Here is a 230,686-nt window from a genome sequence, read left to right on the forward strand (position 1 = left end):
GGGGGGGGGGGGGGGGGGGGGGGGGGGGGGGGGGGGGGGGGGGGGGGGGGGGGGGGGGGGGGGGGGGGGGGGGGGGGGGGGGGGGGGGGGGGGGGGGGGGGGGGGGGGGGGGGGGGGGGGGCGGGGGGGGGGGGGGGGGGGGGGGGGGGGGGGGGGGGGGGGGGGGGGGGGGGGGGGGGGGGGGGGGGGGGGTGCGTAGACTTCGGTTTTCGATCGCTGGAGCATGAAAGTAGGCATGGGCCAATGCACTGAGTGGGTGAACGGATGCCGGCGCATGTAGCTGTGAATGTCAGCGAGTTCTGCGACTGGTGGTCGAGCGCCAGACGATGCAACAGGAGGCCGATGAAGCCCTGGAACGGTTAAACAAGAGACCGGTGACTTTTGGCGGACTTACCCTCTAACCCCACAAGGCTATGGGGAGATTGCTGCTCGAGCTTTCTAAGCGATACCTAGGTTACTTAAAAACGACACCTTTGTGGAAGCAGCTCCGGAAACCATCGGCACCTGTGATGCCTTGGATACGCTTATTGAAGCGGCTTTTGGCATGGAGGCGATTCACTAGCTATTGTTGAGCAATCTAGCCTGGTTAACCGCGTAGTCAAGAGCTTGCTGGTTGAATAGAAGTGGCGGGTTTAAATCGAGGATAACCATGGGTTTAGTATTGCGGCCTTTTTGATCAACACAGGGGACAGTTCCGATGTTGATCTCCCCGTTTTGTTGAAGCATCTGAAGGGCATTATTCAATCGGGCAACGGGACGTAGCGATGAGCCGGTTGTTGCAAAGCTTTTGCCAATGTACCGAACGCCTTGTGAGCGTTTATCGTTGATCCACTTGAGCAGTTTCATGACGTCCCGGTCTTCTTGGGAAGTCGGCCGGAATACGTTTTGGAATTCTGTGGAGAAGCTGTTGACGAGCCCAATCGCTTGCCTCAGGGTCTGGGCTGAAATCTCGTCGCATTCCCGCTGATTGTAGCCATGGATCACCAGCGCGACTCTCAACCACTGTTCTGGTAAACGGTTTCCATGATCCCGGAATTGCTCATACCGGCCACCAGGGCGTAGCTCAATGTCTAGCTCTGCACGCCCCTGGTACCACATGTCTAAAGCATCCCTGGAAAGCTTCAGGCGTCGACGGTCAGTTCCGCATTCAAAAAGCTTTACGTTTTGATCCAGCAGCTCAGACGCCCAAAGGTGATAGTTTTTTTCGGTAGCTGGGCCGCCAACGTTTGGTTGAAAGTAATTTATTGAGTTAGTTGACGAGCGATGCTGATATCCAATGGTGGAGTGTGGGCATGTGAAAAGACAGCGAGAGAGGGTACCGGTTCCACGCATTCGGTTGTTATCCCCACCAAATGCTTTTTCCATGATGTAGGGTTGGCCGAAAATAAGAGCTGTAATGGGCGAGTTGTGGCTTTCATCCCCCCGTGTGACAAGCTGCTTGCTGGTTTTTTCTCCGCTGAAGCCTTTGTTAAGGACGGAACTCTGATTTTTGATGCCTTTACTTAAGAACTCCTCCCCTTCAGCTGAAATAATGGCCAGACTTTGGATGCGGTTATCTTTGATGAATTTGGTGATTGCCGCTGGGGTTGCTTCACTGAGAATGCCTAAACCAACGGTTGCCGGTGGCGGGGGAGCTTTGCTTGTATGTTTTTTTAAGGCATATTCTAAAGTCTTTACCCTCTTTACCTTTGCTTGATATTTGGGGTCATCGATTTCTGAGCTAGCCCCAGCCTCTGTCGGCATTGCAACGTCGACTTCCTCTTGTTTCTCCTCTTCGGCTTCAGTTTCAGCCTCTGCAAGCAGTACGGCAGCTTCCGTTTTGGCTTTTGATAAATTCCGCATCAGCGCTTTGCGAGTTCGCTCCCATACCTCTTTCTCCTGGGTGTGTTCCTCGGCCAATTTCTGGTGCTTGGCAGTGTGAGTAGCGATGAATTCGTTAATGGGGGCAGTGAATCGATCCATGACGGAAGACTTGCCGGCGGCAGGCTCAAGTGCGGCAAACAATAACAGTGAGGCCGAGGTGGTATGGCCACTTGGTGACTCAAGTTCGACTAGGCTCTGCTGAAGAAAGGCGCCTATACCAAGCGCTGCCTGAATACACAGAGTAATCGGTGCTTTTGACTCCTGTTGGTAGGTATGGATGATGTCATTAAACAATTCACCCGCCACTCCTGTTAAATACAGACAAGAAGGGAAAGGCAGTACGGGTGGAACCGGAATCGAATCCAGAGGTGTTTCATAAGGGTACGGCATTCCGCGCTCCAGTCTTTTGAGTAGTTTATCGAATGTTCAGTTTTGTGGGTTTGGCCTGTAACGAGAGGCTGAGTCGACAACCAATGATGCACCCCAGACCGACAATTTTTCACTGTCTTTGTCGGTGTTTAGCCATTGCCAGAACCGGCACACCTTGCATACCAGAACCTCCCGCACTGTGAACAAACATGACGCCATTCCGAATGTTGAGTGATCCGGTGCTGTCTTGACCTAATTGCACTGGGCAGGAGCGACTTCATGCCGGTGTTTTCGGTACGGACTGACCCGCTCATCAAGTCGGCTATGGACATCAAGCAGTCACCGTCGTCAGCCTAGTTACGGCAATGGAAGACGATTTATCATGATCATCACCGAGCCTCTATTCTTGCCTGAAGCCAGTCAATGACTTCTTGTTCAACGTAACCAACGGAACGCGCGCCTAGTTTTACGGGTTTAGGGTAATCCGGATCGTAGCTTGCTGATTTTGCATTCAGTTTCGCAAAATGGGTTGCTCGGGAGAGCGACGTCATTTCGAGAACCTCATGGACTTTTAAAATCTTCAAAGGTGTAGTGGTGGTTATTGATGGTGCGTTCATAAAGGCTCCTGCACAAATTACGCTTTGGATTCAGGTACAATTGCATCAGATACCTCAAGGTAGCGACATCAAAACCCCATGGGAAATATCTGTAAAATCATGGAAAAAACTTCAACAACAAGCAGTTACAGAAACATGCTCGACACATTGGATGAACGTCTAACCGAGCAAAAACACCGCCATCTGTGGCTTTTTTTGTACTCTAGCCGCCATGCCCAACTTCAATTGCAGAATCCTCAAAGCCGCGAAGACATCAACTGGGATGAAAGCATCCAGCTAGTCAAAGACACGCTCAGCTTGCTCAAAAAATTTGCACCCAAAAAGTTCCGAGCGGCTTTCATTACATCAGAAAGAATAGCTGCTTTGCTAAATGAGTTTTGCTTCGGCATCACATATGCTTTTCATAGAAAACACCTATCAGACGGTTTCATCGATATTCGTTTTGAAGAAATGCTGCGAGACTATAATTACTTTATAGATACGCTCAAACCAAAAGATATAATCACTATCTCTAAACTTCACGAGCTCACTTATAAATACGGCTTCGCAATTACAGAACTCTGGCTTCCCATTGAAAACTCAAGAGCAATAATGGATGCTTTGACGAAAAATAAAGTAAGGGTTGACGCCCTCTACTCGATTCCTTCTTTTGTTTTTGTAAAAAAAGGAAATCACCCTAGCGGCATTCAAATATCAATAAGCGACTACGAATATGCGATAAATGACCCGTGGGATTTACTTATATACACAGAAGAGAATGGAAATCTAAAAAAAATAAGGGATAAACTATCTGACCTATGGAACACCCCAGGGAAACAATTTATTGGCAGCCCCAGCGACTACAAGATAGCTTTATATGTAGACCGAAAAAAAAGCAATATTAGCCAAACGATGTCTACTCTAAGACTTCAGATCGAACACTTGAACGAATATCTCAGCGGCCCTACCCTCATACCAACATCAGAAGACCTATACATAAAGAATAAGGACAAAAAAGAAATACGAAAAAAACTATCAAACATGATAGATGGCATCAGATTAAGTGAAGGACTAATTTCAAAACGCTGGACTGTATATAAAAGTAATGTGCGTCGCTCTATAGGGCTTTACCTATGGGACAGGGTGAATATATTCAATATCCCCCAGAAAAGCAGAAGAACTCACATAATTGAATTGATCCATAAAATAAAATCCGAAGACCCAGAAACTCTTAACCTATATCTCGGAAATTTCAATGAGTATAACTCAGATAAAGAAACCACAAAATATGGAGACCTAGCGAAGTATCAGGAAACAGTTATAAGGGAAATGGATGCAGATTATTATTTAACAGATTATTGCATTAAAAACCATGAATATCTTACACCTTACGATGTGAAGACCAGAGGCTAAGTCACGTCAAAAAATAGTCATGCCTTGGTCATCAGACACCTCGCTTATGATGGCGGCATTACCACCTACGTTGGCGTCCGGAATCATTGAACCACTACAGGCGACAACTGTAATCCCCCCATTCATAACCGCTCTTTTGAGTAGAGGTTAAGCTACTTCCAGCAGCCTGGATGGGGGTATGCCTCCAATGGCCGTGTTGGGTCGTTCGTTGTTGTACTGCCATAGCCACTGAGTTGCCAATAACTGGGCATGGGCGATGCTTTCGAACTGGTGCAAGTCCAGCCATTCATGCCGTGCCGTCCGGTTGAAGCGCTCGATGTAGGCATTCTGAGTGGGCTTGCCGGGCTGAATGTAGATCAGCGTTATCCGGTTTCTGTTGGCCCAGTCTATCAATGACTGTGAGATATACTCTGGCCCATTGTCACAGCGAATGGAGGCGGGCTTGCCGCGCCATTCAATGATCTGATCCAGAGCGCGAATCACCCGCTGTGCGGGTAATGACAAGTCGACTTCGATGCCCAGTCCTTCCCGGTTGTAGTCGTCGATCACATTGAAGGTCCGGAACGTCTTGCCGCTGACCAATTGATCACTCATGAAGTCCATCGACCAGACCTGGTTGGGTGCCGTCGGAACATCCAGCTCGCCCGGATAATCCCGCTGGATTCGTCGCCGGGGCTTAATGCGCAAGTTCAGCTCTAACTCCCGATAAATGCGATACACGCGCTTGTGATTCCAGGTGTAGCCCTTCACGTTGCGCAGATATAGAAAACACAAGCCAAAGCCCCAGCGTTTGTGAGTCTGGGTGAGTCGTAACAGCCAGTCAGCCACCAGAGCGTTCTCGCCACTGAGTTTCGCCTGGTAGCGGTAGCAGGTTTCGCTGATGCCGTATACCACACAAGCCATCCGGATACTGAGGCCATGTTTGGCCACGCCCTTTCTGGCCATCTCCCGGCGTTGAGATGGCCTTACAACTTTCCCTCCAGGGCTTCCTGACGGAGCTCGGCCTTGAGCCGCTCTTCGGCGTACATCTTCTTCAGGCGGGCATTCTCAGCTTCCAGCTCCTTCAGGCGTTTCATCATCGATGCGTCCATGCCGCCAAACTTCGAGCGCCACTGATAGATCAGCGCCGTGCTGACGTTGTGCTCACGGGCCAGCTCAGCCACCGGAACTCCGGCTTCATGCTGTTTCAGGATGGCCATGATCTGGCTGTCGGTGAATCGAGACTTCTTCATCTGTCGCTCCTTTTGCGATCATTGTAAAAGTCTCTACTCAAAACCTCGATTATTTTCTGGGGGGATTACAGTGCAAGATGGAATTGCCAGACGGTTACAAAGGGCGTTACCTAGGAGATGCTCATTAACAGAGCAGGCTGTTTAAATTAATTCGGACAAGAACTTTTGGGCTTTCTGGAATCTGGTTTTCAAGCGGCACCCAACGAGCGGACTGACCCAAAGCCCTTAACCTTCCCATCTGTCTTCAAAGTAATGCATTTTTCAAGTTAAATTCAGCTTTATCTGTTGGAATGCTAGCCTATTTCGATCCTTGACTGTGAAGCATTTGCTCGCTAAGGCGACAGGGCATGAACGTTGATGAGCTCAAATTCTCTAACACAAGGAACTCTCCCTTTAAATGAAACTTTTAATCGTTGAGGACAATGTAGTACTTGCAGAGAAGATGTCTGGCTGGCTAACAAAAGAAAACTACACTGTGGATGTAGCCAAAAATGGGAGCGAAGCCAGGTTTTTAGTTGAAACAGGCAGTTACCAAGCGATAATTCTGGATATTGGCCTGCCAGATGAAAATGGACTTTCTTTAATGCGGAAATGGAGAAAAGATGGGAAGGCAGAAGCGATTTTGATCCTGACAGCTCGTTCTAATTGGACTGAGAGAGTAGAGGGATTGAACGCGGGGGCAGATGACTATCTTCCCAAGCCTTTTGAGTTTGATGAACTTAAAGCAAGGCTCAACGCGATTATAAGAAGAAAAGATGGAAGGGTAACCGATGAACTTTGTGTTGACGGCTTTCGCCTCAATTCGACCTACAGAACCTTAACAACTCCTGATCAGAAAGAATTCAGGCTTACGGCAACGGAATATCGCCTTCTCCAATGTTTCCTTCGATCACCAGACAGAGTTTTTTCTCAGGATAATCTTGTTGAATCACTTTATAATATCGAAAGATGCCCGTCCAGAAATGTAGTTCAGGTGTATATAACAAGGCTTAGGAAGATACTTGGGAAAGATCGGATAAAAACATTAAGAGGGCAGGGTTATTTTTTTGCAAGAGATCCGCATTAATAATTGTAGCAATTCAATGATTCAGCGCCTCTCGGCAGGTAGTGATCTAGCCATCAGAAAGAGGTGTATGTCATCAATATCAGGAGCGGCAACGGTGGCGTTATTCGACAGACATACGCAACTTGTAGGCCCGCTGTGATGTTGATTGGCAACTCTCATCCCGCCCTTGGGGTTGTATAGATTAGCTAACTATGGCACTGACTGAGAGTCCAGCCAGTAAATCTGACTGGACTCTCAGTGAAAGTCAAAACTTATTGCTTTTTCAAGAGTTCACCAATTAGTTCTTTGATCTGACGATGCTCTTCCTTCAATTTTTTTACCGTATCGCTCTCTTCAACTTGATAGCCAGAGGAGCTGTCATCAACACTCTTAACAGGAAAACTCCTTGCTTCGTTATATCGATCTGCTTGCCCGCCATTACTCCCTGCAAGCGCTATGGAAGCCCCACTACCAAGAAACGCCGTCATTAAAATAACAGTTACTCTCTTCATAAAAACTCCGGTTTATTTCGAATTAAATAAGGAAACTTTCATCTGCGTACGCACTTAGTAGAACATTGAAACCTTAAACACACTTGAAAATTGACGGAGTTTAAGAATTTTCATATTTTCTGTACGACAAAGCGCAAACCTGAATATCGATCTTAAAACCGTAAAAAAGCAAAGGTGTTCATCTGCGGGTGGATAACGGGCTATCAAGCTCTGCAATCATCGTAGGCATTCTTTGCATTCTTTGCATTCTTTGCATTCGTGCGAGTTGCGACACGCAACAATCCAATCTATGCTCACGTGCTCAACCACCTTCCTAGCCTTCCGCTTAATCAACACGAAGTAACAGCATGGCAGCGCAGAAAAGTATCCGAAAAACTGCACTCCAATACGGAGCCATTTTCAGCCTCCTGTATTTTCTACTGATTTTTTTCTCACACACCTTTGTGATAGATCAGCTATCCAACGAGTCCAGAAAACACCGCCTTGGTAAAGAGGTGGAGAGCCTTCGGGCCATCATCGAGACGGAGTCACCAACGAGTAGCGAAATCAGCAGCATGGTCGATCGATTTCAGTTGCTACTGGAACACGCCCTCATTGTCGAAATGAAAGATGGAAGCGTTATCACCAGCAACAATGTAGATCAAAAAAAGTTACGCATGGTTTCTGGAAAGCCTGCCGGTTTTATAAAGATACGTCGAGGAGCGGATGACCTTCTCGGCTTAAAACAAGATGCCCCGATTGATAGCTCACTCTCATCGATCACCATTCTGGAAATGGAAAACGGGCTCGCTGAGCAATCATTGGGGGCTCACTTGAATTTGCTTACTGCCTCCGCGTTGTTGCTGGTTGTTCTCTTAACCCTGGTTGCAACCACTACTTACCTTGCTTTGAAACCGATCGGACGCATCAAAGAGGACCTGCAGCGACTTCAATCAGGCAAACAAAGCCGCCTAAATCCCCACGTACCGGATGAATTCAGCTCATTGATCAAACAACTTAACAATTTACTTGAGCTCGCAAGTCGTCGCCTTGAGCGCCACCGCCGCCTCAACTCAGACCTTTCTCACATGGTAAAAACCTCGATTTCGGCCAACCTTGCGATATTGTCGGACACAAATTCACTGTCGCCATCCCGCGATGACGTGGGCTTCATGATCTCCAATCTAAGGGACCTGAACCGCTCCTTGAGCTATCGAATGAGCAAGGCTGATATCTCGGGTAGACAAATGGGCCAGATATGCTTACCAATTCAGATAACGAGCAATGTAGTTACCGTCATGGAGAAGATTTTTCCCGACAAGCACTTTCGTATTTCAACTGACTTGCCAAACGACTTCAGTTGGCCCATGGAGCGACAGGACTTATCAGAATTGCTCGGTAACCTGCTAGAAAATGGAGGGAAATGGTGTCAAACAACAGTTGACATTTCGATAAGCCTGGCCGCTTCCGCATTAACCATAAAAGTCGCAGACGACGGTTCTGGAATTTCACCGGAATCGGCCGAGAAAGTAATGAACAGAGGTTGCCGGCTTGACGAGACCGTTAACGGATTTGGGCTGGGGTTATCCATCGTGTACGAAATATTGGAAGACAATTTCGGACAGATGGAGATTGGTTCATCAAAAACAGGGGGAGCAGAAATAACAGTTACGCTTCCTTTCCCAGAGTAGAGCGCTACGGTAGTCCCGTAAGTCCTCCTAAGTTGGCGGGAACTACCGTCTCATATATGTGGCTTGACGTTGCACTTTCGTTTCTATTTACCGTTGCATGTCACCAAGTTTGGCTTTTGAGAAGCGTGTAAACAACACCGGCAGCACGAACAGCGTCAGGAACGTTGCAGTCACCAGTCCACCTACAATCACGCTGGCCAGCGGTTTCTGAATTTCCGCTCCCACCCCCGTAGACAAAAGCATAGGGATCAAGCCGAGAGCCGAGGTAATTGCTGTCATCAAAACAGGACGCAAACGCGAAACGGCCCCTTCAAACACCGCAGCGTCAACGTTTAACCCATCCTTGATGCGCTGATTGATGCTTTCGACCATCACAACCCCATTGAGGACAGCCACCCCAAAGAGCGTGATAAAACCGACCGAACTGGGTACCGAAATGTACTGCCCTGAAATCCAGAGTGAAAAGACCCCACCAATGACAGCAAGCGGCACGTTGACAAGGATTAACAGCGCTTGGCCAACTGAACTGAAAGCAAAGTACAGCAACAACGCAATCAGGCCTAATGATACAGGGACTACAATAGCCAACCGTTTCTGAGCTCGCTGTTGGTTTTCAAACTGGCCACCGATATCGACCGAATACCCGGGGGGAAGATCCACTTCTGACTCGATAGCCTCCCGTATATCGGCAACCACGCTGCCCATGTCACGACCTTGGACATTGGACTGAATGACCACACGGCGTTGCACATCGTCACGTCGCACTTGAGGGGGTCCCGACTGAATCGAGACATCCGCAACATCACCAAGCCTGACCCAGGCCCCAGACGGTGCCTGTAGCCGGAGATCGGCAATGGCATCCCTGTCCTCCCGGAAACGCTTGGCCAAACGCACGTAAATATCATAGCGCTCATTGCCATTGATGATCTGACCCGCTGCAGAACCGCCCAGGCCATCTTGGACGACGCTCATTACGTCGGCCACCGCAAGACCATAGCGAGAGAGTGCCTGGCGATCCGGTTGGACTACCAATTGCGCCTCACCAGCAATCTGCTCCATAGCCACGTCCCGCGTACCCTGCACAGTTCGGACCGCAGCTTCGATCTGCTGACCTTTCTCAGCAAGCACATTGAGATCCGGACCAAAGAGTTTAATGGCGAGCTGTGCACGGACACCCGATAACAACTCATCCACCCGAGTTGCAATAGGCTGAGAAAAGTTGAAAAGTAATCCCGGATGTTGTTCGAGCCTCTCCTCAAACAAGGCCTGCAATTCGTAACGATTGCTGGCGCTGGTCCACTCTGATGTTGGTTTAAGACCAATGTAAATCTCAATGTTATTCACTGGCTCCGGATCACCACCTATTTCCGCTCGTCCGGCCCGAGACAAAGCATAGGTGACTTCAGGGAACTCCATCAGCATGGACTCCAACTTCGGTGCGACTTCAAGAGCCGTATCAAGGCTTGACGAAGGAGCCAGAGTCACCCGCAGATTAATGGTTCCCTCCTCCAGTTCGGGAACAAACTCTGTGCCAAGTCGCGGGACTACGAGCGCGGCCAGCACCACGAGAACTGCCGCCGCGCCGACTACCAAGCGCGTGTGATCCAGAGACCAGGTGAGACCTTTGCGATAAAGCTTATCCAGAGGTTTTAACACGAAGCTTTCCCGCTCCCGGATACCGTTCCGGAACACAAATGATGCCAGCGCGGGCACAATCACAAGCGCCACAATCACAGCGGACACAATGGCCAACATTATGCTGATTGCCATAGGCTGGAAAAGTTTGGCCTCAACGCCTTCAAAACTGAATAGCGGCATGAAAACGACCAGTATAATCGCGGTAGCGAAAAAGATTGGTCGCGCTACTTCACGCCCCGCTTCCTGAAGTCGCAGCGCAATGCCATGGTCATCGTGGGATACGTCCAACGGGTCTGGCTCATTCTTGACCAATTCCTCCCGATGGGTGTCGTGCTCAGCGTCGGGATGCGTCAGATGCTTGAACATGTTCTCGACCATAACAACGGAGCCATCTACCAGCATGCCTATTGCCACTGCGATCCCGCCGAGAGACATCAGGTTGGCGGACAGTCCGAACCAAGCCATGATCATTAAGGCGATACCAATTGAAATAGGTATCGAAAGTAACACCAACATCGTCGCTCTCAGATTCATCAAGAAAAGAGCAAGCACCACAGCAATAAAGACGAATGCCAGCAATAATGCATTGGTTACCGTTTCTACCGCTTTTGTCACCAGATCCGCCTGATTGTAGTAGGGTTCAAAACGAACGCCTTCAGGCAGCGCTTGGTTTATGCGGTCAATGCGAGCTTCAATCCCGTCGATGGTGGCTTTGGTGTTGGCCCCCATTCGTTTCAGCACAATGCCGGAAACGACTTCACCCAGTTGTTCCACCTGACCGTTTTCGCCTTTACGGGTCATGGTCACGGCGCCCTGGCGAATTTCAGTGCCAAGTTCCACCTGGGCCACATCATCCACAGTCACAGTGATTCCATCGCTGGTTTTAATGGGCACCTGACCGATCTGCTCCAGACCCTGCTCGCCATTGCCTAACCAGCCCATACCGCGAATAACCAACTGTTCCTGTCCGCGGCCCATGTACCAGCCCCCGACATTGGAATTGTTGTTTTCCAACGCTTCCATGATGTCGCTTTGTGATAAATCATAGGACAGCATTCGTGCCGGATTCAGGTTTACCTGATACTGTCGGACCTCCCCGCCAAACGACAAAATGTCGGTAACGCCCTCAGCAGGTATCAACAACAACTTGACCAGCCAATCGTGCAGGCTGCGCAACTCCATTGCGTCGTATCCTGAATCAGGGTCTGCGATCAACAGATATTGATACACTTGACCAAGACCGGATGTATTCGGGCCCATTTCAGGCACGCCAACACCATCCGGAATCAGTTCCCTGGCGGCCTGAAGTCGTTCAAATACCAACTGGCGCGCGAAATAGATATCGGTCCCCTCTTTAAACACCACAGTGACGCCGGACAATCCGGTCTTGGAAATGGACCGCACCTCTTCCACATCCGGCAATGCGTACATCACAGCTTCTATGGGGTAGGTAATCAGTTGCTCGACTTCCTCAGCCGCAAGCCCCGGCGCCTCTGTATTAACAGCAACCTGCACATTTGTGACATCAGGGAATGCGTCAAGATTCAGTTTTGGTATCTGAAACGCCGCAGTAGCGATCAATACCGCAAGGGCAATAAGAACAAGCAGACGGTTCTGAACCGCCCAATCGACAACTCGGTTGAACATAATGGCTCCCGGGATCAGTGGTTATGTGGATCAAAGCCGCCTTTGGCGATCTCAGAGGCTACGAAGAACGCCCCCTCAAAGACGACTCGCTTGCCTGGCGTCAGGCCGGAAACCTCACGGAGCCCGCCAATTGAGCGACCCAGCTCCACCTCTACTGGCTCATACTTCCCTTCGCTGCCCTCCACATAGACCGTCCAGTCGCCATCCGCTCCCCGCATCAGTGCACTCTCCGGTACCGCAAGCACCGGCTCCCTGGTTTGAAATCTGAAATAGACATCTGCAAACATTCCTGGGTGGAATCGGTCTTCCGGATTATCCAGTTCAAGCCTGACAACTCTCGTGCGGGTCACAGGATCAATCGTGTGGGCTTCCTGGGAAACCGTTGCCGTAGCCACGCGACCTGCGGCTTTGACTTCCGCTTCAGAGCCCTGCGCAAGAACAATATCAGAGCTTGCTGGAAGATGAGCCTCTACCCAAAGTTTGCTTTCATCAGCAAGAGTGATCAGCGGCTGACCAGCCTCGACTCTCTGTCCTTGTTCAAATCTATCAGTCAGCACAGCACCATCCACTCTGGCCCTGAGTGTGTATTCGCCCAGGCTACCCACGCCGCTAGCTTTCAATGCAGCAATATCATCAGCGTCTAGTCCATAGGCAAAAAGAGTTGCCTTTGAAGCCTCAATATTGGCCTTCGCGGTATTGAACCGCTGGTCACCAACCACCGAACGACCTAGCCCGCTGATTCGCTCCCACTCCGGGTAGGCCTTTCTGTAATCAGCCTGTGCCTGTGCCACCGTCTCACTAAACAGAGTCACTAACGGCTGCCCTTTGGTTACGTGCTCACCTAATTCCACGTGCCGGTTCAAAACCACTGACGCAACCCGAGGAGACACGTGATAGCTGGTATAACCGTTAGTCAGCAGCTCGCCAGGGGCATATACTTCATAGTCGATCTGGCGACTTTCCAGAGTGCCCACCTCGATACCTGCAATTTCTTTCTGTTTTACATTGACGCTTGCGGCAGTCGTTTCTTCATGCCCATCATTAGTCTCTTCTTCTTGAGCATGACCATGCCCATCGTCTCCCTCAGGCTCACGTTCGCCCTCGTGCTTGCCCTCTTGGCCAGCGTTTTCCTGGTGGTCGGCGCTAGCAGCGGCATGCTCATGACCTTTCTCGCTCTGAGCATCTTCTTGAGCCAGCACAAATTGAGGAGCGGTCACAGATAGGGACAATACAAATACAGAAATCAAAGTTTTTTTCATGATGAATATCCAGTTTCCAGAACATTATTGGAATGGGGTAATCAACTCGCCAGATTGGCGCAGAAGCTCGATCAAGCCAAGTTGGGCCTGTTTTTCGAGCTCGATGCCTGTTTTCAGACTTTCTGCTCGCTGGCCCAGAGCCTGAAGATATTCGGATGTGGAAATGTCACCGACCGTCCACTGCTGCTCAAGCAAGTCGGCGCTTCTTTGCACTCGCTCTTGAGATAGCTCTTTCCATTCGTTAAGTTGTTCGTCGTATCTTTTCCAGGCAGCGCGATCTCCAGCCAGTTCATACTGCTGTTTCCGATAAAGAGCCTTAAACCGCGCCTCCGCCTCCAGAGCACGTCGATTAGCGGCCCTAGTCTCGGCGCTGTAGTTGTTGCGAACATTCAAAGGCACCGAAAATGTAAGCCCAACGACATTCTCACCTCCGTCGCGCCCCCCTCTGAATCCGACCGTAGGCGTCGCTTTGGCCTTGCGCTTGGCGATCTCAATCTCACTCCTGAGCAGCTGCCATTTGGAGCGGGCAGCAACTACGGATGGATGCAACAACAAATCAGCATCACCAACCCGGGACTTAAGAGTTGGCCAAACGTGCTCGGGAATGCCGCCACTCTCAGGACTCCAATCGGGTAAGCGCTCCCTCACTTGAGCTTCCACCTGATCAACAGCAGCTTTCACTTGGGCAACTTCACTTAGCTGCCGGGAGAGGCTTAAAAACAGCAATTCTGCATCAGCGCGCCCCAGATCACCGGCTTGCTGGCGTTGCTCTACCTGTTCCAGCAAAGCATTCAGTCTCTGTTGCTGAGACTCGGCAATTACCTCATTCAGCTTGCTGGCACGCCATTCAACGAGCGCAAACATGGATTCTGACGTTTGCTCCAAGACCGCAGCACTCAAATCAGCTTGGGCGGAAAGCCGTGCAAGCTTTGCTTTCTCCTTTAGGGCACCCTGTTGATCAGACCAGTCAATCGTTTGTGAAAGCCCGGCCTCAAAGTTGTTTTCCGTACCTGTTCTGTCCGCTCCCAGTGACAGTTCCGGGTTATATAACGGTTGTTCGTTTGCCTCCGCATCGGCATTACGGGCTGCCGCCTGCTCTTTCATCGCTACCACATCCGGGTGCTTGCTGATCTGGCCAGAGAACCAACTCGCCCAATCAACGGTCTCCGCCTGACCTAAAAGAGGAATGCATAATAATACTGAACACAGCAGCGCCCGAGGCGAGTGCTTGCTTACCTTCATCGACTTTCTCCCGAAGCGATAAATAGCTGAAAAATCATGGGCGTACTTCGCCTATGACATGATGGGAAGAGGTCGAGATAATAAGTGCAAACTTTGAATTGAGTTTGAATTCGGAGCGGAATTCCGAAAAGAGTTGCTAGAAAAGCTTTTCATCACTTCGGCACCCTCCTGTCGGAAGCGCCTGATACAAACTAGTTACCAATCAATTCATCAGAGAAGATCATGTTTTGAGACGGGTTAGTGCCGCAATGGAGGAGTATGACCGCAACATCTACCTTTTCAGCGTTACCTTTGTTCTGGATTATGTCGCGCTGATCAAAGAATGCGCCGTGTCAGCGGAGGAATACTCTCGTTAGCCCCCAAGAATTATGGTGACGGGAATAAAGTTCCTGGCGTGTGATCGCGATAGCCATGAGTAGCACTTTTCGTACGAACTTGTGGTGAGTGCGTGAGAGAGGGGTCATTGCCGGAAATTGAGGCATGAGCTTAAAAAGCCTCTTTCCTTTTAGGTACCAAATTAAGGTTTTAACTGCCGGAGTTATTATTTACTCTGGCAGTTAAAAATCATAGCTAACAGGCCAACAGGCCGTTAAAAGTTGTACTGTGCGGCGAAAAGAAGGCGACTGGCGTCCCCATCATCGCCATCAACCTCATCTACCATGTAATACCCGTATTCGACGCCCATAGTGACCCTCTCAACAGGTGCCCATTGATAGTTGATCAGCACACTGGTATTTTTTTCGTGCTTGTTGTTTATTGTAGTGGCGCCAAGATCTGCAAGAGCATCGTCCCAGTCAACATTGGTCATACCTGCGCCGCCGTTAATGGAGCGACCACCACCAAGATCATAGCTCATTCCAATCGTTGCGCCGTAGCCGCTGATCAACTCGAGACTGCCTGACGAATCCACATACCCGTCCTCAGCACCATAGTTTTCTCCTGAGCGGTAAAGATTAGTGTTCGAGCCGTTGGTATAGTTGATTACAGCATGCAAGTTCAATGCGCCTGTCACGCCAAAGGTGACTGCACCAAATGCACCGTAGGCTATAGCGCTATCGTCCTGAGCGCCAGTATCGTAACCAACTTGTCTCAGAAAACCTGCCGTCGAGTATGAGAGGGCGCCTGCGGAGTCCTCCCAGCGAACCGACACTAGGGGCAGGCTCTCTTTCTCGCTACCGCCGCCGGCGCCATCAACCAAACCGTTATAGCTGAGCGGCTCTTCCAGTGAAACCGATAGCGGGCCGGTAGTGTATCTTACTTGGGCAGTACGAAATTGATTGCCAGCATTGCCAGGGAGCCCATCAAAGTCGATCGTGGGTGTTGAGCCGACAAAACTGGTGTAGTTAGACCAGTTTCGTCCCGCCAAGACGCCCTTATATTCACCATAAGCGTGACGAAGCCGGAAACCATTTCCATTGGTTTCAAAGTCACCCTCAACTTTCACTTTAAGGCCTGAGGGGTGAGTGGTTAAGACGCCAATTCGGCTCTGGAAGGCATCAGCGCCAAAGTTACCACCAGCTTCGTTCGCCTCATCACTTCCCGTGTTTATTTGGCTGAAATCCCCGGTACGCGCCCCCAAGGCAATTTCTTCGTCGATATCGTAACTCGCGTTCAGTCGAGCATACCCATATATTTCAACTGAAACATTTTTGAGTTCTGACATGTCGTCAGCGTTGCCCACGATTTTCATCGCGCTAGCAGGTCCCGCAACACCCAAAATCAACAGGGAAGTCGCCGCCTGTATGGAAGTTCCTAGTTTTGATCTTTTCATTTATTGTCTCCGAATTTTTATTGAATTTTTATCTGACCATCAAGCACATATTGCATACTTTGCGAAGTTTATTAGCCAGCACAGAACCGAGTCGAAAGCCACCTGACAGGTAGTTGGCCCTACCTCTCATAAAACCGTTCCGGACATCGCCTCTGCTCGATGATCGGTTTGCTGACCTTACGTTTCCTAACATACTGGCGAGTCATTAATAACAAACGAACTTGAAACGAACTTGAAAAAATGCCATTTCATATTTTTGCACCTCAACCTCCTATCGAGTCTATGCCTCGATATATGACAAACCTGAGCGTTCGTTCATGTTATTGATTTCATTTTTTCAAGCTGAGTTAAAGTTTATCTGCTTAGATCTCAGTGCAGCTCATTAAACTTAAAGGTGACCTTATGAGAAAAAATCTCTTACTCGTATCTCTCGCAGTATTATTTTTTACCAGCAGCATTAACGCTGCTGGGAGCAACTTTGACAATTTTTCGAAAAATACACTGACAAGTAAAAACATTGAGAACATGAAAAAATTGCATCGAGAAATTACCCAAGGAGCTGCATCAGAAGTAGGCATGGAAGCTCGTCGAAAATTGATACTTTCTGAGAAAGATGGCATTTATCACAAAATGGTGAAAACTGGTGATATTTCTCTATCGAAAACAGAAAAGTTTTCAACAGATCAATTTGATCATTAAAATAAGCAACTTTTTATAACCCAAGTGCATTGTGAATGGTCTCCACCATTCCTTTTTGCCGCACTAAGTTTTTAGTGCGGCCTTTTTTTAAATCTAACTATCAAAATAACCTTCCTTAATCATCAATTCAGTAGAAAATGTCCAAAAACCAATCATCTATAAAGCGAAAACTTTTCAAGTTCCTGTCACTTACCGGACTAATTTGCACTGGACTAATATTCACTTCACACACTCTTTTAATTGACTACATTCATGATGAGCTTCACAGGGAGCAACTGCAATCTGCGGCCAACCGGCTTTCAAATAAAATAGAAAATGATAAAAATGACACTAAAAAATCCACCATAAGCAACCATTATCTTTCACAGTACTATGCTTTCATTGAGGATAGCCACGGAAAATATTTCACGAGCGAAGATATAAAACCAAATATAGAACTCATAAGAAAATCCCGAAAACCTGGAATTTTCCATATCCTAGATAATGGCCTCTCCACGCTTGGTTACAACAAGACCTTTGAGGGCGAGAACGGTGAACTAAACATTACGATTATTGAGAGAGACTCTTACTCTCCAGGGGTTCTTGACAAGCTTCATATACTGATATGGACGATATCTTTTACAATTTTGGCTGTCATCACAATCATCATTTTCTTCGGGATCACCGTTGCGTTAAGGCCGCTAAAAAGAATGAGCACACAACTGTCTGCCCTAAAAAAAGGTTCTCGCAGGAGGCTAGATGAGGACGTACCTGAAGAATTCAGCGAGTTGGTAAAACATCTTAACCGACTGCTCGAGTCTTATGAAAAAAAATTGAACCGCTCACGTCACCTTGCGGCGGATATATCTCACAGCCTGAAAACCCCAATCGCCGTTATGAACTCTGTCGTTAGCAATGAGGCTATCCCTACAACGATCATTAACCAGCTTAAGGGTCAGCTTTCTGAAATGCATGAACTGATCGACACTCAAATGAGAAAAACCGAAATATCCGGCCAGTATACTGGAAAGGCAACACCGGTTATTGAAAAAACATTAGCGTTGGTCGACGTTATAAGCCGGATCTATCCCTCAAAAAAAATCCACCTCCGAGAAACGTTACCAAGAGAGTTAGTCTGGCCAATCGATGAGCGTGACTTTAATGAGGTGGTAGGCAATGTGCTCGATAACGCGGGAAAATGGTGTTATGAAGAAGCCTATCTTTACTTGAGCATTAGCGACGACACTCTAACTATCTTAATTGAAGATGATGGGCCAGGAGTTGCCTCGCACCATCTTTCCGACCTTACCAAACGCCAGAAAAGATTGGATGAAAAAACTCCCGGCTATGGTCTTGGCCTGTCGATTGTTGAGGAAATCATCAATGATTACGCCGGCGCCATGCATTTTTCCGTATCACCACTTGGTGGTCTTCGCGTATTAATCCAGTTCCCCTTAATCATTTGATAATGAGGTGGATGTTTTAGCCGTTTCTCAGTTACTAAATGGTAAAACAGCGCGATAAACCAAGGTTTCAAAGCCGGTGTTATCGTCCTGAATAGTAAGTTCATCAGGCGATAAAAAGAAGAGTCCTGTATTGCCAGACACTGGGTTCACCGGAGCTGGCGTCCGGAAACTTATCGACTTCGTTTTTGGAGACCGCCCGGTTTCCAGCGTTAACCAGTCAACACGTGTATCGTAAGCGCCGACCATGCTTTCTACCGCACTGGATTCCTGGGGGATCCCGATATTCAATGCTCCCCTGCTTGAGCGAAATAAAAGGCTTGGCAAAAACAGAGTCCGTCTCGGGCTAAACACTAACTCGGGCGACACATCGTAAATAATACTCGCACCCGCAACCCTTTTCCCGATCTCGTAGTCCAAATGAGGCCCCGCATCACCAGTGGGCAAAAGTGAAACTTCTCCTTGAGAGACTGTGACCATATTCAAAGGTTCTGATTTGCCCTGAACAACGGTCCCAATTACGCGAAACATTGGTGCGTATCTGCCCAATTTTCTGTAATTGGTTTTTTCTATTCCATCCGACAAGACTGATATTTTGTAGATCTCCGATCCAAGTCCCTCCTCTGAATAGAAGGATTGCCCAAGAATGGTTTCCTGAATACCATCAGAATCCAAATCCTGCAGTCCCAAGAGGAGGGGAATGAATCCAATAACGTTGGCCTCACCTTCTTTCAATTCGATCAAAGAGCTTGAGACACGGCGACCGTTCCACTGATTTAGTAAGAGGTAGCGGGAGTCGCCTGGCGCATACCAATCCATCCGGATAACCTTCTCTCGACGTGGGATCTCAATGGCGGCCAAGTTTCTAACGGATCCATCGGTATTGGCGATAAAAAATTTGATACGGCCTCCATCCTCCGCCGCAAAATAGTATGCATCACCAGACCGAAGCGCAGACAACGTCTTTGCGTTCGTGGGTAGCTTCACAAACGGTGCGACTGAAGAGCTTTCTCCAGAGAAATGTACACTATTTGTTTTAGCATCAGTCTGAACAACACCTATTAACCAGGTATTGTTGTAGGTTGCGACTGCCTGGCCACTCTCAACAATCTGGAAACGCAGCAAAGGTACGCCATTCTGATCTTCGTTCTCTTCCTGCCATAAGAGATCAGGAAATCTGGATCTTAATGTTGGCAGCACTGGCCTGAACGCTCCAGCCCTGTCAGTGACCACCGCCGGTATACCATAAAAGCGCTTCGAAACAGCTCCAACTGGGGGAGGGGTGCCAAACAGTATCTTTCCCACTGCCTCACCTTCGCCGACATTTTCAATGCCAAGTACTACAAAATCATTTGCTGGGGTGTCGGCATGACCAGAACCTCGTGCTATGACAAACAGCTCACCCACCTCAACAACGGCATCATTAATTGCGAGAGAGACTACTCCCTGATCAAGATCGACTTGAGTGACTTCTGCCTCGATTGCCCCCCTACCCTCAGCTGCGTATACCACACCTACTATCAACATTAAGGACACAAATACCGCGGAACGTGTAATCATAGAAACAGTTGACTCGATTCTGATTTCGTTTCGGGAATCAAACCAGAGCGATGAAGTTCCACCGCCCCGTTATGCTAGAACTTATACCTTACCCGCCCGGCGACATGGACAATGTCCTTATCGCTTTTGCCGTCCTGCAAGGCCGTTTCCTCCAGCGCATCCATGGCATCACCAGACGCCAGGTATGCAGCTTCCGCAGACAGTTCCAACGAAGGGTATGGGAAGTAAGAAACCCTGGAACCCAATTCCAACCCGAGATCTTGTGAGGACGATCCGTCTGTGAGCGCAATTCTCTCAGCCAAGCGATTGTAGACGATCATTCCGCTGACTGTGATGTTGGCAGCTACCTTATGATCAAGCTGCAGCTTGTTCATGAAATACCCCTTGTCCAGGATATAAGGCGTTTCCGCGAAGTAGTCATCGCTTGTCATATTTTCCTGAAAAATCATACTGTCGCTGAAATCTACATCCGTGGCGATGAAGGCATCGAAATCCTTATCCTGCTCATTCCCATCACCCGAAGCGTAAAGCACTGTGTACGTTAACTGGTTTGGTCCGAATTGAAGCCCAAGTTCTCCACGCCCCAGAAAAGTCGAAAGGTCATAGCTCGTATTTGGGTTCGTAGCACCATTGAGGGGAACAAAATTTACCCCCTCTATTGTGCCACTCTGAGCGATAGCTGTGCCTTTCAGGAACATACGACCCAGCGATGTTTCCTGTTCATAATCCAGTTCCAGCCCCAAACTCGAAACAGAGTACTTGGAGTTATCTGCAATGCTTTTCAGTTCATATTCTCTGCTATTTACCGTCCCCACTCCCTCAGCGACTTGATTGTTCATCTGATATAGATAAAACAGGCCCGTACTCAGGTTCGGCGAGTAGCGCTTATAAACATTGAGCGCGAAGTTATCGGCACCATCCCAGCCCTCATCTTGTTCTGAGTCAACACCGCTTTCATTGGAGGAGTCACCTCGCCCCCATAGCAATTGATAGTCAACACCGGAATCCAGCGATCCATTCCACACTGCGGCCGTGGCAGTTTCGTTCCAGACATGCCGGTTCACGGACACTGGTTGCAAACCTAACGTCACGCGCTGACCTAGCGTGCCGGGAACCAGAAAGTCTACATAGGCCCACCGTGTTTCGATGTTGACACCATCACCTGAATAGTCACCACCAGAGCCTTCGCCATAACGGATACCGCCAATTTCAGTCGCGAACACACCGCTAACGTTCTTATCTTCAGACGTCGCCTTTACCCAGAACCGATACTTAAGCTCGCCATAATTTTCAGTTGGCTCATCATCTTTCAAGCTACCGCCGCCCGAATTGCCACCTGCGAACCAATCTCTCTGGTTGGTATATGCTTGAAATCGATTATCCATATCGCCGTGAAACTCAAGCTCAGCTGCAGTTACAGCCCAGCTTCCCGATAATGTCGCCGCACCTGCAATCGCAGCGGCCAGAACGTTGCGTTTCATTTTATTTTCCTCCAGCTTACTTATTGATTGTGTGTATTTCCCGATCCGTCTGGGTGGTGATATAAATTTTAGGAGCCACCAAAACAAAGAAAAAAGGCAAAAAAAAGCGGGAATGAAGCATTCCCGCCAATACATACCTGATCTAACTCGCAGTCAGAATCGCACGCAAACCTTAAATGAACTTGAAATCTGGAGAAGAATGAGAAAAAGATATTTTTCCTGCATTCAGAGCATTACTCAATGTCGAATGGAAAACGTATGCTTGAACCCCGCGCCAAAGGCACTTTGCTTCTGGGCTCGCCCATAATTGAGTAAAGCAATTAATCTTATCCATCGCTAAGATTGCCAATATCGCCGTCCTGGCACACAAGTAATTGTTATTTCTCAACTCCATGTACTGCTTCATGATGTTCACTGTGGGCGTCACGCAGGATGCCGATGCCTCCCCATGCCGCGATGGCGGCTATCGCGACCCCGACCACGAGGTCGGGCCAACTGCCACCCAACCACCAAACAAGACCGCCTGCGACCAAAATCCCACCATTCGATGCGAAGTCGTTGAGGCTGAAGGTGTTGGCGGCCCGGATGTTTACGTCCGGTTCTTTCAGGCGGCCAAGCAGCCAGATGCAAACAAGATTGACGACGGCGGCGACCAGTGACATCGAGATCATCAATGGTCCCAATGGTTCAGAGCCGCCAACATAGCGTCTCCAAGCGTCGATCAAGATGCCGACAGCAAAGATTAATAGCAGGCCGCCCGATACGTTTGCAGCACCACGCTTCCACTTGGATGAGCGGGTCAAGGCAAAAAGGCTGATTCCATAAACTAAACTGTCGGATGTGTTGTCGAGCCCGTTGGCGATCAGAGCACTGGAATCACCTACGGCACCGGTTGCGAAGAACCCCGCCGCAATTGCAAGGTTAAGAGCAAGAACGATCCAGAGTGTGCGACGCTCTTTTTCATTTCCCTTATTAAACACGGGCTCTGACATACGTAAGGAAACCTATGGATTTATACACTTCATACACAGCCTTTTGCCAGCCGCTATATCCCAATCTCATCGTGTTCAGTCAGGCATTCTGAATGGTCACGCAAAACTTCCAAAACTTTGCATTCAACGACGCTATCGCCCTCACAATCGGCGACCATGCGTTTCAGTTCTTTTTTGAGCGCTTGCAGACGTTTGATGCGCTGTTCGACCTGACGAAGTTGGCGCCGTGCGATAGAATCTGCTTCAGCACAGGGTTGAGACGGATTGTCCGATAGATCCAAAAGCTCCCGGATCGAGTCGAGCGAGAAGCCGAGCTGGCGCGAGTGACGGATGAAGGCGAGACGGTGGAGATCCTTCTCGACGTATCGGCGCTGGCCGCCCGACGTCCGTTCGGCCTCGTTCATCAATCCTATTTCTTCGTAATAGCGGATCGTCTGAACCTTGGTTCCGGTTCTCCGCGAGAGAGTTCCAATTGCGAGCATGTGCGCACCTCACATCTACCGTGACTATAGCTTTAAAGGGTGCCTATCTCCCTTGAAGGGAATGAAAATTTCGCGCAACCTCAGTCGCTCGTGCAGTAGTCAGTTTCGATCCCTTAACGATCCGACATGCGGGGCGGCACGTGGCAAGGCGGGTATAACCTCGCCTTATTCTCTGTTTGCAATTTCATTTTCGGTTCGTGATTTGACTCTTTAAGTTCAATGCCCATTTGCCAAAACCCCGTGAGCCGCCTTTCCTCCCACTTTTGCTCCTTCCGACGGGTCGAGCCAATCCTTTTTGGGACGCAGCAGTCTCAACGCGTTGGCGACCACCAGCAGTGACACGCCGACATCCGCAGCGATGGCACCCCACATCGTTGCCATTCCGAAGGCCGTCAGCCCGACGAACAGCGCCTTGGTTGCCAGTGCTATGCCGATATTTTGATGGATGATGCTCATGGTCCGTCGTGAATGACGGATCAGCCACGGCACCTTGCCAATATCGTCCGACATCAGCGCAATGTCGGCGGTTTCAATGGCGGCGTCCGATCCGACCGCACCCATGGCGATGGCGAAATGCGCCCGCGCCATGGCCGGAGCGTCGTTCACGCCGTCACCGATCATTGCCACGACGCTGTGACTGGCAACCAGTTCCTGGATCGCCGTCACCTTGTCCTCCGGTAGCAACTCCGCGCGAACCTCATCAATGCCGACCTCTGCCGCCACAGCTCGCGCTGTGCGCTCGTTGTCGCCGGTCAGCATGATAATCTTTTTCACGCCCTGCTCATGCAGGCGTGCCACGACCCCTTTGGCATCCGGGCGGATGCGGTCGCGCAGTTCGATCAAACCCAGCAATCTATCCCCGGATCCAACGGCCACAAGCGTACTACCAGCCCCTTCAATCTGCTCCAGCACTTCGCGAGGGATGGCATCGCCAAGCCCTTTTTCGGTGGCAAAACGATCCGAGCCAAGCCATACAGATTGGCCATTCCACGATCCTTCAACGCCCCGGCCTGGCACCGTTTGTGTATCCGTCGCCGCAGATTGCTTTATTCCATCGTGTTCACCGCGCGCAAGAATGGCGCGTGCCAGAGGATGCGAAGAACGCGCCTCCAACGCGACGGCAGCACCCAGAAGGTCGCGCTCACTCGCACCGCCCAGGGGATGCAGACCCGCTACCTCCGGCTCACCCATCGTGATCGTTCCGGTCTTGTCCATTGCCAGCGCCGTCAGCCGCGACGGAGCTTCAACATAAGCACCGCCCTTGATCAGCACTCCGTTGCGTGCCGAAGCCGCGAGGGACGCAACGATGGAAACAGGCGTAGAAATGACCAATGCGCAAGGGCATGCGATCACCAGAAGCACCAGAGCGTTGTAGAACCAGTAATTCCACGCGCCCGCGAACAGCAGCGGCGGAACGACGGCGATTAGAACCGCCATTATCATGACGATGGGCGTATATACACGGGCGAATTTTGTGACCCACTGTTCAACCTCGGCGCGCCGCGAATGCGCATCGCCAACCATGTGGATGATCTTCGACAAAACGGTGTCACCAGCGGCCTTGGTGGCTCTTACCGTCAGCGTTCCATCGCCGTTAATTGTACCAGCATAGACTTCGTCTCCGGTTTCCTTGGCGACCAAGGCGCTTTCTCCGGTGATCGGAGCTTGGTCCACATCGCCGCGACCCTCGGTCACTTCGCCATCAAGCGGGATACGATCTCCACCCCGCACCACGAAACGATCTCCAACCGCAACCTCGGCCGCAGGGATATCAGCTTCTGATCCGTCCTCACGAATGACGCGCGCCGTAGGTGGGGCCAGGTCGAGCAATGCCGAGACCGCATTGCGGGCGCGCCCGACGCTCCAAGATTCCAAAGTCAAAGACAGCGCAAAGAAGAAGGCAACTGTTGCCGCTTCGAAAAATTCACCCAGCCCGATTGCCCCAGCCACAGCAACGATCATCAGCAGATTCATGTCTGGCGACAATCTACGCGCGGCCGACCAAGCCTTGGGCGCGACCAACCAAGCTCCGAACACGACCGCCAGCATGAACAGCCCCATCTCGATCAAGGGCATGGACATCTCGCCATGACCGGAAAATAGCCGCAGAGCACCTTCCGCTCCGGTCTCAACGATATGGTAGAAAAATCCCGCTGCCCAGAAACCGCCGCTTACCCCGGTGAAAAGACGTTGACGTGCAAAATGGGCCGCTTGATCTCCTTCAGCACTCTCAGCATCCCAAGCCTTCGCGCTCATACCCGTCGACCCGACGACTTTGATAATTTTGTCGTCGCTGAGCTGTGTAGCACTTTCGAGGATGGTCATTCGACCGTTCAAAACGTCAAAAGCCAGATGTTCGCTACCCCCGACTTCCGGCCCGACGACCTTATTGAGAATCGCAACCTCTTCGGCGCAGTCAAGTCCATTAACACGAAAGCTTCGCCTGGCGGGCGAAGAAGGCGCTGCCACTCGCGAGTCGGTATCTGCCTGCTGGCCGCAGCAGGATTTGGAATCGACTTCATGGGTTGCATTATGTGACATAGCGAACTCCTTTCATTTGCTGATGATTCCATTCTAAAAGCTTCAGCAACTAGAGGTTCAAGAACTTTTTTGCGACAACTCAGCGACCATGAGAAAAAAAGCAATTTGAATCAAAAAAATTAGTCTTGCTGACACCTTCTTTAATCATGCAAAAAAAGCTCTTGCGGCAAAGTGCACAGCAAGTCGCCCAGATATTGAGCAACACAACTTTGACACGAAAAACTGCCAGCGTTAAAGATTTGCACTTTTCGTGTCGATATCATTCAGATTCAGATACAGGTTAGCAGGAGCCAGGCAGACACCTTCGTCACTGCAGGCCTGCATTCGCAACGTAATGTCAAGCTTGCCTGCTTCTTTCAACATGGCTCTATGCTCTTCGTCAGGCAGTAACCTGATACTCGCGTCGTCATCGTAAACCTCAAGGGTAGTATCACCGAGCGTAATGTCACTGATACGGCCACGCGGATACTGCACCGGAATTTCAAGCGACTGGCCGTTTACCGAGGAAGACGCGACCGTGGGAACAAGGAACTCCATGGACGCCGGGTTGGCGTTCACGTGCCACCCCGGTTCAATATCCAGAGTCAAAATGATTTCATCGGTATCTCCAACCAGCGCCTTCTTATCTCGGACAATATTCACGCGCACCTTGTCAGAAGAATCTGCCAGCCCCAATCGGGCACTGGGTGCTGGAGTTTCAGAACTGGCTCCCTCCGCCTGTATGGAACGAGTGTTATTTGAGGGATTGTTATCGATTGAGAGGAATGCGACAGCTCCCGCAACCAGTAAAATCGCCACACTTGCCAGCGATACTTTGTGTCGAATAACCATGATTCGCCTCCAGTGTTTAACGTTGTGAGTTTTCCGTGCGGTTAATAGCCTCGATCAGGCTGTCGGTGTCAAAAAGCCCCGTAAAACGAGCGATAACGGTGCCGTCACCGTCAATTACCGCCGCAAAGGGTAAGGCCTGCCCACCCGTCGCGGTTAACAATGCGTCCTTTTCAGGGTCACTCTCTGTCACTTCGACCTGAATCGGTACCATGTTGGCGCGCCGCACGGCGGCGGCCACAGAAGGCTCCCGATACACCGTGCGCTCCAGTACCTTGCAGTTAATACACCAGTCCGCGGTGAATTCCAGCAGATAGGGTGCGCCCCGGGTTCTTGTTTCTGTCAGGAGTTTCGGTGAGTAAGGTTGCCAGACAAGTTCGCCTTCGCCGCTCCCCAACGGGGATGCAAACACTACAGCCGCTGTGAGAGCAAGGCCTGCCGTCGTTGCGGCGATCACACGCACGCCTCCATTGCCTTTGATAAAGCGACGGGCACCCCAGAAGAGGACCAGTGCCAGCCAGGCCCACCATAGCCATGGATAAACCGCTTTAGGGACCAGACTCGCACTGAAAAAGACAGCGGCGGCCAGCAAAACCAGCGCGAGCACCTCTCGAATGGCCAGAGTCCAGGGGCCCGCCTTGGGCAATCGGCTCAGCCATTCGGGTTTGAGCATTAACACCGCGTAGGGCAGGGACAGACCCAACCCGATACTGCCGAATATCCCCATGATTACTGGCCCGGGCTGGGTAACGGCAAAAGCCAGAACTCCACCCAGGAAAGGCCCGGCACAGGGTGCGGCCAAAACCGCGCTCATCAACCCTGAGACGAATGCCTCAAAGTAACGCCGGCCATGGGCCGAGGCGGCAAACGCCGGAACCGGGGTGGGCAGGTCCAGCCAAGTGACCATCGCAAACCCGACCATCAACGCAACCAGAACGGCCACGAATACCGTTGACTGGAACAACGTGCCCCAATTCCACTGCAGCAGTGCGGTCAGGCCGCCCAGCGTCAGGAAAAAGACCAGCGTTCCGGCCGTGAAGGCCAGTGCAGCGAACACACGGTGTGATCGCCGGCTGCCCGCCTCCCGCAGGATGGTCCGGACCTTGATGGGGATCGCGGGCAGAACGCAGGGTGTCAGGTTGAGCAGCAAACCTGCCAAAACAGCCATCAGAAACTGGCCGACGATGAGTAAAGAGGGAAACTGACTCATCACTCACTGACCCCCAACGCCTTTCTCAACGCTTCCTGTTCAGGCACCCCGGCCTGACTTTGCCACTGGCCGTTCGCGTCCTTGAACAACAGTCCCGGCGTTCCACTGAAACCTAATTCAGCCATCCACTTTACGTGCTGCTCAAGCGCCGCGATAAGGTTTTCCGGTACGGGCGTGAGCGCGGAAATTCCACTTCCTTTGCGGCTATTGCCGAAGTTCTCTTCGAATGCCTGGAGCGCTCCAGCCCGGTCATTTGCGCTCATGATTGCAGCGGAGAATCCGAGGCTGGAGGGCTTGAGATAGCCAACCATAACCCAGTGCAACCGTACTTTTCCTTGCTCTACCCAACCTCGGGTTAGTTTCCAGAGCTTGTTACATAAAATACAGTTGGGATCCGCGAAAACATAGATCTCGGGAGCACCCTTCTCGCCCTCACTCACTAGATGAGTATCTCGGGAAATTTGCCCCGCAACTGTCACGTACGCCGGGATCGTGAGATAACGTGCAACGTATTCGCGTGTCAAGTCATTGCCGTCGCCCTCCAGAAGCGCGCCAGACAGAACGTAGTCGCCAAGTCCATAAACTACTCCAGTATTTCCATCGCTATCCTTGACTACATAGCCGTTGACTCCCTCCGCTGGCGTGGAGAATCGTTCAACCACCGTAAAGCCGACTTTTTGCTGGAGCGCCTCAATTCCCGGATCCATCGTTGTTTTCGCAGGTGCCAAGGTTGCAGTCAAACTCAAAAAAAGTGTCACCGAAAGCCGACGACAGAGCATGTTCATGCGCCACACAGGGTGTTCCAAACAGAATGACATAACAATTGAGTTCCCATTTTTTTTTGGTATTTATCAGGCAATAAAGCCACTAGAAGTGACTGACTACTTGGTCGAATACCGCTCAAGATCAAACGACAGTCGCTCGATGCGGGAACACCAGGCAATCAACGGTTCACGATATTGCTGAATACTTGGGAGGGAAGGGGTCTGGCCCTGGCAGTATACGGCCAGAACAAGAAGAATAATCCTTGGAGCAAGGGGAGGACGAAAATAATGGCAAAACCGGAATTGAAGATTTGGCAACGTAAGAAGAAATGCATGTACTGCTACAGCCATCCGGAGTCTGGAGCATGGCGCAGCCAGACATAGCCGGGACATTTGGCAAAAGAACGCAAGCCTCAGCCATGGGCTCCACCTCAAAAGAGATCGCAGCAGTTCCCTGTAAACCAAGGAAAGAAGCTACGAGCAGCATTGCTGCGAGTCCCAAAAGCCGCTTCTTCATCGCGCCCAAATCCCGATTATAGAAAAGTTAGTGTATTTCTCACGACGGATGAACCATACCCCACATAAACAAAGTCACCAAGCATTCAGAAAAGACTCACCCTAGTGCGCATTGCTTTACTCCGCTAAGAAATAGAGACTGAACTTCCGCACATAAGTTCCTCTCGAGTCTTCGCCGTAACTGCCTCAATATCGGAGACTCACGATTTGATGTCGGATCTTTCCAAAAGAGTGCCCCACTGTTTGGCATGGATGATGAGCTGCGGCCTGACAATTGTGTCCTTGAGGTAGAGGAGATCATTTGGTTGGGCTCGCGCAGGCTCGGGCTTGAGATTTCTCGGCTCGTAATTGCAAAATCCGTCCAAGTGCTCAAGACTCATTCGACACGCCTTTTATTTCATGAACGGATAAAACCCCGGAGACATTGCAATGAAAATTTATGAGAAACTAATCATCTTGATGACGGGAATTTTCCTGCCTCTCTCCGCTCTTGCCTACGGCCCCGGACGCATGGGGGACGGTATAATGGGCGGCGATATGATGATGGGCATGGGAATCTTCATGATGGTTGTCTGGCTGCTTCTGATCGTCCTGCTAGTGCTTGCGATTCTGGCGCTGATCAAATACCTAAGGAACAAGTGATGAGCCACAAAAGAGTCCACCGGCGCACAGTGCTTCAAGCCATGGCCAGCACTGGATTCCTGCTCACGCTGTCGCCGGGGTTCCTGCTTACGGGCTGTGATGGTGGAGTAAGAGCCACTGAATTGGGAACGCTCGACCTTGATCCCGAAGAATACGATGTTGAACTGAACCTCTATGCTACACCCGACTCGGTGCCCATACTTCCAGGCACGCCCAGCGAGGTGTGGCGCTACAGGGCGGAATTGCTCAAAGGTCCGAAAAACACCGTCTCCGAACACCCAGACAGCTATCTGGGCCCAACAATTCGGCTACGCCGAGGCCAGACAGTGAAAATCCATATTCACAATGAGCTCCCGGAAGACACCACTGTGCATTGGCACGGGCTTCATGTGCCGTCCGACGTAGACGGCCAACCAAGGCTGCCGATCCGCCCTGGCGAAACGATGACCGTTGGATTCGAGGTGTTGGACCGCGCAGGATTGTTCTGGTACCACTCCCACGCTCACGGCGATCAGGGTGGGCGTGTCGGGTTCCAGAGTTACGCGGGGCTTGCCGGGCTCCTGATCATTGAAGATGACGAAGAGTTGGGGCTCCGACTGCCGGCCGGTAAGAATGAACTGTTACTGGTGCTCCAGGATCGGACCTTCGCAGGCGCCAACGAGCTGGTATACCTCAACGGTGGAATGGTGGGCATGATGGAGCGCATGCGCGGTTTTCTGGGAGATCGGATATTGGTCAACGGAACACCCCCGACAACACGGAAAATCGTCGCTCGCCCATACAGAATTCGAGTTCTCAACGGCTCCAATGCCCGCATCTACAAGCTGGCTTGGAGTGACGGGCGCCCCGTCACGGTTATCGGAGCCGATGGCGGTCTTCTTAAAAAACCGGAAAGCAAACCCTATGCGGTTCTGGCTCCAGCTCAGCGGCTTGATATCTGGGTAGATCTTTCCGATTCCCGACCCGGTAGCAGATTAGAGCTTATAAGCGACAGTTATGAAGCTGGAATGATGAGCGGTGGCATGATGAATCGCGGGATGATGGGCGGCATGGGGGTGAGGGGTAACGCCACCCTGCCCGACGGCGGTCGTTTCACCCTGATGACACTGGAGGTGACCGAATCGAATAACATCACCGAGCCGCTTCCGACGGAGCTTGCCCGAGCACGCAAAAAAATACCCGTTACCGGTTCTGCACCGATCAGGCAGTTTGAGCTAAGCCAAGCGATGATGCGGGGCTTTGCCATCAATGGTCGGCGCTTTGCCGGAACCACGGTTGCGGATGGCGAAAAAGTCCGCTTGGGGGATACGGAAATCTGGGAATTTCGGAACAACACGCCAATGCCCCATCCCATGCACGTTCACGGTTTGCAGTTCAACGTTATCGGGCGCGACACCGGAGGCCATAGCCGTGGCTGGAATGGCCTGAGCCAGGGACTGGTGGACAGTGGTTGGCACGATACGGTCCTCGTAATGCCGGGTGAAACCGTTCAACTGGCGATGACCTTTGAGCGTTTCGATGGCCTCTACATCTACCACTGTCACAACATGGAACACGAAGACAATGGAATGATGCGTTATTTTCAGGTGCAGAGCTGAGCCCCAAGATTATCCGTGACCGTTATGACGCCCAGCTCCAGTTGGAGCCGTATGAATGCACTATTCATGCTCTCGCCGATGGCGAGCCCGGACTTTTCTGTTCGAATAGCAGCGTACAGTCCTTTGGGGATTTAACTTACTCCTTTAAGCTTTCAAGTGATCATGTCATTGAAATAAAAAACTGCTAGCATTGAGTGAACTCATAGACGAGCTGTGTGTCACAGCCTCTAACCCTCCCTGCTTGGTGTTTGAGATCGGGATGACCGCAACGACCCGCCAATTCATTTCTGCGCTGCTAACACTGCTTATGGTGATAAGCGCGCCTGCGTTGGCTATGGTCAACATAGTGGACAGTCAGGTGGGTGTCGAGATGACAGATTGCGGTTCCATGATGATGGCCCAGGCTGGAAACGCCAACTCCTCATCAGATATTGAAGCTAATTGTGCCTTAGCCCCAGATATGGTCTGCCCGAATGCCAGCGGGTTGAGCCAATGTGGTGTCAACGTCAGCTTCGCTCTCCTACATGGAAAATCCATAGGTTTAACCGATACCGGATCCCAACCGGTATTGACCTCCCGCACAGACCTCTATCAGGATCCTTTCCTGACTTCTTCTACGCCCCCTCCAGAACATCACTCCTGAGCTGTAACCCGGATTTTTGCCCATCGCGGCAAAGTCATTGACGTTATTTCTTACAACGATTTTTTAAAAAGCTCCGTGCCTTCATTCATCACGGGGCTTTAACTGGAGTGAATCAAATGCGCAATTCAAAAATCAAGCTCGCTATCACAACGATTTTTCTCGCCGGCACCATTGGCACCTTCTCTGTATTTGCTCACGAGGGCGAAGGCAAAGACATGACGTCTTCGGAAAGCATGCAGGGAATGGACGGCATGATGGGAATGATGAACATGATGTCTGACATGTCTCCGGAAGATCGTAAAGCCATGACCGATACCTGCATGAAAATGATGCAGAGCCACGGCGGCGACCACATGGACGGCAAAGACGTCGAAGCCAGCTAAGCGTTCGGGCAACGCCCTGAACCGACACTCATTGCCCGGGGAAGCCAAGGCGACCCTGGGACTTGTGCTGCCCATAACCAAACCAATCGAGGATTTACCATGAAGACCAAAAAGCTTGCTCTGTATACGGGTGTTGCCGTCATCGTTCTCGGCGCGGGCGCCACCACGCTGGCGATACAGGCTAATGAGCCCACCGAATCGTCGACCTCTGAGGCCACCGCTGACACATCTCGCCCGGCCATCACAATCTACAAGAGCCCCAGTTGCAGCTGCTGCCAGTCGTGGGTTGAACACCTGGACGCCAATGACTTTGAAACCACCGTTGTAAAAACCGACAACATTAATGAGATCAAGCAGCAATATGACGTGCCACGTGAAATGGCCTCCTGCCACACCGCGTTGATCGGTGACGTGGTGATTGAGGGGCACGTGCCGGCAGATGACATTGTTGCTTATCTGGAAAACCCCCAGTTCAATACATTAGGGCTTTCAGTGCCCGGCATGGTCCAGGGCAGCCCCGGTATGGAAACCGGCAAGAAAGAGGATTACCAGGTCATCGCATTCCGTGCCAACGGTCAGCAAAGTGTGTTCCGCGAACATAACGATTACTGAAGCTGGTCACCTGAGAGCGGTTGTTCACTCTACGAATAGGGCGGCCTTTGCCCCCTAACCCCCGTTTTGACAGAGGGGGGGTTCAACCATAGAGTTACTACAAGGCCAACACGTGATCCGTCGAGTATTCGCAGATCTGTGAGACTCGCTTCAAAATACAGATCAATTGTTGACTCTGTAGTAGCTATAGAGTTTTAACTGCAAGGCGGCAAGTGCACTCCTGAAATCAAAGGTTAATTGGATGGCTTTAGAACACATAAAACTCTCAACAAGGGTCTTTTTGGGCCTTTCCGCCGTGTTGGCGCTAGCGGATCAGGCGATCAAGTGGCTTGTTCAGCAATCTATGGCTTATGGTCAATCCATTGAGATCACTTCCTTCTTCAACTGGGTGCACGTTTGGAATACTGGCGCAGCCTTCAGTCTTTTTGCCAACGGTGACGGCTGGCAACGATATTTTCTAATTGGGATCGCAATTGTTGTTTCGATTGTTCTGCTTAAGTTAATTCGTTATGCCCGTCAACCGGCGGAGGCTCTGGCTTACTCTATGGTTCTTGGAGGTGCGGTTGGAAACGTAATTGACCGAATACTTCGTGGGTATGTTGTCGATTATCTGGATTTTCATTGGCAATCCTGGCATTGGCCAGCGTTCAACCTTGCAGATATTCTCATTGTCTCAGGCGCTCTCATAATTTTGGCCACGAGCTTTAGGGCCGAAAATTCCCGGCAAACGAATCAGGAAGTTGTCAAAAAGACAGACTAAATAATGACTAATGTCTACCACACGAGGAACATCCAATGAGTCATGATCATACTCATCTGTCCCCCGAGACCAATGACAAACGTGTAGCAGTAGCCATCTGGGCAAACGGCATCCTGACCCTGGCCCAGATCGCGGGTGGTATTTTTGCCGGCAGCCTGGCGCTGATCGCCGACGCTATACATAATTTTTCAGACATGGCATCGCTGGTTATTGCTTTCGCAGCTCGAAAAATTGCGCGTCGCCCGGCTGACTCAAAAATGACCTTTGGTTACGGGAGAATTGAGGTGGTTGCGGCCCTCATAAACTACACCACATTGATCATGATCGGACTCTACCTGATCTACGAAGGTGGCATGAGATTTATTGACCCGCCAGAAGTCAAGGGATGGTGGGTAGTGTGGCTTGGCAGCATTGCCCTGGTGGTGGACGCATTGACCGTTTTGCTTACATACTCGATGCAAAAAGATAGCGTCAATATCCGTGCGCTGTTCCTTCACAACCTGTCAGACGCTCTTGCGTCGATAGCGGTAGTTATTGGCGGAGCCCTTATTCTACTCTATGACATGCGCTGGGTTGATCCTGCCATCACCATTGGCATTGCCGGCTATATTCTTTACCTGGGCCTGACAGAAATTGGCGGAACCATAAGAACACTCATGTTGGCTAGCCCGGTGGATATCGATACTGATTCCGTCATCTCGGCCGTGACGAAAATCGAGGGCGTTGTCGACCTGCATCACGTGCGTTTTTGGCAGATGGGCGAACATGATGCGTCGCTGGATTGCCATGTGATCGTTGGCAAAAACGCATGGAATGAGCTCGAGAACATCAAGCGCAAGGTAAAACAGACTCTGGACCAGGAATTCAACATAACTCATTCAACACTGGAGTTTGAGCACCCTGACCACGTGCACAAGGATTCCAAAACCTATGGCCATGGTTAAAAGGTGTGATACGTGACTTACCTCATCATGCAGAATTCAGATGAGTGGTGATCCCCCAAGGCCCGAGGGCACCATGCGAGACATGATTGAGCGCCATCAAGTTTGGGCGTACCTCATCGCCGTCATTGTTGGAATAATAGTGGGCTGGAAAACCTCCCCCGGCACCATGGCTCCTGAATATCTGGTCTGGGCGCTGCTGGGCTCTCTGCTCTATGCGACTTTCACCCAAACACCCCTGACCCGTCTTTCTGAAGTATTCCGGGATCGCCGTTTCATGGCAACCCTGCTCACAGGGAACTTTCTGGTGATGCCCGCAATCATCGGCCTGATGCTACTTACTCTGCCAGACAACGATGCACTGCGGATGGGCGTGCTACTTGTGCTGCTAATGCCCTGCACTGACTGGTTCGTGACCTTCACCCACCTTGGTAAGGGCGACAGCACTCGTGCTATCGCCGCAACGCCAGTGCTACTGATTGCCCAAGTTGCTTTATTGCCACTGTACCTCTGGTTGTTCATTGGCGAACAATCCGCTGTAGACCTTAACCTGTGGAGACACTTACTACCGGCCTTTATGGGTCTGATCATGGTCCCGCTCGTCCTCTCATTACTGACCCAGAAATGGGCCGAATGCTCCGCGGGCGCCAGTCGGTTCATCAATGTGATGGGCTTGATGCCCGTTCCCTTGCTGACGGCCGTATTGTTCCTGATCTCGATGACACAGGTCAGTCAGATTTCCGCCACAGGTCGGATTGTCTGGATATTAATGATTCTGTTCCCGGCTTATCTGTTAGCTGCGGCTCGGGTTGGCCAGGGTTTGAGTAGGCTTTTCAGGTTGCCATTGGAAACCGGACGTACCGTTATTTTCAGCCTCGGGACGCGGAACTCCTTCGTGGTTCTGCCACTGGCACTGTCACTGCCCGAAGTTTGGAACGCGGCTGTCATCGTCATTGTGTTGCAGTCACTGGTAGAGCTGTTTGGGATGATGTTCTACCTCAAATGGGTGCCCAGTAAGTTACTGCCAATTCGTTCAACCATTTAATGCTCAAAATACAGATACACATAAGACCTTTGGAGTTCTCACATGCAAAACCGCACGCTCGCTCTGGGCCTCATTGCATTAAGCCTAATTCCATTCAGCGCGGCCTTTATGTTCTATGAGCGCCCCCAGGATGCTAAGGAGACCACCACTCAGAACACCAAGGCCGATAACACTCCTCTGGTGAGAGACTATTCGCCGGTTATTGGTCCGGAAAACGCCCCGGTCACAATCGTTGAGTTCTTTGATCCCTCCTGCGAGGGCTGTCGGGCCATGTACCCCTACGTAAAGGAGATTCTCGCCGAATACCCTGACGACGTGCGCCTGGTATTGCGCTATGTACTGTTTCACGGCGGTTCGGAAGAAGCCGTGAGAATTCTTGAGACAGCGCGCATGCAGAGTGTCTACAAACCCGTGCTTGATGCAGTCGTGAAATCACAGCCCCAATGGCATGATGACCCGAAAGTGAAAGCGGCCTGGGAAGCAGCAAAATCGGCTGGGCTAGACGTAGATCTCGCTCGCGACCAGCTCGACTCACCTGACATTGATAAAATTATCAAGCAGGATATGGGCGATGTTCAGAGCGTCAAAATAAAGGGTACACCAACGTTCTATGTTAATGGCCAGAAGCTGAGCAAGCTGGGACCACAGGAACTGTACGACCTGGTGAAGTCAGAAGTTGATGCGCTGAACTGAACGACAACTCTTATCCGGTAATGCCATGTCACTGCTAGACTATCTGTTGCCCTACGACTTCTCGCCGCTGACCGTGCTGAGCTACATGCTTGTGCTGGGATTCTACGGCGTTGGCCTACTGCGAATGCCCGATGAAGATCGGCCTGGCGCGCTGAGAATTTTCGCATTCGTTCTGGGCGTAATGATCTGTTATGGCGTCATGCAAACCCGCTTCGACTACTACGCGCAGTATATGTTCTTCGTGCATCGCGGCCAGCATCTCATTCTTCACCATATCGGCCCGATCCTCATCGCCCTGTCGAACCCCTTGCCGATCATGCGATTCTGGTACGCCAAAATGAGTCCCGGCCTGAGAAACACTCTCAGGCCAGTGGGATGGGTGTATCAGGTACTTCAGTACCCCTTGATTGCGCTGATCCTGTTTGTGGGGCTTATTTATTTCTGGCTCTGGCCGTCAATCCATTTTGACGCCATGCTCAGCCGGGACCTGTACTGGATCATGAACTGGAGCATGTTGCTGGATGGCCTGCTGTTCTGGTGGCTGGTCTTTGACCCGCGACCGCCCGCCATCACCTCATCGCTGGGGTATGGCAAACGCATGCTGATTCTGGCTGCGGCAGGCGTGCTCCAGATGTTTCTGGGCGCATGGATCGTATTTTCCAGAGACATGGTTTACGACGTTTACGAAGTCTGTGGCCGTGCCTGGCCCCTGGACCCGGAAGTCGACCAACTTCTTGGCGGCATGCTGACCTACATACCACCGGCCATGATGAGCGTCCTCGGCATTCTTCTTATACTCCGGCGTGCTATGCACCAGGACGGGAAATACCCGAAACCGTCCAGACAATCCAAGGAACCAGCCCAATGAGTTGTGGTTTTATCAATAAACGTGCCTTCAGCGCCTTCGCGATTTTCACAGTTATGCTGACTGCATTTCTAGCGGGTTGCTCAGACAGCAAGATTAATTACAACGGCAAGGATATCAGCGGTCTGATGCCCGAGCTCGAATTCAACCTGATCAACAGTGACGGGGACGAGGTGACTGCAGAGGACTATAGCGACAAGGTGAGAATGATGTTTTTCGGTTTTACCTCTTGCCCGGACATTTGCCCGACCACTATGCAGACACTAAACCGGGCAGCCGTTGGCTTGCCACCCGAACTTAAGGGCGAGGTATTGACGTTATTCGTGAGCGTTGATCCCAAACGGGATACGCCTGAGCGTCTGGACAAATACGTCCGTTTTTTCGGTGAGAATATTGTCGGCCTGACAGGAACGGAATCTCAGCTTCGCGAGCTGGCCAAACGATACCGGACGACTTTCGGTTATGGCGAACCGAACGAAAACAGCGACTACAACGTTTCCCACAGCAGCGCGGTCTATATATTTGACCGCCAAGGAAAGGCCCGGCTCCTGATCAGGCCAGATCAGGGGTCAGAGAAGATCAGCCAAGATATCATCGCTCTCGCTAAGATGGACGACTGAACTCCTTAGAAAATCGGCCTAGATTTTGGGCGACTACCATCGGGCCAAGGTCGCACATGGAGATTGACATATTTATGCTGCTTCCTCGAACTAAATCCAAAAAAATGGTGCGGCAGCAGAATGAAAGCATCCGGGGTACCGGATGCTTTCATTCACTGTTCCCAGATCACACCGATAGAGACGCCACGTGATTGAGCCGCCCCTGAAGCTTTGAGTTGACGGAGGAAGCCTCATCGACTACATAGCTCTTTTCGCTTGCAAAGAACTCGTCTATGACCTGCGTGACTTCTTCCTCATCATACTCAAACATTGCATTAGCAAATCCCTTTGCCGCTGCAGCATCAAGAGCAGCCTGGTCAACACCCTCCTCTTTCATCTGCTTGGCTTTCTCCTTTGCTTTCGCCACAGCCTCCTGCAACGACATTCCTTCTTTGATCACCAAATCCACGTAGTAGATTGGCGTCCGGTGGCTTTGTGTCGTGCTTTTACCCCGTAGCTTCAACTCCAACGGCATGTACGCCAGCAAACCACCAGAGACTGCCTGGTAATAACTCAGCCTGGCCGCGAGTGTCCGTATGCTGTTGTAGCCCGTAGTGCGGAAGATGAACGTACCCAAGTCATCGTCATCACCGACCTTCACATTTAAACGCCCGTAGGGCTTGCACAGCCCGCCTTTACCGAACTCACACAACGTTGGACTGGGGCATGGCAACGACTGCACTCCTGACTGCGTGAGGCGCCTGCATGTATCGCCATTACCTACACACATAGGCCGTCCGCTTTTCCGGTCAAACATGGTGTATTCAGCCCGCAGGTTGAGATCCGCTTCGTTGAACAACATGCGCACAGGAATGGTGCGCAACTTGCCGTTTGGCGCGTCCTTTCTTAGCTCTTCGTCCATGGGGTGCAAAAGCCATCCATCCTTTTCCTGGATCTGAGAGGTGATGGTGAATTGATTATCTTTCTGTGGCAGCCGGATGCCGTCCTTCTCAACGACCCTACCAATACTGATGCGCCCCAACACGGGCGGCGTAATCGCTAAACCTTTGATCATGATAGATCTCCTGAAAATGGGCCACGGGGCGCTTGTCAGACCCAGGTGGCCAAGGGGGTATTCATGCTTGGATGAGGAATCGCCGGCTTCCCGACCTGGTAAGTGGGTACCGCTCCAGAAGCTCTGGCTGATCCTGAAGCAACTTCTTCGTATTCAACCCCATAGAATCCTTGCTTCGTTTCCAGCTAACACTGCCACTTGGGAAGGTGGCCTTTGAGGCCTCGCCCATCTGGCTTTGGATTCGCTGTTTGAGGTGTGACTCTGTTGATTTCAGGGTTTCCATTTCAGACCGGATAGCCAGAAGCTCGTCGAACGCTTGGGACAGCTCTTTGCTCTGACTGAAGTCCAGAGTTTCGCCCTGATCCACCGGGTAGAGGTGGCGTAACGCTCGGTCTGCCGAATCGGTTCCATCAGCGGGAGGCGGGGTATCCGTTTCAACGAAATCCCAGAACTGGCGCTCCAGCGTAATCAGCGCATCAATGAACTCTTCATTCCGTTCAATGCGGAAGATCTTCAACTCCTGACCACACAGCAACACGCAAACGTCTGCGGCTTGTTTACCCGTGACGGCTAACTGATGCTGAACCTGGCACTGGATGTAATCCGGCACACCGTCTTTCCATAGCCGTGATCCAAACTCCCCTGCTGTTTTGCATTCGAGAATCTGCACTTCGTCGTCGGCTGCTACGGAGTAATCGAGGTTGGCCAGCATCCAATGCTTGTCCGGATCTGGATGCTGGAGTACCGCATTCACCCGGCGCACCTTCCGGCCCGTCTGCTGGCTGTACTGCTCAGCTACAATCGGTTCCAGGATATGGCCCCAGTAGACCGGTGAAGCGGGGTCGTCTGAATCCGGTTTGGGTAGGCCAGCATCTCTGCCGGTTTTCACCATCCATAGTTCGAGTTGGGACTGGTAAGGGTTCATGCCGATCGCGGCAGCGGCATCGCTACTGCCAATGCCCTGCTTACGCACCTTCAGCCATTCATCCCGACTGAGATCCTTGGTGGAGACCAGCCTTAGCGCTGGACGTTGCTTCTGAATTGCTTTTGCAGTCATGCCCATGGTGTTTCCTCCAGACATAAAAAAAGCCCACCAGAGCGCAATGCTCCGGCGGGCTTTATGACGTTTTGGTTTTAAATAGTGGGTTTTAAGCTACTAGCGACATGGCCTGTTCAAGCGCCCGATTCTTAACCGAGGCTCCGGTTCCGAACCAGGCAGAGTCCACTCGGTGATCAACAGTTTTGGCTCGGCGATGGTGATCGATGAATTCCGTCACAGCACTCAGCATTCCGTAGGCTGTGCCATCGGATGATGCCAGAGCTGCGCCCATACCCTCTCCTTCATACAACGCCAATGCTTTAGCCATAGAGCGTTCGTTGGTTTTGCCCACACCCTCCTTCATATCATCCGTGAACACCTTCAGAAAGTAATTGCGGGCCTCCGTGGTTTTGACCTTGCGCTCGCTCAGCGTTTTGAGACGATACATAAAGTCATCCCAGGCGGAGACGGAGATCCCCAGCTGCTTCTTGACCAGATTCGCATCAAAGGCCGTGTTGTGTTTCACCTTTACTGCAGTCGCTGTCGCATCTTTAAGGGCAACCGCGAGGGTGTTGTTGCACACCACACGTATGCTGGTGAATTGAGCGGTTGTGGCCATGGTGCCATCACAGGCTGTAGCCAGAAGCACATAGGCATTGGTTTGGTCATTCCCCTTCAGCACGCCAGATTGACCGGTACGCGCCAATGCCCACATCTTACGACCACCCTTCAAAACGCCTGCCGTATCCAATTCAAAACCGGATACCTCCGTCAGATCCCGATAGAACTCCAGGATCTCTTCTGGCTGTACAACCTTGAACCGGTTGCCAACAACGGACAGTGGCGCCTTCGTATCAGAGCGATACAGCACTTTGCTGTCTGGATACGCCCGGATTTCGCCAAGAGGGCCACCGGCGTTGGTAACGAAGCGCACCGGGCTTTCTTCGATCTGCCAGTCCAGACCAGCCTGTTTCGCCCAGACTTCCAGAGGCTGATTTGTAGTGAGTTGATTCCCCAGGCCGTGCCAAGGGGTTTGGCCAACATAGGCCATCTGCTCAATAAGGTGAGCCATGATTGTTCTCCTATGGAATGTGCAAAACGAGTTAGCGAGAGGCGTCCCGGGAATCGGGATCAGTGCTGAAGGAATAGCCGCAATCTAAACAGCGGTAATTGTCGAAGACACGTTCATCCAGGACCTCGCCCAGAATCACGCCAGCTGAAGCGCCGGTTGCGCCACCCAGCAGCGCGCCAATCAGGGCGCCACCGATACCACCGACTGCTGCACCTACAGGCCCAGCGGCGATCCCAATGGACGCACCCACTCGACCACCTGTTGCAGCAGCGATATAGCCGCCATACGAGCCAGCAGATGCACCGACGACACCGGCCGTTTTCTTACCATAGTTTTTCTTACCAATCCGGACAGATTGACAGTTGGGACATTGTTCAGGCATTGAAGATACCTCTGTGAATTTGGAGGGAAGGCACTTTCAGCGCCTTTGTTCACAGGGGTGATATATGTCTGAGATTATTTTGAATGACCGCTAGGCGGCAGCCGCAGTGCCGTCACAGGCCGCTGACAGCGGCGCCAACCAATCCAGTGGTTTTCTTACCACAATTATTCGTGCCAATCCCTTCGGGCAGGCACTTGAGGTTTCGTTTGAGCATGGGGAGTACCTCTATGAATTTGGAGAGAACACACGATTGACGCCTTGATTCACAAAAGGTGATATAGAGCTCAAGCCTGATTTATTGCGATGTTTGCACCAACAACGTTACTTCACTTCATCTTTCCACATAGAGTGGCAACTGATACAGGCGGTGTTCAGTTCTTGCAAAGACTGGCTGGCTTTAAGCCAGTCTTTTTTTGCAGCGGCTTCGACCGTAGCTTCAGAGTGTTGATCCAACAGCTTGTCGAACGACACTAAACTCCATTTAAAATCTGCCTGCCTATCTTCCGGCATTATGCTCCAGGGCTGATGACTTGGTGCCGGGTGAGTCAAGATAATATCAGCACCACTTTTCACCATTTGCGGGTTCTGTCGCAATATGCCTTCGTGCATCATGCCTGAAGCACCACCCATCACCTCCATCAACTGCCGATACGTCATATCAGCACGCTCCATGCCTGCCACGAGATCTTCCGCAGCGCCGCCCTGAGCCAGCACACCTCCGGCAAACAGAGCTAAGGCAAGTGAGATAGCAGACACTTTCAGGTTGAAATGTTTCATTGCGCAGTCCTCTATTTTCATAGCTTTGGTCGTTTTATCAGGGCCAACGCCGGTGCCAGTAATCCACGATGTAGGGGTGGGTATGCCGGGCACCGGTTTCTCTTATATGAGGATGATCCTCCGGCAGATTTTCATGGATGTGGCGGATTTCCACCGGGTCGTCCGCTGGCCATAGCTTGCGAGCCGCAATCAAAAACACGAGCGCCAAAGCCGTCATCACTGCCAGCGTTACCTGCAACCCCACCGCCGAGCCAAGCCAACCCGCCATTGGATAAGCGAACAACCAGCCGGCATGGGACAAAGAAAACTGAGCGGCGAACAGAGCCGGTCGATCCTCGGGGTGAGAGGAACGGGTGAGAAGCCGGCCTACCGGGGTCTGCACAGTGGAAAATCCCACGCCAAGAAGCGCCCAAACTGGAAGCAGCCCTATCAGACCCTTAACCGGGAGAGCCATCAGCATCCCGACAATAAGTATCGTTGCGCCGGTCAACATAACCTGACGGTCTGCCCAACGCTTAAGCAACGCCGGCAATGCCAGCGCGGCCAGCATGGAGCCAGCGCCAAAGGCTGCAAAGGCGAGTGCGGTATGCTGTTCAGTCAAACCGAATTCGCCTTGTACCCACACCACGGTATTCACGATAACCATCGCACCAGCCAGACTCACCACGACATTCAGAGCCATAACGCCTCTGAGTCGGGGTGTGACCAGAAACACCCGAAACCCCTGCTTTGCGCGTTCGATAAAACGCTTCTTTCTTTCTTCGGAAGTTGCCTTTGGAAGCGTCACCGAAACAACGAGCAAAGCCGATGCAATAAAACCGATCACCGTGCCGGAAAACAGCCCCTGCCAGCTAGTGACCAGTAGAATCAGTGCAGCGATTGCGGGGCTGATCAGGTTTTCCAGGTCGTAGGCCAACCGGGAGAGAGAAAGAGCTTTCGTGTAATCGTCTTCATCCGGAAGAATGTCAGGAATGGTGGACTGGAAGGTTGGCGTGAACGCCGCCGACGCGGACTGGAGTACCGCGATCAATACGTACACTTCCCAGATTTCCGTTACGAAAGGCAAAGCCAAGGCGGTAGCGCCCCGAACCAGATCCAACGACACCAGAAGAACCCGCCGGGGCACATTTTCGGCGAGCGCTGATGCCAGCGGGGCGATCAAAACATAAGCAATCATTTTGATAGCCATCGCCGTGCCAAGTATCTGGCCTGCCTTGTCTCCAGCCAGGTCAAACGCCAACAGGCTCAAGGCGACCGTCGCCAGACCTGTGCCAAGAAGGGCAACGACCTGTGCGAAAAACAAATGGCGATACGTTCGGTTTCTCAGAATTACAAGCATGGCGCACCAGATACATGGCCAGGGGCAAATGGTTGTGCTAATCAACTGACCGCAGCAGCAGTCTATCCCCCCGGGGGGGATCAGTCAAAATCAGAAGCGCCCCGGCGAAACCAGAACACTCATAGTGGTGGGTCTGGCGCTGGCGATGATGGTTTGTAAAATATTGTCGGTGCCGTCGTGGTCGTTGCACCTTTTGAACGACACGCCAAAATGGCGGGGGTCAAAGATACCGCGCGATTGCCTTGAATTCATCGACGCGCCGTTGCTGATCCGGCTCCAGCGCCCCGATGGCATCGTCGAGGCAATGCTCAATGTGATCCTGCACTAGCACCCGTTTGGCCTGTTGAATGGCTTTCTCGACAGCGTGAAGTTGCTGCGCCAGTTCAAGACAAGGTTTTCCGCCTTCAATCATGCCAATCACGCTTACAAGGTGGCCGTTGGCCCGCTTTAGGCGTTTGATGATGTTCGGGTGCGATTGATGCGTATGATTATTTACCATTTTTAATTCCTATCCTCCATGGGGGGATGTTATCTTTTGGCTCCGTGGAAATCCAACAGGCAGATCAGCGCACAAAGAATGATAATTCTGGCCAGTCACCGTAGAAAACTGCTTCCGATGCTCGTCATGCTGTTCGCATTGACGGGACTATCGCTGTCGATGATCGGTGAAGCTTTCTCTCACGGTGCCGTTGAGCTGGCCAGCGATTTGGAATCGCAGCACGGCGTCCATTCAGACAATCATGGTGGGCATGGGCACAGCCACAGTTTCGATGATGAAGAGGCTGATGCGCCCTCGCATCACGATGCTGGTAATCACACCCATGAAACCGTGGACCAACTGAGGATTCCAGATGTTTCCTCAATATCTATCACTCTTCGGCAATCTGCTCCATTTGCCGGCGACTCCCCCCGCAGCTTGCGCTACCGGCTTGAACGCCCGCCAAAAACACTCCTTTCTGTTTGATTCTCGCCGCCTGTGCGGCTCTGGAAAACAAATTCGATTGGAGTCTTTATGTTGTCAAGCTTGCTTGACGATTGCCGTAATGCGTCCATGGCGCAAACAGGCAGTCGTCTCTTCTGGATATTTCTGACACTGGGATTACTCAGTCTGAGTACCGATGTGCTAGCCCATGCGGTCGCTCAAGGCGACAAGGGGTACATTCAGGAAATCACTGGTGTAAATCTCATCGCGTTCACTTACCTCGGGGCCAAACACATGGTCACCGGATATGACCACCTGCTGTTTCTGCTGGGCGTGATTTTCTTCCTCTACCGCATGCAGCACATTGCCATCTACGTGAGCCTGTTTGCGCTGGGGCATTCCACCACGATGCTGCTGGGTGTTTACTTCAACGTCGGCATCAACAGCTACATCATTGATGCGATTATTGGTCTGTCCATTGTGTATAAGGCACTGGACAATATTGGAGCCTATCAGCGCTGGTTTGGCTTCCAGCCCAACACCAAGGCCGCCACCCTCATTTTCGGGTTCTTCCACGGCTTTGGGCTGTCCACCAAGATCATCGAATACGATATCTCGCCAGACGGTCTGATTCCGAACCTCCTTGCCTTCAACGTGGGCGTGGAAATCGGACAACTCATCGCCCTGGCCATGATCCTGATTGCCATCAGCTTCTGGCGCAAAACCGACGGCTTTTTCCGCCACGCTTATACCGCCAACGTGGCGATGATGAGCGCAGGCTTCCTGCTCTTCGGTTACCAACTCACCGGTTACTTTTTCGCCTAATTCTGGAGATTCACGATGTACAACACCGATATACCCAAACGAGAAGAATTGCCGAGTACGGCCAAACTGGTTCGATCAACGATCATTGCTGCAATCGTGGCGCTGGCTTTGTTGGTGACAGTCGTCATGCCCTCTGAGTACGCCCTGGATCCGACCGGCGCAGGGCGCCTTCTTGGACTGACTGAGATGGGGGAAATCAAGGAGCAGCTCGCCGAAGAGGCCGCCGCAGACGAGGCTGCCCAGATGGTGGCCATTCAATCCTCAGCAGATCAACCGGCAACGGAAACGGTGGAACCCACTGTTACAGAGCCTCTCCAGAAAGCGGCTCCGGAGCCCAAGATTGCAAAAGTCGAGAGCCAACCAGCACCAGAACCCACACAAACAAAACCAAATTGGCAGGATGAAATTCGTATAGTACTGACTCCGGGTGAAGGCACAGAGTTCAAGCTCACTATGGAGGAAGGTGCCGTGGCGAAGTTCTACTGGGCCTCTGAAGGCGGCCCCGTCAATTACGACACCCATGGCGATGGTGGTGGCCAGTCCGTCTCTTATGAGAAAGGTCGCGGCGTACCTGAAGATGAAGGCCAGCTTGTTGCCGCGTTTACAGGTAATCATGGCTGGTTCTTCCGCAACCGGAATGACAACGATATCACCTTGGTACTTCGTACTGGGGGGGATTACGGGCAACTGAAGAGGATGCTTTAGTCAAATAAAAGAACGGAGGGCTGGTTTCAGGCCAGCCCTTTGCCCGTATTTCTTACCGTGAGCAAACCGAATACCTCTTTTGACGCCTATCTTCAAAACGATTTAGGGGTGCACTAGAGAGGCACCGCCAGTGCGGTGGTTTACAAAAGTGATTTATGTAAAATCATCATGAATTATTACATGTATATGCAGCTAAAATTTAATAACAAGCTACTTTTTTATTGAAATGCCTTACTACTGCGAATAGAGACTTATAGCCATAGCCCCTGCTCTTGATGAGCACTCTCCCAAGTAAGATTTTTTGGGTATCCGGATTAAGTGGTGTATTCGGTGTGTGACTAATGCATGAACAAACTGCTTTCTCTGCGGATTTTCTGGTCGGCAACAACAAATAAGCTGTTGCCTTAAGGCCTTTGTCATTCCACTTTCTGACGAGTGGACTTTAATTGGCGCTGATGGGTTTCTTGTTACTGAGCGTATGGAAGATGCCGGCTTGGGGCGTTGTGGCGGTCATGGCTATTGGAGGCACGATGATCGGGTCGTGAACCGCCCGGTTGTCACACTTTGTCCCCAGCAACCAGCAAGAATCCACCAAGGGGAAGACGGTGCGGCAGGCATGCTTCAAGCGTTCGGGCTATCACGCGTCCCTCTGGAAGCCAGATCGCGGTTCGGAAATGGACGTTCCGAACCGGAAGTGAATCCAGCGTTTCACGTAGCTCACGACGTGTGTGCCAGTGTGCTCCTTGATAAGCACTCTGGTTGTTGCCCCGGCCCTTGTGGTGCCATAACAGGCTGTGACGGTTTAGTAGCCCTATGACGAATCGGCCCCGGGTAACCCGAACAATCTCACTCAACGCTTGCGGCCATTCCAGAACGAAACAGAGGGCGGTAACAGACATCACTCGGTCAAAGCTGTCGTCCGCAAATGGTAACTGCGTGGCATTGCCTGGCAGGTAGCAAGTTTTTGAATCCTGACCTCTGGCATACGCCAGAGCTTCATCATCAATGTCCACACCTGTCACTGATGGCGATTGCGGCAAGTCTGATATCCGGCGGGTAAACCAGCCCGTCCCACAGCCAACATCAAGCACCTTATTCCCGTGTTGGCAGTCCAGCTCCGATACCAGCAGGGTGAATTCTGTCTCACCGATCCACTGACCACGGCCACTGGCATACCAATGATCATACTGTTCCGGTGTCATGATGAGGCCCTATGTGTTTTGGACGCCTTTCGGTGTAACGGAAGGGTTGTATCAGCAGCTGGGCCCACCAGGGCACGCTGAAGCCGAAGTTGTCAGTTTCACGATGAATGCCCGAGTGATGGACCCGGTGCAGGCGCCAGAGCCAAGGCACGGCGTGGAACAGCCGGTGCTGAAAGTAGATGGCTGCGTCCAGCACCAGTATCGATACAATCACCGCAAGCCAGCTTGGCAGTGGCACCAGGTTCAGCAACCCCCAACCGTTTTCCAACGCCATGAAGGCAGTCCCAGCCGCCGCCACGGGAAATACCAACCGCACGGCCAGTGTGTCGGTCACAGCAATGCCTTGAATTAATGAGTCGGTAGTCCGGCTGCTTTCCATTCCGGAAAGCCCTCGTCAAAACGTCGCACGTGGTAGCCCAGTTTTCTCAGGCGCTGAACCGCCTCGTGGGACAGCACGCAATAGGGGCCGCGGCAGTAGGCGATAATTTCCCGGTCCCTGGGCAGTTTGTTCAGCATGGACTCAAGCTGCTCCAGCGGAATGTTGATGGCGGTGGGCAGATGCCCTGCCTTAAACTCCTCTTCCTGGCGCACATCAAGTAACGCGACTTTGCCGCTGTTCAGACCGGCAAGCAGTTCCTCCCGGGAGATGGCTTCCAGAGTGCCATCCGGGTTATCGTCTGGATACATCCGGCTGACCAGGCGTTCCATTTCCGCAAGGTTGGTTTCAGCGACCTCCCTCATGAGGCCCATCAGCGTCACAATCCGCTGATCAGTGAGCCGGTAAAGCATCTGTTTGCCGCAGCGCGTGGCCGTCACCAGCCCGGCTCTGCGCAGATGTTGAAGATGTGCAGAGGCGTTCCCCACCGTTAGGTCGGCGTCGCTGGCGAGGGCTTCCACGGAGGCCTCGCCCTGGGCAATACGCTCCAGCAGCATGAGGCGGTGGCCACTTCCAAGAGCCTTGGCAACCTGGGCCAGGGTATCGAACAGATCCTGTCTGGATGTCATTTTCGTGCTGATCTCCTGTAACTACTTTGCTCTTATCGGTGCCAGTGCCCGGCAAGGGCGACCACAAAGTGGGCCGCCCCGTTCAGCTTTGTAGGCTATTTGCGGGGATCGTGTTCGGGGTTGATATATTCAATTCCCCAGGGGCCGGTGCCATGCAGCTGGATAACCATCTCTTCATTTCCGGTCTGGCCGAACATGGGCTCGCCTGGCGCCATGATAGCAACGCTACCCGGTGTGAGCGCCTGGGTTTCGCCGGCGTTGAAGGTTTTGCCATGGCCAAAATTCAGTGTGCCGGAAAGCACGGTCACCCGCTCATAGGCAGGGTGAATGTGAGGGTCCAGAGTGTAGTTGGCTGGCAGCTTGAGCCGGAAAGTGAGGGGATATTTTTGGAAAGATCGCCCTCAATCACGGCGATTTTCGCATTACCCGCCATGGAGCCGACCGGGCCCCATTCAAGCTCATCGGGAGTGATCATGATATGGCCATCACCCTTGTAAGGTGTTTCCGCCGCCATGGCCGGGAGGGCCAGAGCTACCGCAAGAAGCGAGCCGGTGATTGTTTTTGTAAAAGTCATGGTGTTCTCCTGATTGTTGGAACCGTCTGGTCACAGAGTGTCCGGTGAATTCTTCAGGCATTGATCAATATAGGTTACATTGACCAACATTCGTTCTAACATTCATTAGATTGGTTGCAGGAGGCAGTGTTGTCAAGCGCAGTTCCGTGCAGGAAGAGGAGAAATGCGGCCATCGTGCCCCAGGTTGCCAGGTCAGGCATCAGTAATTCCCAAGATCAGTGTCTTTATTGGCTTACCGCGCTTTTCCGGATCGGCCAAAACGGATCATTTGCCCCGAAGGTATTTGATCAATGCCAGAACTGCCAGCACCAATAGGGTGATCAACAGCAGTGGCATGATCATCATGGGTAGCATCATCCAGCCCATGCCGGACATTATGGAATTGCAGAACTCCCAGAAACCGGTGTCCGGGGCCGCCAGTGCGGTTGCCGGGATTAGAATCAGTGTGGCCAGAATAGTCAGTAGGTGTTTCATGGTGGATCTCTTTTCAGTGGTCAATCGGGCTCGTTTGCAGGAGCGCCATGGTTAGTTCATGCTCATCATGGTTCGCAAGTTAGCTTTTTTAAGCGTTTGCAGTCCTTGTCAGGTTGATCGGCTTCTCGTTCCCGAGAGCCTTAATCGGTTCGTTTAGCCAGGATTCTGCTAGTCTTGAATCACCGTCAAACGCCTCAACTGACGCCTTCCACGCTACCGCTCGCTGTTCTTCCAGACTATTGATTTTGGACGCCTTTCGGTGTGACGGAAGGGTTGTATCAGCAGCTGGTCCAGACGCAGATCGTGTTCGGAGCGGAAATCTTCAATCCCGATCGTCATGCCGAGATGCCCCTTTTCAGGCTGGGCGCGGTAGGTTCCGAAAAGCCGGTCCCACCAGGGCACGCTGAAACCGAAGTTGCTGTCAGTTTCACGCTGAATGGCCGAGTGATGGACCCGGTGCATGTCCGGTGTGACCAGAAGCAGTCGTAACCAGCGATCGACCCTCTGCGGAAGACGGACATTCCCGTGATTGAACAGTGACGTTGCGTTCAGAAGCACCTCAAACACAACCACAGCCAGTGCAGGGGCACCAATGACTACCACAACCGCCATTTTGATGGCCATGGACAGCAGAATCTCAAACGGATGGAAGCGCAAACCAGTGGTTACATCAAATTCCAGATCCGCGTGATGCATGCGATGCAGTCGCCAGAGCCAGGGAACGGCATGGAAGATCCTGTGCTGGAAATAGATCGCCAGGTCCAGCACAAGAATGGCGAGAACCACCGTCACCCAGCCCGGCATTGAGACCAGGTTCAGCAAACCCCACCCGTGTTCGGAGGCATAGATCGCCGCGCCAACGGCGGCCAGAGGGAAAAGCAGACGAACAGCCAGAGTGTCCAGAACCACGATACCGAGATTGCCGGGCCAACGTGCAAGGCGTTTGAGAGTTTGAGGGCGCCTAGTAGCAAGGATCTCCCAAAGCGCCATCAGGCTCAGCACCGAGACAAACCCCAGAATCCGTATCGCCGGCTCATTGGCCAGGATGAAATTTGACATGAATCGTCCTCCTCACTGGACCGGCAAGCCCGCTGCCTTCCATTCCGGAAACCCTTCATCAAACCGGCGCACCCGGAAGCCAAGCTTGCGTAGGCGTTCTACCGCTTCATGGGACAGCACACAGTAGGGACCACGGCAATAGGCAACGATATCCCGATCCCTGGGCAACGCGTCAAGCATGGTTTCCAGCTCGTCCAAGGGGATGTTGATGGCATCGGGCAGATGGCCCGCCTGGAATTCTTCGTGGGGCCGGACATCCAATAGCGCGACCGATCCTTCCCGCAAGCCGGCAAGCAGATCGTCCCGCGAGACAGCTTCCAGGGTGTCGTTCGGATCGTCAGAGCCGAACAGCCGACTGACCAGACGTTCCATCTCCGCCAGGTTGGTTTCCGCCACTTCCCGCAGCAGGCTCATCAGCGTCACGATGCGTTCGTCCGTCAGCCGGTATATCACCTGCTTGCCCGAGCGGGTTGCGGTGACAAGTCCGGCCCTGCGCAGGTGTTGTAGGTGTGCCGAAGCATTACCCACGGTCAGCTCTGCCGTGTTTGCCAGCGTCTCCACTGACGCTTCGGACTGGGCCAGACGCTCCAGCAGCGCCAACCGATGCCCGCTACCCAGCGCTTTGCCAACCTGAGCCAGAGTGTCCAGAAGATCTTGCCGGGATGCCATGTTGCTACCTCATTTCAATCAGGCGATGGGCGTTTGCTTGACAGCCCAACTCTTTCATTTATTCTAATAAACAATAGAATGTTTGCAAGTCAATTTTTGAAAGGAGCCACACCCATGAAAGCCCTGATCCTGATTAACGACCCTCCCTATGGAACCGAGCGCCTCTACAACGGTTTGCGTATGACTCATGCCCTGATCAAGAAAGACTGTGAGGTCACGGTTTTTCTGATGGGCGATGCGGTGTCAGGTGCCAAGACCGGCCAGAAAACCCCGGACGGTTTCTACAATGCCGAACGCATGATCAAGCGGGCAGCTTTAAAGGGGAAAGTCTTACTGTGCGGCACCTGCATGGATGCCCGGGGCATTTCTGAGGAAGAAATCGTCAAGGATGCCCAGCGCAGCACCATGGATGAACTGGCGGATGTGACCATGGCCGCTGACAAAGTACTGGTGTTCTGAGCCATGAGTCACTCCCAGGGCATGTACCAGCTGGAAAAACGCAACGTTGCCATCCTGGTGATCAGCCAGGTGATGTTCATGGTCGCCGCGATTACTGTGATGACCCTGAGCGGCGTGGTCGGGCAGCAGCTGAGCCCCGATCCCGGCCTGGCCACGCTGCCGATCGCCATCATGATGCTGGGCACGGTGATCTCCACCCTGCCGGCGTCATTGTTCATGAAAAAAGTGGGTCGACGCCGGGGATTCATTGTCGGTGCAGCCCTGGGCGGAGCCGGCGGAGGTGTGCTGAGTTTTGCCGGCATTGCCATCCAGTCGTTTGCGGTGTTCTGCCTGGGCAGCCTGCTGCTGGGGCTGTATCAGGGCTTCGCCATGTATTACCGTTTCGCGGCGCTGGATGTAGCGAGCCCGTCGTTCCGCAGTCGGGCCATTTCCTTCGTTCTGGCCGGTGGCGTAATTGCCGCGTTTCTGGGGCCCTGGAATGCCAGTGTTATGGGCGATCTGGCCCCGGCTGTTCCCTCTGGCGGCCCCTATCTGATCATTGCCGCTCTGGCGTTGGTGGCGATTGTCCTGCTCAGCCAACTGAAAGTGCCTTATATAGGGGAGCCTCATAAAGGGGAAAGCACCCGCCCCTTGAGCACCATTGCCCGTAGCCCCGCTTTCATCGTCGCACTGGCGGCAGGTGCCATAGGGTACGCCATCATGATTCTGGTAATGACCGCTACGCCATTGGCCATGAGGGCTCGGGAGTTCGAGATGGATCAGGTTGCCTTCATTATGCAGTGGCATGTATTGGGCATGTACGCACCCTCATTTTTCACTGGCAATTTAATTGCCCGTTTCGGCCTGGGCCGCATTCTGACGGCTGGCTGTCTGATTCTGGTGGGCACTGCCGTGACCGCCCTCTCAGGTGCCAGCCTTGTTCATTTCTGGGTAGCGCTGTTCCTTCTGGGTGTCGGCTGGAACCTCCTGTTTATTGGCAGCAGCACTCTGCTTGCCACCCTGCACACCGAAGCCGAACGAGGCAAGGTTCAAGGCGTCAACGACCTGGTGATTTTTGCCATGGTCACCGTGGGCTCGCTGATGTCCGGCACGCTTTTGCATCATCTGGGTTGGGAAACGATGAATTTGCTGATGCTGGCGCCCATTGGAATCGTTACGCTGTCGATACTCTGGATGCGTTTGAGCCGAGCCTCTTTGCCAGTGGCCCCGACCAGGTCGTCATAAAGGATCACCAGTATGCCAAACCCGATTTATCTTGATCACAACGCAACCACCCCCGTGGCCGTGGAAGTTGCTGATGCCATGAGTGACGCTCTCAGGAAGGTGTACGGAAACCCCTCTTCCAGCTATTCCCCCGGTCAGACCGCTGCCACGGCAATTGCCGGCGCTCGGCTGGCGTTAGCCAACCTGATTGGCGGTGATCCTGAAGAACTCATCTTTACGGGCTGTGCGACGGAAGCCAATAACCTGGCCCTGTTGGGCGTTGCCAGGGCCGCCGCCGATAAAAGGCACCTGATAATCAGCGCGGTGGAGCACCCGGCTGTGATGGCGCCGGCTCGTTATCTGGAGAGTCAGGGGTGGGCACTGACGGTTATTCCCGTGGACGAGTATGGTCGCGTATCGGCCGAAGCCGTAGCTAACGCGGTTACACCCGACACCCATCATGCTGGCGAATAACGAAGTAGGCACCCTCCAGCCGGTGGAGGCGATCAGTCGTTTACTGAAAGGTCGCAACGTATTGCTGCACACCGACGCCGCCCAGGCCGTCGGGAAACTCCCGGTCAATGTCGAGGATCTCGGCGTGGACCTGCTCACCGTGGCTGGCCACAAATTCCAGGCCAGCAAGGGTATTGGCGCCCTGTATGTCAGGGAAGGGACTCCCATCCGTAACGTTCTCTTTGGTGCCAGTCATGAACGAGGACTCCGGCCGGGTACGGAAAATGTGCCCGCGATCATCGGGCTTGGAGTTGCTGCCCAATTAGCCAGCCAGCGGCTGGTATCACGCGATGACCGGCTGCGCAGGCATCGGGATCAACTTCACGAGCGGCTCCGTTCTGCCATACCGGGTCTCGCACTCAACGGTCATCCTGAACATCGCCTACCTAACACATTGAACCTCTCATTTCCAGGCGTAACGGGCAAGGCGTTGTTGGCTGCGGCCAGCGAGACGGTGTTGGCATCGGTGGGGTCGGCCTGCCACTCCGACGAAGAAGGCCCCAGCGGGGTACTCGGGGCCATGGGGCTGAGTGCCCGCCGAGCCAATGGCGCTGTTCGCTTGTCAACGGGTTGGGAGACCACGGTCGAAGACATTGAGCTGGCTGCGCATGGGCTAATCGAGGCCTGGACACAAATAACAACCGACTGAGAAGAGGCCTGCCGGTATGGAACCCAATACCACTTCGTACGACCACTATCGACACGGCATCCGGGAGAACCTGCAACAGTTCAGTCATCAGCTGGGTCAGGTGTTTTTGGTTGGTCTGACTATCGGCATGATGCGAACCGTCGTTCCGGCGCTTGCAGAATCGGAATTCGGCGTTGCCGAAGGCTCCTTTCTGATGCTGACGTCCTTCGTGGTGGCCTTTGGCCTGGTCAAGGGCGTTCTCAATTTCGTAGCCGGACGACTTGCTGAGCGTATCGGGCGTAAGAAGGTACTCTTGTACGGTTGGCTCTCCGCCATTCCGATTCCTGTGATGGTGCTGCTGGCTCCGTCGTGGGCCTGGATCGTGGCGGCTACCGTATTGCTGGGCGTCAACCAGGGCCTCTGCTGGTCCATGACTCAGACCTCGAAAATGGACATCACCCGAGCTGACGAACGGGGCCTTACCATGGGCCTGAATGAGTTCTCCGGTTATGTGGGCGTTGCCATTGCCGGTATTGTGACCGGCTATCTCGCCATTGGGCTTGGGCCGCGCATGGGACTGTTTGTGTTTGGCGCAGTCGTCATTGGCCTGGCCATTGTCCTGACCCTCATCGCTATCCGGGAAACCCATGGATGGGCGAAGGCCGAAAGCGACCGGCATGCCAGCGGCACGGCCACCGGCCCCAAAGCCCGCTTGCCCGGGAACATATCCGATACACCGACCACCCGCGAAGTCTTTACGCTCATGAGCTGGCGTGATCGTCGGATGGCAGCATTCAGTCAGGCCGGCCTAGTTGAGAAATTCGTGGATGCACTGGTCTGGGTGTTTTACCCGGTCTACCTGTACCAACAAGGACTGGGGCTCGGCGCTATTGGCTGGATTGTGGGGATTTATGGGTTTGTATGGGGTGGTTCCCAGTTTGTGACGGGGCGCCTGTCAGACCACATCGGCCGCCTCAAGCCGATTGTGTGGGGCATGTGGCTGTGCGGCGGTGGCGTTGCCCTGATGCTGCTCGGTAACGGGGTTCTCTGGTGGTCTTTCTCAGCAGCTGTCACCGGTATCGGTATGGCACTGCTTTACCCCAACCTAAGCGCGGCGGTTGCGGACATTTCCCACCCCAACTGGCGTAGCTCCGCAATTGGTATCTATCGCTTCTGGCGTGACCTTGGATACGGCATCGGTGCGCTGGCCTTCGGGATTATCGCCAACGTTACCGGAGCGGTAACCAGCGGTTTCTGGTTTGTCGCGATTGCGATGTTTCTTTCCGGCGCCCTGGTCATGCTATGGGGCGAAGAGACCCATCCACGCCTGAACCCCAAACGCGAATGAAGGGAAGCCTCGTTCGTTGAACTCATTGTTCTCAAATGGAATCGTTGCTCCGAAATGTCTCATTTTCTCGACAACGTGTTACACCTTCCTGAATATCAGGTACTGAATGCCGTGGAAAAGGAGGATGGGCTGCATTTTCACATAGATCCTCCCGCCCCCATCGCTTGCGAGGAGTGCGGTACCGTGGGCGAGTCCGTCAGATTTGGCAAGCGAGATGTCGCTTACCGCGATCTGCCTGTCCACGGAAAACGAGTCACCCTCTGGCTGATGCGTCGTCGCTACTCCTGTCGAGCCTGCGACAAGACATTCCGCCCTTCGCTCCCAGAAATGGTGGATGACCACCGCATGACGCGGCGTTTGTACCGTTACGTCGAGAAAGAGGCCTTCAATCATCCCTATGCCTATGTAGCCGACACTACGGGCCTCGATGAAAAGACTGTTCGCGAGATCTTCCGGAAGAAGGCCGAGCTTTTGGCGGCCTGGCATCGCTTCGAAACACCCCGCTACTTGGGCATCGATGAGCTTTACTTAAATCGCCGTTACCGCTGCATACTGACCAACCTGGAGGAGCGTACCCTGCTGGACTTGCTACCCGGTCGCCAACAAGATGCGGTGATTCGGCGGCTCACGGAAATAAAGGACGGCCACAAGGTAGAAGTTGTAAGCATGGATATGTGGAAGCCCTACCGGAACGCAGTCCAAATGGTGCTTCCACACGCTCGCATTGTGGTCGATAAGTTCCATGTCGTACGTATGGCCAACGATGCTTTGGAGAAGATCCGAAAGGGACTTAGGAATGAACTGACAGCCGGCCAGCGACGGACCCTCAAAGGTGATCGGAAGATCCTGCTCAAACGGGCTCATGACATTTCTGACCACGAACGTCTTATCATGGAAACTTGGACAGGCGCTTTCCCACAACTCCTGTCAGCTTACGACCATAAGGAACGTTTCTACCATATCTGGGACTGTATCAATCGGCGTGATGCAGAAAGGGCGCTGGCTCGGTGGATCGACGAAATCCCTCCAGGGCAGAAGGAGGTCTGGAAGGATCTTGTAAAAGCCGTAAGTAATTGGCACGAAGAGATGATGACCTACTTCGAGACCGATATCCCAATCACCAATGCCTTCACGGAGTCAATCAACCGCTTGGCCAAGGATAAGAATCGCGATGGCAGAGGCTATTCATTTGAAGTGATGAGAGCCCGGATGCTTTACACCACCAAGCACAAGAAGATTTCCCAGAAGACAAAGGAATCACCTTTCATGGGCAGGGCGATCACGACCTACAGTAGGAGCTTGCCAGATGTCGAGAAGAACTTCGGTGTTGATCTATCAACCTTTTGGGAGGATTAAGCTGTCGTACGAGCAGGCAATCCCTATCAACCACTTAATCCGGATACCCGATTTTTTGTGGGTAATACTGTGGGTAACAAGATACCTTTAATTTGTTTTTATTAATAATTTCAGATTAATACAGGACTTTTTAGCGGAACGCCGTCTCTGAATGCGCCAATTCCGGTAGAAATAGATTCAGAGCGCAACAAAGGACGGTTAACCAGAAGCGCCATTAATTGACGGCGCGACCAACTCTGCCACTTTGGCCAAGGCCTTTTTTCGCTCGTCGAAGTAATCATAGCGGTCATAGATTCCTTCGACCCCCTTCAGCTTGTGGTTCAGGCAGCGCTCCGCAACATGCCCTGGCACGCCGGCAGCAGACAACAAACTGCGGCAGGTACGAAAAAGGTCATGCACGATGAACGCTGCTGCTGGATTGTAGGTAAGTAGCCTCAGCTTGATGGGCTGATTAAACAGTTGCTTCAGGTACATCAGCGTGTCGTTTACGGTGGTCGGCCGCTGCAGGCCACCTTCCTGACGATGGCACGCAAGTCCATTGGGGTAACGCTGTCCAAAGCGAATCTTTACAAAAGAAGTCGCGCCTTCTATCGGGGGCGTTCGCTTTGGAATATTAGGGTGCTTAAGGCGTTTCTCCGGATCTTGGCACCAGTCGCCGAAGAGATCACTAATGGTTCTGAGGGTAGCTTGCCCCTCACTTTTCGCTCTTCAATCGCGTCTACACCACTGCGAACGGCCTTTTTGGCCTCAATAGCTTTCTCTCGCGCTTCAGCCAGGGAAATTTGTACACACATACCTAACGCGCCGTTTTCCGGCAATTGTGTAGCGAAGCATCCAGTATGGTGCGCCTACTTTGGGCACCATCAGATATAGACCTTCACCATCGCTATAGCGTCCCGGTGAACCTTCTTTCATCAGAGACCGAACTTTCTTAGCTGTAAAGCTCCCCATCACTTTGGTTTAAACCAAATAGGGCGCACGCAGATAGGCCGGCAAGAACACCCATTAAGACTGCGCCCCACCGTCAAGGGTTTCAAGATGATCAGACCATCTCTGTAGCCACTCACGGCACTCGGCTTCATAGTTGTGCAAATCATACGTCCCCTCAATACCCTTTCTTGAATGCCCAAGGACTGCCTCAGCAACCTCATTGCGGCAACCTATACGGGACAATCCCGTACGAACGGTACGGCGCAGGTCATGTGGAGACCAGTCAGGAATGCTATCGAGCCAGATTTGGCAGGGCTTAAAGTAGGTGCCGCTTCGAGCCTTGGCAGAATTCCTCAAATACCATTTTGTCTCGGTAAGAGACTTCTGCTGGATCGGCAAGCCCGTCCGTGTGGAGGGAAACAAATAGGTCTTTGTGCTCAAACGAAGCTGACGAAGAAAGGCAACAGCTTGACTCGGCAACTGCACATACCGCTCAGCTCCGTTCTTAGAGTCACGCATGTGCCAAACTGCTAGATCAAGATCTACGTCTGACCAACGCGCCTGGCAGACCTCTCCCGTGCGAGCCCCCGTCCACAGAGTCAGGCGGATAACGTTTTTCTGTGTTACCGAGAATCCAGAGCCCGGCAGCCAGGCTAGCACTGCCTTCAACTCCGCATCAGACAGTACCCGCTTGCCCCGAACCGATGTAAGCCGCACCCTAGCTTGCTTCAAGCTCGCTTTTGCCAACAAAGCCGGATTCGCAAAATCGTCATCGAACTTGCCCAAGCCAATCGCATACTCGTAGGCGGCAGTGAGCTCACGCAATACATTCCCTGCCTGAACGTTCGCACCCCGGTCAAGAATGCCTTTTACCATCTCTACAACATGCTTGCGCCGAAGCTCTGCGGCGCTTCGGTTTCCCAAGACGCGCTCAACATCACCGTATAGCGTACGCCGCGTCTCCGCCTGTCCCTTAGGTTTTCGTGCACCAGGAATGCGTCTCTTTGATCCAGTGCGGTGATCTACAACCACTCGATCCTCAATCACTTCAGTTAAGTACAGATCAATTAGGTCGCGAACAGTAAACGCTGCCACCTCTGCCGCCTGTTTCATCTGCTCATCCGCTACACTCTGACGTGCTTGTTCTCGCTGAGCTTCGGCACGAATGCAGACACCGTCTCGTCGCAAATCTTTCATCCGAGCAAGCTCTAGACGAGCCTCTGCCAGACTCATCGAAGGGTAGCGTCCTATCTTGACTTGAGTTAGCTTGCCCGTCTCGGGACTACGGTAGCGATAGATGAACGACCTGGCACCGGTAGACCCACAGGTCACACGCAGGCCAGTATTTTCTCCAGTGTCGACCTTAACTTTATCGCCAGGCCGCATCGTCTCAATGGCCCTAGCCGATAGTGGCTTGTTGCCTTGTTTGTTATTCTGCATGATTTGGTCCATGAACTTATTGGAACGATGGCCTCCGCCGCCATTGATGAAGGGTTCAGTCAAAATAAGTATAGGTTTTTGATCACCTGCAGCCATGCGCGATAAGGCGCTAGAGATCTTACACCAAAAGTTATACTAAAACCTATACTGACAACATGGATTGCAATAGATCCCGCCAGACCTTACGAGACTCTAGACGGGCTCATTCATCACATAGCTGCTTGTATAAAAGTGGTTTAAAGTTATTTTTCGAGCGATTTATCAGTGAGCACAGACGATCTCAGAAATTCACACACCCCAATGATGCAGCAATACCTGAAAATCAAGGGTCAACACCCGGACGAGCTGGTGTTCTATCGCATGGGTGATTTTTACGAACTTTTTTATGACGATGCAAAAAAAGCTGCAGAGCTGATGGATATCACTCTCACATCGAGGGGGCAGTCCGGTGGCAATCCGATCCCCATGGCAGGCATCCCCTTTCATTCTTCTGAGGGTTACATTGCCCGCCTGGTGCGTGCTGGTCAATCCATTGCCATTGTTGAACAGATTGGCGACCCGGCAACCAGCAAGGGGCCGGTTGAGCGCCAGGTGGTCAGAATCGTCACCCCCGGCACACTCAGCGATGACGCCTATCTGGAAGACCGCCGCGACAACCTGCTTGCCGCCATCTATCACCATAGGGAGCAATTTGGCTTTGCTTCGCTGGATATCTCCAGCGGTCGCTTTGTGGTTTCAGAACTGAACACTCTGGAAGCCCTGCAGGGAGAGCTTCAGCGGTTACGCCCGGCGGAGATTCTTATCAGCGAGGATTTCCCCTACGAGGAAGTTGTAGCCGGGCTCACCGGTGTTCGGCGCCAGGGCCCCTGGCTCTTTGAATCTGACACAGCATTCCGGGTACTCACCCAGCAACTGCAAGTTCGCGACTTGACCGGGTTTGGCTGTGAGGACCTGAGTCTGGCGATTTGTGCCGCCGGTTGCCTGCTGCAATACGCAAAAGAAACCCAACGTACCGCCCTTCCCCATATTCGCAAGCTCACCCGGGAACGCCGGGACGAAGCAGTGATTCTCGACGCCACCAGTCGCCGCAACCTTGAGATTGATATCAACCTCATGGGCGGACACCAACACACCCTGGCCTGGGTGATGGATAAAACTGCCACCTCCATGGGTGGCCGCGAGTTACGGCGCTGGCTGAACCGCCCCCTGCGGGATATCGATGTAGTTCAGCAGCGCCAGCACGCAGTGTCGGCTCTGCTGGAAAACTTCCATTACGAGCCAGTACACAACCTGCTAAAAGCCGTGGGCGACATTGAACGGGTTCTGGCCCGCGTAGCGCTTCGCTCAGCGCGCCCGAGGGACCTTGCCCGCCTGAGAGATGCGTTTCAGACACTGCCCGAACTACAGGAAGCCCTGAAACCGGTTAACTCCCGTCACATCGTCAAGCTGGCTACCACAATTGGCGAATACCCGGGGCTTGCCGACATGCTGGAGCGGGCGGTTATCGACAACCCGCCTGTCGTCATTCGGGAAGGGGGCGTAATTCGTGAAGGCTTTGACGAAGAGCTGGACGAACTGCGTAACATCAGCGAAAACGCCGGCCAGTACCTGCTGGACGTTGAAACCCGAGAGCGGCAGCGCACTGGCATAAGCACCTTGAAAGTGGGTTACAACCGGGTGCACGGCTATTACATCGAAATCAGCCGAGCCCAATCCGCACAGGCACCAGTGGATTACATTCGCCGCCAAACCCTTAAAAATGCTGAGCGCTTCATTACGCCCGAACTGAAAGAATTCGAAGACAAAGCCTTGAGCGCAAAGAGCCGCGCACTGGCCAGGGAAAAAGCGCTTTATGACGAAGTGCTGGAAACCGTCGCCGAACAACTCGCGCCTCTGCAGGATGCTGCTCAGGCTTTGGCAGAGCTGGACGTGATCAGCAACTTTGCGGAGCGCGCCACCACCTTACGTTTTGTTGCACCTGAATTTCGCGATGCGCCGGGGTTCGATGTCGAAGATGGTCGCCACCCGGTCGTCGAACAGCTTCTGGACGAGCCTTTCGTGCCTAACAACCTGCTGATGGATGCCCAGCGCCGCATGCTGGTTATTACCGGCCCCAACATGGGGGGTAAATCGACCTACATGCGCCAGGCCGCTCTGATTGCGCTGCTGGCCTACACTGGGAGTTTCGTGCCTGCCACCCGTGCAGTGATGGGGCCAGTGGATCGGATTTTCACTCGCATGGGCTCTTCAGATGACATTGCCGGTGGGCGCTCCACCTTTATGGTGGAAATGACAGAAACCGCCAACATTCTGCACAACGCAACCGAGTTCAGCCTTGTGCTGATGGACGAAGTAGGCCGGGGTACCAGCACGTTTGATGGTTTATCTCTGGCCTGGGCTACGGCAGAGCATCTGGCAAAAGAGATCTGCTGCTATACCTTGTTTGCCACCCACTATTTTGAACTCACACAATTGGCAGACGACCTTGAACTCGCTGTAAACGTGCACCTGACAGCAACAGAGCACGACGACAGTATTGTGTTCCTGCACAACGTGCACGAAGGCCCCGCCAGCCAGAGTTACGGCCTGCAGGTGGCCAAACTGGCTGGCGTACCTCAGAACGTTATAATCAACGCGAAGGCCCAGTTAAAGCTGCTTGAAACTAGCGCAGTGCCCGCCACGGCTCTGCCATCCTCTGCTATTGACCAACGCAGCAGGCAGCCAGCTATGCCTACGCAGGTTGTTTATCAAAGTGATATGTTTGCCAGCGCTGAACCCAGTGCTGTCGAAGAGGCACTGCAAAGCATTGATCTGGATGATTTATCGCCCCGAGAAGCCATGAACAGCTTGTATGAACTGAAGAAATTACTGAAAAACTGAGGGCAAGTTGATCTGGGTAATAAGGTTATAGCGGTCAAACGCTTGCGGCAGTGCGGGCTGCTCCCTACAATATCGCCCATTAAAATATAATGATGGAACCTGACAACAGGCTCCGGATGAGATTGACCACTGGACCAGGGATCTGATTATGGCGTTTATCGTTACCGATAACTGCATCAAGTGCAAATACACAGATTGTGTAGAAGTGTGCCCGGTAGACTGCTTCTACGAAGGCCCGAACTTTCTGGTAATCGACCCAGACGAGTGTATCGACTGCGCACTGTGTGAGCCTGAGTGCCCAGCTGAAGCTATTTTCTCGGAAGATGAATTGCCAGCCGATCAGGCGGAATTCGTTGAAATTAACGCCGACCTGGCAGGAAAGTGGCCTAATATCACCGAAAAGAAAGACCCACTCCCAGATGCCGCTGAGTGGGATGGCAAGCCCAACAAACTGCAATATCTGGAAAAGTGATTACCGACAGGCCTGGTAATATCACCAGGACCTGAACCAAAAAAGGGAAGCCCGTTTCGGCTTCCCTTTTTTGTTTACCTATACCGCATTAACAACCCCGTGCCACCTACGATGCCGGCTCGAGTATTTTCCGGGCCGCGGCGGATTTATAGAAAGCTGAGAGCCGTCTACGCACGAGAGCTTCAATATAGCCCTCCTCCTGGAGTAAACCTATTACCGGAATAGCCCAGGCATCTACCTCTGCCATAATCACCTCACGAGTAACACCAAGGTCACCGAGCAGGTCGGTAAGTGGTCGTTCCCCATACTTCACAAAAAGATGCGCAACCACGGCCCGGGTGCAACCGGCAAAATAGTCGGTTTTCCGGAACTGCAGCCAAAACTCATAACCCAGCACCACGAATGCCTGCAACTCAACATCGCCAAGCCCTTCGCGAAGCTCGTCGACAGTCCTGTCTTCTACGGCAATCCAGGCAGCCATAACCGTATCCCTCACCTCATCATCAGAGAGCGCGCGCTGCAGGAACTGCTCACTGCGGCTGATCAGCCCCGGCAAGCTATCAGAGAGCCAGGCCTTCAACCTGCGCTCAAAGGTTTCATCAAGCCCCGGTACCGCTTTGTTGGCCATACGTTTGCCAAACTTCATCATAGAGCCAACGCCAGGCACGATTTTGGTGATCAGATTGTCTTCGTAGAGGTAATTAACAATTCCCTGATAGACCACATTCGAAACCAGCTCCTGATAGACAGGATGAGCCATGATTTCGCTGATTATCCGTTCACGTTGCTGGCGCAACTCAAGCATTTCTTCCACAAAACCCGTGGCTTGATCACGGGTGATAATGTCACTTAATACTGTGTTTGCCTGAACGGATGCATTTAGCACCTCGGTAGCCATCTCACCCGCCAGTTCAGGAATACCAGCATCCAGTTCCATATCCACAACCACTCGCTGAATGGTCTCCATTACCTGTTGCTCAGACGCAATGCGATTCAGTGTGATGGTGCCCGCATGATCAAGAAGCTCTCCGACTTCCTGATTGAGAAATTTTCGGAGTTTTGCACCTTTCAATGAGGCAACTTCATGTTTCACATGCAGTTCCAGCAGTTGACTGGCTGGATCGATTCTATCCTTGGTCATGATATTCGCGGCCCTATTGATATAAAGAATTACATAAGTGATTGCACTGGATAGCGAAAGGCTAACACGAAGGCAGGATACACCGATTCGCCCCAGGCACGGTTGATTCACAGCGGCTGGGCCAGTGCCAACCCGGCACTGCGCTAATGGGTAGAGAAACTGCCGGATCGGACGCCAGGAGGTTACTGATAATCGGTGAAACTGTGAGGTTCTGCCGCTAGCGCCAGGCACAAACTACCCGGCCCAATATAAATGCTGCTGGTGATGCCCATCTGCGACAGCAACAGTTCAACACCATTGTTTTCACAGGCATTTCTGAGCCGGTTCAAGCCGGGCAACTCTTCGATTTCTGTCCAGGCAAGGCCGCAAGACAAGCTCACGTGAGGCGTGAGCAGGCCGGCCTCGACTCTCGCGGTGGCATAATTCATCACCTTTTCCACCGCGGCCTCAAAACTACGGGTTTTGGCAACAGGCTGACCTTCAACACCCTGGCCGAACAACACCGGAGTGATATTCAAAGCTTTACCAAGGAATGCAATAACACCCGATATGCTTTTGTCGCCGCGGCGTCTGGCTCGCTCGCGAATGTAGTGAAGGTCGCGGGGAATAACGCAGGTGTAGATCTTGTCAGAAAAGCGCTCCACTTCATTACGTAGCGCGTTCTTGGAAAGTTTCTGGTCAATCAGCCTGAGCGTATGAGCCGCCAGCAAACCTTGCCCCGCAAAGATCTGCTTGCTATCAATCACCCGCATGGAGAATTTGCCTTCTCGGCCCGACGCTGCACGGGCCTGCTCGTAATTCGCCATCACGCTGTTCATAGCTTCAGATGCATTCTGAAAAACCAGACTTCGGCTGCGTGTAACTGTTTCACAAATTGCCACATCGTACTCGGGCACGATCTTTTCCATGAACAACTCATGGATCTGTTCGGCGCTAAACGCCTGTGTTTCAGCATGTCGACCTTTTTGCAGGAGCCCACTCTGATAGAACTCCTGGGTTCTGACAGGATCATGCCGGTCAATATAGGTTTCGCCATCAATTACCGCGGTTACGGGCAGAATGAACAAGTCATGCTTGCGACTGAATTCGAATGGTAAATCACACGCCGAATCGACGATTAATCCAACTTTCACACCACGCCTCCTGCTTTCAGTTCACCGAGGTTTTTCGCCAAAAGCGCCCTGTTATCTTGCTGCCAGGGATGAAAATCCTTGCGAAAATAGGCCAGAAATTCCGGCAAACACTGGCGCAAAATTCCGGGTTTCCCCCACAGGAAGTTGAGCCCACCCATCCAGGTGCGGAGACTCCAGAGCTTGCCGTCGGTTTTCAACAGGCTGCAGGTATTCAAGAAGGTGTACTTGAAGAAGTTCCAGGTTACAAACAGGAAGATAAACCGCCTCAGGTTTTCGTTGCCAACACACTCCCGATACACATCAAAGGCGACTGATTTGTGCTCGGTTTCTTCTATGGCATGCCAGCGCCAAAGCTGCGCCATAATCGGCGTGGCACCATCCAGCCATTCCGGATGACTTAAAATAGCATTCGCCAATACGGCTGTATAATGTTCGGCGCCGCAGGTGCCTGCTAACTGCCGACTCGGTGACAGCTTCCCTACCCACTCCATGTGTTTACGAAAACGGCTATCCAGCCCGTCAATGTCATAGCCCCGCGCTTTCAACCCTTCGTTGTAAGCCTTGTGCTCGCGACTGTGTAAAGCTTCCTGGCCAATAAACCCACGGATTTCAGCCTTCAGTTTCGGATCTTCAATCTTGCCCTGATACAGCCGAACCGCATTGATGAACTGCTGTTCACCATCCGGAAACTGAAGCGATAGTGCATTGAAGAACGCCGTACGAAACGCATCATCGCCGTGCCAAAGTGTTTTTAAATCTTCGCTGACATCAAAGTGCAGGTGCCGTGGCTTAACGGACACACCCTCTGGAGTGGAGCTGATGGACATGACTGCCTCCTGCTTCTATTTATTATAATTTGCGTTTGCTGGACAAAAAAACACCAGCGGCATCAGTCTAATCCCCGGAATGAGGTAGAAGGAAGGGTGGTAGCAGCAAAAAGGACACATTGTCACAAAATGACACATCGTCAGCGTGCTGAAAGCAGGAATAGTTAAAAAGCCGACACAAAAAAGGGAGGCTATTAGCCTCCCAAAGTCTTGCAGATCACTTTTTTGATGGTCCCCGCTAAAAACCAGGGACCAAGCACTCAGGATTTATCGGTTTTTGTGGCTCCCGGAGCTTCCGGATCCGGGGTAAAGCCGATCAGTTTGGTTCGCTCAATCAAAAGATAAAGAACCACGCCGGTACCAAGGCCCCAACCTGCTCCATAGACCGCCAATACCACGCCCATGGTGCCCGCAATTCCGCGTTCGGTGTTGTTCTCCAGCTGTTCCAGACCAACCATCAAACAGATATAACCGGTCAGCAAAAGAGTCAGGGACAGTGCAATGGGCAGAACCGGCTGGAAAAAGCTCACCAGCGGCAGAATAAACAGGGCGATAAAGCCAGTGATCCAGAAGGTACCGCCACCACTGTAGATTGAATCCATAGCGTTGCGGCCATACTTGTAACGCTCGGCCATGGTTGCAGTCACGGCCGTCCATATTGGGCCTGCCAGGCCGGGGTATGGCGCGAAGAATGCGTGGCCACCATTACGAATGGCGGTTACCAGGTGCACACGGTCGATGCTGTTATCGATGTCTTCATCTTTACGAAGATGATCCACACGGTTCATCAGGGACTGCCCCACCACGATATCGCCGAAGGCGATAATGTAGGCAATGATCGCCGTTGGAATGGCATAAAGGAATATTTTGGGGTCGGGGAAGCCAACCGTAAATGGCAGGTAGTTCCACAACTCGTCAAAGGCCGGTTTGGTAATACCCCACTCAACATTTGGCACATCGTATTCACCCGTGGCGAATCCCACGAGAATAGCCACGATCATGCCTGGAACCATGCCGTAGTTGGCAATTTTGCGAGCAAAAGAGTTGCTCTCAACAAAGCCCTTGAACGACACAGAGAACATCAGATACAAACAAACCAGACCGCCAACAATGAGCGATATAGGCGTATTGGCCACTCGGCCGCCCACTTCAATCTCTCCCATCAGTGCCGCAATACCCGCACCGATAATAATGCCGCCTTTCATGGAGCGGGGAATCAGATCCACCAGTTTGCTTCCCAGGCGGGTAACGCCGAGGAAAAGGAAAATGATAAACACAAGGAACTGCAGAGCAAACATAGCCTGAATGGCGTCGGGGCCAGGCTCATAATCACTCAGGAAAAGCAACACCACCGGGATGCCCGGCGTTATCCAGCCTGGTACCAGAGGAACGCCCAACAAGGCAGGCAGCATAAACCCGATGCCGCAGATCACGGCATAAGCCAAGGCAACATCGTAGGGAACACCCAGGTATTTTTGCAGCAGAGGAATCATGGCAAGACTGACCACAAACATGATCAAAGCTTGAACCATCTCCGCAAATTCCCAGCGGTAATGAACAAAAGGAAGGCGAACTTTAAAAGGGCCGGCAGGCCAATACGGCTGTTCTTCCCCGGTCTTACGGTGAAACATTTGCATAGCAGGGTCTCCCGCACACGTTATTTACGCATGCCTGTTTTGTGTTGTTTTTGTAGCTTTATCCGGCAGTGCCAGGGCTGAAACTGCCGGTCAAGGAGGTCAGGTCAGTTCTTTGGCTTGATCCCTTAGCAGAAACTTCTGGATCTTGCCTGTAGAGGTCTTGGGCAACTCCGAGAAAATGACTGTTTTGGGCACTTTGAAGCGAGCCAGGTGCTCACGACAGAAATTGATAATATCTTCCTCGCTCAGATCACCTGCTTCTGGTTTGAGGGTCACAAATGCACAGGGTGTCTCGCCCCACTTTTCATCCGGGCGGGCCACTACCGCGGCTTCCAGAACAGCCGGGTGTCGGTACAGCGTATCCTCAACTTCAATGGTGGAGATATTCTCACCACCAGAGATGATGATGTCCTTCAGGCGATCCTTGATTTCCATGTAGCCGTCTTCGTGCCAAACAGCCAGATCCCCGGTATGGAACCAACCACCGCGGAATGCTTCCTCGGTAGCCTTGGGGTTCTTCAGGTAGCCTTTCATAACGGTGTTGCCGCGCAGGAAGATTTCACCCACGGTTTTGCCATCTTTGGGCACCGCTTTCATGGTATTCGGATCGCCCACCATGGTGCCGGCGAGGGTGTGATAGCGCACACCCTGACGAGCTTTGATTTTGGCCCGATCGTGCAACGGCAGTTCATCCCAGTCAGATTTCCACGCACACACGGTTACCGGACCATACACTTCTGTCAGGCCATACACGTGGGTCACCTTGATGCCCATTTCTTCAACGGCACCAATAACCTGGGCCGGTGGCGCAGCACCTGCAATCATGGAACGAACTTCGTGATCAATGCCCGCCTTGGACTCAGCTGGCACGTTCAACAGCGCATTAAGAACAATCGGCGCGCCGCACATATGCGTAACCTGATGCTCTTTGATCAGCTGCAGAATCTTTTCAGGATCTACCCGGCGCAAGCACACGTGAGTGCCCGCCATGGCGGTAATCGTCCAGGGGAAACACCAGCCATTACAATGGAACATAGGCAGTGTCCACAGATATACAGGGTGCATACCCATGGACCAAACCGCCTGGTTACCCAGAGCGTTGATGTAGGCGCCGCGATGGTGATAAACCACACCCTTGGGGTTGCCGGTGGTGCCGGAGGTGTAATTCAGTGAAATCGCGTCCCATTCGTTGTCCGGAAAGCTCCACTGAAACTGCGGGTCGCCCTCTTGCAGAAAGGCTTCATAGTCCAAATCGCTGACCTGAACCCCTTCGCCGTATTCCGGATCATCCACATCAACAATCAGCGGCTTGTTTTTCAGACGGCTCACCGCATCGCGAACTACCTCACCAAATTCGCGATCGGCAATTACCACCTTGGCTTCGCCATGCTCAAGCATGAAGGCAATAGCCTCTGCATCCAGGCGCACATTCAGTGTATTCAGAACCGCGCCCATCATAGGCACTCCAAAATGACACTCCACCATGGCGGGAATATTAGGCAGCATGGCCGCCACGGTATCTCCCCGCTTGATACCTCGCCCTGTTAGCGCAGATGCAAGGCGCCGTGAACGGTCGTATGTCTGCGCCCAGTTATAGCGAACAGCTCCGTGGATAATGGAGGGGTAGTCAGGGTAGACGCTTGCCGTGCGTTCGATAAAATCAATCGGGGATTGAACAGCGTAATTGGCATCAAGGGGCGCAAGGCCCTGATCGAAGATCGAGGTCATGGGGTGTTCCTCTTTATGAGCCTATTGTTCTTGTGTCGTATTTGGAAAAGCAGCTAGAGTAGCTATGACTTCTTATAGAGAGAATCTTATTTAATAGAGGTAATACTAGAAATTACACCAAGGTATTATAGTGTAATTACTATACCGCACCCCAACACGATAGAATCGATGGCTACTATGAGTTTTAGCTTGTCCGATGCAGACCCGCAACCCAGCTTTATACTGGATAGCTCTGCCAAAACTTTGCAAAGCAATCTCGCCGCTGACAGGTTGTGGCAGGAAAATGGCCTGACAGGCCCATCAGCCACCCTCCCAACCAATACTCAGGCACTGGTTACCGCGTCGCTGACACAAGCCAGAGCCATCGAAGACGTAGAAGCCCGCATCAACGACACGATCCTTCTGTGGACATTTGTCCCCTGCCTGGAAACCTCTGAGGTTTTGGCCCGTGGCCGGGATGCCACAAACGATGTCCTTAACCGGGATCAGGCCATTCGATCGAACCGCCTATACCGGGTGATCACAGAAAATACCACCGACCTTATTTCGCGGCATGCTCCCGACGGGCGCTTCATAGATGCAACACAGGCTTCATGGCGCCTCCTCGGCTACTGGCCGGAAGAGCTTCGGGGCCGGCTACTGGAAGACATATTTCAGAGCGATAGCTCTATGCGACAGTTAACCGAGACCCGCAATCGCTTGCGAGATGACGGCTACGCCACCATGACTCTGGACCTGACCCACCGTGACGGCAGCAAACGTTGGTTCGAAATCGCAAGCCGGGCCATCAGAGAAACCTACACAGGGGCAGTTGTTGAGGTGGTCAGTGTATCCAGAGACATCACCGCCAGAGTTGCCTCAGAGGACAACAACCGAAGGCTGGCCGATGAACTTGCGCGTACCGCAAGACTCGCGGCCCTTGGCGAACTGGCTTCCAGCATTGCCCACGAAATGAATCAGCCTTTGGCGACCATCGTTAACTTTGCCAGCGCCAGCCAGCGTTACCTGAAAAACGCCCGCACACATCCTGAACATCTTGAGCGTGTCGACGATGGCCTGGAGAAGATCATCCACCATGCCAATCGCGCTTCGGAAGTGATCAAGCACCTCCGAGCCTTCCTTCGTAAAGGTCGGAAACGCACAGCAGAAGTTCAGCTAAACGAAACCCTCACAAAAGTTGCCCAACTCTGCCAATGGGAGGCAGATAAACACGATGTAGAGATAATCTGCACCCCGGCCGACAGCAAGCCCACAATCATTGCAGATCAGGTATTGCTGGAGCAGGTACTGATTAATCTGATCCGTAATGGCATGGAAGCAAATATGGAAGCGCGCGCCGCCCAAGGAGCCAGCGCGGGTTCCCGCCTGATGCTCTCAGCATCCATAAATAGCGAAGGTGAAACGCTGATTGACGTCACGGATGAAGGGCCAGGCCTTGATGACCAGGAAATCCGGAAGATGTTTCAGCCGTTTTACACCAACAAGCCCCAAGGGCTTGGACTGGGGCTTTCCATGAGCCGCTCCATTATTGAAGGCTTTGGTGGCTTTCTGGATGCACGTCCTGCATCAAACGGTGGCCTTACCCTGACCTGCCGCTTCCCGACCGCACCCGCTCACAAACGTATACCCAGCACGGAGACTGCACCCGATGAGTAACGATCCCTCCCAGGAGACATCCACCGTTTACGTTGTTGATGACGATGCTGGCATGCTGGAATCTACCCAGTGGTTACTGGAGTCTGTTGGCTTGAACGTGCAAGCATACAGCGACGGGCGCAAGTTTCTGGATGCCCTGGGCGATAGCCGGGGCGGCTGCGTGGTGCTGGATGTGCGGATGCCGGGACTCGGCGGGCTGAACGTTCAGGAAGAGCTGCAAAAGCGCGGCATTGAGTTGCCAATCATTTTCGTATCCGGCCATGCGGATGTGCCAATTGTGGTGCGCGCGTTCAAATCCGGTGCCTTTGATTTCATCGAGAAGCCATTCAACGAGCAGCTACTTCTCGACAGCGTGCAGCAGGCACTGGAAGCTCATCATCAATCCAGTCATCTGCAACTGGGCGACGAACGGGCTGATGCGCTCATTTCGACGCTTACACGCCGGGAGCGGGATGTATTCCTGCCTATGGCCCAAGGCTACACCAGCCGCGAGATTGCGGATCAACTGGGTGTAAGTGTAAAGACCATCGACCTCTACCGGGCCCGTGTAATGAAGCGACTGGGTGCGGAGCGGCTGCCCGATGTTACGGGCATAGCCATCACCGCTGGTCTGCTTGACCCATCAAACCTGCGCTAGCTCCTCATGGGCCAGCGCGCCCAGCCTGGCGATGGCCTGGTCGATACGCTCGTTCCAGGGATTGCCACCGTTTAGCCGCAGGCAAGACTCAAACTTGTCTGATATGGAAAACATCAGGCCCGGAGCCACGTTAATGTCTTCAGCCCGCGCTCGATGATAAACCCGAGTGCCAGAAACGCCTGCCGGTAGCTGCACCCAGAGTACAAAGCCGCCTTGTGGCCTGCTGACCGCAGTCCCCACAGGAAATGACCGCGCAACTGCCGCTCTCATACGCTCTGTGGTTTCCCGATAATTCTGCCGTGCCGAGCGCAAATAACGATCGTACCCACCCTGCTCCAGAAAGTGCGCCACTGCCAATTGCGGGATCGAAGATGTTGCCAGATTGGAAAAATACTTCTGCTGCCGAGCACCAGCCATGTATCGCCCGGGCAACATCCAGCCCAGTCTCAACCCCGGCGAAATGGTTTTGGAAAACGAGTTGCAGTAGATAACATTATCCGTGCGATCAAAGGCTTTCGCAGGCTTTGGGCGTTCGCCGGTATGATAAAGATCTCCGTAAATGTCATCTTCTATCAACGGCACTCCAGCGGCAGCAAGCATAGACACCAACTGTTTTTTGCGCTCATCCGGCATCCGTGCGCCCATGGGGTTGCTGTGATTGCACACCACTACGCAGGCTTTCAGAGGCCACTGCTCCAGGGCCAGCTGCAAGCCTTCAAGACTGAGCCCGTCGGATGGGTGGGTCGGTATTTCCATCGCCCTTAACCCAACCACTTCCAAAGCCTGAAGAATACCCGGGAACGAGGGCGACTCAACCGCCACTATATCCCCCGGTTGAGTGACGGCGCGCAAACCCAGAATGATGGCTTCCTGAGCGCCGTTGGTAACCAGCACATCATCCGGCGTAACCGGAACACCAATCGTCGCCATCCTTTGCGCAATCTGCCTGCGGAATGACGCTTTTCCGGGAAAAGCGTAATCCAGTGTTTCAAGGCCCCGCCGGGCCGCCCAAATCGTACTTTGTTGAATCTGTCGCAACGGCAAGAACTCCGGATGGGGAATGGCAGTAGCGAGCGGCACCATGCGGTTTTGCTCATCAGCGCACAATTCCAGAGTCATCTCGCGGGCCGTTACCGGCGCCGGGCGAATCCTGAGCCTGCCCATGACTGGCTCCGGGGCATCGACTGCAGGCAAGCGAACAAAGTAGCCACTGCGCTCCCGGGCCTGAAGATAGCCGCGAGCTTCAAGTGTTTGGTGCGCCTGCAACACAGTTGAAATACTCACTTCGTACTGTTTACTCAACACCCGCACGCCCGGCAGGCGGTCGCCATCCCGGTAGACACCGTCCTGAATCAGCGACTGAAGCCTGTCTGCCACCTGGTTGTATAGAGCCCCCATACTGCCCACCTCACCCAATCAAGAAATCATTTGCCCATTCGGACAGCCAGCACGCCCATTGCAACAGATCCGCACCAAACCGAAACGGTACAGATACCCGGAAAACACATCAGTACAGAGCGGCAATATTTAGCTCTGTACCGGTTCAAAAATAGATTATCTGAATCTGTTATGGCTGTCAGTTCAGGAAGACAATAACAACATCGAAAATCAGAAGAAGGAGTTTCATCATGGGCATCGCAAACAGTCAGGCTCTGACCGCTACCCGAAGCAATCTTTTTGGCCTCAACCCCAGCGCGCCCGCACTGTACGGTGAAGACCTGAACACCAACCGCCAATGGCTGGAAGACCTCGGGTTTTCTATACGCCAGTCCGGCCAGAAGCACTGGGTAGTAACACACACCAATCCATTGCCCGAGCTGCACTTTTACAGCGAGAATGAGCTGGCGCAGTTTGCCAGCTACAAAGGCCACCACTACGCTAAACACTTGCTTCCAGAGAACAGAACATGAATTACCCCATCTACCAGGTAGACGCTTTTGCCAGCGAGATCTTCAAAGGGAACCCTGCCGCGGTCATGCCTCTGGAGGCGTGGCTTCCGGACGACACCATGCAGGCACTGGCCGCCGAGAACAACTTGGCAGAAACCGCATTCTTCGTACGGGAATCCGGCACCAATGGCGCAGACTTTCATATACGCTGGTTCACTCCCAGTGTTGAAGTACCCCTTTGCGGCCACGCCACTCTCGCCAGCGCCTGGGTTATTTTCAATAAACTGGGGTGGCAGTCAGATGAGATACGCTTTGGCTCTCGCAGCGGTATTTTAGGCGTTCACCAAACCCCGGATAACTGGCTGGTTCTGGACTTCCCGAACCTGAAAACTGAAGAACAGAACACACCGCCAATCATCAGCCAAGCTCTGGATAGCACGCCGGCAACGGCTTTTTACGTGCCGAACGACACCAATTACATGGTTGTCCTGGAAAACGAGGCAGCTGTGAAAGCGGCGCAGCCGGATATGCGAAAGCTCAAACAACTGGGCAATCAAGGCGTGATCATCACTGCACCCGGTGACACCGCCGACTTTGTCAGCCGGTACTTTGCGCCTGGCTCCGGAATTGATGAGGATCCGGTTACCGGCTCTATCCACAGTGTTCTGGTGCCCTACTGGGCAGAAAAACTCGGCAAAACAAAGCTGGAGGCGCGGCAACTGTCTGCACGGGGCGGTCTATTACGCTGTGAACTGAAAGGCGATCGCGTTGCGATTGCCGGGCAGGTGGCCTTTTATATGGAAGGCACTGTTCATCTGGAATGAGCCATACGGCAGCTCCGAGGCTGGTATACTGCGCGCCACATAAACCAATCGGCAGGCAGTAATGACGGCAAGTTCCAGTAACCAGTACGATGTAGTGATTATCGGTGCCGGCGCCGCCGGCCTGATGTGCGCCGCCACTGCCGGCTATCGCGGGCGCAAAGTGCTGGTAATCGATCACGCCAATAAGCCGGGAAAAAAGATCCTCATGTCCGGCGGCGGGCGCTGCAACTTCACCAACCTCAACAGCACGGCCGCAAACTTCCTGTCGGACAATCCACGGTTCTGTATTTCTGCCCTGAAGCGCTACACCCCCCAGCACTTTCTGGATCTTGTTGAACGCCATGGCATTGAGCACGAAGAGAAAGCCGCCGGTCAGCTATTCTGCAAAGACAGCGCGAAAGACATAGTCGCCATGTTGCTCACGGAATGCGAATGGGCCGGTGCAGAAATTCGCATGAAAACCAACGTGAAGAGCATTGCACAAAGCTATGGCAGCTACCGGGTTAATACCAGTTCAGGCACCCTGGCCTGCACATCTCTGATCATCGCCTGCGGAGGCTTATCCATCCCCACCATGGGCGCCACAGGATTCGGCTACGAGGTTGCCCGGCAGTTCGGCCTGGATGTCCTCCCCACCCGGGCCGGGCTGGTGCCTTTCACCCTGCACCCGGAACTGAAACAGCAGTTGGCCCCTCTATCCGGCGTAAGCTGCCCTGTTGATGCGGCCTGCAATAACCATAACTTCCGCGAGCCCATGCTGGTCACGCATCGAGGTTTGAGCGGCCCATCCATGTTGCAAATTTCCAGCTTCTGGCAACCTGGCGACCCTCTGACCATCAACCTGCTACCAGATCGCAACATCCTTGAAGATCTTCTGGCCCTGCGCAAACAGAGGCCTCAATCCACCATTGCCCAATACCTGGCTCTGCACCTCCCCAAGCGCTTTGCACAAGCCTTCAACGAAATTCATGGCTGGAGCGGCCCTCTTCAGGGCTACAAAAACAGTGACCTTGAACAGGTGTCTGAGACGCTAGGGCAATGGACAGTGAAGCCGGCGGGAACAGAAGGCTATCGAACAGCGGAAGTGACCCTGGGCGGTGTGGACACCCGCCAACTCTCATCAAAAACAATGGCGGCGCTTGAGCATCCGAACCTGTATTTTATCGGTGAAGTTGTAGACGTAACGGGGCATTTGGGCGGGCATAATTTTCAATGGGCGTGGGCTTCAGGAGTGGCAGCCGGAAGCGCTGCCTGATTGGGGTTTACAGTTAGCTCACTCCATCCCATCAGCATTGAGTGCCCTCAGGCTGAGCGCTATTATTGATCCATAATTTCATATGAGACATCGTTTATGAGCGCACCTTCCCCGTACGATAACCTCCCCGACGCACAAGGCTTTTTTGGCGAATTTGGCGGGCAGTTTGTGCCGCCGGAATTGAAACAGGTAATGGACGAAATCAGTGCTGCCTATCAGGAAATCCGCCAACGCAAAGATTTTAAGGATGAGCTGGCTTATCTGCTATCAGACTATGTAGGCCGCCCCAGCCCGATTTTCTACGCTCGTCGCTTATCCGAAAAGCTTGGCGGGGCGCGTATCTATCTGAAGCGGGAAGATCTTAATCACACGGGTGCGCACAAGATCAATCACTGTCTGGGTGAAGCCCTGCTAGCCAAATTCATGGGCAAAACCAAGGTGATAGCGGAGACGGGCGCCGGCCAGCACGGTGTAGCTCTTGCGACCGCCTGCGCTCTTGTGGGCATCCCTTGCGAGATCCACATGGGCACTGTGGATATTGCCAAAGAACACCCTAACGTCACCAAAATGAAAATCCTGGGCGCTACTCTGGTGCCAGTAACCCGCGGCACCGCCACTCTTAAAGATGCCGTCGACAGCGCTTTTGACGAGTACCTGAAAGACCCGCAAAACTATATTTACGCCATTGGCTCGGTTGTTGGCCCCCACCCTTTCCCGGGCATGGTCCGTGACTTTCAATCGGTTGTAGGCCGCGAGGCTCGCGAGCAGTTCATGGAGCGCTACAAGAAGTTTCCGGATTACATAGCTGCTTGCGTAGGGGGCGGCTCCAATGCCATGGGCATATTTACCGCATTTCTCAATGACGAAAGCGTAAAACTGGTCGGTGTGGAGCCGGCCGGTGAAGGCCTGGATACCGACCGCCATGCCGCCACCATGACGCTGGGCAAGCCTGGCCAGATACACGGAATGGCCTGCTATGTGCTGGAGGATGACGAAGGCAACGCAATGCCGGTTCACTCTATTGCTTCCGGCCTGGATTACCCGGGTAGCGGCCCGCAACACAGCTATCTGAAAGATTTGGGCCGTGTGGAATATGCCTGTGCAGACGATGCTGAATGCCTGGACGCGTTTATGATGCTATCGCGGGTAGAGGGCATTATTCCTGCCCTTGAAAGCGCTCACGCTGTAGCTTGGGCAATTAAAACTGCACCTGGCCTGTCAGAGGAACACTCGATTCTGGTTAACCTGTCTGGCCGTGGCGATAAAGATGTGGATTTCGTAGCAGAAAGACTGGGGCTCTGAGCTGTCGCCCCAGATGTCGTAAAACACCACCCCTAGCCCCGTGAATGGGCATGGGTGGTGTAGCAGAAGGCTAATAGCTGGCGATTAGCGCAGAATAACCAATGGCTTTTCTGCAGTTCTCAGCATATTGGTAGTGGTACTGCCAACAAAAAACTGCCGTATGCGGGAGTGGCCGTATGCACCCATAACCATGATGTCTATATTTTGCTCTTCCTGATACTTGTGCAGCGCCTGCTCCACATCACCAGACAAAATGGTCAGGGTGATTTCAGTATCAAGCACTTCCAGCATCTGCTTTGCTTTCTCCAGCTGGCCTCTGTGCTCAGCAGTGTCTGCCCCAACCATTACAAGGTGCAATGGCACGCCTTTCAGTACCGGGCTACCCGCCAGCAACTCAACGCCTTTAAACGCAGTGGCACTGCCATCAAATGCTAACATGGCTGTACTGGGCGTTGAGTAGGTTTCAGGTACAAGCAGGATCGGGCGATGCACACTGCGGATAATCGTTTCCAGCTGGCTTCCTATGCGGGAGCCCCGATCAGAGCTGCTTTCTCCCTGCAAGCCCATCACTATCAGACGGGTTTCATCTTCCAGCGCCAACAAGGATTCGGTCAAATCACCATGGCGCTGGCGCTTTTTGATTTCGCCGACACCCGCGTTCTCAAGCCTGCGGGCTGCCTCGTCCAGCATGTGATCACCGTGCTCAAGAGCCAGTTTGGCTCGCTTACGGTCAAGCTGAGCCAACTCATCCAGAAGTTGCTCCCGACTACCCAGCCCAATGTTTCCGGCCAGGTCCGGCTCTGAAGGATACCGCTCCTGATCCAGCACATGCAGGAGGGTCAGTGGCGAATCCATATGTTTGCTAGCCCAGGCTGCATAGTCGCATACCGCTGGCGCTGCGGGTGAGCCATCAATGCAGGCCACTACCTGCAAGCGGTCCTGAATGTTTTCTGTTGTATTTTGCATATTAATGGCCCATCAACTGATCAATGCCTTCCGGCTTGTCGTGCACACCAAAGCGGTCAACGATGGTGGCACTGGCCTCGTTCATGCCAATCACTTCCACCTCTGCGCCATCGCGGCGGAACTTGATAACCACTTTGTCGAGCGCACCCACGGCGGTAATGTCCCAGAAATGCGCACGGCTAACATCTATCACCACTTTATCGACCACTTCACGGAAATCAAACGATGCAACAAACTTTTCCGAAGAACTGAAAAACACCTGGCCCGTTACCTTGTAAGTACGCGTGCCCGTGGTCTCATCAAGAATGGACTTAACTTCCATAAAGTGACCAATCTTGTTGGCAAAAAACAGTGCCGCAAGCAACACACCGGCAAACACGCCCAGCGCCAGGTTGTGGGTGACCACTACAACACACACGGTAACCAGCATCACTATATTGGTAGAGAGGGGGTGGCTTTTCAGGTTGCGAATGGACTCCCAGGAAAAGGTGCCGATAGACACCATGATCATTACGGCCACCAGTGCAGCCATTGGGATCTGCACCAGTATGTCGTCCAGCACCACGATCATTACCATCAGGAACACACCTGCGGTGAACGTGGAAAGCCGACCGCGACCCCCGGATTTTACGTTGATAACGGATTGCCCAATCATCGCACAGCCTGCCATACCACCAAACAGGCCAGATCCTATGTTGGCAATGCCCTGCCCCCGGCACTCGCGGTTACGATCGCTTTCGGTATCAGTGAGATCATCCACAATAGTGGCGGTCATCATGGATTCCAGCAAGCCCACAACCGCCAGTGGAATGGAATACGGAAGGATAATCATCAAGGTTTCAAGAGTCAGAGGAACATCTGGCCAGAGAAAAATTGGCAGCGTGTCGGGCAACTCACCCATGTCGCCCACTGTGCGCACGTCGATATTGAAGATTACCGCCACAATCGTCAGGGATACTATACAAACCAATGGCGAGGGCAAAAGTTTCCCCAACTTGGGCACATAGGGGAACAAATAGATAATGCCCAGGCCGGCTGCCGTCATGGCGTAAACATGCCAAGTTACGTTCGTGAGTTCCGGAAGTTGGGCCATAAAGATCAGGATTGCCAGAGCGTTTACAAAACCGGTTACCACGGAGCGCGAGACAAATCGCATCAAACCGCCCAGCTTCAGCCAGCCGGCCACTATCTGAATCACTCCAGTAAGCAGCGTGGCGGCCATCAGGTATTCCAAGCCGTGCTCCCTCACCAGGGTGATCATCAACAACGCCATAGCGCCGGTTGCAGCAGAAATCATGCCCGGGCGGCCACCTACAAACGCAATGATTACGGCAATACAAAAAGAAGCATAGAGCCCTACTTTGGGGTCAACTCCTGCGATGATCGAGAAAGCAATCGCTTCCGGAATCAGCGCAAGGGCCACTACGATCCCGGCGAGCAAATCGCCCTTGATGTTGGAAAACCATTCGGCTTTCATTGTATTTACCATAGCTTTGGGTACCCGGAAGATTGCTCAGATTGATATACACGTGATTGCCGTCATATGAAGTGCGCACTACGGCAAAATAAAGGGCGCGAATTCTACCAAAATACCGCTTCCGGCGTAAGTGCGCCTGTTCTCCCGGCCTTGCTGACTGCTATTATCACGGCAACACCCACTATAAATGAGCTACCTTCGTTCATGGATGACGTTGCATCCCAGTTTCTGGCCACAAATGAGACCACACTGAACCTTGCGGTGGCACTTTTATTGGGTGCCATTATAGGCTTGGAGCGAGGCTGGGGCTCCCGCGAGCAGAAATCTGGCGAGCGCATAGCTGGCATTCGAACCTTTTCCCTTATTGGTCTTTTGGGTGGCATTTCTGCGGTTCTGGCAGAGGAAATCACCGTCTGGGCATTTCCTGTGCTTCTTCTGAGCGTTGTAGCGATGGCCATTGTGGCCTACAGCGAACGGCTCGATCATATCCGGAACTTCAGCATTACCGGTATGGTCAGCATGGTGCTCACCTTCTGCTTTGGCGCTATAGCCGTGGCCGTCGATCCGGTGATAGCAACCACTGCGGCTGTGATTACCGCTATTATTCTGGACAATAAGGACGAAATTCACGGATGGGTGCACAAGCTGAAGGCCCACGAACTGGATGCGGCGCTCAAGCTGCTGGTCATTTCAGTGGTGATGCTGCCACTGCTACCGAACGAGCCAATGGGGCCAGGTGGCGTACTCAACCCTCGGGAAATCTGGTGGATGGTGGTGATGATTGCATCCATCTCCTTCGTAGGTTATTTCGCCATGCGCATGGCGGGGACCAGTAAAGGCATTCTGTTTACCAGCCTGTTTGCCGGCTTAAGCTCTTCCACCGCCCTGACCTTACACTTTGCCCGCCAAGCCGACAAACACCCGGCTCTGAACGCCCAGTTCGCCACCGGTATTCTGATTGCCTGCGGCACCATGTTCCCGCGCATCCTCGTTTACTGCTTTGTGATCAATCGGGATTTACTGCCCAGCCTGGTCTGGCCCGTGGCCGTTATGACATTGCTGCTTTATGTGCCCGCTATCTTCATTTGGCACAGAAATTCCGAAACCGGCGAGATCAGCCAGCCAACGCTCAACCAAAACCCGCTGGATCTGAAATCCGCGGTGGTTTTCGGCATGCTGCTGACAGCCATCCTGCTGCTTGGGGACTTCCTGAAAGATTGGCTGGGCGATACCGGCATCTATATGCTGGCCGCCACTTCGGGCATTGCAGATGTGGATGCGATTACCCTGTCCCTCACTCGCATGTCCAACAATGGCCTGGCAATGGATGCTGCGGTACTCGGCATCGTTATTGCGGCGGCCACCAACAACCTGATCAAATCGGGCATGGCCTGGGTGATCGGCAACCGGCAAATAGGGCTTTATGTGGCAGGGCCTATGCTGCTGTCACTGGCAGCGGGGCTTTTGGTGGCCTGGCTACAGTAAGCAAACCACTACCAACTCGTTTTTCCGAGAAAATAGAGCGGCTGGATGAAAGCCTGTTCATGAAGATTCGCAAAAAAACACGTATATTCTGTGGTCTGATCCATTATCCCCTAAGGACGTTTTAATGCTGTTTGCGATGATCATTGGTGGTTTGATTGGTTACAGCTTTGGCAAGTTCCCCGGATTTTTAGTGGGGGCTGCTCTGGGCGCTTTTCTGCTTAACCGCGCTAAAAGCCGCCTGATTGGCAAACTTCAAGGCATTCAATCCGGTTTCATTGAATCTGTGTTTGCGGTCATGGGTGCACTGTGCAAGGCCGACGGAGTTGTTTCAAAAGACGAAATACAGATGGCCGAAGCCATGTTTGTGCGCTTCCGCCTTAATGAGGCCCAAAGAGAAGCTGCAAAAGCCGCATTCAGCCGGGGCAAAGCCAAAAATTTTGATCTGGATGCAGAGCTAAGACACTTCCTGGCTATCAGCGGTCGCCAACCCGCTATATTGCAGATGTTCCTCCAGGTACAAGTGTCTGCTGTCGCTGCGGATGGTGTAGTCCACCCGGCAGAACACGAAATGCTGGTCCGCATAGCACGCGGGCTTGGCCTGCCCGAAAGCCAGGTAGATCAACTGGAAGCCATGTTGCGCGGCGCGCACGCTGGCCAGACCGGCAGCCAGCGATCTACGGCTCAGCAAACCGACGATGCCTACAAGGTTTTGGGTGTTTCACCATCCATCAGCGACGCGGAGCTTAAAAAGGTATACCGCAAACTCATGAGTGAAAACCATCCCGACAAGATTGCCGGACGCGGCCTGCCGGAGAGCATGCGCGAAATGGCCGAAGAGCGCACACAAGAAATCACCCATGCCTACGACGTTATCAAGGAATCCCGAAAAGCCAGAACCTGATTCCGTCAACCCCCTCGCAAAAGCCCGTTAAACATAACGGGTTTTTGCACTCATACCTGAAATGACATGTCGTCATATTTTGCGTTCGAGTAGAGTATGCCTCCAGGAAAGCAGCTCCCCGGAGAACTGCTGCAAATTATGATGGAGATGCCTCGAATGTCCGCTTCTGACGCCCCGAAAACCGCCAACACCTTTACCAATGACGCTCTTGGGAACGACGACGCGACCGCTTTGGCAGAGCGTATCCGCCGTAGGGACGTATCAATTTCCGAAGTGACCCAGGCTGCTATTGCCCGGTTGCATAAAGCCGAACCACTGGTTCACGGTGTTGTTGCGGAACGCTATCAACAGATGCTGGAAACCGCTGCCAAACTGGATAGTAAATCTGACCTGGCAGAGGCGCCGTTTTTCACCGGCGTCCCTACCTTTATAAAAGACAATACGAACGTAGCGGGAATGCCAACACGCCAGGGATCAGCCGCGGTGCCTGCCGGACACCTCGTAAAGCACACGAGCCCCTTTGCGGAACAGATGCTGGCCCAAGGCTATCTTTGCATGGGAAAGACCACCATGCCGGAGTTCGGATTTAATGCTTCAACCGAGCCGGTGCATGATGCCCCCACCCGCAACCCCTGGAACCTGGCATACTCCAGCGGAGCCTCATCAGGTGGCGCGGCAGCACTCGTGGCAAGCGGCGCCGTTCCCATTGCCCATGCCAACGACGGTGGCGGCTCCATACGGATTCCGGCGGCTGTTTGCGGGCTCATAGGGCTCAAGCCGTCCCGTGGGCGTGTGATCGAGAACGACGCTTCAAAGTCACTCCCCATTGATATTCTCAGTGATGGTGTAGTTACTCGCACCGTTCGGGATACAGCCAATTTCATCTATGAAGCAGAGCGGTATTACCGCAACCCGAAATTACCATCCATTGGAAAAGTGGAAGGCCCATCTGGCAAGCCGATGCGGATTGGCTTGGTTATTGACTCTATTAACGGTCACAAAACTGATGACACGACACGGCGCGTTGTCGAAGCCACTGCCCGAAAACTGGAAGCCCAAGGCCACCATCTTGAGCCTGTAGACACACCTGCAAACTCGAGCTTCCCCGATGATTTTGCAATGTACTGGGGATTGCTGGCCTTTGGCATGAAACTCAACGGCCGCAAAATAACGCACCCGGGGTTCGACAAACGGCAGGTAGACGGTTTGACTCAGGGTTTGGACAGAATGTTCAAGCGAGGTTTCCTGAAGATGCCAGCAGTGCTGTGGCGCTTGCGCCGCGCCAGGTTCGAGTTTGCTGAGGCCATGTCGGCCTATGATGCGGTACTGACACCGGTTCTGGGCCACACCACTCCAAAGCTGGGCCACCTGAGCTCAAAAGTGCCCTTTGACACACTGTTTGAGCGCCTCACGCAGTATGCCAATTTCACCCCACTGGCAAACGTTACTGGCACGCCTGCCATATCAATACCCATGGCTATGACACCAGAGAATCTGCCTGTTTCAGTGCAGCTCATGAGCAAGTTCGGGGATGAGCGAACGCTGCTGGAGCTTGCATTCGCGCTGGAGTCCGAGTTTTCACCCTGGGCTACTGCTGAATACAGTCACGCCTGAGTAGTGGCCGGTGTCGCGTCCTCACTGGGCGTGGCCCAAGCCACAACACAATTACGGCCATTGGCCTTCGCCTGATACAAGGCTTCATCCGCCCTGCTGAAAAGTACCTCCGTGGCACCTGCATTATCTGGCAGTTCCGTGCACACTCCGATACTGACGGTCAGGTGAAGTGTTTGGCCGGATAGCTCAAACGCCATAGCTGCAACTGCCTTACGAATTCGCTCGGCAACATCGAGGGCGCCTTTGTGCGGTGTGTTTGGAAGCAGAACAACAAACTCCTCACCACCATAACGAGCAGCCATATCCTGTGGCCGGGTAACTAACTGGCGTACACACCGGGCCACCATCTTCAAGCAATCATCACCCACCAGGTGGCCATGGCTGTCGTTAAACTGTTTGAAGTGGTCGATATCCAAAAGCAGAAGCGACAGTGGCTCCTGATATCGGTAGGCGTGCACCACCTCCGTCTGGAATGCCCGATCAAAGTGGCCGCGGTTTTTTAGCTCTGTGAGTGCATCCGTGGAACTTAATTCAAGCAACTGCTCGTTCAGGCGCTCAAGATCCCGGGTACGCTCCCGTACTCTTTCTTCAAGCAGCACATTAGCTTCGCGTTGTATTTCCAGGGTTTTAGCCTGTGCAATCCGGGCCTTACGCTCCTCTCGCAATGCTCCCTGCTGGGCCTCAAAAATTCGCTTCTTGTCTTTATTCAGCCGGTCTGCCAGTGCAATTGACAGTAACGTTACGCCAAGGGCGGAGCCAATCTGCGTTGCATTTTCTGTCAGTAGGTTACGGGGCAACATGGTGAACTTGCTCATGGCCAGAACAATGCCGCCAAACAACATGAACACCCATGCAAAAGTGTAATACCGTGCCGCTGGATCCTTTTTCACCCACCGGACAATGCTGAGTATTAACAGGGTTGAGCAACCGATAACCGCCAACAATATTGTCGGCAAAATCAGATACTGGTACGGCACCAACAAGCCAGCCACCGCCATCAACCCTGCGGCCCCGGCAATGCAGAGCGTCCACCGGTTCAGCAGGGGGTGGTTTTTCCGGGTAACGTTGATAAATGCAAGAGTAAAGGATGAGCCAAATAGAACAGTCAGGCTCAAAAAAACGATGATAGCCTGATCATTCCACCATATTGCTTCCGGCCATAAATACTGAAAAGCCACACCATGAAGGCTAGCCAGGAACAACGGCATCGCCGCCATGAATACCACATAGTGCAGAAAGCTCCTCTCGCCAACGGCGAGAAAAACAAATACGTGGTATAAAATCATGACCAACACAATGCCGTAGTATAGCCCCTCAAACATGCTTCGGGACTGCTCCACCGAATAGAACGCATCCTGATTCCAAAGCGTTAAAGGAATCTGCATGGAACTGGTGGTTTTTACACGCAGGTAAACCTCAGCTTTCTCAAAGGGCGCGAGTGTTAAAGGTACAACAAAATTGCGGTGCAGAATGGGACGGTCGTAAAACGGTTGTTTGTCGCCCAATACCAGTACATTTTGGCTCTGGTCATCCGGTTTGAAGTAAACCTCGATGTGATCAAGAACCGGATAGCCAATCTCAAGAAAGGTGTTGGCTTCACTCGCAGTGGCGTTTTCCGGGGCCACGCGAAACCAGAATACCTGTGGGCCATAACCCAGGTTAACGCTATCACTGCCGTTGCGCGTCCAGGCATCCGCGCTTAACCCTGCAACGTGCGAAATATCGGTGGCCTCATCTGGCTCTTGCCAATAATCCACGTAACGAGAAAGTTCTACTCGCTTGGAATATTCACTCCATACAGCTGTCTGTTCCGCAGAAAACGCCGAGATGGACGTCAGCAGCAAAAGTAGCAGGCAAGGTAACCGGAAGTCTCGTTTCAAAGCTGGCTCCAATCACACACGGGCTTGTGTGCCGCTGTCGGCTTCTTACCCAGTATGGCCTCAGGATCATGCATTTGCCTGCACTTCCTACCATAAGGCGCAAATCGACAAGAAACGCTACAAATCTGTACAGCTTTGTACAATATTGCCCATAAATCGCCCCGGCACTTTAATCCGCAGGCCACATACGCCCGGTTTTCCTCCGCACAGCTTCCCCCACCCGATCACCCAGCACCAGCATGGCCGGTGTAAGCAGCAAGGTGAGAATGGTGGCAAATGCCAGGCCGCCAGCGATGGCGCTAGACAGCTGCGCCCACCACTGTGTTGATGGCGCCCCCAGCCCAAGCGACGGTGTAAGCAGATCGACATTCACGCTCAAAACCATCGGCATCAAGCCCAGCACGGTAGTAATTGCGGTAAGCAGCACAGGGCGCAAACGCAGACAGCTGGTTTCCAATGCCGCCTCGTATGCCGCCATGCCATCTTTCTTCATTTGATTATAGGTGTCGATCAGAATGATGTTGTTATTCACCACAATGCCCGCCAGCGCGATAATACCCATGCCCACCATTACGATGCCAAACGACTGGCCGTTCAACAGCAACCCGAGAAGAACGCCGGCCGTTGAAAGTACAATCGCAGAAAGAATCAGGAAGCTCTGGTACAACGAGTTGAACTGAGTCACCAGAATGAGCAGCATCATGGCAATTGCAATCAAAAATGCGCTTATCAGGAAGTTGGATGCCTGCTGCTGATCTTCATTTTCCCCGGCAAACTTAACCGATACGCCGTCGGGCGTTTCAGGAAGCTTGGCCTGTAAAGCTTTTAGCAAGCTGTCCACTTGTTCCCCTGGGCCAATATCCGATTTGATGGTAACCGTTCGCTGACCATCTACCCGGGAAATGCTGCCTGTCTTGTTTCCGGGTTGCAGATCAAGAAACTGCGATAGAGGAACCTGCCCCCGCGCCGTATTGATGGTCTGGCGTTGCAAATGGTCGAGTTCGCGCCAGTTGCCGGGAACCCGCACAACAATATCCACCTCATCACGAACATCTTCGGGCCGGTAGGTGGCCAGCACCAGGCCATTGGTAACCAGGCGAACAGCACTGCCAATGCTCAGCACGTCGGTTCCAAAACGGGCGGCGGCTTCGCGATCTACTTCAAGACGCCATTCAATACCAGGCAGGCTGCGGTCATCTTCAATGTCCACAAAGCCACCCAGGGCGCGCATTTGATCCTCGATCTGATCCACGTATCCGTTGAGCTTGCTGCTATCTCGACTACTGATCAGAAGCTCTATCGGTTTGCCCCCAGCCGGGCCATTTTCCTGCTTGCGAAATTCCAGCTCGATACCCGGAATATCCTGGGTGCGCGCAAGGAAATCATCCAGAATGGCACTAGCGGGGCGGCGGGTAAACCAGTCAGTAAATTGGAACTGAAGCACTCCAACCACATCCGGAGCCATCTGAGTGCTGGCGTTCAGCATCGAGCGCGCGTACACCGCTTTTACTTCCGGCATGCCCTGTAACCGGCCTTCAACCTGTCGGACTATGGCATCCCGTTCCAGAACAGACAGGTCGCCCCGGGCTCGCACCTGCACCTGAGCAGAATCCGGTTCCACGCTGGGGAAAAATTCAATGCCATAATTGAACTTGCCATAGGCGATATAGATCACCACAACCACGCCAAGCACGCCCACCAGAGTAAGGCCTGGGTGGGACAGGAGTGTGGACAGCAACCTGCGATAGCCATGCATCATTCGTCCGCTTTCACTGACCGTGCGAGCACGGCGACCACCACTCACGCCCCCCAGAACCGGCAAAAACACCAACGCCATGGCAAGAGAAGCAACCAGGCAAATAATCACGGTAATGGGCAGAAACTTCATGAATTCGCCCACAACACCTGGCCAGAACAAAAGCGGAACAAACACCGCCAGGGTAGTTGCCGTTGAGGCAATTATCGGCCAGGCCATGCGGCTTGCAGCCTCCGCCCAAGCACTTTTTACGGTATGCCCGTCAGACAGGTTTCGGTCTGCCAGTTCAGATACTACGATCGCTCCGTCCACCAGCATGCCGGCAACCAGAATGAGGCTGAACAGCACCACGATATTGAGGGTAAGCCCCATGGACCAGATAACGAGAATGCCTGTCAGGAAGGCGCCGGGAATGGTCAACCCTACCAGCAAGGCTGAACGCGGCCCCATAGCGGCAATGATCACAATAATAACCAGCACGATGGCAGTCAGTACGTTGTTGAGCAGATCGCTCAGCAGGTCGCGCACTTCATCAGACTGATCCATGATGTAGCGCACTTCCAGGGCTTCCGGCAGCAGCGGCTGTGCCCGGGCAATCAGCTCACGTACCTGGGCCACGGTTTCAATAATGTTAGCGCCACTGCGCTTGGATACTTCCAGCACAAGTGCAGGCTCACCATTGATGCGCGCAAACCCGGTCGGGTCTTTGAAGGTGCGCTGCAACATGGCGACGTCTCCAAAGGTCACCACCGTATCGCCATCTACCTTCAGAGGCATGGACATAACATCTTCAATATTCTCGATAACACCGGGCACTTTCAGGGTCATACGACCATTGCCTGTATCCAGCGATCCTGCCGCCACCAGTTGGTTGTTGCGGGTGACCAGATTGCCAAGCTGGTCGAAATCGACGCCGTAGCCTTCCAGCACCTGAGGGTCTACTACAATTTCCAGCAAATCTTCCCGGTCGCCTCCAATATCAACTTCGAGCACCTCTGGAATCGCCTCGATGGCATCTTGTAGCCCGCGGGCAACTGTAATCAGCTCTCGTTCAGACAGCGGCCCGGAAAGACCGATGGAAAGTACAGGAAACAACGAGACGTTTATTTCATTGACGCTTGGCTCGTCAGCTTCCCGGGGGAGTTTGCTACGGGCCGTATCCACGGCCTCCCGAACGTCCTGAAGAGCTGTATCGGGGTCAAACCCGGCATCGAACTCCAGCATTACCGAGGCGTGCCCTTCAGAGGCGGTACCACGCATTTCCTTTACGCCCTCCAAAGAGCGCAACTCCTGTTCCATGGGGCGAATCAGCAGCCTTTCTGCATCTTCCGGGCTTATACCTTCCAGTGCCATGGAGATATAAATCATGGGAATGGTAACGTCGGGATTAGCCTCCCGGGGGATAATCTGGAACGCAGCAATGCCGCCAAGTGTCAGGAAAAATAGCGTAAGCAGAGTAGTGCGACTGCGATCTATGGCCGCATATATGAGTGCGTGCATACGGCTTAGCCCCGCTCTTCGGAAGCGTCTACAGGCTCGACTCGCTCGCCCTCTTTAACAAAGCCTCCACCACGAGTAATCAGGCGAGTCTCGTCCGGCAAACCGGTAACCCAAGCGCCCTCTGTGGACACACTGAGCAATGTCACCGTGCGAAAAACCACCTGGTTTTGATCATCAACATATTTCACACCCGGGCGCCCGTCGTCTCCGAGGGAAAGGTAGGCCGGAGAGATAAACGTGGCCTGGACATCCGGCAGTGCAACACGGAGGTTGGCGCTACCGCCCGCTATGCGTTTTTGGTCCGGATTTTCAACGGAAATCTCTACTGCAAAACTCCGGGTCTCAGGGTTTGCAGCGCTCGCTACAAAGGTAACCACGCCATCGAGAGCGTCTCCATCCAGGGGGCGCACCCGCACCTTCTGGCCAGGTGCCACTTGGGCAGCAGACTGCTGGGGCACCTGCCCTTTGGCTTTGAGCCGGTCGGTACGCACCAACTCATACAAGGGCGAGCCAACCTGAACCAAGCTGCCAGTTTCAACCTCTTTGCGGTTTATCACCCCATCAAACGGGGCCCTGGGCCTGAGGTGGGAAACCTCAAGCTGAGCGCTCTCCAACTCTGCCCGGGCAGCCGCCAGATCGCTTTCCACACCAAGAGCCTCCGACTGCGAAGCGAGATTTCTTGAGCCCAGCCTCTGCACCGCAGCCAGATCAGCCTCAAGTTTCTTCACCCGCGCCTGCCAGCGTTGAACCCCCGCACCACGGCCATCTTCGGATAAGGTCAAGAGTACATCTCCAGTCTTTACCGAATCGCCAAGCTCAGCCGCAATGCTTTCTACTGTGCCCGCTACCCGGGCACTCAACATTACCGAACTCCAGGGTTCCAGTTGCCCTTGAAGCAAAAGCCCTGGCTCATATACCTGCGCGTTAAGTGTTGTAACCTCAACCCTTGTAAGTGCATGTTGCGCAGCTTCAGGCTCTGCGGGGGCATCGGTGCTTGCCTCTTTGACTTCACCTGTCGCCATCCAGACAATCAGGGCAATTACAATGATCACAGACAGACCCAGCGAACTCCATTTTACTTTGCTCATTAAGTACCTACACAGCCTGTATTGGGTGAACCATGGCCCGAAAGCGACACTAGCCTGAAAATAAAAGGTCGAAACGGTTGCAACCTGATCAAATCGTGGGGTAGATTCTACACAGATTCCTTTTGCTAATTCAGGCCAGATTGTCGTTTTTATGAACATCAACTCAGTAATTATTCTTGCAAAGCTCGTCCTGGTGGTGGTGATACCTTCCGGGGGATTTTGCGTGGATAAGCGGGTGAGATAGCGACAAACCTGACAAAAACACCAGAAACCCCCGGCACCGCAAGGTCCCGGGGGTTTCTTTTTTACGGAAGAAAAAACAGGAAATATAACGATGAACGGCGCACAGCATATTCTTCAAGCGTTCCACCACCACAACATCGAAACCGTTTTTGGTTACCCCGGTGGCTGCATCATGCCGCTATACGATGCACTAGTGGATGATGTGAGCGTTGAGCATGTGCTTTGCCGCCATGAACAAGGCTGCGCTTTGGCTGCCGACGGCTATGCCCGGGCCAGCGGCAAGCTGGGGGTGTGCATTGCCACATCCGGCCCCGGTGCTACCAACCTGATAACCGGCGTTGCCAACGCATACCAGGATTCAATCCCCATGTTGGTTATCACCGGCCAGGTGCCCTCAGCGCTGATCGGAACGGATGCCTTTCAGGAAACCGATGTTCTGGGAATGACCTTGGGCATCGTAAAGCACAGTTACCTGGCAGAGAGCGCAGACGAATTGCCCGGGATTCTTGAAGAAGCCATAGAGTTGGCGCAAAGCGGGCGACCCGGGCCTGTTTGGATTGATATCCCGAAAGATGTATTGCTGGCCGAGACATCTGCTGCGCCTGCCTACGCACCTGCTCAGCCAAAGGCAACCCGCCCGGAGCTCACCTGCGCCATCGCCATGCTTCGCGATGCTCGCAAACCTTTGCTTTACAGTGGTGGAGGCATCAGCCTGGCCCATGCAGAAGACAGCTTCAGGGAATTTGCCAAGTGCTCAGAGCTGCCAGCGGTAGTAACGCTAAAGGGAATAGGTAATGCCGGCAAACACAGTGCTCACAATTTGGGCATGCTGGGTATGCACGGTTCCCGAGCAGCCAATCGGGCTGTAGACGAGTGCGACCTTTTGTTGGTTATCGGAGCCCGCATGGATGATCGGGCCACTGGCAAACTTGACGGGTTCGCTCCTAACGCAAAAACGATACACATTGACGCCGACGCCTCGGAATTCAACAAGCTTCGCAATGCAGATATAGCCATTCGCGGAGACCTGAACACCATTCTCAAGGAGCTGACCCAGACAATCAGGGACACACCTCTGGCGATCAATGACTGGCGTAAACAGTGCCAGACATGGCGCACTACGGGCGGGTTTCAAGCGGCAGATAACGAGGAGCCGCTGGCACCCATAACCGGCCCTGCTTTCATCAGTCAACTTTCCCGTACTGCACCGGACGACACGGTCATTGCCTGCGACGTTGGCCAGCACCAAATGTGGGTTGCCCAGCATTATCAGTTTGATCACCCAAGGCACCATCTGACTAGCGGCGGTCTCGGCACAATGGGTTTTGGCTTGCCCGCGGCGATTGGCGCGCAGTTTGCGAACCGCAACAGCACCGTCATCAATGTAACCGGCGACGGCTCGTTCATGATGAATGCTCAGGAGCTGGCCACCATTCGCCGTTACAACCTGCCCGTTAAGCTGATCATTATGGATAACCAATGCCTGGGCATGGTGCGCCAGCAGCAGGAGCTGTTTTATAACAACCGGGAAAGCCACATCAACCTGGACGACAACCCGGATTTTGTGGCCATGGCTCGCGCCTTCGACATCCCTGCCCTGAAGATTGATCGCACAGACCAGGTTCGGCGCGGCATTGAAACCATACTGGCTTATAACGGGCCCATGCTGCTGCACGTAGCCATTGCCCGGGAAGAAAACGTTTGGCCGATCGTAAAGCCAGGTGGAAGCAACAAGGAAATGATTGATGAAACCCGCCGCACTGCCGCGGACAAAAAGGAGAAGATCGCATGACCACTGAGAGCAACTGTGAAACACCCAGTTACGACATTACTTGCAGGATGAGCCACGAAGCGGCCGCGCTCGAGCGTCTGTGCCAGGTGGTTCGCGTTCGTGGTTTCAGGATTGCACAAATGGCGGTGGATTCAGCAGACGGAACGCTGAACATCGCCCTGACGATTCAGGGTAAGCGCCCTGTTGCCATGCTCCAGTCTCAGTTGGAAAAGCTGCATACGGTTGCGGAGGTAAAGCTTGCTGCGCCGGTGGTGGCCGCCGCCAGTCGTATCGCCTGACATAGAAAGCCGGTGCAGCGCCACACTTGCGCTACACCGGCTTTCTATCAGAGTAGCTCTACAGCAACGGCCGTGGCTTCACCACCGCCTATGCACAGAGACGCCACCCCACGCTTCAGCCCTTTCTGTTTCAGTGCGTTGATGAGGGTAATAATAATGCGTGAGCCTGATGAGCCAATGGGGTGCCCAAGTGCGCAAGCGCCGCCGTAGACGTTCACTTTCTCTGCATCGAGACCCAACTCATTAATGGCCAGCAAAGAAACCACTGCAAAGGCTTCGTTGATCTCGTAAAGATCCACATCGTCCTTGCTCCAGCCGGCTTTTTTCAAAACCTTCTCAACTGCACCGATGGGTGCCAGCGTGAACTCTGCCGGCAGCTGGGCGTGAGTGGCGTGTGCCACAATCCTGGCCTGGGCAGTCAAGCCGCGAGCGTTTGCTTCTTCCGCAGACGCCAGAACCAGTGCCGACGCACCATCACTGATGGAACTGGCGTTGGCAGCCGTGACTGTGCCGTCCTTTTTAAAGGCTGGTTTCAGGTTCGGGATTTTCTCGGGACGGGCATTGCCGGGTTGTTCGTCAACGCTCACCTGGGTATCGCCACCACGGCCAGATACGGTAACCGCGCAGATTTCCGGCTCGAACCAGCCATTGCTGATGGCCGCATTGGCTCGTTCCAGCGACCGAACGGTGAAGCCGTCCATCTGCTCGCGGGTGATCTTGTAATCGTCTGCGCTCTTTTGCGCGAACACACCCATCAGGCCGCCTTCGTAGGCATCTTCAAGGCCGTCGAGGAACATGCTGTCCATCACCTGCCCGTGGCCCATACGCATACCGCCGCGCGCTTTTGGCAACAGGTACGGTGCCTGGCTCATGTTCTCCATGCCGCCAGCAACCATTATATTGTTGGTGCCCGCTTTAATCTGATCATGGGCCATGATCACTGCTTGCATACCGGAGCCGCACATTTTGTTCACAGTGGTGCAACCGGAGCTGTCTGGAATCCCTGCACCACGGGAAGCCTGGCGCGCGGGAGCCTGTCCCAATCCGGCGGGCAACACGCAACCCATGATCACTTCCTGAACATCCACAGGCTGCAGCCCGCTGCGCTCGATGGCAGCTTTGATGGCAGTAGCCCCCAACTCCGGAGAGCGTACGGAACTCAGCGAACCCATCATGCCGCCCATAGGTGTGCGGGCAGACCCGGCAATCACAACGCTGTTATCGCTCATATTCAAACCTCACTGATTTCAGCCTCTACCCAGAACGGAGCGGGCAATGATTTCTTTCATGACTTCTGAAGTACCGCCGTAAATACGCTGTACCCTGGCATCCATAAACGCGCGGGAAATCGGGTATTCCGTGGTGTAGCCATAACCGCCGAACAGCTGCAAACAGCCATCCGCTACACGGCACTGCATTTCCGTGGCGCTGTATTTCGCCATGGAGGCTGTCGCAGCATCCAATTCACCCGCCTCATACTGGCTGATGCACTGGCTCACGAATGCCTTGTTAACCTGATAATCGGTTTCCATACGGGCAATTTCAAAACGGGTATTCTGTAGCTGCGCCAGTTTCTGGCCGAACAACTCCCGCTCCTGAGCGTAGGAAATGGTCAGATCCAAAGCACCTCTGGCTGCAGCCACACCCAGCGCGCCGATAACCAGCCGCTCCCGTGGCAATTCCTGCATTAGGTAGGCAAAGCCTTTGCCCTCCTGTCCGACCAGTGCGGAGGCAGGAACGCGCATATCAGAAAAGAACAGCTCGGAGGTATCGCCGCTGTGCTGGCCGATTTTGTCGATATTACGGCCTTTGCTGTATCCCGGCAGGCTGGTGTCTACCAGAAACAGGCTGATGCCTTTGGCGCCGGCAGAGGGGTCGGTTTTGGCCGCAACAATCACCATGTCGGCATGCTGGCCGTTGGTGATGAAGGTTTTTGAACCATTGAGGATATAGTCGTCGCCATCCCGCACCGCGCTGGTGCGCATGGCCTGCAGATCACTGCCGGCACCTGGCTCGGTCATAGCAATAGCGCCAACCACTTCACCCGACACCATTTTCGGCAGCCACTGCTGCTTCTGTGCTTCGTTGCCCAGATGGCTGATGTAGGGGGCGACAATATCCGAATGCACCATTACGTTAGTGGAGAGCGCACCATACCCCATGCGGGCAAGCTCTTCGCCCACCACCACGGAGTACTGAAAAGGGGCACCGCAGCCGCCGCAATCTTCAGGAATATCCACACACAACATGCCGGCATCGCCGAGGGTATTCCAGAGTTCACGGGGCACAAGGCCGGATTTCTCCCAAGCCTCGTAATGGGGCGCAACTTCTGTTTCCAGAGCCTTGATGACAGACGCTCTGAACAGAGCGAGTTCTTCCTGGTCCACTGAGTTAGTCATTGCGCTCTCCTGTATTTAATCGGATTTATCTGGGTGCCATGCGCAGAGCACTGTCCAGCCGGATGGTTTCGCCGTTCAGAATTGGGTTACGCACCATCTGATCCACCATCATGCCAAACTCTTCAGGCTTGCCCAGACGCTGTGGGAACGGCAGAGTTGCCGCCAGGCTGTCCTGAACCTCTTGCGGCATGCCAGCCATCATGGGGGTCATGAACAAACCAGGTGCAATGGTGTTCACGCGAATACCTTCGCGAGCCAGTTCACGGGCAGATTGAATCGTCAGGCCAACAACACCACCTTTGGATGCGCTATAAGCTGCTTGCCCTATCTGGCCTTCGTAAGCTGCTACGGATGCGGTGTTGATGATTACACCACGCTCGCCATCTGCGTTAGGGGCGCGCTGAGCCATATCGGCAGCCGCCAGCCTCAAAATATTGAAGGTGCCGATCAGGTTGATCTGAATAACCTTGCTGAAGTTCTCCAAAGGCATAACGCCATCGCGACCCAGAATTCTTGCTGCAGGGCCAATACCTGCACAATTCACTGCAATACCGCACAAGCCATGAGCTTCACGGGCAGTTGCTATTGCCGCTTCCGCGCTTTCGGCAGAGCTCACATCGCAGTGCACAAAAATTCCGCCAATATCTGCAGCCACTTTCTCGCCCAGCTCTTTTTGCAGGTCAAAAATTGCTACTTTGCAGCCCGCAGCTGCCAGTGCACGGGCTGCGCCCTCGCCAAGCCCTGAAGCCCCACCTGTCACAATGGCCGGTACATTTTTGAATTCCATCAACTTCTCCCTTCGCGTCGGGGGTTGGAGAGTGAACTGGGTCAGCCCACGCTTTACGTTAACGTAAACTGTACCCAATTCAGTCTTAAAAAGAAATCCGATTATTTGATCAGTTAATGCGCTCAATAATCAGCGCAATACCCTGGCCACCACCAATGCACATGGTGATCAGGCCGTAGCGGCCACCCGTGCGCTCAAGCTCGGCCATGGTTTTGACGATGAGGATGGAGCCGGTAGCTCCAACAGGGTGACCCAGAGCAACCGCACCACCGTTCGGGTTCACTTTATCCGCTGGCAAGCCAAGCTCCTTGCTAACCGCCAGTGCCTGGGCTGCAAAGGCTTCGTTGGATTCGATCACATCCAGGTCTGCCACGCTGAGGCCGGTTTTCTCCAGCACAGTTCGTACCGCCGGGATGGGGCCGAGACCCATTACGCTGGGGTCTACTCCGGCAAAGGCATAACCCACAATACGTGCACGGGCTTTCAGGCCGCGCTTTTCGGCTTCTGCTGCACTGGTCAGCACCATGGCAGCAGCACCATCGTTGATACCTGAGGCGTTGCCCGGAGTGACTATGCCGTCTTTAGTGAAGGCCGGCTTCAGGCCCGCAAGGCTTTCGGCTGTGGTGCCTGGGCGCACGTGCTCATCCTGCTCAAACACAACTTCCTTTCGCCCTTGTTTTACAGTTACCGGCACAATCTGCTCTTTGAAGTAACCACTCTCAATGGCGTGGCTGGCACGGCGGTGGCTTTCTGCCGAGAAGGCATCCAGATCCTCGCGGGTTAAACCGTATTTTTCGGCGATTCGCTCCGCAGTCATGCCCATGTGGCCGCTGCCAAACGGGTCGGTAAGGGTTCCCAGGGTCATATCAACCGCTTTCCCGTCACCCATGCGCAGGCCTTTGCGAACATTAGGCAGCACATAGGCGCCCTGGCTCATACTTTCCGCACCGCCAGCCAGTGCGATCTGGCTATCGCCCATCAGAATCATCTGCGCGGCACTGATCACTGACTGAACGCCAGAACCACAGAGGCGGTTTACGTTGAATGCCGCAGAACCTTTCTGCAGGCCTGAGTTCAGGCCAATGTGGCGAGCTACATAAGCATCAGCTGGCCCAGTAGGGATGATATGGCCGAACACTGAATGATCTATGTCTTCTGCAGGCACGCCTGAGCGACTAATTGCTTCTTTGGCTGCGCAGGTTCCAAGCTCAGCCGGGGTCAGTGAGCTCAGGCTACCGCCAAAACCGCCGATTGCGGTGCGTGCACCGTCGAGAATGACAACATCAGTAAGTTTCATTGATCGTTCCTCAAGATTTGGATGACTGGAATTCCACAGAGCGCATAATCTATTTGCCCAGCATGGAGCGGGCAATCACTTCTTTCATAATTTCCGAGGTGCCGGCGTAGATTGTCTGCACACGAGCATCCACAAAAAATCGCGATACAGGGTACTCCACGGTATAACCGTAGCCGCCAAATAGCTGCAAGCAGTCGTTAGCGATATCGCACTGCATTTCCGTGAGCATCAATTTGAGAATGGCGGCTTCCGTTGGCCCCATTTCGCCTTTCAGGTAATTCCCGATGCACTGATTCAGATAGGCTTTTCCCACCTCAAGTCGCGCCCTGGCTTCGGCCAGCTTGAACCGGGTATTCTGAAAATCGGCAACCCGCTGACCAAACGCCTGGCGCTGTTGCACATAATCCAGAGTCAGCGCCAGCACACCCTCAGTTGCGCCCACCGCTTGGGCAGCCACACCCAGGCGTTCGCGGGGCAGCTCCTGCATCAGATAGGCAAAGCCCTTGCCTTCTTCGCCAAGCAACGCGTCGTGGGGCACCACAAGATCAGAGAAGAACAGCTCTGCCGTATCGCTGGCATGCTGGCCTATTTTACGTATGCCTTTGCCACGGGTGAACCCGGACAGGCTGGTATCCACAAGGAAGAGCGAGACACCCTTGGCGCCGGCTTGGGGATCGGTTTTTGCACACACTATCACCAGCTCTGCCTGCAAACCGTTGGTGATAAACACCTTGGCACCATTGATTACATAGCCATTGTCAGTGCGCTGCGCTGTGGCGCGCATAGCCGCCAGATCACTGCCCGCGCCTGGCTCGGTCATGGCAATTGCACTGAGAATGTCACCCCGGATCATCGCCGGAAGATAACGCTGCTTTTGGGCGTCCGTACCAAGATGCAAAATATAGGGCATGACTATATTGGCGTGGATGTTATAGCCACCCGCCAGGCCACCAAAGCCCTTGCGAGCTATTTCGGAAATCGCCAGCTGTGAGATTTCGAAGCTGGCACCAGCGCCTCCGTACTCTTCCGGCATATCAATACCGAGCATGCCAGCCTGCCCAAGCGTATTCCAAACCTGGCGCGGGATCGCGGATTGCTCCTCCCACTCGTCATAGTTTGGCGCAATTTCCCTATCAAGAACCCGGTTGATCATTTCATGAAACAGCGCAGTATCATCGTGGTGTCCGGACATAGGTAACCTCTCAAGTAGCCCCATGAGTCATCTGATTATTCAGGCAGCCAACCATTTAAAGGGTTATCCTGCTCATCGGGAATGGCTGTACAAGCCGAAAAAATTGACACAGTACGCACTCAATCAATTGTAAATATGCCCAAACCGCAATCCATACCGCACATCGCGAACCACTACCTGCAAGCTTCAATCCGCGGTGCCGAAAGGCAAGGGGTGAGCAAAGATACCCTGCTGCACAACGCAGGGATTGCAACCGAGTGGCTGAATAAGCCCGAACAACTGATTACCGAACAACAGCTCACCCGTTTGATCAAGAGCGTGTGGCGAGCAACCCGTGATGAATTCCTTGGGTTATCCACCGGCCCCTGCAAAAATGGCACCTTCGCGTTGATGGCAGACTACTGCCTTGATTCCGCTTCCCTCGGGGCCGTGTTTCGCAAAAGCGCCCGGGTTTACAGCATTGCCTGTAACAATGTCGACATAGGTTTGGGAGAAAGCGACAGCAACAAACTGGTGTTTTTCCGCCTTAGCCTCGAAGACGCCAGCCAGGATACAGACCACATGCTGCAGGAGTTCCTGCTTCTTATGTGGCAAAGATTCACATGCTGGCTGGTGGACCAACAGATCCCATTCGCGACAACCTGTTTCAGTTATCCTGCACCGAAACATGTTAATGAGTATCGCGCTATGTTCCCCACGGAGTTGCAGTTTGATAAGCCTGTATGCGGCTTTACTCTGCATGAAAAATACCTGCAACTGCCCATTACCCGGAGCGAAGCAGAGCTGGAAACCTTTCTGAAGGAAGCTCCGGCCTACATTCTGCACAGACCCGACAACGACGACAGCCTGCGGAACCGCATTCGCGCCCTACTCGCAAACCAGAGCCTGAATAATATGCCCAGCCTGGGTGACATTGCAGAGCTACTGCACATGACTCCAAGAAGCATAGGCCGAAAGTTACAGGAAGAAGGCACCTCGCTACGGCTGATCAAAAACAGCCTGCGGAGGGAGTACGCAATAAAGCTCATGAGCACAGAAAACCTCAGCATCGCAGACATCAGCGAGCGAGTTGGCTTTTCGGAAACCGCCTCATTCTGCCGCGCTTTCAAACGCTGGACAGGCAAGTCGCCCTCGCAATGGACCGCCTGACAACCATGTAGCGAACACATCTACTTGGCTGATTGGGTCAATTTTTTCGACCTGACAGGTCATTCCCGAAGCCGGTGTTTCTCTGAGTTAATGCCAGCCATACCAATATAAAAACACCAATAGAGGTACTTGCATGAACAACCACAGCACAACTGCCTCCAGCTCTCTGCCGGCGGGCATTGCCCGGGCACTGCGCAACACCATAGGTGATGCCCTCGCACGCTCTGCGCGCACTCACAGCAAGCGCCCCGCCCTGGCATTCGACGATCGAACCTGGACCTATTCCGACATTCACACAGCATCAAACCGTCTGGCCCACCACCTTATTGAACTTGGGCTGGCCACAGGTGATCGTGTTGGCGCCTACGGTAAAAACTCAGATGCCTACCTGTTACTTTGGCTTGCCTGCACAAAAGCCGGGCTGATTCATGTGCCGGTTAACTACGCGTTAATTGGCAAAGAGCTAACTTATGTAGTGAATCAATCTGGTTGCAAGGCCCTGTTTTTCGATCCAGATCTGCAGCCGCAAGTAGATGCAGTTAAAAGCACAGTTGAGGTTAGTGTTTACGGAACCCTTCACGGCGGGCAAAACGACAAGGCCCCGGATGCTCTGAAGCTCGCGCTTGCAGCCGGTGATGACACTGCACCGGACGTTGAGATTTCAGATACAGACGTTGTGCAGATTCTTTATACCTCAGGCACAACCTCCGACCCAAAAGGTGCCATGCACACGCACCGCTCCCTGATGAGCCATTACAACGCCTGCCAGTACCACCTGAACATCCGCGCCAGCGATCGCTCTCTCGCGGCCTTGCCTCTTTACCACTCTGCGCAAATGCATGTATTTTCCATGCCTATGCTGCTGAGTGGCGGCTACAGCCGGCTGATCAACACGCCAACACCGGATGCCATTCTCGGGCTGTTGGCCCGTGAACAACTCAATGCGTTTTTCGCGCCACCGACTGTCTGGATTGCACTACTGCAGAACCCTGGATTCAACCCGGACAAGCTCCAGCATATGGACAAACTCTACTACGGCGCCTCCATCATGCCCGGCCAGGTCGTAAAAGAGCTGGGTGAAAAGTTACCAGCTGCTGGCCTCTACAACTGCTATGGCCAAAGTGAAATCGCGCCACTGGCAACGGTTCTGCTTCCGGAAGAACATGCGGAACGCCCCTCCTCTGCTGGCCGCCCCATGCAGACTGTAATGACCCGCATTGTGGACCCGGTAACCGGCGAAGACTGCAAGCCTGGAGAACAAGGCGAACTGGTGCACCAGTCGCCTCAACTGATGGTTGGCTACTGGGCCAAGCCCGAAGCAACCGAAGAAGCCTTCAAGGATGGCTGGTTCCATTCTGGCGACCTAGGTTACCAGGATGAAGAAGGCTATATCTACATCGTTGACCGCATTAAAGACGTGGTGAATACCGGCGGTGTTCTGGTTGCCAGCCGTGATGTAGAAGAAGCCCTTTACCAACACGAATCCGTGGCAGAAGTTGCTGTGATCGGCGTGCCCGATGAAAAATGGATTGAAGCCATCTGCGCAGTTGTCGTGCTCAGAGACGGATACACCGAAGACTCAGATGTCTTGATGAGCCATGCCCGTGCCAAACTCGCCAGTTTCAAAGTGCCGAAGCACATCCACTTTGTAGATCAGCTGCCCAAAAACACGGCAGGCAAACTGCTGAAAAGAAAACTCAGAGAAGACCTCTCCTAACGCCCTCTCACACCAGCCGGGCTCACTCCAGGTCTTCGAGTTGAGCCCGGCTGCCTTCTGAACAACCCGTCCCGGTTTTGACTGCAAACAAAGGTGAAGCGTCTTCGTCACCCAAAGCACTTTACGTTAACGTAAACTTCCTCTAATCTAGTTTGAAAGAGGATACCGCCATGACCGAAAAGCAAACGTTCAGCATCAGCGAGCTTGCCAGCGAGTTCGACGTGACCACCCGCAGCATCCGGTTTTATGAAGACCAGGGTCTGCTAAAGCCCACACGGCGCGGGCAAACACGAATATTCAGCACCAAAGATCGTGTACGTCTGAAGCTGATCCTCCGCGGCAAACGCATGGGCTTTTCACTTGCTGAAACCAAAGAAACATTCGATCTCTGGGATGAAACCCTCTCCGGTAACGAAAAGCAGCTCCTGAAAATGCTGTCAATACTGGATGAAAAACGAGCGCACATCGAACAGCAAAAAGCCGATATTGCTATGGCAGAACTGGAAATCAATACAAGAGAAGCCCACTGCAGGGAAGCTCTTGCAGAACTACAGAAAAAGAAGCAGCAACACGAATCTACAATCGAGCAACCTGGACACCCCGCCGAACAAAGCTGATATCAACCAACAGCTGGCGCAGTGCCTCACACCCAAATACGAATCTGGCAGAACAAAAGGCAAACACATGAAATCACAATACTCAGAACTCAACTTTGGCCTTGGTGAAACCCTCGACAGCCTGCGTGAGCAAGTAAACCGCTTCGCCACCACCGAAATCGCCCCCCGCGCTGAAGAAATCGACCGCACCAACGAATTCCCCATGGACCTCTGGAAAAAATTCGGCGACATGGGCCTGCTGGGTATTACTGTAAATGAAGCCTACGGCGGTTCTGATATGGGCTACCTGGCTCACGTGATTGCCATGGAAGAAATCAGCCGCGCATCTGCCTCCGTTGGCCTGTCCTACGGCGCTCACTCCAACCTCTGCGTTAACCAGATCCACCGAAACGGCACCGAAGAACAAAAGCAGAAGTACCTGCCCAAACTCGTCAGTGGCGACCATATCGGTGCCTTGGCCATGTCCGAGCCCAACGCAGGTTCCGACGTCATCTCCATGAAACTCAACGCACAAGATGCTGGCGACCACTACGTACTCAACGGCAACAAAATGTGGATCACCAACGGCCCCGACGCCAACGTTTACGTTATCTACGCCAAAACCGACCCGAAAGCCGGCTCCAAAGGCGTCACCGCCTTCATTGTAGAGCGTGACTTCGAAGGCTTCAGCCGCCACCAAAAACTGGACAAACTCGGCATGCGCGGCTCCAACACCTGCGAACTGGTCTTCCAGGACTGCAAAGTACCCAAAGAAAACGTACTGGGTGAAGTAGGCAAAGGCGCAAAAGTCCTCATGAGCGGCCTCGACTACGAACGCCTCGTCCTCTCCGGCGGCCCGCTGGGCATCATGCAAGCCGCCATGGACGTAGTGATCCCCTACATCCGCGAACGCAAACAGTTCGAAAAAGCCATCGGCGAATTCCAACTGGTACAGGGCAAAGTAGCGGACATGTACACCTGGATGAACACCGCCAAGTCCTACGTTTACATGGTGGCCATGTCTGCCGACCGCGGCGAAACCACCCGCAAAGACTCCGCCGGCGCGATCCTCTACTCAGCGGAAATGGCCACAAAACTGGCCCTCGACGCCATCCAGCTGCTGGGCGGCAACGGTTACATCAACGACTACCCAACAGGCCGTTTGCTGCGGGACGCCAAGCTATATGAAATCGGCGCAGGCACATCCGAAATCCGCCGCATGCTCATTGGTCGGGAACTATTCCTGAACAACTAAGCAGTAGCTTCGATCCAGACACCCGCCAAAGCAGATTTGTTTTGGACGGCCAGCACCAAGGTACATCAAGGGGTTGGTGGGGTGTCTTTCCGGGAATGTCTGTGGCCAAGGATGGCCACAGTCAAGCCCACATGGATGTGCTCGTAGCGCTTCCCGGAAAGACACCCCACCAACCCCGAAGCCCCGACCCTCGAGGCCAGGAAAAAATGACAATACTCCAAAGCAAAATAAACCCAAGATCTGAAGAATTTCAGGCCAAACAGGCAGCCATGGCAGAAGCCGTCGTAGACCTGCGGGAAAAAGTCTCCACCATCCAGCAAGGCGGCGGCCCCTCCTACCAGGAACGCCACATCGCCCGCGGCAAACTCCTGCCAAGAGACCGCATCAACCGCCTCCTGGACGACGGCTCGCCGTTTCTAGAAATCGGCCAATTCGCTGCCTACAACGTCTATGGCGAAGAAGTCCCCGCAGCCGGCGTTATCGCTGGCGTAGGCCGCGTCTCCGGCACCGAATGCATGATCATCGCAAACGATGCCACAGTTAAAGGCGGCAGCTACTACCCGCTCACAGTGAAAAAACACCTGCGCGCCCAGGAAATCGCCCTCGAAAACCGCCTGCCCTGCATCTACCTGGTGGATTCCGGCGGCGCCAACCTGCCAAGGCAGGACGAAGTATTCCCCGATCGCGACCACTTCGGCCGCATCTTCTATAACCAGGCTCGCATGTCCGCCGACGACATCCCCCAGATTGCCGTCGTCATGGGCCTGTGTACCGCCGGCGGCGCCTACGTGCCCGCCATGGCCGACGAATCCATCATCGTGCGCAACCAGGGCACCATCTTCCTGGCCGGCCCACCGCTGGTAAAAGCCGCCACAGGTGAAGTAGTGAGCGCAGAAGACCTTGGCGGCGCAGATGTACACTGCAAAACCTCTGGCGTTGCCGATCACTACGCCGAAAACGATGCCCACGCGCTGGAAATAGCTCGCCGCTGCGTTTCCAACCTCAATCGCAAAAAACCGGTACCCGTTGAAATCCGCAAGCCAAAAGCGCCCCTGTACGACCCGGCCGAAATCTACGGCATCGTCGGCACCGACCTGCGCAAATCCTTCGACGTTCGTGATGTGATTGCCCGCACCGTAGACGGCTCCGAATTCGACGAATTCAAACGCTACTATGGCCAAACCCTGGTCACCGGCTTCGCCCACATACACGGCTACCCCGTAGGCATAATCGCCAATAACGGCATACTGTTCAGCGAGTCGGCACAAAAAGGCGCGCACTTCATCGAGCTGTGCTGCCAGCGCAACATCCCGCTGCTGTTCCTGCAGAACATTACCGGCTTTATGGTGGGCCAGAAGTACGAAGCCGAAGGTATCGCCAAACATGGTGCAAAAATGGTTATGGCCGTAGCCTGCGCCAATGTACCCAAGATTACCGTTCTGATTGGCGGCAGCTACGGCGCTGGCAACTACGGCATGTGTGGCCGCGCCTACAGCCCCGACTTCCTGTGGATGTGGCCAAACGCCCGCATCTCGGTAATGGGCGGCGAACAAGCCGCTGGCGTTTTGGCTCAGGTTCGTCGTGATGGGCTGGAACGCAAAGGCCAGGAATGGAGCGCAGAAGAAGAAGCTGCCTTCAAAAAGCCCATCACTGACACCTACGAAGAACAGGGCCACCCTTATTACGCCAGCGCCCGCCTTTGGGATGACGGTGTCATCGACCCGGCACAGACCCGGGAAGTGGTTGCCCTCAGCCTCTCTGCCACCCTCAACCGGCCGGCGAAGCCCACGCGCTTCGGCGTGTTCCGGATGTAATCGGGGAGAAGAACCATGACACACACCAACGTTCAGAATGAACAGGAATCAGCCGTTCTACTCAACCGCCGCGCCCAGGGCGTGACCGAAGTCGTGCTGAACCGGCCTGACAAACGCAACGCCTTTGATGACGTGATCATCCAGCAACTGATCAGCGCATTCACAGAAGTAGATGCTGATACCGAAACCAAAGTGGTCATCCTGCGCTCAGAGGGTAAACACTTCTCCGCCGGAGCCGACCTTGGCTGGATGCGCCGCATGGCAGACAACAGCCAGCAGGAAAACCTGGACGATTCCCGCCAGCTTGCTCGTTTGATGGACTGCCTCAATCATCTCAGCAAGCCGGTCATCGGCCTTGTTCAGGGTGCAGCCTACGGTGGCGCCGTCGGCCTCGCCGCCTGCTGCGACATAGTCATTGCCACGGAAACCTCTAGTTTCTGCCTGAGTGAGGTAAAGCTGGGACTGATTCCCGCGGTGATAAGCCCCTATGTGGTGCGCGCCATTGGTGAGCGACAGGCCCGCCGATACTTCATTTCAGCGGAAGTGTTCAATGCCCGGGAAGCTGAACAGTTCGGCCTTGTGCATATTGTCTGCGACGACATCGACGCCATGAACGCCCGTTGTGACGAGATGCTGAAGCAACTTGCCCAGAACGGCCCGGAAGCTATGCAAGCCGCAAAAGACCTTGTATTTGCGGTCAGCCACAAGCCCATCGATAGCGCTGTAATAGACGATACTGCGCACCGCATTGCTGATATTCGCGTAGGTGAAGAAGGTCAGGAGGGGCTTAACGCCTTCCTGAATAAACGCCGCGCCAACTGGATTCCGGAGAGCAACTAACATGTTCAGCAAAATCCTCATTGCCAACCGGGGCGAAATCGCCTGCCGGATTATCCAGACCGCACACCGCATGGGTATCCGATGTGTCGCTGTGTATTCTGATGCAGACGCCAACGCCCTCCACGTTTCCATGGCAGACGAAGCCTTCCATATTGGCCCAGCGCCGAGTTCGGAAAGCTATCTGCGTAGTGAAAAAATCATTGAGATTGCCAAGCAAAGCGGCGCACAGGCTATTCACCCAGGTTACGGTTTTCTTTCCGAGAATACTGGATTTGCCGAAGCCTGTGAGGCCAACGGCATTGTCTTCATCGGTCCACCTTCTTCCGCCATTGCAGCCATGGGCTCCAAATCCGCCGCCAAAATCATTATGGAGAAAGCCGGTGTTCCGCTGGTACCCGGATACCACGGCGACGATCAGTCTCCGGAGACCCTGCGCATTGAAGCCGAAAAATGTGGTTTCCCACTACTGCTGAAAGCAGTTGCCGGTGGTGGCGGTAAAGGTATGCGTGTCGTTGAGAACATCGGTGAGTTCGATGATGCTCTGGCCGCTGCCAAGCGCGAAGCCAAGAACGCCTTCGGCAACCCCGACATGCTCATCGAACGCTACCTGACCCAGCCACGCCACGTTGAGATTCAGGTTTTCTGCGACGAAACCGGCCAAGGTGTGTATCTGGCCGAGCGCGACTGCTCGGTTCAGCGTCGTCACCAGAAAGTTCTGGAAGAAGCCCCGGCACCAGGCCTGAGCGAAGAAACCCGCAAAGCCATGGGCGACGCCGCTGTAAAAGCGGCCCAGGCCATCAACTATGTGGGCGCAGGCACCGTAGAGTTTCTTTACGATGTGGACGGTTCCTTCTTTTTCATGGAAATGAACACCCGCCTGCAGGTAGAACACCCAGTGACCGAAATGGTGACCGGCCAGGATCTGGTGGAGTGGCAGTTGAAAGTGGCCTGGGGTGAGCCCCTGCCGCTGGAACAGTCACAGGTGAAAACCCGCGGCCACGCTCTGGAAGCCCGTATTTATGCCGAAGACCCGGATCAGGACTTCCTGCCTGCCACCGGCAACCTGCGTTACCTGAGCACACCCGATGAAAGCGCCCATGTGCGTGTCGATACCGGCGTGATCGAAGGCGATGAAATCAGCATTCATTACGACCCAATGATCGCCAAACTGATCGTGTGGGACGAAACCCGTGAGCAGGCCATCAATCGCATGGTTCAGGCTCTGGAGCACTACCGGATTGCAGGGGTGAAAACCAACATCCGCTTCCTGCACGCCTTGGCGGATTCACAGCCCTTCCGGGAAGCGGACCTGACAACCGGCTTTATCGACAGCCACAGGGAACTGCTGTTCCCGAAATCCAAGCTCGATACCCATAAAGCGCTGGTACTGGCCGCTGGCTTTGTATTGGAAGAACGCAAATCCGTTGAGTCTGTGAGTACAGATCCCTGGTCGCCGTTCGGCCGCCGCAACAGCTGGCGCCTGAACTCGGAATACGCTCAGCCCTTGCAGTTGCAGGTAGGTGACGAGATACACGAGCTGAAAATTCTGGAAAAGGATGATCACTACCAGGTATCCGTGGATGACAGCGTATACAACCTGACGGCCAAACTTGAAGACGACTCGCTTCAAGCAGTCGTAGATGGCCACAGGATCAGCATTCACGGCAACTTGCACAATGATCAGCTCGTGCTCTTCTACGAAGGTGACACCTTCCAGTGCACCCTCTACCAGGAAAATCACGCACTGGAAGACATGGCTCCGGAAGGCGGCCTGACTGCCCCCATGAACGGCGCCATTGTGGCGGTACAGACCAAAGTGGGCGACGCGGTTACAGCCGGCCAAACTCTGGTCATCATGGAAGCCATGAAGATGGAACACGCCATCAAGGCTCCGGCAGACGGCGTGGTCAGCGAAATCTTCTTCGCCGAAGGTGAGCAGGTTTCAGAAGGCGCGGAGCTGATTGCCATAGAGATCAACGAATCCAGCAGCGAGGAGGCAAGTTAATGGGCTTCCCCAAACAGGCGCGACTGGTTGAAATGAGCCCCCGGGACGGTCTGCAAAACGAGTCCGGCCCGGTAATCGCCACAGACATAAAAACCGGGCTGATCGAACGGCTTGCAGAGTGCGGCCTCACCCACATTGAATCCGCCAGCTTTGTGTCACCCAAGTGGGTGCCACAAATGGGCGACGCCGCTGAGGTTATGGCCGGCATCAAGCGCAAGGCTGGCGTTCGCTATTCGGTGCTTACCCCCAACCTCAGAGGCTTTGAAAATGCCCTGGCAGCAGGCGTGGATGAAGTGGCTGTGTTCGCTGCAGCATCAGAATCCTTCAGCCAGAAGAACATCAACTGTTCAATCGCCGAAAGCCTGGAGCGGTTTTTACCGGTGATGGAGGCCGCTCAGAAGCACAACATCCCCGTGCGCGGTTACGTCTCCACCGTATTGGGGTGCCCCTACGAAGGGGAGATTGCCCCAGAGCAGGTCGCAAAGGTGGCCAAGGATTTGGCAGATATGGGCTGTTATGAAATCTCCCTCGGCGACACCATTGGCACAGGTACGCCACTGAAAGCGAAATACATGCTTGAGGCCGTCGCCAAATACGTGCCCGTGGAGCGCCTTGCTGCACACTTCCACGATACCTATGGGCAAGCACTGGTAAACCTCTATGCAGTACTGGAAGAAGGCGTGGCTGTTTTTGATGCCTCAGTCGCTGGCTTGGGTGGTTGCCCTTATGCCAAGGGTGCCTCTGGCAACGTTGCCACCGAAGACGTTCTCTATATGCTCAACGGCCTGGGAATCAGCACTGGCGTGGATCTGCAGAAACTGGTGGCTACCGGTACATGGATCAGCAGCCAGCTCAACCGGCGTAACGGTTCCAAAGTGGGTCAGGCGCTGCAAACCTGAGGATCTGAAACCCGCCCGAGCCAAGGCAGATGATTATCCCTGAACATTTTAGCCCTCGACGACAATAACAACCGGAGGCAAACCATGAACCAGACTCTTCCAAGCTACACCAGCGGCACCTCCAACACGCCGCTGTTGGGCATGACCATCGGCGACATGCTTGATCGCACCGCCGCTAAGTTCCCGGATACCGAAGCACTTGTGTGTCTGCATCAGGACATTCGCTGACCTACAAAGAGTTCCTTGCCAAGATCAATGAAGCTGCTCGCGCCTTTCTCGCCATTGGTGTCAAACGTGGTGACCGCGTAGGTATCTGGGCACTCAACCGTTACGAATGGACACTTACCCAATTCGCCACTGCTAAAGTGGGCGCCATTCTGGTTAACATTAACCCGGCCTATGGCCTGCACGAACTAGAATACGCCATGAATCTGGCAGGCATCAGCGTGCTGGTTACAGCGGATAGCTTTAAAGCTTCAAACTACCGAAAAACCCTTTACGAGCTGGCACCGGAAATCAAAACCTCCGCCCCTGGCAAGATCAATGCCCAGCGGATTTCTGATCTTCGTGCGGTGATCAATCTGGATACGGAAAAACACGACGGCATGTGGAGCTGGGCGGATTTTGTGAGTCTTGCCGCTGAGGTCAGCCAGAGTGATCTGGACAAGGCGCAAAGCCAGCTTCAGTTCGACGACCCCATCAATATCCAGTTCACTTCAGGCACCACCGGCAACCCCAAAGGCGCCACCCTCACCCACCACAACATCCTGAACAACGGGTTCTTTGTGGGTGAAAGCCAGAGCCTGACAGAGAATGATCGACTGGTTATTCCAGTCCCCCTCTACCACTGCTTTGGCATGGTCATGGGCAACCTTGGCTGCATTACCCACGGCTCCACCATGATTTACCCGGGCGAAGGCTTTGACCCAAAAGCCGTGCTGCAGGCGGTGCATCAGGAGAAGGCCACAGCGCTCTACGGCGTACCCACCATGTTCATAGCAGAACTGGCCGAGCCGGAATTTGATTCCTACGACCTGTCCACCCTGCGCACAGGCATAATGGCCGGCTCCATCTGCCCCGCGGAGGTGATGAAGAAGGTCAACACCAAGATGCACATGAAGGAGGTTCAGATTGCCTACGGCATGACTGAGACCAGCCCTGTGTCTACCCAGACCAGCTCTCTCGACCCCTTCGAGAAGCAGGTAACCACCGTTGGCCGTACCCAGCCCCATCTGGAAACCAAGATTGTCGACCCGGGAACCGGTAACGTCTTGCCCCGGGGCGAGATCGGGGAACTCTGCACTCGCGGTTACAGCGTGATGCTGAAGTACTGGAATAATGAAGAGAAGACCCGCGAAGCCATCGACGACTCCGGCTGGATGCACACAGGTGATCTGGCCACCATGGACGACGAAGGCTATGTGCAAATCGTTGGTCGTATCAAAGATATGGTGATTCGTGGTGGTGAAAACATCTACCCGAAAGAGGTTGAGGAATTTCTGTACAGCCACCCATCCATTGAGGAGGTCCAGGTAACGGGTATTCCGCACGAGACCTATGGCGAAGATTTGATCGCCTGGGTAAAGCTGCGCCCGGAGGCAGAGCCGGTAAGTGCAGACGACTTGATTGCATTCTGCAAAGGCAAGATCGCCCACTTCAAAATCCCCCGGAACTACAAGTTCGTGGAAGAATTCCCGATGACCGTCACCGGTAAGATTCAGAAGTTTAAAATGCGCGAGATTTCCATTGAGGAATTAGGGCTGAAGTAAAAGCCCCAGGCAATCGCAAGCCCCGGTTCTCCTTAGCTGAGCACCGGGGCTTTTTTTGACCCGCCAAAATCTGTTTGACTGCTGCTCAATTTCATGATGTTATCACCAGTAACATTGTTACCACCGATAACATTAGCGAGCATGGATACCCATGGCGAAACCTGCCTACCACCACGGTGACCTGCAGCCCCAGGCGCAGTCACTGGCGCTGGACATACTCAGAACCCAGGGGGATGCCGCCATCAGCTTGCGCGCCTTGGCCAAGCAGATCGGTGTCAGTGCTCCAGCGCTGTACCGGCACTTCTCAGACCGCGAAACGCTGTTGGCAGAGCTCGCTATTGAAGGGTTCGAGGCCCTGCGTGACCGTCTGCAAGCAGTAGACCAGGAGCTGCCGCGCAAGGCTTTGATCGAAATCGGGCTGGTGTACGTAGCTTTCGCCCAAGAGGAGCCCAATCTATATCGTCTTATGTTTGGCGGTCGCGTATTACCCATGGGGGCGCACCCACGCTTGGATGCTGCTGGCAAAGGGGCATTTCAGGTTCTGGAAAACACCGTAGCCCGCGCCCGCGACCTGGGTTACCTCAAACCTTCCCCCGTTTCACTAATGACAGCCGCCGCCTGGTCTCTGGTGCATGGCCTGTCACAACTAACCATCGATGGTCATTTGCCCAGCGCAAAGGCCGAGCCCATGTTGACCGAAGGCGTTCTCAGTTTACTGCTGGACGGCACCCGGTCTGACCAACAACAATCACAACAGGATTAACTCAATGAGCAGCCCAAAACCCAGTACCCTCCGAGTCGGCAAACGTTATCGTGAAAAACGCCTGGACGGCCCCTACGATGCCATCATCATTGGCTCCGGCATCGGCGGCCTGACCGCAGCTGCTTGCATGAGCAAGATGGGCAAAAAGGTGCTCGTTCTTGAACAGCACTACACTGCCGGCGGATTCACCCATAGCTACGACCGTAACGGGTACGAATGGGATGTGGGCGTGCACTACATTGGTGACATGGGCGCAGACCACACACTGGGCAAGCGGTTGTTTGACCATATCACTGACAGTCAGTTGAAGTGGGCGCCAATGGACGCCAACTACGACCGTATCTACATCGGCGAAAAGTATGTGGACCTGGTTGCCGGCCCCGAGGAATTCCGTGCCGAGCTGGTGAAAGCTTTCCCGGAAGAAGAAAAGGCCATCGATACCTACCTGGGTTATCTACGCCAGGTATCCAAGGCCATGCCGGCGGTTGTTCTGAGCAAGGTATTGCCAAGCCTGGCTCTCGGACCACTAAGCATGCTTGCGAAACGTAAGGCGCCAGAGTTCCTTAACAAGCCTACCCGCGAAGTACTTGAAGGCATCACCAGCAACCAGGAGCTGATTGCCGTGCTTACCGGCCAGTGGGGCGACAACGGCCTGCCACCCGCCCAATCCAGCTTCATTGTGCACTCACTCATCGCCCGCCATTACCTGCACGGCGGCTACTACCCGATTGGTGGCGCATCTGAAATGGCCAAGACCATTATCCCGGTAGTTCAGCAAAGCGGCGGTGAAGTCTTTACCTACGCGGATGTGACCGGGATTCTCATCGAGAAAGGCAAAGCCGTGGGCGTTCGCATGGCCGACGGTGCAGAGATTCGCTCGCCACTGGTCATCAGCAACGCTGGCGTATTCAACACCTTCAACAAGCTGCTGCCAAAAGACGCGCCTGAATGGGACTACTATCAGGACAAACTCAAAACCGTTAAGCGTTCCATGGCCAGCAACTGCTTGTACATCGGCCTGGAAGATACTGCAGAGAACCTGGGGCTGCCGAAAACCAACTACTGGATTTACCCCGGCACGGACTACGAAAAGCATGTGAAAGACTTCGAGGAAGACCCGGATAACAGCGATATTTCGCTGACCTATATTTCCTTCCCCTCGGCGAAAGACCCCAGCTTTCTGGAGCGCTACCCTGGCCGCGCCACCATTGAGATTGTGGCGCCCGGCCCCTTCAAATGGTACGAGGAGTGGGCCGACAAGCCCTGGGGCAAGCGCGGTGACGACTATGAAGCCAAGAAGGAAGAGTACGCCCAGCGCCTGCTTGCGAAGCTCTATGAGAAGTTCCCGCATCTGGAAGGCAAAGTGGATTACTACGAGCTATCCACGCCCCTGTCCACAGACTATTTCTGCCGCTACAGCGAAGGTGAAATCTATGGCCTGGATCACACCCCGGATCGCTTCGAACAGGACTGGCTGAAGCCCAAGACCCGCATACCCGGCCTGTACCTCACTGGCCAGGACATCATGACTGCCGGAGTAGTGGGCGCCATGCTCGGCGGCCTGCTGACAACCGTTGCTGTGAGTGGCCTTAAGGGCATTCCACTGGCGAAGAAGATGTTTGTAGGTTAATAACTATCAGTAACTCAGGCCGTGGAACTTGCCTTGATTTAGGTGATACGCAAAAGCGCATATCGTCTGCTATGCTTGCGGCAAACCCAAACAAAAAGGTATTTAAAATGACTGATACTTGGCTAACCTCGTTGATTACCGATACTCCCCAGCAAGGCTATGAGCTTGCCATCACCCTGAGCCGTCGCGGCGTGAAATACACTCAGCCGGATATGGATACACTGAAAAAGCTAAGGCCGGAATACGCGAACTCTGCCGACGGTTTGACTGCTGCCTCCCACGTTATCGCTGTAAACTTTCAGACGGTAGCAGCAGCCAACAACTATTGGCGGGGATGACATCGGTCATTCAAGCACTCTTTCACGGTGCCCGAGAGCCATCAACTCTCGCACCGTGGGAGTAGTTTCTGAAGCCGGCAAGCTCTCATAGGTACAACCCCCGCACACTCCAACAAGATATTTGTAGCGCGCCACGCATTCTCGTGTTAAATATCGCCCGAATTCGGTCGGTTCCATAAGCTATAGCCCCACCGCCGTTTTCCAGGACAAGCCTCAAAGGAGTCGCACCCGCGGCCTTCCCTCAGCAGACCTGCACAACACCGCGTGCGTCCTGCACGTTTTGTATCCATCCCTTTTCAGTGAGGGACGTTATCCAATGTTCAAGTTGTGTAAGCCACAGGCGCTGGCCGCCTCCGTTGCTCTGTCTCTGTGCGCCTCTTCTGCAATCGCCGCAGAAGAAGTGCGTGTGTATAACTGGTCTGACTACATCGCCGAAAACACCCTGGCGAAGTTCACCAAAGAAACCGGCATAAAGGTCGTTTACGACGTTTACGACAGTAACGAGGTTCTTGAAGCCGCGCTACTGTCTGGCCGCTCTGGCTACGACCTGGTCGTACCGTCAAACCACTACGTTGCCAAGCAGATCTCTGCCAAGGCTTTTGTGGCTCTGGATCACGACAAACTGCCGAACATGGCCAATCTGAATCCGGATCTGATGGCTCAACTGGAAAAAGTGGACCCGGGCAGCCAGTTCTCCATTCCCTATCTTTGGGGAACCAACGGCTATGGCTACAACGCTGGCCGCATCCAAAAAATCCTGGGCGATACTGCACCCACAGATTCCTGGGCGCTGGTATTTGATCCTGAAGTAACAGCCAAGCTGGCCAAAGGCGGCTGCGGCATTGCCATGCTGGATTCCGGCGAAGAAATGGTGCGGGCTGCTATGGCCTACGCCGGCTTGAACCCGAACAGCAACAACGCCGAAGACATCAAAAAGGGTGGCGACGTGATCAAGGCCGTGCGGCCGAACATCACCTACTTCCACTCATCCCGCTACATTGGCGACCTGGCTAATGGCGACCTGTGCGTGGCTGCCGGCTATTCCGGCGACATCCTGCAGGCAGCTGCTCGTGCCGAGGAAGCCAAAAACGGCAACGAAATCCGCTACACCATTCCCAAAGAGGGCGCGGTGTTGTGGTTCGATATGATGACCATCCCGGCTGGCGCACCGAACGTTGAAAATGCCCACAAGCTGGTCAACTTTTTGATGAAGCCAGAGATCATCGCTGAGGTGACCAACTATGTGTGGTACGCCAACCCCAACAAGGCAGCCGATGAATTTGTGGATGCAGAAATCCTTAACGACACCAGCATTTACCCTACGGATGATGTGATGAAAAAGCTCTACATCATGGAAGGTCGGCCTCAGGACACACAGCGCCTGATGACCCGCACCTGGACCAACGTTAAGTCCGGGCGTTAAGGGCGTGGTTAACGGAATCAACACCTCCGCGAAAGCGGAGGTGTTACTTAGCATTCGTGGCGTATCAAAAAGCTTTGACAGCACACTGGCGGTGGACGACGTAAGCCTGGACATCCACAAGGGCGAGATATTCGCGCTTCTGGGCGGTTCCGGCTCTGGTAAATCCACACTGCTACGCATGCTGGCTGGCTTTGAGACACCAGATAGCGGTCGTATTGTGCTGGATGGTCAGGACATAACTGCTCTGCCTCCCTACCTGCGCCCAACGAACATGATGTTTCAGTCCTACGCACTGTTCCCGCACATGACCGTGGAGCAGAACATTGCCATGGGCCTGAAACAGGACAAGCTGCCGAAGGACGAGATTCGCGATCGCGTGGCGGCCATGCTCAAGCTGGTAAAAATGGAGCCCTATGCCAAGCGTCGGCCCCAACAGCTTTCCGGTGGCCAACAGCAGCGGGTTGCGCTGGCTCGCTCACTGGCAAAACGCCCGAAGCTGTTGCTTCTGGATGAGCCTATGGGTGCGCTCGATAAAAAGCTGCGCACAGAAATGCAGCTTGAACTTGTGGATATTCTGGAAAAAGTGGGCGCCACTTGCCTGATGGTGACCCACGATCAGGAAGAAGCCATGACCATGGCCAGCCGCATTGCCATTATGTCCTTTGGACAGATTGCGCAGGTCGGCTCACCCATCGATATTTACGAAAGCCCGAACAGCCGCATGACGGCGGAGTTTATTGGCTCGGTGAATATCTTTGAGGCCAGCATCGATGAAGACAACTCCGACAGTATTCTGCTGTCCAGCGGCCTGCTGGACGCACAGGTATACATTGACCGGGGTGTGACCACATCGGCAGAAAACACCAACACGCTGATTGCCCTGCGCCCGGAGAAAATTTACCTGACGCCAGACAAGCCCGAAGGTGAATTCAACTGGAGCAAGGGCACGGTGGAGAACATCGCGTACCTGGGCGACATCACCTCCTATTACGTAAAGCTGGCCAGCGGCAAGCGTGTGCAGGCCACCATGGCGAACGTGGAACGCCGCGGTGAACGGCCAACCTGGGGCGACACAGTGTTCGTTTCCTGGGAAGCCTCCAGCCCCATTCTGCTTTGGAATTAATGCCATGAACGTGAACCCGACTCCCGCGCCCTTGACGGCGCGGGTACGTACATTGCTGTTCCACCGCCGGGTGTTGTTTGGCATTCCGTTCGCGTGGCTGTTGCTGTTTTTCCTGCTGCCGTTCGCGCTGATCCTGAAAATCAGCCTGACGTCGGCCGTGATGGCCATACCGCCTTACGAGCCGGTATTCCGGCTGGCAGAAAACACCCTGTCGGTGGTGGTGAATTTCGGAAACTATTTATTCCTGCTGTCCGACAGCCTGTACGTTGCAGCTTATTGGGGCTCGGTGAAAACCGCACTCATCTCCACCATCGCCTGCCTGCTGATCGGCTACCCAATGGCTTACGCTATGGCCCGCGCGCCCAAACACTGGCAATTGGTGTTGCTGTTGCTGGTGATGCTGCCGTCATGGACCTCGTTCCTGATTCGGGTTTACGCCTGGATGGGCATTCTCGGTAATCAGGGACTGCTGAATAGCCTGTTGCTCTGGCTGGGGCTGATCGACGAACCACTGAAAATGCTGAACACCAACTTTGCGGTGATTTTGGGCATTACCTATGCCTACCTGCCGTTTATGGTGCTACCCATTTTCACCAACCTGGTGAAGCTGGACCTGCGTCTGCTGGAAGCAGCGTCTGACCTGGGCTGCCGCAGCATTACAACCTTCTGGGCTATTACCCTGCCTTTATCCAAGGCCGGCATTCTGGCGGGCTGCATGCTGGTATTCATCCCTGCTGTCGGTGAGTTTGTGATTCCTGAACTGCTGGGTGGCCCGGATACGCTGATGATAGGCAAGGTATTGTGGGAAGAGTTCTTCAACAACCGCGACTGGCCTGTGGCCTCTGCGCTGGCCATTGTCATGCTGGCACTGCTGTTGGTGCCGATTATATTGTTCCACCGTTTCCAGAGTCGGGAGATGTCGAAGAATGGTTAATGCTCGTGGTATCAGCTTCTCAAAAGTCATGCTGATTCTGGGCCTGCTGTTTTTGTACCTGCCGATGTTTGTGCTGATCATGTATTCGTTCAACGCATCCCGGCTGGTATCCGTGTGGGCCGGCTTTTCCACCCACTGGTACAGCGCCCTGTTTGAAGACCAGCAGATACTGTCGGCCGTGTGGATGAGTCTTAAAATCGCCTTCTACTCCGCCAGTATGGCCATGTGCCTGGGCACCCTGTGTGCGTTTGTGATCACCCGATTCAAACGCATGCGGGGCCGAACCCTGCTGTCTGGCATGATTACCGCACCTCTGGTTATGCCGGAAGTGATCACTGGCTTGTCTCTGTTGCTGCTGTTTGTTCAGCTGGCGGAACTGACTGGCTGGCCGGCCGATCGCGGAATGGTGACCATCTGGATTGCGCACACCACTTTCTGCAGCGCCTATGTGGCAGTGGTTGTGAGTGCACGATTGCAAGAGGTGGACCGCTCCATTGAGGAAGCCGCCATGGATCTGGGCTGCACACCCTTGAAGACCTTCTTTGTGGTCACTTTGCCGGTGATTGCACCGGCCTTGGTATCCGGCTGGTTGCTGGCGTTCACCCTGTCGCTGGACGACCTGGTGATTGCCAGCTTCGTATCTGGCCCCGGCTCCACCACCTTGCCCATGGTGGTGTTCTCGTCGGTACGCATGGGTGTATCCCCAAAGATAAACGCGCTGGCCACGCTGATTATTCTCACCGTATCGCTAGTGGCGTTTATCGCCTGGTACGTGATGCGCAGAAACGAAAAAAGGCGCCGCAGTGGGCGCCTTTCCTGATCGGGAAAATCAGGCCTCCTTGCGGTCCCGAACCGTCTGAACCCATTTGTAGAAAATGGGCACCAGAAGCGTTCCCAGCACGGTTGCTGCAATCATGCCGCTCAGCACGGTTACACCGAGGCTGACGCGGCTGCCTGCCCCGGCGCCTGTGGCTAACACAAGTGGCAGCACGCCAAGCACGAAGGACAGAGCGGTCATCAGTACCGCTCTGAACCGCAGCACCGCAGCCTTGTTGGCAGCTTCTGTGGCGGTCATGCCCGACTTTCGCAACTGCATGGCAAACTCAACAATCAGAATGGCTGTTTTCGCTGACAGACCGATTAACAGAACCAACCCCACCTGAGCATATATGTTGTTGGCAAGCCCGGTTAGCCACAAGCCGGCCATGGCACCAAAAATGGCGATGGGTACTGCACCAATAACTGCAAATGGCAGCGCCCAGCTTTCGTACTGTGCAACCAGAAACAAATACACAAACACAATCGCCAACATGAAGATCACGATAGCCAGGTTGCCCGCCTGTATTTCCTGCAAGCTCTGGCCAGACCAGCTGAACTCGTAACCTTGGGGCAGGCGCTTTGAAAGTTCAGTCATGGTTGCAATTGCATCACCGCTGGCAAAGCCGGGTGCGGCCTCCCCGGAAATGGTCACCGACCGCTTCAGGTTGAAATGCGCAATGCTGGAAGGCCCAAGAACCGGCTTCAACGTGGCCAAGGTGGATAGCGGCACCATATCGCCGTCCCGGTTCCGAACAGAGTAATAGGACAAATCCTCCGGGCCTTTGCGGAATTCACCCTCAGCTTGTAGTTGTACCCGGTAGTTTTTCCCGAAGCGGGTAAAATCATTCACATACAACGAGCCTAACTGAGCCTGCAAGGTAGAGAATATATCAGACAGCTGAATACCCAGCGCCTTTGCCTTGTTTCGATCCACCTCAAGCAGATACTGAGGAATGTTGGCCCGATAGGTACTGTATACCCGCGACAACCCTTCCTGCTGGTTAGCCTCATAAATCAACCCGTTCATTACCTGAGCCAACTCTGAAACGTCTCGGCCCAGGTTGTCCTGCAAGCGATAATCAAAACCGGCTGAAACACCAATCCCGGGAATGGGCGGGGCATTGAACACCATCACCTGGGCTTCGGGAATAGTGGCCAGCCGTGAATACAAACGCGGTATCGTTTGACCAAGCCCGAGCTCGGGAGTCTCTCGTTCGGCCCAATCGGAGAGCACCACAATGCCCAAGCCATTATGAGAGCCTGCGCCCCCCAACAAAGAGAAGCCCGAAACCGAAATGAAGTCGACAGCAGCCGGATCGTCCAAAACCATGTCTGTTACTTTACTGAGCACTGTGTCAGTGCGTTCCAGAGACGCAGCAACCGGCAGTTGCACGTCTACAAACAGGAAGCCCTGGTCTTCCGGAGGCACGAATGCCATCGGCACAGACTTGAACAAGCCCGCAGTACCTACCAACAAGGCAGCGAGCACGATCGCAGCGACAATCCCTTTGCGTAGCAGGCTTGACACCAGGCTCGAATAGCCTTTGGTACTGACTGAAATCAACTGTTCAACAGGCTGCAGCCACCGGACCGGTTTGGTGCCGCCACCCAACAAGGTTGCGCACAGGGCCGGGCTGAGAGTCAGCGCGTTGATAGATGAAATGATGACTGCCACTGAGATCGTTACGGAGAACTGCTGGTACAGCTTGCCCGTTATACCAGGCATGAAAGCGACAGGTACAAACACGGCTAACAGTACGAGAGTTGTGGCAACAATTGGCCCGGTTACCTGCTCCATCGCCTTGGAGACGGCTTCCTTGATGGGCAATTTTTCTTCCTGCAGTATGCGCTCGACGTTCTCCACCACCACAATGGCATCATCTACCACAATGCCGATGGCAAGTACCAAACCGAACAAGGTAATGATGTTTATCGAGTAGCCCATCACCGCCATGACCGCAAAGGTACCAATCAGGGAGACGGGTATGGCAATGGCGGGCACCAAGGTAGCGCGCCAGTTCTGCAGAAACAGAAACACCACAAGGATAACCAGCCCGATAGCCTGAATCAGCGTGATCACAACTTCTCTGATTGACGCGCTAATGAACTTGGTAGAATCAAACAATACGCTGTGGGTGACACCATCCGGAAAGGTCTGAGCGAAGCCTTCTACGGTCGCTTTCACCTTATCAGCGACTTCGAGCGCGTTGGCGTCCGGTAGCTGGTAGATCACGATAAACGCGGTATCCTGGTTGTTCAGCTTGGCCGTAGATGTGTATGACCGCGTGCCCAGTTCGATACGCGCGACATCGTTAAGGCGCAGAAAGCCACCATCCTGCTTTGCCCGGATAATCATCTGGGCAAACTCATCAGGGTCGGATAACCGCTCCTTGCTCTGAATGCTGTACACAAATTGCTGGCCTTCAGGAACCGGGGCCTGCCCCAGCTTGCCGGCAGCAACAATCTGGTTCTGCTCCTGCAGCGCGGCAACCACCTCAGCCACTGTAACCCGCAAGGATTTCATGCGCCGGGGATCAAGCCATATGCGCATGCTGTAGTCTTTCGCGCCCATAACTTCTGCAGAGGCAACACCCGGCACTCGCCCCAGCTCTTCAATCAGGTTGCTTGAGGCGTAGTTGCTCAAGAACACAGCGTCCAGGTCGGGGCGATCCGATACGAGGTTAACGCCCATCAGCATGTTGCCGCTCTGTTTGCTGACAGTCACCCCTTGCCGCCGGACCTCTTGGGGCAAAAAGGGCTCGGCCAGTGCCACCCGGTTCTGCACGTTTACCTGCGCAATATCGGTATCTGTGCCACTCTCGAAGGTCAGTTTAATACTTGCAGTGCCATCGTCGGACGATGTCGACTCTATATAAATCATGCCCTCGACACCATTGAGCTGCTGCTCAATCGGGCGAACAACCGCCTCCTCTACAATTTGCGCGCTGCCCCCCGGAAGTACCGCCGTTACCTGAATTTGAGGCGGCGCCATGTCCGGATACATGTTGACGGGCAGCACCTGCAGCGCCAAAAGTCCGGCCATCGTTATGAGGATGGAGATAACAAAGGCAAATTTAGGGCGATGAATAAAAGTACTGCTGATCATTGTGCAGCCTCACCTTCTTTAGCGGGCTCTTCAGCACTGGTCAGTACACCGGTTTCCGTGTCTATCTGGCTCGGGACGGGGCTGACAGTTACCCCTGAGCGAACTTTCTGGAGCCCTTCAACAATCACTCTCTCGCCCACTTCAAGGCCACTCTCCGCGGTCAGCATGGCTCCAATACGCGGCCCGGTTTGGATGAAGCGCTGGGAAACCATTTGCTCTTCATCTACAACCAATACAAACTTGCCCTCTATGGTTTCCTGAATCGCTACCTGCGGTACAAGGACCTGTGCTTCACCCGCCCGACCTTCAATGCGAAGCGTTACGTACAATCCGGGAAGCAGAACTGCATCAGGATTGGGGAACACTGCCCGCATATTCACTGTGCCCGTACTTTCATTGGTCTGCACGTCTGCAAAGCTCACTACGCCTTCCTGGTTGTAGATCCCGCCATCTGGCAGAGTCAACCGCAGGGATAGTGAGCTGGCAACATCTTGATCTGAGGCGCTGCCTGCGCGACGAAACGCGACATAATCAGATTCATCAAGCTGAAACTCCACATAGATCGGGTCAGTTACCAGAATATCGGCAATCGGCCCTGTCGCGGGACTGACAACGGCACCCACGTCGTAATTCAGCCTGCCTATCCAGCCGTCAAACGGGGCTCTGATTTCTGTATATTCCAAAGTGAGCTCGGCTCTTTGAACGGCAGCACCGGCTGCTTCCAAACGGCTCTCTGCAGCATTAAAACGGTCTTTGAGTTTGTCCAGGTCGGCATCAGAAAGGTATCCCTTGCTCGCGACTTCTTCTCCTCGCTGGAGGTTTCTCCGGGCGGACTCAAGCTCCGCTCTGGCCGCCGTTAATTCAGCTTTGGTCTGCTGGATATCCGCATTAGCACGAGTAGTTTCCAATCGAACCAGGATATCCCCTTTACTGACCCGGGAACCTTCGCGAAAGAGTATCTCTTTGATTTCAGCTTCAATACGTGGGGTAAGACCTGCCTTTGCAGACGCTGCCGTGCGCGCCACAAAATCACGTGAAGGCCGCACCTCTGTGCTTTTCAACGCAACAACAGAGACCGAGGGTGGAGGTGCCTTAACAGGCGCAGCGGGCTCAGAACAACCAACTAAAATTACAGATGCAAAAGCAGCCAGTAACGTCCACTGGGCTTGCTTTAATGAAAATCGTGATGAGACGCTGAGCATTTATATTCCCTGGTTAATAAGCGTGCTGGGCTTTTAAGATTAGATGATACGGGCGCCCATGGCACGGTAGTTTAAAGAATTAATATATTATAAGCATGCTAACTTACTAAGTGAATAGATAAATCCACTAAAACAGGCATTTACGTACGTATGGATCAATCACAAGAACGGCTGCTGAGAATGTGGCGGAGCCCATCGCATTGCACCAGTGAGTCCTCGCAATTCACCACAATATCTGAATGCGCTATCACGTACCCCTTCCCGGTTATATTGTTTTTCACAACCTGATAATCACCTACTTGCTCTGCAGCAGAGAAGTCACCAAAAAAGCTTGTCCCCCGCAAAGATACAGTTTCAAGCTTGTTGCCTGGGCGGATAAGCCCTTCATGGTTCATCAGAGCTAGCCGGGCCGAGGTGCCTGTACCGGTTGTACTTCGGCAGATAACGCCCGGATGCACATAGGTCGCTGAGCGGGAGCGGTAATAGCTCTCTGCCACCTGATGTACCGGCCCCATAAAATGCAGAAATGGCAAAGGGCCCACATCGCCCAGAGTGTAATGAGAAAACTCTCGTTCTGCCCGTATCGCTTCAACAATCGCGTAAGCAGCGTCTGCAAGCTTGTGCTCTTCATTCAGAATGAGATCGAATCCCAGGGCTTCAGCATCAACCAGTGCGTAGAACCCGCCGCTGTATGCCACGCTATAGGTGACCGTGCCGAGTGATGGCACTTCAATAGTCGCGCGATAGGTGTCTATGTAACTTGGCAGGCCTTCGCAGGTAATCGCTTCAACCACGCCGTTTTCAACCAGTGCATCGATGCGCACCAAGCCAGCAGGCGACTCCAGGATAAAGCTCTGTTTGCCTTCCTTCTTTGGCACGATTCCAGCCTCGAGCACGGCTGTTGCGGTGCAGATCGTGTTGGAACCGGAGTAAATCGGGTAGCCCATCACCTCCATGATGATGTAACCGGCCGCTGCTTGTGGGTCGGAAGGAGGAACCAACAAATCCACAGACATTTCGGGTATGCCATAGGGCTCTTCCAGCAACAGTTTTCTCAAGCCATCGGCGTGGTCACGAAGATACTCCATTTGGGCCCGCACACTGTCACCCGGCAAAGTATCAATACCACCGGTCACAATGCGGCTGACATCGCCACCGGCATGGGTGTCCATAAGCTGAATAGTGAGTTCCTGTTTCATACACCGCCCTCCAGAGACCAGGGTTTGCCGTGCGCTTCCCACTGTGAATCTGGAACTATGACAATCTTGCCGAGATAATTGCTGCCACGGTTCATAAAGTAACGCTCCGCCTGGTGCAGTTCAGAAAGCCGGAAAGCGCCGTGGAGAACGGGCTTGAGCTGGCCTCCCCGAATCCACTCGATTAACTGCTCTGCTTCCTCCCGGGTGCCGTGGGAAACACCAAAAATCTGCACCTGATAGAGGTAAATTCGCGTCCAGAGGATTTCACTGATGTTTCCGCCACTGGCTCCGGCAATGCTTAGGCGAGGATAGGTTTCGCGGGCATTCATATCGAAGATCATGGCGTCGATAAAGCGGTCGGTCATGTCGCCACCCACGAGATCCATAACCGCATCAAGGGGTTTGCCGCCGGTTTGGGCCTTTACCCGCTCTACAAAGCTGTCCATATCGGAGCGGTCGAATACGGATTCTGCACCCAGTTCCAGAAGCGCTGCAGCTTTATCTGGCGTGCTCAGCGCATAAGGCAGGGCTCCCATAATCCGGCACAGCTGTATCAGCGCGGTGCCAACACCGCCACTTGCGCCCGTGACCAGAACTCGCTCTCCGGCGGCCACGCGAGCAGAGGTAAGCATATGCATGGCTGTCTGATACGAACACATTCCCATTGCGGCGAGTTGTGCATCTGCCAGGCCTTCATTTGGAACGCAGTGGAACTGGCCTGAAGGAACAGCGACGTACTCTGCGTATCCGCCATCTGCACCATGGCCGTAATAGTCAGGGGCAAGATTTATGTCTGGGCGGCTATTTGCGTAGATATTGAAATCCAACAAACCTCGCTCGCCAATGCGGCCGGGATCAACACCCTCGCCGACGGCAACAACATGGCCAGCAATATCAGCACCCTGAATACGGGGGAAAATTAACGTGGGCTTACCGCCCATCTGAAACGAGGTGGTTTCACCCTTTTTGGTGGGATACAGCCCTTCCCGGGCTTTGCGGTCGGTATTGTTTTTGGCAGTCGCAGTTACCTGAACCAGCACCTCTCCCCGAGCGGGAGAAGGCATGGGCACGTTTTTATATTCAAGCTTCTCGATATCGCCATGACCGGTAAGAACCATGGCTTTCATGGTATTCGGGATCATAAGTGAATGATCGTCCCTGCCTGAGGAATGTATGCCGTCTCTTCAGGATAGGAGACATTCACTCATGTGTCAGGGAGAGACGAGAGCGCCCACCAGAAGCTGGTGCCACACTAACGGGCAATCACCTTATAGATAGGCCGCAACTTGGGAATCTGCTTCAGAACCACCTGAATTACGGTCATCAGTGGCACTGCAAGCAATACGCCTACAGGCCCCCAGAGCCAGCCCCAGAAGAAGATCGAAACAAAAATAATAACGGGGTTAATCGCCATGCGAAAACCGTGTATCCACGGCTCGATGAAGAAACCCACCATGGTGGTCAGGGCAAGATATCCCAAGGGTGCAATCGCCATCATCCACAAAGTATCCAGGCTCACCGCGGAAACAACTGCCAGCAGCAGGATGGTTAGAATAACACCCAGATAAGGAATAAAACGCGCAAGGCCTGCCACCAGCCCCCACACTGCCGGGTCTGGCAGGCCAACAGCCCAGGCCATAAGACCCGTCGCCACGCCAACCGATGTATTGCTTATGCCCAATACCGCCAGGTACTGTGCAATCTGGTGCTGGGAGTCCCTGCTAATGCGCAGCACGGTTCTGCGGTGGTGTCTCGGCAACTGGCGCACGAAATTAAGCACTAACCTGTCACCGCTAACCAACAGGAAATAAGTAAGCGCCATGGCAAGCGCAAGGCCCGCAATGCCATCACGGGCTTTATTCATAAGCTGGGCGCGCCAGGAGTCCGTTTGCAGAACGACCGTGGTTGGTTCTGCCGTTGTCTTTTTACCGCCACTGTCCGAGAGTTCGTTTACGGAGTCCTCTACCTTCTGTGCCGACTCAGTGACCTTGCTGATCTGCCGCTTGAGTTCGCTTTCACCCACCAACAACCGTGAAATACCCTCCGGAGCTTTGCCCGCCCACTCCAAAGCCGGCGTGGCAACGGCCATCGAAACACCAGCAATACCCGCAAGCACCAGCAGCACCAGAATCAGCGAACTGACCACCCGCGGAATACGCAGGCCTGAACACATGCGAGTGGCCAGTGGAGACAACAGCAAACTTGTTAGAAGTGCCAAAACAATCGGAAGGATAATCTGGTGGGCGAGGTACAAGGTGTAAAGCACACCCAGGATAAACAGCCCGTAGATAGGGGTAGAAAGATCGGCCAAGTTCTTTTCAGGTTTTGTGTTGCCCTGTTCAGCCGTTTTCTTTTCGTTTTCCATAAGATACCCGTAGCCTATCAGTCAGAAGTCACAATAAAGCTGCGACCAGGCAGATTCAAATATTACATTCTCTGTGCACACGGGCTCGAAACTCCTCACGAATGCGCTCATTCTCCTCATCATTTACAAAAACCCGTTCGCCGTCCTTATTCAACTGATAAATCCCCGAAACAGTATTCAGATGCTTCAGCCGTGCCTCCATGCGCTCACAATGAACTCGAAGCTTCTCAGCTTTTGCCTCCTGTTGAGCTTCAGCTTCTTTCCGGGCCGCTCGCTCCTTCTCACTTTGCCGAAGGAACTCATCTACCCGCTGCTTACGCTCACGAGCTGTTGCATCAATAGATGGCTGGGCCTTTTCCAGGCGCACTTCTTTGGTGACTGCATTAGCAGGTGGCCGATCACCGAAGTGAGTCTGACCATTCTCATCAACCCAGCGGTAGGCGCCCGCTTGGGCGATTGACGTTGCTAACAGTGTAAGTGTGGCTATGAGTCCCTTCATGAGTTTTGCTCTCCCTGCGGATGATACGTACACATGTTAACACTGGTTTTGAGAACTTACTTGGCTGCTAAAAGCGAATCCGGATAATGCTTGAGTAAAGGCGCATGACGTGTATATTTTCAGGCAAAAAACGGAGTCTGTATGACAACCAGCGCCCTGGACGACATGGCCAAAAATTATTCATTTTGGCAGCACAAATACGGGGCCTATCACCCGAATGATCCTTTACCTGCAGGCAGCTATGCCACCGACGTTCTCATAGTCGGGGCCGGCTACACTGGTTTAACCGCTGCCAGAGAGGTGAAACGCGATCAGCCCGAGCTAAACGTTATGGTGCTGGATGCGAATGAAGTCGGCTTTGGCGCTTCGGGTCGAAATGGCGGCTTTAGCATGTCCTTATTCGGGATGGAGCCGGAGACTACCGTTTTTAGGTGGGGCAAGAAGAAGGCGCGAGAAGCTCAGGAATACATGCAGAAAGCGGTAGCCTACGTTCACGAACTGATCGAAAACGAAGGCCTGGATTCCGACTATGAACATACCGGCATGTGGCGAGTTGCCTACACAGAGCGGCAGGAGAAGCGGCTGAAAAGCACCTATCGTCTGCTATGTAATCTGGCAAAGGACGGAAGTTACTTTTTTTATCAGCAGGATGAGGTGAAATCGAAGCTGAATTCGCCTCATATTCGCGCCGCGATTTACGAACCCGAAACCGGAATTCTGGACCCGTGCAAACACGTTCGAGCATTAAAGACTCTGGCCGAAGAGGCTGGAGCAAAGATCTATGAAAATTCGGCTGTAGCCGATATTCGCAGATCAGATGACGGCATAGTGGTCAAAACGTCGAATGCGACAATTCATGCGAAGAAGCTGGTTCTGGCGACAAATGCATGGACCCACACACTGCCTGGGCCTCGCAAGCTACGAAGCCGGCAGCGGGCAGTTTGGACTTACCAGATTGTATCTGAGCCCCTAACAAAAGATGAATGGGAAACATTGGGCTGGCGCGACCGCATGTCGATCGAAGACAATCGCCAGCTGGTTCATTATTTACGAATCACCAAATGTGGTCGCATCACGATGGGCGGTGGAAGTATTGGCTTTGAATATGGAGATGCCATGGATAAATGGCATGATCCCGGCGTCTGGCAAGATTTGGAAGCGCACTTTCGCTGGCTGTTCCCATCGCTTAAACATAAAAAAATCTATTACAAATGGGGCGGTGCGGTGTCGGCCAATTTCGACATGGTTCCTGAAATAGGATTTATCGGGGATCATAATATTATCTATTCAACTGGCTGTATCGGACACGGCGTATCGCTTACACAGCTGAACGGCCGGCTGATTGCAGACCTCATTTCCGGAGTGGACAGCGAACTGAGCCGGTTCTGGATTGTAAACAGGAAGGCCATTTCGGTGCCACCTGGCAACCTGCTTCCTTTTATTGGTGTCAAAGCAATTACCAGCGCTCTCAAAGGCATTGACCGATTCGAGGAGCGGGAGCTTCGAAGCAAACGGATTCAAACGAGCAATAACTCATCCCAACAAACCCAGTGACACACACTGTTGAATCAGGAAAAGGATTTCATGCCCAAGGCACGGACTAAATACTGCCCCTCATGCAACACTCAGGGCCTGAGGCCCACCAGCAGTCCGAACATACTAGGCTGTAAACAATGCCAAGGATTGTGGTTTGAAGATGGCTCGCTAAACCAGGCCATTGCTCAAGAACATGATTGCATAGATCAATACGATCACGAGCTTCACCTCGGCCCTGCGCTTCGTGTCAGCGAACGCCTGTGCATACGTTGCCGCGTTTCCATGACCCACTATCAACTGTTGGTGCACTACACCACCGAGATCGATTGCTGCCCGGCTTGCGATGGCGTCTGGCTAGACAAGCATGAAATAGATCAGGTAATGCATTCACCCAAACTGAAGCAGGCGCTTACGGATCTGAATCAAAAAGTGTCCTGGAAATCCTGGTTGTTCCAGTTCCTGACGGCCATGCCAGCGGAGTACAATGTAGCGCCGCAGCGCACTCCCTGGGTCACCCGCACACTGGTTGTCCTGTGCAGTCTGATTTTTGGTGTTGGTGTGTTGTCGCCGGAGGCCGGTGAATGGATCTTTACCAACCTGGCTCTGAACTCGGATACCCAAAGCCCTGCGCATTTCGTGCTGCAGCTACTGACCTACCAGTTTGTGCACGGTGGGTTGATGCACCTGGTTGGCAACATGTATTTCCTTTGGATTATTGGCGACAATCTTGAAGACGCGCTGGGACACGGCGCGTTTCTGGCTATCTACCTGTTTGCCGGCATGATGGCAGCCTTGGCAGAACTGCTACTGTTCAATACCAGCCAAGGTCCTCTGCTATTGGTTGGCGCCAGTGGTGCTATTGCAGCCCTGTTCGGCCTCTATCTGGTGTGGTTCCGCCATGCCAGCCTGACCTTCATGATTGTTATTTACCAAAAGAAGCTTGCACCCCATTGGTACTTCCTGATCTGGAGCCTGATTAACATTGCAGGCATGATCTCCGGGCAAGGCGGTGTGGCTTGGGTCGCACATTTGGGCGGGTTTGGCCTTGGATTGCTGCTTGGGTATCTGCTGAAAGACTATGTATTAAGGAAAAACCCGCTGATTGCCATGCTGAATCAACCAGAGGCTGTGGTGCGTCGGTGAGATGCATGGCTCATTGAGAAACAACATTCCAAACAAGGGAAAATGATGACACCTGTACCAAGCCAAAGCTTCAGCCCTCTTGATCCATATAGCCAGTCAGTAAGCTGGAAACTGGTTGTCATCGTAATCACAGCTCTGTGCTTATCTGTAGCATCCTACATCGAGATACCCATGGTGCCGGTACCTATCACCGCGCAAACCTATGTACTCCTCATTGCTGCAGGACTTCTCGGCTGGAAACTTGGTGCCGCCTCAACAATCCTGTGGCTGAGCCTCGGAGCTCTGGGGCTTCCGGTTCTTGCCGGAGGCTCTAGCGGGCTGGATTATTTCTCCGGGCCTACTGCTGGCTACCTGTTTGCTTTCCCACTGGCCGTTGCCGTGGTTGGTTTGCTTTTTGAGCGTGGCTGGAGCACAAAAAACATTGTTCTGGCCTTCCTGGCGATGCTATTGGGCCATACCGTTTGCCTTGGGTTTGGCGGGGCATGGTTGTCATTTACCATTGGGCCAGAAAAAGCATTCCTGAAAGGTGTTCTGCCGTTCTTACTTGGGGGCGTTATAAAGTCGGCCCTTGCGGTTGGCACGGTTCTCATTGTTGATCGTTTTCTTGGCTCGAATCGTGCCCAATAAAAGTTCTGTGCCTATTTACTATGAAGCGTAACTCAACTTCTCTTCCATCAAGTTCGGCCGCTGCGCTGTGTTGATGATAGTGACATCTGTAAACATCCGGTCTACTTTTTCCTTGAAGGTCTGGTCGTCCATATCCCGCCAGTAGCGAGGGGGGCGGCCGGTTCGCAGGTCGTGTTCCGCAGTGACCGGATCCAGCGGGCGGTACTTCTCCAGCATGGGCATCTCTGGCAGCGGTCGGGTCACATCCATGTAATTCTGGATAAAGTCCCAATAGGCGTAGCACATGGTGGCACTGCCATGGGCACCCAGAATATCGCCGACCGTTACGTCCAGTTTGCTATAACGATGAGACAGCACCAGATCAAACAAGGTGCCAAACCTGTCTACGCGAGCACAGCACCAGGCGTCGAACTCATAGAAGGGATTTTCGATGACGACTGGGGGTTTTCGGGGCAGGAATGGGAGCTTCCGGGAATATTGCCAGACCTTGATCATTCCGGTACGCCGGTTGAATTCCCATTCGGGGCCTCGGCCGTTTTGGTGGAGCCATTTGGGGAAGAGGCGGAAGATTACATAGGAAAAGAGAATTAGAGCCCAACCACCTAACAAAAAAACTACTTGCACCGGAATTAAACTTTGCATGAAATCCGACCAAGTTTCCGCACGCGCACTAAATAAAGGAGACTCCAAGATCAAAACAACCAAAACGACAGGGGACACGATGTAAGCCCATATTCTTCCCAGAACGCCTATCATGTTAAAAAAACGAGCCTGAAACGCCAAAGGCGCATGCCGAAAACATTCGTGACTGTTCTCAACGTAAAGACCGAGCTTGTCTGCCAGATCTTCCTTCTTCTCCAGCCTTCGCAGTTTCTTGGGTGGATTTCCGGACAAAAAGTAGGGTGGCATCACCTCCCGGGTATTACCCCAGGGCAGCCGGAGACTGGCAGACCGATCCAGGCCGGTGCGGTTCAACTCCTCCGTCTGATTTTTCTGCGGAGGAATGGAATCGGAACGGTAGGCAAAGGGCCCATAGTATTCAATGGCGTTGACGTCGCCAAACTGACTACTCAACATTTTCTTGAACTTGTTGCCGACTCATACTGCGTAGAGAACCATGAGCGCCACAAACCCCGAGCATGCCCATTTAACGACGCATTCTTGGTCATAAGCTGCTGTAGGGAAACGCTTGCTCATCAGGTCTTCTCGCGTCACTTCCCAAACTCTCGCCCCATTACGGATTCTTGCAGCTCACCAATCACCCTCAAAACTCTACCCATTTCCCGTTGGGTTTTCAGATCCAGGCCCAGCTTGCCGTCCATGAGTTTTACCAGTGGAACAATGGACTCCTCAAAGATTCGGGCGAAGGCTGTGAGGGCTTCACCTACCTGCGGTGGACTGTCGAGGTTTACCGTTACTGCCGGGTTCAACCGCACGGACTGCAAGCCTTCGGCCAGACCGGTCTCGAGGGAGCGGGACAGTTCGCCGAGTGCCTTATTCAGGTCTGGTTCCGAGTCTTTCCTGCTCGCCATACCCGCGACCAGTTGTTGCCCCAACTGCTGCATTTGTTCCGCTATGAGGCCGAGTTGGCGTACAACTTTAACGCCGGTTTCCTCATCGCCTCCCGCTTGTTGGCGCCGGCGATATTCTTCACAGATAGCCTGCCAGCGGGCCGCTTCGGCTTCGGTCATGGTGCCGCGCATTTGCTTGAGTTTAAGCAGGTTCTCTTCTGCGCCCTGAGTGAGCAGCTGGGATTCACCCTGGTAATGATCGTCAATCAGGGCTTCCAGCTCTTTATCACTCATCACCGGCGACAGTTTTTCCGCCAGCTTGTTCATGTTCCGATAGCTGCCCTGCAACTTGAACGTGGGCTCCGTGCGATAGGCCTCGGCTTGGGCGCTGGAAGCAATGTATGCCTGGTTCACCCGCAGCACGGTTTCCCGCACGCGCATCATTTTCTGCAGTAGGGATACGATTTCATCCCGTTCGGCGGCGCTGTAATCGTGCTCGAAGTCTGAATCTGCCACAGTCTTGCCTTCCGCCAGATCCGCAAACCGGTAGAAGTCTGCCATGCCGCGGGTGGCCAGGGGTGCCAGCACCCGGTTGGCACTGAGGCTGTTTTCGATATAGGACAATTCGAAAGCGTACTCCATACCCGACAACACATCGCCCAGGTTGTAGATGTCCGCCCGGTTTGCCAGCATGTCTGGCACTTTGAACACTTCGCCGCTTTCCGTGTAGGGGTTACCGGCCATGACTACGCAGAAGCGCTTGCCCCGCATGTCATAAGTGCTGGTGCGGCCACGCCATACGCCTTCGATACGTCGTGTGCCGTCACACAGGGAGATGAATTTCTGCAGGAACTCCGGGTGCGTATGCTGGATGTCATCCAGATACAGCATCACGTTATTACCCATTTCCAGAGCCAGGTTGAGCTTGATCAGCTCTGCCTTCGCTGTGGAGTGCGGTGCCTTCTCCGGATCCAGAGAGGTGACATCGTGGCCCAGGCTTGGGCAGTTGATCTTCATAAAGATCAGACCCAGCCGGTTGGCCACGTATTCCATCAAGGTGGTTTTACCGTAACCCGGCGGCGAGATCATCATTAACAGGCCGGACTGATCGGTGCGCCGATCTTCGCCAGCGGTACCCATCTGCTTGGCCAGGTTGTCACCAATGATCGGCAGGTAGCTTTCGCTGATCAGTTTGTTGCGCACAAACGATGACAGCGGCCGGGGCCGGTATTCTTCAAGGCGCAGTTGATCCCGCCACTTCTCCAGTACCTTGTGGCGAACGGATTGCAACTGCTCCCAGCCGGGAATGATTTCCTGCCGGTGATAACGCAGGCGCTCCTCGTACTCATCCAGTTGCAGGCTCAGGGTGCGCTCATTGATATTGCCGTGCTGGCCCAGCAATCCCTCCACCTGAAACGCCAGCTCCACACTGCGTACCGCCGTAGTGATAGCCTCTCCGGCATTCAGCACTGCCACCACTTCCGGCAGGTAATGCAACAGATGTTGCCTGTCTGTTTTACCCATCCAGGCTTTCAGCCAGTGGCTGGTGATGCTCCAGCGTGCAGCCGGCTGGTCGGCAACAACATTCAAGGCGTTCTGGTACTGGGTAAATTGGTTATCCCGTTTCAGGGCTTCGGTAAACCCTTCCGCCAGTTCACCGGCATAGCGGGTGATCTCAAAGGTTTCCGATTCTTCGGCCAGTTGCAAAACCAGATACTCGGCGGCTGATTTCAACAAGGTGCGTTCGGCACTGCCTTTTCCGGTCAAGGTGAGGCCATTAGTTTCAACAAACTCTGACAGCTTCGGCCCAACCTCCTGCTCCAGAGCCTGCAGCAACTCACCGGACTGCATCATGCGGCTGAGTATACCCGCCGACAAACAGCGGGAACGCAATTGCTGGGCATGAACCTGCTGTTGGCCCAGATCCACCCAGAACAGCATGGCCAGTGCCCGGGCATTGGGGCTGAATCGCAGCAGCCCGGCATTCTGAATGGCGGGCCAGAGGGTGCTGACAATCAGCGCGGCATCGTGATCGTGGATGCCTTTTTCATAGCCTTCGCGGTAACGGGGCGATGCAAATGTGCGGATATAGCCAGCAAGTTCTGCAATATCGGCGACGTTAACTGGTAAATCCTGTGATTTCCGGAACTCTTCAATTACCAGAGCTGCCAGGTACTCCCCCCGGTAAACCTTGGCAGATTCCGACGGCTGGCTCATGTTCCAGTAGCCCCGAAGGCGATCGAGTTCCGGTTCGTCCAGCCGTTCGTAATACTGGGTACCGGTCAGGTGCAGCAGCACATGGTCATCCCGCGGGATCAGGGTGAGATCCAGCTCCTGCTGGTTGACGCTGAACTTGTGCTTGCCAAGCCGGATAACGGCGCCGCCATCCTCAAAGATATCGGCTTTGTCCCGCACACTTCTCAGGGCCGTGTCCTGGGCGGCTTTCATCTGCCCCAGGCAATCATCGGCTTCCATGGCCGCGCCCAGCTCCCGCAACTCCTTTGCCATGCTGCGCAGGCGCGCCACCATGGCATCGGACGCAAAAAAGGCATGCAATTCTTCCACTGTGGTAAAGCGTTCGGTACGGCGGTTGACGTTTTTCAGTATGCGCTCAGCGGCGTCCGTAAGTGTGGTTACCCGGCGCTGCCGTTGGTCCTGCAATTGCTGGCGCCGGGCTTCAATGCTTTCATGGGCGTTTTCACGCTGCTCCAGAACTGCGGCCAGGAACTCATCGTACTCACCAAACTGGCTTTCCAGTTCCTGCAACTGATCGAGCATTCGGGTCATCAGGCCATCGCATTCCCGCACATCGGAAAGCGCGCTGACACCGTTGGCCAGGCTTTGTTCAAACAACCGGATGCGGGCCGCAAACTGGGCCCGGGCCTCGGCACTGCCCTGCTCTTTCAGGCGAATTTCTGCTTCCGAGCGCTGCTGGTTGATGCTGGCATATATGCCGGAGATATTGTCGGTAATGGCAGTTTCCAGCGCAGCATCATCACCTGCCATAGAGGCCAGCATTCCCTGAATCATATCCAGCCCGGTGGTCAATTCCCGGTAGCGCTCCACAATTTTTTTCAGGACATCCCGGCTTTCTGCACTGACCAGCTCCGCTTGCAGTTCTGCCAGAGTATTGCGGTAGCCCTCCAGCGCTTCGGGGGAGGCTAGAAAGCGGAAGGTGCGCTCGGTCAGGCGCTCCTCTGCCTCCGCCAGCTCCTGCTCCAGACCATCGATTCGTGCTTCGTCTGCGTAACGGCGATCCTTGAGCGTTCGCACCCGGCCCCGGTGTTCCCGAAGCCTGGCCAGATACCCCACGAACTGATCCGGCGCTTTCCAGCTGTCCGGTTTCAGATCCCGCATCAAGGCACCCTGGACATCTGCCACTTCACTGATTGCAGCTTCCGTCTGTGCCCGGATGCTCTGGACTTTCTCATACTCATCCAGCACCAGTTCGGCCGTGTTGCGAATGGTGGAGAGCTGCTCATGCAGGCCCGAAAACAAGGCTTCATCCTGCCTCGCAGCCAGCCAGTAAAACTGGTCGAGAACGCGGTCTACTGTGCGAATCAAAGCGGTGAAATGACGCTCACTGGCGCCATTGGCTTCCACCAGAGTAATCACCGTGTTCAGCTCGGCGATGCCGCGAACCAAATCCGGGTTGCCGATGCGGGCCAGTTCCGAGTCGTTGGCAACGCTGGCCTGTGCATGGAAGTTCTCGGAGGTAAACGGCGTTTCCCAAACCTGCAGCGGATGAACGAGAGTGGGCTCCTTGTCGGCGCTGAAAACCACCAGATGGCCATTTTCAAAGAGCGCAAAACCATGACCAATCAGCGGTACATCGGCCTGTTTGCGGATCAGGTTGTAGCGGAACAGAATCACCTGCCCGGTAAGTTGCTCGAAAAACACGTAAAGCACATCCTCACCGTTGGGCGCTCTCAATGAACGCTTGAGGCGAAAATCCCCTTCCGGAATCTGGAAGGTTTTCAGCTCGCCTGTGGTGAGGTAATACCCTGACGGGAAGATGAGACCGTGGTTATCCGGAAGCGGCACCACAGAGCCGGCCATGCTATCGACCCGCTCAACTTTTCGCTGGGTTCGATTGAACAGGTAGTAGCGCCAGTGCTTTTCGTTGAAGGGAAGAATTCGTACCAGAAGAATTTCACCCAGATCGGCGTACTCAAAGGTAGCGTCGTCCAGGGATTGGGAGTCAGACTCTACCGGATCTGCATAAATGCCCTCGCCGGTAGCCGTGTTGTTCTCCACCTTGAAGGTAATCTCGCCCCGGAGGTTATCCACGAACAGGGTGTCGGCGATGTTCAGATGCGGGGACCGCCCCTGCACCTGGCAGTCACGACCAACGGTTTTCCAGGGAAAACTGAACCTGTCAGGGAAGCTAAGATCCCGCTCGCCCCGGTTGTCTATGTAGCGGTTAACCTCACCATTCGGTTTCAGCTCCCAGCGAAATACCCGCAGGTCACCGAGTTTATCGCCAATGCGAAACACCATCAGCAGCATCCCTTTAAGGATCGTCAGCTGAGACAGAGTGGCGGTGTTGTAATACTGCTGCAGCTCCCGGAAGTCAGTGGCAAAGCGGCCATCTTTCAGGAAAGTGCCCTCAATCGCGGCCTCTGTCATTTCAAAGCCGCCGTCACCATCGTTCAGGTGATACAGGCAGAAGACGTCCTCAAGCTCCAGGGTTTTGCGTAACCCCAGTTGCAGGTTAAAACCGAACAACAGCTTGTCACCAAGGCGCACTACATCCCGGGCTATGGCGTTATTTTCGGTTCTGACCCGGGCGCGCCCCAGCACGTTCATGCCGGCGCTTCCGAAAATATCTTCCCGGGCCTGATTCAGCCCCGACACTTGCTCGCGAAGATGCCCGCCCTGCTCTTTCAGGCGACGCTGAATGGTTTCGAAGGCAGAACCTTCCTGAACAATGCTCTCGAGGCCGCTGCGATCCGTCGACATACCAAATCATCCTGAACAAAGGGGGAAAACCTGAACGATAACAGACACCACCAACGCCGGTTCAGGCGCAGGTGGTACCCGGAGTTTTATGCAGTTTCAGAGGTTTTTCTGGGCTTGTCAGCCGCAACCCGACCGGCGATACCCGCCAAAGCCGATTGCAGAGAAGGGGCACTTTCCAGCACGCCCTGCACGCTCTTGCCATAACCAAGGCCCTGGGCGAACTTGTCGAAGATACCGCCGTCGCCGCCGATCATTTCAAACTTGGCGTCCTTCAGGGCAGCGGCCATTACCCGGCCATTTTCCAGAATGCCTGTCTGCTGGGCTTCAATCCTCGCCAACACTTCCTTCTCGTGAACTTCCAGGTTCATGCGGAATTCTTCGAAGTGGCGGGCCTCTTCAGACATGTTGTTATAGGCTTTGAGTTTCTCTACCAGGCCAGATGCTTCCGCCTTGGCCATAGCCTCGCGGGCGCCTGCCTTGGCATGACCCATTCGATCTTCACCTTCGGCCTCTGCCAACACCAGAGCCTTGCGGGCATCCGCCTTGGCGTGACCCATCCTGGCCTCACCGTCAGCTTCAGCCAGAACCATGGCCTTACGGGCATCCGCTTTCGCCAGTCCCAGCTTTTCTTCGCCCATGGCTTCTGTTTCGAGGCGCTGCTCAAGAACCCGAACCTCTGCCATGCCAGCTTCTTCATCGGCTTTGGCTGTTGCTGATTTCACATCAGCACGGGCGATACCATCGGCCCGGATGGCTGACGCCTGGGCTTCTTTAACCTGGGCTTCCGCCAGCCCATCAGCTGCGGCCAAAAACTGACGGCCGCGAGCCCGCTTTTCATCGGCAATGGCTTCTTTCTCTGCGGCATCCATCTCGGCTTGGGCAGTAACACGAATCTGTTCGGCTTCCAGCTTGGAGCGTTCAAACGCCGCTTCGGCCGCCTTCACGTCCTTGAGCTTGAGCTCATCGGCGTCAGCCTCAGCCGCGACCACTTTTGTAACCTTCAGGCGCTCAGCCTGCGAACGGTTGCGAACATCCTTGATGTTCTCTTCCTCTTCAGCCACGTTGCGCTCAACCGCAATGCGCTGGCTGGTGATATCTGCAATTTCTTTGCGCTCGCCTTCAAGCGCCTTTTCCATGCCAATACGCTCGATTTCAACCGCTCGTTCACGGTTTACGTCTTCCAGCTCCCGGGCCTGGCGAATACGCACTTCTTCAATCTGAACCGCTCGCTCGCGGGCTTTCATCGCCATCTCAATCTGGCGCTGTTTGTTCTCTTCTGCAATGGCCAGCTCTTCGTCTGTCTTAATGCGAGCAGCTTCGGCACGGGCGCGTTCTTGTTCGCGCACCTGCTCGGTCTCGGAGGTTTCACGAGCTTGCAGGGTTTCGATCTCACGGCGTTGGCGCGCTTCTGCGTCTGCTTGACTGCGCTCCAGTTCCAACGAGGCCTCGCGAGCAGAAACGTTTTTACGCTGAATCTCCAGCTCCTGATCGCGCTCTAAACGGTTTGTCTCCACATTGTGGAATGCGGTGATTTCAGTAATCCGCTTGATACCCTCGGAATCAAGAATATTGTTGGGATCCAGAGAGGTTTTTGGCGTTTGTTCCAGATAGTCGATGGCCACGTCTTCAAGGATGTAGCCGTTAAGATCTTCGCCAATGGTTTCTATGATGGAATCGCGGAAGTGCTGGCGCTCTTCAAAAAGCTGCATGAACTCCAGCTTTTTACCGACTGTTTTCAGCGCCTCGCTGAACTTGGCATTGAACAATTCGTTTACCGCATTGCGGTCAGAAGCACGGCCAACACCCACAGACTTGGCTACCCGCAACACATCTTCCGAGGTTTCGTTTACCCGCAGATAGAAAGCAACGGTAATATCGGCACGCAGGTTGTCTTTACAGATCAGCCCTTCTTTACCGGTGCGGTTCAGCTCCAGGGTAATGACCGAGATTTTCATGGTCTCGGCGCGGTGAATAACCGGCAGCACCATGGCGCCGGTGAAGTACACCTTGGGTGTAGGCGACAGGTCGTTCACGATCAGGGCCTGGCCCTGATCTACCTTGCGATAGAACGCCTTGAACAGGGTCAGCACGCCCAATATCAGCAACACCACAACGCCGATGGTCGTCAGTACCGGCATCATCCACGATAAGTCCATTTAGTCATTCTCCTGAGCTGGTTTTAAATAAGTGAGTGCGGGGTTATCCGGTGGAGCCACCGGAATGGAATTCGGATTCCGGAACAACCCACCAGGCATTTTTATCCGGAACATGTTCAATAATGACCGCCCTCTCCCGACGGGAAAGCGGCGAATGACTGCGTATTTGAAGAACAAGATGAGCACCATCAAGAACCGTTTCGCCACGACCAGAGGTTTCGGTAACCCGTGAAGAAATCACCACACAAGGGGTGCCAACAATCCGCTTTTGAAGGGGTTGCAAAAATGCACGGCGAAAAAGAGGACGAAGTGGGCGTACAACGACCGACGTTATCAGCACTGAGGCAACAAGCGCCGAAACAATAACAGCCGCTCCGTATAGCCAATGCAACAAGCCTGCCGGAATAAGAGGGCCAAAAACAAGATCAACAAAGTAGCTGGCCAGCCAGCCAAACAGGAACAACAGCGTGAGCACCAAAGGCAGGGGAACACCTTGCAGCCCGAGAGTAACCATCAGACCACTGAAATCGCCACCGACGTCAATGTCGCCATCTGCGTCGATATCACCCATACCAAGCAGGGATATCAGCCAGTAGATAATGGCTACACACAACAGAACGGAGAAAACCACCGTTGGAAAGGAGAAGGCTACAGCGAAGAACGTTTCCATACGCGACCAGATTATCCTTTCTGGTAAACCCAATAATTGACAGTTTGTGTCAAACCAGAGCGCCGTTATAACGCAAACAAACTATTTCTTGCAAATGTTTAATTGCGAAGTATAGACTCTAATCATTGACATAAAATGTCAAGCGACAGGACAAGGTTCGTCCGGATCGGCCGAACCGATTCACCGCCACAGGAAGGAGCTATTCGTGGATATTCAAACCCTCACCCTGGCCTTGGGTGATTCTACCCATGCCGGCCGACGCTTCGATGTTATGCCCATAACCGGGGACGAACCGGTGCTTCAGGTAACGGTTTCCGGTGCAGAAGAAACGCCGGTGTACCTTACCGTAACTGACACTCAAATTCTGTGCCTTGCGTATCTTTTTGACGAGCAGGAACTGAACCCGGAACGCCTGAATGAGCTGCATGAAAATATGCTGCGACTCAGCGTTCCCATGCCCCTGAGCTCACTGGGCAAAACCGGTGATCATTACGTGGTGTACGGCGCTCTCAGCCCAACCTCCGGCACAGCCGAAATCATGCAGGAACTGGTGACACTGGCAGAAAATGCCATCGACCTGTTACAGACATTTGAAGACTACCTGGCTTAAGTGAGGGCTGAGACATGAAATCCATACTGAACAAACTTCTGACCGCCATGCGCGGTGGCGTTAATGAACTGGGCGAAGCCGTAGTCGACGGCCAGGGCAACCGCATTCTGGAACAGGAACTGCGGGACTCCGAGCAGGAACTGAAGCAGGCTAAGCAGGAACTGGCTGCACTGATGGCCGAATCTGCCTCTTTGGCCCGGCAAATTCGCTCTGAGCAGGACAACGCCAGCAAACGCGAACAGGATGCCCGCAAGGCCATTGCCGCCGGCCAGGAAGACCTGGCCAGAGAAGTGGCTGAACGCATTGTTGGCCACGAACGCCGCGCAGTAGAGCTGACCCAAACCCGCGAATTGCTGCAACAGCGGATTGCCGGCCTGAAAGAGCGTGTTCAGCGGGCCGAAAAGCAACTCGCCGATTACCGCCGGGAACTGCAAGTGGTGAAAACCAATGAGCGCGTGCTTCGCACCACCGCCCAGATTGATACAAACATCAACAGCCAGAAGTCCTCGCTGAACACCGCCAAGGAAACCCTTGAGCGCATTCGCGAGCGCCAGGCCCGGGAAGAAGACCGCCAGACCGCCAGTGCCACTCTTGAAAAAGAACTCACAGGCGCGGACCTGGACGAAAAACTGAAAGCCGCCGGTATTGACGGCGAACAAGATGCAATCGACAACGTGCTGGCTCGACTCAAAGACAACCCTGCACAGTAAGCCCAACGCCCCCGAACTCCGGGGGCGTAATTCTTCAGGTTACTCCCATGGCAAATAAACCGGATTGGTCTAAAGAGGAGCAGGCCGTTCAGGCCGTACAAATGGCCTTCGACCTCTCCAACGACATTCAGCGGGCCTTTCGGGTCTCTGCAGCCATACAGAACATGAGCACCTCCGACATGGTGCGCAAAGTTCTGGAACTGCCCTATCAGAAGACCCGGGCAAGGCCGCGCTTGACCATTACCCTGAAAGATGAAGACTTCGAGTTGCTGGCCCGCAAGTACGACCTTGACCCGCAAGATCGGGCGACTATCCGCCAGCGCGTCTCGGAGGATTTACAGGTGTTTGCCCGTAATTATCTGACCGAATCTGAGTGACCACCGCCGCAACCGCTCACTGCAAGCTCACTACGACACCAAGCACTGCGATGATCAAAACGGAGGTCAGTGCAGTCATTCGTACAAAGCTTCGGCCTGCTTTAATGCTGACATCGGGCGTTGCAACTGCCGCCTGAGCAGGATGCCCAGGTTTATCCGTTTTGGTGTCAGATGCTTCCGTCTGCTCAGGTGCCGGGAACGGGTAGAGCGGTTGACGCCACTCATCGAACAAAGCCTGCTCGGCAGAAGTGATAGTGCTTCGAGGCTTGGGACCGTTACGCAGACTACCATCAGGATTGAGTAGAATCACACCATCATCGTCGTCGTAAACCAACCAACTCTCAGCATCACCAACCTCCTGATCATCCACGATCGTCGTGATAGTCCAACGCTGAGCCATGACAGGCCCAGTGCCCATTTCATCATTCGCCGGCAGTTCAAGGAGCTTTGCACGATACAAGCGTTCGGTGCCAGACTCATTTTTCGCGATACCGGCTAAACCGAGAATATGCAAAATGGAGTCAACCACCACGCCACCATCTGAACCAGCCCAGACAACCCACGCGCCCAGCACCGCAGCATTTCTTGCAAGTTCTTTGAGAGCAACCGGCTTTATGGAAATATTCCCGTCACCCGCCGAAAGCCGGTATTCCGCCAACTCTGCTTCAACCGCTTCAGGATCTGTGCCAGCGAGGAAGGCCAAATGATCGTGCACCTCCACGAGAGCAGGTAGCTCCGCCTCAGAGCCATTGTTTACAAACACGGCATAAAAAGTGTGAACTTGCCACTCACGCACCAGAGAAGCGTAGTTTTTAGCGGCAACAAGCTTGCCGAACTCTTCAATACAGGCAACTGATTTTTCTTCCATGATTATGCTATTCCATCGTTTATGAAAAACTCGATCTCTTGGGCCAGGCCGGATCAGACTCCCGCATGTGGCGCCGACTCATATTCCGTAAAGGACCATGAGCAAAAATATAAAAGCCATGAACCCAGCGCATGCCCAAAAAACACCAGCAACACCTCTGGGGTCTTTGCTACCTTGCGTATCCGGCTTCGCCTGATCACTCCGACCCTGTTTCGCAAGATAGTATTCAAAGTCCGAGATAAGCTGGGTGTTAGACGTCCGGATGCCGGTATACCAGTCTTTGGGAAACTCGATTGCGGCAACAGGTACCATCAGAAACGTGCACATGGAAGCAAAGGGCACCGAGCCGTTAACCAATAGAGAATCCCGCCCGACTATGCCGCGGGGAAGATCCGAAGCAGGAACCCGACACTTCTCCAGAACTTCACAAACGTAACCCTCAGGAACTTCACCGTGAACAAGCACGGGAACCTGCTGTGCACCACATGGCATAGAGGCCAGGGCAGGAAAACGCCCATCGGTCGCATCCGGAACGAAGAGGCGATTCATGTTATCAGGACAAAACGGCTTTACGCCCCCAAACTGCCCCAGCACAAGATGCGCAGGTTTGCCCGGATCACGGCCTTGCCAGAACAACACCCAGGCAATTGCCCTTGTGAGTCTCAATCTCAAGTGTTCCGGCACTTCATGAATGCCTGGCTCTTTGGGCAGCCAAACTTCCTCGGTGTAATCTGTCATGGCGAGCCCATCCCCGCCCAGGGGCAAGCTCCACTCGGGATGGTCGGCAAACAGGATACGGAATCGGCGCCCATCCACCCTCAAAAGCTCATCGCTACCCTGCTCTTCTACTTCAGGAATCACCTGGTCTTCAATAACTTCCAATTGCAGCCTGGTGGCATCCGGCATGATTTGATTGTGAACAGCACGCTCCAGATCATAGAAGGAACGAAGATTTTCTTCGTCAACGATGGCAGGAGCCGGGACATAAGTGTCTACGCTTTTGGCATTTTCATCCGCTCCGTTCTCTCCTTCACTCCCCTCCTTCAACGCGGCATAGTCGTATAAAGGTTCAGCCCACCAATCAAACAGCGCCTGCTCTTCAGCCGACAAGTCGCTGCGATTTTTAGCACCACCTTTTGGGCCAAGGCCAGGCCCAAACACCACAAGCCCCCGATCATCGAAGATAAGATCTTCTCGCGCCACTTCGGTAGCCGAATCTGCAGACACGGTGCTGATGACCCAGCTTTGCGCTTTGATTATCTCGACGAGCCCGCCCGGGTTTTGAAGTTCATGGATTTTCGCCTGATACAAACGCTCCTGGCCTGAAGGCTCCTGTTTAATAGCCTTCATTCCGATTAAATGCATCAGCGACGTGTTCATGATTACTTTGGATCCGGTCCAGCAGAGCCACGCACCTAAAAGGAACGCATTCCTTGCGAGCTCTCCCAGGGGAACCGGTCTGACAAAAAAGTCCAGCTCTTCGTCGAAACTGAAGTCTTTGATAGCTGCCCGGGCCGCAACCGGGTCTGGGCTTCCGATGAAGCATCGTCCGTCTTCGATGGGTAGCAAGACAGGTAATTCCAGATCGTGTCGTTTTTTTGCAAATAGCGTGTGAAAGATAACGTCTCGCCAGTCCCTTATCAGGCCTATGTGGTTTTCACTAGCGATAAGGTCGGTGAAGGCGCTCTCTGTTGGTGTGAATGAATCTTCCATGATTCTTAGTTTTTGCTCTCTAGTTTATGGCCATACTTTTCGCCGTGAGCTTGGTTTCAAAAACACATAAATACTAATCATCCAAATCTTAATTCGGATTTTTGTTAGGTTCACGAGGCGTAACTCAATTTCTCTTCCATCAAGTTCGGCCTCTGCGCCGTGTTGATGATGGTGACATCTGTAAACATCCGATCCACTTTTTTCTTGAAGGTCTTGTCGTCCATATCCCGCCAGTAGCGAGGAGGACGGCCGGTTCGCAGGTCGTGTTCCGCAGTGACCGGATCCAGCGGGCGGTACTTCTCCAGCATGGGCATCTCTGGCAAAGGGCGGGTCACGTCCATGTAGTTCTGGATAAAGTCCCAGTAGGCGTAGCACATGGTGGCACTGCCGTGGGCACCCAGAATGTCACCGACCGTTACGTCCAGCTTGCTGTAGCGATGAGACAGCACCAGATCAAACAAGGTGCCAAACCGGTCTACCCGCGCGCAGCACCAGGCGTCGAACTCGTAGAAAGGCTTTTCGATGACGACTGTGGGTTTCCGGGGCACGAAGGGGAGCTTACGGGAATACTGCCAGACCTTGATCATGCCGGTGCGTCGGTTGAACTCCCACTCGGGGCCTCGGCCGTTTTGGTGGAGCCATTTAGGGAAGATGCGGAAGATTAAATCGGCAAAGAGCATTAGAGCCCAACCACCCAACAAAAAAACGACTTCCACCGGGATTAAACTTTGCATGAAATCCGTCCAAGTTTCCGCACGCGCACCAAATAAAGGAGACTCCAAGATCAAAACCACCAAAACAACAGGAAACACGATGTAAGCCCACACTTTTCCGGCAACATATATCATGTCGAAAAAACGCGATTGGAACGCCAAAGGGGCATGCCGAAAACACTCATGACTGTTCTCAACGTATAGACCGAGCTTATCTGCCAAGTCTTCCTTCTTCTCCAGCTTACGCAATTTCTTGGGAGGATCGTCAGACATAAAGCAGGGTGGCATAACGTCCCGAGTACTACCCCACGGCAGTCGCAAACTGGCGGATCGATCCAGGCCGGTGCGGTTCAGCTCCTCCGTCTGATTTTTCTGCGGAGGAATGGAATCGGAACGGTAGGCAAACGGCCCATAGTGCGCGCTAGTGCTGGCATCACTGGAATGATTATTCAACATTTTCCTGAACTCTTTGGGTGTACCAGAACGGCTGGCTTTTTCGCTTGAAATTTGGCTCGCTATGCAACTCGTTGTCCTTATCGAACGTCAAAGGATCTCCCGGAGGTGGGGCCGGGAAAACCATCAACAAACCATCTGCGGCTTTCTTTGCCTGAATCTGCACTTTGGCCCGCCATCGGTAGGTTTTGGTTTCCCACACATCGCGTTCCCAAGGCCAACTATCGAGCTGTCGTCGCTCATTGGCGGGAGCTTTCAGGTAGATGTGCGCACCGGTTTCCGACTGCTCAGTCAACAGGCGATACTTCTTCACACCCTCGCCAGATATCTTGTTCACCCATACCTGGCCTCGCCCTCTTGTAACAGCGACAGTTTCAAATAGTTGCAGCTTGACAGTTACTTTGGCAAACATCCCGGAACTGAATAATCCCGGGATGGCACTGTCAATTACCAGGCGTTCACTGGCATTCGAAAGGGCGGTTATCCGCTCAGCAGTCTCGCCTTCTAACCCTCCCTCACGGGCCTCTTGGCGTAGAGGGTTATATTCCATCCGGACAGACACGCCCATCAATAAGCTGATCAGGCGATGGTAGGCTATATCTGGCTCTTTCAGAAACGGCTTCTCAGCCATCGATCCGAAAGGCCCGTGCCTCATCCAGATATCCAGCGGCTCGTCACTGAACGCAAACACGGTAGCCAGACCTGCCACTGCCAGAACCACACCAGCGACCAGCCAGCCTTTCGGCCCGAGCACCAACAGCAAGCCCGGTTTACCCACCAAACTGGCGAAACCGAAGGCCACGCCACTTCCAGCAATCAGGCCATAGCCGACTGCCGCCGCGCTGTTACCCATGCGGTATTCGTAGTAAGAATCGAATCCTGCATCCAACGCCATCAAAAAGCCAGCTGCCGCACCCAGCCCACTTCTTATAGTTAAAGGGGTTCCCAAACGGCGAGTAAATGCTTGCCCAGGCTTGCCTGACAATTTGAGGGACAGAACTTTTGAGGGGCCCAACATCCACCTTTCGCTGATAGCAGCACTTGCAGCCAAGAGGTCAGTGCCAGCACTAAACTTCTTGACTATGCCTGAGCTCCTGCCCTTTACTCGGGATTGATAATTACCTGCTACCCAAACACTCGAAGCGTTATGAAGCTCCATCAACCCCACAAACAGCGGGAATACCGGCTTGTTCAACACGCGATAAAGCCGACTACTGCTTTTGCTGTCAATTTCTGCCTGATCAATCTGGTTTGCAGCATCATTGGCCGCTTTCAAGTCACCTACGTATTGCTCTTTTTGACGAGTCAGATCCCTTTGGTTGGCCGCGTCCTGCTCAAAAGCCTTCAGCTCCTTTTTCGCTCTTTCCATTTCTTCTCTGGCAGAGACTAGTCTGCCAGTCGCGATTGCTGCCGCTGCAGCCGGGGTGTCAGGAAAGTTGTTAACCAGATTATCCAGCTCAGAGAGTTTGTGCACAGAGTCAAGGAAACGGGACTCTACAGCAGAGATCTCCGCAATCATTTTGGCGATCGCTTCGGTTTTCGGTATTACCAACACATAGGCATCCTCTGCTACATCAGAGGCAATAGCCGCTGCCTGACTTCTCCTTTTGTTAGTAGACGCAAGGATTTCCTTGCTGCCTTCCTGCTGAATAAAATCCCCGAACAGAGCAATAGCCTTTCTATCACCAAAGGATCCCGGCCGATGCTTGCTGATTTCAAAAACGAAGTAATCCTTCTGCAGGGCCTTGGAGAAGCGCATAAGCTCCATCTTTCCTAGCAACTCCGGTAGCGACCGACGAAGTTGCTCTAGAGAGTTTGAGTAAAGTTTCATCCTCCCAAGAATCGCACTTTCTGCAAGTACCTGTTTCTGCTGTGCTAACCGATGATACTGAGTTTCCATCTGGCTCAGCTTATTGCGAATATCCTCAAGCTCAACCTTCTGTCCCTTGAGGTTAGTAATTCTCCGCTCAGTCGCCCAACGCTGGTTTTCAAGCTCGGCTTTTCGCAACCGCAGGTTTTCCAGCTCTTTGTTAACATCGGCAAGCTCTCTGTTTCTTGCCTGAATCCCGTGGCTGGCATGGTGGATTGCTGCCCACATATTGCCGTGGACGCTCATTAATACCTGACTACCCATCCTGAGATTAGCGGTCAACAGCGTGGCGTAAGAACCCGCAGCCGCTTCAATACTAATTTCCAACCCATCGATGGTTTTAAGGTCATTGATTTCCAGAAGATCCGTTTCCGCCATGGCCGCAAGCTCTGTATCCCGGAATCGCCCATTTCCGCGGTTAGCCTGCGGTTCAGTTGGGGGCTTGTATGGTTTCTTCAGGTCTTCCGCGCTGTAACGTGGAAACAGCAGCGAACGCAACACTCTGCTGTGCTGGCCGTTACACAAACCTTCTAGCCACTGCTTACCCTTAACATCCACGGCACCTTCAACGCCTATGCTGAGGGCATCACATTCGGCAGGCTCGGTAACCAGATTCATCACCAGGGTGGTGACAAAGTTGAACGCGCCTGCATAGTCATAACTATAATGCGTGAACAAGTCCGTAAGCACATGGTGGGTTCGTTCATCAGACAAGCGTGCCAGCAAGTCGGTATGGATCTCTTCCAGAAAACGTCGGGCCAAGGCGCGTTCAGACAGCGCAAGAGATCGTTCCAACTCCTTTCTTCCGTGACCCGATACTTCCGCCATATGTTTATGAAGGGAATTCGGTTTGGATGCTACTGTTTCAGGCTCAAGAACCGAGTGAACCAATAGCGCCGAGTCGAAGTACGGCCGTGCCTTGGCCCTCCGCACTGCAGCATTCATGAACCAAGCTGCAACCTGTCGGCGCCGCTGATTGTAACGAAGTTGGTATATTGGATCATCCAGCCTTATCACGCCGATACCACGGGCTTTGGCTTGCTCAGTGGAGTCAGCAACACAGAGCTCAACTTCTACCCATGAAAAAGGCTCAGGCTCGTCGGAGCGATTCAGCTCTTGAAGCGTTTTGTGCAGACAGTTAGATAGCGCTGTCATCTCAGCTCGCTCATCTTCAGCAATGGGATCCTCTGGATCCGGATCTTCATGGCGCTGATGCAATGACAACGCCTTCTTCATTGCCGTGTTCGAATAGTTCGCGCTCAGATCCAGCAAATACTTCTCGGGGCGGTCAAACTGCCACTCCAAAGCCGGCTTTCGCGGCCTTTGGGGTTCCATGTGCAGGGCTAAAAATGCCGAAGTAGCCTCACTGGAGATTTTTGAATTGCTGGTACCTTCTTTGCCATCGCCATTAAATCTCATGCTTACAGTGTTGCAGCGGCCACCTCTGTCTCTAACTGACCGCTCAAGGTGGTTTATTCGCTCTCCCGGCCACTGGGACTCGCTGTAAGCGGCTTGCAAACTCAGCCAGCCTCCATTAACTCTTGCGGGAAGCCAGATTTCTTCAAGCTCGGTTCCGGTGACCTCTCTGTAGCCTGCTTTCAGTGCTCCACTAGTCTGGCGATAGTCATAAAGCGCGACATCCGAGTAGCTGGTAACACCACTTTCATCGATCCGTATCTCAAGCTCCCGCCACAACTTGCCTTCATGGAACAGGTAAAGGAATCCCGCTCTCGCAAGCACATGATGTACCGGATTATCTCCCTGCAACTCAACGCCCGATATCAGAGTGGCGGGAATAATGGGCAAAATGACATGATGCTGCCGGTCAAGCTGACGATCAATGCTGCCCGCACTTTCAAGAAACGGCACTCTGATCGGGCCACCTTCAGCTTCGATTTCTATCCATACGTTGCGACGTGGTTGCCCTCTCCATGGCCAGACATGAAGAACTGAATCATCCAGAGCTTCTACTGCAACCTGTTTCTCCAACCACTCCTGCTGCTCACTGTTGCTTTCATCAAAGATTCGGAACGCATGCCCCTTCGGGTGCTCCTTACCAATCACCTCAACAATCAGCGATTCGCCTTCACACGCAGGGCCGCAGTTTGCGGGCACTGGTTTTGAATTTTTGTCAGGCATCCCTGTCATTCCTTGCTTTTTATACCGGTAAATTCACATTCAAAGATTGGCGGAGCTCAATGACTTCCACTGAGCGTCACTCAGTGTCGGCATTGGGAGCATGGTTATAGGATCAGGCCATTCCGTGGTATGCCATCGCTTACCTTCAGGCTCTCCAAACCAGTAGATTACACGCTCAACCACATCCATCCCGGGTTTTGAGGTGGGGGCCAGCTGGTGCCAGATCTGCGGATCGTAAAATCGTAAAAGTCCTTGGCGCTGGCCATCAAAACGCACCTTCAGTCGCGCTCTTAACCACTTGGCTATCGACTCAAAACTGCCCTCTGATTCCAGAATAAGGCCATTTAACTGGCCATTTTTCAAACCAGTCAAAGCCCACTGGTATTCGGAGCTTTGCTGGGAAGCTTTCAGGATAACCGGGCTTTCTGCCAAATAGAGTTGCCACTCTGTATCGGCGAAAAGGTAAACCCACTCCGGATTCTCTGCGTGCTCGTAAAGCATCTTTGTGATTGGAGTTCTCTGGCCAGACTCCAAAACCAGGTATCTGATCGTGTTGCTCGTTAATTTATCCAATGCCACGCTGCCCTCTCTTGAACTCATACAGCCTGATTCTTGCCACAAGGACAGTTACCCAGTGGGCAGCTACCATCAGGCTGCTGTTGGCACTGCTCGACAATACCGGTTCTTTGCATTCGCGCTTGCTTTAGCCGGTGAGCCACTATGGCTTTGGGTTCAGCGTCCACTCGTTGATTGGTTTCTGCCAAAGCTACAGGGGCAACAACTGCACCTGTAGCCGTCACCAACCCCGGCATTTCCGGCACCTGCACCTTCTGCCCACTCCCCTTACCCGCCGCACCGCCAGCGTTCATTTTTATAGACGCCCCACCGATAGCAACACCACTGGGGTCAATCTTCAAAAAGCTGCCACCCGCTTTGAGGGTAATCTCGGCACCCGCTTCGATCACCGCTTTCTGACCTGCCTTAATGTGCAACTCGGTGCCGGAATCACTGAGCCAGGCTGTGCCTGCTTTCAGATGCAAGGAGCCGGTTACGCTGAAGCTGTGGTCTTTGCCGGTCTGTTCGCGTTTTTCGCCGTCGATGGTTTGATGTTTGCTGCCTTTTACATGGCTGAAGCGATCATTCTGGACGGTCAGGTGGCTGTCGTTTTTAATGACTTCGGTGCGGTTGTTTTCGGTGAGCAAGTCCAGGTCTTTCTGGGCGTGGATGTAGATTTGCTCTTTGTCGGCCTCGTCTTCAAACCGCAGTTCGTTGCTACCCTCACCTTTGTGGGTTTGGGTTTTCAGGGTGGTGCGGGTTTTGTGTTCCGGCAGCGCGTAGGGCGGTGTGTTCGTTGCATGATACGTGCGGCCGGTAATGATGGGCTGATCCGGGTCGCCGTCGAGGAAGGAGACGATGACTTCGTTGCCGATTCTGGGCAGTGCCATAAAGCCATATTGGCCGCCAGCCCAGCCTTGGCTTACTCGCAGCCAGGCACTGCTGTGTTCGTCGTTCTTGCTGTATCTGTCCCAGGGGAAGCGTACTTTTACCCGGCCAAATTCGTCGCAGTGAATTTCTTCGCCTTCGGGGCCGGTCACTATGGCGATTTGTGGGCCGTCCATGAGAGGGCGATGAGCATTGTTCGGCCGCCAGGTTTTGTCGGCGGGTACGGCGCTGAAGGTGTTGTGGTAGCTAGTGGGTTCGGAGCCACCCTCTTCTTCCATGGCCTGGGGCTGTTTGCCGGTGTGTGTGACGGCGGTCAGTAGCCAGTCCCGATTCAGTTTGGGGTTGTCGTGTTCGGTGAGCTCGGTTTTGGCACCGCAGGTGAAGTCGGGGCGGTTACTTTCGCCGTTGGCGGTGCTGGCGTCGTTTCTGAGGGCATCCAGTTTCGCTTCGGTAAACGGCTGGCCACTGGCGTCGGCTTTGAAGCGGCCGGGGTAATCAAAGTGCTGGTAATCCTGCCGCTGGTTGGCACTGGCGGCACTGTGTTCGTGCATCAGGGCGTAGGCGGGGTTTTTGAAGGTGTAATCCTTGGTGACTACAGAAGCCGCGCGAACCCGTTCTTCGTAGCGGAAGCGGAATACCGCAGGTTGTTGGGTGCTGCCGCCGGCTTTGCCATTGTATTCAGCGGGTTCAAGTTTTGGTGCATCGCCATGGTGGTCGGCAAGAATCAAACCGGGTTGTTCGCTGCCATCCACGCTGCCGTGCTGGTAGCGGTAGTGCCAGCCTTCTTCTGCAGCCAGCCGTTCGATAAAGGCCAGGTCGCTTTCCCGGTGCTGTACGCAGTACTCCCGTTCCTGGGGGGCACGTTTGAGATCAAATACGGTATCTACGATGCCCCGCTCTTCCAGCAGGGTGCGCACAATGGTGTCTGTGGTTTGAGTCTGGAAGATGCGGCTGTTGTGCATCAGCCCCAAGCGCCACACCGGCGGCTGGATAACAATCTCGTAGCGAGTGCGACGGTGGCCAGAATCGCCTCGGGCAAATTCGTTGACTACGCCGGTGAAGCGGCGAAGGGGCATACCGTCTTCCCAAACCACCAGATCCACTTGCTGCTCCAGAACTTCGGATGCATCTATGTCCGGGTTGGTGCTGGCCAGTTCAAGGCAGCCATGAAATAGCTCGGATAGCCGCTCGGTCAGCGTAAAGCCGACAACGGAAAATAGATCAGAGGGGAGTTCGCCAACACGGGCGGTAAACTGCAGTCCGCTTGCCTGGGGCATATCTTCAATCCTTGAAGGTATGGTTCTGTATGAGTCCGGGCAGGGATTCTGTCGTAAAAGCGGCGGTTAATCAAACTCTCGCTGCTTCAAAAGCGCACCAGTTCTAATCAAGCAAAGGATCAGGCCGAGCCGTGCGCCTGTGCTTTCGCCCGGAAAGGCCGGGTCCACCACTCAGACATGAGCACGCCGAACAAGGTCAGCCCACCACCAATAAAGTGGTGCGAACCCAGTGTTTCGCTCAGCATCACCGAGGCAATCAGCGCTGTTAAAATGGGAATGAGGTTGAAGAACACGGAAGTCCGGCTGGGGCCCAGGTGCTTGATGCCGGTCATCCATGCCAAGGGTGCACCAATAGATGCAAACACACAGGCGAACAAGACCAGTGGCAAGTTATCACTGTTCAGCCCGGTTTGTGGCAGCACCGCAAACAGCGGAAACAGAACCACCACCGCCACTAGCACCTGTGCATACAACAGCTGCATTGCAGGCAGGGGTATCTGCCATTTTTTCAGCAAAGTGCTGTATATGGCGTAGGCAGCTACGGCCACCAGCATCATTCCGTCGCCGCCATTGATCCCCTGCTGGGCAATCGCTGTCAAATCCCCGGAGGTGATTACAATCAATACGCCAAAAAAAGACAACAGCGACCCGACCACGGCTCCCAATGTAAGGCGGTGGCCCAATGCGAGGATAGCCAGAATAAGGGACATCAAAGGCATGAGTGCCAATACAATGCCCATATTGGTCGCAGAGGTTTTAGGCGCGGCAAAATAGGCAAGGCTTTGATAAATCGCCATACCTAAAACACCCAACACAAAAATTTTGCCCAGGTTTTCCTTCACAACCGGCTAGGATCGCAGCGTTGGCCTCAACAACACAGGCGTTAGGATGACGGCGGCGAACAGCCAGCGATAAAAGCCAATTTCTGCAGGGAAAATTACCCCCACAGCCAGTTTGTTAACTACGGTATTTCCCGCCCAAAAAATAACTGCGAGCAGCGGAAACGCATAATACATAGTTACAAATCCTGGAAAACGTGTGTTTAAACAAGAACGCCATTATCCGCTTGTACATATTAAAGGCTATACTGGGTTCTACGGCTCACGGCTTGAAACTGTACTGCATACACCAAGTACTCTGAGCCGCCTACGGATACATCCCGCTCATACCTACTTTTCGAATGGCCCATCATGAAACTTTTAGTTCGTAACCTCGCCCGCACAACCACAGAACAGGAAATCCACGAGCTGTTTTCTGCTCATGGCACTGTTACTGAATGCACCCTGGTATTAGATAAAGAGACTGGAAAATCAAAAGGCTTTGGCTTTGTGGAAATGCCCCATGCGAAAGAAGCCAAGATGGCCAAGGCGCGCCTGGATGAAACCCGTCTTGGGTCGAACAAAATACGGGTGAGAGTCGCCCAGGATAAAGAGCCCCAACCAGACACTAAAGACTGAGACTCTGTCCTACTGGTTCATTGGCGGCGCGTTCCTCGATACACTCGTAGCCGCCCATTTCAAATTCTCTGCAAATAAACGGTCGTTTCTCGTATATCGAACACGACATGGTGGTGCGATCCAACGCCGCGCACCAGCCGTCATCCAACCGCGCCATGGTTCTACCGCCCCACTGATCGGTTTCAATAAAGCGCTCTGGCACACCTGTCTCGGTAATCAGCATCACTTCCAGGCGACAACAGCAGGCCTGGCAATTTGAGCAGCTAATACCAGGATCAGACATGGCAGTTATTCCCACAAGTTGTTGGCGCTACTCTATCAGAGCAAGTCTTTGCGTAGCTGTGATGGGCTCTTGGGTGACAGCAAACCCGGAGCAACATCCAATACCGATCTGGCACCCACTTCGCCGGCGCTGGCCATCTTATGAACAGCTCGGGTGTAGGCTACCAACACACTGGCTGTGAACTCAGGGTTGCTACCAAGCGCCAGTGAATACTCGATGGTTTGCTTGCTCTGGGTACCGGTTTCGCCACTGCGAATCACGAAGCCCCCGTGAGGCATGGCACTGTGTTCCGCCGCGAAGGTCGCCTCATCAATGAAGTTAACCGTGGTATCGAAAGGCTCGAAATAGTCCGGCATGGTCACAATGCTGTTTCGCACTGTGTCTGCATCTGCACCCTCTTCCAGAACAATAAAGCACTCGCGCACATGTTTTTCCCGGGTGGTCAGTTCAGGCTGTTCACCGTTGCGAACCCGCGCAATGGCGCCCTGAGATGGAAGGGTGTATTGCACACCTTTTTTCACCCCATCCACACGGCGCACTGCGTCGGAATGTCCCTGACTCAAGCCTTTGCCCCAGAAGGTATAGGTCTCGCCTTCCGGCAAAATGGTTTCACCGAACAGGCGGTTGAGTGAGAACAGGCCGGGGTCCCAACCCACAGACATCAATGCAACCTTACCGGCTTTGCGTGCAGGTTCATCCAATGCCGCGTGGTATTCGTTCACTTTGGCGTGGGTATCAAAGCTGTCGACGGTATTGAAGAACTGTGCCAGATAAGGGCCTTGCTCCGGCAGATCAGTTTTCGAGCCACCGCAAAGGATCATTACATCAATGTCGTTCTGGTACTGCTCAATATCTGCCATGGCATAAACCGGCACTTTGCTGTCCAGAAGAGCCACACTGGCAGGGTCGCGGCGGCTGAACACACCCACCAACTGCATATCCGGATTCTGCGCCAACGCAGCTTCCACACCCCTACCCAGATTGCCGTACCCGGCAATGGCTACTCTAATCTTGTCTGCCATGTTTACTAATCCTGTACCGTTTGAAAATTTGCGTGGGAAGCTCATCACGTAAGCCGTAACGAGCCCCAAGAACTGAAAGAGTTGTGACTACAGGTATTATGAACGTCAAGCACTCTTATACGACAACTCGATACCTGCCTTGGCAGCCCGTGCTGCGTGCAGCTTCTTGTAGCTTTCGATCAGCCGCAGGTGCCTATCCAGACCTTCCAACTGCATATTGGTCGGGGTCAGGCCATAGAAGCGAACGCTGCCATCCACTGAGCCAACTACGGCGTCCATGGTCTCTTCCCCAAACATACGTCGGAAGTTAAACAGGTAATCGCTTAGCTCAAGCTCTTCATCCAGAGTGACTTCCAGCACTGCGCACATGGCTTGATAGAACAGCCCACGCTCCACAGTGTTGTCGTTGTATTGCAGGAACATCTCCACCCTTTCAAGGGCGTCTTCGTATTGCTTAAGCGCCAGATTGATCAGCAGCTTCAATTCCAGAATGGTGAGCTGGCCCCACACGGTATTTTCATCAAACTCTATGCCGATGAGGGTAATAATGTCTGTGTAATCATCAATCTGGCTGTCGTCGAGGCGTTCAACCAAAGCGGCAAGTTGCTCGTCGCTCAGGATGTGCAGATTGAGAATATCTTCGCGATAGTCCAGTGCCCGGTTGGTGTTGTCCCAGATCAGATCTTCTACCTGGTAAACCTCGGAGTAGCCGGGCACAAGCATTCTGCAAACCGGGGCGCCCAACTCGTCATAAATCGCGGTGTACACTTCGTGACCCATGTCTTCAATAATACCGAACAGGCAGGCGGCCTCTTCTTCGGTGGTGCCGGAGAAGTCCCACTCATGAAACTCAACATCCGCTTTGGCGCTAAAGAATCGCCAGGACACTACACCACTTGAATCGATAAAGTGTTCAACGTAATTGTTGGGTTCGGTGATGGCCAAGCTGTTGAAGGTTGGAGGAAGGAAATCGTTCAACCCTTCAAAGCTGCGGCCCTGCATCAACTCGGTCAGGCTGCGCTCCAGCGCAACCTTCATGGTGGGGTGCGCGCCAAACGAGGCAAACACACCACCGGTTTTCGGGTTCATGAGGGTTACGCAGGCCACAGGGAACTGCCCGCCAAGGGAGGCGTCTTTCACCAGTATGGGAAAGCCCTGGGCTTCCAGCGCCCGCACGCCTTCAAGAATATCCGGGTACTTTTCCAGAACGTGCATCGGCACATCCGGCAGTGCAATTTCTTCCTGGATGATCTGCTTTTTCACTGCCCGCTCAAGGATTTCCGACAAGCACTGCACCTGCGCCTCTGCCAAGGTGTTCCCGGCACTCATGCCATTGCTCAGAAACAGATTTTCAATGAGGTTACTCGGGAAGTAGACGGGGACGCCGTCGGAGTGGCGCACGTATGGCAGAGCACATATTCCCCGCTCCACATTGCCAGAGTTTGTATCGATCAGATTGGAACCACGCAGTTCGCCATCCGGGTTATAAATGGCGAGGCAATGCTCGTCCAGAATGCCTTCTGGTAATTCGTCGTCAGGCCCAGGCTTGAACCAGCGCTCTCTCGGGTAATGCACGAACTCGCTGTTGGCTATTTCCTCACCAAAAAACTGATCGTTGTAGAAGAAGTTGCAGTTCAGGCGCTCAACAAATTCGCCCAGCGCTGAGCACAGAGCGCTTTCTTTGGTGGAACCCTTGCCGTTGGTGAAGCACATTGGCGAAGCCGCATCACGCATGTGCAGTGACCACACGTGGGGCACGATGTTGCGCCAGGAGGCAATTTCAATCTTCATGCCGAGACCGGCAAGAATGCCGCTCATGTTGGCAATGGTTTGCTCCAGCGGCAGATCTTTACCCTCAATATAGGTATCGGAGCCCCCCTCTGGCTTGATCGTCAATAATGCCTGAGCATCTTCATCGAGGTTATCAACGATTTCAATCTGGAAGTCGGGGCCGGTTTGCACCACTTTTTTGACCGTGCAACGATCAATGGACCGCACAATGCCCTGGCGATGCTTCTCGGGCAGATCGTCAGGCAGCTCAACCTGAATCTTGAAGATTTGTTTGTAGCGGTTTTCCGGATCAACAATGTTGTTCTGGGAAAGGCGGATGTTATCGGTTGGAATATCCCTCGCCAGGCAGTACACCTTCACAAAATAAGCGGCGCACAGGGCGGATGAAGCCAGAAAGTAGTCAAAAGGGCCAGGTGCCGAGCCATCGCCTTTATAGCGAACGGGCTGGTCGGCAATCACCGAGAAGTCATCAAACTTGGCTTCAACTCGGAGGTTGTCGAGATAATTGACATTAATTTCCATTGCGAGGGTACTCGGTTTAGAGATTTCGGCGCGCCTGGACTATAGAGTGCGCGCCATTCAGGGCGGCCATTATAGACGTAACGCTACGCCACTCATACCTCGTACCAATCACTACTTCCGCAACACGCCTACTCAGCGGGGCTGGCAGCTACTGGCCGGAACATTCGCCAGACCCGTTGCAGCTTTTCTTTGGGCAAAATGACCAACAGGTTACCCGCAAGCACCAGAGACACGCCGGCTACTGCCTCAATTGTCCAGATGTAACTCTCGAATACCGTTGAGAGCGCAAGCGCGACGATTGGGAAAAGCACCATGCAGTAGGCTGCACGTTCAGGCCCTATCCGCCCGAGCAATGTAAGGAAACTGCCAAAACCGAGGACTGAGCCTATCAAAGCCAGGTAGACCAACGAGCCGGTGTAGCTCCAGGTTGCTTCGAAAACGAACGCCTCACCTCTACCCCACGCAATGAGCGCCAGCAAAAGAGCGCCGTAAGCCATGCTATAGGCGTTGGTTTGCATGACAGGCAGTTTCGATGACTGGTTGCGAGCCGAAATCATGTTGCCGAAGGATGTGATGAAGGTGCCTGCCAAGCTCAGGATAATGGCCCTCAAGGTGGCGCCATCGGCGTCCAGCGCGCGAACCTCCGGCAAAAACACCAGGATAATTCCCACAAGCCCAAGCGCTGCGCCCCCAATCACTGCGCGGGGCACTCGATTGCCGAAGAACAGAGCGCCGTTGATGATATTCATCACAATGATTGTGGAGAATACCACAGCAATCAATCCACTGGTGATATCTGCAGCTGCCTGATAAACCAGCATGTAATTGAAGCCGAAGAGCATCAGCCCCTGACCCGCCATCCAGAGATGCTCCCGGAAGCCAAATCGCATATTGCGTTGAGTCAGGCTGCACCAAAGCATCAGCACCAGCGCAGACAGCCCAAACCGATAGGCAATGGACACATCACCAGGCACTTCACCCAGTTGCAGAGGGATCGCTATAAACGTCGAACCCCAAATCAACACGGTCGACAAATAGAGTACAAAAGTGTTCGTCAGCATAGGTAAAGCAGCCTTCAGCCGTGATCACAAACCGGCTACGCGTTGCTCGCTACCGATCCACCATTAAGCGGATTCATTGTCCTACTTATAGTTACCTTGCTCAACACTTTAATACCAATGTATAGAGGCAAAACTCGGGAGGGAATCAACTCAGGTGAGGTTTTGGGGCACGGAAGATCGTGCCCCGGCAGGCGTTATTCAGGCTTGTAAAAGCGCTGGATACTTGAGAAGTCCAGCGTTCCGTTGCCATGCTCTGCATGGAGTGTAAACAGGTTGCGGGCGAGTGAGCCCATGGGAATAGCCGCCTGATTTTTTACGGCGTTATCGAAGGCCAAACCAAGATCCTTGTTCATCAGGTTAACCAAAAACCCACCCTGGTAGTCACGGGACGCGGGTACACCGTCCATCACCCCTGGCCAGGGGTTGTATACGTTCAACGCCCAGTTGCCACCAGAACTCTGCTTCATGACTTCAGAAAGTACTGCAGGGTCCAATCCGTTTTTCACGCCCAAAGCCAAAGCCTCACTGGTACCTGCCATCAAGATAGCCAGCAGCATGTTGTTGCAGATTTTCGCGACCTGGCCTGCACCGTGATCACCCGCGTGGAAGATGTTCTTGCCCATGGCTTCCAAAATCGGCTTTGCCTTATTAAAGGTCTCTTCATCGCCGCCGCAGATAAAGGTCAGCGTACCCGCTGTGGCGCCGCCCACACCACCAGAAACAGGTGCATCGAGGAATGGAATACGCTTGCTTTCGGCCTGCTCGGCTACACCGCGAGCCGTTTCTGGCGAGATGGTGGATGAGTCGATAACCATCGTGCCCTCGGGTAGAGCCGCCAGCAACCCATCTTCACCCAGATACACAGCCTCAACGTGCTTGCCTGCCGGTAGCATGGTGATCACGCACTCAGCTCCTTTGGCCGCTTCGTGGGCTGTATCTGCCGTTTTTGCGCCTTCTGATACCAGCGCGGCTACTGCATCTTTTGACAGATCAAAAACGGTTACTTCGTGCCCGGCTTTCACAAGGTTGCTGGCCATTGGGCCACCCATGTTGCCCAAGCCTATGAAGGTAATCGTTGCCATAATCATCCCCTTGTTTTTGTGTTCGGTTGAGTCGGCCGCCACTACTCAGGCGGCCGGTCAGGCTATTTTTGGAAAAAGCTGTCAATCCACTCGCTGTCCATTTCTTCCAGCGACGCGTAACGCCAGCGGGGCTGTCTGTCCTTGTCGATCAATAGCGCACGGACACCCTCGGCAAACTCGCCTTTAATCAGGCAGTTTTTAGAAAGTATGAGCTCCTTATCAAGCACTTCCCGAAGGCTATCCAGGCGGCAGTTTTGCAGGTGCTGCCAGCACAGAGCCAACGACGTTGGCGATGCAAACGCCAGAGGCTTGGTTGATTTGGCCAACCAGCCGTCACCGCCTGCCAACTCTTTCATCTGTGCAACCATCCTGGCCAGGTTGTCGGCATCGGTTACCCGGTTGATCTCATCAAAGTGAGCCCTCACCTGGGATTCCGGCAAGGCATCCGCGCTTTGATTTTCATGCTTTCGAAGCACACTGCCCACGACAGCAAATGCATCTTCGCCCTGCCAGTTGTGCGCGGTAAGATCCGCGATCACGGCCGCTTTCACTTCATGCTTGATAAAGCGGTCGGCAAGGCCCACAAAGATGGCGTCAGCGGCATTCATACGGGCGCCGGTTAACCCCAAAAACAAGCCTGTGCGCCCAGGTGTGCGGTTCAGAAACCAGCCTGCCGCCACATCCGGGTAGAGGCCGATACTGCTCTCTGGCATTGCCAGCATGGAGGCTTCTGTTACAACCCGGTGGGAGGCGCCGGCCATGATGCCAATGCCGCCACCCATAACAATCCCGTGGCCCCAACATACAACCGGCTTGGGATAGGAGTGGATCATATAGTCCAGCTCATACTCTTCCGTAAAGAAGGTCTCTCCCGCGCTGGCACCTCCGCCACTCTTGGGCTCGGTCATGCTTCGGTAGAGCGCCACAATGTCACCGCCAGCACAAAACGCCTTGTCGCCTTCAGCTTCAATCCAGACAGCGCGAACGCGATCGTCCTCAGCCCAGATTTTGAGCTGAGGCGTCAGCATCCGGATCATCTCAAGAGACAGTGCGTTCAGCGCTTTTGGCGTATTCAGCCTGGCCACAGCAATTACTGCGCCGTCGGCGGCCTTCCGCTCTTCAAAGACAACTGGCTGGTTACTTTCTACAGATTGTTGATGACTCATAACAATTCCTTGAACCCTATGCCTCAGGGATTAAAAGGCTTTTAGCGGTTTTTCCATTCCGGCTTACGTTTTTCCAGGAAGGCATTCACGCCTTCTTTCTGGTCTTCGGTGGAAAACAGCTCAACAAACAGTTCACGCTCCATGCGCCAGCTGTCGGAATGGCTGCGGCCATCGCGAGAGCTCATAACCAGCGTTTTGCAGCGGGCAACGGAAGACGGGCTCTGCTTACAGGCCATTTCCGCCAATTCCAGAGCCTTTTCCAGACCTTTTCCGGTGGGCACAACTTCTTCAACCAAGCCAATCTGCAATGCTTTGTCGGCCTTGATGCGCTCACCACATAGAATCATGCGCTTGGCCCAACCTTCGCCCACAATCCAGGGCAGGTTCTGGGTGCCGCCGGCGCAGGGCAGCAAGCCCACTGTCGCTTCCGGCAATGCCATTTGAGCGTGTTCTTCGGCAATGCGAATATCGCACGCCAAGGCGCACTCAAGTCCGCCGCCCATGGCGTAACCGTTAATCGCGGCAATGGATACACCACGGAATGCCGTCAATACGGCAAAGGCCTCACCAAACAGCTGAGCCATTTCATTAGCTCGGGCCTTATCGCCATCGGCAAAGGTTTTCAGGTCAGCACCGGCGGAGAAAAACTTCTCGCCTTGCCCGGTCAGAACCAATGCAAAAATATTCTTGTCCTCATTAAGCTCACGGACGATGTTTGTCAGCGCAGCCAAAGAATCCACTGTCCAGGTATTGGCCGGTGGATTGTTGATGGTCAGTATTGCAATGTGTTCGCGTTTCTCGAGCTGAATCAGATCGCTCATCATCCTTCTCCTGTTATTTTTGCGATTTATTGAATGGCCTCGGCCACACCGTCATCCAACAAGCGACGGGCAATAATCAGACGCATAATTTCGTTGGTACCTTCCAGAATCTGGTGCACACGCAGGTCGCGCAGGAAGCGCTCCAGAGGGTACTCCCGTATATAACCGTAACCCCCATGCAGCTGCAGTGCATCATTCACCACATCGAAGCAGGCATCGGTTGCGAAACGTTTGGCCATGGCACAGTGCAATGTAGCTTCGGGGTCTCCGCTGTCGAGCTTGAATGCACCAAGGCGCACCATCTGCCGGGCCGCCACAAGGTTAGTTGCCATATCCGCCAGTTTGAATTGCAGTGCCTGGAACGCAGCCAAAGGCTTTCCGAACTGTTGCCGTTCGTGCATATAATTTCGGGCTCTCACCAAGGCAGCTTGTGCACCACCGAGGGAGCAAGTGGCAATGTTGAGCCGGCCACCATCAAGGCCCTTCATGGCAATGGCGAACCCGTCGCCTTCTTCACCCACACGATTGGTTACCGGAACACGTACATTCTCAAGGTTAACGGTACGAGTAGGCTGGCTGTGCCAGCCCATTTTCTCTTCGTTCTTGCCGTAGGTGATACCTTCCGCATTGGCCGGGATCACAAAGGTGGAAATACCCTTGGCGCCTGAATCTGCGGCACCCGTGCGCGCCATCAACACCAGAATGTCTGTTTCACCGGCACCGGAGATAAACATCTTGCTGCCATTGATCACATAATCATCGCCATCTCGCACAGCTTTAGTGCGCAAACTGGCTGCGTCAGAACCCGCACCGGGTTCCGTCAGGCAGTAAGATGCAAGTAGCTCCCCGCTGGCTAGCTTCGGAACCAGTTCCTGTTTAAGGTCATCGGGCGCGAAGCTTGCAACCATCCAGGTCGCCATATTATGAATCGTGATAAATGCAGCCGTTGAAGGGCAGGCAGAGGCCAGTTCTTCAACAATCACAGAGGTATCCAGCCGGGAAAGGCCCATGCCGCCAAGCGCCTCCGGGGTATAAATGCCCATAAAGCCCATTTCGCCAGCTTCTTTCAGAACGCTTACCGGGAAAATATGCTCGTCATCCCACTTGGCTGCGTGGGGTGCCATGGCTTTTTCAGCAAAGGCTCGAGCGGCCTCGCGGAACGCCAACTGGTCTTCAGTGAGGTTAAAATTCATCGTTTCTCTCCAAGTTCTGCGCGTTCTGCACGTTCTCCAGATTAACCTGGCTCAAGTGTGCTTGTTCACTCGGGATGAAAAAAGGGGCCGGAAACACGTTCCGACCCAAACCAACCCACCTTCAAAACAGTTAACGCAGCTGGATAGAGAAGTTCGCCTCAGATGATGTTGCCTCACTGGAGAACCAACGGGAGGTAACCGTTTTAGTCTCAGTGTAGAAGCGAATGGCCTGCTTGCCGTATGCGTGCTGATCACCGTAGAAAGAGCCTTTCCAGCCGGTGAATGAGAAGAACGGCAGGGGCACAGGAATGGGAATATTTACACCCACCTGCCCCACTTCAATTTCATGCTGAAACTTACGGGCCGCGCCGCCGGAGGCAGTAAAGATCGATACACCATTACCGTATGGGCTCTTGTTAATCAGCTCGATGGCGTCTTCCAGGCTGTCCTCTTCCATGCAGGCCAACACAGGGCCGAAGATTTCTTCGTTGTAGATGTCCATTTCGGTGGTCACGCCGGTAAACAGTGTAGGGCCAACCCAGTTGCCATCGGGCAGTCCGTCTACAGTGCAGCCACGACCATCCAGAAGCAGGTTCGCACCCTGGGCCTCACCCGTGGCAATAAGTGCTTCAACACGCTCTTTTGCCTTGGGGGAAATGACTGGTCCATAGCTGGCACCGGAGTCGTTCCAGGCACCCGGGCGAATCTTCGCCATGGCTTCTTTCAATTCAGGAATCCAGGATTGGGCTTCACCCACAAACACGGCCACGGAGATAGCCATGCAACGCTGACCAGCTGCACCTACAGAGGCGCCAACCAGAGCATTGATTACCTGCTGTTTATCAGCATCCGGCATGATCACCATGTGATTTTTGGCGCCAGCAAAGCTCTGAACGCGCTTCATGTGGCGGGTACCGGTTTCGTAGATATAACGGCCCACAGGCACAGAGCCCACAAACGATATGGCTTTAATGGCAGGGTCAGTAAGCAGAACATCCACCTGTTCCTTACCGCCATGAACAACCTGCAACACGCCCCTGGGGGCACCAGCCTCTTCAAACAGCTCAGCAAGTCGCATCGGAGTCAGCGGATCCTGCTCGGAAGGCTTGAGAATAAATGTGTTGCCGCAGGCGATAGCGAGGGGGAACATCCAAAGTGGGATCATCGCTGGAAAGTTGAACGGCGTAATACCTGCACAAACACCCAGTGGCTGGATCCAGGAGTGGGTATCGACTGTACGCGCTACGTTTTCAACGGTTTCACCCATCATCATGGAAGGGATGTTGGCCGCATGCTCAACCACTTCAATACCGCGCCACACATCACCTTTGGCATCATCGAAGGTTTTACCGGTTTCCTGAGAAAGAATTTCTGCAATTTCGTCGTGATGTTCTTTCAGCAGAGCCTGGTAACGCATCATCACGCGGGCACGCTCAGAGACCGGAACCTCTTTCCAGGTTTTGAACATCTCGCCAGCCGTATCGATTGCCTTACGCATTTCAGCATCGGTTGCGCATGGAACCCGGGCGATCACTTCGTTATTGGCCGGATTGGTCACATCAATCCATTCGTTGGTCTGGCTCTGAACAAATTCACCAGCAAGGTACAGTGGAACGTTTTTCATGTCGGTATCCCTGTTTGTTGTTGTGCGAGAGGCTGGCCAAAATCAGGATCACTTTGGCTATGTATGGATAGACCTTAGCACGCCCATCAGCACTTGGTGATTGACTAAATTTCGACCTTGATGGACTATCTTTCGATTACAAGATGGTGAGCAGCAGTAACAATCATGATTCAAACCTCCCAGTGGCCAGTGCCCAAAGACAGCATTCGCTATGTGGTGCCTGCCTCTATTATCAGTCTTTTGTCTGAGCACCCACTTACGCGTGATCTCTACCCGTTGGCCTTCGGCCATTACCGCCGAGCCACGGGACACCACATGCACCGGGAGAATCACCGCGACAATCTTTTGATTTACTGTACCGATGGCCGGGCATTCCTGAACGTAAAAGGTGTGCCCTACACACTGGAGGCAGGAGACCTTCTCTTGCTGCCTGCGGGCGCCAGCCATCGCTACACAACAGATCCGGATAATCCCTGGACGATCCACTGGGTTCACTACACCGGGCCGCTGTCAAACGAGTTCCATAAGTACATGGGGTTTGATGATTCAACACCTGTCCGTCATCTGGGGCGCCAACCCAGGCTCTTAGTGGATTTTAATGGCTTGCTCTCCGTTCGGCAGACTGGCTTCCGTGCACAGGGGCTGATTCATGCTGCCAATCGACTAAGGCAACTGCTTGCTGCAATCCCCATCAGCATCGATGAAACAAGCCATGAACGAAAAAGCGAACTGGATACCATCAACAACTATATGCACGAGCATCTGGACAAGCGCATCACCCTGGAGCAACTAGCGGATCTTGCCGGGCTATCTCCCACGCACTTCGCCACTCGCTACAAAGAGCAGACCGGAACCTCTCCCATTCAGCACTTTTTGCACCTCAAGGTAGAACGCGCCTGCCAGATGCTGGACACCACAAACCTGAGTTTTGCCGAAATAAGCCATCGCCTGGGCTATGACGATGCTTATTATTTCTCCCGACTGTTCAAGAAAGTAATGGGGCAATCGCCCAGAGACTACAGGCATACACCAAGGCACTAACAATGAATTGGCACGGCACAACAGGCCAGTTACTGCCTTGCCGCCATCTACGACTTTTGTTGGAGTAACGAAACCACTAGTCTTCGGAACAAAGACACAATAAAGAGCACACGAAATGGCTACGCATACATTTGAAATTGATGAAACCTTCAATGTACCCCGCAGCAGGGTGTTTGCCCTGTTTGCCGACCACCAAAGCTTCGGAAAGCTACTGGGCGCACCCGTAAAGCGCATCAAAAACAGCGGCCAGGCCGACCCTAACGGCTTGGGTTCTGTGCGTAAGGTTGGCATTGGCCCTCTTGGCCTGGAAGAAACCGTCACCAGCTTCGAACCGGACATACTGATTGAATACACAATCACCAGCATGAGCCCGATTCGCAATCACCTGGGCCGGATTCGCTTTGAGGATACGCCGGAAGGTTACACCCGCGTGCGCTACCGGATTACCTTTGAAGACCGCGTTCCCTACACAGGCAAACTGCTTAGCGCTGGTCTGGAGAATGCCATACGCCGCGGCATGAAGAAGGTACCAAGGCTGGCCTGAGCCGCTTTATTCAAGCGAAACAAATCGTTACTTGATGGATATCAGATAATTGACCTGAGGCAATTGTTGTTATCCATCAATTTTGTACTCTCCGCGCAACTTGCAATATCCGGCGATATAGCCGGCCTTCCTTTACTGCGGAGATCAAGATGGCGAACGAGCCGATTGTCCTGTTCGATAACGGGCATCATAAGTGCCTGATGTTTGATTCCCTGGTCACCGGAGAAGGTGTCCAGTCCAATCAGTTCCTGCTAGTCGATGGCAAACACGAGGCCCTGATTGATCCGGGCGGCGACCTTACCTACACACCCCTTGCGGTCGCGGCCTCCAAGTTTATGAACATAAAGGACATGGATTTTGTGTTCGCATCTCACCAGGACCCAGACATAATTGGCGCCATCGACCGCTGGATAGTCCATACCAATGCGAAAATTGTGACATCCAAACTGTGGGCAAGGTTCCTCCCTCACCTGGTGTCCAGCTATGTCACCAACCAGCTGAGCGGAAGCGTTTATGATCGCATTGTCAGCATTCCGGATTCGGGCGCCAACGTCAGGTTCGGGGATTCCTACCTGCAGTGCCTGCCAGCCCACTTCATGCACTCGGTAGGGAACCTGCAGTTTTATGATCCCGTCTCGAAAATTCTGTTTTCAGGCGATCTCGGAGCGTCCATGGGCGCAGACGATGACCATCTGCCCGTAAAGGATTTCGACCAACATATTCCTCACATGATGGGATTCCATCGGCGCTATATTGCTTCAAACAAGGTCTGCCGACTTTGGGCCAATATGATCCGGGATATGGACGTTGAAATGATCGTACCTCAGCATGGAAAGCGCTTCGAAGGGCCTGCGATGATTGACCGCTTCCTGACCTGGGTAAGCAATGTTGAATGTGGTATCGACCTGATGGTGCAGGACAACTATCGTGCCCCTGTTGACTACATCTAAGCGCCAAACGGGTAACCTGAGGGACAGGTCCGTCAAATAGACCTGTCCCAAACTGCTATTCTTGCGTAAAATCCCACCTTTTCCCCAGCAAGTATGAGGCAGCGCAAAAAATGGGCAGAGCCTATCAAAACCGCAAAGAATCCATGGCCAAAACGGCGGCGGCCAAAACCAAGGTGTATAGCAAGTACGGGCGCGAAATTTACATGTCGGCCAAGTCTGGCGGTATAGACCCCCAGGCCAACCTGTCTCTGCGAGGGCTGATTGAGCGCGCGAAGAAAGATCAGGTTCCTTCCCATGTTATTGAAAAGGCGATTGATAAAGCCAAGGGTGGCGCAGGCGAAGACTACTCAACCGCTCGCTATGAAGGCTACGGCCCTGGCAACTGCATGGTCATCGTTGACTGCCTGACCGACAACCCGAACCGCACTTTTGGTGATGTTCGACTGGCCTTCACCAAAACCAAATGCAAGATCGGTACGCCCGGCACCGTCGCTCACATGTTCGATCACTGCGCCATTTTCGTTTTCAAAGGTGAAGACGAAGACGCCGTGCTCGAGGCGCTGATGGAAGCCGATGTCGACGTTACCGACATTGAAAACGAAGAAGGCCAGATCACAGTATTCACACCAAACACGGAATACGCCAAAGCTCGCCAGGCGCTGACAGAAGCCTTTGCCGATATCGACTTTGAAGTTGACGAAATTCAGTTCCTGCCTAAAACCACCACACCAGTGGAAGGCGATGATATCCCGTTGTTCGAGAAGTTTTGCGATATGCTGAACGAACTGGATGACGTGCAAAACATATTCCACAACGCAGAATTGCCAGAACAGTGAGCCAGCCAAAGCCACGAGTGGCCATTCTCAAAACCGGTAGCACCTACCCATCCATCGAAGAGCAGTTCGGTGACTTTGAGCAATGGTTCCTGCGCGGGTTATCGCCTGATCTTGACGTTACCGTATTTAATGCTCAGGCTGATGAGCTACCGAGCGATCCAGCCGATTGGGATGGCATCGTAGTAACAGGTTCACCCGCCATGGTCAGCGATCGCGAACCCTGGAGCGAACGAGCTGCTCAATGGGTGTTACGGGTGGTTGATATGAACATCCCCATGCTGGGCGTATGTTACGGACACCAGCTTCTCGCCCATGCCCTGGGCGGTGAAGTAGGCTACCACCCAGAAGGCCGCGAAAGTGGAACCAGAAGGGTCGAACTGCTTGCCAGCGCCCAGGATGATCCTCTGTTCCGCGACATGCCAAGAGTATTCAGTGCACAACTCACTCACATGCAGTCGGTACTGAGCCTGCCCCCAGGCGCTGTTTTACTGGGCCGCAATGAGTTTGAGCCGCATCAGGCTTTTCGGTTTGGCGAGCGCGCCTGGGGCGTGCAGTTTCATCCGGAGTTTTCCAGTGCTGTGATGAAAGCCTACCTCACCGTTCAAGCGCCCGCTTTGGAGCAGGAAGGGCTTGACCCACAAGCCATGATTAACTCGGTTGAAGAGGCACCGGAAGCCTCTGGGCTGCTGGAGCGCTTCTCTAGATTGGTAAAACACAACCACGCAGGTTAAATCTGCACCGGGCTGCTTATGGCATTGAAGGTATTGCTCGCATTCGTAGTTCTGACACTGGTGGGTGTGGGTTTGTTTCATTCTTACAAACCCCTGCCTCCCGGTATCAGCCATAATGGCGACACACACCCTCTCAATGACGCAATCCTGCTAAAGGATTCGACCAATCATCACAACAATGGCTCAGAAACCCGCGACCACGAAATATTTGACGAAATCCTGCGTCTCATCGGCCAGGCCCAGTCCTTCATTCTGGTCGACATGTTTCTTTTCAACAGCAGCAGCCCTGAAGGCGTGGAGCACCGTCACCTTTCCGAGCAGCTAACCCATGCCCTGATCAACCGGAAGACAAAACTGCCGGAGCTGGAGATTATTGTTATCTCTGACCCCCTGAACACCCTTTACGGTGGCTCAGAGTCACCCTGGTTTCAGGCGCTTCGGCAGGCTGGCATTTCCGTAACAGAAACCAACTTGCGGCCGCTTCGCGACAGCAATCCAGCATGGTCTGCCATCTGGCGGGTCTGCTGTCAGTGGTTTGGCAACAACTCTGAAGGTGGCTGGCTGCCAAATGCCTTGGGCACACAGCCAGTTACTGTTCGCAGCTACCTTGCCTTGCCCAACTTCAAAGCAAACCACCGCAAGGTTCTGGTTACTGATGAAGGGGATAAGCTACGCGCCCTGATAACATCTGCCAACCCTCATGATGGCAGTAGCCGGCACAGCAACATTGCCATTAGCTTTACTGGCCCTGCGGTTGCTGATGTTCTGAAAAGTGAGCAGGCGGTTCTGGCCATGGCATCTCAGTACAACCCAGTACTGGACGCACTGATTAGCCGGACAAGTTCACAACTATCGACGGCTGAGTCGGCTGATAGTGCGACTGGCTCCGTTGCAATCAAAACAGAATCGGCCATTCGGGATACCGCGCTCGAAATGATCGCCAGGGCCCAAAGCGGCAGCCGCCTGGACCTCGCCTTCTTCTACCTCTCGCATCGTGGAATAGTCACTGCCCTGCTTGACGCGCATGATCGTGGTGTACAGGTGCGGGTGCTTCTCGATGCCAATAACGAAGCATTCGGCCATCAGAAGAGTGGCATACCGAACCGCCAGGTTGCCCTGGAACTTCACAAAGCCGGCATCCCTGTGCGCTGGTGCAACACCTTTGGGGAGCAGTGTCACAGCAAATTATTAATGCTCCGCCCCTTGGCAGGCTCCACCGAACTTCTTCTGGGTTCCGCCAACTTTACCCGGCGCAATCTTGATGACCTAAACCTGGAAACCAATGCCTGGGTAGCCGTACCAGCAGATTCGGAAGTGGCTACGAAAGCCGCTGGCTTCTTTGAAACTCAGTGGCAATCGGGCCCAGGTAGTGATCCGGTACTTAGTCTGCCCTATGAGCGCTGGGCTGATAACTCCCGCCTACGCTACTGGCGCTACCGCTTGATGGAAGCCACCGGGCTGTCTACTTTTTAAATCAACCTCTCTGCCCGGCACCTTCGTTACCGAACGTCTCCCTATGCCTTCTGCTTATGCCATCAGGTTTGGTTTTTATCTTGCTTCCATCTAAGCTGGTGCATATCAAAATCAACAATAACAAGGAGATACAGCATTCTCAACAGAGCTACCATGGTGTTTGAAGGCCAAATCAGCGCCGGTCTGGTGAACATTTTTTGTTCCCTCCGGCGGATGCCTGGACCAACCTCCTGCAACCCTTCCGGGCTCTGCCTGTACTGGCAATTTTCGGGCTCAAGGCGAAAGACATCATGGGATATTGCCTGATGTTACTGGTCATCACGGGCGTGATCATCAGCGTGGGGCTTACATGGCTTTAAAAACAGAAAACCCACCGGGGGCAAGGTGCCCCCGGTATCTATAGCGGTTTATAGAACAGCACCACATCCTTGCACGGCACCGTCATAGCCCACCCCATACGCTGAGCAATAACGTTTAAGGTGGCTTCCCGATAGAATACAACGTGCGTGGGGTCCCTCCGATAATGCCACCGGTCAAATTGGTCATCACTGGTCTGAAAGCAGGTCATTATGCCCAACCAGCCCCCAGGCTTTAACAATCCATTCAGTTGGCTGAACACCTTGGCGGGGTAATGTAAATGCTCCACAACTTCTGTGCAGGTAATGAAATCATACTGACGGCTGAGGACTGATTCGGCTGGGTAGAAAAATGGATCGTAGAGCTCCACACCCATACCCGCCTCCCGCATCATTTCTGCAAGCGCAGGGCCCGGACCACAGCCGAAATCCAAACCGCAAGCCCCTGGCTGGATGCAAGCAAGCATGGGCAGGGCAAGTTTTTCAAGAAAAGACCGGTACCCTGTGTCATCCGGATCGTTGTTGTGAAGGTTATAAACGGCACGCTCTTCTTCCGGCGCAAGCCAGTTTACCTGGGCCATAAGGGTTGCCTTGCAATATGGACAACGCAGATATTCCTTGCCCGCCACAACCCTGAACCGCGCCAACAAGGCCTTCTCACAAACCGTGCATGTAGCATTTACGCCCGGACTGACTTTCGAATTCCCCTCGGATACCACCGTCATTTTCTGCAAATGCACCCCAACTCAGTAAGCTCAAACCTGACAAATGTTTCATTGTCATTTCCGGCCATGATGGCCATTTCGTGACAGAGCCCCAAAATACCGCCAGCGCCGCACGCCTATACTGCCAGCCAAGGAAACCCTGCAGTAACGGATTTTCGAAACTAATAACAATCGTAAATCATGACGATGTTAAGGGCTATGCTCGCCCCAGGGACAGGAATATGGACATTTCAAATAGTATGGCTCTTCAGGTGCCACTGATTTCTGCACGCTATGCTCGTCGTTTCATGGAATTCATGGAGCGACGAGGGGTAAAGCGGGCGGTCCTTCTCAGCGACACCAGCATAACCGACTCCATGCTCAATGATCCGGACGCGAGCATAAGCATGCAGCAGATAACGTCAGCACTGCAAAAAGCCGACTGGCTGATGAACGATGAACGGGCGGCTTTCCAGTTTGGGCAACAGTTGGATCTGCCAAGCCATGGTCTGCTTGGCTTTGCAGTGCTTGGCCAAGACAACCCCCGGCAGCTCATCAGTATGATCGTGCAATATCTCCGGGTGGGGCTCCCGCTTATGGACATGGAGCTGCACTCTACCGGATCAACCTTCCACATCCGACTGCTCGATACCTGGGGGCTTGGTGAGCTGGCTCCCTGCGTCACGAAAATGTACATGGGCAGCATTCATCGCGTATCTGCAGAAGTCTGCGATCATTTCAATTTCCAGTTTGCTTTTTCCTCTAACCGCGACACCAGCTCATGGCAATCACTCGCGCCAGACGGCGAGTTCCACTTTGATGCGCCATATAACCAGATTTCCATGGCGCTGAAGGGACAGCCTACCCAAAAGGACACTGTCAGCCTGAGGTTTCTGCTTGCTCGCAGTCGCAACGCCAAAGAAGAAAAAGCCGGGCTGGCTGATGAAACACTGATGCAGGTTCGAGACATGGTTATGAGCCAGCCAGGCCGATCCTGCACCACCGCAAACATTGCCCGGCGCCTGGATATCAGCACTCGCACCTTGCGCCAACATCTTGCCAGTGCAGGTACGTCGTTTCGTGAAGTCAGAAATGAAATTCGTGAAAACTTCGCAACTCTTTATCTGAACGACACCAATGTGCCATTGGAATCCATTGCCGAAAAACTCGGGTTCAGCGATCAGGCAAGTTTTACCAAGGCCTACCGCGCCTGGACTGGCAAGACTCCCGGCGACGTGCGAAAACAATCCCGTAAAACAACCTGACCCCTGACAAAAAAGACGTGACCGGAGCAATTTGAAGCCGGTCACGGTTTCAACATTCTCCGCACCTTCTCTCCGCTTTGAACAAAGACCATGCCGGGAACGGCAATGACCCCTGGCCACCTTCAAAGGCCTAATACTCGGGCACACTTGCGTTTAAACGCGTGGCAAAAGGGTATTTTGCATGTCCGATCGAGCAGTCCTTAGTCGGTGCAGTCTGCGCGCCCTCCTATAACAACGATGCTTTACAGAGGACGAACTCATGAAACTCAGGAACTCCATCCCCCGCGGTCGCGTGCTTGCACCCGCCCTGGCGGCTGCGGCATTAATGTCCGGCGCCGGGAGCGCTATCGCTGCCCCGGTCTCCACAAATCTCCAATTCAGCTGCCCATTTCCACTCATAGGCGAACAGCCCATCAGTGCCGAAATCACCGCCGATATTCCAACAAACGCAGTCGTGGGCACTCCTTTGCCCGCCTTTGCGGTAACGGCAATGACACTGGTAAACGAAGATTCCCGCACCGGTCTCAAACTGGTTGGTTCAGAAACCGTTGAAGGCACAGCGGTAAATACCAATCAGATTATTACCGCTGGTCGCACGGTCGAGCAAACTGTCACTCTGACAATTCCCCCAAGCCCCATCCCGTCAGCATCCGGCCCATTCACTGTTCCGGCCAATGGCCAAGCTCCGGAATTCACCTTTACCGACCAGGACGTTGGTAACGCGGAAATCCGCGTTGGCGGCCTCACGCTGAATCTGGTGGCTCGCACCGCCAGCGGTGACATTGCACCGGCTCCAATTGGCGAAATCACAACAAACTGTACCCTGCTGGCAGGTCAGGACAACCTGCTGCAAACAGTGACCGTGGAAAATGACACTGTCGAAACACCACGCCTTGCCGTAAATCGCACCGACGTAGCCTTTGGCAACGTGCAGGCGGGTCTTACAAAAGATGAAACCGTTACACTGAGCAATACTGGTAATGCCGCACTGGGCATCAACAGCATCTCGATTGCTGGTACAAACGCCAGTGCATTCATGCAAAGCAACAGCTGTAATACCATCGCAGCCGGTGCAAGCTGTAACGTAAACGTTACCTATATTCCAGACGGCGAAGGCCCACAGAGTGCAACTCTGACCATTAACTCAACCGACGCGGACAACAGTTCTGTCGACGTTGCACTGACTGGCCGCAGTGTTCTTGCACCGGTTCCTGAAATTGCTGTAACACCCGGTTCTGTAGATCTTGGCCGGATTCAGCTGGGCCAGAGCAAATCTGCTCAGGTCACCATCTCCAACAACGGCACCGACACCCTCCTTATCAACAGCATCAACGTTGCAGGCCAAGACGCTAGCGAGTTCCTGCAGACCAATAACTGCACCACGGTCGCACCTGCACAGACCTGCGCCATCGATGTTGGCTTCACAGCCGCTTCCGCAGGCGTGCGCAATGCACAGCTGGTGATTTCTTCCAGCGATCCTGAAAACGCGGAGGTCTCAGTGGCCCTGACCGCTGAAGGCTATGAAGCACCTACGAATGAACTCGAGCTGTTATTGAGCCTTGCAGGTTCTACCTACATTAAATCCTCAGACAGCAGCCTGCCTTTGACCGGCAGCATCGCAACACTTCTGGAATTGGCTAGCGGTACCTTCGAAGCCGATCTGAACGTTGACCCCACTGTTGGTCACTTCTCAATCAAACTTCTGTTCAGTCGCCTGAAAGCGACAGCCAACGTAGAGTTCCAGCAGTCTGAAATGACCACTGGCAGCCTGGTAAACGGCAAGCTGACCGCCAACTCCCACCTGTTTATCAAGGTGCCCAAGGTTCAACTAAAACTGTTCGGCCTTCCCATCAAAGTTGGTGGCGGCGATCAGTGCCAGTCAATCCAGCCTGTGGATATCACCTTGACGTCCAAAGATGGCTCTAACTTCTCGCCTGCAACTGGCGGTGAAGTAAGCGGCGTTTATGACCTGCCACCACTGGAAAACTGTGGTCTTCTGACAAGCGTTCTTAACCAGTTCCTGACTGGTTCCGGCAACACCATCGACTTGACGTTGACTCCGGAACTGTAAGGAAAAGAGGGCTGATTGAACAAAGCCCCAACAGGTCAGCCGGCATAAAAACCGGCTGACCTACATAACAAAAGCAAAAAAGGAATAATTATGAAAAGCCTGAAGAAATCAGTACTGGTGCTGGCAATTTCAAGTCTGTCGCTCGCGGCGCACGCGGAATTAAAGCCCCTTGAAGACACCCACATGGGTAACATCACCGGCCAGGCCGGTGTCACCATTGAGCTGGAAACCCAGGTCAATATTGGAGAGTTTCGCTATACGGATGAAGGCTCACTGTCCGTAAAAGACATTTTCATTGGCGGTGCTGATCGCACAGACATGTTTGCTGAATTTACAGATCCCGGAATCCGGAATCTGTTGTTTGGCCAGTCCAGCACCCTGATTGACAACATCAAGGTAGAAATTGACATTGCAGATGATGGTGACGCGCTCATCAACGTATTCCCATTGGTTGCTGCGCCGATCGATTTCTCTGTAACCACTGGCGAATGGTCACTACAGGGACACACTGATTCCACCCTGCTGGCCAACAACTTTGCCATGGACGGCATCCTGACGGAGCTGAGAATTCGCATCGACACAGCAACCGACAAGATGAACGTGCAAACCATGTTTGCCATAGACGACCTGGATGTCGATATCCCGTTTCTGGCTCTTGGCATTCGTGATATGCGCGTGACCGGCGCTGACTTCGATCCAAACAACCCGCTTATCACCCGTCTTGGCGCGAAAGTGGATTTGGATATCTACAACGGTGCACGGGCCAACGGCAGTTCAGCTTTGGCAATTGATCTGAATACCTTTGAGGCTGACATAACCATCGGGCAGGTGCTCGTAGGCGGCACCTCGATAGGTTCAGTTGCTCTGGACAACCTCGCAATCCAGAACACATCCATGCGGATATACGGGCACTGAAAAAATGGCCTCCGGTTTACCGGAGGCCATCAACTGCGTATGCCCCGGAGTTCTTATAGCGTTTCAGTGATTGAGAAAATGTCTCCAGAAACTCTGATGATGTTCCCGGACTGAAAACCAGGTAAACCGGCCCTCCACTGACGGGCTTCTCCGACGCCCTGATCTGATGCGTAATGCCCAGTCGCTCCCCCTGCCCCCGAACAACATTCCGATTTGCCAGCATGGCATCAATACGTCCTAGCAAAAGCATCTTGAGCCCAGACTCAATAGTTGGCATATCCACTTGCTCAAAATGAGTGGCGGCCCTGACTTCAGATGAATAAACATAGCCGGGAGACACACCAACATTCATCCCTCTCAGGGAATCCAGACCCTCATACTCAAAACCTCTTTCCTTCAGCGTGTATACCGCCGTTTCACTAACCAGAAGAGCTTCTTCCGGAAAACGAAAGATTTTCTCCCGCTCATCCGTTATGCCTATACCAATAATACCGTCACGCGAATTTTCTGATACCAGGCGCTGAGCCCGTTTCCAGGGAACGAAATCCAGCTTTACATCATATCCCATGCTTTCAAGCACATCCCTCGATATGTCCCAGAGCACACCGCTTGGCCCCTGTGGAGTATCATCAATCAATCCAGGCCATTCCTCCGTTACCAGGTGAATCGTCTGCGCGGAGGCTGGAAGAGCAAGCAGCAGAACCAGACCTGCGAAAGCTTTTCGTAGGCGCACTGCCCACGGCAAGAGAAAATACTGGGTATGATTCATTGATGCCTACGCCCTCAGGGCTGATAAATACGTGTAAAAATAATGACAGACTGAACTATAAAGCGCCAACCGGTGGGCTGCGAGACAGCCAGCCGCCTGCTATGATGCCCCGTCTCAGCCTCACAACCGGACAATAAATGACCAGCAATCATTCCACGCGCCTTAATAAATACATCAGCGAAAGCGGCATGTGTTCACGCCGGGAAGCGGATCGTTACATTGAACAGGGCAATGTCTACATCAATGGCAAGCGCGCCAGCGTGGGCGACCAAGTATCACCCGGCGACACGGTAAGAGTTAATGGCCAAGTGATTGAGCCTCGGGCGGAAGAAGATCTGGTATTCATCGCTCTCAATAAGCCGGTGGGGATCGTCAGCACAACCGATGATGCGGAAAAACACAACATCCAGCGCTTTGTTGGTCACAGTACGCGCATTTTTCCAATCGGACGCCTCGACAAAGATTCACAGGGGCTGATTTTCATGACCAGCAACGGGGATCTGGTTAACAAAATCCTCCGCGCCGGCAACAATCACGAAAAAGAGTATGTAGTCACCGTTGATAAACCCATCTCCGCGGCGTTCATAAAAGGCATGTCCGGAGGTGTACCCATCCTCGGCACTATGACCAAAAAGTGCAAAGTGGTTCAAGAAAGCCGTTTTGTATTTCGCATCATACTGGTGCAGGGGCTGAACCGGCAGATTCGAAGAATGAGTGAACATTTCGGGTTTGAAGTAACCCGGCTTGAACGTGTTCGTATTATGAACGTCAATCTCAAGGGGTTGGCAGTGGGTCAGTGGCGGGATCTTACAGAGAAAGAACTGGCGGGCCTATACGATGCCATACGGGATTCTTCGTCTGATGGTGCGCCAGCCAAGCCCGCCGCCAGGAAAAAGGCGACTGGCAAACCCAAGGGTTCCCCGCGCCCGCCTGCACCCGGGCCAAAAACTGGCCAGCGGGATAGCAATACAGGCAGAAAAAAAACCGGGCCTTCGAACACAAGACCCTCTGCAGGAAAAAAACCTGTGTCGTCAAAGCGCCCCAAAGCCGGAAAGCCACGGCAGCGCAGTGTTAAGCGATGATCGCCAAGCACGAAATGGCGGCTGCATCAGCGAAGATTTAACCAAATCAATGCCAGGACAGCCATTGTCAGCAAAAACCAGCGGGCATAAGAGTCCGGCTTACCCTCAACGGTTTCCGGGGCAGGAACGGCCTGACCATTTGCCTCATACTCTGCAATCACCTGCCGGGCCGGATAAAGATCCTCATCATCTACATGCACATTGCTAAAACCCGCTGCACCAATCTCACCCATTGCACCCTGCAGATAAAGCCCGCCCACATGGGTTTTAATGCCGCTGGCGTTCAGTAACCCGGCAACGATATGCGCTTCTGTGATGTCCTTGGCACGATAGGCTATTTGCATCGCCCTTCTCCTTCTGTGAAATTTGGGGGCATCAACCGCAAAAATCTGCGATGCTTTATACTCAAAGCATAGTGTGCCCGGCCCATCCGGGCCAACTCTCAGGATACGGGCTACTCATGTTCTGGATTATCGCCACTGTCGTTCTGTTTATTGTTGCACTGACCTTTCTTCTTTTCCGCATAGAGGACCTTTCCCACCTGGACAAGGAAACCTATTCAGTAAGGACAACAAGCCCCAGTGCAGAGAACCAGAATGTTTTGGAGCGATTGAAGGAGATGCGCAGAGCTGGTATCGGGCTTCGCGGCAAAGCAAGACTCATGGCACTTCGTAAACATCTGGACAGCCTGAGTGATGGCCTTGAACTTACATCAGAATTTCGGCGATGCGATAACCCTCGCGGCGAATGGGTGATCGCGCCGGGTTGTGATACCCGCAGGCGCATTCTCTACATCCATGGCGGTGCATGGGCAGCCGGGAGCTCCCGAAGCCACAGGGCCATTACCAATCGGCTATCCCACATAGCCAATGCAGCCGTCTTTGCCGTGGATTACCGCCTGATGCCAGAGCATCGTTTTATGGATGGTGTGCGTGATTGTCGTGAAGCCTACACCTGGCTGGTCGATAACGGCCCGGAGGGTGCTGGGGAGGCATCATTCATTCTGGTGGCGGGAGACTCTGCGGGTGGCAGCCATACACTTGGCCTGCTGGCCTGGATTCGTGACAGCGGCCTGCGCCAGGCAAACGGCGCCGTGGCGTTTTCACCGTCCACAGATCTCACTCTTTCAGCACCGAGCAACCGTAACAATATCTCTACAGATCCTATGCTGGGGCCTGTTTTTGGCGGTCTGTCGAAGATTCCAAAGCCGGTTATCTGGTGGGCAACACTGGCGGCTTTCCGTATTTCACCAACCAGTCCTGTTGCATCACCCCTGCTGGGTAATCTTGCTGATTTGCCCCCTATACTGATCCAGGCCAGTACGTCCGAGATGCTACTGGACAACGCCCGGCGATACGCCGCCAAAGCAAACGCTGCAGGCTCACAGGTGGAACTGCACACCTGGTCGGACATGGTTCACGTATGGCAGATTTTTACACCCGTGCTACCAGAGGCTGAAGAGGCCTTTGCAGACGTGGAGGCCTTTATCAAGAAGATTGAAGCCGTCAACCGCGAATCAGAGATGACTCACACCTGAACCTTGCCGCGCAGTGCTTTGGTTTTGCCTTTTTGAGTTTTTTTATCCACTCGTTTGCGCTGGGCAGATCTGGATGGCCGGGTAGCACGGCGCACTTTCTGTACCTTGACTGCCTCCTGAATCAGCTCTTTCAAGCGCTCAAGCGCATCTTCCTTATTCAGCTCCAGTGTACGAAACGACTGGGCTTTAATAATGATCACACCTTCCTTGCTGATGCGCTGGTCCTGCAGCGCCATGAGGCGCTCCTTGTAAAACGGCGGCAGTGCAGAGTTCGGCACATCAAAGCGCAGGTGCACCGCCGAGGCCACTTTATTTACATTCTGCCCACCGGGACCCTGAGACCGAATCTGGGTAATCTCAATTTCCCATTCAGCAATTTCGACAGCATTTGATAGTTTCAACATGCCGCAAGGATACCAAATCGTGCAAACCGTAACCTGACATAACTGCAGTTCGGTAATAAAGTAGGTTCAAAGAACGATTGCTCAGGTATTTGTATGTCTCAGGTTTTCAGGTTTGGCTTTATTATTTTTCTTTCCTCCCTGTTTCTCGGTGGTTGCGCCAGCAACCAGGCTCTGCAATCCGGCAATGCTTCAGCACAATACTCATCACCCGAGTTCATACCGGGTAATGCGAAAGCTGAAAAGCTGTGGCAAGCCTTCGAACGCTACCAGGGAGCGCCGTATCAATACGGCGGCACCACTGCGCAAGGGTTCGACTGTTCAGGTTTTATAACAACGGCCTATCGTGAGAGTTTGGGGCAAACCCTGCCGCGCACAACCTCGAAAATGCTGAGCTATGGCGATGTCGTTCATCCGGGAGACGTTGAACCTGGTGATATCGTGTTCTTCAGAATCGCGGGGAAAGACCAGCACGCTGGCATTTATATGGGCGATAACCGCTTCATCCATGCATCAACGTCGTCCGGCGTCATCATGTCGAATCTGAATGGGTATTACTGGAAAGATCGCTTCTCAGGCGCTCGGCGGTTTGACTAGGACTTCCTGATTATGGCTCCAGGCTGCCATTGAGAGCCAGTTGAAGAGCAATGGCAGCCATCATCACACCAATAACGCCATCAATAACTCGCCAAACCAGTGGGCGAGACAGGACAGGCGCCATTGCTGACCCACCCCAAGCCAACAAGCCGAACCAAAGAACAGACGCACTACTGGCGCCCGCTAAAAAAGCGGCTGCGCTTGGCTGCTGGGCACCCACTGCGGGCACTAACAGTAAAGTATCAAGATATACATGAGGGTTAAGCAGGGTAACCGCCAGGGTGGTGAGCAACACGCCTTTCACACTTCGGCGCGAAACCTCTCTGGCCTCAAGCGTTGCCCTGCCCCGACTGGCGCGAACAAAGGCTTGTACCGCAAGCCAGCTAAGAAAAACCACGCCAAACCAGCGCAGAACCTCCAGCGCCTGAGGCATGGCCATTAAGGCAGCACTAACTCCGAACATACCAAGGGTGAAAAGGGTGATATCTGCGGTCATGCACACACCGGCCGCCCACCAGTGGTGCTCTCGCCGGATAGCCTGACTTAGCACATAGGCATTCTGTGCACCGATCGCAACAATAAGCCCGCCACCGACTATTAAGCCCGTAAAATAACTTTCAACCACAGGTTTTCACTCCAAATTTTATGCCGCAAGAATAGCCGCTTCTCCGCATACTTGAAATTCATATTCATAATGCTGCATTAATTTCTCTTATGATCGATTACAAATTACTGGAAGCCCTCGCAACGGTTATCGAAACAGGCGGTTTTGAACGGGCAGGTGTCGTGCTTGGCCTGAGCCAGTCCGCTATTTCACAGCGCATCCGAACTCTGGAGATCCGGATCGGACAACCGGTTCTATTACGCAGCCCTGTTCCAAGAGCCACGCCTGCCGGGCAGCGGCTGCTAAATCACGTTCAGCAGGTTCAACTACTTGAAAGGGATCTGGCAAAATCCCTTCCATCGCTTCCCGAACCGACAGCTCGATTACGCATCGCCCTGAATGCTGACAGCCTCGCAACCTGGTGGGCCAGCGCCATCGGCGAATTCTGTCGGGACGAAGCATTGTTGCTGGATATGGTCATTGAAGATCAGGACATAGCACTGCGCCGCATGCGTGAAGGTGATGTGGTCGCATGCCTGTGCAGCAATTCACAACCCGTACCCGGGGCTCGCTGCGTTCCGCTTGGCAAAATGCCCTATCTGCCTCTGGCAACACCTTCATATAAAGCACAGCATTTCAGTCAGGGCTTTAATGAGCAGAGCCTTCAATCAGCACCGGCAATTGTATTCGGGCCAAACGATCAGCTACAGCATCGGTTTTTGGCTCAGAGTGGCTACCATGGCGCCTTCCCCTATCATTTATGCCCGTCTTCAGAAGGTTTTGTGAAACTGGCTCTGGCAGGCATGGGTTACGGCATGATTCCGGAGATTCAGGCAAAGCCTGACATCGAGGCAGGGCGCCTTATCAGTATTGCTCCCGGTCAATCACTGGAAGTAACCTTGTACTGGCACTTCTGGCGTCATAGCGGGGGTGTTATCGAGCGGCTGACGGCAGCATTGAAAGCGGCACGCTCTTAATCTCTCGAGTGCAGGCTTATGCCAAACCACTCAGGAAACCGAAGCAGACAGAACAGCGCTACCATGTCGTAAACGCCGTGCCAGATCATAACCAAAAGGATGCTGTCCGTCATCGCATAAGCCAGGCCCAAAACCAGCCCAAGGACGGTAGCCACAATAAAGTAAGTGAAGGATATGTAGTGGACCAGACCAAAGAGTACTGACGCTATCAGCACGGCAGGTATAGCGCCTGCGCTTGTGGCGAGCCAGCCTTGCAAGGCTCCCCTGAACAAGAGTTCCTCCCCCACCCCGGCAAACACCGAAAGCAGAAACAGAACGAACCATGAATACCCTGACGCAAACAGGTGCAAGCCGTGCATTTGGCGTTCGAAATTGCCCGGGAACAGACCTGGAATCTGACTGACCAGCAACAATGCGCCGTAGGTGCAAAGCGCACCCAGTACTCCATAAAATACGCTTGGCAGAATCCCGGTACCAAACGTCTGAATCGGGATATCGGCGACCAGAATCACCAACAACCCAGCAACCCCTATCCCACCCTGAAACATCAGGGCGGAAACAGGAGAAACTTTCGCGCGATTGTGTTTCGTCACCGCCGATTACTTTTCAAAAAGCCCCTTCACCGGGAACAGGTCATCGTATTGTGGCGCCTGCTTCTGGGCCTTAGCCTGGAAGGTTTTCATCATATCGGTGGGTCTGAACATTCCTGCCTGCCAGGTTGCCATGTACTTCAGGCTATCAGCGACCGTATGGTCACGGCTGTAGTTCAGCATTTCTTTACAGCCGGTAACCGCCAGCGGTGAATTAGCCGCAATTTGAGAAGCAATATCCATAACGCCTGCAATCAGTGCGTCCTGATCAGTGAAAACAGCATTCACAAACCCCAGCCCTTTGGCTTCCTGCGCGGTAAACTTGCGACCGGTGTAGGCCAGTTCACGCACAACGCCTTCCGGCATCAATTTGGGCAACCGCTGCAGAGTGCCCACATCGGCGGTCATCCCCAGTTCGGTTTCCTTGATAGTGAAATATGCATCTTCCGTGCAGTAACGGCTATCTGCCGCACATACCAAATCCAGAGCACCACCGATACAGCCTCCATGAATAGCGGCAAGCACTGGTAAACGAACATTTTCCAGCGACGTGAGAGTATCCTGAAGCTGCATAACAACCCGGCGCAGATTCTCTGCCATTCGGCCAGGATCACCGCTCATAGGCACTGCCTTGGAGTCTGTAAAAACACCAAGATCCATGCCGGCTGAAAAGTGCTTCCCCGTGGACGACACTACAATTACCCGGGCATCAGTGTTCGCTTCGATGTCCTGCATGCACTTGGGCAGCTCAAGCCAAAAGGCCTTGTTCATGGAGTTCAGTGCTTCGGGGCGACTGAACTGCACATGGGCAATCTTGTTTTCGACACTGACAGAAAAACTTTCGTAGGTAGATAGCTCAGACAAGGCGGAAACTCCTTTGTTAATTGATTGATATTTCAAATTGCTGAGGCAAACATACCTCATGTTGCTGAAAATGTCGGGTTTATGCGTACAAGAAAATCCTTTGCTTTTCATCGACCAGCAGGTACAGTGGCCCTCGTTGGAAAGATTTAGCAAAGCACTTCATCAATATGACGCATTCCAGTAGTTGTACGTCCTGTTTTTGATCACGCCCGTTTTTTGTTTCCGCATACCGCTGACCAGCCATCAAGATGATGACCTGGCGGCACTTTAAAAGATTGAAATCAGGATTATATTATGTCTACTGTTACCGGTACTGTTAAGTTTTTCAACGAAGCAAAAGGTTTTGGCTTTATCACTCGTGAAGGCGGCCCCGACGTATTTGTTCACTACAGCGCTATTCAGGGCGGCGGTTTTAAGACTCTGGCTGAAGGCCAGCAAGTTGACTTCACCGTGACTCAGGGCCAGAAAGGTCCTCAGGCTGAGAACGTTGTTGCTGTTTAATTAACAGACAACGCTAAAAAAAGGCAGCTACGGCTGCCTTTTTTGTTGCCCGAATTTTTTTACCGCTGCAGCTCTCCCTCCTGCTCTACACGATTTCGTCCTCCAGCCTTGCCGCGATATAACGCCCGATCTGCACGGCTTATCACAGATGCCAGATCGTCATTTGCACAGACCTCGCTCACACCAACGCTGATAGTTACATCAATCGACTCACCTGTAGCCTGCTTCCAGTCATTACTGCGGAGTGCAACTCTGATCCTCTCGGCACTAGCCAGTGCACTTTCAATTTTGGTATCCGGAAGAATAACCAGAAATTCCTCGCCTCCCCAGCGTGCAGCAATATCCTGGACTCTCAGCTGTGCCGGGATTAACCGCCCGATTTCAGTCAGAATCGTGTCACCCGTCCCATGGCCAAACTGATCGTTGAATGACTTGAAGTGATCCACATCAAGCAGCATGAATGCGACAGGGTGCCCCACCCTGCGAAAGCGTGCGATTTCATTTTCAGCCAGGTCGCTTCCATGGCGACGATTTAAAAGCCCAGTTAGCGAATCAACCGTGGCCAGCCTCTGGAGTTTGCGCTGTGCTGAAACCACCATCCTCATATAAAAGAATGACAGGTAAGCAAACATCGCAAATACAACACTAAGATTGAACAAGTGAACGCCGAGCAAAGCGCCTGAAGGTATTGGCTGGAAGGGCTCCATGAACCACATAAGAATATCGAGCCCTATGTAGTAACCCCACAACACGACTATCAAGGAAATAATAGTACCCGGGCGCACCGAGCTGATACACACGGTAGGGATAAACATTAGCAAATAGTAGTGAAAGCCACTCTCCCATCCGATCATCAGGGTTCCAAGTGCGGAGTGGATAATGACCTCTGACCAGATAAGCGCAATTGCAAGGCGGTTCTGCCTGCGATTGATCGCATAATACGCAGCCATATACATAGCCACGCTGGCAACGTTTATCCACGCCAGGATAGGTGACCCGAGAAAAAGAAACAGGAAGAAAAAAGATATATCGATTGTCGCGGCAAGCTGACATACCCGGCGTGTAACTCGCCAGAACTTCACCCCTCGCTCACGCCGCGATGCGGACGTGACAGCACCACTGTGGTCAGCCATAAACTGCAAAATCCCTAACTATTAAACAATCTGTCCGGCCCCAGATTTTGCCGTTAAAGCTGCAGCAAGCGCACTCAAAGCTTTGAGCCTGGCTATGACCTTGTAGCCCATGACTTTAGCACATAAATGAATCCCCACTCAGTTTTTTGGATGTGCGTCTAAGCAGCCTCTTCAGCAGGCTGCCTCCGTAAAAACATGCATTGACACTTTCGCAAACTCGCCATAACATCCATACAAAATGAATCTTATTGTTCACCCAGCAGGAAACATCAAATGACACAACTATTTAAAGAAGTGACCAGCTCAAACGAAGGCGCCAAAGCGAACGCAGATCAACCCACAGACGGTGCCGTTCAACAAACTGCTAACGCAGCCGAAAGCACAGAGAAAAACACAGAAAAGAAAGGCAAGCACGGGGATCCGGGCGTTTGCTGCGGTGGCTGCTCGTAAGCGCGCAGCAAATAGAATTGGCACCGGTGGCGCTTCTACTGCACCTGCTATTTGCAGGAAACGCCACCGGGGTTCTCACGGGAAAAGGCTCAATGCTCCATTCCGTGCCCTGAATGATCCATTTCCACCTCTTTAGTGTCAGCGTCGAGCGACTGCACACTTAGCTCTACATTAACTGCTTCTGCGCCTTCAAACTCCAGCGTCAGAGGAATGCTCTCCCCTTCCTTGATAGGCTCTGCCAGCTTTTCCAGCATCAGGTGATAGCTGAGGGGCTTGAGTTCTACTACACCACCTGCTGAGATGGCCAGCCCCTCCTTAACCGACTGCATACGCATAACACCATCCACCATGACTGTTTCATGAATTGAAACATGTTCAGCTTTGGGTGTAGTTGCACCAACCAAGGTCACAGTCTTATCACTGTGATTTTTAATAACCAGATAACCCACACCCATAGGCGTGCCCGGCGGCGTTGGCCGGCTCCATGGATGTCCTATTTCAATATCTCCCACAGAATATTCATGGGCCATGGCAACACTGGCAAAAACCGAGGTAAGAGATGCGCTAATGGCAAACAGCAAAATGTTTAGTTTTTTCATGAACTCTCGCGTCGCTACTATTGATCTGAAAATGACTAATGTCAGAAGTGAAGGTAACAATGTCCACAGTGTTGCTTTCAGCTCAACCCGAAGCAAGAATTAAGGTGCGTCGAATGGTCGCAGCGAGCGAGATTAAACCCGGCTTCAGGTATCAAGCTTTCTTGACAAACTCGGATTTCAGCTTCATGGCGCCAATACCATCAATTTTACAATCGATATCGTGATCCCCTTCAACAAGACGAATACTCTTCACCTTGGTGCCCACTTTTACGACTGAGCTGGACCCCTTAACCTTCAGATCCTTGATGACGGTCACCGCGTCACCATCCTGAAGTTCATTACCGTGAGCATCACGTACTACTTTACCTTCTGCTGCAGCTGCCGATTCGGCCTCTGTCCACTCATGGGCGCACTCGGGGCAAACGAACTGAATGCCATCTTCATAGGTGTATTCAGAAGCACACTGGGGGCAAGGAGGAAGTTGAGACATTGGATTTTCCTGTTAGTTGAATTTACAGGGATTATACCACCTGGAACGTTTCTGTTCTGGCGGTGTAAATTGGCGCCCACTTCCACACCTGTTGCCACAACAGGTAAACTCCCCTTCATCATTCAACCGCTAAAAAACCGCTTAAAGGAATACGCCATGGCAATCTGGGTCGACGCCGACGCCTGCCCCGTACCCATTCGGGAAATACTCTGCCGCGCGGCCACCCGCTGGCAGGTTCAGACAACATTTATTGCCAACCATATGATCAACCTGCCGCCCAGCCCTTACATCAAAGCCAGGCAGGTAATGCAGGGTTTCGATGTGGCGGATAACGAGATTATGGATCAGCTCAGCGCTGGTGACCTGGTGATTACCCAGGACATCCCGTTAGCGGCTGAAGCTATTGAGAAGGGTGCAGATGTGTTTAACCCAAGAGGCCAGGCCTTCACCAAGGAAAATATCCGCCAGCGCCTGGCTATGCGGAACTTCATGGAAGAGATGCGTAATGCCGGACAGGTTACCGGGGGTGCAGCACCATTCAATCAGACTGACCGAAAAGAGTTCGCTGACAAACTGGACAGCTGGTTACAGCGCAACCGCAAGCCCGATAACAACTAACGCCGCAAAAAGGCCAGCACCCGCCGCAATTTTTAGCCCTTCCATCATTTCCTGTTCTGCCGTCATGGCTGTATCTCCCTGTGCTTATGGTGTAAACAGATTCTGTGAAGATTATTTGTGCTGTATGAACAAGCACAAAAATATCTTAATGATACTGATTATCATTTGCAATGCTTAAAGGACGACTCATGCGCCTTATTCAATTCTTGATGCCGTTGAGCGGCATGCTACTTCTAAGCATCCCCTTCGCTATAGCAGCCCAGACATTTAGCAGCCATAACACGCGCTTCAGCCTGGAAACCGTTGCTGGTGGGCTAGAACACCCTTGGAGCCTGGCCTTTCTCCCCGACGGATCCATGCTTGTTACGGAGAGAGCGGGCCGCCTGCGAGTCATCAAGAGCGGAAGGCTTCTGCCCCAAGCCATTGAGGGGCTTCCATCACTCGCTGTGTCTGGCCAGGGCGGATTGCTAGATGTGGTTCTGCACCCGGAGTTTGCAGACAACAAAACACTCTTCCTAAGCTATGCACATCGCTCCAGCCAGGGAATGACTACTCGCGTAGCCCGCGGGATTTTTGAAGGAGAGCGCCTGAAAGATGTCAGCACCATCTTCGAAGCGCTCCCTCGCTCCAATACGTCCCGCCACTTTGGCGGGCGCATGGCATTCGACGCATCCGGCCACCTCTACATATCCGTTGGTGACCGCGGTGAGATGGATCGCGCTCAGGACACCCGGGACGATGCCGGCGGCGTTCATCGCATTACATCGAATGGCGAACCGGCTCCCGGCAACCCGGGGCTTGATGACCCAAGCATAAACAACACTTTTTTCACCTGGGGAAACCGCAATATTCAGGGCATGACCCTGCATCCTGAGACCGGAGAGCTCTGGACTCACGAGCACGGCCCGCGCGGTGGCGATGAAATAAACATTCTGAGCTCCGGCACCAATTACGGCTGGCCTGAAATCACCTATGGCATTGGCTACTCCGGGCTTCCGATAACCTTGCATACTGAAAAAGAAGGCATGGCTCAGCCCCTGCACTACTGGGACCCATCCATTGCGCCCTCAGGCATGGCGTTTTACACCGGCTCTGAATTCCCCCAATGGCAAGGTAGCCTGTTCGTAGGCGCACTCAAGCTGCGCAAACTGGTACGACTGGAAATCGAAAATGGGCAAGTAATGGAGGAAGAAGATTTGCTCACCAGCCTGAACGAACGTATTCGCGACGTTCGAACAGGGCCAGATGGCAGTCTTTGGTTACTGACAGATTCGTCAAAAGGGAAAGTCTACCGGGTGGTGCCTGCTCAGTGAGGGTCGCCGGTGCGTTCGGCTTTCTCAAACTGGGGCAGCGCATCGGTAATTTCAAACCAACCCGACTTCGAGCCTGTGTAGACATGCTGCACCCGCCCCTTTTCTATGGGTTCATTGATAGCGCCCACTCGCAGTCGAAGAATGCCCGGAATTGCATCTACGCGACTGTACAAATGGCTGCCACATCGGCTGCAAAACGCCCGATATTTTCCGGGACGTGACTCGTATTCAGTGAGTTGTGCTTCTCCGGACAAAAACCGGAAGCGCACTTTCTGTAGCGGGGAGCTGGCCGAAAACGCACTGCCATGGGCCCGCCGGCATTGACTGCAATGGCACAGGGACAGCGGCCCCAAAGGGCCGTCGTATTCAAACGTAACATCACCACACAGGCACTGGCCGGTATACATAGGCATCCTGACAATCGTTTCATGAGCACATTAATGGATGGTTATAATACCTGCCTTCCAGCCCACGAAACAGAGTTGCCGTACAGAGATCCCCACTGGAGCTGCTATCCATACTGCGTTTGCAGATAGGCCAGTATGCGAGCAGATTCAAACAGCCCTGCCCCGGTATTCGGATCTTCAAGGTAAGGTACCTGTACCCGGCCGTGAGCCTTGAAAAAGGCATCTCTCTTACCACCCGGAATTGGTGTGTATGGCCCTGGCTTGATTCGCTGTGCTGCCGGACCTATTTCCGTCCAGTGCTCTTTGCCGAGATTATGCAGAGTGTAGGGAATTTCCAGCTCACACAACTTCTCTCGCACCAGCCGGGAGAAGGGACTGCCCTCAAAACTCCACAAATGCAGCGGTTGCTCCGGCTGGTTTCCTGCACTGGCACGCAGGCCTCGCATGGCGCTGGCAACAGACGCCATCGACCCCAGAATCGGCTGCCAGACTCGTTCACGGTAGTAGCCGGGAACCGTACAACCAGCATATTGCCGAAACAGGTACTCGATGATGGCTTCCGATTCATACATTACAGCACCGGTGTTCTGGTCAACCAGCAAAGGGAACTGCTGCTTCCCACCGGTCGCTTCTGCATGCTTGCGGAATACGCGGCCACCTTTGGGACAAGGCCGAATTTCCACATCAAGATTGAGGACTGTCAGTGCTTCGCGAACTCGCCGGCAGTATGGGCATCCCTCCATGTCGTAAAGTATCAGGGGCTGCTCGGGCTGAGGTACCGCTTTTACTACGAGGCACCCACGCCAGGCTGTCAGCGAGGAGGTACCCACGGAACCCAGCACCTTTGCATGGTGAGTCAGCACATTAGCCATAATTGAATCCTTTTGTTGAAAGCACCGTTATTATCATCAGATATCCCGTTTTTTCATTGGCCAGCAATACCACCGGATACTGGCCGCAACGCAACTTACACCCTGTGACAAACCCCAATACAAACAAGCTGTCTACTGGCATTTTTTAACGTCATGTAGAGGTTTTCTGCATAGTACATTTACCAAAGATGGGCTATTGTTTAATCAGCGAACCTCTCCGCACATTTTATCGCGTGGCCATTAGGATGATTTTGGGTATGCCGCAAACAAACAGCGCAGGAACAGTCACTCGCCGGCCAAAGCGCCCTGCCTTGGTTCTGGCCGCGGCGCTTGCTTTGACTCCAGTCTTGGCAAACCTGCCATCAGCACTGGCTGCCGACAGTGGCGATGCCAACTACAGCGACAACCGTCTGTGGGCCAGCCAGATGAGGGATTTCGCCATGAAATCCCTCAACAGTGACGAAGCCCTGAGCATGGCCGCAATTCCCTTGAACGGCCCCGGGCTTGATCAAAACATTAACGCCGACGTGCCCATGAGCCCGGGCTCTATCATAAAGGTGATCACAACCTACGCTGCCCTGGAGATCCTTGGCCCCACGCACCACTGGGATACGGATTTTCTGACTGACGGGCAGATGGTTGGCGATACTCTCGCGGGCAATCTCTACGTGCGCTTTGGAGGTGATCCCAAACTCACCTTTGAACGACTCTGGACAGCCCTGCGGGAACTCCGCGATATGGGGATTAACCGCATTGATGGCAACCTGATATTGGATGGCAGCTATTTTAAAATTGACGGCGGCTTCCCTGCCTTTATAGACAATGGTGACAACCCGCACGCGCCGTTTCTGGTTGAGCCCTCTGCTTACCTGACCAACCTCAACCTAATACACTTCCAGATTCGGGCTGACGAGCGTGGCACTCAAGCCTGGAGCACACCCGCTCTTGGCGAAGTTGTTATCGACAACAGGGTAACAGCAGTAGCCGAAGGGCCCTGCCCATCACGTCGCAGTTTCGATTGGGAACCGATGGCCCAGGCAGGCGGAAAGGTAACTGTGCGGGTAACGGGAGAACTGCCACAAGGATGTCGCACCACAACTTATCTGTCGTTGCTTCCCCATGAGCAATACAGTGCTTCGATGATCCGCAGCCTCTTTTCGGAAATGGGCATCATCGTAACTGGCGGAAGCCAGACAGGGCTAACTCCGGAAACTGCGCGGCTGGTTATGAAAACCACATCGCCAGATCTGGTTACCATGGTGCGGGACATCAATAAGTGGAGCAGCAACGTGATGGCTCGGCAACTGCTGCTGACCATAGGCGCTCAAAACCGGCTGGATAGTGAAAACGACGACCGGGTTGCCGGCATTCGCGTTATTTATGACTGGCTGGGAAAGAAGGGCATAGATACCACCGGAATGGTAATCGATAACGGTGCAGGGCTTACTCGCCATGGCAGAATTACTGCCAGACAAGGCGCCAAAATTCTCCAGCACGCTTGGAACAGCCCCTACTCTTCAGACCTTATGGCCTCCATGCCGATTATTGCTATGGACGGAACCATGGCTCGCCGCCTTCGTAATACTGGCATGGATGGCGAAGGCCGCATTAAAACCGGCTATCTGGAAAACGTGAGGTCCATTGCTGGCTTTACACGGGATGAGAACAATACAACCTGGGCTGTTGTGGGCATGGTGAATAATGATCCGGCCTGGAATGGCCAAGCGGTTCTTGACCGGATTCTTTACTCTCTGCATTACCGGCCGCCTGTTGGTACGGCTCTATCACAAGCCTCTCCCGAAACGTCTGCAACCACTATTCAGTAAAAAAGACCCCGGAGATCCGGGGCCTTGGCTTTTGCTGAAACTGCGGCGCGCCCTATCAGGGTTGTGGCACCACAAAATTATCAAACAGGATCAGTCCGAGCTGGTTGAGTGGAGCCTGCTCCCCAGGATCGGCATCCCGGGCAACCGCCGTATAAACATCGCCCGCATTCAACTCGACGCCCTCAGCACTAATCGCCACGGTACCCGTGCCGGTCGGAGTAATGTAGACGTTGTAAGTTCCGTCTGCCACGGCAAGATAATCTGTCACGGCCTTGAAGGGCACGTTTGACAGAGCTGGGGCAAAGTTACCAATGCCGCTCTGAGTCCCGGGTACCAGGTAAATATCGACGTTACCTGCCTGAGTAGAAGCATGAATGATTCTCAAAGAAGCCTGGGTCGCAATGCTGCGCACCTGATCTTCGACTACCAGAGCCTCAATACCAGCCAGTTGACCAACTGCCAGCGCCGTGTAGCCCTGACCATTAACAAGTGGCAGCGTCTCATCAATCACGACCAGCCCACCACCGAGGCCAGTTCCAGCGGCCGCAACCTGAATGCGAGCATCCCCGGCTGGCAAGGCAGCATAACCATCCAGGAAGGCGAACGGAGCAACACTGCCAAATGCAATGTCTGCCAATGGAGTTGATTGTCCATCAACATACACGTCAACGTTTGGCGCATCAGAGGAAGCATGAACAACGCGCACACCGGCTGCCTGGTCTGTGTCGTAGATTTCTGCGACATCACCACCGTTCAACACAACGAGGCTAATCGGGCTGGCGTCACCATTGGCGCCGGTGTTATCAACAGCGCCAATCAATAGATTGGTGCCTGCCTGCAAAGACACTTTGCCACTATCAAAGACAACAGTGCCTGAACCCGCGGGGGTCACACGAATCTGGTAATCATTTGCCGGCAGCTCCAGTGGTCCAATGCTCTCTTTGAAAGAAAAACTGAAGTTGGCTTCAGGAGGAAGTTCAGCACCGAAAGCAGTTACATACACGTCAACGGGTCCCGCAGCTGCTGCCTGAGCTGCCGGCGAAAGGTGGGCAACGCGCAAACGAACTGCATTGGCATCGGTGCGAGAACCATCATCCGCCAAGATTAACGCGTCAATATTGCCAACTTCACCAACTGCGATTACGTCGTAATCGAAGCCATCCTCAAGCGTAACGTCGGTAGGATCAATAACTGTTGTCGTGGAGCCGCCAGGGAGGATAGCCTCGACTGCCAGAGCATAGGTTCCCAACGTTGGAGAAATCACAGCCGCCTGTTTGAATTCAGCGCCGGAAATAGCCGGGCTCCCGTCCACAAGTACGTTCACCGCCGGCGCATCGGAAGCCGCATGCACCGCCCTGACTTTTGAGGTAGGTTGTTGTGTTACAGAGTCATTGTCATTATCACTGCAGCCCACCAGCATCGCGCTGGCAGCCAAGGCCATCGTCAGTGCAACTTTTGTTTTCATTGCCTCTTGCCCTCTATTCCAAAGTTAAAAACCAGGATCAAGTAGTTTAAACATGCACAAGTTCAGTAACTCACATGCACGTAAAACAACCTACGGGAGGGCAATAAAAACAGATTACGGAATTTTACATTTCAGTTTACAGATGTGTGCTCATTCTCATTGCCGGGTCGCCCCAGCGTCATTTCAGTGAGTTTCACCGCAACCGGTGCAATAAAGGTTACCAGCGGGAAGGCAACTGCCCATGCCACCAGAAAAGCCGGCATCCAGCGATACATAAATGCGCTATCCATACCTGTGTTGATAAATGTAATCACTCCAGACATCAACAAAGACATCATTCCCGACATATAAAACCCAAATACCAACTGGCGCAGGCGGGCGGGTTTAATTCGGCTCATGGGCACTCCTGATTAAATTAAAGGTCTTCGAATGGCCACATCTAAAAGCCTTCGGATACCGTAGACTGTCAAGGCATAAGCGCGAGATTATAATGAGCTTGCAACCTTTTATCGATAGGCTCATACCGAGCAAGGCACCCTATGGATCAGTCTAGAGTTAGCAACGTTCGAACGGCAGCAGTTCTTTTGGCCACAATTCTTGTCATCACAGGGTGCAGCTCAACCCGGCTTGCCTATCGTTACGCTGACTGGGGCATTGTGTGGTGGGTTGAGGATTTCATCACCCTCACAAAGCCCCAAAAGCGGCAGTTGAATGCCGACATTGAAGAACTGAAACAATGGCACTGTAGCACCGAACTCCCGCGCTATCAGGCATGGTTACACAACCTCCGGAGTGAATTGGCAGAAGGCAAGCCAGACCCGGCGGAAATAAGTAGTCATCAAAACCAGCTCCTTTCGCTTCTCCAGCCCTTGATGCACCAAATAACACCTGGCGCGGTGAACCTGCTTTCCAGTCTCAGTGATGAGCAAGTGCGTGAGCTGGCGAAAAACATGGCAGAAAACCAGCGAGAGTTGGAAGAGGAATTCCTGACTGGAGACGCGAAATCAATTGAACACGCACGAGCAGAACGCACGGAAGAGCGAGCTGAGCGCTGGCTGGGTAGCCTGAACCCGGTTCAGAAAGACATTATCAAGGTCTGGTCAGAAGACCGTGCCGGGCAGACTGAAATCTGGCTCGCAGGCCGTCGAAATTGGCAGGATACCCTGCTAAATGCTCTCGAATATCGCAGCCAGGCTGATTTTGAAGCAACGATTACTGAACTGATTAACAACCCAAAAGCGGGCCGGGGCGATGCCTATGCGCAAAGGATAGATGAAAGCATGGTAGCCATGAATTCGTTGATTCAGGAACTGCTGCTGGCAAGCCACGCCTCACAGCTTGATTACCTGACCCGGCGGATATCGGAGTTGGGCGGCGACTTCAAAGCGCTGACCTGCAAGCCAAGCCCCGAAGTCGCCTCACGCAATAGATAGCGGGCAATCAGACCGTCAGGTAACCGCCATCGGCATTAATGCAGGCGCCGGTGGTGTAGCTGGATGCACCCGATGCCAGATACAACACAGTGCCTGCCATCTCGTTGGGATCGGCCACACGCTTCATGGGAATGTGTGCCATAGCCTGCTTTTTAATAGCTTCGTTGGTAGTCAAGGCACTGGCAAACTTGGTGTCTGTGAGCCCCGGCAGCAAGGCATTCACACGAATATTCTGCTGGCCCAGTTCCATGGCAAAGGATTTGGTCATTGAGATAACTGCGGCCTTGGTCACCGAATAGATGCCCTGATAATGGCCCGGGTTCACACCGTTTACTGACGCCACGTTTATGATTGAACCACCGCCGTTCTTCTTCATCAGTTGCGCACCGCGAGCGCACATAAAGAAGTAGCCGCGAATATTCACATCAATGGTTTTCTGGAAGGCACCCAGGTCTGTGTCCTCAACCGGGCCAAAATACGGGTTGGCTGCGGCGTTGTTTACCAGAATATCCAGCTTGCCGTGCTCTTTTTCGATATGAGCCCAGATCGCTTCTATCTGATCCATCTCACCAATGTGGCAAGCGTAGGCTTCAGCGCTACCACCCGCTTCACGAATGCTGCTGGCGACGGCTTCACAGCCATCAATCTTGCGGCTGGTTACAATCACGTGGGCGCCGTAATCCGCCAGTGTGCGGGCAATGCTCTCACCTATACCACGGCTCGCACCGGTAATCAGGGCAATCTTTCCGGTCAAGTCAAACAGGTCTTTCTTGCTCATTGGTTCACCTCAATTCGTTATCGGAAGGTCACCAGGGCGGGGTCTTCCGCTTCCAGGTGGCTGTAATTATTGAAAACAGACAGGCTGCGACGGCCCGCGGAATAGAGCACCCGGGTAACGCTGGTGTTGGCGATGACTTCGTTCAGCCCTAATGTGCGTTCGTCGCTCAGGCTCAAAAGGTGCTGGCACATAACGGCAATAGGCCCGCCGGATGTGGACACCAGAACATCGCCGCCGTCTGCATACTCGATCATTTCATCAAAGGCCGAGAGAACCCGGGCTTTGAACTCCCCCCAGGTCTCATCGTATTCACTATCGAACTTGCCAGACGCCCAGCGGCGCACGGCTTCAACAAATGCCTTCTGGAAGGCTGCAGCGGGCTTCGGAGAAGCCGCAAGGTCCCTCGCCATCACCTGCCGATCTCGCCACTGGGGTTTATAGGCGTTTACGATGGACTCATGATCAAACTCGTTAAAACCCAGCGCAACCTGCATATCCGGCAACTCCGCGCCGTACCCGGTTGCAATGGCTTCTACGGTTTCGCGATGCCGCTGCAAGTCGCCGCCAAAAATCGCCGCCGGTTCAAATTTATCGGCCATCCAGCGGCCGAGCACCTTGCCCTGCTCCCAGCCCTTCTTTGAAAGCTGATCGTAATTTTCTTTACCAAAGCTGGCCTGGCCATGGCGTACCAGGTACACCGTAGCCATTACAGAGAGCTCTCTGCGATCAAACGCTTGCAGCGCTTCTCCAGACTGTTGGCTGCGTGGCCGAATATGGCAAAACGCTTGTCGCTGGTTTGCCCGTGATAGAAGCGGTAATAAATCTGCTGCACGATCACCGCCAAACGGAACAACCCGTAGATCTCATAAAAATCGAAATTATCTGCCCGAAAGCCGGACTTCTCCATGTAGTAGTCAACCACTTCCTTGCGGGTAAGCATTCCGGGGCGATGCGTAGGTTGGCGACGAAGCATCTTGAAGGATTCATCGTCATCCGCCTCTATCCAGTAGGCGAGCGTATTGCCCAGATCCATCAGCGGGTCACCAATGGTGGCCATTTCCCAATCCAGCACACCGATCACTTCAAAGGGGTTGTCCGAGTTCAATACAACATTGTCGAAGCGGTAGTCGTTGTGAATCACAACCTGGGCCACATCGTTTGGCATTTTTTCGTTGAGCCAGGCCATCACTTCCTCAAAGTCGCTAACGTCGTCGGTGCGAGCCTTGCGGAAACGATCGCTCCAGCCGCCGATCTGGCGCTGCACATAACCCTCGCCCTTACCCAGAGAATCGAGGCCTGCGGCTTTAGCGTCAACGCGATGCAAGTCCACCATCTTGTCGATTACGCTCAGGCAAAGCTTGCGGGTGTCGGCTTCATCCATTTCAAGATCTTGGGGGAAATCCTGGCGCAGAATGATGCCTTTCAGGCGTTCCATCACGTAAAAATCGCAACCCAGCACATCGTGATCGTCGCAAATGGCAATGATGTTGGGCACATAAGGGTACACAGGCTTCAGCGCCTGCATCACCCTTGCTTCACGCAGCATGTCGTGGGCGGATTTCGCAATTTTGCCGAATGGCGGGCGACGCAAAACAAAGGAACGGTCGCCGTAGTCCACCTGATAGGTGAGGTTGGAAGCGCCACCGGGGTATTGGCGGATAACCGGCTCGCCGGTCAAGTCCGGGATGGCGCCTTTCATGAAGCGGTCTACTGCGGATATATCCAGCTCTTCGCCTTCGCGGATATCTGCTGCCTGGTCAATCTGGGTCATTCATCACTCTCCTTTTGTTCCCGTGTGCTAATCAGGCTTTGGCCTTGTTGCCCATCTTCTTCATCCAGCGCTTGCTCTCTTCGTACATCAGTTTGTCGAACACCGCTGGCGCATAGCGCTTGAGTATCCACAAGCGGCGCTCTTTCACGTGGGGCAGTACCCAGAAGTCTTTTTTCTGCACCGAACGCACTATGTCGTCGGCAACCTGATCTGCAGTTATTGTCGAGCGTTTCATGAGCTTGTTGACATTTTGCTGTATGCCGGGAAGGTCCGAACGCATGCTTTGCGTGAGATTGGTCTGGAAAAATGCAGGGCACACACAGCTCACGTGAATGCCATCATCCCGCAGTTCCTGGCGCAGGGTTTCGGACAATGCTATAACACTGGCCTTGGATACATTGTAGCTGTCCATTAGCGGTGCGAGCATGAGGCCCGCCATGGAGGCAATGTTCACGAAGGTTCCTGAGCCCTGCTTTTTGAACTGCGGCGTGAACGCCTTACAGCCGCGCACAACACCCAGTACGTTGATGTCGATAATCCATTCCCAGTCGGCCATGGTGGTGTCTTCAATGGAGCCGGCAGAGGCCACACCTGCGTTATTCACCACTACGTCTACGCCACCCCACTTCTCGGTGAGATCGGCGCAGATTTTTTCGAGATCTGTCAGGCGCCGAACGTCGCACTCAACAAAGTAGCCTTCACCGCCGGCATTGTTAATTTCCTGCTCAACGCCTACGCCCTGTTCGGGATTGATGTCACCGATGCAGACTTTGGCGCCTTCTCTGGCATAACGCAGTGCAATGGCTCGGCCAAGGCCGCTTGCGCCGCCTGTTACGAATACTCTTTGTGTCATGGGGTTGTCCGTTGTTTGTTGTTTAAAAACGTCAACTATAGAGTGTGACGGAGCCAGCGGGGTGGGAGCTTCTGAAACACGCCGTGAATACATCCATGTAGGCTTGGCTCCGCCATCCATGGCTCCGCACAGTTTCAGAAGCTCCCACCCCGCCAGCTCCTCTCATCATTAGCGCTATACCATCAATTTTTATATTTGCGTAATTCGAGGCGAGCAACCGTGGCACGATGTACTTCATCCGGGCCATCTGCCAATCGCAGTACACGAGCATAGGCAAACAATTGAGTAAGCGGGAAATCATCATCGCTCACACCGGCGCCGCCGTGAATCTGGATCGCTTGATCCACAATGGTTTGCAGCATGTTTGGAATCAGCGCCTTGATCATGGCCACTTCCTGAATCGCACCGGCAATACCTTTGGTGTCCAGTGCCCAAGCACATTTCAGGGTCAGCAAACGGGCCTGTTCAATCGACATGCGGGCGTTGGCGATGATGTCCGGGTTGCCGCCCAGTTTGGCCAGTGGGCGCCCAAAGGCTTCGCGACTCAGGGAGCGCTTCACCAGCAACTCCAGTGTGCGCTCCGCTGCGCCAATTGCGCGCATGCAATGGTGTACTCGGCCAGGTCCAAGGCGACCCTGGGCAATTTCGAAACCGCGGCCGGGGCCGGCAATAAATGCGCTCTTGGGTAGGCGCACGTTCTCGAACAGTACCTGGCCGTGACCGTAGGGCTCGTCGTACTCGCCGAATACGGGAAGCATTCGTTCAATTGTAATGCCCGGGGTATCAAGCGGCACCAGAACCATGGAGTGGCGGCGGTGTTTGTGGGCATCGGGGTCAGAAAGTCCCATAAAGATGGCCACTTTGCAGTCGGGGTGGCCAATGCCGGTGCTCCACCACTTGCGACCATTCAGCACAACTTCATCGCCTTCCACTACGGCTGTTGCTTCCATAGTAGTGGCATCGGAGGAAGCCACGGCAGGTTCAGTCATGCAGAACGCGGAGCGGATTTCGCCGCTAAGCAAGCGTGGCAGCCATTCGGCTTTTTGCTCATCTGACCCATAGTGAATTAACACTTCCATGTTGCCGGTGTCGGGCGCATTGCAGTTGAAAATTTCGGGGGCAATAAAGCTGCGACCCGTTTCTTCAGCAATCAGGGCGTAGTCGGAGTTGAGCAGGCCACAACCATGCTCCTCATCCGGGAAAAACATATTCCATAGGCCCTGTGCCTTTGCCTTTTCTTTCAATTCTTTGATGATTGGCAGTACAACCCAGCGATTGTCCAGAGACGCCAGTTCCTTATGGTACTGGGCTTCTACCGGGAGAATTTCTTCCGCCATAAACGCTTTTACACGCTCGAGATAATCCTGACCTTTCTCGGAGATACTGAAATCCATTGCCAAACCCTCTCAGAAATTGAACAACATCTATTAGATAGACCAGCAAACGGTGCGATGACTATAAGCACGATTAAACCAGTCTAGGGCTGCTCAAACTATTACGCGACTGAATTATTCTTATCGTTTACTATTAATGAAACTAATTCTTATAGGGATTAATGACTATGGCCGGGAATCGTCTGGATCTCAACCTGCTGCATGTGTTTGACACGATTTATCGGGAAGGCAGCCTTACCCGGGCGGCAAAGGCGTTACACCTTACCCAGCCCGCCGTTAGCCATTCGCTGTCCCGATTGCGCGACCATTTTGACGATCCGCTGTTCACCCGCCAGGGCAATCAAATGGTGCCTACACCTCTGGCCCGTCGCTTCCTGGAATCCATGAAGCCTGGGCTTACGCAGATTCAGGGAGCGGTGAATCAATTCCATGCGTTTGACCCGGCGAATCAGCGCAAAACCTATTCGTTGGGGCTGAGGGATGTACTGGAATCAACGTTTCTGCCACCGCTGATGCAACGATTAAACGCCTATCCGGAGTTGGAGATAGCCAGCAAACGGATTCCCCGGCGGGATATGGAAACGCAATTGGCTGCAGGCAAACTGGACTTCGCTGTGGATGTTTTGCTGCCGGTCAGCAACCAAACATCCCATGAACTTCTCAGGCAAGACAGGCTTGTGGTTCTGGCGCGGGAGGGTCATCCCCTGGCGGGAAACACGCTGGATATGGATGGGTACCTTTCTGCGCGCCACGTACTGGTTTCATCACGTGCAGAAGGGCCGGGAATTGAGGATTTTGAATTATCAAGGCTAGGGGTTCAGCGCAGCATCCGCCTGCGCTGTCAGCACTATTACGCCGCCTGCCGGGTGGTGGAGAAAACGGACCTGTTGCTGACTATGCCGGAAACCTACGCCCAGATTATTTCCGAGCGGGCAAACATCACCATAATGAACCCGCCAGCCGACCTGCCCTCAGTCGATGTGCACCTGTACTGGCACACAGCCTACGGCCAGGAGCCGGCGCTTATATGGTTTCGGGAGCAGCTCAAGGCGATTCAGTAAGCACCCACGGCAATCAGAAAGCCGAAAAAGCCGACTGCGGTAATGCCGAGGGAGGCCAACACTATACCGAATCCCCACCAAATGGCCGCGCCATCGGAGATGTCGACCCCGTGCCCACGCAGGGTGCGATAGAACGCCCAGGGGCCAAGCAAAAACGCGCCGACCACAGCAAAAACCAGCCCTATACTTATGCCGGCAAAGGTCCAGGTGGCGAGTTCGGTTGTGCGGTCTGAAAGGTTATCGATAACGCCGTGGCGTTGCAGAAACTTTTTGCAGAAAAACCATACCAGCGCAAAGAGCGCCGCCACAAATACCAGGCCGCCAATGACGGTAAGAAGTCGGTAAAGCAAAGCTGCCTTCCTGTAGTAAGTTGAAACGGAAAAAGCACGAATGCGCCAATTGCGGACACACTATAGCGCCGGGCTGCAGGTGGGTAAAAGGGGTTTATTTCCCACACCGGTGGCAACCCCGGCTTCCCTGACTAAACTGGGTTGGTTATCCATACGAGTCAATTTTAAAAGGAGTCTCCAAAATGGCCCAAACTACCCGCATTGCAGTAACACCGGGCGACGGTATTGGCCCGGAGGTTGTTGGGGAAGCCATACGCTGCCTGGAAACCCTGCGCACCAAGCACAACCTCAACCTAGAGTGGGATCAGTTCCCGTGGCCGTCGCACGCCTGGCACCAAGAGCATGGTGAATCCATGCCAGAGGATGCCCTCGCTCAACTCAAAGCTTATGACGCCATATTACTGGGTGCTCTGGGTGATCCCGGCCCCTTGAACGATCCCGATCGCTACCTTTTGACCGATAGCGTTTCATTGGCACCGCTGCTGGAAATGCGCAAAGGCTTTGATCAGTGGGTATGTGAGCGCCCAGCTCGCCTGCTGCCCGGTGCCCGCCAATATCTCGCTGATGAGCGCGCAAAAGACATAGATATGCTGGTGATTCGGGAGAATTCCGAGGGCGAGTACGTGAGTCAGGGCGGGCGCCTGCGCAAAGGCACCGAGGATGAGATTGCGACCCAAATGGAGGTGTTTACCCGCAAAGCCACCAATCGCATTATTCGCTATGGCTTTGAGCAGGCTCGTGCCAGAGCGGCGGATCGCTCAACCGAAGGACGCATTCGGGAGTTTCGCACGCTCAATGGCAACACATGTGAAAGCCAGGTGTGCCTGATCACCAAACGTAATGCGCTGCGTTATTGGGGCGATATGTACACTGAAGCCTTCGAAGAAATCAGCAAGGAATACCCGGATGTGGCCACGCACCACGAACTGGTGGATGCAGCCTGCATGAAGTTTGTGCAAGTCCCCTGGGCGTTCGATGTGGTGGTTGCGAGCAACCTGCAGGGAGATATTCTTACAGACCTTGCGGCCGTATTATCCGGCGGTATGGGCGTTGCCCCTTCCTGCAACCTGAACCCCACCGACCCGGACATGCCTTCCATGTTTGAGCCAACCCATGGCAGCGCCCCAGACATCGCGGGTCAAGGCTTGGCAGATCCAACCGCCATGCTGTTTACTGCGGCACGTATGCTGGAGTGGTTTGGCCGGAAAGACCCGGTAATGGCGACCGCTGGCAAAGAGCTTTTTGGTGCAGTAGCGGCAGACCTGGCGGAAAATGCCGGCGCGCGACGGGGAACACAGGAAATCGGAGAGGCAATCTGCCAACGGCTGTCGGCCTGATCGATTGCTTAACCAGAGCCAGGAAGCAGTTTCTGGCTCTGGTCTGATAAAAGCCGCTTACTTGTCAGCCATTACAAACTCAAGACGCCCCGGCGCTACACGCACATCCATGGGCACCATTCCAAACATACGCTGGGCCATATTGGTTTCGTCCAGACGATATACCGGCATGGTTTCCAGCATCTGAGCCACCACACTCATCACGGTGTCGGTAACGGGCGCAAGGTCACCCTTGAAAAAGCCGGAATCTATGCTGCTTTCAAGTAACTTGATCCTGCGAATATAGATGGCTTTTTCCTTGCTGTCATAAACCGGTGCGCCTTCCACTTTCAGGGCAATATCAACCGGTAGTTTGGCCAGAAAAGCGTTCAGCGCTACCTGCCCTTTCAGATCAATCACTGCCACATCCCGGCCATCTGGTCCCAGGGTAATGTCGGCATCGCTAAGACTCATACTCAGCGGCGAGCTATTCTTTAACTGAGTGCGATCAAAATCGCTGACAACATCTCGCAGGTGCCGTTCCAACTCCCCTTCCGATATTGCGTAAGGGGACATGCTGGCACAGCCGCTCGTCAGGGCAAGAACCAGCAACACCAAGCCCCAGAGGCCATTAAGGTGCGTGTATTTCATCGTTTGATCTCCATGGACTGACCCCCTATCCTGCGGCAGCAAGGGAGGCGAGACAAGATTGGCAGGTTAATGATCGGTCAGAATCTGAGCACTTCTACTCGTTTTCGGCCCGGGCTTCTACATGCGGGGTGAGATTATCATCGAAAACAACCTGCAATAGAATGGGCTGGCAGCATACCTGGCAATCTTCAACATATTCCTGTTCCGCCACTGAAGGGTCGACGCTGATATCCAGCGTCTCCCAACAGTAGGGGCACTGGATAAGGACCGAATCCAGAGCCGACATAAGCACTCCTCAGAACTTCTGTTTGGCCATCCACGGAATGATACGATCAAACGCCGCATCAAGATTCTCGCAAGTGGTAGAGAAGCTGATCCGAATGGCATTGGTACAGGCCTCTCCAAATGCATCACCCGGCACCACACACACTCCGGTTTCTTTGAGCATCCGCAAAGCCAGGTCCGACCCATCAACATGGGGCGGCAAATCCGGGAAGACAAAAAACGCTCCTCCTGGTTTGTAACCGGTCATGTATGGAGTCTGATCAATCAAGTCCACTACTTTATCTCTGCGCTCCCGATAGATATCCAGCATGTCCCTAACGCACTGCTGGTCACTCGTTAATGCTGCCACTCCCGCATATTGGGAGGGCGTATTAGCCACTGACGTGGTGAACATGTGGTAGCGCCGCAGGTATTTGATCGTAGCCTGGCTGGCAATGACCCAACCCACTCGCAGCCCCGCCATACTGTAGGTTTTCGAGAAACTACTGATGCACATGATGTTGTCCAGATCCACGGAGCAACTGAGAACACTGGCAAAATCTTCATCATCAAAAATCATGTGGTCGTACACCTCATCGGCATACACCTGTATGCCCCGATAGGCACACTCTTCCAGAATGGCTTCCACGGTACTGCGGGGATATACCGCCCCAGTAGGGTTATTCGGATTGTTCAGTATCAAGGCAAAGGTGCGCGGCCCCATGGCTGCGATCACTTCATCGGGATCAAGCTGATGATCGTTTTCCACACGGGTCGGTACAAACTTGACCTCTCCCCCGTTCATACGAATAAGTGGTGCGTAAAGCAGGAAAGAAGGATCCGTAACAATAAATTGGCGGCCCGGTGCAGATGTAGCCGAGATAGCCAGATACATGGCTTCGGTTGCTCCGCTGGTCACCAGAATATTATCTCTGGTGAGTTTCCGGTTGTATCGTTTGCCGTAGTAATCCCTTAAGGCCACTAGCAGTTCAGGCAAACCGGCATCCATGGTGTAGCCAGTTTGTCCTGCATTTAGGGCGTCAATATAAGCATCAATAACATGCTTGGGTGTTGGGAGATCAGGCTGGCCAATCGACAGATGAATAACATCCTTCATAGTGGCCGCCATATTGACCATGCGCCTAATCCCCGGTACCGGAATTGCCTGCATTGCAGGGTTCCAACTGGCCTTCGCCTTCCGGTATTTCACTCTCCGCACTTTATCCTCGCCGGTATCTTTATTGGCGCCATTTGCCATAACAACCTCCTACAACGGGAACGGGAGGGCCAAAACAGACCCCTTTGCAGGTTAGTCACGAAAATCCGGGCATACAAGGTAATGCCGGAAAGGGTTTGATAGGTACAAGTACCCACCAGGATTCCCGATGATCACCACTGTATGTGCGAGCTGAGGTTGACCAGACGACATCCGCCTACCAGACTAACCTCAGGGTTTTGTAGAGGAAAATGCCTGGCCCATAAAAACAACTCTCGACAATCAGCAATCGAAGCCGCGGAGGTTCAATGTCCCATCTCAGCAAGCCTGTTGTAACTGTCCTTACTGCTCCCGGAGAGCAGGAGCCACCAGGAATGGATTCTCTTCGGGCTCGTGCCGAAGTGCGTTTCGCCAGTGACGAAGCAACCCTGCGAAGCACCTTGCCGGGTACTGATGTGATGATGGTGACAGATTTTAGAACCGAAGCGCTGGAGGCTGCCTGGGGCTGTGCGGACAAATTGAGATGGATACATGCCACCAGCGCCGGGGTAGATGCGCTGATGTTCCCTGCCCTCACAAACAGCAGTGTGGTAGTCACTAACGCCAGAGGCATATTTGACCGCACCATCGCTGAATATGTGCTATGCACCATCCTGATGTTTGCCAAGGATTTTCCCGGCTCAATCCGCCTGCAAATGAAACACAAGTGGAAGCATCGGGATACGGAAAGAGCAACAGGCAAGCAGGTTCTGGTAGTTGGTGCAGGCTCTATTGGCAGGCAGATTGGCCGCCTTGTTGCCGCTGCTGGAATGAAGCCCCACGGCATTGCCAGAACCGCCCGTACGGACGACCCGGATTTTGTAGCGGTTCATGGTAATGATGAGTTATACCACCAGCTGGAACTGGCCGATTACGTGGTGATTGCTGCACCGCTGACGCCGCAAACTGAGGGGTTGTTTGACGAAAAAGCCTTCAAGGCCATGAAAAACACGGCGCGCCTGATTAACGTTGGCCGCGGCCCGATTGTAAAAACAGCCGATCTTATTGCTGCTCTGGAGAGTGGTGACATTGCTGGCGCCGGGCTTGATGTATTCGAGGAAGAGCCCTTACCGGAAGACCACCCGCTTTGGGATATGGAAAACGTCATCATGACGGCCCACATGGCCGGTGACTTTATCGGCTGGCATCGTGCGCTTACCGATCAGTTTCTTGAAAACTTTGATCGCTGGCACGGTGGTGAGGAACTGTTCAATCTGGTGGATAAAGAGCTGGGGTACGCTGGGAGCAAATAACGGCGCCCAATAAGCCCCGGCGCGTGCGGGGAGGTATTCCAAAACACACTGTGAATACATCCCTGTACGCTCGGCTCCGCCATCCATGGCTCCGCACGGTTTTGGAATACCTCCCCGCACGCCCCTATGAGTTCTGGGCGAACCTGTCAGTACCTGAACCTCAGCTCCCAGACAAAGACTGATCCGAAGGATCAATCTCCATCTGCTGTATCGCAATCACCGCCTGGGTACGGTTACGAACCCCGAGCTTGCGGAACACGGCAGTGATGTGCGCCTTGATCGTTGCCTCAGACACCTCCAGATCGTAGGCGATCTGTTTGTTCAGGAGGCCTTCTGCCAGCATACCCAGAACCCGGAATTGTTGCGGGGTCAGTGATGCCAACTTTTCAGAAAAGTCCGTTGTGTCAGCATGCATACGCTCAAGTTTGTCTGCTACACCTTCCGGCAGCCACACATCACCCTCAAGAACAGCTCGAATGGCCTCGGTAATGGTGGGCAGTGGCGCCGACTTTGGAATAAAGCCAGACGCCCCATAGTCAATCGAGCGCCGCATTACCTGCAGTTGTTCCGACCCTGACACAACCACCACGGGTAGCCCGGGGTATTGTCCACGCATGAACACCAACCCCGAGAAACCGTGGGCACCCGGCATATTCAGATCAAGCAGGACCAGATCTGCATCCGGGTGCGAATCTACCGACGCCTGGAGTGCCTTGATGCTGTCAACTTCTACTGTTTCCGCATCAGGTACCGCCTGACTGACCGCCTGTTTCAGGGCAGCCCGAAACAGCGGATGATCATCAGCGACGATAATTGTTTGTGTCATTAAACCGATTCCTCACAGGTTTTCGGCCTGTTATCAGACCTTATTTAAACTCACGATTGCTGATCAGATCGTCCACTACACTCGGATCTGCAAGTGTGGATGTGTCTCCCAACTGGTCGTGCTCGTTAGCAGCAATCTTACGCAAAATCCGGCGCATAATTTTGCCTGACCGCGTTTTAGGCATGCCCGGCGCCCACTGGATAACATCCGGAGAGGCAATGGGGCCAATTTCCTTACGAACCCATTGTACCAGCTCTTTCTTGAGCTCATCTGAAGGCTCTTCACCCTGCATCAGAGTCACGTAAACATACAGCCCCTGACCCTTTATGTCATGGGGGAAACCAACAACTGCGGCTTCTGCCACCTTGTCGTGGGCCACAAGGGCGCTTTCAACTTCAGCGGTGCCGAGGCGGTGCCCGGAAATATTAAGCACATCATCAACGCGGCCGGTAATCCAGTAATACCCGTCTTCATCTCTGCGTGCGCCATCTTCGGAAAAGTACATTCCGGGGTAGGCACTGAAATAGGTTCGGATAAAGCGCTCATGGTCACCATAGATCGTGCGCATCTGCCCAGGCCAGCTGTCCAGAATAACCAGGTTACCATCAGCTTTTCCTTCTAGCAGATTCCCTTCGTTGTCCATCAGGCCCGGCTTCACGCCAAAGAAAGGTACGGTCGCGGAGCCCGGTTTCAAATCAACGGCGCCGGGTAGTGGCGCAATCAAAATGCCGCCGGTTTCCGTTTGCCACCAGGTATCCACGATCGGGCATTGGCTGTTGCCGATTACACGGTGGTACCATTCCCAGGCTTCCGGGTTTATGGGTTCGCCCACAGAACCCAGCAACTTCAGGCTCTTGCGCGTTGTACCCGCCATGCAGGCTTCGCCTTCGGCCATCAGTGCCCGAATAGCCGTTGGCGCTGTGTACAGGATGTTGACCTGGTGCTTGTCTACAACCTGGCCCATACGTGAGCTGTCCGGGTAGTTGGGAACGCCTTCAAACAGAAGCGATGTTGCACCGTTACACAGAGGCCCATAAAGAATGTAACTATGGCCTGTTACCCAGCCAAAGTCTGCGGTGCACCAGTAAACATCACCATCTTTGTAATCAAACACATACTCATGCGTCATGGAGGCGTATACGAGATAGCCACCGGTAGTATGCAAAACACCTTTGGGGGCGCCAGTAGACCCTGAGGTGTAGAGCATGAACAAAGGATCTTCCGCATTCATTGGCTCTGGCGGGCAGTCAGCGGATGCGGTTGCCATCAAATCTTCATAGCGCACATCCCGGCCATCACTCCAGGGCAGATCTTTGTTTCCTGTGCGGCTGACAACCACAACCTTCTCAACGGCCGCGCCTTCCCTGTCTTTCAGGGCAGCATCCACGTTCTTTTTCAGTGGCACCTTGCGACCACCGCGGAGCCCTTCATCGGCAGTAACAACAAAGCGCGACTTGCCGTTCACAATTCGGGCACCCAATGCTTCGGGCGAGAAGCCCCCAAAAACAACTGAATGGATAGCACCAATACGGGTACAGGCCAGCATGGCCACGGCGGTTTCAACAATCATTGGCATATAAATCGTGACAACATCACCTTTTTTTACGCCAAGGCTTTTAAGTACGTTAGCAAACTTGCTGGTTTCTTCGTGCAACTCGCGATAACTGACATGACGGGATTCGGCTGGGTCGTCGCCTTCAAAAATAATGGCCGTCTGATCGCCGCGGGTTTCAAGATGTCGATCCAGGCAGTTTGCAGAAGCATTCAACTCACCATCTTCAAACCACTTGATGGAAACGTTTTCAGGGTCGAATGTGGTGTTCTTGACTTTGGTGTAGGGCTTGATCCAGTCAATTCGCTTTCCATGCTCTCCCCAGAACGCATCCGGATCTGCGATGGACTGACGATACATTTCGTCATACTGCTCCCGGTTTACCAAGGCCCGTTTGGCCACTTCCGGGCTTACCGGATAAAGGTTTTTATCAGTCATAGTGCTCCCCTTTGATCAGAGTTTGTTGTCATTGTCGATTTTGTCAATCCAGAGCGGTAGGGCGTGCAGGCCCTGCGGACACATAGCCGTAGTTCAACATGTGAGCTACCACACAATGAATTAGACTAACGTCCTAACGTACTTGAACTTTTAGCTTAAAAAGTTCAGTAACCTGCAAGAATTCAAGGGTAATTTCCAAACAGTATGGGCTTCAAATTAAAGGCGGCCCTACTTCCCGGGGAGGTAAACCAGCCCCCGTTTAATAGGGCCAGATAAAATCACGCAGCTTTCTTTCGTCCCCGGGAACTCCGTGGACCACGGGCTTTTTTCGCACTAAGTGCGTACCGGTTCAGGCCAGCCAGGTGAATCTTGCGTAAATATACTGCCCAATCAACCTGGCGGGCATCCACAGGAAACAATGCCTTATCTACCTCCCCCATGCGCGTGGCCAAAGCCAGAAGCTCGTCATTGCGGAAGATATAATCCGGGGCAGTGTAAAAGCCGAAAATGGTTGCCAGTGAACGAGTGGTGTCAAGGTTTTGCAAGACCTTAAGCTCGCGCCCCTGCCCCAACAGCCCCTTCATGCGGCTTGCCATACTCAATGGAATACGGGCACCGCCCACTAAGGCATCGAACAAAGCGCGATTTACTGCAATGAAGGGTTTGACGGGCCGACGGTAAAACAGGTTTGGGTAGGCAGCGTAGTTGGTCTTGGCTTCCGCCAGCAGATGATCAATGAACGCACCCACAGACACCGGGTTGGAACTGCCACTGCAACACTGGTAGATCCTCGACTCCGGCGGCTCGCTCAATGCTTCAGCCACCGCAAGAATGATGGAGTTTGCAACCAGATCAACGGGAATAACATCAACAATGCCAGAGCGCTTGCCGGGGAAGAGGGTTACTTTTTCCCGAGCGTAAGCAAGAATGATGGCATCCGCCACTTTTACACCTTCAATCCAGCCAGGCGCTGGCTCTTCCAGAGCGCTTTCAATTATGGACGGGCGTACAATGGTAAGGGAGCGACCCTTCAGTGCTTTCATTAGCAGCTGCTCGCCCAGCCATTTAGTAAAGGTATAGGTGTCACTCCAGCCGTATCGGTTTGCCTCACGGATCCCCAGGTCTACAAGCTTGCGCTCCAGCATTTTGCCGGTATAGCGCGAACGCACATCTACGATGCTGTCGTTAAGCACCCGGATCAGCTCTTCTATTTCATAGTAGCCTGAGGGGCTGCGGGGAATATCCTCACCCGCAGGCTTAATTACCGATTCGGTAACCTGGCCGGAGTTCATTCCGTTTACATAGCAGGTTGAAACCTGAACAACCGCAAGGTTGGGGTTCAGTTGCGCCAGCTCCGCAATGTTTTCCAGACACAAGGTATTGATCGTTAGTGCCTTGTCGAGCTCTTCGCGAAAGTTGACACTGGCAGCGGAATTAACGACCGCATCGATGCTGTCAGCCAGCTTTTGAAGGGCCTCGGGCTGCAGACCAAAACCGGGTTCAGTTACCTCTCCTGTGACACAGTGCAGGCGCTCTTCCAGAAACGACTCGAACGCTTCGTTGTCCTCCTGACGCAAACGATCAAACACAGACGAGGTGGCAATTTCCTGGAGGAATCGACTACGGGCATCAGGGTTCTGCTTATTGCCCCGTATCAGAAGATGTATACCACCAATATCAGGCACCGCCCGAATCAGTTTTTCCAGAACAACCTTGCCCAGGAACCCCGTGGTGCCGGTAATCAGAACATGCTTGCCTCGCAGTTGCTCAAGTACCTTGGACGAAGACATTCCAGCTTCCTTTGTTTGGTTTACGATAACGAAAATTCCTTTTTCATGATTTCCTGCAGCTCCCAATACTTGCACAAGAATCATGGCAGTGTGGTGACAAACCGCAAGGTTATCACCAAAACTCACGCAACAGCGCCAGCACAAAATGCTGCTCTACAAACGCCCCGGAAGAAATAGCGAATTAGCCGACATGTTCCCGTACTTGCACCCAAGCAACCTTGCTCAGGCGCCACTGCCTTCTTCATCAACCAAAGACCGTAGCAATTGGCTCAGTGAAATACCGGAAGGCTGTTCTTTCAAAACTCTAACCAGGTTTTCCTGATCACCAAAACTGATGCGATCATAAAATGGCTCGGGGAGTACCGGCTGAGGGAGACTCTGCGCAAGAGCACTGCTATCACCAGGGGGCATATCTGTGTCGGGTGGCGAAATTTCTTCCGCCAAATGCCTGAGGTGCGCTGCGAGATGTTCACGTTGCTCCCGATTCAGGCCTTCCCAGGCAATAGCACTCAGCCCGGTCTGGATAATCTCAATAGTGTCGTTGTCGGGCGTGCGCCCCAGCAAGGCAAACAGGCGCATAAAAACGTCATAGCGCAGCATGGCGTTATCACTTACCGGCCCAAGCACTGCTTCCAGCTCAGCAACAGCCTTCAGGCAGCGATCCCGGGGGCTGACCGAGGGCTTTGTTACTTCCGGCTTCTGCTCACGGGTCTGCTGACGCTTCGAAACGGAATGCCAATAGGCAGCTATACCCGCTTTGCGCCCAGGGAGTTGCGTGAGTCGCACCTCAAGCATGTCCGCCAATGTACCGAACTGTCGGCACGACGGGTCAGACTGTGGCAAGAGTGCAACCGGCTTCTGATTCAATACTGATTGGCGCAGCGTCTCATCGCGCCATATTCCGCCCATGTAATGCAGGGAGCACTCAAGGTGACGACGCGCGGCGGCATCGAGGCGTTGAAACACCGAGCGCGCCTGACTGGCACCCTGCGCCATATTGATCAACACACTGGGCGTTCGTTTATAGCCACGGCGCCTCAATACCTTGATCAGGGAAAAGGCGTCTGTCAGAGAGGCTGGGTCTGGCGTTACCACCACACAGGCCAGTTCCGCAGCTGCAATCATGTGCAAACCAGTCGGCTGAAGACCAGCTGCGGTATCCGTTATCACGTAGTCATAGCGTCGTTCCAGCATTGAAAGTGCACGCAGAATGCGGAAGCTGTCCTCGGGGGCCATATCCATGCATTCCTGGACACCGGACGCCCCGGGCAGGATATGCAAGCCGTAACTCACCTCCAGAAGTATGTCTTCCAGACGGCATTCACCGGCAACCACATGCGCCAGTGTGCGCTCGGGGTACAGCCCCAGCATAATGCTTACATTGGCAAGATCTGTATCACCGTCCAAAAGCAGTACACGTTTATCTTGGCGCGCCAGCGTGAGCGCCAAATTCAGCGCAACAGATGTCTTCCCCACTCCACCCTTGCCGCCAGTTATGGCGATGGTTCTGGGCGGGTTAGCTTTGCGTATTGGTGATTGCTGAGCACTCATGGCGGACGACCTTACATCCTTGCAGGAACAACAAACGGCACATTAACCTGTAAAAATTGTACACACATCACGTTCCAATGAATATGCCGATCAAAAAAAGTACAGCTGATGTTTAAACTTCCCGACTTTTTGACTAAGCTCGACTACTAATAAAAATGAACACAGTTTCATAATGTGATTTCAGCGCGCTCTACAGGCAAGCCTATGAATACAGTTCCCGACCTCCAGCTCCCGAGCCTTCCGGAAGTCACCCTGCGCGCGCTTGAAGCCTGCCACCGGGATGACAACTATCGTGCTATCAGCGAAATCGTCGCATCGGATACCGCCTTGGTGGTTCGAATTCTTGCCTTGGCCAATTCCGCTCTCTATGGCCCCACCCCCGGAATACGATCCATTGATCAGGCATTAATGCGCCTTGGAACACGACGCTTCAAAACACTGATACTGACCGTCGCCCTCCGCCAGGTACTTTTTGACTTGGGCGGTGGCGCCTGGCAACAGTTGCGGGATTTCTGGCGACATGCGCTGACTACAGCACTTACGGCTCGTGCTCTGGCAACCCTGACCCGCTATCCGGAAGCCGATGAAGCCTTCATGCTCGGTATGCTTCACAACATCGGCGAACTGATCGCAATAAAGACGCCTGATATGGAGGCGCGGCAAGAATTCATGAATCGTCAGTCCGAGATCGCAGCAGAGCTGGTTACCTCCTGGGGCTTGGGGTCAATGGCAGCAGACGCCATGCGCTATCAACAGGCGTTACCCTCAGAGTTACGGGACGCAGGGCATCTGGTAAAAGTTATCAGCCTATCCACCCGCCTCGCCTTGTCCGATTCTGCCGGCATTGCAGCCGCGGGCACCATGTTCGGACTCAGCGAAGACCTGGTCCGTGAAGTCAACCGGCGCATCAACCTGGACGTTTCCCAAATGGCAGAGTCTATGGGAATTCCGCTAATCAAAAGCTACAGCGCCGAGCCCGCATCAAAAAAACTCCGTCAGACCGTATTGCGACAGGCCATTGCGCAGCAAGCTCTTGGCTTTGCAGATTTGGCCGGCACCAGTGGCGCTATTCTTGCGGAAACTGTCAGTAGCCTTACGCTGATTACCGGGCTGCCTGCACTGTGCTTTGGGCTCGACGATGACAGCCTTGTACTTCTGTCAGGCACCGCAGGGGACAACCCGCGCCTGGTTATAAACGCACAAGCCGGTGGCAGTGCCTTGAGTGAGGCTTTTGCATCGAGAACGCAGGTCAGCCTGAGTGGGCGCACGCCAAACGTGCTCGACAACCAGCTTTTATCTCTGCTCAGAACCCCATCACTAACCGCTGTTCCCGTGATTACAGGTAATCGTTGCCCCGGCGTATTTGTGCTGGGCACCGATGGCAAGACACCCGATACATCTGCAGAGCTGGTAAATCTTTTTGTCCAAAAACTTTCCGCGACACTTCAGGACAAGAGCGCTTCCCTGGAGATCAGCACAGAGGAAGCAGACCTGAATCGCCAGATCGCGCTGGAAAAACTGCACAGGCAAGTGCATGAAATCAGCAATCCTCTGACCATCATTCGCCAGTACATCCACCAACTCAAAAGCCGGCTTAGCGATCAGGAAATGCAGGGAGAACTGGATGTCGTGCGGGATGAAATAGATCGGGCAGGCAATTTGCTGCTGCAACTCACCCACACCACAACCCGCGATATTGGCGACGGAGCAGCCGATCTGAACGCAGAGATATCAAGCCTCGCCCGCGTACTGGAAGACAGCCTTTTCAGCGACGGCAACCTGCATTTGAACGTGCTACTGTGTAACACTCAAACGTTAGTTAACGCTGGCCCGCCTGCCATCCGCCAGATCCTTATCAATCTGGTCAGGAATGCTGCTGAAAGCATGTGTGAGACCGGCGGAACCGTTACAATCAAGACTTCGGCCCCGGTTTGGCAAGGGCATAGCAACTGGGTTGAGATGGTAGTGACCGACACGGGTGCCGGCATTCCCGAGAGTTTACGGAAAGTCCTGTTTACACCGGGAAAGACCACAAAAGGAGAAGGCCACAGCGGTTTGGGCCTTAGCATTGTGAAACAACTTGTTGATGACATGGAGGGCATCATTGCTTGTCATACGGGGCAGGAAGGAACCACCTTCCGACTGCTGCTGCCTGCGACTAGCCACGAAGACACCAAGACCGACTGACGAACGATAGCGGATCCAGAGCAATGGCACCTGATCAGCCCAACAAGCATACCTTGCATGGCGCAGCGCGCATTCTGGTGGTTGATGACGAACCACGCCTGGCAAGCGCTTTGTCTACCCTGCTGCGCAGCTGCGGCTACGATGTAACCGAGGCCCATGGCGGAAAACAGGCCTGCGAACTGGCAGACACCCTTCGCTTTGACCTGGCCCTGCTCGATTTGCGCATGCCAGAAGTAGATGGTTTTGCAGTCATGAGCCACCTGAACAGCCGGCAGCCAGAATGCGCGATTATCGTTATCAGCGGAGAAAGCTCATTCACAGCCGTCAGCCGCGCACTCAGGCGCGGTGCTCTGGACTACGTTCGTAAGCCATTTGATCCTGAAGAACTCATCGCCACAGTAAAAGGCGTTGTTGGCAAGCAGTCGCTTCTTAAAGCCCATGAAGACATACAGGTGCGCCTTGAGAAATCTGAAGCACTACACCGTTACATCGTAAACAGTTCGCCCGATATCGTATTCATGCTGGATGCAAAGGGGCACTTCTGTTTTATTAACAGCAAGGTCGAAAGCCTGCTGGGCTATAAGCCGGCTGAGCTCTGTGGCAAGCACTTCCGGAACATTCTTGATGAGCGCGATCTCGCCAGAGGTGTTTACGCACTCAACGCGCCGGACATCAGCGCAGACAACCCCCGTACTCTTGAGATACGTCTCAAAACACGAGGTAGCCGCCGAGCTACCCGGCATTTCGAGATAACAGCCTTTCCCATTTCACCCCAGGCTTGGACACACAACGGCAGTACCAACGGCGGCGGTAATGGCCAAAACGCCAGTTACTACGGCACTGCACGCGATGTCACTGAACGCAAAGAAGCTGAAGCCTTTATAAATTTCCAAGCCTATCACGACCTGCTCACGCGCTTGCCTAACCGCGCGTTGTTTAAAGATCGTCTGGAGTTAGCCATCACCCATGCACGTCGCGGCCACCAAAAGCTCGCAGTGATGTTTCTTGACCTGGACCGCTTCAAAATCATTAATGATACCCTTGGCCACGCTATGGGTGACCGGCTGCTACAAGCTGTCACCCAACGCCTGGAAGGCTGCCTGCGCAAGGGCGACACCTTGTCTCGCTTTGGCGGCGACGAATTCACCCTGCTTCTTCCATCGGTTCACGGTCACGAAGACGCAAGCCAGATCGCCAGAAAACTCATCAAGACACTCAAAGCGCCTTTCCTGCTGGGCGAGCATGAAGTGTATGTGGGGGTCAGCATTGGCATCGCTATCTATCCGGAAGCAGGCTGCAGCATGGATCAGCTGATCCAGAATGCTGATATCGCCATGTATCACGTCAAGGCCCGGGGCAAAGACAGCTATCGCTTTTACTCCGAGAGCATGAGCATCGACAGTACCCACCGCTTGCTGCTGGAACGGGATCTGCGCATGGCTCTTGAGAAAAAAGAGCTGCGGGTGTTTTACCAGCCCCAGGTTTGTGCCCGCACTGATCAGATCGTTGGGCTCGAGGCTTTGGTACGTTGGCAGCACCCTGAACGTGGCCTGCTCTACCCCCGGGATTTTCTCAGTCTGGCCGAGGAAACCAAGCTCATTGGCCTGCTCAGCGAGCAGGTTCTGGATCAGGCATGCCGGGATGTTGGCCAATGGATCCGCGCCGGGCATAAAGACTTGCGACTGGCCGTAAACCTTTCCCCTATTGAGGTGGAGCATCCCCGGTTTGTTGAAACCTTGATAGAGCGAGTAAACGCTAACCGGTTCCCTCCCGCAAATCTGGAAATCGAAATTACCGAAAACGTGATCATGAACGACCTGGAGCAGATCAGCCAGAAGCTCCGGGAGCTGGCAAATATCGGCGTACGTATCGCAATCGATGATTTTGGCACCGGGTATTCATCACTGAACTACCTGCACAGACTGCCTATCCACACCCTGAAAGTTGATCAATCCTTCGTTAAAGCGATCCGAAGTGGCGTGGACGATGCCTGTATTGTTAACGCTATTATAGCTATGGCTCACGGGCTCAAGCTGGAAATTGTTGCCGAGGGCGTAGAGACTGAAAAGCAGCTCGATTACCTGCGCGCACTCGGCTGCCATCAGGTACAGGGATTTTTCTACGGCCCCGCACAACCCGCTGCAGAAATCAGCAAGCTGCTGACACACCCAAAAACCGAAATGGCTGCAACCGCCTCAAGCTGATCTGCCCCGAGAACACTGTCTTACAATCCTATACCGAACCTTGAATCTGTTATCAAAGCAGTGCCTCAGGTTAATTTTTGTATCTCGAAATGGGGATTACGGCACATATTTTTTCTACCCTGCTCAATAGACTTGAATCACAAAGACATTGGCTATCGAAACATTCTGACTAGTCAGAATGGCAAAAATTACAATAACGATGGCGGCATTCAAGCTAACAAGAACAGGCAGCAGTTATCATGCGTGACAAGTACCGCTACATAGGCCCCGTGTACGATTTCCTCAGCAATCTTTACAGCGGAAAAAACATTCACCGATGTAAAACCGCGATGCTGGATGTGGAAACAGTGAAGCAAGGCGACCGCATTCTGTTTGCCGGTGTTGGCCATGGCCGGGACGCCATACGTGCAGCAGAACTGGGTGCCGACGTTACGGTTGTTGACTTGTCAGAAACCATGCTGCGCAAGTTCGGAGAAGCACAGGAAAGCGAAGCACCCCACCTCAGCATTCGCCGCATTCACAGCGACATCATGAAAGTGGATGAAGTAGGTCAATACGACATGGTTGTCGCCAACTTTTTCCTCAACGTATTTGACGAAACCATGATGGTGAAGGTTCTGGAACACCTGATTCAACTGGGCAAGGAAGACGCTCACATTGTTGTAGGCGATTTCTGTTACCCAACCGGCAATGTGTTCTCGCGCACCTTCAAAAAGCTGTACTGGTACATGGCCGTGTTTACCTTCTGGCTGTTCGCCAACAATGCCTTCCACAAGATATACAACTACCCGGAGCACATGCGTAGCCTAGGCCTTGAGGTAACGGAGAAAAAGCACTTCAAACTGCTGAACATGGATTGTTACTGGTCAATTCTCGGCCGCAAGCAGGCATAACAGATCATCTGCCAAATAATAAAAACCGGGGAGATTCACATGTCAGATCAAATCCTTGCTCTCGACCAGGCCTCCGAGCTTGAAAGCACCGCTTTTACCTTCAGTGAGCGAGTAGGTTACCTGAAGAGGTTTGGCGGCCATTCCCAATCCTTCTCTACCCTGCAGCCAGGTATGCAATATTTTGATGTACCAGGGATGGGGTATGTGGCCTACATGCGGCAGTGGGGCACCACCATTGTTCTCTCAGACCCAGTCTGCGCCCCGGAAAACTTCGGTGCGGTTCTGGAGCTGTTTCAAAAGCGCTTCCCTAACGCCTCCTATGTACAGGTTTCCAAACCGGTTGTGGACTTCTTGCACCAGCGCTTTGGCTTGTACGGCACACAGTTTGGCAGCGAATCCCGAATCGACCTGGCAAAGTGGTCTCTTAGCGGCAAGAAAAAACAGATTCTGCGCACCGCATTGAACCAGGCTGAAAAAAGCGCCATCACGGTGCAGGAACGGTTCAGCGACGACCACACCCGGGAAATCTCGGAAGCCTGGATTCGTACCCGCAAATGTAAAAGTAACGAAATCCGCTTTCTGATTCGCCCCATGGACATGGAATACCGGGAAAACGAGCGTCGCTTCTATGCGTACCAGGATGGCAAAGCGGTTGGATTTATCTACTTTGATCCGATTTACCGCGACAACGAAATCATCAGTTACGTCCCTAATATTTCCCGCGCAAACGCAGATTTCAAACAGGGCATTTTCTATACTCTGATGGCACACGCCATGGAAGCATTCAAGGCCGAAGGCGTTCCCTATCTGGATTTGGGGCTTATCCCGCTGTCGCTTGACTCAACCACGGAACACCAGGAAGGACGGCTTCTAAAACGCATTTTGCACAGCATCTACAACCGGGGTAATTTCATCTATAACTTCAAGGGACTGGAGTTCACTAAATCACGGTTCCGCGGCGACAACTTCAAGACATACTGCTGCCACAAGCGGAGCATACCAGCACTCGAGTTTCTTGCCATGTTCAAGCTGACCCAAGTGCTATGACTCTGAAGGCCAATTCCCGACAACCCTGGCAGGCTGCAGGCCCATGATTGCCATATAATTGGCAACACCTTCCGGAGCCTTACCGGTGAACAGGGCTGCAGCCACAGGTTCGCCTTTAACGTCACTGGGCGCCGTCGCGGTTAAAGGCTTTTCGGCTTGCGCCAGAAGCCAGGCAACACGGCGCGCAATAGCCTCCCCGGAATCCACCCAGAACTTCACCTCCGGCAGACTTAACCGAAGATTATCCAGCAACAGTGGATAGTGAGTACACCCGAGGACAACGGTATCCACTCCAGCATTTCGCAGGCTAGCAACTGCGCTGTCGAGTTCAGCCTGAGGCACAGCTACACCTCTGGCCAAATCCTCCGCCCACTGAACCAACGCCGGGTGCCCAACACGCTCAACCTCGCAGTGAGAGGCAAATTCCCGCACCAACTCGTCGAGGTAAGGCCGGCGTACCGTTGCAGGGGTGGCCAGAAGCCCAATCCGGTGATTGAGGGTTTGCGCCGCAGCAGGTTTCACCGCTGGCACAACACCCACCACCGGCACAGCTGTTATAGCGCGCAGGTGCGGCAGGGCAACCGTGCTGGCCGTGTTGCAAGCCACCACAATTGCATCACATGGGTATTGTTCCAGTGCTTTTGCAATAAGCGAGCAACAACGCTCAATAACGACAGATTCTGGCTGACCACCGTAGGGAAAGGCGGCGTTATCTGCCAAATATACAATAGATGTCTGCGGCAGCTTTTCATGGACACAGGCTGCAACGCTTAACCCGCCAACGCCTGAATCAAAAACCAGAACCCGCGGTAAGCCACGCTCACTCAAGGCCGGACACTCCACCAGTAATCATTCTTTCCATATCCCGTATCAGTCGCCCGGAAATTGTCGTTTCTGGTGGCACTGGCGGCCTGCTACCAGGTAAAAACCAACCTGCATCAGCAAGCTCATCCTCCTGGAGAACCAGCTCGCCACCAGCATAGTCAGCAAAAAAACCGGCCATCAACTGGTGTGGAAAGGGCCAGGGCTCAGACGCCCGATATTGAATATTAGTCACATCCAACCCGGTTTCTTCTTTTACCTCACGCACAACGGCAGCTTCCAGGCTTTCTCCTGGCTCCACAAAACCTGCTATCAGGCTATAGAAATGGCGCTTCACACGAGAGGACTTGGCCAAAAGGTAGTGGTCCTCTTTGCGAATCACCACAATCACACAGGGCGCAAGCCGCGGATACCAAGGAATGCTGCAGCTATCGCACCACTTTGCCCGTTCCCGGCGATGAAACCCCATGCAGCCACCACAGCGCCCACAATACTGGTGATCCTGAAACCACTGCCAAACCTGAAAGCCGGTGCTGAGCATGGCCGCGGGCACATCGCTGATCATCATCAAGGCATCGCGCAACGAAACAATATCACCGTCAGCACTAACGGATTCCGGTACTTCGGTCACGAAAACTGCACGGCCATCTGCGCTTCCCAAAGATACAAAGCCCGCATTTCCTGCCTGCACAGGCATACTTTCCAACGGCTGCAACCATCCATCGCCCGGCTTGAACACACCGGATCCAGACAGTACCAGTACAAGGTCTCCCCGCTCGGGCTGCCTGGTAGTCCATCCGGGGTTCCACTGAATAGATGATGTCGCCATCTGCTATCGCACCTTATAGTGTTAAACGGGCCAAACAGGAATGTATCACACGTAAGAGAGCTTCAAGAATGAAGCATTGGCTTTCCGGCTCTCACTCAACCAAGTAAACTTGGCGGCTGTTTTTCATCGGAGCGACATTTTATGCGTCTTTACCAGGGTATTCGAAGCCTGATCCTGACACTTTTCCGGAAAATCCTGTTTTTATGGGTTCGGACAGACGTCAGCGGGAACAGCATTGAAGCACTGGGGCTGTCGCCTGAAAAGCCCGTCTGTTATGTACTGCAATACAGCTCGCTATCGAGTCGACTGGTTCTTGAGCAGGAGGTGATACGGGCAAATCTGCCCGGTGCCACTACATCACTTCCGGTAAAAAATGGCCCTTCGCACTCCTTCTTTTTTCTGTACCGTCGAGTTGGCAGATCCTTCCGCAAACGCCAGGCGCCTGTTCCAACCCCTGAATTCCAGGCGCTGGTGCGCTACGGTCTGGAAAACCCGGAGAAGGATGTACAGATTGTTCCTGTATCCCTGTTCTGGGGACGTTCTCCGGACAAAGAAAAGTCCCTGGTGAAACTGCTTTTATCAGACACCTGGTCTGTTGCTGGCCGACTGCAAAAATTCCTGATTATTCTGGTGCATGGTCGTAACACCTATGTTCAGTTCAATAAGCCCTTCCCGCTGAAGCAGATTATTGAAGAGTATCGCCACAGCGAAGAGCGCGCCAACCGCAAGCTTGCCCGTATTTTGCGAACCCACTTCCGCAAGGTTCGACAAGCGGTGTTAGGCCCGGATTTGTCGCACCGGAGAACGCTCGTAGAAGGCTTGGTAAGAACCCAGGCCGTTAAAGAGGCTATCCGGGAGACCGCAGTCAAAGAAGACATAGCGCCAGAAAAAGTACGTGCCCGGGCCTACAAATACGCTGATGAAATTGCCGCCAGCATGTCCATCGTCACCATCCGTATTTTTGAGGTACTACTTGCCTGGCTCTGGAACCGCATTTACAAAGGCATTGCCGTTAACAACATTCGCGTGGCCAAGGAAACTGCTCAGAACAACACGGTCATATACGTGCCCTGCCACCGCTCCCATATCGACTACCTGTTGCTGTCTTACGTGCTCTACAAAAACGGCCTGATGCCCCCGCACATCGCAGCAGGCATCAACCTGAACATGCCGATATTGGGGCCAATCCTGCGCCGGGGTGGGGCCTTCTTCATGCGCAGAAGCTTCCGGGACAACCCGCTTTACAGCACCGTTTTCAACGAATACATGCACGTAATGTTTACCCGTGGCTACTCGGTTGAATATTTTGTAGAAGGCGGCCGCAGCCGCACCGGCCGTATGCTGCAACCCCGCCCGGGCATGCTCGCCATGACAGTGCGCAGCTTCCTGCGCGACCACCGCAAGCCGATTGTTTTCGTTCCTGTGTACATCGGGTATGAAAAGGTCATGGAAGGGCGATCTTACCTGGGCGAACTCCGGGGTAAGAAAAAGCAGAAAGAAAGCGTGTTCGGGCTGGCCAAATCCGCCCGCAACCTTGGTAGCTCCTTCGGCAAAGTTGCACTCAACTTTGGCGAGGCCATACATCTGTCTGAGGTATTGGACGATGTCCGCGACAGCTGGCGCGATGAGGCTTACAGCTCAGAGTATCGTCCTGCCTGGCTCAATGAAGCGGTTGGCGAACTATCACAGCGCGTTGCCTCAAGCATCAACGCATCGGTAGCAGTAAACCCCATTGGCATGATCGCAACCGTATTGCTTGGCGCTGAAAGGCTGGCCATGGATGAAGGCCAGCTTGTTCGCCTGGCGGATCAGTACGGAGACCTTCTCAAGGCTTTCCCCTACGCAGACACTGTAACCTTGCCTGAAGGCTCAGGAAAAGACTGGGTTACCTACTGCGAATCCATGGGGCTGGTCTCACGCCAACCCCAGAAGCTGGGTGACATCATTGGGCTGGAAGGCAGCAATGCCATCCTGATGACCTACTATCGCAACAACATCCAGCACCTTTTTGCCTTGCCTGCACTGGTGGCTAGCCTGTTCGAGAACAAAAGCTCACTTGCACGTGAACGAATCGTCCATCTTGCTGGCGTCGCCTACCCTTATATCCAGTCTGAACTGTTCCTGAAGTACCAACCTGAAGAAGCGGAAGCGGTTATTAACCAGTGGATTGACGTTCTGGTAGAACAGGGCCTGCTGGTTGCCCAGGAGAACGACAGAATCGCGCGCCCCGAAGAAGGCACTGAAGCCATGCTGCGCCTCAGAATACTGTCCAGATTCATCATTCAGACGGTAGAGCGGTACCACATCGCGCTGGGTATATTGCGCAAAAATGGTTCAGGGACGATTACCGCAGCAGAACTGGAAGAGCAGTGCACCTTGCTGGCAGAACGTATGTCTATCTTGTTCGGGCTGAATGCGCCTGAGTTTTTTGACAAGAGCCTGTTCCGGAACTTTATTGCCAACATGCAAAAAAACGGTGTTATCACCACCGATGACAACGAATTGCTATGCTATGGCGAAGGCCTGGATGAAGTGGCGGATGATGCCCGACTGGTACTGAGCGTGGAGAAACGACAGGCCATTCAGCAAGTCACTATGCTAGGCGTGTAACGCCGCCCGGCAACGGCCTCTGGTTAACTGCACTTGCATGCGCACAACCTATCACTAAGCATGTTGCTGCAACTGGAGGCTACAACGGCCGATCTATGCAACATTGCCGCTCCCAAAAAGGCCGCTAATTTGTCGGTTAACAGCGACTTGCTGAACAGAGCTCGTGCTCTGAACATTAACCTACCAGCGCCCCCTTCCTGAAGGCGCCATTCAAGCCCCCCCCTCATACAGTGCGATATCGTAGCCTTTGGGAAAGAGGAAAAGGACTTCCGCATCTTTTGTCTCGCCTGGATTAATCCATTCCACCGCTTTGACTTTCAACTCGACGCTATAGCGTTGGGTCTTCTTCCCCGTGATCATTTTCGGCATCGTACTTCTCCTGTGGCGGAGTTATCGATGCGTGTCTACTGAAGTGGGGGAAGTCCACGTCGGCCTGCCTTGCCTTGTTATGGGTGTCTTGGCACAATGTACCAATATTTGGTACAGGAGGCTACTCATGGCTAGAAATACCAGCATTACACTTGGCCCTCACTTTGATGAGTTTATTGCGGCCCAAGTGGAGAATGGCCGTTATGGCTCGGCGAGCGAAGTGGTCCGCGCCGGACTGCGCCTGCTTGAAGAAACAGAGAGCAAGCTTGATCGCCTCCGACGCCTCTTGGATGAAGGTGAGCAAAGCGGGATAGCGGATTATTCCCTTGAAAGCATTATTGCAGAACTGGATAACGAAGCTCACTAATGCGTCCTTACCTGCTTACCGCTTCTGCCCGTAAAGATCTTATTAATATTGGCCGCTTTACCACCGAAAAATGGGGAAAGCGGCAACGCGATAAATACCTCAAGCAGTTTGATGATGCATTCAAACTGCTTTCTCGCCAGCCTGAAATAGGCCGCGATGCGGACGATATCAAGCCAGGGTACAAAAAATTCAGCCAGGGTAGCCATGTCATCTTTTACCGGGCTGGCACGGAATCCCATATCGTTGTAATACGGATTCTTCACAACAGCATGGATGTGGAACAGCACCTGTAACCCCATAACGCTGAAGCACAGCGGCGCCACGTCAGTGGCGTCCGGCGGCCATCGGCCGCAAACTGCTGCGACTTGTTAATTTGTGGGTGTAGCACTGCGCCCGATCCAGTATTCAAACGGCCGAACCAGGCCTGGAATTTTTAAATTTCTCCCACGAAACCCTGCAACTGAAAGGAACACGGTTGCAACGATGCTCAAGCCCATACCAACCAGCATGAGTATATTTTTGAGACCATCGCCTGAAAGGTAAGGGATGCTCGTGCCTGCGTCACGAACCGCAATACGAACCCCAACAACTAGTGCCGCCAGAAGCATGAGGTAAATAAATGTTGATAGCCAAAGATCCATGAACTTCAGCAGAGTCATCTTGCTATGCGTAAATTCGAAACGACGAGCCAATAGCAGGAAAAGAATAACCAATGGTACATACAGCCAGAAATAGGTATAGAAAATGATCAAGCTGACCAATGGCACCGTGCCAGCGATGATACGTTCTTGAGTGCTTACTTCCATATACCGACAATCTCCTTGAAATTAACAGCTAATTATACGAACGAGTTCGTATATCACTTATTCGTAAAACTCCATTCAAACACACTCAAGAAAACACGATTTTCCAAATAAAAACAAAATCTTGAGGACCAATTACCACGACTACCGCCGGAGTTATACGCCCTATTTCGAGCCACTCCTGCTCCCACCACGGGCGTATAACTCCACCCTTCCTGCTTCAACTTTCCAACCCTATCAGATAGTTACCTTCTTTTCTTTGGAGATTTCTGGAGTTTTGCGAACGCGTTCGTATAACTCCTGCAGCATGCGCGCCCGTGCTGGTTAGATTCGGATCTTCGAATATCACAGGAACTACAACACCAGCTTCAAACCTGGAGGCCAGGTTAGGCCAAAATGTATCTGAGGAGGTCAGTCATGGCTTGTAGTGGCATCGTAACGCGGAGCGTCGGTGGGCAAAGGATCGGCTAGAGGGCTAGCGCGAGGGTAATGCGCGGACAGGGTAGATATCGTAACGGCTACTCTTGCCCTCTACCCGGGTGCTCGGCTCAGGCCCGGGGATCGCCGGGGCCTTCCGTGGGCGTTTAACCACCACGCGATAGGTTGCGGTGGCCAGTGCAGCGTTCAACAAAGCTTCTGAGTCGTCGTCATCCCCTACTACCGTTCGGAACACCTGCATTTCTTTCTTCACCAGCGCAGATTTGTCCCTGTGGGGAAACATGGGGTCGAGATAGATAACATCGGCCACTTCTGAGGCCTCTTCAACGCTAGTCAACCAGTCAATGCTACTCCCGGCCCTCAGTGTCATTCGGGCGATGATGGGTGCGCAATCCATATTCAGGGCTGCCCGGGCCAAACCATCCGCCAGCAACGCATGAATCACGGGGTTACGTTCAAACAGGCTGACATGACAACCAAGGCTAGCGAGCACGAACGCGTCCTGACCCAAGCCAGCAGTGGCATCCAGAACATGCAAGCCTGCTTTGGCTTTCTGTAAGCCAACAGCGCGCGCAACAAGCTGGCCGGAGCCTCCACCATGCTCACGACGGTATCCCATCTTGCCGGTCACAAACTCTGCTCTCACAGGGCCTGGTGCGCCTTTTCCGGCTACTTGCAGACACAATCCGTTCTCGTCCAGAAACAGTAAGGCATCAGCCTGCTGCACATCTTTCGGGCGGACAACACCAAGGTACGGCAAGGATAAATCAGAGCCAAGCAGTTTGGCCTTGTGATCATCGCCAAGCGGACTTCGGGCGACAGCCAACGGAATACGTGTGTGGTCAAAGGGGACTTTCGAAGCGTTAGGACGTGACATCAGATAAAAACCTTATTCACGGCCCGGCAATTTCTTCCAGGTAACTTCATCGCGGATGTAAACCGGTTGCGCCTGCTCTGCCGGCACAGCCAATCCCTGACTGAACTTCAACGCGGCCAGACGTGCAACCCAGGCAGCCCGGGGAATGAGAGATTCATCCACCGCAGTGATCAGGCTTGAAGCCTCCGGGGGCATCTTTTCACGAAATGCCCAACCCTGGCCCGCACCAGCCCACTCTTCAATTCCGGGCTCCAGAACAACGCTGGACGGTGAACAGACGCGCTCCGCGCCAATCAGCTCTGGCAAGCCCGAGCGATTCAAAAAGCAGCCCCAGTAGACTTCGCTCATGCGGGCATCAAAGGCGACAGCTACGCCTTGGCCTTCACTTACCTGCAAGGCCTCAATAGCGCCAAGCGCAACCGTTTCAAGCGAAGAGACCGGAACAACCGGAAGGTTGAGCCCCCATGCCAGGCCCTGAACCACACCCGTGGCGATTCGGACACCAGTAAAGGATCCCGGGCCACGGGCAAATGCCAGGGCATCGAGATCGGCTGGTTTAAGCCCTTGCTCCGCCAATAACTCTCGCAGCATGGGCATCAGAAGGCGTGTATGGCCTCTGGGCGCAATCTCAAACCTCTCGATAACCTCACCGTCAACAAAAAGGGCTGCAGAGCAGCCCTCTGAGGAGGTGTCCAGTGCCAAAAGTTTCACAGGCGTGAATGGCCTCGATAGAACATCAATGGATTACTTGAGGCGAGCACTAATCTGTTCGCGAATACTGTCCAGACTGCCTACACCGTCTACGCTCACATATTCTGGTGCCACTTCTGGCTGGGTCTTGGCCAGATCCTGATAGTAGCCGATCAACGGCGCGGTCTGATCGTGGTAGATCTTCAGGCGCTTGCGAACGGTTTCTTCCTTGTCGTCTGCACGCTGCATCAGCGGCTCACCCGTTTCATCGTCTTTACCTTCCACCTTGGGTGGATCGTATTTGACGTGATAAATCCGGCCACTACCCTCATGCACACGGCGACCAGACAAACGGCTAACAATCTCTTCGTCGTCGACAGCGATCTCGACAACATAGTCGATAACAATGCCCTGATCTTTCAAAGCTTCAGCCTGGGGAATTGTGCGCGGGAAGCCGTCCAGCAAATATCCATTTTTGCAGTCAGGGCTCTTAACCCGCTCTTCAATCAGCGCAATAATGATGTCATCAGAGACCAGGCCGCCGGTCGCCATCACTTCTTTAACCTGCAGTCCAAGCTCAGTTTCAGCTTTAACAGCGGCCCGCAGCATATCGCCAGTGGAAATCTGGGGAATACCAAAACGCTCAGTTATAAATTGGGCCTGAGTCCCCTTTCCCGCGCCTGGTGCGCCTAACATGATGATTCGCATACAGCTGTGCTCCCGTTTTCGTTATTAAAGTTTGAAAAACTGTGGCAAAAACCCGTGCCTTTGCGACAACCTCTCCCGTTGAAACAGATGTCGGTCGAATTCGACGATGGCGCATTATACGAAGTCAGGCACTTCAGAGAAAGTCGACCTCCGTATCATCTACATAAAACTGACGTATAACGGAGGCTAGCAAGACCAGTATCAGGTGTTCAGTGACGATGCCAGGGCATCCAGTTCCGGGGCCACCTGATCAATTTCGACATTCAACTCATCCACGAATCCTGGCTCCAACCCCAGGCCATCCAGCAAGGCAGGAATATCATCTGAATTGAACTCGTCGCCAATGCCTCGCTCCTTCAGCAATGCGTTAGCCAGCTGAACCATCATCACATAGTTTTGATGCTCACCTTGGTAGCCTGGCTGCTGGTGCACGCCTGCAGCTTTGACAACCGGGTCAGGCAACTCCCAGAGACGATGCAGAATTCCGCCAATGGCACCGTGACCTACAGAAATAATTTCCTGCTCACCGCCCTGCCCGAACACCTGCTGCTCCAGAGACTGCATGCTGGCTTCCGGGTTGGCTTCTCGCAGCTTATTGAGCTCTTTGAATTCTGCCGGAAACAAGTGCCCAACCAGCAACAAACCAAAGTTGTGCAACAAGCCGCACAAATACGCCAAGCCTTTGTCTGCACCGCAGCGAGGTGCCATGCGTTGACTCACAAAAGCGCAGTAAAGTGAGTGACGCCAAAAACTATCCATACCCAGGATGCCCGCCTTGGGCACATCGAACGCACGAACTGAAGCAATGCCCAATGCTATGTGGGCAACCCGGTCGAAGCCCAGCACGCGGGTTACAGCATCCTGAACAGAGTTAATCTGGCCCGGGTAATTGAACAGCGCCGACCGGGCATAGCGCATTACCTGCGCCGTCAGGCTAGGGTCAAACTCAATAAGCTCCGCCAGCTCCCGGGCCGTGGCCTCGGTGTTGGACGTCAAGCGCAAAATACGCAATGCCAGTGCCGGCATAGGCGGCAATCGATACAGTTTTTTCAATTTGCTGGCGACTTCTGCCAGCGTCAGCGCATCCCGGCCACCGTTATTACCCGGCCCGCGAATAGCCAGATTCCCTTCCCGGCTACCGGCCATCGCCAGCCGCAACGAGCGCCCATCCAGCTCTACCATGGAGTGATCTGTGCCACTGGAAAACAACACCTGCTCAGCCTGTGAGATACCTTCATCCAGCAATACTGGCAACTCGTAAGCATTGCCAATTGGTGGCGTAAACCCGGGGTCACAATCACCGAACAACCGCATGGTCTGCTGCGCCGTCAGGGGTTGCAAATGGCGCCCTGTCAACTGGTGTAGAGCTTCTGTATCAAGCGCACTGTCGAATTTGTGCACAGCCATAACAATGCCACTGATATCAATCAGCAGTGTTGCTTTAATGACGTTTTTCCGGGATTCGCCCAAGGCCGATACGGCCTCATCCAGGCTGCTAGCCCGACCGATGGGCCGCTCCTGATAAGCAATGCCTTGCTGATTAAAAAATCGCTCCAGTCGCGCTGCGAGAGCCAAAAGAATACTCCTGTTATCCATGGCAGGGGCGCCTCTGCCCCTCTATCCATTCCCGGCCGATTTAGCCGGTGTTGCGCATTCCGGCGGAAATTCCCGCCATTGTAACCTTAAGTGCTCGTTCTACCAGCTCAGGAACCTCTCCTTTGCCTTCACTCTCCCGGTCACGCCTCAACAATTCTGCCTGAAGATAGTGCAAGGGATCTGTGTAGGGGTTGCGAACGCGCATGGAGTGAGCAAAAACCGGCTCGTCTTCCAGCAACTTGTCCTGTTCCTTGAGTTCCAGCAAGCGCTGAACGCAGCCCTCAAGACGAGCACCCAGGCTTACCCCGAGCGCTCTGAGCTTATCGTCGTCCAGCAGAGTTTTCTCATAGTAACTGGCAATGCGCAGATCCGCCTTGGCCAACACCATTTCAAGCATGTCTACATAGGTGCGGAAGAACGGCCAGCCATGCATCATCTCACGCAAGACAGGCAAGCGTCCCTCTTTAGCTGCATCTTCCAACGCCACGTCGCTGCCAAGCCAGCTGGGTAGCATTAGCCGCATTTGAGTCCAGGCAAAAATCCAGGGAATAGCCCGCAAGCTTTCCACTCCACCGCTGGCTTTACGCCTGGCTGGCCGGCTGCCCAACGCCAGCTTTCCCAAAGCCTGCTCGGGGGTTACCTGGCGGAAATAGGGTACAAAATCCGGGTTCTCCCGAACCACATCCCGATAAGCTTTGAGCGATCGCTCCGTCAACCAGTCCATGGTGTCTCGCCATGCATCTTCTGGCTCAGGTGGTGGTGCCAGAGTCGCCTCAATAACAGCTGTGGTGTATAGCGTCAGGCTTTGCACCGCAAGCTGGGGCAGGCCGAACTTGAACCGGATCATTTCGCCCTGTTCTGTAATGCGGAAACTGCCATTTACCGAACCGGGAGGCTGGGAAAGAATCGCACGATTGGCGGGTCCACCACCTCGGCCAACAGTTCCCCCCCGACCATGGAACAGAGTCAGGTGCACGCCGTAACGACCTGCCACCTGAGTAAGCTTTTCCTGGGCCTGGTATTGCGCCCAGGCAGCCATTAGCTGGCCGGCATCCTTGGACGAATCCGAGTAACCAATCATGACCTCCTGACGTCCCTGGCAGTAGTCCCGGTACCAGTCCACCTCGTACAAGGCGGCCATGCTTTCAGGCGCACCTTGCAGGTCGTCCAGGGTTTCAAACAAGGGCACAACACGCAGGGGGAATTTCATGCCGGATTCACGAAGCAGCAAGATGACACTCAGAACATCAGACGGCTTGCTGGCCATCGAAATAACGTAGGAGCCCAGCGCTTCCGGCGTTTGCTGTGCAACCACCTCGCAGGTATCCAAAACCTCACGCACCAGCTCGGAAGGCTCCCAGTTCCGGGGGACCAGCGGGCGACGCCCCTGCAGCTCACGAACCAGGAAGGCCTGTCGGTCTTTTTCAGGCCATGAAAGGTAATCACCCAAGCCAAGATACTCCACCATTTCCGCAACCGCTTCCGCGTGTCGGGTGGCTTCCTGGCGGATATCGAGACGAATCAATGGCAAGCCGAACGTATGGGCGCGGCGGATAGTGTCCAGCAAAGCACCTTTGGCTATGTGCTCAAGCCCGCACTCCGCCATTGAGCGATAACAAAGTTCAAGCGGCGCAGTGAGATCTTCATTTTCGAACAATATGCCATTGCTATCGGCAGGCTCTCCGTTGATAGAGGCTTCTGCCCAATCGCGGGTTTTAATCAGCCGGTCACGAAGCTCCGCCAACACATGACGGTAGGGTTCGCGGGAATCGCCGGCAAGGCCACGCAGCTCATCGTTTGCTTGCCACATGGAAAGCTCAGCCCGCAGCGATTTGATGTCGCGGAGAAACAGATCGGCAGCCATCCAGCGCCCAAGCAGGAATACCTTTCGGGTTACCTCATGGGTGACGTTCGGATTGCCATCGCGGTCGCCACCCATCCAGGATGCAATGCGCACAGGCGTTGCCTGCAATGGCAGCCCTTGGCCCGTTGCGTCCTGAAGCGACGTATCAAGATCGGCAAGAAACCGGGGCAGAGCTTGCCAAAGGCTGTTTTCGATAACTGCAAACCCCCACTTGGCTTCATCAACTGCCGTAGGGCGCTCATGTCGAATTTCATCTGTGTGCCAGGCTTCTGCCACAAGCCGGGACAAACGCTCGGTGATGGCATCCTGTTCTGCCGGCAACAGGTCATCGTGATCCAGACGGGCCAAGCATTCCGACATCTCATCGTATTTCATGATCAATGTGCGGCGTGCGACTTCTGTGGGATGCGCCGTTAGCACAAACTCCACACGCATATCGGCTACACATTTATGCAATGCTTCGGCCGTCACTCCGCTGGTTTTCAAGCGTTCGAACACGCCCGCCAAAGGCTCAACCATAAGGTCCGACTGGTGCCCGCGCTTGCGACGAATACCATGATACTGCTCAGCCAGGTTCGCAAGGTTAAGAAACTGGTTGAAGGCTCTGGTGACCGGTAACAGCTCATCATCGCTTAATTTGCCCAGAAGGCTGACCAGTCGCTGGCCAGAGCCGCTTTCCTGCCGGCGGTCCGATTTGGCAGCAGCCCGGATTTCCTCAATAAGGTCATAACATTCACGGCCGGGGTGTCGCTGTATGCTCTGCCCCAGCAACTCGCCCAGCATTCGGACATTTTCTCGGAGATCAGGGTGTAGCTCGGTCACATTGGCGTCCTTATGGATTGACGGAGACAAAGTAAACTAACGATACTAAGGAACGACTGGAAAAGTCTATTGGCGTTTAGATGCCTGAGGAGCGACCATGAAAGTCACAGATCTGCCCAAGCAATGGGAGCAAAAGAAAGAGCCTGCAGAGCGCACTCATGAATACAGCCTGAGGCTTCCCCTTGGAGACGCTGCAAGAGTTGCAGCTCTGGCCGAGCTTTACCCCGATCGCAACGAAAGCGACATTCTCAATGACATGGTGGCTGCCGCCTTGGACGAACTGACCAGCCGAAATCCGCTAAAAGAAAAGTTGGGCAAGCATAAGCTGTAGGTGTTTAATTCCAGTTTACCGATGGCGAGCGAGTAATCAGGCTACAGATTCGATCTGGCGAGCCTTCAGGCGCTTGATATGCTTTTGGCTAAGACGCACAAATTCCGGTGTAAGCCCTTTGTCTTCATACAGTTCAAAGCCATCCTCGTCAAAGGCAACTACCTGATCCCCCTGCACATAGGGGAACTCAGCTTCAATCTCATCAAGCGCCACCGTTATCAAGTCGCGCAACAAATCCTCAGGCGATTTCAGTGGGTAGAGGGTCGATAAGGCCTCAAGTTGCTGGTGATGATGATCAGACAAAGCCATAAGGTGGGTATCACGAGTAAGCTTTCGGCTTGCGTGCTTGTCCCAGTATCTGACCAGATCTTTTATTTTCATCAAACCTGACTCCTGCATCCTGTTGGTGACACTCAGAGCCCAAACAGCGCTCCTGCTTCAACCAGTGTAGACGAAGCCAAGGATCAGCTCTTCTTTTCCACACCTTTGACTGACTGCCAGATATCATCGAGTGCTTCGAGCGTTTCCCCATCAAAGTCGCGGCCTTCTTGAACCAGCGCCTGTTCAATGGCCCTGAACCGTGCCTCAAATTTGTGATTGGTGCGCCCAATTGCCTGTTCCGGGTTAACCTTCATAAAGCGGGCGAGGTTCACACACACAAACAGCACATCGCCCAGTTCGTCCTCAACGGCATCGCGCTCACCCTGCCCGGATTCGGCGGCCTGCCAGGCCTCTTTCAGCTCATCAATCTCTTCATGGAGCTTGTCAAAAACAGGCTCGATATTTGGCCAATCAAACCCGTGCCTTGCCGCCCGCTTCTGCAATTTTTCCGCACGCACCATCGCAGGCAGTGCCCGTGCAATGCCATCAAGCCGGCTTGGAGATGGCGCATCCGCTGCGTCTGCTTTTTGCGCCTGTGCCCGTTCTTCCGCCTTGATACGCTCCCAACTCTCTTTGATCCAGGCTTCGTCCGGCCGGTTATCCGGATCAATACGGCTTTCCAGCGTACCCTCGGGAAAAACATGAGGGTGTCGCCGAACAAGTTTGCGCACCAGGTTATCGACCACAGAATCAAAATTGAAGCGGCCTTCCTCATCCCCTATCTGCGAGTAGAAGATCACCTGAAACAACAGATCACCCAGCTCATCCTTGAGGTTACCGTAATCCTCCCGCTCAATGGCATCCGCCACTTCGTGGGCCTCTTCCAGCGTATGGGGCACGATGCTTTTGAACGTTTGTTTTGTATCCCAGGGGCAACCGGTTTCAGGGTCACGCAGCCGGGCCATCAATACTTTCAAATCGTCAATGGAGTAAGTCATGAGCGCTTACGCCTGACGTCAATAATATTGGGCAGGTTACGAATCTGGGCCAGCAACCGCGCCAACTGTTCCAGGCTGGAGATTTCTACCGTCACAATCATGGTTGCGGTGTTGTCATCCCGGTTCGTCATGGTATGAAGCGCCAGAACATCACTCTTTGACAAGGACAATACCTGGGTAATATCACGCAGCAGACCCGACCTGTCGTAGGCTTCGATTTCGATATCCACCGGGTAAACAGAGGCTTGCTGGCCACCCCAACTCACTTCAATAATCCGGTTCGGCTCGAATTCCTGCAAGTTCAGGAAGGTAAGGCAATCCTGCCGGTGAACCGTTACTCCCCGCCCGACGGTAATGTAGCCACCTATAGCGTCCCCCGGCAGAGGCTTGCAGCACTTCGCCACCTGGGTTTTCAGCTTGCCTACACCCAGTATGTGAATATCCGATTCGGTATCGTATGGCTTACGGCGCTGGGCAGTCAGCTTCAGATCAAGCTGTTCCGATTTCGGTTCCAGCATTTGCTGGGCAACATTGGCCACATGCGCCGGCCGCAGGTCGCCTGCACCCACTGCGGCAAACATATCTTCGGCGTTGTGATAGTTTACTTTTACCGCCACCTGGCCGAAATCCACGTCGTGCAACGACAAGCGCCTGAGCTCGTCTTCAATGATGGCGCGCCCATCGGTCACGTTACGTTCGCGATTCTGCTGCTTGAACCAGTGAGTAACCTTGGCTCTTGCACGGGACGTTTGGAGATACCCAAGGCTTGGGTTCAGCCAGTCCCGGCTTGGAGCGGGATTATTCTTGGAGGTGAGCACGAATACCTGCTCCCCGGTTTTCAGCGGGTAGGTCAGCGGCACTATCCGGCTATCTACCCGTGCACCGCGGCAGGCATGGCCTATCTCGGTGTGCACCCGGTAGGCGAAATCCACAGGAGTAGCGCCCTGAGGCAAATCAACCACATGCCCATCGGGCGTGAAGACGTATATCCGGTCTGATACAACGTCCGTTTTAAGATGATCAGCCAGCCCGGAGAGATCGCCCAATTCCTCCTGCCACTCCAGCACCTGGCGAAGCCAGTTGATCTTGGCTTCATAGCCGGATGCTTTCTGATTTTTATCCGTACCCTTGTAAAGCCAGTGAGCACACACTCCCAACTCGGCATCTTCATGCATGCTGTGGGTGCGAATCTGAACCTCCATTACCTTGCCATCAGGCCCGATAACCGCCGTGTGCAGAGACTGGTAACCATTTTCCTTGGGGTTGGCCACGTAGTCATCAAATTCATTGGGTATGTGGCGCCAGAGTGCATGCACAATCCCAAGTGCCGCGTAGCAGTCTTTAACTTCCGGCACCAGTATGCGCACAGCTCTGATGTCGTACACCTGAGAAAAGTCGATGCCCTTTATGCGCATTTTCCGCCAGATGCTGTAGATATGCTTGGCGCGACCGGAAAGTTCAGCGTTGATACCAGAAGCTTTCAGCTCAGCCTGAAGCGTGCTGATAACACGGCGAATATACTCCTCGCGATCAAGGCGTTTTTCATCCAGAAGCTTTGCGATTTTCTTGTACGCAGTCTCATGGAGATAGCGAAAGGACAGATCTTCCAGCTCCCACTTGATGTGCCCGATACCCAGGCGATGGGCCAGGGGCGCGTAGATATCAAATACTTCCCGGGCCACCCGCATGCGCTTTTCTTCCGGCGCATTCTTGACCCCGCGGATAGCACAGGTGCGTTCCGCAAGTTTGATTAACGCCACCCGGACATCATCAATCATGGTGACCAGCATTTTGCGGACATTGTCCAGCTGGCCCTCACTTTGCCCAAGCACATTGCCTTTAAGCGGATGATGAATCGAGGAGATGGCTGCCATTTGCTGAACACCGTTGATCAGCATGGCCACTTCGTCACCAAACTCCTTGCGGATAACCTCAAGAGCAACTCGCTCTTCCCGTACTGCCCGGTAGAGAATGGCGGCAACCAGGCTGGTTTGATCCAAGCGCAGCTCTGCAAGCACCTGAGCCATTTCTATGCCAATGCGAAAGCTGCTGGAACCAGCCGCCCACAGGCGGTCTTCACGGTACGCCTGCAGATCTATTTCAGCAGCTTTTTCGCAAGCCCTGCGGAATTGCGCCACATCATCCAGGTGGGTCTGCGATGAAATCTGCTGAACCCAACCATCGATATCAATCTGGCCATCGCCATCCACTGCGTAGTCTTCGCGAACTTTTACCATATCTGTTTTGTTATTCCTGGTGGTTCACGCAGCAGTCCTTTGCTGCGCACAACAACATTCATTGTCAGTCGCGCTCAAACAGCGCAATCGACTCCACATGCGTGGTGTGAGGAAACATATCCATCACTCCAGCACGTACCAACCGGTACCCATTTCGGGCCATTACACCCGCATCCCTGGCCAGGGTGGCAGGGTTACAGGACACATACACAATGGTCTTGGCGCCGAATGCGGTCAGGTACTTGCAGATTTCTTCTGCCCCCGACCGGGGCGGATCGATCAGGATTTTATCAAACCCCTCCTGCGCCCAGCTCTGGCCGGTAAAA

204 protein-coding genes and 5 pseudogenes (1 of these 209 cut by a window edge) are annotated in these 230,686 nt (G+C 53.5%); 92 read left to right on the forward strand and 117 right to left on the reverse strand.

Annotated features, from left to right (window positions below; all coding sequences use genetic code 11):
- Window positions 1-558: 558 nt before the first annotated feature.
- Both FE848_RS05165 and FE848_RS05170 read right to left on the reverse strand, forming a co-directional pair.
- A complete protein-coding gene (locus tag FE848_RS05165) occupies window positions 559-2,253 on the reverse strand; it encodes a DUF3987 domain-containing protein (protein WP_200201701.1) in 1,695 nt (564 codons plus the stop codon).
- Window positions 2,254-2,621: 368 nt separating this feature from the next.
- Complete coding sequence (locus FE848_RS05170; protein WP_200201702.1) at window positions 2,622-2,849, reverse strand: helix-turn-helix transcriptional regulator; 228 nt, start codon at window positions 2,847-2,849, stop codon at window positions 2,622-2,624.
- Window positions 2,850-2,984: 135 nt separating this feature from the next.
- Here FE848_RS05170 and FE848_RS05175 point away from each other — a divergent pair, with 135 nt between their 5' ends.
- Complete coding sequence (locus FE848_RS05175) at window positions 2,985-4,241, forward strand: hypothetical protein (RefSeq protein WP_200201703.1); 1,257 nt, start codon at window positions 2,985-2,987, stop codon at window positions 4,239-4,241.
- A gap of 147 nt (window positions 4,242-4,388) precedes the next feature.
- Here FE848_RS05175 and FE848_RS05180 read toward each other — a convergent pair.
- Window positions 4,389-5,473 (reverse strand): IS3 family transposase gene (locus FE848_RS05180; RefSeq protein WP_200201704.1). Its coding sequence is split into 2 segments (ribosomal slippage): window positions 4,389-5,212 and window positions 5,212-5,473, totalling 1,086 coding nucleotides; the frame shifts between segments, so codons are not numbered across the junction.
- Window positions 5,474-5,870: 397 nt separating this feature from the next.
- Here FE848_RS05180 and FE848_RS05185 point away from each other — a divergent pair.
- On the forward strand, window positions 5,871-6,539 hold the full coding sequence (locus FE848_RS05185; RefSeq protein ID WP_200201705.1) for a response regulator transcription factor: 669 nt from the start codon (window positions 5,871-5,873) through the stop codon (window positions 6,537-6,539).
- Between the two features lie 251 nt (window positions 6,540-6,790).
- Here FE848_RS05185 and FE848_RS05190 read toward each other — a convergent pair whose 3' ends face one another.
- The gene (locus FE848_RS05190) at window positions 6,791-7,030 is read right to left on the reverse strand and encodes a hypothetical protein (RefSeq protein WP_200201706.1); all 240 of its coding nucleotides are present in this window, start codon (window positions 7,028-7,030) and stop codon (window positions 6,791-6,793) included.
- A gap of 347 nt (window positions 7,031-7,377) precedes the next feature.
- On the opposite strand from FE848_RS05190, the gene FE848_RS05195 reads away from it, so the two are divergent.
- A complete protein-coding gene (locus FE848_RS05195) occupies window positions 7,378-8,700 on the forward strand; it encodes a sensor histidine kinase (RefSeq protein ID WP_200201707.1) in 1,323 nt (440 codons plus the stop codon).
- Between the two features lie 87 nt (window positions 8,701-8,787).
- On the opposite strand, the gene FE848_RS05200 is transcribed toward FE848_RS05195, so the two are convergent.
- The 4 genes from FE848_RS05200 to FE848_RS05215 all read right to left on the reverse strand — a co-directional run bounded on the left by FE848_RS05200 (window position 8,788) and on the right by FE848_RS05215 (window position 16,257).
- Window positions 8,788-11,985: an efflux RND transporter permease subunit gene (locus tag FE848_RS05200; RefSeq protein WP_200201708.1), complete on the reverse strand. Its 3,198-nt coding sequence runs from the start codon at window positions 11,983-11,985 to the stop codon at window positions 8,788-8,790.
- Between the two features lie 14 nt (window positions 11,986-11,999).
- Window positions 12,000-13,244: an efflux RND transporter periplasmic adaptor subunit gene (locus FE848_RS05205; protein WP_200201709.1), complete on the reverse strand. Its 1,245-nt coding sequence runs from the start codon at window positions 13,242-13,244 to the stop codon at window positions 12,000-12,002.
- A gap of 24 nt (window positions 13,245-13,268) precedes the next feature.
- Window positions 13,269-14,486 carry a TolC family protein gene (locus tag FE848_RS05210; RefSeq protein ID WP_200201710.1) on the reverse strand — a complete coding sequence of 406 codons (1,218 nt, stop codon included), beginning with the start codon at window positions 14,484-14,486 and terminating at the stop codon, window positions 13,269-13,271.
- A 589-nt stretch (window positions 14,487-15,075) separates the two neighbouring features.
- Window positions 15,076-16,257, reverse strand: coding sequence for a DcaP family trimeric outer membrane transporter (locus FE848_RS05215; RefSeq protein ID WP_200201711.1), 1,182 nt, complete (start codon window positions 16,255-16,257; stop codon window positions 15,076-15,078).
- 402 nt (window positions 16,258-16,659) lie between these two features.
- Here FE848_RS05215 and FE848_RS05220 point away from each other — a divergent pair, with 402 nt between their 5' ends.
- On the forward strand, window positions 16,660-16,956 hold the full coding sequence (locus FE848_RS05220) for a hypothetical protein (RefSeq protein ID WP_200201712.1): 297 nt from the start codon (window positions 16,660-16,662) through the stop codon (window positions 16,954-16,956).
- 137 nt (window positions 16,957-17,093) lie between these two features.
- A complete protein-coding gene (locus tag FE848_RS05225) occupies window positions 17,094-18,401 on the forward strand; it encodes an ATP-binding protein (protein WP_200201713.1) in 1,308 nt (435 codons plus the stop codon).
- Between the two features lie 27 nt (window positions 18,402-18,428).
- Here FE848_RS05225 and FE848_RS05230 read toward each other — a convergent pair whose 3' ends face one another.
- The 8 genes from FE848_RS05230 to dsbG all read right to left on the reverse strand — a co-directional run bounded on the left by FE848_RS05230 (window position 18,429) and on the right by dsbG (window position 28,277).
- Window positions 18,429-19,958 (reverse strand): hypothetical protein, encoded by a 1,530-nt coding sequence (locus tag FE848_RS05230; protein WP_200201714.1) that lies wholly within the window; start codon window positions 19,956-19,958, stop codon window positions 18,429-18,431.
- A gap of 74 nt (window positions 19,959-20,032) precedes the next feature.
- The gene (locus tag FE848_RS05235) at window positions 20,033-21,439 is read right to left on the reverse strand and encodes a hypothetical protein (RefSeq protein ID WP_200201715.1); all 1,407 of its coding nucleotides are present in this window, start codon (window positions 21,437-21,439) and stop codon (window positions 20,033-20,035) included.
- A 377-nt stretch (window positions 21,440-21,816) separates the two neighbouring features.
- Entirely contained in the window at window positions 21,817-22,431 is a 615-nt protein-coding gene (locus FE848_RS05240) for a cation transporter (protein ID WP_200201716.1), read from the reverse strand.
- A 53-nt stretch (window positions 22,432-22,484) separates the two neighbouring features.
- Entirely contained in the window at window positions 22,485-22,913 is a 429-nt protein-coding gene (locus FE848_RS05245; RefSeq protein ID WP_200201717.1) for a MerR family transcriptional regulator, read from the reverse strand.
- Window positions 22,914-23,129: 216 nt separating this feature from the next.
- Complete coding sequence (locus tag FE848_RS05250; protein WP_200201718.1) at window positions 23,130-25,454, reverse strand: heavy metal translocating P-type ATPase; 2,325 nt, start codon at window positions 25,452-25,454, stop codon at window positions 23,130-23,132.
- A 231-nt stretch (window positions 25,455-25,685) separates the two neighbouring features.
- Complete coding sequence (locus FE848_RS05255; protein ID WP_200201719.1) at window positions 25,686-26,285, reverse strand: protein-disulfide reductase DsbD domain-containing protein; 600 nt, start codon at window positions 26,283-26,285, stop codon at window positions 25,686-25,688.
- A gap of 16 nt (window positions 26,286-26,301) precedes the next feature.
- Window positions 26,302-27,492: a protein-disulfide reductase DsbD family protein gene (locus FE848_RS05260; protein ID WP_200201720.1), complete on the reverse strand. Its 1,191-nt coding sequence runs from the start codon at window positions 27,490-27,492 to the stop codon at window positions 26,302-26,304.
- Complete coding sequence (gene dsbG / locus FE848_RS05265; protein ID WP_227715198.1) at window positions 27,492-28,277, reverse strand: thiol:disulfide interchange protein DsbG; 786 nt, start codon at window positions 28,275-28,277, stop codon at window positions 27,492-27,494. Before dsbG ends, FE848_RS05260 begins: the two co-directional genes overlap by 1 nt.
- Window positions 28,278-29,201: 924 nt before the next feature.
- Here dsbG and FE848_RS05270 point away from each other — a divergent pair.
- The 11 genes from FE848_RS05270 to FE848_RS05320 all read left to right on the forward strand — a co-directional run bounded on the left by FE848_RS05270 (window position 29,202) and on the right by FE848_RS05320 (window position 37,574).
- Window positions 29,202-29,414 (forward strand): hypothetical protein, encoded by a 213-nt coding sequence (locus FE848_RS05270; protein WP_200202124.1) that lies wholly within the window; start codon window positions 29,202-29,204, stop codon window positions 29,412-29,414.
- Window positions 29,414-31,012 (forward strand): multicopper oxidase family protein, encoded by a 1,599-nt coding sequence (locus FE848_RS05275; protein WP_200201722.1) that lies wholly within the window; start codon window positions 29,414-29,416, stop codon window positions 31,010-31,012. Before FE848_RS05270 ends, FE848_RS05275 begins: the two co-directional genes overlap by 1 nt.
- A 259-nt stretch (window positions 31,013-31,271) precedes the next feature.
- A complete protein-coding gene (locus tag FE848_RS05280; RefSeq protein WP_200201723.1) occupies window positions 31,272-31,655 on the forward strand; it encodes a hypothetical protein in 384 nt (127 codons plus the stop codon).
- Between the two features lie 116 nt (window positions 31,656-31,771).
- Window positions 31,772-32,038, forward strand: coding sequence for a hypothetical protein (locus FE848_RS05285; RefSeq protein ID WP_200201724.1), 267 nt, complete (start codon window positions 31,772-31,774; stop codon window positions 32,036-32,038).
- 99 nt (window positions 32,039-32,137) lie between these two features.
- The gene (locus tag FE848_RS05290) at window positions 32,138-32,650 is read left to right on the forward strand and encodes a DUF411 domain-containing protein (protein ID WP_200201725.1); all 513 of its coding nucleotides are present in this window, start codon (window positions 32,138-32,140) and stop codon (window positions 32,648-32,650) included.
- Between the two features lie 241 nt (window positions 32,651-32,891).
- Complete coding sequence (lspA, locus tag FE848_RS05295; protein ID WP_200201726.1) at window positions 32,892-33,410, forward strand: signal peptidase II; 519 nt, start codon at window positions 32,892-32,894, stop codon at window positions 33,408-33,410.
- 35 nt (window positions 33,411-33,445) lie between these two features.
- A complete protein-coding gene (locus FE848_RS05300; protein ID WP_200201727.1) occupies window positions 33,446-34,354 on the forward strand; it encodes a cation diffusion facilitator family transporter in 909 nt (302 codons plus the stop codon).
- Window positions 34,355-34,394: 40 nt separating this feature from the next.
- Window positions 34,395-35,396 carry an arsenic resistance protein gene (locus FE848_RS05305; RefSeq protein WP_200201728.1) on the forward strand — a complete coding sequence of 334 codons (1,002 nt, stop codon included), beginning with the start codon at window positions 34,395-34,397 and terminating at the stop codon, window positions 35,394-35,396.
- Window positions 35,397-35,438: 42 nt separating this feature from the next.
- Window positions 35,439-36,089, forward strand: a complete 651-nt coding sequence (locus tag FE848_RS05310; RefSeq protein WP_200201729.1) for a DsbA family protein — start codon at window positions 35,439-35,441, stop codon at window positions 36,087-36,089.
- Window positions 36,090-36,114: 25 nt separating this feature from the next.
- Entirely contained in the window at window positions 36,115-36,957 is an 843-nt protein-coding gene (locus FE848_RS05315) for a cytochrome c oxidase assembly protein (RefSeq protein ID WP_200201730.1), read from the forward strand.
- Window positions 36,954-37,574: an SCO family protein gene (locus FE848_RS05320; protein ID WP_200201731.1), complete on the forward strand. Its 621-nt coding sequence runs from the start codon at window positions 36,954-36,956 to the stop codon at window positions 37,572-37,574. The genes FE848_RS05315 and FE848_RS05320 overlap by 4 nt, the downstream gene beginning before the upstream one ends.
- Before the next feature lie 166 nt (window positions 37,575-37,740).
- On the opposite strand, the gene FE848_RS05325 is transcribed toward FE848_RS05320, so the two are convergent.
- From FE848_RS05325 to FE848_RS05355, 7 genes are all read right to left on the reverse strand, one after another.
- Window positions 37,741-38,628: a hydrolase or metal-binding protein gene (locus FE848_RS05325; RefSeq protein WP_200201732.1), complete on the reverse strand. Its 888-nt coding sequence runs from the start codon at window positions 38,626-38,628 to the stop codon at window positions 37,741-37,743.
- Window positions 38,629-38,689: 61 nt separating this feature from the next.
- Window positions 38,690-39,691, reverse strand: coding sequence for a YqaJ viral recombinase family protein (locus tag FE848_RS05330; protein ID WP_200202101.1), 1,002 nt, complete (start codon window positions 39,689-39,691; stop codon window positions 38,690-38,692).
- An 85-nt stretch (window positions 39,692-39,776) separates the two neighbouring features.
- Complete coding sequence (locus FE848_RS05335; RefSeq protein WP_200201733.1) at window positions 39,777-40,739, reverse strand: DUF932 domain-containing protein; 963 nt, start codon at window positions 40,737-40,739, stop codon at window positions 39,777-39,779.
- A gap of 31 nt (window positions 40,740-40,770) precedes the next feature.
- Window positions 40,771-41,121, reverse strand: coding sequence for a hypothetical protein (locus FE848_RS05340; protein ID WP_200201734.1), 351 nt, complete (start codon window positions 41,119-41,121; stop codon window positions 40,771-40,773).
- Between the two features lie 321 nt (window positions 41,122-41,442).
- Window positions 41,443-41,898: a hypothetical protein gene (locus FE848_RS05345; protein WP_200201735.1), complete on the reverse strand. Its 456-nt coding sequence runs from the start codon at window positions 41,896-41,898 to the stop codon at window positions 41,443-41,445.
- Between the two features lie 37 nt (window positions 41,899-41,935).
- Window positions 41,936-43,237, reverse strand: a complete 1,302-nt coding sequence (locus tag FE848_RS05350) for an MFS transporter (RefSeq protein ID WP_200201736.1) — start codon at window positions 43,235-43,237, stop codon at window positions 41,936-41,938.
- Between the two features lie 220 nt (window positions 43,238-43,457).
- Entirely contained in the window at window positions 43,458-43,736 is a 279-nt protein-coding gene (locus FE848_RS05355) for a metal-sensing transcriptional repressor (RefSeq protein ID WP_200201737.1), read from the reverse strand.
- A 126-nt stretch (window positions 43,737-43,862) separates the two neighbouring features.
- On the opposite strand from FE848_RS05355, the gene FE848_RS05360 reads away from it, so the two are divergent.
- The 3 genes from FE848_RS05360 to FE848_RS05370 are packed head-to-tail and all read left to right on the forward strand — an operon-like array spanning window position 43,863 to window position 45,689.
- Entirely contained in the window at window positions 43,863-44,201 is a 339-nt protein-coding gene (locus tag FE848_RS05360) for a hypothetical protein (RefSeq protein ID WP_227715183.1), read from the forward strand.
- A 48-nt stretch (window positions 44,202-44,249) separates the two neighbouring features.
- Window positions 44,250-44,984, forward strand: coding sequence for a HupE/UreJ family protein (locus FE848_RS05365; protein ID WP_200201738.1), 735 nt, complete (start codon window positions 44,250-44,252; stop codon window positions 44,982-44,984).
- A gap of 15 nt (window positions 44,985-44,999) precedes the next feature.
- Window positions 45,000-45,689 carry a hypothetical protein gene (locus FE848_RS05370; RefSeq protein ID WP_200201739.1) on the forward strand — a complete coding sequence of 230 codons (690 nt, stop codon included), beginning with the start codon at window positions 45,000-45,002 and terminating at the stop codon, window positions 45,687-45,689.
- A 557-nt stretch (window positions 45,690-46,246) separates the two neighbouring features.
- Here FE848_RS05370 and FE848_RS05375 read toward each other — a convergent pair.
- The 9 genes from FE848_RS05375 to FE848_RS05415 form a co-directional block, all read right to left on the reverse strand.
- Window positions 46,247-46,891, reverse strand: a complete 645-nt coding sequence (locus FE848_RS05375; protein WP_200201740.1) for a class I SAM-dependent methyltransferase — start codon at window positions 46,889-46,891, stop codon at window positions 46,247-46,249.
- A complete protein-coding gene (locus tag FE848_RS05380; RefSeq protein WP_320159505.1) occupies window positions 46,872-47,225 on the reverse strand; it encodes a sterol desaturase family protein in 354 nt (117 codons plus the stop codon). The genes FE848_RS05375 and FE848_RS05380 overlap by 20 nt, the downstream gene beginning before the upstream one ends.
- A 14-nt stretch (window positions 47,226-47,239) precedes the next feature.
- Window positions 47,240-47,896: an ArsR/SmtB family transcription factor gene (locus FE848_RS05385; RefSeq protein WP_200201742.1), complete on the reverse strand. Its 657-nt coding sequence runs from the start codon at window positions 47,894-47,896 to the stop codon at window positions 47,240-47,242.
- Window positions 47,897-47,991: 95 nt separating this feature from the next.
- The gene (locus FE848_RS05390) at window positions 47,992-48,204 is read right to left on the reverse strand and encodes a hypothetical protein (RefSeq protein WP_200201743.1); all 213 of its coding nucleotides are present in this window, start codon (window positions 48,202-48,204) and stop codon (window positions 47,992-47,994) included.
- Entirely contained in the window at window positions 48,201-48,470 is a 270-nt protein-coding gene (locus FE848_RS05395; protein ID WP_200201744.1) for a hypothetical protein, read from the reverse strand. Before FE848_RS05395 ends, FE848_RS05390 begins: the two co-directional genes overlap by 4 nt.
- A gap of 264 nt (window positions 48,471-48,734) precedes the next feature.
- Complete coding sequence (locus FE848_RS05400; protein ID WP_200201745.1) at window positions 48,735-48,944, reverse strand: hypothetical protein; 210 nt, start codon at window positions 48,942-48,944, stop codon at window positions 48,735-48,737.
- A gap of 88 nt (window positions 48,945-49,032) precedes the next feature.
- The gene (locus FE848_RS19030) at window positions 49,033-49,188 is read right to left on the reverse strand and encodes an antitoxin Xre/MbcA/ParS toxin-binding domain-containing protein (RefSeq protein ID WP_200202103.1); all 156 of its coding nucleotides are present in this window, start codon (window positions 49,186-49,188) and stop codon (window positions 49,033-49,035) included.
- Window positions 49,158-50,003 (reverse strand): sterol desaturase family protein, encoded by an 846-nt coding sequence (locus tag FE848_RS05410; protein WP_200201746.1) that lies wholly within the window; start codon window positions 50,001-50,003, stop codon window positions 49,158-49,160. Before FE848_RS05410 ends, FE848_RS19030 begins: the two co-directional genes overlap by 31 nt.
- 12 nt (window positions 50,004-50,015) lie before the next feature.
- A complete protein-coding gene (locus tag FE848_RS05415) occupies window positions 50,016-50,672 on the reverse strand; it encodes an ArsR/SmtB family transcription factor (RefSeq protein WP_200201747.1) in 657 nt (218 codons plus the stop codon).
- Window positions 50,673-50,786: 114 nt separating this feature from the next.
- Between FE848_RS05415 and FE848_RS05420 the strand changes: the two genes are divergently transcribed.
- The 5 genes and pseudogenes from FE848_RS05420 (at window position 50,787) to FE848_RS05445 (ending at window position 56,179) form a co-directional block, all read left to right on the forward strand.
- Window positions 50,787-51,131 carry a DsrE/DsrF/TusD sulfur relay family protein gene (locus FE848_RS05420; protein ID WP_200201748.1) on the forward strand — a complete coding sequence of 115 codons (345 nt, stop codon included), beginning with the start codon at window positions 50,787-50,789 and terminating at the stop codon, window positions 51,129-51,131.
- Between the two features lie 3 nt (window positions 51,132-51,134).
- Complete coding sequence (locus FE848_RS05425; RefSeq protein ID WP_200201749.1) at window positions 51,135-52,355, forward strand: MFS transporter; 1,221 nt, start codon at window positions 51,135-51,137, stop codon at window positions 52,353-52,355.
- Window positions 52,356-52,433: 78 nt separating this feature from the next.
- Window positions 52,434-53,496 (forward strand): annotated as a pseudogene (locus tag FE848_RS18660) (cysteine desulfurase family protein).
- 16 nt (window positions 53,497-53,512) lie between these two features.
- Window positions 53,513-54,823 carry an MFS transporter gene (locus tag FE848_RS05440; protein ID WP_200201752.1) on the forward strand — a complete coding sequence of 437 codons (1,311 nt, stop codon included), beginning with the start codon at window positions 53,513-53,515 and terminating at the stop codon, window positions 54,821-54,823.
- Window positions 54,824-54,877: 54 nt separating this feature from the next.
- Entirely contained in the window at window positions 54,878-56,179 is a 1,302-nt protein-coding gene (locus FE848_RS05445; RefSeq protein ID WP_200201753.1) for an ISL3 family transposase, read from the forward strand.
- Between the two features lie 198 nt (window positions 56,180-56,377).
- Here the strand turns inward: FE848_RS05445 and FE848_RS18665 are convergent, their stop codons facing one another.
- From FE848_RS18665 to FE848_RS05455, 3 genes and pseudogenes are all read right to left on the reverse strand, one after another.
- The gene (locus tag FE848_RS18665; protein ID WP_227715184.1) at window positions 56,378-56,653 is read right to left on the reverse strand and encodes a hypothetical protein; all 276 of its coding nucleotides are present in this window, start codon (window positions 56,651-56,653) and stop codon (window positions 56,378-56,380) included.
- Window positions 56,654-56,766: 113 nt separating this feature from the next.
- A pseudogene (locus tag FE848_RS19035) lies at window positions 56,767-57,130 on the reverse strand (Arm DNA-binding domain-containing protein).
- 54 nt (window positions 57,131-57,184) lie between these two features.
- On the reverse strand, window positions 57,185-58,549 hold the full coding sequence (locus FE848_RS05455) for a tyrosine-type recombinase/integrase (RefSeq protein WP_200201754.1): 1,365 nt from the start codon (window positions 58,547-58,549) through the stop codon (window positions 57,185-57,187).
- Window positions 58,550-58,849: 300 nt separating this feature from the next.
- Between FE848_RS05455 and mutS the strand changes: the two genes are divergently transcribed.
- A complete protein-coding gene (gene mutS, locus FE848_RS05460; RefSeq protein WP_200202104.1) occupies window positions 58,850-61,429 on the forward strand; it encodes a DNA mismatch repair protein MutS in 2,580 nt (859 codons plus the stop codon).
- A 148-nt stretch (window positions 61,430-61,577) separates the two neighbouring features.
- Window positions 61,578-61,901 carry a ferredoxin FdxA gene (fdxA, locus tag FE848_RS05465; protein WP_200201755.1) on the forward strand — a complete coding sequence of 108 codons (324 nt, stop codon included), beginning with the start codon at window positions 61,578-61,580 and terminating at the stop codon, window positions 61,899-61,901.
- A 106-nt stretch (window positions 61,902-62,007) separates the two neighbouring features.
- Here the strand turns inward: fdxA and FE848_RS05470 are convergent, their stop codons facing one another.
- The 5 genes from FE848_RS05470 to FE848_RS05490 all read right to left on the reverse strand — a co-directional run bounded on the left by FE848_RS05470 (window position 62,008) and on the right by FE848_RS05490 (window position 68,367).
- Window positions 62,008-63,042: a hypothetical protein gene (locus FE848_RS05470; RefSeq protein ID WP_200201756.1), complete on the reverse strand. Its 1,035-nt coding sequence runs from the start codon at window positions 63,040-63,042 to the stop codon at window positions 62,008-62,010.
- Between the two features lie 182 nt (window positions 63,043-63,224).
- Entirely contained in the window at window positions 63,225-64,175 is a 951-nt protein-coding gene (locus FE848_RS05475; RefSeq protein WP_200201757.1) for a DegV family protein, read from the reverse strand.
- The gene (locus tag FE848_RS05480; RefSeq protein ID WP_200201758.1) at window positions 64,172-65,002 is read right to left on the reverse strand and encodes a metal-dependent hydrolase; all 831 of its coding nucleotides are present in this window, start codon (window positions 65,000-65,002) and stop codon (window positions 64,172-64,174) included. Before FE848_RS05480 ends, FE848_RS05475 begins: the two co-directional genes overlap by 4 nt.
- A gap of 260 nt (window positions 65,003-65,262) precedes the next feature.
- Complete coding sequence (locus FE848_RS05485) at window positions 65,263-66,639, reverse strand: solute carrier family 23 protein (protein ID WP_200201759.1); 1,377 nt, start codon at window positions 66,637-66,639, stop codon at window positions 65,263-65,265.
- A 99-nt stretch (window positions 66,640-66,738) separates the two neighbouring features.
- Window positions 66,739-68,367: an acyl-CoA synthetase gene (locus tag FE848_RS05490; protein ID WP_200201760.1), complete on the reverse strand. Its 1,629-nt coding sequence runs from the start codon at window positions 68,365-68,367 to the stop codon at window positions 66,739-66,741.
- A gap of 177 nt (window positions 68,368-68,544) precedes the next feature.
- Between FE848_RS05490 and FE848_RS05495 the strand changes: the two genes are divergently transcribed.
- Both FE848_RS05495 and FE848_RS05500 read left to right on the forward strand, forming a co-directional pair.
- A complete protein-coding gene (locus FE848_RS05495) occupies window positions 68,545-70,023 on the forward strand; it encodes a sensor histidine kinase (protein WP_200201761.1) in 1,479 nt (492 codons plus the stop codon).
- Complete coding sequence (locus FE848_RS05500) at window positions 70,016-70,660, forward strand: response regulator transcription factor (protein WP_200201762.1); 645 nt, start codon at window positions 70,016-70,018, stop codon at window positions 70,658-70,660. Before FE848_RS05495 ends, FE848_RS05500 begins: the two co-directional genes overlap by 8 nt.
- Here FE848_RS05500 and FE848_RS05505 read toward each other — a convergent pair.
- Window positions 70,646-72,058 (reverse strand): PLP-dependent aminotransferase family protein, encoded by a 1,413-nt coding sequence (locus FE848_RS05505; protein WP_200201763.1) that lies wholly within the window; start codon window positions 72,056-72,058, stop codon window positions 70,646-70,648. The two genes, FE848_RS05500 and FE848_RS05505, sit on opposite strands and share 15 nt — an antisense overlap.
- Before the next feature lie 230 nt (window positions 72,059-72,288).
- On the opposite strand from FE848_RS05505, the gene FE848_RS05510 reads away from it, so the two are divergent.
- From FE848_RS05510 to trpB, 4 genes are all read left to right on the forward strand, one after another.
- Window positions 72,289-72,570: a hypothetical protein gene (locus FE848_RS05510; RefSeq protein ID WP_200201764.1), complete on the forward strand. Its 282-nt coding sequence runs from the start codon at window positions 72,289-72,291 to the stop codon at window positions 72,568-72,570.
- On the forward strand, window positions 72,567-73,373 hold the full coding sequence (locus tag FE848_RS05515) for a PhzF family phenazine biosynthesis protein (RefSeq protein WP_200201765.1): 807 nt from the start codon (window positions 72,567-72,569) through the stop codon (window positions 73,371-73,373). Before FE848_RS05510 ends, FE848_RS05515 begins: the two co-directional genes overlap by 4 nt.
- A 61-nt stretch (window positions 73,374-73,434) precedes the next feature.
- Complete coding sequence (locus tag FE848_RS05520) at window positions 73,435-74,628, forward strand: NAD(P)/FAD-dependent oxidoreductase (RefSeq protein ID WP_200201766.1); 1,194 nt, start codon at window positions 73,435-73,437, stop codon at window positions 74,626-74,628.
- Between the two features lie 96 nt (window positions 74,629-74,724).
- The gene (gene trpB / locus FE848_RS05525; RefSeq protein ID WP_200201767.1) at window positions 74,725-75,930 is read left to right on the forward strand and encodes a tryptophan synthase subunit beta; all 1,206 of its coding nucleotides are present in this window, start codon (window positions 74,725-74,727) and stop codon (window positions 75,928-75,930) included.
- A gap of 84 nt (window positions 75,931-76,014) precedes the next feature.
- Here the strand turns inward: trpB and FE848_RS05530 are convergent, their stop codons facing one another.
- Together FE848_RS05530 and FE848_RS05535 are read right to left on the reverse strand one after the other, a co-directional pair.
- Window positions 76,015-76,896: a universal stress protein gene (locus FE848_RS05530; RefSeq protein WP_200201768.1), complete on the reverse strand. Its 882-nt coding sequence runs from the start codon at window positions 76,894-76,896 to the stop codon at window positions 76,015-76,017.
- 1 nt (window position 76,897) lies between these two features.
- Window positions 76,898-78,385, reverse strand: a complete 1,488-nt coding sequence (locus tag FE848_RS05535; protein ID WP_200201769.1) for a SulP family inorganic anion transporter — start codon at window positions 78,383-78,385, stop codon at window positions 76,898-76,900.
- A 192-nt stretch (window positions 78,386-78,577) separates the two neighbouring features.
- Here FE848_RS05535 and FE848_RS05540 point away from each other — a divergent pair, with 192 nt between their 5' ends.
- The 3 genes from FE848_RS05540 (at window position 78,578) to FE848_RS05550 (ending at window position 82,373) form a co-directional block, all read left to right on the forward strand.
- Window positions 78,578-79,858, forward strand: a complete 1,281-nt coding sequence (locus FE848_RS05540) for an MgtC/SapB family protein (protein ID WP_200201770.1) — start codon at window positions 78,578-78,580, stop codon at window positions 79,856-79,858.
- A 124-nt stretch (window positions 79,859-79,982) separates the two neighbouring features.
- A complete protein-coding gene (djlA, locus tag FE848_RS05545; protein ID WP_200201771.1) occupies window positions 79,983-80,759 on the forward strand; it encodes a co-chaperone DjlA in 777 nt (258 codons plus the stop codon).
- Between the two features lie 156 nt (window positions 80,760-80,915).
- Window positions 80,916-82,373: an amidase gene (locus FE848_RS05550; protein ID WP_200201772.1), complete on the forward strand. Its 1,458-nt coding sequence runs from the start codon at window positions 80,916-80,918 to the stop codon at window positions 82,371-82,373.
- On the opposite strand, the gene FE848_RS05555 is transcribed toward FE848_RS05550, so the two are convergent.
- The 3 genes from FE848_RS05555 to FE848_RS05565 all read right to left on the reverse strand — a co-directional run bounded on the left by FE848_RS05555 (window position 82,364) and on the right by FE848_RS05565 (window position 88,597).
- Window positions 82,364-84,253, reverse strand: a complete 1,890-nt coding sequence (locus FE848_RS05555) for a diguanylate cyclase (protein ID WP_227715185.1) — start codon at window positions 84,251-84,253, stop codon at window positions 82,364-82,366. The genes FE848_RS05550 and FE848_RS05555 overlap by 10 nt on opposite strands.
- A 169-nt stretch (window positions 84,254-84,422) precedes the next feature.
- Window positions 84,423-87,509, reverse strand: a complete 3,087-nt coding sequence (locus FE848_RS05560; RefSeq protein ID WP_200201773.1) for an efflux RND transporter permease subunit — start codon at window positions 87,507-87,509, stop codon at window positions 84,423-84,425.
- Window positions 87,510-87,514: 5 nt separating this feature from the next.
- Complete coding sequence (locus FE848_RS05565; RefSeq protein WP_200201774.1) at window positions 87,515-88,597, reverse strand: efflux RND transporter periplasmic adaptor subunit; 1,083 nt, start codon at window positions 88,595-88,597, stop codon at window positions 87,515-87,517.
- A 334-nt stretch (window positions 88,598-88,931) separates the two neighbouring features.
- On the opposite strand from FE848_RS05565, the gene ilvG reads away from it, so the two are divergent.
- Window positions 88,932-90,632, forward strand: a complete 1,701-nt coding sequence (gene ilvG / locus FE848_RS05570; protein WP_200201775.1) for an acetolactate synthase 2 catalytic subunit — start codon at window positions 88,932-88,934, stop codon at window positions 90,630-90,632.
- Window positions 90,629-90,910, forward strand: coding sequence for an ACT domain-containing protein (locus FE848_RS05575; protein ID WP_227715186.1), 282 nt, complete (start codon window positions 90,629-90,631; stop codon window positions 90,908-90,910). The genes ilvG and FE848_RS05575 overlap by 4 nt, the downstream gene beginning before the upstream one ends.
- Window positions 90,911-90,957: 47 nt before the next feature.
- Here the strand turns inward: FE848_RS05575 and FE848_RS05580 are convergent, their stop codons facing one another.
- The 5 genes from FE848_RS05580 to FE848_RS05600 all read right to left on the reverse strand — a co-directional run bounded on the left by FE848_RS05580 (window position 90,958) and on the right by FE848_RS05600 (window position 96,585).
- Window positions 90,958-92,139 carry a thiolase family protein gene (locus tag FE848_RS05580; RefSeq protein WP_200201776.1) on the reverse strand — a complete coding sequence of 394 codons (1,182 nt, stop codon included), beginning with the start codon at window positions 92,137-92,139 and terminating at the stop codon, window positions 90,958-90,960.
- Between the two features lie 18 nt (window positions 92,140-92,157).
- Entirely contained in the window at window positions 92,158-93,309 is a 1,152-nt protein-coding gene (locus FE848_RS05585; protein WP_200201777.1) for an acyl-CoA dehydrogenase family protein, read from the reverse strand.
- Window positions 93,310-93,334: 25 nt separating this feature from the next.
- Complete coding sequence (locus tag FE848_RS05590) at window positions 93,335-94,096, reverse strand: SDR family NAD(P)-dependent oxidoreductase (RefSeq protein WP_200201778.1); 762 nt, start codon at window positions 94,094-94,096, stop codon at window positions 93,335-93,337.
- Between the two features lie 109 nt (window positions 94,097-94,205).
- Window positions 94,206-95,393 carry a beta-ketothiolase BktB gene (bktB, locus tag FE848_RS05595; RefSeq protein ID WP_200201779.1) on the reverse strand — a complete coding sequence of 396 codons (1,188 nt, stop codon included), beginning with the start codon at window positions 95,391-95,393 and terminating at the stop codon, window positions 94,206-94,208.
- A gap of 49 nt (window positions 95,394-95,442) precedes the next feature.
- Window positions 95,443-96,585 (reverse strand): acyl-CoA dehydrogenase family protein, encoded by a 1,143-nt coding sequence (locus tag FE848_RS05600; protein ID WP_200201780.1) that lies wholly within the window; start codon window positions 96,583-96,585, stop codon window positions 95,443-95,445.
- Window positions 96,586-96,720: 135 nt separating this feature from the next.
- On the opposite strand from FE848_RS05600, the gene FE848_RS05605 reads away from it, so the two are divergent.
- From FE848_RS05605 to FE848_RS05680, 16 genes and pseudogenes are all read left to right on the forward strand, one after another.
- Complete coding sequence (locus FE848_RS05605; protein ID WP_200201781.1) at window positions 96,721-97,734, forward strand: AraC family transcriptional regulator; 1,014 nt, start codon at window positions 96,721-96,723, stop codon at window positions 97,732-97,734.
- 133 nt (window positions 97,735-97,867) lie between these two features.
- Window positions 97,868-99,451, forward strand: a complete 1,584-nt coding sequence (locus FE848_RS05610) for a fatty acyl-CoA synthetase (protein ID WP_200201782.1) — start codon at window positions 97,868-97,870, stop codon at window positions 99,449-99,451.
- A gap of 170 nt (window positions 99,452-99,621) precedes the next feature.
- On the forward strand, window positions 99,622-100,068 hold the full coding sequence (locus FE848_RS05615) for a MerR family transcriptional regulator (RefSeq protein ID WP_200201783.1): 447 nt from the start codon (window positions 99,622-99,624) through the stop codon (window positions 100,066-100,068).
- 67 nt (window positions 100,069-100,135) lie between these two features.
- Window positions 100,136-101,302, forward strand: coding sequence for an isovaleryl-CoA dehydrogenase (locus FE848_RS05620; protein WP_200201784.1), 1,167 nt, complete (start codon window positions 100,136-100,138; stop codon window positions 101,300-101,302).
- Between the two features lie 206 nt (window positions 101,303-101,508).
- Window positions 101,509-103,116, forward strand: a complete 1,608-nt coding sequence (locus FE848_RS05625) for a carboxyl transferase domain-containing protein (protein WP_200202107.1) — start codon at window positions 101,509-101,511, stop codon at window positions 103,114-103,116.
- Window positions 103,117-103,131: 15 nt separating this feature from the next.
- Window positions 103,132-103,956, forward strand: coding sequence for an enoyl-CoA hydratase/isomerase family protein (locus tag FE848_RS05630; protein WP_200201785.1), 825 nt, complete (start codon window positions 103,132-103,134; stop codon window positions 103,954-103,956).
- Between the two features lies 1 nt (window position 103,957).
- A complete protein-coding gene (locus FE848_RS05635; RefSeq protein WP_200201786.1) occupies window positions 103,958-105,961 on the forward strand; it encodes an acetyl/propionyl/methylcrotonyl-CoA carboxylase subunit alpha in 2,004 nt (667 codons plus the stop codon).
- Window positions 105,961-106,860, forward strand: a complete 900-nt coding sequence (locus FE848_RS05640; protein ID WP_200201787.1) for a hydroxymethylglutaryl-CoA lyase — start codon at window positions 105,961-105,963, stop codon at window positions 106,858-106,860. Before FE848_RS05635 ends, FE848_RS05640 begins: the two co-directional genes overlap by 1 nt.
- Window positions 106,861-106,944: 84 nt before the next feature.
- Window positions 106,945-108,629 (forward strand): annotated as a pseudogene (locus tag FE848_RS05645) (AMP-binding protein).
- A 151-nt stretch (window positions 108,630-108,780) separates the two neighbouring features.
- A complete protein-coding gene (locus FE848_RS05650) occupies window positions 108,781-109,392 on the forward strand; it encodes a TetR/AcrR family transcriptional regulator (RefSeq protein ID WP_200201788.1) in 612 nt (203 codons plus the stop codon).
- A 4-nt stretch (window positions 109,393-109,396) separates the two neighbouring features.
- Window positions 109,397-111,022 (forward strand): phytoene desaturase family protein, encoded by a 1,626-nt coding sequence (locus FE848_RS05655; protein ID WP_200201789.1) that lies wholly within the window; start codon window positions 109,397-109,399, stop codon window positions 111,020-111,022.
- 107 nt (window positions 111,023-111,129) lie between these two features.
- Window positions 111,130-111,360: a hexameric tyrosine-coordinated heme protein gene (locus FE848_RS05660; RefSeq protein ID WP_200201790.1), complete on the forward strand. Its 231-nt coding sequence runs from the start codon at window positions 111,130-111,132 to the stop codon at window positions 111,358-111,360.
- A gap of 316 nt (window positions 111,361-111,676) precedes the next feature.
- Window positions 111,677-112,783 (forward strand): polyamine ABC transporter substrate-binding protein, encoded by a 1,107-nt coding sequence (locus tag FE848_RS05665; protein ID WP_200201791.1) that lies wholly within the window; start codon window positions 111,677-111,679, stop codon window positions 112,781-112,783.
- A 4-nt stretch (window positions 112,784-112,787) separates the two neighbouring features.
- Entirely contained in the window at window positions 112,788-113,906 is a 1,119-nt protein-coding gene (gene potA / locus FE848_RS05670) for a polyamine ABC transporter ATP-binding protein (RefSeq protein ID WP_200201792.1), read from the forward strand.
- A 4-nt stretch (window positions 113,907-113,910) separates the two neighbouring features.
- Window positions 113,911-114,840 (forward strand): ABC transporter permease subunit, encoded by a 930-nt coding sequence (locus FE848_RS05675; RefSeq protein ID WP_200201793.1) that lies wholly within the window; start codon window positions 113,911-113,913, stop codon window positions 114,838-114,840.
- The gene (locus FE848_RS05680) at window positions 114,833-115,660 is read left to right on the forward strand and encodes an ABC transporter permease subunit (protein ID WP_200201794.1); all 828 of its coding nucleotides are present in this window, start codon (window positions 114,833-114,835) and stop codon (window positions 115,658-115,660) included. The genes FE848_RS05675 and FE848_RS05680 overlap by 8 nt, the downstream gene beginning before the upstream one ends.
- 9 nt (window positions 115,661-115,669) lie before the next feature.
- Here FE848_RS05680 and FE848_RS05685 read toward each other — a convergent pair whose 3' ends face one another.
- From FE848_RS05685 to FE848_RS05710, 6 genes are all read right to left on the reverse strand, one after another.
- Window positions 115,670-118,765, reverse strand: coding sequence for an efflux RND transporter permease subunit (locus FE848_RS05685; RefSeq protein ID WP_200201795.1), 3,096 nt, complete (start codon window positions 118,763-118,765; stop codon window positions 115,670-115,672).
- Window positions 118,762-119,967 (reverse strand): efflux RND transporter periplasmic adaptor subunit, encoded by a 1,206-nt coding sequence (locus FE848_RS05690; RefSeq protein ID WP_200201796.1) that lies wholly within the window; start codon window positions 119,965-119,967, stop codon window positions 118,762-118,764. Before FE848_RS05690 ends, FE848_RS05685 begins: the two co-directional genes overlap by 4 nt.
- Before the next feature lie 155 nt (window positions 119,968-120,122).
- Window positions 120,123-121,166, reverse strand: a complete 1,044-nt coding sequence (locus tag FE848_RS05695) for a proline racemase family protein (RefSeq protein WP_200201797.1) — start codon at window positions 121,164-121,166, stop codon at window positions 120,123-120,125.
- Window positions 121,163-122,308, reverse strand: a complete 1,146-nt coding sequence (locus tag FE848_RS05700) for a zinc-binding dehydrogenase (RefSeq protein ID WP_200201798.1) — start codon at window positions 122,306-122,308, stop codon at window positions 121,163-121,165. The genes FE848_RS05695 and FE848_RS05700 overlap by 4 nt, the downstream gene beginning before the upstream one ends.
- A 110-nt stretch (window positions 122,309-122,418) precedes the next feature.
- A complete protein-coding gene (locus FE848_RS05705) occupies window positions 122,419-123,531 on the reverse strand; it encodes an AI-2E family transporter (protein WP_200201799.1) in 1,113 nt (370 codons plus the stop codon).
- Window positions 123,532-123,586: 55 nt separating this feature from the next.
- Window positions 123,587-124,030 (reverse strand): DUF4124 domain-containing protein, encoded by a 444-nt coding sequence (locus FE848_RS05710; protein ID WP_200201800.1) that lies wholly within the window; start codon window positions 124,028-124,030, stop codon window positions 123,587-123,589.
- A 165-nt stretch (window positions 124,031-124,195) separates the two neighbouring features.
- On the opposite strand from FE848_RS05710, the gene FE848_RS05715 reads away from it, so the two are divergent.
- The 3 genes from FE848_RS05715 to FE848_RS05725 are packed head-to-tail and all read left to right on the forward strand — an operon-like array spanning window position 124,196 to window position 127,336.
- Window positions 124,196-125,584: an NAD(P)/FAD-dependent oxidoreductase gene (locus FE848_RS05715; protein WP_200201801.1), complete on the forward strand. Its 1,389-nt coding sequence runs from the start codon at window positions 124,196-124,198 to the stop codon at window positions 125,582-125,584.
- 30 nt (window positions 125,585-125,614) lie between these two features.
- On the forward strand, window positions 125,615-126,709 hold the full coding sequence (locus tag FE848_RS05720; RefSeq protein WP_200201802.1) for a rhomboid family intramembrane serine protease: 1,095 nt from the start codon (window positions 125,615-125,617) through the stop codon (window positions 126,707-126,709).
- A gap of 45 nt (window positions 126,710-126,754) precedes the next feature.
- Window positions 126,755-127,336 carry a biotin transporter BioY gene (locus tag FE848_RS05725; protein ID WP_200201803.1) on the forward strand — a complete coding sequence of 194 codons (582 nt, stop codon included), beginning with the start codon at window positions 126,755-126,757 and terminating at the stop codon, window positions 127,334-127,336.
- An 18-nt stretch (window positions 127,337-127,354) separates the two neighbouring features.
- On the opposite strand, the gene FE848_RS18670 is transcribed toward FE848_RS05725, so the two are convergent.
- The 4 genes from FE848_RS18670 to FE848_RS05745 form a co-directional block, all read right to left on the reverse strand.
- On the reverse strand, window positions 127,355-127,831 hold the full coding sequence (locus FE848_RS18670; protein ID WP_227715187.1) for a hypothetical protein: 477 nt from the start codon (window positions 127,829-127,831) through the stop codon (window positions 127,355-127,357).
- Window positions 127,832-128,547: 716 nt separating this feature from the next.
- On the reverse strand, window positions 128,548-133,809 hold the full coding sequence (locus FE848_RS05735; RefSeq protein WP_200201805.1) for a DNA repair ATPase: 5,262 nt from the start codon (window positions 133,807-133,809) through the stop codon (window positions 128,548-128,550).
- A gap of 86 nt (window positions 133,810-133,895) precedes the next feature.
- On the reverse strand, window positions 133,896-135,965 hold the full coding sequence (locus tag FE848_RS05740) for a flotillin family protein (protein ID WP_200201806.1): 2,070 nt from the start codon (window positions 135,963-135,965) through the stop codon (window positions 133,896-133,898).
- A gap of 43 nt (window positions 135,966-136,008) precedes the next feature.
- Window positions 136,009-136,635, reverse strand: a complete 627-nt coding sequence (locus FE848_RS05745; protein ID WP_200201807.1) for a hypothetical protein — start codon at window positions 136,633-136,635, stop codon at window positions 136,009-136,011.
- A 205-nt stretch (window positions 136,636-136,840) separates the two neighbouring features.
- Here FE848_RS05745 and FE848_RS05750 point away from each other — a divergent pair, with 205 nt between their 5' ends.
- From FE848_RS05750 to FE848_RS05760, 3 genes are read left to right on the forward strand one after another with little or no spacing between them, the layout of a single operon-like run.
- Window positions 136,841-137,245, forward strand: coding sequence for a YjfI family protein (locus tag FE848_RS05750; protein ID WP_200201808.1), 405 nt, complete (start codon window positions 136,841-136,843; stop codon window positions 137,243-137,245).
- A 14-nt stretch (window positions 137,246-137,259) separates the two neighbouring features.
- Window positions 137,260-137,955, forward strand: coding sequence for a PspA/IM30 family protein (locus tag FE848_RS05755; protein ID WP_200201809.1), 696 nt, complete (start codon window positions 137,260-137,262; stop codon window positions 137,953-137,955).
- Between the two features lie 47 nt (window positions 137,956-138,002).
- A complete protein-coding gene (locus FE848_RS05760; RefSeq protein WP_200201810.1) occupies window positions 138,003-138,332 on the forward strand; it encodes a hypothetical protein in 330 nt (109 codons plus the stop codon).
- Window positions 138,333-138,348: 16 nt separating this feature from the next.
- Here FE848_RS05760 and FE848_RS05765 read toward each other — a convergent pair whose 3' ends face one another.
- The 7 genes and pseudogenes from FE848_RS05765 to FE848_RS05795 all read right to left on the reverse strand — a co-directional run bounded on the left by FE848_RS05765 (window position 138,349) and on the right by FE848_RS05795 (window position 149,824).
- Window positions 138,349-139,200, reverse strand: coding sequence for a hypothetical protein (locus FE848_RS05765; RefSeq protein ID WP_200201811.1), 852 nt, complete (start codon window positions 139,198-139,200; stop codon window positions 138,349-138,351).
- A 78-nt stretch (window positions 139,201-139,278) separates the two neighbouring features.
- Window positions 139,279-140,913 (reverse strand): hypothetical protein, encoded by a 1,635-nt coding sequence (locus FE848_RS05770; protein WP_200201812.1) that lies wholly within the window; start codon window positions 140,911-140,913, stop codon window positions 139,279-139,281.
- A gap of 110 nt (window positions 140,914-141,023) precedes the next feature.
- On the reverse strand, window positions 141,024-142,082 hold the full coding sequence (locus FE848_RS05775) for a hypothetical protein (protein ID WP_200201813.1): 1,059 nt from the start codon (window positions 142,080-142,082) through the stop codon (window positions 141,024-141,026).
- Window positions 142,072-146,088 carry a hypothetical protein gene (locus FE848_RS05780; RefSeq protein ID WP_200201814.1) on the reverse strand — a complete coding sequence of 1,339 codons (4,017 nt, stop codon included), beginning with the start codon at window positions 146,086-146,088 and terminating at the stop codon, window positions 142,072-142,074. Before FE848_RS05780 ends, FE848_RS05775 begins: the two co-directional genes overlap by 11 nt.
- A 39-nt stretch (window positions 146,089-146,127) precedes the next feature.
- Window positions 146,128-146,688 (reverse strand): DUF4123 domain-containing protein, encoded by a 561-nt coding sequence (locus FE848_RS05785; RefSeq protein WP_200201815.1) that lies wholly within the window; start codon window positions 146,686-146,688, stop codon window positions 146,128-146,130.
- The gene (locus FE848_RS05790) at window positions 146,685-148,808 is read right to left on the reverse strand and encodes a type VI secretion system Vgr family protein (RefSeq protein WP_200201816.1); all 2,124 of its coding nucleotides are present in this window, start codon (window positions 148,806-148,808) and stop codon (window positions 146,685-146,687) included. The genes FE848_RS05785 and FE848_RS05790 overlap by 4 nt, the downstream gene beginning before the upstream one ends.
- Window positions 148,809-148,927: 119 nt before the next feature.
- Window positions 148,928-149,824 (reverse strand): annotated as a pseudogene (locus FE848_RS05795) (DMT family transporter).
- A gap of 174 nt (window positions 149,825-149,998) precedes the next feature.
- Here FE848_RS05795 and FE848_RS05805 point away from each other — a divergent pair.
- On the forward strand, window positions 149,999-150,265 hold the full coding sequence (locus FE848_RS05805; protein WP_200201819.1) for an RNA recognition motif domain-containing protein: 267 nt from the start codon (window positions 149,999-150,001) through the stop codon (window positions 150,263-150,265).
- Here FE848_RS05805 and FE848_RS05810 read toward each other — a convergent pair.
- From FE848_RS05810 to FE848_RS05850, 9 genes are all read right to left on the reverse strand, one after another.
- A complete protein-coding gene (locus FE848_RS05810) occupies window positions 150,255-150,548 on the reverse strand; it encodes a YkgJ family cysteine cluster protein (protein ID WP_200201820.1) in 294 nt (97 codons plus the stop codon). The two genes, FE848_RS05805 and FE848_RS05810, sit on opposite strands and share 11 nt — an antisense overlap.
- 35 nt (window positions 150,549-150,583) lie before the next feature.
- Window positions 150,584-151,570 carry a diaminopimelate dehydrogenase gene (locus FE848_RS05815; protein ID WP_200201821.1) on the reverse strand — a complete coding sequence of 329 codons (987 nt, stop codon included), beginning with the start codon at window positions 151,568-151,570 and terminating at the stop codon, window positions 150,584-150,586.
- 105 nt (window positions 151,571-151,675) lie between these two features.
- Window positions 151,676-153,883 carry an OsmC domain/YcaO domain-containing protein gene (locus FE848_RS05820; protein ID WP_200201822.1) on the reverse strand — a complete coding sequence of 736 codons (2,208 nt, stop codon included), beginning with the start codon at window positions 153,881-153,883 and terminating at the stop codon, window positions 151,676-151,678.
- 128 nt (window positions 153,884-154,011) lie between these two features.
- On the reverse strand, window positions 154,012-154,944 hold the full coding sequence (locus FE848_RS05825) for a DMT family transporter (protein WP_200201823.1): 933 nt from the start codon (window positions 154,942-154,944) through the stop codon (window positions 154,012-154,014).
- A 194-nt stretch (window positions 154,945-155,138) separates the two neighbouring features.
- Window positions 155,139-156,026 (reverse strand): 3-hydroxyisobutyrate dehydrogenase, encoded by an 888-nt coding sequence (gene mmsB, locus FE848_RS05830; protein WP_200201824.1) that lies wholly within the window; start codon window positions 156,024-156,026, stop codon window positions 155,139-155,141.
- Window positions 156,027-156,088: 62 nt separating this feature from the next.
- Window positions 156,089-157,192, reverse strand: a complete 1,104-nt coding sequence (locus FE848_RS05835) for an enoyl-CoA hydratase/isomerase family protein (RefSeq protein WP_200201825.1) — start codon at window positions 157,190-157,192, stop codon at window positions 156,089-156,091.
- Window positions 157,193-157,233: 41 nt separating this feature from the next.
- Window positions 157,234-158,013, reverse strand: coding sequence for an enoyl-CoA hydratase (locus FE848_RS05840; RefSeq protein ID WP_200201826.1), 780 nt, complete (start codon window positions 158,011-158,013; stop codon window positions 157,234-157,236).
- Window positions 158,014-158,039: 26 nt separating this feature from the next.
- On the reverse strand, window positions 158,040-159,206 hold the full coding sequence (locus tag FE848_RS05845; RefSeq protein ID WP_200201827.1) for an acyl-CoA dehydrogenase family protein: 1,167 nt from the start codon (window positions 159,204-159,206) through the stop codon (window positions 158,040-158,042).
- 130 nt (window positions 159,207-159,336) lie between these two features.
- Window positions 159,337-160,830, reverse strand: coding sequence for a CoA-acylating methylmalonate-semialdehyde dehydrogenase (locus tag FE848_RS05850; RefSeq protein ID WP_200201828.1), 1,494 nt, complete (start codon window positions 160,828-160,830; stop codon window positions 159,337-159,339).
- 165 nt (window positions 160,831-160,995) lie between these two features.
- Here FE848_RS05850 and FE848_RS05855 point away from each other — a divergent pair, with 165 nt between their 5' ends.
- From FE848_RS05855 to FE848_RS05885, 7 genes and pseudogenes are all read left to right on the forward strand, one after another.
- Window positions 160,996-161,871: an AraC family transcriptional regulator gene (locus FE848_RS05855; protein ID WP_200201829.1), complete on the forward strand. Its 876-nt coding sequence runs from the start codon at window positions 160,996-160,998 to the stop codon at window positions 161,869-161,871.
- Between the two features lie 115 nt (window positions 161,872-161,986).
- On the forward strand, window positions 161,987-162,415 hold the full coding sequence (locus FE848_RS05860; protein ID WP_200201830.1) for an SRPBCC family protein: 429 nt from the start codon (window positions 161,987-161,989) through the stop codon (window positions 162,413-162,415).
- Window positions 162,416-162,564: 149 nt separating this feature from the next.
- Window positions 162,565-163,365: an MBL fold metallo-hydrolase gene (locus tag FE848_RS05865; RefSeq protein ID WP_200201831.1), complete on the forward strand. Its 801-nt coding sequence runs from the start codon at window positions 162,565-162,567 to the stop codon at window positions 163,363-163,365.
- A 110-nt stretch (window positions 163,366-163,475) separates the two neighbouring features.
- Window positions 163,476-164,201 (forward strand): YebC/PmpR family DNA-binding transcriptional regulator, encoded by a 726-nt coding sequence (locus FE848_RS05870; RefSeq protein WP_200201832.1) that lies wholly within the window; start codon window positions 163,476-163,478, stop codon window positions 164,199-164,201.
- Complete coding sequence (locus tag FE848_RS05875; protein WP_320159506.1) at window positions 164,198-164,932, forward strand: glutamine amidotransferase; 735 nt, start codon at window positions 164,198-164,200, stop codon at window positions 164,930-164,932. The genes FE848_RS05870 and FE848_RS05875 overlap by 4 nt, the downstream gene beginning before the upstream one ends.
- An 18-nt stretch (window positions 164,933-164,950) precedes the next feature.
- Window positions 164,951-166,405: a phospholipase D family protein gene (locus FE848_RS05880; RefSeq protein WP_200201833.1), complete on the forward strand. Its 1,455-nt coding sequence runs from the start codon at window positions 164,951-164,953 to the stop codon at window positions 166,403-166,405.
- Between the two features lie 212 nt (window positions 166,406-166,617).
- Window positions 166,618-166,764 (forward strand): annotated as a pseudogene (locus FE848_RS05885) (TIGR00366 family protein); the annotation flags it as partial.
- Between the two features lie 38 nt (window positions 166,765-166,802).
- Here the strand turns inward: FE848_RS05885 and FE848_RS05890 are convergent.
- On the reverse strand, window positions 166,803-167,342 hold the full coding sequence (locus FE848_RS05890) for a class I SAM-dependent methyltransferase (protein ID WP_227715188.1): 540 nt from the start codon (window positions 167,340-167,342) through the stop codon (window positions 166,803-166,805).
- Between the two features lie 365 nt (window positions 167,343-167,707).
- On the opposite strand from FE848_RS05890, the gene FE848_RS05895 reads away from it, so the two are divergent.
- The 3 genes from FE848_RS05895 (at window position 167,708) to FE848_RS05905 (ending at window position 171,716) form a co-directional block, all read left to right on the forward strand.
- Window positions 167,708-168,730 carry a helix-turn-helix domain-containing protein gene (locus FE848_RS05895; protein ID WP_200201835.1) on the forward strand — a complete coding sequence of 341 codons (1,023 nt, stop codon included), beginning with the start codon at window positions 167,708-167,710 and terminating at the stop codon, window positions 168,728-168,730.
- A 259-nt stretch (window positions 168,731-168,989) separates the two neighbouring features.
- Window positions 168,990-170,801: a choice-of-anchor D domain-containing protein gene (locus FE848_RS05900; protein WP_200201836.1), complete on the forward strand. Its 1,812-nt coding sequence runs from the start codon at window positions 168,990-168,992 to the stop codon at window positions 170,799-170,801.
- A 90-nt stretch (window positions 170,802-170,891) separates the two neighbouring features.
- On the forward strand, window positions 170,892-171,716 hold the full coding sequence (locus tag FE848_RS05905; RefSeq protein WP_200201837.1) for a DUF6160 family protein: 825 nt from the start codon (window positions 170,892-170,894) through the stop codon (window positions 171,714-171,716).
- Between the two features lie 16 nt (window positions 171,717-171,732).
- On the opposite strand, the gene FE848_RS05910 is transcribed toward FE848_RS05905, so the two are convergent.
- Window positions 171,733-172,485 (reverse strand): substrate-binding periplasmic protein, encoded by a 753-nt coding sequence (locus FE848_RS05910; RefSeq protein WP_200201838.1) that lies wholly within the window; start codon window positions 172,483-172,485, stop codon window positions 171,733-171,735.
- A 137-nt stretch (window positions 172,486-172,622) separates the two neighbouring features.
- Here FE848_RS05910 and rluF point away from each other — a divergent pair, with 137 nt between their 5' ends.
- The gene (rluF, locus tag FE848_RS05915; protein WP_200201839.1) at window positions 172,623-173,567 is read left to right on the forward strand and encodes a 23S rRNA pseudouridine(2604) synthase RluF; all 945 of its coding nucleotides are present in this window, start codon (window positions 172,623-172,625) and stop codon (window positions 173,565-173,567) included.
- Between the two features lie 26 nt (window positions 173,568-173,593).
- Here the strand turns inward: rluF and FE848_RS05920 are convergent, their stop codons facing one another.
- Entirely contained in the window at window positions 173,594-173,911 is a 318-nt protein-coding gene (locus FE848_RS05920) for a DUF2007 domain-containing protein (RefSeq protein ID WP_200201840.1), read from the reverse strand.
- 116 nt (window positions 173,912-174,027) lie between these two features.
- Between FE848_RS05920 and FE848_RS05925 the strand changes: the two genes are divergently transcribed.
- Window positions 174,028-175,104 carry an alpha/beta hydrolase gene (locus FE848_RS05925; protein WP_200201841.1) on the forward strand — a complete coding sequence of 359 codons (1,077 nt, stop codon included), beginning with the start codon at window positions 174,028-174,030 and terminating at the stop codon, window positions 175,102-175,104.
- Here the strand turns inward: FE848_RS05925 and arfB are convergent.
- Entirely contained in the window at window positions 175,095-175,508 is a 414-nt protein-coding gene (gene arfB, locus FE848_RS05930; protein ID WP_200201842.1) for an alternative ribosome rescue aminoacyl-tRNA hydrolase ArfB, read from the reverse strand. The two genes, FE848_RS05925 and arfB, sit on opposite strands and share 10 nt — an antisense overlap.
- Before the next feature lie 93 nt (window positions 175,509-175,601).
- Here arfB and FE848_RS05935 point away from each other — a divergent pair, with 93 nt between their 5' ends.
- Complete coding sequence (locus FE848_RS05935) at window positions 175,602-176,102, forward strand: C40 family peptidase (RefSeq protein ID WP_200201843.1); 501 nt, start codon at window positions 175,602-175,604, stop codon at window positions 176,100-176,102.
- A 10-nt stretch (window positions 176,103-176,112) separates the two neighbouring features.
- Here the strand turns inward: FE848_RS05935 and FE848_RS05940 are convergent, their stop codons facing one another.
- Window positions 176,113-176,727 carry a LysE/ArgO family amino acid transporter gene (locus FE848_RS05940; protein ID WP_200201844.1) on the reverse strand — a complete coding sequence of 205 codons (615 nt, stop codon included), beginning with the start codon at window positions 176,725-176,727 and terminating at the stop codon, window positions 176,113-176,115.
- A gap of 89 nt (window positions 176,728-176,816) precedes the next feature.
- On the opposite strand from FE848_RS05940, the gene FE848_RS05945 reads away from it, so the two are divergent.
- Window positions 176,817-177,683, forward strand: a complete 867-nt coding sequence (locus FE848_RS05945) for a LysR family transcriptional regulator ArgP (RefSeq protein WP_200201845.1) — start codon at window positions 176,817-176,819, stop codon at window positions 177,681-177,683.
- On the opposite strand, the gene FE848_RS05950 is transcribed toward FE848_RS05945, so the two are convergent.
- Together FE848_RS05950 and FE848_RS05955 are read right to left on the reverse strand one after the other, a co-directional pair.
- Window positions 177,680-178,276, reverse strand: a complete 597-nt coding sequence (locus FE848_RS05950; RefSeq protein WP_320159507.1) for a CPBP family intramembrane glutamic endopeptidase — start codon at window positions 178,274-178,276, stop codon at window positions 177,680-177,682. The genes FE848_RS05945 and FE848_RS05950 overlap by 4 nt on opposite strands.
- A gap of 6 nt (window positions 178,277-178,282) precedes the next feature.
- Window positions 178,283-179,137, reverse strand: coding sequence for a crotonase/enoyl-CoA hydratase family protein (locus tag FE848_RS05955; protein WP_200201846.1), 855 nt, complete (start codon window positions 179,135-179,137; stop codon window positions 178,283-178,285).
- Between the two features lie 294 nt (window positions 179,138-179,431).
- On the opposite strand from FE848_RS05955, the gene FE848_RS05960 reads away from it, so the two are divergent.
- The gene (locus FE848_RS05960; RefSeq protein ID WP_071266268.1) at window positions 179,432-179,638 is read left to right on the forward strand and encodes a cold-shock protein; all 207 of its coding nucleotides are present in this window, start codon (window positions 179,432-179,434) and stop codon (window positions 179,636-179,638) included.
- 59 nt (window positions 179,639-179,697) lie between these two features.
- On the opposite strand, the gene FE848_RS05965 is transcribed toward FE848_RS05960, so the two are convergent.
- Entirely contained in the window at window positions 179,698-180,771 is a 1,074-nt protein-coding gene (locus FE848_RS05965; RefSeq protein WP_200201847.1) for a GGDEF domain-containing protein, read from the reverse strand.
- Between the two features lie 273 nt (window positions 180,772-181,044).
- Between FE848_RS05965 and FE848_RS05970 the strand changes: the two genes are divergently transcribed.
- On the forward strand, window positions 181,045-181,221 hold the full coding sequence (locus tag FE848_RS05970) for a CCGSCS motif protein (RefSeq protein ID WP_200201848.1): 177 nt from the start codon (window positions 181,045-181,047) through the stop codon (window positions 181,219-181,221).
- A gap of 89 nt (window positions 181,222-181,310) precedes the next feature.
- Here FE848_RS05970 and FE848_RS05975 read toward each other — a convergent pair whose 3' ends face one another.
- On the reverse strand, window positions 181,311-181,820 hold the full coding sequence (locus tag FE848_RS05975; protein ID WP_200201849.1) for a copper chaperone PCu(A)C: 510 nt from the start codon (window positions 181,818-181,820) through the stop codon (window positions 181,311-181,313).
- Window positions 181,821-181,971: 151 nt separating this feature from the next.
- The gene (locus tag FE848_RS05980; RefSeq protein WP_200201850.1) at window positions 181,972-182,310 is read right to left on the reverse strand and encodes a zinc ribbon domain-containing protein YjdM; all 339 of its coding nucleotides are present in this window, start codon (window positions 182,308-182,310) and stop codon (window positions 181,972-181,974) included.
- 156 nt (window positions 182,311-182,466) lie between these two features.
- On the opposite strand from FE848_RS05980, the gene FE848_RS05985 reads away from it, so the two are divergent.
- Together FE848_RS05985 and FE848_RS05990 are read left to right on the forward strand one after the other, a co-directional pair.
- On the forward strand, window positions 182,467-182,928 hold the full coding sequence (locus FE848_RS05985) for a YaiI/YqxD family protein (RefSeq protein ID WP_200201851.1): 462 nt from the start codon (window positions 182,467-182,469) through the stop codon (window positions 182,926-182,928).
- 188 nt (window positions 182,929-183,116) lie between these two features.
- Window positions 183,117-184,241: a PQQ-dependent sugar dehydrogenase gene (locus tag FE848_RS05990; protein WP_200201852.1), complete on the forward strand. Its 1,125-nt coding sequence runs from the start codon at window positions 183,117-183,119 to the stop codon at window positions 184,239-184,241.
- On the opposite strand, the gene FE848_RS05995 is transcribed toward FE848_RS05990, so the two are convergent.
- Both FE848_RS05995 and FE848_RS06000 read right to left on the reverse strand, forming a co-directional pair.
- Window positions 184,235-184,648, reverse strand: a complete 414-nt coding sequence (locus FE848_RS05995) for a GFA family protein (RefSeq protein WP_200202110.1) — start codon at window positions 184,646-184,648, stop codon at window positions 184,235-184,237. The two genes, FE848_RS05990 and FE848_RS05995, sit on opposite strands and share 7 nt — an antisense overlap.
- A gap of 104 nt (window positions 184,649-184,752) precedes the next feature.
- The gene (locus tag FE848_RS06000) at window positions 184,753-185,520 is read right to left on the reverse strand and encodes a glutathione S-transferase N-terminal domain-containing protein (RefSeq protein WP_200201853.1); all 768 of its coding nucleotides are present in this window, start codon (window positions 185,518-185,520) and stop codon (window positions 184,753-184,755) included.
- Between the two features lie 257 nt (window positions 185,521-185,777).
- On the opposite strand from FE848_RS06000, the gene dacB reads away from it, so the two are divergent.
- On the forward strand, window positions 185,778-187,346 hold the full coding sequence (gene dacB, locus FE848_RS06005; RefSeq protein WP_200201854.1) for a D-alanyl-D-alanine carboxypeptidase/D-alanyl-D-alanine-endopeptidase: 1,569 nt from the start codon (window positions 185,778-185,780) through the stop codon (window positions 187,344-187,346).
- A 55-nt stretch (window positions 187,347-187,401) separates the two neighbouring features.
- On the opposite strand, the gene FE848_RS06010 is transcribed toward dacB, so the two are convergent.
- Window positions 187,402-188,811, reverse strand: a complete 1,410-nt coding sequence (locus FE848_RS06010) for a DUF4397 domain-containing protein (protein WP_200201855.1) — start codon at window positions 188,809-188,811, stop codon at window positions 187,402-187,404.
- A gap of 131 nt (window positions 188,812-188,942) precedes the next feature.
- Complete coding sequence (locus FE848_RS06015) at window positions 188,943-189,209, reverse strand: DUF2798 domain-containing protein (protein WP_200201856.1); 267 nt, start codon at window positions 189,207-189,209, stop codon at window positions 188,943-188,945.
- Between the two features lie 186 nt (window positions 189,210-189,395).
- Between FE848_RS06015 and FE848_RS06020 the strand changes: the two genes are divergently transcribed.
- Window positions 189,396-190,244 carry a DUF6279 family lipoprotein gene (locus tag FE848_RS06020; protein ID WP_227715191.1) on the forward strand — a complete coding sequence of 283 codons (849 nt, stop codon included), beginning with the start codon at window positions 189,396-189,398 and terminating at the stop codon, window positions 190,242-190,244.
- A 7-nt stretch (window positions 190,245-190,251) separates the two neighbouring features.
- On the opposite strand, the gene FE848_RS06025 is transcribed toward FE848_RS06020, so the two are convergent.
- From FE848_RS06025 to FE848_RS06045, 5 genes are all read right to left on the reverse strand, one after another.
- Window positions 190,252-191,022 (reverse strand): SDR family oxidoreductase, encoded by a 771-nt coding sequence (locus FE848_RS06025; RefSeq protein WP_200201858.1) that lies wholly within the window; start codon window positions 191,020-191,022, stop codon window positions 190,252-190,254.
- 17 nt (window positions 191,023-191,039) lie between these two features.
- On the reverse strand, window positions 191,040-191,729 hold the full coding sequence (locus tag FE848_RS06030) for a histidine phosphatase family protein (protein WP_200201859.1): 690 nt from the start codon (window positions 191,727-191,729) through the stop codon (window positions 191,040-191,042).
- A complete protein-coding gene (locus tag FE848_RS06035; RefSeq protein WP_200201860.1) occupies window positions 191,729-192,793 on the reverse strand; it encodes a phosphotransferase family protein in 1,065 nt (354 codons plus the stop codon). Before FE848_RS06035 ends, FE848_RS06030 begins: the two co-directional genes overlap by 1 nt.
- Before the next feature lie 31 nt (window positions 192,794-192,824).
- Window positions 192,825-193,646, reverse strand: coding sequence for an SDR family oxidoreductase (locus FE848_RS06040; protein WP_200201861.1), 822 nt, complete (start codon window positions 193,644-193,646; stop codon window positions 192,825-192,827).
- Between the two features lie 182 nt (window positions 193,647-193,828).
- Entirely contained in the window at window positions 193,829-195,040 is a 1,212-nt protein-coding gene (locus FE848_RS06045) for an acyl-CoA dehydrogenase family protein (protein WP_200201862.1), read from the reverse strand.
- 167 nt (window positions 195,041-195,207) lie between these two features.
- On the opposite strand from FE848_RS06045, the gene FE848_RS06050 reads away from it, so the two are divergent.
- Window positions 195,208-196,101 (forward strand): LysR family transcriptional regulator, encoded by an 894-nt coding sequence (locus FE848_RS06050; RefSeq protein WP_200201863.1) that lies wholly within the window; start codon window positions 195,208-195,210, stop codon window positions 196,099-196,101.
- On the opposite strand, the gene FE848_RS06055 is transcribed toward FE848_RS06050, so the two are convergent.
- Complete coding sequence (locus FE848_RS06055; RefSeq protein WP_200201864.1) at window positions 196,095-196,451, reverse strand: hypothetical protein; 357 nt, start codon at window positions 196,449-196,451, stop codon at window positions 196,095-196,097. The two genes, FE848_RS06050 and FE848_RS06055, sit on opposite strands and share 7 nt — an antisense overlap.
- A gap of 182 nt (window positions 196,452-196,633) precedes the next feature.
- On the opposite strand from FE848_RS06055, the gene FE848_RS06060 reads away from it, so the two are divergent.
- Window positions 196,634-197,788 (forward strand): isocitrate/isopropylmalate dehydrogenase family protein, encoded by a 1,155-nt coding sequence (locus tag FE848_RS06060; protein ID WP_200201865.1) that lies wholly within the window; start codon window positions 196,634-196,636, stop codon window positions 197,786-197,788.
- Between the two features lie 57 nt (window positions 197,789-197,845).
- Here FE848_RS06060 and FE848_RS06065 read toward each other — a convergent pair whose 3' ends face one another.
- The 3 genes from FE848_RS06065 to FE848_RS06075 form a co-directional block, all read right to left on the reverse strand.
- Window positions 197,846-198,418, reverse strand: coding sequence for a DUF1439 domain-containing protein (locus FE848_RS06065; protein WP_200201866.1), 573 nt, complete (start codon window positions 198,416-198,418; stop codon window positions 197,846-197,848).
- Between the two features lie 94 nt (window positions 198,419-198,512).
- Window positions 198,513-198,704, reverse strand: a complete 192-nt coding sequence (locus FE848_RS06070) for a CPXCG motif-containing cysteine-rich protein (RefSeq protein ID WP_200201867.1) — start codon at window positions 198,702-198,704, stop codon at window positions 198,513-198,515.
- Window positions 198,705-198,713: 9 nt separating this feature from the next.
- Window positions 198,714-199,940: a pyridoxal phosphate-dependent aminotransferase gene (locus FE848_RS06075; protein ID WP_200201868.1), complete on the reverse strand. Its 1,227-nt coding sequence runs from the start codon at window positions 199,938-199,940 to the stop codon at window positions 198,714-198,716.
- A 266-nt stretch (window positions 199,941-200,206) separates the two neighbouring features.
- Here FE848_RS06075 and FE848_RS06080 point away from each other — a divergent pair, with 266 nt between their 5' ends.
- On the forward strand, window positions 200,207-201,190 hold the full coding sequence (locus FE848_RS06080; protein ID WP_200201869.1) for a D-2-hydroxyacid dehydrogenase: 984 nt from the start codon (window positions 200,207-200,209) through the stop codon (window positions 201,188-201,190).
- Window positions 201,191-201,350: 160 nt separating this feature from the next.
- On the opposite strand, the gene FE848_RS06085 is transcribed toward FE848_RS06080, so the two are convergent.
- From FE848_RS06085 to FE848_RS06100, 4 genes are all read right to left on the reverse strand, one after another.
- Window positions 201,351-202,016 (reverse strand): response regulator transcription factor, encoded by a 666-nt coding sequence (locus FE848_RS06085; RefSeq protein WP_100639981.1) that lies wholly within the window; start codon window positions 202,014-202,016, stop codon window positions 201,351-201,353.
- A 40-nt stretch (window positions 202,017-202,056) separates the two neighbouring features.
- On the reverse strand, window positions 202,057-204,006 hold the full coding sequence (gene acs, locus FE848_RS06090; protein WP_200201870.1) for an acetate--CoA ligase: 1,950 nt from the start codon (window positions 204,004-204,006) through the stop codon (window positions 202,057-202,059).
- Between the two features lie 278 nt (window positions 204,007-204,284).
- The gene (locus FE848_RS06095) at window positions 204,285-205,796 is read right to left on the reverse strand and encodes a fatty acyl-CoA reductase (protein ID WP_200201871.1); all 1,512 of its coding nucleotides are present in this window, start codon (window positions 205,794-205,796) and stop codon (window positions 204,285-204,287) included.
- Window positions 205,797-206,018: 222 nt separating this feature from the next.
- On the reverse strand, window positions 206,019-207,347 hold the full coding sequence (locus FE848_RS06100) for an AAA family ATPase (RefSeq protein ID WP_200201872.1): 1,329 nt from the start codon (window positions 207,345-207,347) through the stop codon (window positions 206,019-206,021).
- Window positions 207,348-207,551: 204 nt separating this feature from the next.
- Here FE848_RS06100 and FE848_RS06105 point away from each other — a divergent pair, with 204 nt between their 5' ends.
- The 4 genes from FE848_RS06105 to FE848_RS06120 all read left to right on the forward strand — a co-directional run bounded on the left by FE848_RS06105 (window position 207,552) and on the right by FE848_RS06120 (window position 213,678).
- On the forward strand, window positions 207,552-209,534 hold the full coding sequence (locus FE848_RS06105; RefSeq protein WP_200201873.1) for an HDOD domain-containing protein: 1,983 nt from the start codon (window positions 207,552-207,554) through the stop codon (window positions 209,532-209,534).
- A gap of 23 nt (window positions 209,535-209,557) precedes the next feature.
- Window positions 209,558-211,738, forward strand: coding sequence for an EAL domain-containing protein (locus FE848_RS06110; protein WP_200201874.1), 2,181 nt, complete (start codon window positions 209,558-209,560; stop codon window positions 211,736-211,738).
- A gap of 239 nt (window positions 211,739-211,977) precedes the next feature.
- The gene (locus tag FE848_RS06115; protein ID WP_200201875.1) at window positions 211,978-212,631 is read left to right on the forward strand and encodes a class I SAM-dependent methyltransferase; all 654 of its coding nucleotides are present in this window, start codon (window positions 211,978-211,980) and stop codon (window positions 212,629-212,631) included.
- A gap of 39 nt (window positions 212,632-212,670) precedes the next feature.
- Window positions 212,671-213,678, forward strand: a complete 1,008-nt coding sequence (locus FE848_RS06120) for a DUF2156 domain-containing protein (RefSeq protein WP_200201876.1) — start codon at window positions 212,671-212,673, stop codon at window positions 213,676-213,678.
- On the opposite strand, the gene murI is transcribed toward FE848_RS06120, so the two are convergent.
- Window positions 213,673-214,506: a glutamate racemase gene (gene murI / locus FE848_RS06125; protein ID WP_200201877.1), complete on the reverse strand. Its 834-nt coding sequence runs from the start codon at window positions 214,504-214,506 to the stop codon at window positions 213,673-213,675. The genes FE848_RS06120 and murI overlap by 6 nt on opposite strands.
- Complete coding sequence (nudC, locus tag FE848_RS06130; protein ID WP_200201878.1) at window positions 214,499-215,329, reverse strand: NAD(+) diphosphatase; 831 nt, start codon at window positions 215,327-215,329, stop codon at window positions 214,499-214,501. Before nudC ends, murI begins: the two co-directional genes overlap by 8 nt.
- A gap of 141 nt (window positions 215,330-215,470) precedes the next feature.
- Here nudC and plsB point away from each other — a divergent pair, with 141 nt between their 5' ends.
- Complete coding sequence (plsB, locus tag FE848_RS06135) at window positions 215,471-217,939, forward strand: glycerol-3-phosphate 1-O-acyltransferase PlsB (protein ID WP_200201879.1); 2,469 nt, start codon at window positions 215,471-215,473, stop codon at window positions 217,937-217,939.
- A gap of 60 nt (window positions 217,940-217,999) precedes the next feature.
- The gene (locus FE848_RS06140) at window positions 218,000-218,140 is read left to right on the forward strand and encodes a type II toxin-antitoxin system CcdA family antitoxin (RefSeq protein WP_200202111.1); all 141 of its coding nucleotides are present in this window, start codon (window positions 218,000-218,002) and stop codon (window positions 218,138-218,140) included.
- Window positions 218,141-218,149: 9 nt separating this feature from the next.
- Here FE848_RS06140 and FE848_RS06145 read toward each other — a convergent pair whose 3' ends face one another.
- On the reverse strand, window positions 218,150-218,308 hold the full coding sequence (locus tag FE848_RS06145) for a hypothetical protein (RefSeq protein ID WP_200201880.1): 159 nt from the start codon (window positions 218,306-218,308) through the stop codon (window positions 218,150-218,152).
- A gap of 127 nt (window positions 218,309-218,435) precedes the next feature.
- Here FE848_RS06145 and FE848_RS06150 point away from each other — a divergent pair, with 127 nt between their 5' ends.
- Together FE848_RS06150 and FE848_RS06155 are read left to right on the forward strand one after the other, a co-directional pair.
- Entirely contained in the window at window positions 218,436-218,675 is a 240-nt protein-coding gene (locus FE848_RS06150; protein ID WP_200201881.1) for a type II toxin-antitoxin system ParD family antitoxin, read from the forward strand.
- Window positions 218,675-218,968, forward strand: coding sequence for a type II toxin-antitoxin system RelE/ParE family toxin (locus FE848_RS06155; RefSeq protein ID WP_200201882.1), 294 nt, complete (start codon window positions 218,675-218,677; stop codon window positions 218,966-218,968). The genes FE848_RS06150 and FE848_RS06155 overlap by 1 nt, the downstream gene beginning before the upstream one ends.
- A 75-nt stretch (window positions 218,969-219,043) precedes the next feature.
- Here FE848_RS06155 and FE848_RS06160 read toward each other — a convergent pair whose 3' ends face one another.
- The 6 genes from FE848_RS06160 to ppc all read right to left on the reverse strand — a co-directional run bounded on the left by FE848_RS06160 (window position 219,044) and on the right by ppc (window position 226,473).
- Window positions 219,044-219,481 (reverse strand): hypothetical protein, encoded by a 438-nt coding sequence (locus FE848_RS06160; protein WP_200201883.1) that lies wholly within the window; start codon window positions 219,479-219,481, stop codon window positions 219,044-219,046.
- A 472-nt stretch (window positions 219,482-219,953) separates the two neighbouring features.
- Window positions 219,954-220,793, reverse strand: a complete 840-nt coding sequence (locus FE848_RS06165; RefSeq protein WP_200201884.1) for a class I SAM-dependent methyltransferase — start codon at window positions 220,791-220,793, stop codon at window positions 219,954-219,956.
- Window positions 220,794-220,805: 12 nt separating this feature from the next.
- Entirely contained in the window at window positions 220,806-221,504 is a 699-nt protein-coding gene (tsaB, locus tag FE848_RS06170; protein ID WP_200201885.1) for a tRNA (adenosine(37)-N6)-threonylcarbamoyltransferase complex dimerization subunit type 1 TsaB, read from the reverse strand.
- A 33-nt stretch (window positions 221,505-221,537) separates the two neighbouring features.
- On the reverse strand, window positions 221,538-222,191 hold the full coding sequence (adk, locus tag FE848_RS06175) for an adenylate kinase (RefSeq protein WP_200201886.1): 654 nt from the start codon (window positions 222,189-222,191) through the stop codon (window positions 221,538-221,540).
- 201 nt (window positions 222,192-222,392) lie between these two features.
- On the reverse strand, window positions 222,393-223,766 hold the full coding sequence (locus FE848_RS06180; RefSeq protein WP_200202112.1) for an HDOD domain-containing protein: 1,374 nt from the start codon (window positions 223,764-223,766) through the stop codon (window positions 222,393-222,395).
- Between the two features lie 61 nt (window positions 223,767-223,827).
- Window positions 223,828-226,473 (reverse strand): phosphoenolpyruvate carboxylase, encoded by a 2,646-nt coding sequence (gene ppc, locus FE848_RS06185; protein WP_200201887.1) that lies wholly within the window; start codon window positions 226,471-226,473, stop codon window positions 223,828-223,830.
- Between the two features lie 97 nt (window positions 226,474-226,570).
- On the opposite strand from ppc, the gene FE848_RS06190 reads away from it, so the two are divergent.
- A complete protein-coding gene (locus FE848_RS06190; RefSeq protein ID WP_200201888.1) occupies window positions 226,571-226,804 on the forward strand; it encodes a hypothetical protein in 234 nt (77 codons plus the stop codon).
- Between the two features lie 36 nt (window positions 226,805-226,840).
- Here the strand turns inward: FE848_RS06190 and FE848_RS06195 are convergent, their stop codons facing one another.
- The 4 genes from FE848_RS06195 to rlmD all read right to left on the reverse strand — a co-directional run.
- Entirely contained in the window at window positions 226,841-227,185 is a 345-nt protein-coding gene (locus tag FE848_RS06195) for a pilin assembly protein (RefSeq protein ID WP_200201889.1), read from the reverse strand.
- A gap of 83 nt (window positions 227,186-227,268) precedes the next feature.
- Entirely contained in the window at window positions 227,269-228,123 is an 855-nt protein-coding gene (gene mazG / locus FE848_RS06200; protein ID WP_200201890.1) for a nucleoside triphosphate pyrophosphohydrolase, read from the reverse strand.
- Window positions 228,120-230,360, reverse strand: coding sequence for a GTP diphosphokinase (relA, locus tag FE848_RS06205; RefSeq protein ID WP_200201891.1), 2,241 nt, complete (start codon window positions 230,358-230,360; stop codon window positions 228,120-228,122). Before relA ends, mazG begins: the two co-directional genes overlap by 4 nt.
- A gap of 64 nt (window positions 230,361-230,424) precedes the next feature.
- A protein-coding gene (rlmD, locus tag FE848_RS06210) for a 23S rRNA (uracil(1939)-C(5))-methyltransferase RlmD (protein WP_200201892.1) crosses the window boundary here: on the reverse strand, window positions 230,425-230,686 show its 3' portion. Its footprint extends 1,082 nt past the window's final position; only the last 262 of its 1,344 coding nucleotides appear in the window; the start codon falls outside the window, past its right edge; it ends in the stop codon at window positions 230,425-230,427.

Source organism: Marinobacter sp. 1-3A, from assembly GCF_016597775.1.
Taxonomy (GTDB): domain Bacteria; phylum Pseudomonadota; class Gammaproteobacteria; order Pseudomonadales; family Oleiphilaceae; genus Marinobacter; species Marinobacter xiaoshiensis.

What these genes read in the sequence shown, in the direction of transcription:
- FE848_RS05165 (WP_200201701.1), bottom strand. Translation starts at nt 2,253, where the DNA reads ATGCCGTACCCTTATGAAACACCTCTGGATTCGATTCCGGTTCCACCC.
- FE848_RS05170 (WP_200201702.1), bottom strand. Translation starts at nt 2,849, where the DNA reads ATGAACGCACCATCAATAACCACCACTACACCTTTGAAGATTTTAAAA.
- FE848_RS05175 (WP_200201703.1), top strand. Translation starts at nt 2,985, where the DNA reads ATGCTCGACACATTGGATGAACGTCTAACCGAGCAAAAACACCGCCAT.
- FE848_RS05185 (WP_200201705.1), top strand. Translation starts at nt 5,871, where the DNA reads ATGAAACTTTTAATCGTTGAGGACAATGTAGTACTTGCAGAGAAGATG.
- FE848_RS05190 (WP_200201706.1), bottom strand. Translation starts at nt 7,030, where the DNA reads ATGAAGAGAGTAACTGTTATTTTAATGACGGCGTTTCTTGGTAGTGGG.
- FE848_RS05195 (WP_200201707.1), top strand. Translation starts at nt 7,378, where the DNA reads ATGGCAGCGCAGAAAAGTATCCGAAAAACTGCACTCCAATACGGAGCC.
- FE848_RS05200 (WP_200201708.1), bottom strand. Translation starts at nt 11,985, where the DNA reads ATGTTCAACCGAGTTGTCGATTGGGCGGTTCAGAACCGTCTGCTTGTT.
- FE848_RS05205 (WP_200201709.1), bottom strand. Translation starts at nt 13,244, where the DNA reads ATGAAAAAAACTTTGATTTCTGTATTTGTATTGTCCCTATCTGTGACC.
- FE848_RS05210 (WP_200201710.1), bottom strand. Translation starts at nt 14,486, where the DNA reads ATGAAGGTAAGCAAGCACTCGCCTCGGGCGCTGCTGTGTTCAGTATTA.
- FE848_RS05215 (WP_200201711.1), bottom strand. Translation starts at nt 16,257, where the DNA reads ATGAAAAGATCAAAACTAGGAACTTCCATACAGGCGGCGACTTCCCTG.
- FE848_RS05220 (WP_200201712.1), top strand. Translation starts at nt 16,660, where the DNA reads ATGAGAAAAAATCTCTTACTCGTATCTCTCGCAGTATTATTTTTTACC.
- FE848_RS05225 (WP_200201713.1), top strand. Translation starts at nt 17,094, where the DNA reads ATGTCCAAAAACCAATCATCTATAAAGCGAAAACTTTTCAAGTTCCTG.
- FE848_RS05230 (WP_200201714.1), bottom strand. Translation starts at nt 19,958, where the DNA reads ATGATTACACGTTCCGCGGTATTTGTGTCCTTAATGTTGATAGTAGGT.
- FE848_RS05235 (WP_200201715.1), bottom strand. Translation starts at nt 21,439, where the DNA reads ATGAAACGCAACGTTCTGGCCGCTGCGATTGCAGGTGCGGCGACATTA.
- FE848_RS05240 (WP_200201716.1), bottom strand. Translation starts at nt 22,431, where the DNA reads ATGTCAGAGCCCGTGTTTAATAAGGGAAATGAAAAAGAGCGTCGCACA.
- FE848_RS05245 (WP_200201717.1), bottom strand. Translation starts at nt 22,913, where the DNA reads ATGCTCGCAATTGGAACTCTCTCGCGGAGAACCGGAACCAAGGTTCAG.
- FE848_RS05250 (WP_200201718.1), bottom strand. Translation starts at nt 25,454, where the DNA reads ATGTCACATAATGCAACCCATGAAGTCGATTCCAAATCCTGCTGCGGC.
- FE848_RS05255 (WP_200201719.1), bottom strand. Translation starts at nt 26,285, where the DNA reads ATGGTTATTCGACACAAAGTATCGCTGGCAAGTGTGGCGATTTTACTG.
- FE848_RS05260 (WP_200201720.1), bottom strand. Translation starts at nt 27,492, where the DNA reads ATGAGTCAGTTTCCCTCTTTACTCATCGTCGGCCAGTTTCTGATGGCT.
- dsbG (WP_227715198.1), bottom strand. Translation starts at nt 28,277, where the DNA reads ATGAACATGCTCTGTCGTCGGCTTTCGGTGACACTTTTTTTGAGTTTG.
- FE848_RS05270 (WP_200202124.1), top strand. Translation starts at nt 29,202, where the DNA reads ATGAAAATTTATGAGAAACTAATCATCTTGATGACGGGAATTTTCCTG.
- FE848_RS05275 (WP_200201722.1), top strand. Translation starts at nt 29,414, where the DNA reads ATGAGCCACAAAAGAGTCCACCGGCGCACAGTGCTTCAAGCCATGGCC.
- FE848_RS05280 (WP_200201723.1), top strand. Translation starts at nt 31,272, where the DNA reads ATGACCGCAACGACCCGCCAATTCATTTCTGCGCTGCTAACACTGCTT.
- FE848_RS05285 (WP_200201724.1), top strand. Translation starts at nt 31,772, where the DNA reads ATGCGCAATTCAAAAATCAAGCTCGCTATCACAACGATTTTTCTCGCC.
- FE848_RS05290 (WP_200201725.1), top strand. Translation starts at nt 32,138, where the DNA reads ATGAAGACCAAAAAGCTTGCTCTGTATACGGGTGTTGCCGTCATCGTT.
- lspA (WP_200201726.1), top strand. Translation starts at nt 32,892, where the DNA reads ATGGCTTTAGAACACATAAAACTCTCAACAAGGGTCTTTTTGGGCCTT.
- FE848_RS05300 (WP_200201727.1), top strand. Translation starts at nt 33,446, where the DNA reads ATGAGTCATGATCATACTCATCTGTCCCCCGAGACCAATGACAAACGT.
- FE848_RS05305 (WP_200201728.1), top strand. Translation starts at nt 34,395, where the DNA reads ATGAGTGGTGATCCCCCAAGGCCCGAGGGCACCATGCGAGACATGATT.
- FE848_RS05310 (WP_200201729.1), top strand. Translation starts at nt 35,439, where the DNA reads ATGCAAAACCGCACGCTCGCTCTGGGCCTCATTGCATTAAGCCTAATT.
- FE848_RS05315 (WP_200201730.1), top strand. Translation starts at nt 36,115, where the DNA reads ATGTCACTGCTAGACTATCTGTTGCCCTACGACTTCTCGCCGCTGACC.
- FE848_RS05320 (WP_200201731.1), top strand. Translation starts at nt 36,954, where the DNA reads ATGAGTTGTGGTTTTATCAATAAACGTGCCTTCAGCGCCTTCGCGATT.
- FE848_RS05325 (WP_200201732.1), bottom strand. Translation starts at nt 38,628, where the DNA reads ATGATCAAAGGTTTAGCGATTACGCCGCCCGTGTTGGGGCGCATCAGT.
- FE848_RS05330 (WP_200202101.1), bottom strand. Translation starts at nt 39,691, where the DNA reads ATGGGCATGACTGCAAAAGCAATTCAGAAGCAACGTCCAGCGCTAAGG.
- FE848_RS05335 (WP_200201733.1), bottom strand. Translation starts at nt 40,739, where the DNA reads ATGGCTCACCTTATTGAGCAGATGGCCTATGTTGGCCAAACCCCTTGG.
- FE848_RS05340 (WP_200201734.1), bottom strand. Translation starts at nt 41,121, where the DNA reads ATGCCTGAACAATGTCCCAACTGTCAATCTGTCCGGATTGGTAAGAAA.
- FE848_RS05345 (WP_200201735.1), bottom strand. Translation starts at nt 41,898, where the DNA reads ATGAAACATTTCAACCTGAAAGTGTCTGCTATCTCACTTGCCTTAGCT.
- FE848_RS05350 (WP_200201736.1), bottom strand. Translation starts at nt 43,237, where the DNA reads ATGCTTGTAATTCTGAGAAACCGAACGTATCGCCATTTGTTTTTCGCA.
- FE848_RS05355 (WP_200201737.1), bottom strand. Translation starts at nt 43,736, where the DNA reads ATGGTAAATAATCATACGCATCAATCGCACCCGAACATCATCAAACGC.
- FE848_RS05360 (WP_227715183.1), top strand. Translation starts at nt 43,863, where the DNA reads ATGCTGTTCGCATTGACGGGACTATCGCTGTCGATGATCGGTGAAGCT.
- FE848_RS05365 (WP_200201738.1), top strand. Translation starts at nt 44,250, where the DNA reads ATGTTGTCAAGCTTGCTTGACGATTGCCGTAATGCGTCCATGGCGCAA.
- FE848_RS05370 (WP_200201739.1), top strand. Translation starts at nt 45,000, where the DNA reads ATGTACAACACCGATATACCCAAACGAGAAGAATTGCCGAGTACGGCC.
- FE848_RS05375 (WP_200201740.1), bottom strand. Translation starts at nt 46,891, where the DNA reads ATGACACCGGAACAGTATGATCATTGGTATGCCAGTGGCCGTGGTCAG.
- FE848_RS05385 (WP_200201742.1), bottom strand. Translation starts at nt 47,896, where the DNA reads ATGACATCCAGACAGGATCTGTTCGATACCCTGGCCCAGGTTGCCAAG.
- FE848_RS05395 (WP_200201744.1), bottom strand. Translation starts at nt 48,470, where the DNA reads ATGACTTTTACAAAAACAATCACCGGCTCGCTTCTTGCGGTAGCTCTG.
- FE848_RS05400 (WP_200201745.1), bottom strand. Translation starts at nt 48,944, where the DNA reads ATGAAACACCTACTGACTATTCTGGCCACACTGATTCTAATCCCGGCA.
- FE848_RS05410 (WP_200201746.1), bottom strand. Translation starts at nt 50,003, where the DNA reads ATGTCAAATTTCATCCTGGCCAATGAGCCGGCGATACGGATTCTGGGG.
- FE848_RS05415 (WP_200201747.1), bottom strand. Translation starts at nt 50,672, where the DNA reads ATGGCATCCCGGCAAGATCTTCTGGACACTCTGGCTCAGGTTGGCAAA.
- FE848_RS05420 (WP_200201748.1), top strand. Translation starts at nt 50,787, where the DNA reads ATGAAAGCCCTGATCCTGATTAACGACCCTCCCTATGGAACCGAGCGC.
- FE848_RS05425 (WP_200201749.1), top strand. Translation starts at nt 51,135, where the DNA reads ATGAGTCACTCCCAGGGCATGTACCAGCTGGAAAAACGCAACGTTGCC.
- FE848_RS05440 (WP_200201752.1), top strand. Translation starts at nt 53,513, where the DNA reads ATGGAACCCAATACCACTTCGTACGACCACTATCGACACGGCATCCGG.
- FE848_RS05445 (WP_200201753.1), top strand. Translation starts at nt 54,878, where the DNA reads ATGTCTCATTTTCTCGACAACGTGTTACACCTTCCTGAATATCAGGTA.
- FE848_RS18665 (WP_227715184.1), bottom strand. Translation starts at nt 56,653, where the DNA reads ATGTACCTGAAGCAACTGTTTAATCAGCCCATCAAGCTGAGGCTACTT.
- FE848_RS05455 (WP_200201754.1), bottom strand. Translation starts at nt 58,549, where the DNA reads ATGCAGAATAACAAACAAGGCAACAAGCCACTATCGGCTAGGGCCATT.
- mutS (WP_200202104.1), top strand. Translation starts at nt 58,850, where the DNA reads ATGATGCAGCAATACCTGAAAATCAAGGGTCAACACCCGGACGAGCTG.
- fdxA (WP_200201755.1), top strand. Translation starts at nt 61,578, where the DNA reads ATGGCGTTTATCGTTACCGATAACTGCATCAAGTGCAAATACACAGAT.
- FE848_RS05470 (WP_200201756.1), bottom strand. Translation starts at nt 63,042, where the DNA reads ATGACCAAGGATAGAATCGATCCAGCCAGTCAACTGCTGGAACTGCAT.
- FE848_RS05480 (WP_200201758.1), bottom strand. Translation starts at nt 65,002, where the DNA reads ATGTCCATCAGCTCCACTCCAGAGGGTGTGTCCGTTAAGCCACGGCAC.
- FE848_RS05485 (WP_200201759.1), bottom strand. Translation starts at nt 66,639, where the DNA reads ATGCAAATGTTTCACCGTAAGACCGGGGAAGAACAGCCGTATTGGCCT.
- FE848_RS05490 (WP_200201760.1), bottom strand. Translation starts at nt 68,367, where the DNA reads ATGACCTCGATCTTCGATCAGGGCCTTGCGCCCCTTGATGCCAATTAC.
- FE848_RS05495 (WP_200201761.1), top strand. Translation starts at nt 68,545, where the DNA reads ATGAGTTTTAGCTTGTCCGATGCAGACCCGCAACCCAGCTTTATACTG.
- FE848_RS05500 (WP_200201762.1), top strand. Translation starts at nt 70,016, where the DNA reads ATGAGTAACGATCCCTCCCAGGAGACATCCACCGTTTACGTTGTTGAT.
- FE848_RS05505 (WP_200201763.1), bottom strand. Translation starts at nt 72,058, where the DNA reads ATGGGGGCTCTATACAACCAGGTGGCAGACAGGCTTCAGTCGCTGATT.
- FE848_RS05510 (WP_200201764.1), top strand. Translation starts at nt 72,289, where the DNA reads ATGGGCATCGCAAACAGTCAGGCTCTGACCGCTACCCGAAGCAATCTT.
- FE848_RS05515 (WP_200201765.1), top strand. Translation starts at nt 72,567, where the DNA reads ATGAATTACCCCATCTACCAGGTAGACGCTTTTGCCAGCGAGATCTTC.
- FE848_RS05520 (WP_200201766.1), top strand. Translation starts at nt 73,435, where the DNA reads ATGACGGCAAGTTCCAGTAACCAGTACGATGTAGTGATTATCGGTGCC.
- trpB (WP_200201767.1), top strand. Translation starts at nt 74,725, where the DNA reads ATGAGCGCACCTTCCCCGTACGATAACCTCCCCGACGCACAAGGCTTT.
- FE848_RS05530 (WP_200201768.1), bottom strand. Translation starts at nt 76,896, where the DNA reads ATGCAAAATACAACAGAAAACATTCAGGACCGCTTGCAGGTAGTGGCC.
- FE848_RS05535 (WP_200201769.1), bottom strand. Translation starts at nt 78,385, where the DNA reads ATGGTAAATACAATGAAAGCCGAATGGTTTTCCAACATCAAGGGCGAT.
- FE848_RS05540 (WP_200201770.1), top strand. Translation starts at nt 78,578, where the DNA reads ATGGATGACGTTGCATCCCAGTTTCTGGCCACAAATGAGACCACACTG.
- djlA (WP_200201771.1), top strand. Translation starts at nt 79,983, where the DNA reads ATGCTGTTTGCGATGATCATTGGTGGTTTGATTGGTTACAGCTTTGGC.
- FE848_RS05550 (WP_200201772.1), top strand. Translation starts at nt 80,916, where the DNA reads ATGTCCGCTTCTGACGCCCCGAAAACCGCCAACACCTTTACCAATGAC.
- FE848_RS05560 (WP_200201773.1), bottom strand. Translation starts at nt 87,509, where the DNA reads ATGCACGCACTCATATATGCGGCCATAGATCGCAGTCGCACTACTCTG.
- FE848_RS05565 (WP_200201774.1), bottom strand. Translation starts at nt 88,597, where the DNA reads ATGAGCAAAGTAAAATGGAGTTCGCTGGGTCTGTCTGTGATCATTGTA.
- ilvG (WP_200201775.1), top strand. Translation starts at nt 88,932, where the DNA reads ATGAACGGCGCACAGCATATTCTTCAAGCGTTCCACCACCACAACATC.
- FE848_RS05575 (WP_227715186.1), top strand. Translation starts at nt 90,629, where the DNA reads ATGACCACTGAGAGCAACTGTGAAACACCCAGTTACGACATTACTTGC.
- FE848_RS05580 (WP_200201776.1), bottom strand. Translation starts at nt 92,139, where the DNA reads ATGAGCGATAACAGCGTTGTGATTGCCGGGTCTGCCCGCACACCTATG.
- FE848_RS05585 (WP_200201777.1), bottom strand. Translation starts at nt 93,309, where the DNA reads ATGACTAACTCAGTGGACCAGGAAGAACTCGCTCTGTTCAGAGCGTCT.
- FE848_RS05590 (WP_200201778.1), bottom strand. Translation starts at nt 94,096, where the DNA reads ATGGAATTCAAAAATGTACCGGCCATTGTGACAGGTGGGGCTTCAGGG.
- bktB (WP_200201779.1), bottom strand. Translation starts at nt 95,393, where the DNA reads ATGAAACTTACTGATGTTGTCATTCTCGACGGTGCACGCACCGCAATC.
- FE848_RS05600 (WP_200201780.1), bottom strand. Translation starts at nt 96,585, where the DNA reads ATGTCCGGACACCACGATGATACTGCGCTGTTTCATGAAATGATCAAC.
- FE848_RS05605 (WP_200201781.1), top strand. Translation starts at nt 96,721, where the DNA reads ATGCCCAAACCGCAATCCATACCGCACATCGCGAACCACTACCTGCAA.
- FE848_RS05610 (WP_200201782.1), top strand. Translation starts at nt 97,868, where the DNA reads ATGAACAACCACAGCACAACTGCCTCCAGCTCTCTGCCGGCGGGCATT.
- FE848_RS05615 (WP_200201783.1), top strand. Translation starts at nt 99,622, where the DNA reads ATGACCGAAAAGCAAACGTTCAGCATCAGCGAGCTTGCCAGCGAGTTC.
- FE848_RS05620 (WP_200201784.1), top strand. Translation starts at nt 100,136, where the DNA reads ATGAAATCACAATACTCAGAACTCAACTTTGGCCTTGGTGAAACCCTC.
- FE848_RS05625 (WP_200202107.1), top strand. Translation starts at nt 101,509, where the DNA reads ATGACAATACTCCAAAGCAAAATAAACCCAAGATCTGAAGAATTTCAG.
- FE848_RS05630 (WP_200201785.1), top strand. Translation starts at nt 103,132, where the DNA reads ATGACACACACCAACGTTCAGAATGAACAGGAATCAGCCGTTCTACTC.
- FE848_RS05635 (WP_200201786.1), top strand. Translation starts at nt 103,958, where the DNA reads ATGTTCAGCAAAATCCTCATTGCCAACCGGGGCGAAATCGCCTGCCGG.
- FE848_RS05640 (WP_200201787.1), top strand. Translation starts at nt 105,961, where the DNA reads ATGGGCTTCCCCAAACAGGCGCGACTGGTTGAAATGAGCCCCCGGGAC.
- FE848_RS05650 (WP_200201788.1), top strand. Translation starts at nt 108,781, where the DNA reads ATGGCGAAACCTGCCTACCACCACGGTGACCTGCAGCCCCAGGCGCAG.
- FE848_RS05655 (WP_200201789.1), top strand. Translation starts at nt 109,397, where the DNA reads ATGAGCAGCCCAAAACCCAGTACCCTCCGAGTCGGCAAACGTTATCGT.
- FE848_RS05660 (WP_200201790.1), top strand. Translation starts at nt 111,130, where the DNA reads ATGACTGATACTTGGCTAACCTCGTTGATTACCGATACTCCCCAGCAA.
- FE848_RS05665 (WP_200201791.1), top strand. Translation starts at nt 111,677, where the DNA reads ATGTTCAAGTTGTGTAAGCCACAGGCGCTGGCCGCCTCCGTTGCTCTG.
- FE848_RS05675 (WP_200201793.1), top strand. Translation starts at nt 113,911, where the DNA reads ATGAACGTGAACCCGACTCCCGCGCCCTTGACGGCGCGGGTACGTACA.
- FE848_RS05680 (WP_200201794.1), top strand. Translation starts at nt 114,833, where the DNA reads ATGGTTAATGCTCGTGGTATCAGCTTCTCAAAAGTCATGCTGATTCTG.
- FE848_RS05685 (WP_200201795.1), bottom strand. Translation starts at nt 118,765, where the DNA reads ATGATCAGCAGTACTTTTATTCATCGCCCTAAATTTGCCTTTGTTATC.
- FE848_RS05690 (WP_200201796.1), bottom strand. Translation starts at nt 119,967, where the DNA reads ATGCTCAGCGTCTCATCACGATTTTCATTAAAGCAAGCCCAGTGGACG.
- FE848_RS05695 (WP_200201797.1), bottom strand. Translation starts at nt 121,166, where the DNA reads ATGAAACAGGAACTCACTATTCAGCTTATGGACACCCATGCCGGTGGC.
- FE848_RS05700 (WP_200201798.1), bottom strand. Translation starts at nt 122,308, where the DNA reads ATGATCCCGAATACCATGAAAGCCATGGTTCTTACCGGTCATGGCGAT.
- FE848_RS05705 (WP_200201799.1), bottom strand. Translation starts at nt 123,531, where the DNA reads ATGGAAAACGAAAAGAAAACGGCTGAACAGGGCAACACAAAACCTGAA.
- FE848_RS05710 (WP_200201800.1), bottom strand. Translation starts at nt 124,030, where the DNA reads ATGAAGGGACTCATAGCCACACTTACACTGTTAGCAACGTCAATCGCC.
- FE848_RS05715 (WP_200201801.1), top strand. Translation starts at nt 124,196, where the DNA reads ATGGCCAAAAATTATTCATTTTGGCAGCACAAATACGGGGCCTATCAC.
- FE848_RS05720 (WP_200201802.1), top strand. Translation starts at nt 125,615, where the DNA reads ATGCCCAAGGCACGGACTAAATACTGCCCCTCATGCAACACTCAGGGC.
- FE848_RS05725 (WP_200201803.1), top strand. Translation starts at nt 126,755, where the DNA reads ATGACACCTGTACCAAGCCAAAGCTTCAGCCCTCTTGATCCATATAGC.
- FE848_RS18670 (WP_227715187.1), bottom strand. Translation starts at nt 127,831, where the DNA reads ATGATCAAGGTCTGGCAATATTCCCGGAAGCTCCCATTCCTGCCCCGA.
- FE848_RS05735 (WP_200201805.1), bottom strand. Translation starts at nt 133,809, where the DNA reads ATGTCGACGGATCGCAGCGGCCTCGAGAGCATTGTTCAGGAAGGTTCT.
- FE848_RS05740 (WP_200201806.1), bottom strand. Translation starts at nt 135,965, where the DNA reads ATGGACTTATCGTGGATGATGCCGGTACTGACGACCATCGGCGTTGTG.
- FE848_RS05745 (WP_200201807.1), bottom strand. Translation starts at nt 136,635, where the DNA reads ATGGAAACGTTCTTCGCTGTAGCCTTCTCCTTTCCAACGGTGGTTTTC.
- FE848_RS05755 (WP_200201809.1), top strand. Translation starts at nt 137,260, where the DNA reads ATGAAATCCATACTGAACAAACTTCTGACCGCCATGCGCGGTGGCGTT.
- FE848_RS05760 (WP_200201810.1), top strand. Translation starts at nt 138,003, where the DNA reads ATGGCAAATAAACCGGATTGGTCTAAAGAGGAGCAGGCCGTTCAGGCC.
- FE848_RS05765 (WP_200201811.1), bottom strand. Translation starts at nt 139,200, where the DNA reads ATGGAAGAAAAATCAGTTGCCTGTATTGAAGAGTTCGGCAAGCTTGTT.
- FE848_RS05770 (WP_200201812.1), bottom strand. Translation starts at nt 140,913, where the DNA reads ATGGAAGATTCATTCACACCAACAGAGAGCGCCTTCACCGACCTTATC.
- FE848_RS05775 (WP_200201813.1), bottom strand. Translation starts at nt 142,082, where the DNA reads ATGTTGAATAATCATTCCAGTGATGCCAGCACTAGCGCGCACTATGGG.
- FE848_RS05780 (WP_200201814.1), bottom strand. Translation starts at nt 146,088, where the DNA reads ATGCCTGACAAAAATTCAAAACCAGTGCCCGCAAACTGCGGCCCTGCG.
- FE848_RS05785 (WP_200201815.1), bottom strand. Translation starts at nt 146,688, where the DNA reads ATGAGTTCAAGAGAGGGCAGCGTGGCATTGGATAAATTAACGAGCAAC.
- FE848_RS05790 (WP_200201816.1), bottom strand. Translation starts at nt 148,808, where the DNA reads ATGCCCCAGGCAAGCGGACTGCAGTTTACCGCCCGTGTTGGCGAACTC.
- FE848_RS05805 (WP_200201819.1), top strand. Translation starts at nt 149,999, where the DNA reads ATGAAACTTTTAGTTCGTAACCTCGCCCGCACAACCACAGAACAGGAA.
- FE848_RS05810 (WP_200201820.1), bottom strand. Translation starts at nt 150,548, where the DNA reads ATGTCTGATCCTGGTATTAGCTGCTCAAATTGCCAGGCCTGCTGTTGT.
- FE848_RS05815 (WP_200201821.1), bottom strand. Translation starts at nt 151,570, where the DNA reads ATGGCAGACAAGATTAGAGTAGCCATTGCCGGGTACGGCAATCTGGGT.
- FE848_RS05820 (WP_200201822.1), bottom strand. Translation starts at nt 153,883, where the DNA reads ATGGAAATTAATGTCAATTATCTCGACAACCTCCGAGTTGAAGCCAAG.
- FE848_RS05825 (WP_200201823.1), bottom strand. Translation starts at nt 154,944, where the DNA reads ATGCTGACGAACACTTTTGTACTCTATTTGTCGACCGTGTTGATTTGG.
- mmsB (WP_200201824.1), bottom strand. Translation starts at nt 156,026, where the DNA reads ATGGCAACGATTACCTTCATAGGCTTGGGCAACATGGGTGGCCCAATG.
- FE848_RS05835 (WP_200201825.1), bottom strand. Translation starts at nt 157,192, where the DNA reads ATGAGTCATCAACAATCTGTAGAAAGTAACCAGCCAGTTGTCTTTGAA.
- FE848_RS05840 (WP_200201826.1), bottom strand. Translation starts at nt 158,013, where the DNA reads ATGAGCGATCTGATTCAGCTCGAGAAACGCGAACACATTGCAATACTG.
- FE848_RS05845 (WP_200201827.1), bottom strand. Translation starts at nt 159,206, where the DNA reads ATGAATTTTAACCTCACTGAAGACCAGTTGGCGTTCCGCGAGGCCGCT.
- FE848_RS05850 (WP_200201828.1), bottom strand. Translation starts at nt 160,830, where the DNA reads ATGAAAAACGTTCCACTGTACCTTGCTGGTGAATTTGTTCAGAGCCAG.
- FE848_RS05855 (WP_200201829.1), top strand. Translation starts at nt 160,996, where the DNA reads ATGATTCAAACCTCCCAGTGGCCAGTGCCCAAAGACAGCATTCGCTAT.
- FE848_RS05860 (WP_200201830.1), top strand. Translation starts at nt 161,987, where the DNA reads ATGGCTACGCATACATTTGAAATTGATGAAACCTTCAATGTACCCCGC.
- FE848_RS05865 (WP_200201831.1), top strand. Translation starts at nt 162,565, where the DNA reads ATGGCGAACGAGCCGATTGTCCTGTTCGATAACGGGCATCATAAGTGC.
- FE848_RS05870 (WP_200201832.1), top strand. Translation starts at nt 163,476, where the DNA reads ATGGGCAGAGCCTATCAAAACCGCAAAGAATCCATGGCCAAAACGGCG.
- FE848_RS05880 (WP_200201833.1), top strand. Translation starts at nt 164,951, where the DNA reads ATGGCATTGAAGGTATTGCTCGCATTCGTAGTTCTGACACTGGTGGGT.
- FE848_RS05890 (WP_227715188.1), bottom strand. Translation starts at nt 167,342, where the DNA reads ATGGCCCAGGTAAACTGGCTTGCGCCGGAAGAAGAGCGTGCCGTTTAT.
- FE848_RS05895 (WP_200201835.1), top strand. Translation starts at nt 167,708, where the DNA reads ATGGACATTTCAAATAGTATGGCTCTTCAGGTGCCACTGATTTCTGCA.
- FE848_RS05900 (WP_200201836.1), top strand. Translation starts at nt 168,990, where the DNA reads ATGAAACTCAGGAACTCCATCCCCCGCGGTCGCGTGCTTGCACCCGCC.
- FE848_RS05905 (WP_200201837.1), top strand. Translation starts at nt 170,892, where the DNA reads ATGAAAAGCCTGAAGAAATCAGTACTGGTGCTGGCAATTTCAAGTCTG.
- FE848_RS05910 (WP_200201838.1), bottom strand. Translation starts at nt 172,485, where the DNA reads ATGAATCATACCCAGTATTTTCTCTTGCCGTGGGCAGTGCGCCTACGA.
- rluF (WP_200201839.1), top strand. Translation starts at nt 172,623, where the DNA reads ATGACCAGCAATCATTCCACGCGCCTTAATAAATACATCAGCGAAAGC.
- FE848_RS05920 (WP_200201840.1), bottom strand. Translation starts at nt 173,911, where the DNA reads ATGCAAATAGCCTATCGTGCCAAGGACATCACAGAAGCGCATATCGTT.
- FE848_RS05925 (WP_200201841.1), top strand. Translation starts at nt 174,028, where the DNA reads ATGTTCTGGATTATCGCCACTGTCGTTCTGTTTATTGTTGCACTGACC.
- arfB (WP_200201842.1), bottom strand. Translation starts at nt 175,508, where the DNA reads ATGTTGAAACTATCAAATGCTGTCGAAATTGCTGAATGGGAAATTGAG.
- FE848_RS05935 (WP_200201843.1), top strand. Translation starts at nt 175,602, where the DNA reads ATGTCTCAGGTTTTCAGGTTTGGCTTTATTATTTTTCTTTCCTCCCTG.
- FE848_RS05945 (WP_200201845.1), top strand. Translation starts at nt 176,817, where the DNA reads ATGATCGATTACAAATTACTGGAAGCCCTCGCAACGGTTATCGAAACA.
- FE848_RS05960 (WP_071266268.1), top strand. Translation starts at nt 179,432, where the DNA reads ATGTCTACTGTTACCGGTACTGTTAAGTTTTTCAACGAAGCAAAAGGT.
- FE848_RS05965 (WP_200201847.1), bottom strand. Translation starts at nt 180,771, where the DNA reads ATGGCTGACCACAGTGGTGCTGTCACGTCCGCATCGCGGCGTGAGCGA.
- FE848_RS05970 (WP_200201848.1), top strand. Translation starts at nt 181,045, where the DNA reads ATGACACAACTATTTAAAGAAGTGACCAGCTCAAACGAAGGCGCCAAA.
- FE848_RS05975 (WP_200201849.1), bottom strand. Translation starts at nt 181,820, where the DNA reads ATGAAAAAACTAAACATTTTGCTGTTTGCCATTAGCGCATCTCTTACC.
- FE848_RS05980 (WP_200201850.1), bottom strand. Translation starts at nt 182,310, where the DNA reads ATGTCTCAACTTCCTCCTTGCCCCCAGTGTGCTTCTGAATACACCTAT.
- FE848_RS05985 (WP_200201851.1), top strand. Translation starts at nt 182,467, where the DNA reads ATGGCAATCTGGGTCGACGCCGACGCCTGCCCCGTACCCATTCGGGAA.
- FE848_RS05990 (WP_200201852.1), top strand. Translation starts at nt 183,117, where the DNA reads ATGCGCCTTATTCAATTCTTGATGCCGTTGAGCGGCATGCTACTTCTA.
- FE848_RS05995 (WP_200202110.1), bottom strand. Translation starts at nt 184,648, where the DNA reads ATGTATACCGGCCAGTGCCTGTGTGGTGATGTTACGTTTGAATACGAC.
- FE848_RS06000 (WP_200201853.1), bottom strand. Translation starts at nt 185,520, where the DNA reads ATGGCTAATGTGCTGACTCACCATGCAAAGGTGCTGGGTTCCGTGGGT.
- dacB (WP_200201854.1), top strand. Translation starts at nt 185,778, where the DNA reads ATGCCGCAAACAAACAGCGCAGGAACAGTCACTCGCCGGCCAAAGCGC.
- FE848_RS06010 (WP_200201855.1), bottom strand. Translation starts at nt 188,811, where the DNA reads ATGAAAACAAAAGTTGCACTGACGATGGCCTTGGCTGCCAGCGCGATG.
- FE848_RS06015 (WP_200201856.1), bottom strand. Translation starts at nt 189,209, where the DNA reads ATGAGCCGAATTAAACCCGCCCGCCTGCGCCAGTTGGTATTTGGGTTT.
- FE848_RS06025 (WP_200201858.1), bottom strand. Translation starts at nt 191,022, where the DNA reads ATGAGCAAGAAAGACCTGTTTGACTTGACCGGAAAGATTGCCCTGATT.
- FE848_RS06030 (WP_200201859.1), bottom strand. Translation starts at nt 191,729, where the DNA reads ATGGCTACGGTGTACCTGGTACGCCATGGCCAGGCCAGCTTTGGTAAA.
- FE848_RS06035 (WP_200201860.1), bottom strand. Translation starts at nt 192,793, where the DNA reads ATGACCCAGATTGACCAGGCAGCAGATATCCGCGAAGGCGAAGAGCTG.
- FE848_RS06040 (WP_200201861.1), bottom strand. Translation starts at nt 193,646, where the DNA reads ATGACACAAAGAGTATTCGTAACAGGCGGCGCAAGCGGCCTTGGCCGA.
- FE848_RS06045 (WP_200201862.1), bottom strand. Translation starts at nt 195,040, where the DNA reads ATGGATTTCAGTATCTCCGAGAAAGGTCAGGATTATCTCGAGCGTGTA.
- FE848_RS06050 (WP_200201863.1), top strand. Translation starts at nt 195,208, where the DNA reads ATGGCCGGGAATCGTCTGGATCTCAACCTGCTGCATGTGTTTGACACG.
- FE848_RS06060 (WP_200201865.1), top strand. Translation starts at nt 196,634, where the DNA reads ATGGCCCAAACTACCCGCATTGCAGTAACACCGGGCGACGGTATTGGC.
- FE848_RS06065 (WP_200201866.1), bottom strand. Translation starts at nt 198,418, where the DNA reads ATGAAATACACGCACCTTAATGGCCTCTGGGGCTTGGTGTTGCTGGTT.
- FE848_RS06070 (WP_200201867.1), bottom strand. Translation starts at nt 198,704, where the DNA reads ATGTCGGCTCTGGATTCGGTCCTTATCCAGTGCCCCTACTGTTGGGAG.
- FE848_RS06075 (WP_200201868.1), bottom strand. Translation starts at nt 199,940, where the DNA reads ATGGCAAATGGCGCCAATAAAGATACCGGCGAGGATAAAGTGCGGAGA.
- FE848_RS06080 (WP_200201869.1), top strand. Translation starts at nt 200,207, where the DNA reads ATGTCCCATCTCAGCAAGCCTGTTGTAACTGTCCTTACTGCTCCCGGA.
- FE848_RS06085 (WP_100639981.1), bottom strand. Translation starts at nt 202,016, where the DNA reads ATGACACAAACAATTATCGTCGCTGATGATCATCCGCTGTTTCGGGCT.
- acs (WP_200201870.1), bottom strand. Translation starts at nt 204,006, where the DNA reads ATGACTGATAAAAACCTTTATCCGGTAAGCCCGGAAGTGGCCAAACGG.
- FE848_RS06095 (WP_200201871.1), bottom strand. Translation starts at nt 205,796, where the DNA reads ATGTCTTCGTCCAAGGTACTTGAGCAACTGCGAGGCAAGCATGTTCTG.
- FE848_RS06100 (WP_200201872.1), bottom strand. Translation starts at nt 207,347, where the DNA reads ATGAGTGCTCAGCAATCACCAATACGCAAAGCTAACCCGCCCAGAACC.
- FE848_RS06105 (WP_200201873.1), top strand. Translation starts at nt 207,552, where the DNA reads ATGAATACAGTTCCCGACCTCCAGCTCCCGAGCCTTCCGGAAGTCACC.
- FE848_RS06110 (WP_200201874.1), top strand. Translation starts at nt 209,558, where the DNA reads ATGGCACCTGATCAGCCCAACAAGCATACCTTGCATGGCGCAGCGCGC.
- FE848_RS06115 (WP_200201875.1), top strand. Translation starts at nt 211,978, where the DNA reads ATGCGTGACAAGTACCGCTACATAGGCCCCGTGTACGATTTCCTCAGC.
- FE848_RS06120 (WP_200201876.1), top strand. Translation starts at nt 212,671, where the DNA reads ATGTCAGATCAAATCCTTGCTCTCGACCAGGCCTCCGAGCTTGAAAGC.
- nudC (WP_200201878.1), bottom strand. Translation starts at nt 215,329, where the DNA reads ATGGCGACATCATCTATTCAGTGGAACCCCGGATGGACTACCAGGCAG.
- plsB (WP_200201879.1), top strand. Translation starts at nt 215,471, where the DNA reads ATGCGTCTTTACCAGGGTATTCGAAGCCTGATCCTGACACTTTTCCGG.
- FE848_RS06140 (WP_200202111.1), top strand. Translation starts at nt 218,000, where the DNA reads ATGTTGCTGCAACTGGAGGCTACAACGGCCGATCTATGCAACATTGCC.
- FE848_RS06145 (WP_200201880.1), bottom strand. Translation starts at nt 218,308, where the DNA reads ATGCCGAAAATGATCACGGGGAAGAAGACCCAACGCTATAGCGTCGAG.
- FE848_RS06150 (WP_200201881.1), top strand. Translation starts at nt 218,436, where the DNA reads ATGGCTAGAAATACCAGCATTACACTTGGCCCTCACTTTGATGAGTTT.
- FE848_RS06155 (WP_200201882.1), top strand. Translation starts at nt 218,675, where the DNA reads ATGCGTCCTTACCTGCTTACCGCTTCTGCCCGTAAAGATCTTATTAAT.
- FE848_RS06160 (WP_200201883.1), bottom strand. Translation starts at nt 219,481, where the DNA reads ATGGAAGTAAGCACTCAAGAACGTATCATCGCTGGCACGGTGCCATTG.
- FE848_RS06165 (WP_200201884.1), bottom strand. Translation starts at nt 220,793, where the DNA reads ATGTCACGTCCTAACGCTTCGAAAGTCCCCTTTGACCACACACGTATT.
- adk (WP_200201886.1), bottom strand. Translation starts at nt 222,191, where the DNA reads ATGCGAATCATCATGTTAGGCGCACCAGGCGCGGGAAAGGGGACTCAG.
- FE848_RS06190 (WP_200201888.1), top strand. Translation starts at nt 226,571, where the DNA reads ATGAAAGTCACAGATCTGCCCAAGCAATGGGAGCAAAAGAAAGAGCCT.
- FE848_RS06195 (WP_200201889.1), bottom strand. Translation starts at nt 227,185, where the DNA reads ATGAAAATAAAAGATCTGGTCAGATACTGGGACAAGCACGCAAGCCGA.
- mazG (WP_200201890.1), bottom strand. Translation starts at nt 228,123, where the DNA reads ATGACTTACTCCATTGACGATTTGAAAGTATTGATGGCCCGGCTGCGT.
- relA (WP_200201891.1), bottom strand. Translation starts at nt 230,360, where the DNA reads ATGGTAAAAGTTCGCGAAGACTACGCAGTGGATGGCGATGGCCAGATT.